The sequence below is a fragment of the Klebsiella sp. WP3-W18-ESBL-02 genome (genome assembly GCF_014168815.1).
GTDB classification, from domain to species: domain Bacteria; phylum Pseudomonadota; class Gammaproteobacteria; order Enterobacterales; family Enterobacteriaceae; genus Kluyvera; species Kluyvera ascorbata_B.
The window spans coordinates 3,677,003-3,905,180 of record NZ_AP021972.1 but is presented as its reverse complement, the minus strand read 5'-3'; the positions used below and the strand labels follow the sequence as shown (position 1 = coordinate 3,905,180).

The following is a 228,178-nucleotide window of genomic DNA, read 5'->3' as shown; positions in this document are numbered from 1 at the left end:
AGCCCACGAAATCGTCGACGCGGTTCTCGGTGTACTGGTAGCGCACGCCGCCGCTGAGGGTGAAGATTTCGTTGATATCGTAGCTCGACTGCAGGAACGCGGCCAGGTTGCTGATATCGTAGCTCGGGTAGCGTCCGGTGGTGTATATCTGCTGGTTGTTTAAGCCGCCGGAGGCGTTGGCCTTTTGCTTATCGAAATACATCTGATTAGAGGTGAAGCGCTCGTGATCGGCATCCAGTCCGTAGGTGAGCTGCCAGCCGTCCAACGGCGTGCTGTTGAGCGTTAGCTTCGCGCCGTACTGGTTTGTGTCCTGCTGCGATGACGAGAAGCTTGTCAGGTTGAAGTTTTTATCCACGCTCGGGAAAGGGTAGAACTTCAAGGATTCATCGCGATAGTAAACCTGACCGACCAGCTCCTGGCCGAGGAAATCGCTGTTGGAATACTGCAGGCTCATCAGGTGGCGTTCGGTACCGGGAATACGGTCGGAGCTGAGGCCGCTGCTGACGTACGGTTTGCTTTTACCGGTGAGGGCAGAAAAATCTTTCCCCAGGTTCAGGCCGTAGTCATCGTCTCCCTGGCTTTTATAGTACTGCGTCACCAGCTGTAGCTGCTGGGTGTCATTGATATTCAGCGTGCCGGTACCCATCACATCGAGACGGTCGGAGTACTGCAGCCCGGTTTGGGTGTTATCCAGCAGGGTGGCATCGCCGTTGCCATCATACCAGCCGCCAAACTTCTGATACGCCACCGACAGCCGTCCGGCAATATGATCGTTGCCGCCTGAAACGGCGCTGGCAACGCGTTCATCGTGATCTTTGCTGCTGTTGAAGCCGCTTTTCGTACCGGCTTCAAACTCCACCTGAGTTTCCGGCTGGCCCTTTTTGGTCACGATATTAATCAGGCCACCGGTACTGCCGCCGCCGTACAGCGAGGTCGCGCCGGAGATGACTTCAATATGTTCGATATTGAAGGGGTCTATGGAGTCCAGCTGGCGGCTGTCGGTGCGCGAAGAGTTGAGGCGTACGCCGTCAATCAGCACCACCAGCGGGCGACCGCGTACGTTCATGCCGTAGTTGGTGCGGCTCTGGCTACTTACGTCAAGGCCGGGGATCAGCTGGGCCAGCGCATCTTTGAGCTCTTTACCGCCCTGTATCTGCTGCTCCAGTTCGGCGTTTTCAATCACCCAGGTGGTCTGCGCCATTTCCGCTACCGTGCGGTTGCTACGGTTGGCGGAGATCACCATGCTTTCATCATCGGTAGTTTGCGCCACCGCGGGTGCCATCATGGCGAGAAGTAAAGGGTTGAGCGCCCAGAGGCTCTTTTTGATCGTCATCATCATCATTCCTGCGCATGGGCCGATAAAGGGCGGCCCAAAAATGCGTTCCGTGAGTTAAAGAAGCAGCGTAGCGCTGCAGTTTTCCCGGATACCGCGGCGTCGCTGAATCTGACGGCGATCTCCTGAGTGGGGGCAAATCACTTCCAGCGAGCGTCTGCGGCTCGTCCAGAATGCATTAGGCGTGATAATGAGAATTTTGCAGATAATGTTTCTCATTATCAACATTTGTTTCGGTTTTTGTTAAAAAATTTATATGCGTGTTAACGCCAGGCAGGAGGGAACCTCGCCCGTCGCACGTTTAAAGAGAAGAATGAAAATGTTGAAGGGGCTGTGTCCCCTGAATTTGCGTGCGAGCAATGAGCAGAGGGTAAACGGCCGGCCGATGAAGCCGACGGGTTGAGTAAAGCCCGGTCACGACGGATGTGGCGGGCCTTACTCGTGATAGCTCAAGGCATTACAGACCCAGGTCAGACAGGCCTGGGTGATCGTCAGGACGACGCCCCAGTGGCCAGAAGAATTTGCGCTCGCTTTCTTTGATTGGCATGTCATTGATACATGCGAAGCGACGTTTCATCAGACCGTCGGCCTCAAACTCCCAGTTTTCGTTACCGTAAGAACGGAACCAGTTACCTGAGTCATCATGCCATTCGTAAGCGTAACGGACGGCGATACGGTTTCCACCAAACGCCCACAGCTCTTTGATGAGTCGGTACTCGAGCTCTTTTTTCCACTTACGCGCGAGGAACCCTTCGGCTTCTTCACGATGACTCGCGAATTCGGTACGGTTACGCCATTGGGTATCCAGCGAGTAAGCCAGCGCGACTTTTGCCGCGTCGCGGGTGTTCCAGCCGTCTTCAGCCAGACGGACTTTCTCAATGGCCGTTTCCAGCGTGAAGGGCGGAAGCGGCGGACGTACGGGTGTGTCAGTCATGGTAAAATTCCTGTTCGTGTCGGTTTTAGGGAATCGCCCTAATCGTTACTCAGGCCCGGCCGAGAGCCGTTCCAGCAAAACGTTTGCCACGTCCCGTGCGTCGTCAGCGGCGTTCCGATCGCCCATCACGTATGTCATGGTGATTGCCCCCTCGATCAACATCAGCAGCTGTCTGGCCAGAACGACAGGGTGTTCTGCGTGCAGCTGCTCGCAGAGCGCGATCGTGTAATCCAGCAGTTTCTGCTTATGCATTTTTGCTATCTGGCGAACAGGATCGTCCGGGTCTCCCACTTCTCCGGCTGTGTTGATAAAGGCACAGCCGCGGAAGCCTTCGGACTCAAACCAGCTTTTCAGAACGGTGAACATGTTCAGAATGCGATCCCGAGGCGTTTCGCCTTTATCCGACTCGGTTCTGAACCACTGCATCCACCGTTCGTCACGCGCATTCAACGCGGCCGATGCCACGTCCTCCTTGTTCGCAAAATAGCGATAAATACTCTTCCTTGCGACGCCTGAGGTCTTTACCAGAAGGTCCATGCCCGTGGCGTGGATACCGTTCTGATAGATAAGCTGTTCAGCGGTGGCGAGGATTTTTTCTCGTGTGTCACTTGGCTTTCTGTTCATGCTTTAAAGGTAGAACGATCGTTCTACCTGATCAAGTGTTAATCATGGATGATGTTTAGGCAGAGGAGGGGGATGTTTAAAAAGTGCTTTTAAATCAATTAAAAGTCAGTCAAAAAAAATCGCGGGAAAGTGCTTTTCGGAAAAAACACGCTGCCAGGAAAAATTTGGGCGTTAATAATGGGACGGCGGTGTGCTAAACAGGGAGAGACAGGTGTACTCCAGGTGTTAAAACAATCTTTTGATGTTACAGAAAAAATAGCGAACAGGAACGGCTGAAAATGATCAAATATTTATTGCTGGTGGTGGTGATGCTCGTAGGATGTACCAGTGCGCCAAACTTACCGCCTACGGATACTATTGTGGCGGTAAAACCGGTTGACTCCGGCATTATCGCCAGCTCGGCGAAGTACAGTTATCGTTTTTTCCGTACCGGCTTCCCCCAAGAATATCAGCGTTATAAGACATTTTATGAACGTTTTCACCAGCAGGCTTCTGGCGTGCGGGTTAACTTTGTTGTCGATCAACATGAAGTGACGGCGGAATACGTGGTTGTGGTGGATAAACGCAAACTGGATGCCGGGCAGCATGCCGAGCTGGTCAATCAGTATCATGCGGTGCAGATTGATAACGATCGCCTCGGTATTTTGTTTAAAGCGACGGGGTTTTGGTCTTCATCGTACGCGCCAGAACTGGCTGCAGAGTATCGGTTAGAACAGCCCGTTGTGGTATCAATCAATGATAAGACTAAAACGTTAAGCTCCCTTGGCGAGATCGCCATGATCCCCTTAGTCCCTTTGTTCCCACTGTACATGATGTACGGATGTGCCACCGGGCCCTGCATCTGAGGGAAAGGGCGGCTTCTGAAACGACCAGGCGTTGGGGGACGGAAGCCTCCGGCCCCTCTGGTTTGGCCGCCAATCATGATGGATTTGAAATGTCTATCGGGATGGGGAAATAGCTCCCCTGAGCTGTGTCTTAAAAGATGAATACTAATACTGTCAAATTTACCTTAAATAGTGCTTTAGATAACAATTACTGGGGTGTTTTCTATTATTTTGTTCACTTGCCTCTGTGATATGCTTGTTTTAGTATCATAACAACTATAAAAATATATCAAAGGATCGTTTATGGAATGGGGATGTATAAAGTGCGGGGTAGCCATACCTCAGGAAAGAGAATTTTGCGATATCTGTGAAGAAAAACATTTCAGGAAAATTGGCGGTTTTTTATTTTTACCTCTCATCGGGTTAGTGGTTACCGCTGCGGGGTATCTGTTTGCAATGACAGATGCATTTAAATTTATGGCCGAGAATTATACGCACTTGAATGTCAGCGCGAAAACCTTCTTTGCACTCTCTCTTGCTATTTATGCCGTAGAGTTTTTATTTTCGCTGACGGTACTTTCCTTTTTCTTGAGAAAGAAAAGATTTTTACCCAAGCTTTATATTCTGTTTTTGATATCTATTGTAGTAACAATGTCATTAAATCTCTATATGCTTTATAGGTTAATTCCCGGCGTAAATATTGGCTATAATGAGCTTGTTCCTGTTTTCAGAAATGTGATATCAGCGTTTATTTGGATTCCGTATTTCATAACATCCGTGCGCGTAAAAAGAACGTTTATCCGCTAAGAGGCCATTGGCGTGGCTTTTTATCGCTGATTATTGGATACGCAGAGTATGCTTGCCGCGCTTCAGCCAGCAAAACCAGGGGCGGGCGCTCTGCGAGTGGTCAGGATAAACGTTGTTCCGTTCGTCGTCATACCCCAAAGACGCTATCTTGCTAATTTCATGAGATGTGTAGCCATTCCCCATTGAAGATTTGTGCATTTCCCGTCTACCCATTCCAGAACAGAGTAGCTCGCATTGGGCTGGGCGTAGCGAGAAAAATTATCGATAACCCCCTCTTTTAGCTGCGCCAGAACGCCTTGGCTAACCTGGCCGTGAGACACCACACAAACCGTCTGATGCTGATTGGCTATTTGCAGGTGACAAAAGAAATCCATGATTCGCTGGGTAGCCTGAGCCAGAGTTTCCCCTTCAGGAGGGCAATAGTTTGCATCGTGCATGAATAGCGCATTTACATCATCCGGATGGCTGCGCGTGAGCTGCGCGGATGCGAGCCCTTCAAAACGACCAAAAGCCTGTTCTTTTAGTGACGGTTCAATGATCAGTGGGCAGTGAAGGCCTTTTGCCAGGCTCAACCCCATCTGCCGTGCGCGCCCGAGAGGAGAGCTGTAAATACATGCTATCGGGTAGGCGCTTTCCAACAGTGCGGCCAGTAATGCCGATGTTTCTCGCATACCCCGGGGGGTAATCGGGCTATCGCTATGCCCCTGGATTATCCTGCTTAGATTCCACTCTGTTTCAGCATGCCTTACCAGTATTACTTTCATCGTTATTTATTTCCGCCAGCCCGCAGGAGTGCTTGCACTGCACAATATGTGCATCAATTCAGGCGAAGTGTAGACGAATAAGCGGGTTGCCGTTTTAGATAACGTCGGCAGCGGCGGGCAGCGATGAAGATCTTCTGTGAGCGAGAAGCCCCAATAAAGCCACAAATCAGTGTTGCCCCATTACTTGTTCCAGGATGATGCTTTTTCAGGCAGGGTACTATATTTTGGTTGAACTCCCTTTGCAGGATATAACCATGATAACAGTAGAGAAATCAGATCCATTTTCTTCAGAATCTTATCGCTTAATCGAGATGCTGTCAGCTGAACTTGCCGCTATTACTGGCGATAATGGCAAAACCAACTTCACCGTTGAAGCGATGAACAATGACAAAGCAGTATGGGCATTGGCAAAAAATGTACATGGCTATGCGATAGGATGCGGAGCTATCCGCCCATTAACACAAAACATAGCTGAGCTTAAAAGAATGTTTTCGGACCGAAGCGAGCCAGGCGTGGGGAGTGCATTACTTACTTTTCTGGAAACCTCTGCAAAGCAAATGGGATATCGAGAACTGAAGCTGGAAACCCGACATATCAACCAACGGGCCGTCAATTTTTACGAGAAAAATGGATATGTTCGTATTGATAATTATGGCCCATACATAGGAAGAGAAGAAGCTGTCTGTTTCTCAAAAACATTGGACTGATTGCATCCATCGGTTGAACTCACAGTACCAAGCGGACAGCCTCTTGGATCTGAAGGTCCGCTATGAGCGAATAGCGGACGCTATTCTTATCCTTTATAACCCCCCAATATAACTTTATAATTTATTTTGTACGAAGCTGGCCACTTCAAGTACTAACTTTTAAATCTCATAAATTTCACCATCATTGACCTGGATACTATCTATTGAAGGCCCTCCTTCACATTGATACATAATTACGCCATTACTATTTAAACTTGCATTTACTCCAAAAGATGAAGAGATCTCGTTCTCTGATAAATAAAATGGGGAACCGTCAACCTCACGCATCCCACTAGGGAAGGTGCGAACAAGTCCCTGATATGAGATCATGTTTGTCATCTGGAGCCATGGAACAGGGTTCATCATGAGTCATCAACTCACCTTCGCCGACAGTGAATTCAGCAGTAAGCGCCGTCAGACCAGAAAAGAGATTTTCTTGTCCCGCATGGAGCAGATTCTGCCATGGCAAAACATGGTGGAAGTCATCGAGCCGTTTTACCCCAAGGCTGGTAATGGCCGGCGACCTTATCCGCTGGAAACCATGCTACGCATTCACTGCATGCAGCATTGGTACAACCTGAGCGATGGCGCGATGGAAGATGCTCTGTACGAAATCGCCTCCATGCGTCTGTTTGCCCGGTTATCCCTGGATAGCGCCTTGCCTGACCGCACCACCATCATGAATTTCCGCCACCTGCTGGAGCAGCATCAACTGGCCCGCCAATTGTTCAAGACCATCAATCGCTGGCTGGCCGAAGCAGGCGTCATGATGACTCAAGGCACCTTGGTCGATGCCACCATCATTGAGGCACCCAGCTCGACCAAGAACAAAGAGCAGCAACGCGATCCGGAGATGCATCAGACCAAGAAAGGCAATCAGTGGCACTTTGGCATGAAGGCCCACATTGGTGTCGATGCCAAGAGTGGCCTGACCCACAGCCTGGTCACCACCGCGGCCAACGAGCATGACCTCAATCAGCTGGGTAATCTGCTTCATGGAGAGGAGCAATTTGTCTCAGCCGATGCCGGCTACCAAGGGGCGCCACAGCGCGAGGAGCTGGCCGAGGTGGATGTGGACTGGCTGATCGCCGAGCGCCCCGGCAAGGTAAGAACCTTGAAACAGCATCCACGCAAGAACAAAACGGCCATCAACATCGAATACATGAAAGCCAGCATCCGGGCCAAGGTGGAGCACCCATTTCGCATCATCAAGCGACAGTTCGGCTTCGTGAAAGCCAGATACAAGGGGTTGCTGAAAAACGATAACCAACTGGCGATGTTATTCACGCTGGCCAACCTGTTTCGGGCGGACCAAATGATACGTCAGTGGGAGAGATCTCACTAAAAACTGGGAATAACGCCTTAAATGGCGAAGAAACGGTCTAAATAGGCTGATTCAAGGCATTTACGGGAGAAAAAATCGGCTCAAACATGAAGAAATGAAATGGCTGAGTCAGCCGAGAAGAATTTCCCCGCTTATTCGCACCTTCCCTAGCTGATTTTCTGGGTTGCTAAATTATTTCTGTCCAATTTCATCCAGCCATTAAAAAAACACCATATCCTTATATGGGTGCTTCAAACATGCACTAAGGCGACTATCTAAATTACCGTCATGGATTTCCAGTTTATGCCCATCCGGATCCAAAAAGTAGATAGATTTTCCTTCGCTCTTATTAGCTTTCCATTCCATAACACCATATGATTTCAGGTGGTTAGCAACTATATCAAAATTTTCGCTTCGAATACTGAATGCATAGTGGGTGTAATCCTGCCGGGGAGCAACCTCGTCAGCAGAAAGACACAGCCACAAATCACCCAGACAAAGGTAAGCGCCAGAGGCCCATTTGGCCTTAGGTGTAAAACCTAGCGCCTCTACATAAAAATTAAAACTTCTGGAAATATCGTTCACAGCGATTGTTATGTGATTCAGTCCGGTAATCATTAACATTCTCTTATGCATGGTGAAGGGAGTTATAAACTATCATAAAACCCCATCAACTCATCGTCTGGGTAGGTACTGAGCCTAAACTTCAGCTTCTGGCACGGATCGAACATCCTATCTCACGATAGCTATCTGTTTTTTCTGTGCTAAAGTGCTGTATCCGTTTCCAGTAGCGTACCGTTCCCCATGTAACGATTTTCTCTTTTAACAGTGTTTATTTTCCGCGTTGCCTGATGGCTGCGTGGGTTTCTGTTATTTAAGTTGAGAATCTTTCTGTATGAACACGTTACTGTTTGCGCTTTTTGGCGCACTGCGTAACCATCGCTGGTTACGCCTGCTTGGTTTTGCCTATATTCTGTCATCGCTGGGTAATGGGCTGACTCAGGTCATTATTTTCGGTCAACTTCTGCACTGGCAGGCTTCTCCTGCGACGCTTACCATGGTGTATATGCTGTCGATGCTACCCAGCTTTATTGGCAGCATCTGGGGCGAGACGCTGTGTAAGCAAACATCACCACTGCGGGTCCTGATTTTTACTGAGATATCGGGTCTGCTGGTGCTCATTTTTCCATTGTATGGTTTACTGCATCATAGTATTCAAGCACTGCTGGTCGTGCAGTGTGCAGAAGCACTGCTCAGCGGCATGAGCTACCCGGCGCTGACGCTGCTGTTCAAACGTGGATTGCGCACTGATGAACTTCCTGCGGCAACGGCCATGGAAACCCTCATTTTTGCCTCACAGGTTTTGTTGGGGACCGGGCTGGGTGTTGTTCTGTTTGACCTGATTAATTCCCTGTATCTGCTTGCCCTTGATGCCCTCAGTTTTACGGCGGCTGTGGCGCTGCTTATGATCTCCGGATCGGTTTTTCGCGACGCAGAACACCAGCCTGCGGAGGTTTCTTCTGACAGCCAGGCTCCGCTCTGGCACGTTATATCGCCCATGCAAAAAAGAAGCATTATGCTGTTACCTGCGCTTGCTGCGGTGGGATCCCCGGCGATGGCGCTTTTACCCGCATTGGCACAAGAAATGAGGCCTGAAGATTCCGCCGGGCTGGCATTACCGCTACTTTTTGCCCGCAGCCTTGGACAGCTCTGTGGGCCACTCATGCTGGATGCCGGTAAATTGCAGCGATATAGCGCCAATAACGGCCTGCTGCTGATATGTCTGGTGCTGTTTATCGGAGCCTATTTCTTATTACCCCTATTCCTGAGCGCCTCCTTTGCCGGGCTTGTTCTGATCTTCTGTGCCCATATGGCGTCGAATATTGTATTTGCTTTGGGGACGTTCGGTATTCTGAGGAATTTCTCGCAAAAGGATGTTGCGAAAGCGAGTGCAATATCATGGCGTGGACAGGTTCTGACAGCCGCTGTTGCTACCGGTTTAACCAGCACAATAGCTCAGTATTTTGGCGCTTTTACCGCGCTTTATAGCGTTTCGTTGCTGAGTCTGGGGGCGGTTTGTTTATTGCTCTGGTTGAGTCGAACGAGTAACGAATAATCACTGAATCCCATCTTTGCGAGCAGGTAAATTTACTGCCTGCTCGCCCACGGTGTTCTAAACAGCGTCCTTTTTGCCGAATAAGTTTAAATTGTCACAACGTACTCAGTATAGAAAACCTCAAAAATAGCTATCGAGGTGTTCTTATCCTCAAATACCACGCTTTTATTTATCAAAAAATATTCTGACTCACCGCTAGGGTTATTTAATTTACCTATGACAGGCTGCGCTATTATCGTGCGCGGATGTCCTGTGGCGGTGCGCGTTAATAATAACGAAAACCGATGGTTTTATTTTAATTCCTTTAAAAACATATCATTATGTATTTGGCACAAGCCTTGCTAAATGAATTCCATCTTGTATACCAACAGGAATTCAACGATGACATTCATAATGAAACGATCGCCAAAAGCGCTATTTCTGGCTTTCGCGTTTCTCCTGTTCAGCGCCCCGGCGCTGGCGGGCCCGGCCGCCGATTACGGGCAGGCGAGCCGCAGCGAGCAGGCGACCCTGCTCCAGCGCTGGGCCGCAGAACCTGATGCTGTGCGCCTGCCGCTGCTCGAAGCGTTGAGCCAGGCGTCGGTGGTCAGCGATGTCGATGGCCAGCTTTTCAGCGAGCAGGGGGGCAGGCTGGTACCGCTGGAAGGGCACGCTGCGCCGCAGGGCGAGACCAAAAAAGTGTTTATGAATAACCGCCTTCGCGGATTGGTGGCCAGCGCGCTGGCATCGCACCAGTTGGTCAGCAATGACCCGAACGTCCGCTTAGCGGCGGCCCTGACGTTACAAAACGGCGCGCAGCAGGATCAGTTGCCCATGTTAACTCAGCGCCTGGCGGCCGAGCGGGACGCGCGCGTACATACCGCGCTGGCGATTGCCGTAGCCAACCTGCAGCTCTCTGACAGCCGCGCGGAGCAGCGTCTGCGGGCGGTTAAGCTGCTGGGTGAAGCCAGCGATCCGCAGGTGCAGGCGAGCCTTAGCCGCCTGACACAGCCGCAAAATGAACCGGATGCGACGGTGCGCGCAGCGGCGGCGGAAAGTCTGAAGCAGGTGCAGCAGCGTCTGAGATGGGGCGACTGGCTGGGCCAGGCGTTCAGCGGCATCTCGCTGGGCTCGATCCTGCTGCTGGCGGCGCTGGGGTTGGCGATCACCTACGGTCTGCTGGGCGTTATCAATATGGCCCACGGTGAGATGCTGATGCTCGGTGCGTATTCCACATGGCTGGTGCAGGACGCTTTCCAGCGGCTGGCGCCGGAGTGGCTGGCGCTGTATCCGCTGGTGGCGCTGCCGGTGGCGTTCTTTATCACCGCCGCGATCGGCATGCTGCTTGAGCGCACGATTATTCGCCACCTGTACGGGCGACCGCTGGAAACCCTGCTGGCGACCTGGGGGATCAGCCTGATGCTGATTCAACTGGTGCGCGTCCTGTTTGGTACGCAGAACCTTGAAGTGGCTAACCCCGCCTGGCTGTCGGGCGGCTGGAGCGTGCTGCCTAACCTGGTGCTGCCGTATAACCGCATTGCCGTGATCCTGTTCGTTATTGGCGTGCTGGCGTTGACCTGGCTGCTGCTGAACAAAACGCGTCTTGGCATGAACGTGCGTGCGGTGACGCAAAACCGCCGTATGGCCGACTGCTGCGGCGTGCCGACCGGGCGCGTCGATATGCTGGCCTTCGGTTTAGGCTCCGGTATCGCCGGGCTGGGCGGCGTTGCGCTGTCGCAGCTGGGTAACGTGGGCCCGGAGCTGGGGCAGGGCTACATCATAGACTCCTTCCTGGTGGTGGTGACCGGCGGCGTAGGCCAGCTTGCCGGCACCGTGGCGGCAGCGCTGGGCCTTGGCGTCCTCAATAAGGTGCTGGAACCGCAGATAGGCGCGGTGCTGGGCAAAATTGCCATTCTGGTCTTGATCGTGCTGTTTATTCAAAAACGGCCGCAAGGATTGTTCGCATTCAAAGGGCGGGTAATTGACTGATGAGCCAACCACTTACGTTAACTATTGCGCGCCGCGCGCCGCGCCTGACCGGCTCACTGGCGGCGTTGGTGCTGGTAGCGTTGCTGGCGTTGCCTTTCTTCGCGCTGCTGCCGGCGGCGCATCCGCTGGCGATGTCGACCTATACGCTCACGCTTATCGGCAAAATTCTCTGCTATGCGGTAGTGGCCGTAGCGCTGGATCTGGTGTGGGGGTACGCCGGGCTGCTGTCGCTGGGACACGGCCTGTTCTTTGCGCTGGGCGGCTATGCCATGGGGATGTATCTGATGCGCCAGGCGTCCGGCGATGGGCTGCCGGCGTTTATGTCTTTTCTGTCGTGGAACGAGCTGCCGTGGTTCTGGGCGGGTACTCAGCACTTCGCCTGGGCGCTGTGTCTGATTATCCTCGTACCGGGCCTGCTGGCGCTGGTATTCGGTTATTTTGCCTTCCGTTCACGCATCAAAGATGTCTACTTCTCCATTATGACCCAGGCGCTCACCTACGCCGGGATGCTGCTGTTTTTCCGCAATGAAACCGGCTTTGGCGGGAACAATGGGTTTACCGGCTTTACCACGCTGCTGGGTTTCCCTGTCTCTGCTACCGGCACGCGTATCGCGCTGTTCATCGCCACCGTGCTGCTGCTGGCAGGCTCGCTGGCGATTGGCCTGCTGCTCACACGCAGTAAGTTTGGCCGCGTGCTGACCGCCGTGCGCGACGCGGAAAACCGTCTGATGTTCTGCGGCTACGATCCGAAAGGCTTCAAGCTGTTCGTCTGGACGCTGTCCGCGGTGCTATGCGGCCTGGCGGGGGCGCTGTACGTCCCACAAGTGGGGATTATCAACCCCAGCGAAATGTCGCCGACCAACTCGATTGAAGCCGCCATCTGGGTGGCGCTCGGCGGACGCGGTACGCTGATTGGCCCGATTCTCGGCGCGGGCATTGTTAACGGCGCCAAAAGCTACTTCACCGTTGCCTTCCCTGACTTCTGGCTCTTTTTCCTCGGACTCATGTTTATTCTCGTCACGCTGTTCCTGCCGCGCGGTGTGATTGGCCTGCTTAAACGGAGGAAGCATGACTGATTCCCTGTTCACCCAAGCGCTACCGCAGGATCGCTACCGTCATACCACCGACCCTGTGCTGGAGCTGAATAATATCAACGTCACTTTCGATGCTTTCCGTGCGCTGACCAACCTGTCGCTGAAAATTGGCGTCGGCGAGCTGCGTTGCGTGATTGGCCCCAACGGTGCGGGGAAAACCACGCTGATGGATGTGATCACCGGCAAAACGCGGCCGGACAGCGGTACGGTGACTTACGACCAGAATATCGACCTGATGGGCATGTCATCGGTGGAGATTGCGCGAGCGGGTATCGGGCGTAAGTTCCAGAAGCCGACGGTATTTGAGGCGCTGAGCGTGATGGAGAACCTTGAAATCGCGCTCAAAATGGATAAGTCGGTGTGGACCTGTCTGCGGGCGAGGCTCACCGGTAGCCAGCGGGACCGTATTGATGAAGTGCTGGAGCTGCTGCGGCTCACCGCCCATCGTCATCGCCCGTCAGGCCTGCTTTCGCACGGGCAAAAGCAGTTTCTGGAAATTGGCATGCTGCTGGTCCAGGAGCCGCACCTGCTGCTGCTGGATGAACCCGCAGCCGGGCTGACCGATGCGGAAACGGACTATATTGCCGAGCTGTTCCGTACGCTTGCCGGCAAGCATTCGCTGATGGTCGTGGAGCACGATATGGGCTTTGTGGAAACCATCGCCGACCACGTCACTGTCCTGCATCAGGGGCAGGTGCTGGCAGAAGGATCGCTGCGCGAGGTGCAGGCCAACGAGCAGGTTATCGACGTTTATCTGGGGCGCTAATATGTTACAGGTTAATGATTTAAATCAGTATTACGGTGGTAGCCATATTCTGCGCGGCCTCTCTTTTGACACCACGCCGGGTGAAATTACCTGCCTGTTAGGGCGCAACGGCGTGGGGAAAACCACGCTGCTGAAGTGCCTGATGGGGCTGATTCCGGCGAAGTCCGGCACTATCCACTGGCAGGGCAAGCTGATAAATGCCAGCAAGCCGCACCAGCGGGTGCAGCAGGGTATTGCCTACGTACCGCAGGGGCGGGAAATCTTTCCGCGCCTGACGGTCGAAGAGAACCTGCTGATGGGGCTGTCGCGCTTTTCTGGCCGTCAGGCCAAAAGCGTGCCGGACGACATCTACGATCTGTTTCCCGTTCTGCGTGAAATGAAAGGGCGGCGAGGCGGCGATCTCTCCGGTGGGCAGCAGCAACAGCTGGCGATTGGGCGAGCATTGGCCTGCAAACCTCAGTTGTTGATTCTGGATGAACCGACCGAAGGCATTCAGCCCTCGGTGATCAAAGAGATTGGCGCAGTGATCCGCAGCCTTGCCAACCGCGGCGATATGGCAATTTTGCTGGTGGAGCAGTTTTACGATTTTGCCGCGGAGCTGGCGGATCAGTATCTGGTGATGTCGCGCGGCACCATCATTGCGCGCGGGCGCGGGGATGAAATGGAAGCGCAGGGCGTCAGGCAGTTAGTGGCGATATAACCATCGCGCCGTTATCGCCGGATGGCGGCGTCACCGCCTTATCCGGCCTATGGGCTTGTAGGCCTGATAAGCGCAGCGCCATCAGGCGGTCGCCGCACGTTCGTGCAAACTGTCCATCAATCGGCTTACCGCCGGATTTTCCACCGCCTGCACCGCGTAGCAGATGCCAATGCGCCTCAGCAGCGGATACCCTGGCAGCGTGCGCCAGCTCAGGTTACAGCGTGAATCCACCAATGATTGGGGGGCAATCGCCAGCCCAAAACCCGCTTCAACCAGATCCAGCGCGAGCGTAAAGCTGCCGGCGTTGGCATTGGGCGCACCGGCGGAAGTGCCATAAAACGGCAGGAAGCGCTGGTGCGAATCGTGCGCCGGATATGTTATCCAGGGCTGTGAAATCAGCTGGTCGGTCGTCAATTCCTCAACCTTGCTGAAATCGTGATCTGAGGGAAAGGCCAACACATAGCGCTCATCAACAAGCGGCATAAACAGCTCATCTTCACAGCGCAGACTTTCGCAACCAAGACGAATATCCCCCGTACAGCCGGGGTCGAGCGTAACCTCGGTGTCCGGCATCTCGTGGCGAATGCGTTGTAATAACGAAGCCAGACACGGCGAGGCGATATCCTGCTCGATGCCAATCGTTAGCGGCGTTCTATCCTGTCTTTTGCGAAAACGTGCGGTGAGCGTGGCCATATCCTGAAGCATCCGACAGGCGTGCGGATAGAGCGCGCGCGCGTCCTCGGTGACGTCAACGCCGCGCGGTTTGCGTACGAAAAGCTGCGTGCCTAGCTCCTCCTCCAGCGCCTTCACGGTGGCAGAAAGCGCGGGCTGTGTCAGACTTAACTGTTCTGCCGCACGGGTAATATTGCGCTCTTCAAAGACGGCGATAAAAGCGCTGAGTTGTCGTTTATCCATAGAAAATCTTTATGGCTGTGAAAAAAACAAACCATTTTTCACCATTTAAGTTCGGATTTAAAGTGTTGCCATCAATTTTATTTATGAGGAAATCCCTATGAACGCTGCATCCAAACCGTTAGTTGTGATCACCGGCGCCAGCTCTGGCATTGGCCTGGCAACCGCCAAACTGCTGTCTGAGCGCGGTCACGCGCTGCTGCTGCTGGCGCGTCGCGTTGAACGCATGACCGCGCTGAACCTGCCGCATGCGCTGTGCCGCTCTGTCGATGTGACCGACCGCAACGCCGTGGCGGCGGCAATTGCCGAAGCCGAGCAGCAGTTCGGGCCGGTGGATGCCATGATCAACAACGCCGGCGTCATGCTGCTGGGCAACATTGACGACCAGAATCCGGACGAATGGGAGCAGATGCTTGACGTGAACGTGAAGGGCCTGTTGAACGGCGTACACGCGGTCACCAAAGGCATGATCGCGCGTAAAGCGGGGACCATCATCAATATCAGCTCCATCGCGGGCCGCAAAACCTTCCCGAACCATGTGGTCTATGTCGGCACAAAATTCGCGGTTCACGGGCTTTCTGAGAACCTGCGCGAAGAACTGTCGCCGCACAACGTGCGCGTGGTGGTGATTGCGCCGGGCGCGGTTGAAACCGAGCTGCTAAGCCACACCACCAGCGAGGATATCAAAACCGGTTACCAGGCATGGAAGCAGGATATGGGCGGCAAAGTGCTGAGTCCGGAAGACGTGGCGCATGCGATCGAATATGCCTATTCTCAGCCGCAGTACGTGTGCATTCGTGAGATTGTGCTGGCGGCAACCCGCCAGGGCGCGTAGGCCAGTACCCGGCGCGATGGCCCTACCAGCTATACGCCTGGCATGCCTCCCGCAGGCGGGTGAGAAACTGCTGCGCGTTGGCGGTCAGCGCCGACTTTTGTGACCAAACGGCGCAATACTGCGCGGCAGGTAGGGTAGAGACGGGTAGCGTGACGATTTTTCCCTCCAGTTGCAGCGGCTGGCTCATGGCGCGGGCGACGATGGTCAGATAGTCAGATTCCAGGACCATATTCAGCCCGGTAATCACCGAGTCGGTGCGCAGCGGGGCGATCGCCAGCTGGCGGTAAAAGGGGGTAAGTTCGTTCTGTAGCTGCTGGTAGTAGCCCATCGGCGACTCCGGTAGCAGCCATTTTGCCCGCCGTAGCGCCATCAAATCGCTCTCATTGGCCAGCGGATGCCCACGCCGCGCCACGATGCAAAATGGCGCGGTGAACAGCGGTTCGATCATGACCCCCTCAGGTGGCCGCATGGGGTCGACGGAGCCAATTGCCAGATCGATCTCGCCGTTGCGCACGCCGGGCAGCAGCGAGGAAAGCTGTCCCTCTTTTAGCGTCAGCGCCACCTGGGGTAGCGCCTGTTTAAAGGCGTCGGCGACGGCAGGAAAAACGGTCAGCGCAATCAAGGATGAAAAGCCGATCGTCAGTCTGCCGTGGGTAGCATGGTTAATTTGTTCTACCTCGTCGGCGGCGCGACGCAGTTCCTCCAGCACCCACTCCGCGCGCTGTGAAAAAGCGCAGCCCGCCTCGGTTAGCGTGATCCCTTCCTTACTTCGCAACAAAAGTTGTGTGCCCAGGGTTTGCTCCAGCTCACGCAACGTGCGGCTTAGTGCGGGCTGTGACTGCCCCAGCTCGCGGGCCGCCGCGCGAATGCTGCCGCTGCGCGCCACCTGCTTTAGCGCCTGTAAATGGCTGACCTTCGGGAGATATTTCACCGCTTACCCCTATCAGAAAAAAGCATCACCTATAGAAAAATTACATCTTCCCGCGTCTGCGGTAAAGCGCCAGGATGCGTAGGGGCCATCGCTCGCACACCACACACATCCATGAGACACAGGGCGGAAAAAATAATGAAAAGTCAGTCTCAAATGATCTTTTTGCTGTTTATTGGCTACGTATTTGTCTATATCGACAAGACCGTCACCGGCTTTGCGCTGCTGCCGATTGAAAAAGAGTTTGGTCTTAACGCCGAGCAGTTGGGCTACATCACCGGGATATTCTTCCTTGCCTATTCGCTATTTCAGGTACCAGCCGGCTGGCTGAACGACCGTATCGGCTATAAAACCATGCTGGTACTGTCGCTTTCGGCGCTGGGGATCTTTGCCCTCTGCTTTGGCGCGCTCGGGGCCAGTTTTGGCCTGCTGTTGCTGTTTCGTTTTCTGGCCGGGGTGGGGCATTCTGGCTATCCCTGTTCATGCGCGAAGGCGGTGGTCAGCAACTTCAGCGTGGAGAAGCGCACTTTTGCCCAGTCGATTTTACTGTCGTCGGCGGGGCTGGCGATGACCATTGGGCCGATTATCGCGGTGAACGCGCTGGCGCTGATGGGCTGGCACATGTCATTTACCGTGCTGGGCGTCATTGTGTGCGTAATTGCCGCGCTGATTGCCCTGCGCGTGCCGCGCCAGCAGGTGACGGTAGGCGTGCAAAAGTCGGCGATTTCCGGCGCGGCGCTGTGGCGTAACCCAACGGTGATTCTGCTGTTTCTGTCCATTTTCTGCGTCAACATCCCGAGCTACGGCCTGATGGCGTGGCTGCCAAAATTCTTCGTCCAGCATATGGGCATGTCGCTATCTGCGTCCGGCTATGTTGTCGCCGCCGGTGGTCTGGGGATTTGGATCTCGTCGTTGGGCACCGGATGGCTGGTGGGCAAATATTTCCTTAACCGTGAACCGCTGGTTATTGCCATCAGTGCCCTGCTGAGCGCGGTGGCTATTTTTGCCATCTTCCACGCCACTACGCCGCTCACCGCCAGCCTGCTGCTATTCGTCGGCGAAGTCTTTTTGATGGCGACTTTTGTTACCGCCTTTACGCTGCCGATGAAGCGCCTGCCGGAAAACATGATGGGCTCAGCGATTGGTCTGATTAACACCGGCGGCACGCTGGGTGGCTTCGTGTCGCCTATCGTGATCGGTTATCTGGTGCAAAGCACCAACGGCTACGCCAGTGCGTTTGTGTTTCTTTCGCTGGCGATGGTCTGCTCGGCCATTGCGGTACTGCCGCTCATGAAGCGCCGTGCCACCGCCAGCCTGCCTGTTACTGATTAGAAGGAGAACCCGATGAACCACGCGACTGAACAGCTGATTACCGCTGCCGCTGAAGAGGCGCTGCGCTGGCGTCGTTATATTCATGCCCACCCGGATTTATCGTTTCAGGAGAAGCCGACGGCGGACTATATCGCCCGCGAACTCTCGCCGTTTGCTGAGCTAGAGATAAGTCGCCCCGTGGAAAACAGCGTCATTGCGGTGCTCCACGGCGCGCATCCGGGGCCGATGTGGGCGCTGCGCGCCGATATTGATGCGCTGCCGCTTCAGGAAGAGAGCGGTGAAACCTTCTGCTCAACGGTTCCCGGCGTGATGCACGCCTGTGGCCACGATGCCCATACGGCGATGCTGATGGGGGCCGCGAAAGTCTTGTGTCAGCTACGCAATCGGCTGCACGGCAGCATTAAATTTATTTTTCAGCCCGCAGAAGAGGTGCCGCCGGGCGGCGCGCGTGAGCTGGTGGACATGGGCGTGGTCGATGATGTACAGCATATTTTCGGCCTGCACGTCTTTCCGACCAGCCCGGTGGGGGTGATTACCCTGAAAGAGGGGGCCTATGTGGCTTCCAGCGACAACTTTGATATCACCCTTCGCGGTAAGGGTGGCCACGGTTCCATGCCGCAGCACTGTGTCGATCCGGTGACTATCGGCGCAGAAATGGTCGGCGCGTTGCAGCAAATAGTGGCCCGCAATATTGACCCCGGCACCGCGCCGGTGCTGACGATTGCCACCTTCCAGTCTGGCGACAGCTACAACGTTATTCCAGACAGCGCCCGGCTTGCCGGAACGCTGCGCACGCATAATCAGCAGGTCCGGGAAACGGTGCCGCAATTGATGTCACGCATCATTAATGGCATTGCCGCTGCCCACGGTGCGGAGTGTGATATTCAGTGGCAAAAAGGGTATGCGGTAGGAAACAACCACGAGGTGACCAACGCCATTGCGCGCGAGGCGATAGGCCGCCACTTCCCGGCGGGGACGCTACAGCTTGCCGATAAGGCGCTGTTCGGCAGCGAGGATTTCTCTTCTTATCAGGAAAAAATTCCGGGGACGTTCCTGTTTATCGGCTGCGGCAATAAAGAAAAAGGGGCGACGTGGAACGTGCATAATCCGCATTTCCGTATTGATGAGGATGCGCTGGCGGTGGGGATTAAAACCCATATTGCGCTGGTGAGTCAGCTATTGAATGACGAGTAAGTTCCCCTGACTCACTCTCAAAGAGAGCGTGTTCAGATGACTGACAAACCGGCTCGCGCTGTGCCGGATGGCGTCGCAAGCGACTTATCCGGCCTACACAGGATGTATACAACCCACGTTGGCCCGATAAGCGTAGCGCCATCGGGCATTTTGGACTTCGTCATCAGTCTGAACCCTCTCCCAAAGGGAGAGGGTACGCAGTTTGAGAGGGCGTTATTGGATGTTTAGCGAATAGACGGCAGGCACGGCCCCCGCCGATTTCACCAGCTCAAGGGTGATTTTTGACACCGCGCGCGGCGCTTCCAACGTGTGCTGGCACAGCGAATGGTGGTTGTCCTTCACCTCGGCAATCAGCGTATCGTCAGCCCACAGGCGGTAGTGGGTGGCGCAGTGTGGCGTGACCGCTTCCGCGTGGCCCATCTGCACGGTTTCCATCGCGTTATCAAAGTCGTTATCCAGCATCAGCGTCAGCGATTGTAGGGGTTGTGGCGCATCCCACGTCCAGGTCAGACGCGGTGCAGCGTCGTCCAGTGCGGGAGCCCAGCCGTTAATCTGCTGTTCGGGGCGCAGGCGACCGTTGAGCAGGCTCTGTACGTCATAGCAGCGCAGCGGCGCGGCAAACTGAATTGCGGGCATAATCTGATGCGGACGGCGACGCGGTACCCAGAAATCAAACGTGTCGACGCCAAAATCGCCGTCCACCACCTGACGTGGATGTTTCGCCACGCGGGCGTTCTGGCTGTTGAACACCGTCATAATACCCGGCAGCGCCACATCGCTCAGCGCGATTTCGACGTGGCTATTGGGCGTGAAGGCGATAAAGACATAGCGATCGACATCGCTACGCCAGCCAAATTCCACGCTGTAGTCACCGGCTTCCTGCACCGTTAACGTCTGCTCGTCGAGCAGCGTATCGGCGCAGTAATTGGCGACTTTGTCGCTGGCAAGCAGGCTGATGCTGACCGACTGCGCGCTGGCGGCGCGCAGGGTAAAGCGCATGGCCGGTAAGGATTCACCCGCTTTCACCGGCAGCAGCAGCGCCATGCGCTCATCCAGCGCCATCCAGCGACCGCTGGCGGTCAGGGCCGTCAGCGCCAGTTCGCTGCTGGCGCTCACCCGCGCGCCGCGCGCCGGATCATGCAGCTGCTGGCGTGGAATGTAGCAGCCGGTTTGCTGCAGGTGCTGCTGTAATTTGCCGATGTTCGCGCTTTCTGCCAGCTGCGGCGCACTCAACTGATGCTGATGGCACAGGGCGGCCGCACGGCCCACCACTTCGCCGAGCAGGCCGCAGGTGCACATCACGCGGGCGCTGCCGAAGGCAACGTGAGAAGCGGAAATCAGTCGTCCGGTGAGGAACAGGTTGTCCAGCGAGCGGCTGTAGAGGCTGCGGTACGGAATGGTGTAGGTGCCTTTGCTGTGGAACTGACGGCAGCCGTCGTGCTGGCTGTAAACGCCGTCCGCCGGATGCAGGTCGATGGACCAGCCGCCGTAGCCCACCGCATCGTAGTGGTCACGCTGCTCAATAATGTCCTGCTGGCACAGCAGATGATCGCCAATAAAGCGGCGGCTTTCGCGCTTGCCGGGAATCGAGCCAACCCATTCGATGGTCAGGTTTTCAGCTTCCGGGAATTCGCCGGAGTTCTTAATGTAGTCCCAGACGCCCCAGACGATTTTCCACAGCTCCCATTTGATCTGCTCGCTGTCATGCACGGTGTCGAGACGGCCGCCCCATTCCAGCCACCACAGATCGCAGCCGTTCAGCGTGGAGGTGAGTCGCTTGTAGCGTGGGATGGTTTCAATGTCCTGCAACGCGAAAGAGGGCGGTACAAATTTTACCGGCTCGCTGCTTTTGCGGGTGTAGAAATAGATTGAGTGGCCGAGCTTGTGGCCGAAGTTATCACCGGGAGCCATTTTTTCGCCCAGCTCTTCGGCGTCTTCTGCGCCAACGCGGTACTCAGCGCCCGCCAGATGCCCGAGCACGCCGTCGCCGGTGGCATCGCAGAACTGCGCGGCCTGAATATGGTAGAAGGTTTCGTTAACCGCGTTAAAGCCGGTGGCTTCGGTGATGCGCAGGCCTTCGCGTTCCACCGCGTAAATGGCAGTGTTGAGCAACAGGGTGAGGTTCTTTTCGCGCTGCGCCAGATCCAGCAGCAGCAGGTCGAACATCATCGGGTTGCCTTCTTTATTGCGCCACAGGTTCTCTTCGAGGATCTCACCCATGATGCCGCCTTCGCGCGACCAGCGATTGTTGTTACCCATGTGCGAGGTGGCACCGTTGGCCCATAAGCGTACTTCGCTGGAGGCGTTGCCGCCTAAGACGGGACGGTCCTGCACCAGCACGACCTGTAAACCGTCGCGGGCGGCGGCCAGCGCGGCGCACAGTCCCGCCAGCCCGCCGCCGGCGACCAGCAGATCGGTACGCAGGGTCTGATGCGGAAAATCACGTTGATGGGTTTGCTGGAAAATTTGCATAAATTGTAATTCCTGCCTTTCTGGCGATAAAATAATAGTCTTTAAAAAAACGGGATCCCGCTATGTCGTCTCAACCTAATCAAAGCCTTATCGACGGCATTCGCTGCCTGCAATATCTGGTTTCCAGCGATCGGGCTATCGGTTGTCGCGAACTGGCGCGGCTGATGGGGATCAACCCCACCCGCGTGAACCGTCTGCTGATGACCATGGCGGCCATTGGCCTGACCACCCAGGACGCGCAGCGCCGCTACCTGCCGGGCCCCGGCATTCACGCGCTGGCCGCCCAGGCGATCCGGGGTTCAACGTTGTTCTCAAAGGCCCTCCCGCTGCTGGAAACCTACGCCCCGAAAGATATCGTGGTGGCGATGGGCGTCCTGTGGGAGGACCAGGTTATCTATATTTTCCACTCACGCCCGGGGAGCCATATCAGTCAGGCGCTGGCGGGTTTTCACATGATGCCGGCCTGTCAGTCGGTCATCGGGATTGCGCTGCTCGCCGCCGAAGAGGACGAGGTACTGGCTCAGCGCTTCAGCGCCGAAGAGATGACGCGCATCGCGCCGTTTCTTCAACAGCAGCGTCAGCTGGGCCATGTGGTCTGGCCGCACGAGGACGGCGAACTCTCCCTCGCGCAGCCGATTCAGTTCGGCTCACATAAGGCGGCGCTGGCCTTTGCCGGCATGTATCACGCCACCCCGGAGCAGACCGCCGCGCGGCTGGCCGAGCTCATTACGCTTTGCGACCGGTTGACGGCATAGTTTTGTCGCCGTCGAGGTCAATCTTGCCGACCACGAACAGATAAGAGCCGATCCCCAGACAGGCCAGTACGGCGATGAAGCCGAGCGCTGGCGCGAAGTTGTGGCCGTCGATCAGCGCGCCGATGGCGATTGGCACGACGATGGAAGAGAGCGCGCCGGTAAAGTTGAACACCCCGCCCGCCAGACCAATCAGATGACGCGGTGCCAGTGCGGTCACAAATACCCAGGTAATCGTTGCCAGGCCGTTGCCGAAGAAGGCGATGGACATAAACAGGATGATAAGCGTCGGGTCATCGGTGTAGTTGGCGCCAAGGATAAACAGCGTCAGCGCCATGCCGAGGATCACCGGCGCTTTACGCGCAAAGCTGGTGGAGACGCCGCGACGAATCAGGCGGTCCGATACAAACCCGGCCAGCAATACGCCGACGAAAGCGGCAAGGTAAGGGACAGAGGCGACGTAGCCGGACTTAATAAAATCCATATGGCGGTACTGCACCAGATAGGTCGGGAACCAGGTCAGGAAGAACCAGAAGGTGGCTGAAATCGTGAACTGACCGAAGTAGATGCCAATCAGCTTGCGGCTTTTGAACATCAGCCCCAGATCCTGCCAGCTGAACGGGCGTTTAGCGGCATTCTCGCGGCTCTCCATCACCGCGCCGCCTTTACGCAGATGATCCAGCTCGGCTTTCGATACGGTTTTGTGATCCAGCGGATCGCGATATACGCAGTACCACAGCACGCCCCAAATCATCCCCACCACGCCGGTAATCAAGAACAGCCCGCGCCAGCCGAACAGATCCTGAACGTGGAAAAGTACCGGCGTCATCAGCGCCATGCCGACAAACTGCGCGGACGAGTAGATACCGATTGCCGTTGCGCGCTCCTGCTCCGGGAACCAGCTTGAGATCACGCGGTTGTTTGACGGCATCACCGGTGCTTCAAAGGCCCCCACGCCTAAACGCAGGCCAACCAGCGAGCCAAAGCTGTTGGCGATGGCATGCAGCGCGGTAATCAACGACCAGATAAACAGCCCCACGCCGTACACCAGACGCGAACCGAGTCGGTCAATCAGAAAGCCGCCGGGGATCTGTAAAGCGGCATAGATCCAGCCAAATGCAGAGAAAATCAGCCCCATTTGCAGCGGGGTAAACTGCAGCTCGCCGGACATTTGGGTTGCCGCAACGGACAGGTTTGTTCTATCCATGTAATTGATAATTATATTAATAAACACCAGGCCTAGTACAAAGAAGCGTACTCGTCCGGTCGAGCGGGCGGCAGATCCTGTTATCGGTTGTTCTGACATAGAGGTGTTCTCATGGTTTGAGGGTGTTAAAGGTACGAGACGTCATATCATTGCTGTTAGTGTTTCTTTTATAGAAACACTCGGCGTGATGCAAAGTGGGATGTGGAGAAGTGTGATCTGCCTTGGATTTGTACAGGAATAAAACCGGTTTCAGGATTTGGGGGAGGGGAGAGATGTGGGGTGGAGTGTATCCCCCTCACCCCGCAGGGGAGAGGGGACTGAATGTGCGGGTGGAGACTGCGGTACTCAAATGTCCCCTCTCCCTTTCAGGAAGAGGGCCGGAGCGAGGGTGTGCGTGCCGCCCTCTCACATTCAGATAAACTCAGCCGCGCGGAATTTCGCCAGTGCGTCCTGTTTCTGCTCCGCCGTCATAGGGCGCAGCGGACGACGCGGGTCGCCAACATCAATGCCGTGCAGCTGCATAGCCAGCTTGCCGGCCGCCACGCCGCCGTACTGCACCAGGACACGAATAATGGCGATCACTTTGTCCATACAGGCCGCGACGTCCTGGTGGTTGCCCTGATTAAAGCTGTCGATCAGGCGGTGATACAGCGGCGCGGCGTAGTTGTAGGTGCTGCCAACCGCGCCGATCGCGCCGCAGGCCAGCCCGGCCGGTAAAAACTCATCCACGCCGAAGGGAATATCAAACTGGCCGTTGTTGACGCGCAGGCAGCGCTGAAATTCATACATGTCGCTGGAGTTAAACTTCATACCGGACAGGTTCGGGATTTTATCTGCCGCCGCGATCAGGAACTGCTCCATATCCAGGTTCAGACCCGACATCCCCGAGTGATAGTAGTAGAAGCCTTTTGACGGCGCAGCGGCGGCGTTGAGCCGGCAGTACTCGACTAAATCGTCGACGCTGGACGGTTTGAAGAAACATGGGCCAATGACTGAAGTCGCGAAAATATCTAACGTCTCGGCGTGGCGGCTCAGCTCAAGGGAGTCGGCGATGCTCAGCGCCCCGGTATGCAACGTAATGCTTAGCTTACCGTGGCTGGCTGCCACCCAACGTTCGGCAATTTTTTTACGCTCCGCAACGGAACAATGAATGCCCTCACCGGTGGTGCCAAGCACGTACACGCCCTTTACGCCCTGGCCAATAAGATGCTCGGCAATCTGGTCGATGACCGGATAGTTCACTTCACCGTGGGCGTCGAAAGGGGTATGCGGTGCAGCGATAAGACCTGTTAGCTTTTCCATGTAAACCTCAATTGGTGTTTTTCTTCTTAAATAAAAGTTAAATGAAGCATAACTCCAATTTGCGATGAAATGATACCCACGACGAAAAGCGAGAGTATCAGAGTGTGATCGATAGCACTAAATCAAGCCTGACGGGGAACCGTTAACGCATCCATGGTGCGCAGTTTGTTGGCTTTAGCCTGTTCCGGATCTTTCTGCACCAACAGGGTGTAGATCAGATCCAGCACAAACAGCTGTGCGGTCTTTGTCCCTATCGAGTCGCCCTGCAATCGCCCCTGTCGATTACCATTAATCAGAGTAAAATCAGCCACTTTACTTAACGGTGAGCCGAGATTGTGGGTGAGAGCAACGGTGGTGGCGCCCGCTTCTTTCGCCAGATGCAGCGCGTGGGTGGTTTCCGGTGAATGGCCGGAATGGCTGATGCCGACCGCCACATCGCCTGGCTTAAGCAGGGAGGCCTGCATATACATAAAGTGATTATTGGTCAGGGCGTCTACCCGCAGACCAATGCGCATCAGCTTGTGCTTCATTTCTTCAGCGGTGATGCCCGAGGCACCCACGCCGAAGATATAGGCGCTGTTACAGGCGTACAGTGCGTCGACGACCTGTTCAACCTGGTGCATGTCCAGCAGGTTGAGCGTCTCAGAGAGCACGTTGGCGATGACGCCCTGTAGCTTCAGGCCAATCGTATGGGCATCGTCATTTTCCACCACTTCAGCGTCCAGCAGCGTGCTGCTGTCGTCGCTATCGACCATCGCCAGCTCAATGGCGAGCTCCATTTTGAAATTCTGAAAACCCTTGTAGCCCAGCTGGCGACAAAAGCGAATGACCGAGGCTTCTCCGGCGTTAATTTCCTGCGAAAGATCGGCGATAGAAAGCTGCGTCACTCGGTGTGGGGAGGTCATGATGTAGTGGGCAATGCGCTGCCCGACGCGGGTCAGACTGCTCTGCATGGCTCCCAGAGTATCAAGTATTTTTCCGGCCTTAACCGGTGAATTCGGACTCTCCATTGCTTCCTGCTCTTCGCGCTGACGGTGGATGTTCATGATGGGGCAGCGTCTGCGGTCAGGCAAGAAAATCGGCGTAAAAACCGCGTAATTGCCGCCATTTTGCGCGTGCGGCTGGCCGTGTGGGCTAATGCTGTGACTCAGATCCCTTTTTTAAACTTCCTGACGCTTACCTCTATGACGTTGTTCACAGATTTCATGCAGGCTTCTTGTGGTGCTTTGCTTCTTGTAAATAAATTAAATGGAGTTTTACTTCATTTGGGGGCGAGACGCCCTCTCCTTAGGCACATAGGTAGTGGAATTTGCTCATCACAGGAGAGCAACATGAGTGGAATTACAAAGGCCATTCCATGGTACAAACACCTTAATAAATCCCAGTGGCGGGCTTTTTCAGCCGCATGGCTTGGCTATTTGCTTGATGGTTTTGACTTTGTCTTAATTGCCCTGGTGTTAACCGAGGTTCAAAGTGAGTTTCAGCTCACTACCGTCCAGGCGGCGAGTATTATTTCCGCCGCCTTTATTTCTCGCTGGTTCGGCGGCCTGCTGTTAGGGGCGATGGGCGATCGCTATGGCCGACGCCTGGCGATGGTGACCAGCATCATTCTCTTCTCGGTGGGGACGCTGGCCTGCGGGTTGGCGCCGGGCTACACCTCCATGTTTATCGCCCGTATGGTGATCGGCATGGGGATGGCGGGCGAGTACGGCTCCAGTGCGACCTACGTGATTGAAAGCTGGCCAAAACAGCTGCGCAATAAGGCCAGCGGTTTCCTGATCTCCGGCTTCTCAGTAGGGGCGGTTGTCGCCGCGCAGGTCTACAGCCTGATTGTCCCCGTGTGGGGCTGGCGTGCGCTGTTTTTCATCGGCATTCTGCCCATCATTTTCGCCCTGTGGTTGCGTAAAAATATTCCTGAAACGCAGGACTGGAAAGAACGCAAGGCCAATAAGGCTCCGGTGCGTACTATGGTCGATATTCTGTATCGCGGCAGGCTGCGGGCGCTGAATGTGCTGATGACCTGCCTGGCCGCTGCGGCACTGTGGTTCTGCTTTGCCGGAAACCTGCATAACCCGGCCATTATCCTGCTGCTGGCGCTGCTGTGTGCGGCGATCTTTATCAGCTTTATGGTGCAAAGCAGCGGCAAGCGTTGGCCAACGGGCGTCATGCTGATGGTGGTCGTGCTGTTCGCCTTCCTCTATTCGTGGCCTATTCAGGCGCTGCTGCCAACCTATCTGAAAAGCGAACTTGGCTACAACCCGGCGACCGTTGCGCAGGTGCTGTTCTTCAGCGGCTTCGGCGCGGCGGTGGGCTGCATCGTCGGCGGTTTCCTCGGCGACTGGCTGGGGACACGTAAAGCCTATGTGTGCAGCCTGCTGGCGTCTCAGTTACTGATTATTCCCGTATTTGCTATCGGCGGCTCCAGCATCTGGGGGCTGGGGATCCTGCTGTTCTTCCAGCAGATGCTGGGGCAGGGGATTGCCGGGATTCTGCCGAAGCTTATCGGCGGGTATTTCGATACAGACCAGCGAGCGGCAGGTCTGGGCTTTACCTACAACGTGGGGGCGCTGGGCGGCGCGGCGGCACCGGTCATCGGTGCACTGGTTGCGCAGCATCTGAGCCTGGGCAGTGCGCTGGGTTCGCTCTCCTTCGGCCTGACGTTTGTCGTGATTCTGCTCATCGGCCTGGATATGCCCTCCCGCGTACAGCGCTGGATCCGTCCGGAAGCGCTGCGCACCCATGATGCTATCGATGGCAAGCCGTTCAGCGGCGCGTTGACGCGGCATGCAGAGAAATCGGTTCCGGCGTGCGGTAAGCATTAATTAAAGGCGCCCGGACGCGCCGGGCGCACAATGAAGTTAAGGATGTACTTATGTCGTTGTTAGAAAATCTGGATGCAAACATTCAACAGCACGGTGGACTGATCGTCTCCTGCCAGCCGGTGCCCGGTAGCCCGTTAGATAAACCGGAAATCGTTGCCGCCATGGCGCTGGCGGCGGTGCAGGCGGGAGCCGTGGCGGTGCGCATTGAAGGGATCAATAACCTACAGGCCACGCGGCCGCTCATCGACGTCCCCATTATTGGCATTATCAAGCGCGATCTTGCCGATTCCGCGGTGCGTATCACGCCCTACCTTGAGGATGTCGATGCGCTAGCGCAGGCCGGTGCCGACATTATCGCTTTCGACGGCACCGAGCGCCCGCGCCCGGTGGCGGTAGCGGAGCTGATTGCCCGCATTCATCACCATCAGCGTCTGGCCATGGCGGACTGTTCGTCGATCCAGGACGCCGCGGCCTGCCATGAACTGGGCGCGGATATTCTGGGAACGACGCTATCGGGCTATACCACCGACGAGGTGCCGCAGGCGCCGGATCTGGCGCTGGTGGCGGCACTGAGCCACAAAGGCTTCCGGGTGATAGCCGAAGGGCGATACAACTCGCCAGCGCAGGCCGCTCAGGCGATGCAGCACGGTGCCTGGGCTGTCACCGTAGGGTCGGCCATTACCCGCCTTGAGCATATCTGCCAGTGGTATCGCGAGGCGATAACCGGAGAGCGCGTATGACGACGCTGGCGATTGATATCGGCGGCACCAAACTTGCTGCAGGGCTGATTAATGCTCAACGGCAGGTGCTTGCACGCCGAGAACTGCCGACGCCCGCTAGCCAGACGCCTACCGCGCTGCGCGAGGCGCTGCATGCGCTGATTATGCCGCTTATCGGTCGTGCGCAGCGCGTGGCGGTGGCTTCTACGGGCATTATTCGCAGCGGACTGTTAACGGCGCTTAACCCGGATAATCTGGGGGGGCTGGCGCAGTTTCCGCTGGTGGATACCCTCACCGCGCTAACCGGGCTACCGTGTCTGGCGGTGAACGATGCGCAGGCGGCGGCGTGGGCCGAGTATCGCGCGCTGCCGGTTACCGTTCGCGATATGGCGTTTATCACGGTGTCAACCGGCGTCGGCGGCGGCATTATCGGCAACGGTAAGCTGATAACCGGCCATCAGGGGCTCGCCGGGCATATTGGGCATACGCTGGCGGACCCGCACGGGCCGCTGTGTGGTTGTGGCCGACGCGGTTGCGTTGAGGCGATAGCTTCCGGTCGTGGCATTGCCGCTCAGGCCGAGGATGACCTGCTTGGCCTGGATGCGCGGGCGATTTATGCGCAGCATCTGAACGGGCACCCGCAGGCAACACGCCTGATTACGGGCTCGGCACGAACCCTGGCCCGTCTGATTGCTGACCTGAAAGCCAGCTATGACTGCCAATGTGTGGTGCTGGGTGGCAGCGTCGGCCTGGCGGAGGGTTACTTATCCCTGGTGACCGGCTTTCTGGCGCAGGAACCGTCCCCCTTTCACACGGCCGTGGTGGCCGCACATCACCGGCATGACGCGGGCCTGCTTGGCGCCGCGCTGTTGGCAGAAGAGGAAGCATAATGATTATTGGTGATAGCCGTTACCCGGATTGCGCCGGGCTACCCTCCGCTCTACACACGGCTCTGACGCTGGCTTTACAGGCGCAGCCACAGCAGCGTGAGCCGGGCCGTTACCCTTTGCAGGGAGACGATATTTATATGAACGTTATGCAGTTTATGACCCAGCCAGCGGCGGAGAAACGGGCCGAGCTGCACGCGGAATTTATCGATATACAAATCCTGCTGGTGGGGGAGGAGCGCATTGATTTTGGCGTGGCCGACAGCGCAAGGGAATGTGATGTGTGGCATACGGACGAGGATTATCAGCTGTGCGACGCCATTGATAACCCGCAGTCGGTAACGTTACGTGCCGGTATGTTCGCCGTGTTTCTCCCCGGCGAGCCGCATAAGCCGGGGATACTCACTGACCACCGCCGCGAGCTGAAAAAAGCGGTCGTGAAGGTCAAAAAAAGTTTGCTGATGCCGTAACTGCGGGCCCGGCTTAGCAGGCCGGGCTTACTTCTTGCTGCGGCTGCGGCGATTTCAGCAGCGCCCACAGAATGACGGCGCCAATGACGTCAAAGGCCGCCAGCACCGCAAACAGCGGGCTAAAGCCCAGAGTATCGGCCAGCGCGCCGACGACCAGCGCGAACAGCGTGCTCGCGGTCCAGGCGGCCATCCCGGTGAAGCCGTTGGCCGTCGCCACTTCGTTGGCGTCGAACAGATCGGCTGAAAGGGTGATCAGCGCGCCGGAAAGCGACTGGTGGGCAAAACCGCCGACGCACAGTAGCGCAATCGCAACGAACGGGCTACTGAACAGTCCGACCATTCCCGGCAGAATCATCAGCGCCGCCCCCATCGTCACCACCAGCTTACGCGACACCACAATATTGACCCCGAAGGCGCGCTGGAAAATCCCCGGTAAGTAGCCACCAATGACGCAGCCCATGTCGGCGAACAGCATGGGGATCCACGCGAACATGGCGATATCCTTCAGATCAAAACCGTAGGTGTGCACCATAAACAACGGGATCCATGCGTTGAAGGTCCCCCATGCCGGCTCGGCAAGAAAGCGGGGAAGCGCAATACCCCAGAATTTGCGCTGGCGTAGCAGCTGGCCGATATGCACTTTATCTACCGTTTTTTTCTCCGGCTGACCGGCGGTGATGTAGTTGTACTCTTCTTTGCTCAGGCTTTTACATTGGCCCGGGCGGTTATACACCAGATACCACCCCAGCGCCCAAATCACGCTGGCAATACCGACGATGATAAAGGCCAGACGCCAGCTGTGAATATAAATAGCCCATGCGACCATCGGCGGCGCAATGATCGCCCCCATTGAGGAGCCGACGTTGAAATAGCCGACGGCGACGGAACGTTCGCCGTCCGGAAACCATTCGGTGACGGATTTCAGCCCGGCGGGGATCATCGCGCTTTCGGCAAAACCGCCCAGACCACGACACAGGGCCAGACCCTGCCAGCTGCTGGTGAAAGCCGCGCCGATGCAGAAAATACCCCACATCGCGCCGAACAGGGTGTAGCCCACTTTGGTGCCAAGCGTATCAAGGACATAGCCAGCAACCGGTTGAGCAATGGTGTAGCAGGCGGAAAAGGTCGCCACAATCCATGAGTACTGTTGGGTGGTGATGTGCAGATTGTCCTGCAACGTGGGCGCGGCGGCCGAAATCGTGTTGCGGGTTAAGTAGCATAAAATGGTGCCAAGCGTGACAAGAGCCACCATAAACCAGCGCGTATGACCAGTAGTGCGCATAAAACTTACCTCTAATTCTTAGAATGGAAGTGGCCTGCGTAACAGGCGCAACGGCGGTCATACAGAGAGAAGATCAATCGTGCTGCCGGGTGGTGCTGCGGCGGCAAACTGCGGTCCTTTTATGAAATAGAGTGAATCCGTGTCACATTTTTTTCGAATACTAAACCCATGTTTCATAATTTTTTGTGATCTAATTCAAAATTATTAAGATGGTGTACCACTTAAGTGTCATGAAGGTGAGCGCACGGACATGCGCCCTCGAGGCGGGAATGTCTGCCTGAATGGCTGTAAAAACAGGCAGAGAATAGGTTATTTATCGAGCGCGATAAAATCGTGCAGCAGCGCCGTCAACTGTTTCATTTTCTCGGGGGTAAACGTCTGCTCAATTTGCAGGTAGGCCTCTTCCACCTTTGCCTGCGCGCGTTCATACAGCGCATACCCTTCTTTGGTTAACGAGACGTATAGCTTGCGCTGATCGTTAACCGGCTTCAAGCGCAGAACCAGACCATCACGCTCCATGCGGGTCAAAATACCGGTCAGGCTCGGGCGTAAAATGCAGGTCGCAGCGGCCAGATCGTGAAAATCCATCGAGGGGTTATCGACCAGCACGCGGACAATTCGCCACTGCTGCTCCGTCAGGCCGTGCTGCTTCACAATCGGGCGGAAGTAACCCATTGCGACCTCGCGCGCCTGCATCAGGGCGATGGTTAAAGAATCGTGCATTATGCCTCCTCGCACACCTCATCATTAATATATGAACAATAAAGCAATGTTGCTTTTATCAGCAGCGCATTTTCTCTGAAAGCCGCGGTTAGATCAATGGTGTTTTTGTAATGCACTGTTATATAAGGTTTATATTTTTATTTTGTAAAATTATTGTTAATGTCATCACAAAAAAATCACTTGTGTTTGCTAAATGAACAGAGGAGGCATAAAACAGATCATTAACATATTAATGAAATAAGCACTGTCGCTAAGGAGCTGTAAATGAAAGGTACCGTTTTCGCCGTGGCGCTCAACCACCGTAGCCAGCTGGATGCCTGGAGCGAAGCCTTTGAGCAGGCCCCCTATAACGCACCGCCGAAAACGGCAGTCTGGTTTATTAAGCCGCACAATACCGTCACCTGTAGCGGTGAGCCGATTCCTTTTCCGGCCGGCGAGACGGTGTTAAGCGGCGCGACGGTGGCGCTGGTGGTGGGTAAAGTCGCCAGTAAAGTGTCAGTTGACGACGCGGCGCAGTTCATCTCGGGTTATGCGCTGGCCAACGAAGTCAGTCTGCCAGAGGAGAGCTTCTATCGCCCGGCAATTAAGGCCAAATGCCGCGACGGCTTCTGCCCGCTGGGCGAGGTGGTGAATGTCGACAGCGTTGATAACCTGACCATCGTGACCGAAATTAACGGCCGGCACGCCGACCAGTGGCACACCGCCGATCTCCAGCGCAGCGCCGCCGAACTGCTGAGCGCCCTGAGCGAATTTGCCACGCTCAACCCTGGCGATGCCATTCTGTTGGGAACTCCGCACCACCGCGTGGCGCTGCGTCCGGGCGACCGCGTACGCGTGCTGGCGGAGGGCTTCCCACCGCTGGAAAACCCGGTGGTTGAAGATGCGGTGGCCAGGCCGGTAACGCGCCCCCACGAGCACGGCACGCTGTTCGCGCTGGGGCTGAACTACGCCGACCACGCCAGCGAGCTGGACTTTAAGCCGCCGGAAGAGCCGCTGGTATTTATCAAAGCGCCTAACACCGTGACCGGTGATAACCAAACCTCAGTACGTCCGAACAACGTGGAATATATGCACTACGAGTCAGAGCTGGTGGTGGTGATCGGCAAAACGGCGCGCAAGGTAGCCGAGGCCGATGCGATGGACTACGTCGCCGGCTACACCGTGTGTAACGACTATGCTGTGCGCGACTATCTGGAAAACTACTATCGCCCGAACCTGCGGGTGAAAAGCCGCGACGGTCTGACGCCCATTTCGCCCAATGTGGTGCCGAAAGCGGCCATTCCTGATCCGCATAACTTAACGCTGCGCACTTACGTTAACGGTGAACTGCGTCAGCAGGGCACCACGGCGGATCTGATCTTCAGCGTGCCGTTCCTGGTCTCTTATCTCAGCGAATTTATGACCCTGCAGCCGGGCGACATGATCGCCACCGGCACGCCGAAAGGGCTGTCCGACGTGGTGCCAGGCGACGAAGTGGTGGTGGAAGTTGAGGGTGTGGGTCGACTGGTAAACCGAATTGTCAGCGAGGAATCTGCAAAATGAAAAAGATTAACCATTGGATTAACGGCAAGAATGTTGCCAGCAAGGAGACTTTCCAGACCACCAATCCGGCTACCGGTGAGGTACTGGCTGAGGTCGCTTCCGGCGGCGAGTCGGAGATCAATCAGGCGGTGGCGGCAGCAAAAGAGGCGTTTCCGAAATGGGCTAACCTGCCGATGAAAGAGCGCGCGCGTCTGATGCGTCGCCTGGGGGATCTGATCGACCAGAACGTACCGGAAATTGCGGCGATGGAAACCGCCGATACCGGTCTGCCGATTCACCAGACCAAAAACGTGCTGATCCCGCGCGCGTCGCACAACTTTGAGTTCTTTGCCGAAGTGTGCCAGCAGATGAACGGTAAAACCTACCCGGTCGACGACAAGATGCTCAACTACACGCTGGTACAACCGGTGGGCGTGTGCGCGCTGGTGTCGCCGTGGAATGTGCCGTTTATGACCGCCACCTGGAAGGTGGCACCGTGCCTGGCGCTGGGCAATACCGCGGTGCTGAAAATGTCTGAGCTGTCGCCGCTCACGGCTGACCGTCTGGGCGAGCTGGCGCTGGAGGCGGGTATTCCGCCGGGCGTGCTGAACGTGGTGCAGGGCTACGGGGCAACTGCAGGCGATGCGCTGGTGCGCCATCACGATGTGCGTGCGGTGTCGTTTACCGGCGGCACCGCCACCGGGCGCAACATCATGAAAAACGCCGGGCTGAAGAAATACTCGATGGAGCTGGGCGGTAAATCGCCGGTGCTGATTTTTGAAGATGCCGATATTGAACGGGCGCTGGACGCCGCGCTGTTCACTATCTTTTCGATCAACGGCGAACGCTGCACCGCGGGGTCACGCATCTTTATCCAGCAGAGCATCTACCCCGAATTCGTTAAACGCTTTGCCGAGCGCGCCAACCGTCTGCGCGTCGGCGACCCGACCGACCCGAATACTCAGGTCGGCGCGCTGATTAGCAAGGCACACTGGGAAAAAGTCTCCGGCTATATCCGCCTCGGCATCGAAGAGGGCGCGACCCTGCTGGCCGGTGGCCCGGAAAAACCGAGCGACCTGCCTGCGCATCTTAAGCACGGCAACTTCCTGCGCCCAACGGTGCTGGCGGACGTCGATAACCGCATGCGGGTGGCGCAGGAAGAGATCTTCGGCCCGGTAGCTTGCCTGCTGCCGTTCAAAGACGAAGCGGAAGGGCTGCGTCTGGCCAACGACATAGAGTACGGCCTGGCCTCGTATATCTGGACCCAGGATGTCAGCAAAGTACTGCGTCTGGCGCGCGGCATTGAGGCGGGAATGGTGTTCGTTAACACCCAGAACGTGCGCGATCTGCGCCAGCCGTTCGGCGGCGTGAAGGCTTCTGGCACCGGGCGTGAAGGCGGTGAGTACAGCTTTGAAGTGTTCGCCGAGATGAAAAACGTCTGCATCTCGATGGGCGACCACCCGATTCCGAAATGGGGAGTGTGATATGGGCAAGTTAGCGTTAGCAGCAAAAATTACCCACGTACCGTCTATGTATCTCTCAGAAATTCCGGGGAAAAATTTTGGCTGCCGCCAGGCGGCGATTGACGGGCACAAAGAGATTGGTAAGCGCTGTCGTGAAATGGGCGTCGATACGATTATCGTGTTTGATACCCATTGGCTGGTGAACAGTGCCTACCACATTAACTGCGCGGATCATTTTAAGGGTGTTTATACCAGCAACGAGCTGCCGCACTTTATCCGTGACATGACCTACGACTATGACGGCAACCCTGAGCTGGGCCGCCTGATCGCCGACGAAGCCGTTGCGCTGGGCGTGCGTGCCAAAGCGCACAACATTCCCAGCCTGAAGCTGGAGTACGGCACGCTGGTGCCGATGCGTTACATGAACGCGGACAAGCACTTCAAGGTGGTGTCGATCTCCGCGTTTTGTACCGTGCACGATTTTGCCGACAGCCGCCGTTTGGGTGAGGCCATTTTAAAGGCCATCGACAAATACGAGGGCACCGTGGCGGTATTTGCCAGCGGTTCACTGTCGCACCGCTTTATCGACGACCAGCGCGCGGAAGAGGGGATGAACAGCTACACCCGCGAGTTCGACCATCAGATGGACGAGCCCGTGGTCAAGCTGTGGCGCGAGGGCAACTTCAAAGCGTTTTGCACCATGCTGCCGGAGTATGCCGACTACTGCTACGGCGAAGGCAACATGCACGACACCGTGATGCTGCTGGGGATGCTGGGCTGGGATAAGTACGACGGCAAGGTGGAGTTTATCACCGATCTGTTTGCCAGCTCCGGAACCGGGCAGGTGAACGCCGTCTTCCCGCTGCCAGCCTGAGGAGTAACCATGCCGCACTTTATTGCTGAATGCACCGACAACATCCGCGAACAGGCCGACTTACCGGGTCTGTTTAGCAAGGTTAACGAGACGCTGGCCGCGACCGGGATTTTCCCGCTCGGCGGCATCCGCAGCCGCGCGCTGTGGCTGGATACCTGGCAGATGGCTGACGGCAAGCAGGATTACGCGTTTGTGCATATGACGCTGAAAATCGGCGCCGGCCGCAGTCTGGAGAGCCGCCAGGAAGTGGGGGAGATGCTGTTCGGGCTGATTAAAATCCACTTCGCCGCGTTGATGGACAGCCGCTATCTGGCGCTGTCGTTTGAGATAGACGAACTGCACCCAACGCTCAATTACAAACAGAACAACGTGCACGCGTTGTTTAAATAAAACATTGGCACGGTCAGTCCCCTCGCCCCTTTGGGAGAGGGAGAAAACACAGCCACAGGAATCACTATGCTCGATAAACACACTCATACCCTGATTGCCCAGCGCCTCAATCAGGCCGAAAAACAGCGTGAGCAGATCCGTGCCGTCTCGCTGGATTACCCGGACATCACCCTTGAAGATGCCTATGCCGTCCAGCGCGAATGGGTCGCGATGAAGATTGCCGAAGGCAGGACGCTAAAAGGCCACAAAATCGGCCTGACCTCAAAAGCGATGCAGGCCAGCTCGCAGATTAGCGAACCGGACTACGGCGCGCTGCTTGACGACATGTTCTTCCACGACGGCAGCGATATTCCGACCGACCGTTTTATCGTGCCGCGCATTGAAGTGGAACTGGCGTTCGTGCTGGCCAAACCGCTGCGCGGACCAAACTGCACGCTGTTTGATGTGTATAACGCCACCGACTACGTGATCCCGGCGCTGGAGCTGATTGACGCGCGCTGCCACAACGTCGATCCGGAAACTCAGCGCCCGCGTAAGGTGTTCGACACCATCTCCGATAACGCGGCTAACGCGGGTGTGATCCTCGGCGGCCGCCCGATTAAGCCAGATGAACTGGACCTGCGCTGGATCTCCGCGCTGCTGTATCGCAACGGTGTGATAGAAGAAACCGGCGTGGCGGCGGGCGTACTGAACCACCCGGCCAACGGCGTGGCGTGGCTGGCAAATAAGCTGGCGCCGTACGACGTCCAGCTGGAAGCTGGGCAAATCATTCTGGGCGGATCGTTCACCCGCCCGGTGCCGGCGCGTAAGGGCGACACCTTCCACGTCGACTACGGCAACATGGGTGCGATCACCTGCCGGTTTGTATAAGGACAGAGACGATGATGAAAAACAGTTTTAAAGAGGCGCTGAAGGCTGGCCGCCCGCAGATCGGCCTGTGGCTGGGTTTGTCGAGCAGCTATAGCGCTGAACTGCTGGCGGGGGCCGGTTTTGACTGGCTGCTGATTGACGGCGAACATGCGCCGAACAATGTGCAGACGGTGCTGACGCAGCTGCAGGCGATTGCACCCTATCCCAGTCAGCCGGTGGTGCGCCCGTCGTGGAACGATGCGGTGCAGATAAAACAACTGCTGGATGTGGGTACGCAAAATCTGCTGGTGCCGATGGTGCAAAACGCTGAAGAAGCGCGCGCCGCCGTAGCCGCAACGCGTTACCCGCCGCAGGGGATTCGCGGCGTTGGCAGCGCGCTGGCGCGGGCGTCGCGTTGGAACCGTATTCCGGACTATCTCCGGCAGGCCAATGACGCCATGTGCGTGCTGGTGCAAATCGAAACCCGCGAGGCGATGAGCAATCTGGCGCAAATCCTCGACGTTGACGGCGTGGACGGCGTGTTTATCGGCCCGGCGGATCTCAGTGCCGATATGGGCTTTGCCGGAAACCCGCAGCATCCGCAAGTGCAGGAAGCCATCGAGAAAGCCATTGTGCAGATCCGCGCGGCGGGCAAAGCGCCGGGCATTCTGATGGCCAATGAAACGCTGGCGAAACGCTATCTGGAGCTGGGCGCGCTGTTTGTCGCCGTCGGCGTCGATACGACCCTGCTGGCGCGCGGCGCGGAGGCGCTAGCGGCGCGCTTTGGGGCGGAGAAAACCTCGCTGGGTTCGTCCGGCGTGTATTAACCCCTGCCGGAGGGCGCTGCGCCTATCCGGCCTACCCGTAGGCCCGGCAAGCGAAGCGCCCCGGGCAAAACCGGCTTTACCCTACGCAAATTCCCATCAGAGGAAAGGATAATGAGCGATACATCACCTGCCATCCCGCAACAAGATAATCCTGCCGAACAGCACAAGCAGCTGACGGCGGGGCAGCAGACGGTGATCAACAAGCTGTTTCGTCGTCTGGTGCTGTTTCTTTTCGTGCTGTTTATTTTCTCATTTTTAGACCGGATTAATATTGGTTTTGCCGGGCTGACGATGGGGGCGGATCTCGGCCTGAACGCGACCATGTTCGGCCTTGCCACCACGCTGTTTTACGCGACCTATGTGATTTTCGGCATTCCCAGCAACATTATGCTGAGCATTGTCGGGGCCAGGCGCTGGATTGCCACCATCATGGTGCTTTGGGGACTGGCGTCGACCGCCACCCTGTTTGCCGTCGGGCCAAAAAGCCTCTACGTGCTGCGTATGCTGGTCGGGATTACCGAAGCCGGATTTCTGCCGGGCGTTCTGCTCTACCTGACCTACTGGTTCCCGGCCTTTTTCCGCGCGCGCGCCAACGCGTTGTTTATGATTGCGATGCCGGTGACAACGGCGCTGGGGTCGATTGTCTCCGGCTATATTCTGTCGATGGACGGCCTGCTGAATTTACACGGCTGGCAGTGGCTGTTCCTGCTGGAAGGATTCCCGTCCGTGCTGCTGGGCATTATGGTCTGGTACTGGCTGGACGACTCCCCGGCGAAGGCCAAATGGCTGACCGACGAGGATAAAAAATGCCTCCAGCAAATGATGGATAACGACCATCTGACGCTGGTGCAGCCGGAGGGGGCCATTAGCCACCATGCCATGCAGCAGCGTAGCCTGTGGCGCGAGGTGTTTACGCCGATTGTGCTGATGTATACCCTGGCTTATTTCTGCCTGACCAATACCCTGAGCGCGATCAGCATCTGGACGCCGCAGATCCTGAAAAGCTTTAACGAGGGCAGCAGCAATATCACCATCGGCCTGCTGGCCGCGGTGCCGCAAATTTGTACTATTCTCGGCATGATCTACTGGAGCCGTCATTCCGACAAGCATCAGGAGCGCAAGCACCACACCGCGCTGCCGTTTCTGTTCGCTGCCGCCGGCTGGCTGCTGGCCTCCGCCACCGATCATAGCCTGATCCAGCTCCTGGGGATCGTGATGGCGTCGACCGGCTCGTTTAGCGCGATGGCGATCTTCTGGACCACGCCGGATCAATCCATCAGCCTGCGCGCCCGCGCGATTGGCATTGCGGTGATCAATGCCACCGGCAATATCGGCTCGGCGTTGAGCCCGTTTATGATCGGCTGGCTGAAAGACATCACCGGCAGCTTTAACAGCGGCCTGTGGTTTGTTGCCGCGCTGTTGGTGGTGGGGGCGGTGATTATCTGGCTGATTCCGATGAAATCGTCACGTCCGCGCGCTACGCCGTAGGGGCTGAAAATGTGCGAGAACCTGATTTATAACATTGATATCAGCAGTGAATATGATGAAAGCCTGGGCACGGATGATGTGCACTATCAGTCTTTTGCGCGGATGGCGGCTTTTTTTGGCCGCGATATGCAGGCGCATCGCCACGAGCGCTATTTTCAGATGCATTTTCTGCTTACCGGGCAAATTGAGCTTCAGCTGGACGATCACCGCTACTCCGTTGAAGCGCCGCTGTTTGTGCTGACGCCACCATCGGTGCCGCACGCTTTTATTACCGAATCTGACGCGGATGGCCACGTGCTCACGGTACATGAAAACTTGATCTGGCCGCTGCTGGAAGTGCTTTACCCCGGAACCCGCGAGGCTTTCGGCCTGCCGGGGATCTGCCTGTCGCTGGCGGATAAGCCTGAGGAACTGGCGGCGCTGGAACACTACTGGCGGCTGATTGAGCGTGAATCGCTGGCACAGCTACCCGGGCGAGAGCACACCCTGACGCTGCTGGCGCAGGCCGTTTTTACTCTGCTGCTGCGTAATGCGCCGCTCGACGACCATGCAGCCAGTGGGATACGCGGGGAGCTTAAGCTGTTCCAGCGGTTTAATTTGATGATTGACGGCCATTTTCATCAGCACTGGACCGTGCCGGACTATGCGGCGGAACTGCATATTACCGAATCGAGGTTGACCGATATCTGCCGGCGCTTTGCTAACCGCCCGCCAAAGCGACTGATTTTTGACCGTCAGCTGCGTGAAGCGAAACGGCTGTTGCTGTTTTCCGACAATGCGGTGAATAACATTGCCTGGCAGCTAGGGTTTAAAGATCCCGCTTATTTTGCCCGCTTTTTTAATCGGTTAGTCGGCTGCTCGCCGAGCGCGTTTCGCGCGCAGAAAGTACCGGTGTCGTAGTTGCCCCTCACCCTAACCCTCTCCCCATCGGGGAGAGGGGACCGACCGTGCGGTTTTTACCTACAGTGCCGCCGGGAACAGCACTAAACCCTACCCAGATCACAGAACCAAACCCCGCCTGAAAAGTACCTGCCGTTGACCTAAAAGTCTCTTCACCGATCCTCGCTTAGACGCTTCAATTAACACACAAAAACAAAACATAAATTTAACAAATCCGACGAAGACTGGAGTGTACCCTTATGAAACCTGGTGATTTCCGTGCAGATGCCAAACGCCCGTTAACCGGCGAAGAGTACCTGAAGAGCCTGCAGGATGGCCGTGAGATCTACATCTACGGCGAGCGTGTCAAAGACGTGACCACGCATCCGGCTTTCCGCAATGCGGCGGCATCCGTCGCCCAGCTGTACGATGCGCTGCACAAACCCGAAATGCAGGACAAACTGTGCTGGAACACCGATACCGGCAGCGGTGGTTACACCCATAAATTCTTCCGCGTGGCAAAAAGCGCCGACGATCTGCGCCAGCAGCGCGATGCGATTGCCGAGTGGTCGCGCCTGAGCTACGGCTGGATGGGCCGCACCCCGGACTATAAAGCGGCCTTTGGCAGCGCGCTGGGCGCTAACCCGGCGTTTTACGGCCAGTTTGAGCAGAATGCGCGCAACTGGTACACCCGCATTCAGGAAACTGGCCTGTACTTTAACCATGCTATCGTTAACCCGCCGATCGACCGCCATAAGCCGGCTGACGAAGTGAAAGATGTTTACATCAAGCTGGAAAAAGAGACCGACGCCGGGATTATCGTCAGCTGCGCGAAAGTGGTGGCGACCAACTCCGCGCTGACCCACTACAACATGATTGGCTTTGGCTCCGCACAGGTGATGGGCGAAAACCCGGACTTCGCGCTGATGTTCGTGGCGCCAATGGATGCCGAAGGGGTGAAGCTGATTTCGCGCGCCTCCTACGAGCTGGTTGCCGGGGCGACCGGTTCGCCTTACGACTACCCGCTCTCCAGCCGTTTTGATGAAAACGACGCGATCCTGGTGATGGATAAAGTGCTGATCCCGTGGGAAAACGTGCTGATTTACCGTGACTTCGATCGCTGTCGTCGCTGGACGATGGAAGGCGGTTTCGCCCGTATGTACCCGCTGCAAGCGTGCGTGCGTCTGGCGGTGAAGCTCGACTTTATCACCGGCCTGCTGAAAAAATCGCTGGAGTGCACCGGTACCTCTGAATTCCGCGGCGTACAGGCGGATCTCGGCGAGGTAGTCGCGTGGCGCAATATGTTCTGGGCGCTGAGTGACTCTATGTGTTCAGAAGCCACGCCGTGGGTCAACGGCGCGTATCTGCCGGATCACGCGGCGCTGCAAACCTACCGCGTCATGGCGCCGATGGCCTATGCCAAAATCAAAAACATTATCGAGCGTAACGTCACCAGCGGCCTGATCTATCTGCCGTCGAGCGCGCGGGATCTGAATAATCCGCAGATCGACCAGTACCTTGCGAAATACGTGCGCGGATCTAACGGTATGGATCACGTTGAACGTATCAAGATCCTCAAATTGATGTGGGACGCCATCGGCAGCGAGTTCGGTGGCCGTCACGAGCTGTATGAAATTAACTACTCCGGTAGCCAGGATGAGATTCGCCTGCAGTGTCTGCGTCAGGCGCAGACCTCCGGCAACATGGACAAAATGATGGCGATGGTCGATCGCTGCCTGTCTGAATACGATCAGAACGGTTGGACCGTGCCACACCTGCACAATAACGCTGATATTAATCTGCTGGATAAGCTGCTGAAGTAATTCGCAGCGGGAGGTCACAATGCAATTAGATGAACAACGCCTGCGTTTTCGCGATGCCATGGCCAGCCTGTCGGCCGCCGTTAACGTCGTGACTACCGAGGGGGAGGCCGGTCGCTGTGGTATCACCGCCACCGCCGTCTGTTCGGTCACGGACACGCCGCCGTCGGTGATGGTGTGCATTAATGCTAACAGCGCCATGAACCCGGTATTCCAGGGCAACGGCAGGCTGTGCGTTAACGTGCTCAATCACGAGCAGGAGATCATGGCGCGCCATTTTGCCGGTATGACCGGCATGGCGATGGACGAACGCTTTGGTCTGGCCGGCTGGCAGCGTGGCCCGCTGGCACAGCCGGTGCTGAAGGGCGCGCTGGCGAGCCTGGAAGGAGAAATTCGCCAGGTGCAGACCATCGGTAGCCATCTGGTTTATCTGGTGGAAATTCAACATATTGCATTGGCCGAAGAAGAAGGGCACGGGCTTATTTATTTCAAACGCCGTTTTCATCCGGTGATGATGGAGGCGGATGCGCTGGCATAAGCATTTTTGACTCTTATATATCCCGGCGGGTGGCAGATAATGCCACCCGTTTTTTTTACATTATGTGAAGGAGAACACTGTTTATTATCAAAAATAGGGTATGCCGGTCTGACCAGAAAAATACAAATATTTCTTGAGTATGATGGCTAATATTAATAGACCAGAGTAAAAGCGCTTTGGTTTTTACTTATCTTTATGAATAGATACATTTTTTAACTGCATTAATGCTTCACCGATCATTTCCTCTGCTTTCTGGCGGGCAAATTTGATAAGCGCATCTTTACTAAATGGGGCATCGCAGTGATGGCAACGCATTGGATGTTGATCTTCTGCGTTTTTAATTTTATCAATGTTAGTCATTTCCGTGATACCGGCGCATTTTGGGCACAAATATTGAATTGAAATCACAGGCTCGGCTCCTTTATTCTTGTTATAAAATAATGCAGGCGCACGAATCGTTAAAGTCTTAGGGGCGATTAAATAACAAGTCATTATGTTTTGGTTGACGCGATGATTAATTATTGAGCAATTTATCAACCGAATGCACCAAGGGAGAAGCGTGAATGACAATGGCGAAGCCGTCCGTGCAGCAGAATCAGAGGGATGACGGCAAACTGGCCGATCTCCTCAATCATAACACCGACTGGGTGTGGGAAGTGGATGCGCAGGGGCGCTATGTGTGGGTCTCCGAGGTGGTGACCCGCCTGCTTGGCTATCGGCCTGAAGAGGTGCTGGGACGTACGCCGCTCGATTTCATTGCGCCCGTTGAGCGGGAGAGACTAACGGCAACGTTAAGCGATATTTTTGCGTCACAAAAGCCCTTCTCAGGCCTGATAAACCGCAATCAGCGGGCGGATGGCAGTATCGTGATTATTGAAACCAGCGGGATGCCGCTGTTTGATGACCAGGGCAAGCTCACCGGCTATCGCGGTATCGATCGCGACATCTCCCGGCTGGGTGAACGCGTGCTGCAGCTCGAATCACTGTATCAGAATACGCCGTTGGCGCTGTGCGTGGTTGACCGTAACGGCATGCTGACGAAAGCCAATCGCGCGATGGGGGCGCTGCTCTGTGCGCCGGAAGAGGCGCTGATCGGCACGAATCTCAGCGCATTTATGCCGGAAGGGTATCAGCTGTTGCAGCAGGATCTTATGCAGCTTGACGCCGGCGAGGCGATTTCCAGTAAAGAGGTGTTGTTCCGGGGCCGCTATTTCTACATTAAACCCATGGCGGTGAACGATGCGGATGGCAACGTGGTGGGCGTCTCTCTGGCGTGGATGGATATTACTGACCGCAAGCTGGCGGAGCAGCAGCTGGCGCGTGCCAACCAGACGCTGTTGCAATACGCCGAGCGCGATCATCTGACCGGCCTGTTCAACCGTCGCTATATGGACGCCCGGCTCAGCGATGAAATCACCCGTGCGCAGCGAGAAGGCACCACGCTGTCGCTGTGTATGGCGGATATCGACTTTTTCAAACGCTATAACGACACCTACGGCCATCAGGCCGGAGACCGGGTACTGCAAGCCGTCGCCGAAGCGCTGAAGGGCGGTCTGCGGCCCGATGACTGCGTCAGCCGCTACGGCGGTGAAGAGTTTCTGATTATGTTGCCGAATACCACGCGAGAAAGCGCACAGGCGGTGGCCGAGCGGCTGCGTGAGCGGGTCATGGCGCTGGCCATCGATCACAAAACCAGCCCGATTGGCGGGGTGCTGACCATTAGCTTCGGCGTCATGACCTGGGACTCTCCGCAGTTTGTCTGCAGCATTCAGCAAATTGCGGATATTGCCGCCGAGCTAATCAGCAGCAGCGATACGGCGTTGTACCGGGCCAAACAGCAGGGGAGGAACCGGGTGGCGGTGGCATAAGCCGCGAGAGCCATGCGCGCAAAGACATCGGCGATGTGTGCATCCACAGTTGATTCATCACAAGGCGGATGCCGGGTAGCCCTCTTTATAATCAGGGCTACCCCTCTACTGATGGTATGAAAATATGGCTTATCAACTCAACCTTAACTGGCCGGAGTTTCTGGAAAAATACTGGCAGAAGCAGCCGGTAGTGTTAAAAAATGCGTTCCCGAATTTTGTCGACCCGATTACGCCTGACGAGCTGGCCGGTCTGGCCATGGAAATGGAAGTCGACAGCCGACTGGTGAGCCATATTGACGGCAAATGGCAGGCGAGTAACGGCCCGTTTGAAGATTTTGACCACCTGGGGGAGAAAAACTGGTCGCTGCTGGCGCAGGCGGTCAACCACTGGCACGAGCCTTCTGCCGAGCTGGTACGCCCGTTCCGCGCGCTGCCGGACTGGCGGCTGGACGACCTGATGATCTCCTTCTCGGTACCGGGTGGCGGCGTTGGGCCGCACATCGACCCGTACGATGTGTTTATCATTCAGGGGATGGGACGCCGTCGCTGGCGCGTGGGTGATGCGCTGCCGTTAAAACAGCACTGCCCGCATCCGGCCCTGCTGCACGTTGAGCCGTTTACCCCCATTATCGACGTAGAAATGGCGCCGGGCGACATTCTTTATATTCCACCAGGATTCCCGCACGACGGCTATACCTACGAAGACACGCTGAACTACTCCGTCGGCTTCCGCGGGCCGAACGGTCGCGAGCTGATCAGCAGCTTTGCCGACTACGTGCTGGAGAACGATCTGGGCGAGAAATACTACACCGATCCGGATCTCACCTGCCGTGAACACGTGGGTAAAGTGGAAGACCATGAGCTTGAACGTCTGCGCACGATGATGATCGATATGATCCGCCAGCCGAACGATTTTAAACAGTGGTTTGGCAGTTTTGTGACGACGCCGCGCCATGAGCTGGATATTGCCCCTGCGGAGCCTGCGTATACGCCAGAAGAGGTGGCGACGGCGCTGGAAGCGGGAGAAACGCTGCGTCGCCTCAACGGTCTGCGGGTGCTGAATGTCGGCGATAGCGTTTTTATTAATAGCGAGAAGCTGGAAACCTGCGCGCCGCAGGCCGCAGATGCGCTGTGTCGCTATACCGAACTGGATAAATCCCACTTCGGTGAAGCGCTGGCGAACCCGGCGTTTATTGCTGAGCTGACGGATTTGATTAACCAGGGCTACTGGTTCTTCGACGAGTAAGCCCAGGCTTTCGGGGGGGAGGGGAGGACCCTCACCCCGAAAGAGAGATATAACCATTCACTAAATTGCTGTTCATCAAACAGAGCTGAATAGCGCCCGCACGCTCGGCAGTGTAATGCAGGATACCCCAGTCTATAGTTTGGCCAGTTGGCATCTGCCGATGTAGATATCGGTAGTCCTGAATTACGGCAGCTGAATGTCTTACCAGTATTAATAAATAAAGTTGACGCAGCCCACCAACGATTTTGGTAGGTTGCTGACTTTATCTTATTGCTCATGGCTGGATGTGTGAACAGCCGCACATAAAAAAACCTTTCTGAATGTAAATTAACAAACCTTTATATAACTGAACGGAACTCGCTATGAAAATAAAGGCACTGACTGCCGGTATTCTACTCGCATTACCTTTTTGGGTTTGTGCGAAGAATGTGACTATTTATTATACCAATGACCTCCATGCTCATGTTTCTCCAGGCAAAATTCCTGCCGTTGACAAGGCGCGTGCAGTAGGTGGTTTTGCTAATATTGCGACCCTCGTTAATGATGCCAGGAAAGAAAGTAAAGATGTATTTTTCTTTGATGCGGGAGACTATTTTACTGGGCCCTATATCAGTACCCTGACCAAAGGTGAAGCAATTATTGATATAATGAATACAATGCCTTTTGATGCGGTATCAGTGGGCAACCACGAATTTGATCATGGCGTTGATAACATGGTTAAGCAGTTATCAAAAGCGAACTTTCCCATTTTACTGGGGAATGTATTCTATACGAATAGTGACAAGCCGGTCTGGAATAAACCCTGGACGATTGTCGAAAAAGATGGCATAAAAATTGGCGTAATAGGGGTGCATCAAAAATTTGCATTTTATGATACGGTCGCGGCTAAGGCCTATGCTGGTTCGGAAGCTCGTGATGAAGGGCCTTATATCCAAAAAGGGCTTGATGAATTAAAAGGTAAGGTTGATATCATTGTACTGCTTATCCACGAAGGGACACCAGCGCGCCAATCCAGTTATGGAAGTAAAGACGTAGCCAGAATGCTGCAAGCCGATATCGATACCGCAAAGAAATTTGAAGGTATCGATGTGCTAATCACAGGACACGCTCATGTGGGCACTCCCGAACCCATTAAAGTCAATAACACGCTGGTTGTGTCAACGGATGCGTATGGTACCGATGTTGGTAAGTTAGTGTTGGATTTTAACCCTCAGACGAAAAAAATTGATGGCTACAGCGGTAAATTAATCACCGTGTTTGCTGATGAATATAAACCCGATCCAAAAGTGCAAGCTAAGATTGATGAGTGGAATACTAAGTTAAAAAACATCACTGACCAGATTATTGGGTCGGCAACCGCGCCATTCACTCGTGCTTATGGGGAATCATCGCCCGTTGGTAACTTAGTTCTCGATGCTATGATGGCTAAAGCACCGGATGCTGTCGCAGGATTCCAAAACAGTGGCGGCATGCGCGCTGATTTTCCACAAGGAAATTTAAAGTACGGTGATATTATTACAACCTTCCCGTTTAATAACGAACTGGTTGAAATGGATCTGACTGGAAAAGATCTCATCAATTTAATGATTCATGCAACCAACCTCACCAATGGTGTTTTGCAAGTGTCAAAAAATGTGCATGTTGAATATGATAGCAAAAAACCTCTTGGCGATCGGTTGATTAAATTTACTATTAATAATCAACCTATAGAATCAACGAAAACTTATCGAGTTGTCACACACTCATTTTGTGCGACTGGCGGCGATGGTTTTGAGTCATTTTTAAATGGAAAAAATGTAAAAACAATTAGCGGCACGACCTCTGCAGAGTCAATCATTGATTATGTCAAAACGTATAGCCCCGTAAAACCCGATCTTGAAAAGAGGGTGACGGATGTGAGTTCATTAAAGTAATACTGGCTTGGTGATAAAAATATAATATGAAGGGAAAATAGAAGCTTATTTTTCATCTTTCTTTTATTTAAATGTCCTATGATATGTTTGTGGGGCAATATCCCATCAATCCTGTAATAATGGGATATCAATAATTTAATTATTGTCTTTCTTTCAATTTTGATGATGCAATCCATTCTATGGATTGCATCGTTTGCTTGAGTCGATCGTCGTTGGCCGTTTTGCAATTTACACACAATCGTTGTATAACTGCCTTCTGATTTGGATGTTTAGATGTCCATACGTTTAGAAGGTAATAATGCAAAACACAACACAACAACAAGGTGGGCAGCTCAAGCGCACCATGAAAACCCGCCACCTGATTATGCTGTCGCTGGGTGGCGTGATTGGCACAGGGCTTTTTTTTAATACCGGCTATATCATCTCGACGACCGGCGCGGCAGGTACGCTGCTGGCCTATCTTATTGGCGCGCTGGTGGTCTGGCTGGTGATGCAGTGCCTCGGTGAGCTGTCGGTGGCCATGCCGGAAACGGGCGCGTTTCACCTTTACGCGTCGCGCTATCTTGGCCCGGCAACCGGCTACACCGTTGCCTGGCTCTACTGGCTGACGTGGACGGTTGCGCTGGGTTCCAGCTTTACCGCCGCCGGGTTCTGTATGCAGTACTGGTTCCCCCAGGTGCCGGTGTGGATCTGGTGCCTGCTGTTCTGCGTGCTGATTTTCGGCCTTAACGTTATCTCGACCCGCTTCTTTGCCGAAGGTGAATTCTGGTTCTCGCTGGTGAAGGTGATTACCATCATCGCGTTTATCGTACTGGGCGGCGCGGCTATCTTTGGGTTTATCCCGATGCAGGACGGTTCACCCGCGCCGGGGCTGCATAACCTCACCGCCGAGGGCTGGTTCCCGCACGGCGGGCTGCCGATTCTGATGACCATGGTAGCTGTCAACTTTGCTTTTTCCGGCACCGAGCTTATCGGTATCGCCGCCGGGGAAACCGAGAACCCGCACAAAGTGATCCCGGTGGCGATTCGCACCACCATCGCGCGGTTAATTATTTTCTTTATCGGCACCGTATTCGTGCTGGCCGCGCTGATCCCGATGCAGCAGGCAGGGGTCGAAAAAAGCCCGTTCGTGCTGGTATTTGAGAAAGTGGGTATTCCTTACGCAGCGGATATCTTCAACTTCGTGATCCTGACGGCGATTCTGTCGGCGGCCAACTCCGGCCTGTACGCGTCCGGGCGGATGCTGTGGTCGCTGTCCAACGAACGGACGCTGCCGCGCTGCTTCTCGCGGGTGACGCAAAACGGCGTGCCGCTGGTGGCGCTGTCGGTGAGTATGCTCGGCGGCCTGCTGGCGCTGTTCTCCAGCATTGTCGCGCCGGATACTGTGTTTGTGGCGCTGTCGGCGATTTCCGGTTTTGCGGTGGTGGCGGTATGGATTAGTATCTGCGCCTCACACTTTGTTTTCCGCCGCCGTCACTTACAGCAGGGCAAAGCGCTGAGCGAGCTCCACTATCGCGCGCCGTGGTACCCCGCGGTACCGGTGCTCGGGTTTGTGCTCTGCGTCGTGGCCTGTCTGGGGCTGGCCTTTGACCCGTCGCAGCGTATTGCGCTGTGGTGCGGGATTCCATTTGTGGCGCTGTGCTATGGTGCCTATTACTTAACGCGTTCACGTCAGACCCAACAGGAGCCGCAGCATGCCGCTGAATAATCCGTTAACCGCCATTCTGAGCGATCGCCCGTTTGTACTGCTCGATGGTGCAATGGCCACCGAACTGGAGGCGCGCGGATGCGACCTCGCAGACAGCCTGTGGTCGGCAAAAGTGCTGATGGAAAACCCGCAGCTGATTTATGACGTACACCTCGACTACTTCCGTGCCGGGGCGCAGGTGGCCATCACCGCCAGCTACCAGGCTACGCCGGATGGCTTTGCCGCTCGCGGGCTGGATGAAAGCCAGTCGCGGGCGCTGATTGCCAAAAGCGTCGAGCTGGCGCGCCAGGCACGCGATGCCTATCAGGCTGAAGATCCGACGGCGAAAGGGCTGCTGATTGCCGGTTCCGTTGGGCCTTACGGTGCTTATCTGGCGGACGGTTCGGAGTACCGCGGTGATTATCAGCGCAGTGCCCAGGTATTCCAGGACTTCCACCGCCCGCGCGTTGAGGCGTTGCTGGAGGCGGGCGTTGACCTGCTGGCCTGTGAAACGTTGCCATCGTTTGACGAGATTCGCGCTCTGGCGCAGCTGCTGGCGGAGTATCCGGTGGCTCAGGCGTGGTTCTCTTTCACCCTGCGCGATGCGCAGCATCTTAGCGACGGCACGCCGATACGTGACGTGATTGCGCTGCTGGCGGACTATCCGCAAATTCTGGCGGTAGGTATTAACTGCATCGCGCTGGAAAACACCGTTGATGCGCTGGAATACCTGCACAGCCAGACGCCGTTGCCGCTGGTGGTCTACCCGAATTCAGGTGAGCACTACGATGCGGTGAGCAAAACCTGGCATCACCACGGCGAGGCCTGCGCCACGCTGGAAGGCTACCTGCCGCAGTGGCTGGCCGCGGGAGCGAAACTGATTGGCGGGTGCTGTCGCACCACGCCAAAAGATATTGCGGCGCTGAAAGCCCATTGCTGAACTGAGTACACGTAGGCCTGATAAGCGCAGCGCCATCAGGCGCTCCGGCGCAGATAGCCGGATGGCGGCATAGCCTTATCCGGCCTACATGACCACAGTGAATCCCGCCTACAGACTATCCTTTGCCATTTTTCTTCTAAAAACGAATTGGAATTAACAAGCATTTTTAATTCCTTTATCAAACACCCCACGCCAATAAATACTGCCCATATAACAAGACATGGGAGCAGGACATTATGGCAATCGCATCGCGTTTCACCGTTATCGCCGCTACGCTGGCACTGTTGGCCTTCCAGGCGCAGGCCGTGGACGTCACCATCGCTTATCAAACCTCCGCCGAGCCCGCCAAAGTGGCGCAGGCGGACAACACCTTCGAAAAACTGAGCGGCGCGAAGCCGGACTGGCGCAAGTTTGACAGCGGCGCCAGCATCGTCCGCGCGCTGGCCTCCGGCGACGTACAGATTGGCAACCTCGGCTCCAGCCCGCTGGCGGTCGCCGCGAGCCAGCAGGTACCGATTGAGGTGTTCCTGCTGGCCTCAAAGCTGGGCAATTCTGAAGCGCTGGTGGTGAAAAAGGGGATAACGAAGCCGGAAGATCTGATCGGTAAACGCATCGCCGTGCCGTTTATTTCTACCACCCACTACAGCCTGCTGGCGGCGCTCAAACACTGGGGCATCAAGCCTGGTCAGGTACAAATTCTCAACCTCCAGCCGCCGGCGATTATTGCCGCCTGGCAACGTGGCGACATTGACGGCGCCTACGTGTGGGCACCGGCGGTGAATGCGCTGGAAAAAGACGGCACCGTGTTGACCGACTCGTCGCAGGTCGGCGAGTGGGGCGCGCCGACGCTTGACGTGTGGGTGGTGCGCAAAGATTTTGCTGAGAAACACCCGGACGTGGTGAAGGCTTTCGCCAAAAGCGCGATTGACGCCCAGCGCGGCTATATCGATAACCCAGAACAATGGCTGGCGCAGCCGGACAATATCAACAAGCTGGCGCGTTTGAGCGGCGTACCGGCATCGGACGTACCGGGGCTGGTGAAGGGGAATACCTATCTGACCGCTGAACAGCAGGCGCAGGCGCTGAATGGCCCGGTCAACAAAGCCATCGTCGACACCGCGCAGTTCCTCAAAGAGCAGGGCAAAGTCCCGGCGGTGGCGGGCGATTATCGCCAGTATGTGACCGACCGTTTTGTGAAGTAAGGAGGCCATGATGCTGCAAATCTCGCATCTCAGCGCCGAGTACGGCGGCAAACCGGCGCTGGAGGATATCGATCTCACGCTGGACAGCGGGGAGCTGCTGGTCGTGCTCGGCCCGTCCGGCTGCGGCAAAACGACGCTGCTGAACCTGATTGCCGGATTCGTGCCGTATCAGCACGGCAGCATCATCCTCGACGGAAAACGCGTGAGCGGGCCGGGAGCCGATCGCGGTGTGGTCTTTCAGAATGAGGGCCTTCTCCCGTGGCGCAATGTGCAGGATAACGTCGCATTAGGGCTACAGCTGGCAGGCGTTAACAAAGAGGCACGCCGCGAGACGGCGGCGCAGATGCTGAAAAAGGTCGGGCTGGAAGGCGCGGAAAAACGCTTTATCTGGCAGCTCTCCGGCGGCCAGCGTCAGCGCGTTGGCATAGCCCGGGCGCTGGCCGCCAACCCACAGCTGCTGCTGTTGGATGAGCCGTTCGGCGCGCTTGACGCCTTTACCCGCGAGCAGATGCAGACGTTGCTGCTGCGGCTGTGGCATGAGACGGGTAAGAAAGTGCTGCTGATTACCCACGATATTGAAGAAGCGGTGTTTATGGCAACCGAGCTGGTTCTGCTGTCGCCGGGGCCGGGTCGCGTGCTGGAACGTTTGCCGCTCGACTTCGCCCGCCGCTTTGTGGCCGGTGAATCCTGCCGCAGCATTAAATCCGACCCGCGGTTTATTGAACAGCGCGAGTACGTGCTGAGCCGGGTGTTTGAACAACGGGAGGCCTTCTCATGAGCGTGGTGATTAACGATAAACCGCGCCAGCGCGCGCTGGCGCTACGCTGGCCGTTTTCGCGCCATCTGACCCTGAGCGTGCTCACCCTGGCGGTGCTGCTGGTGGTGTGGTGGGCGGTGGCGGCCGCGCAGCTGATAAGCCCGCTGTTTCTGCCATCGCCCGTACAGGTACTGACTAAGCTGCTGACCATCGCCAGCCCGCAGGGCTTTATGGACGCCACGCTGTGGCAGCATCTGGCGGCAAGCCTGGGACGGATTCTGGTGGCCCTGCTGGCGGCAACGATCGTCGGGATCCCGGTGGGCATCGCGATGGGATTAAGCCCGACCGTACGCGGGATCCTCGATCCGATTATCGAACTGTATCGCCCGGTGCCGCCGCTGGCCTATCTGCCGCTGATGGTTATCTGGTTTGGTATTGGCGAAACGTCGAAAATCTTACTGATTTATCTGGCTATTTTCGCACCGGTCGCTATGTCGGCGCTGGCGGGAGTGAAGAGTGCGCAGCAGGTGCGTATCCGCGCCGCGCAGTCGCTGGGCGCCAGCCGCGCGCAGGTGCTGTGGTGGGTGATTTTACCGGGGGCACTGCCGGAAATATTAACCGGCCTGCGCATTGGTTTAGGCGTTGGCTGGTCGACGCTGGTGGCCGCCGAGCTTATTGCCGCCACCCGCGGCCTGGGCTTTATGGTGCAATCCGCCGGGGAGTTTTTAGCGACCGATGTGGTGCTGGCAGGTATTGCCGTTATTGCAATAATCGCTTTTGGTCTGGAACTGGGTCTGCGTGCGCTTCAGCGTCGCCTGACCCCCTGGCATGGAGAAGTACAATGAGTGAACGTCTGGCGATAACCCCGCTGGGGCCTTACATCGGCGCGCAGGTTTCCGGTGCGGATCTTACCCGCCCGCTGAGCGACAATCAGTTTGAACAGCTGTACCACGCCGTGCTGCGCCATCAGGTAGTCTTTTTGCGCGAGCAGCAGATTACCCCCGAACAGCAGCGCGCGCTGGCCCAGCGTTTCGGTGATTTGCATATTCACCCGGTGTATCCCCATGCGCCGGGCGTGGAAGAGATTATTGTCCTGGATACCCACGACGATAATCCGCCGGATAACGATAACTGGCACACCGACGTCACCTTTATCGAGACGCCGCCTGCCGGGGCGATTCTGGCGGCGAAGGAGCTGCCATCTACCGGCGGCGATACCCTGTGGACCAGCGGCATTGCCGCCTTTGAGGCGCTCTCCGCGCCGCTGCAGGCGTTGCTGAGCGGTCTGCGCGCCGAGCACGACTTCCGTAAATCGTTCCAGGAATACAAATACCGTAAAAACGAAGAGGAGCACCAGCGCTGGCTGGAGGCGGTGGCAAAACACCCACCGCTGCTACACCCGGTGGTGCGCACGCATCCGGTGACCGGCAAGCAGGCGCTGTTCGTTAACGAAGGCTTTACTACCCGAATTGTTGATGTGACGGAGAAAGAGAGCGAGGCGCTGCTGGGCTTCCTGTTTGCCCACCTGACGAAGCCGGAGTTTCAGGTGCGCTGGCGCTGGCAGCCGAACGACGTGGCCATTTGGGATAACCGCGTCACGCAGCATTACGCCAACGCCGATTATCTGCCGCAGCGACGCATTATGCACCGGGCGACCATTCTGGGAGATAAGCCGTTTTATCGTGCGCCGTGAGTTCCTGACAGGCGCCGATTGTCGGCCGGATAAGCGTAGCGCCATCCGGCATAATACGGCACCGTGCCGGATGGCGGCGTAAACGCCCTGTCCGGCCTACAAACCTAAATGCGCGCCGATATACCGCTGATACCGATTCGCCTTCAGATAGGTTAAATCCACCAGCACCAGCCCATCCACGCAGTTGTTAAACGCCGGATCGCTGCCAAAATCGATAAACTGTACGCCGCCGGGTTCACAGACTTCTGAATACTGTTTGTAGAGCGGTGGAATGGCGCAGCCGAGGTTGCCCAGCAGCGATTTCAACCGCGTCAGATCGTCGCTGTAGTCTTCTCCGCCAAACTGCGCCAGCACGTCGGGTAGCGACGCCGGGTAAGGACGGCGCGATTCGGCCAGCGGATGCGTGGCCGGGAACCACAGACGATAAAACGCCACCAGCAGATCGCGCGCCGACGGCGGCAGGCCGCCGGAAATCGATACCGGGCCGAACAGATAGCGATAGTGCGGGTAGCGCGCCAGGTAGGCGCCGATGCCGGACCACAGGTAGTCCAGCCCGCGTCGGCCCCAGTAGCGCGGCTGAATAAAGCTGCGCCCCAGCTCAATGCCGTGCTGGAGAATGTCGTCCATGCGTCGATCGTAGTGGAACAGGCTGTAGCTGTAGATGCCTTCCAGGCCGCGCTTTTCCAGCTGCATCGCGGTGGGCATAAAGCGGTAGGCGCCGACAATTTCCAGATCGTCTTCATCCCACAGAATCAAATGCAGATAGTCATCATCATAGCCGTCCACATCGCGGCGCTTGCCGCTGCCTTCGCCTACGGCACGAAAGGCAATCTCACGCAGCCGGCCCAGCTCGCGCAGCAGCGGCGCCTCTTCCTGGCCGTTGCGCTGCCACAAATAGATGGCCTTACCGTCCGCGGTGCGTCCCAGACATTCCGCCTGGCTCAGTTCACGCTTGAGCAGAGCGCGGGGCTCCGGGCGGGCGATGGCGCTTTCGGTTTTAAACACCCCCGGCAGGCCCTTGCCGAGGCGCTGTACGTGACGGTAGCAGCGCTCGGTCATCTCGCGCGGGGTGGACTGCGCGTTAAACCACGCAGATCCGCTAATTTGTTCGCCGATTGTCACCGGCAGACGGCTGTTACGCCGCCGGAACATCTGCTGCATGAGCAGCAGCAGCGGCAGATTTTTAGACAGCAGTGCGCTGACGTAAAACAGCGCGCTGTTGTGCGCATCAATCCACACGGGCAGCAGCGGGGCGCGGTATTTTGCGGCCAGTTTGATGAATCCCGAGTGCCATTTTTTGTCGCGGATACCGCGAGGCGTCAGGCGCGAAACTTCGCCGGCTGGGAAGAAGATCAGCACGCCGCCGTTGTGCAGCTGGTTGTCCATTTGCTGGAGCGCCGATTTTGCGGTGCGGCCATTGATGTTATCCACCGGGATAAACAGCGAACTCAGCGGCCCAAGATGGGTCAGCATACGATTAGTGACGACTTTAACGTCGCGGCGAACGCGGGAGACGGCATAGAGCAGCGCCAGGCCGTCGAGGGTGCCGGTAGGGTGGTTGGCGATAATCACCAGCGGGCCCTGCTCGGGGATTTGTTCCAGGCTACGTACCGGGATATCGCAGTGGATATTGAGGTGCTCCAGCACCTGCTCGACCGTATCCAGCCCCTTCAGGTGGCGATGGAGGTCGGCGAATTGCTGAAATTCGGCTTCATGCAGCAGCGTACGCAGTATTTTCTTTTGCCAGGGGGCAGGCCTTGCTTCCGGCCACAGGTCGTCGATAACGTTGTCGAGACTAAACATAGCGGCTCCTCCTCTGTCCTGCTGTGACAGTAGAAGCGCGAGATGTCGTTTAGATGGCGGTTTGGTGACGTTTTATGACAAAACGCCCCGCAAAGCGGGGCGTTAAGGGGATTAACGCAGAATTTTCTTTTCGGCTAAATCGAGGGCGAAATAACTAAAGATGAGATCCGCGCCCGCGCGTTTAATGGCGCCAAGGCTTTCGAGGACCACTTTTTCTTCGTCAATGGCGCCAGCCTGGGCGGCGAATTTGATCATCGCGTATTCGCCGCTGACCTGGTAGGCGCCAATAGGCAACTCGGTGCGCTCGCGGATATCGCGCAGGATATCAAGGTATGCGCCAGCCGGTTTGACCATCAGGCAGTCGGCGCCCTGGGCTTCATCCAGCAGAGACTCACGGATCGCCTCGCGGCGGTTCATCGGGTTCATCTGGTAGGTTTTACGGTCGCCCTTCAGCGCGGTACCCGCCGCTTCACGGAACGGGCCGTAGAAAGAAGACGCGAATTTGGTGGAGTAGGACATAATGGCGGTATCGGTAAAGCCCGCCGCGTCCAGCGCCTGGCGAATGGCCTGCACCTGACCGTCCATGGCGGCAGAAGGGGCGATAAAGTCCGCGCCCGCCGCGGCGGCTACGACCGCCTGTTTGCCGAGGTTGGCCAGCGTCAGGTCGTTGTCCACGCCGTGATCGCACAGCACGCCGCAGTGGCCGTGCGATGTGTATTCGCAGAAGCAGGTGTCGGACATGACGATCATTTCCGGCACGGTTTGTTTGCAGATGCGCGACATGCGCGCCACCAGACCGTCTTCTTTCCACGCATCGCTGCCGGTATCGTCGGTATGGTGTGAAATTCCAAAGGTCATCACCGAGCGAATACCGGCGTTAGCAATGCGTTCAATTTCGCGCGCCAGATGTTTTTCTGGAATGCGCATCACGCCCGGCATGGCTTCGATGGCTTTGTAATCGTTGATTTCTTCTTCAACAAAGATCGGCAACACCAGGTCGTTTAAGCTCAGTGTTGTCTCTTCAAACATAGCGCGCAGCGCAGCGGATTTGCGCAGGCGGCGGGGGCGATGGAGTAAGTCTGTCATGGTATGCCTGATGTTTGTGAAACAAGGACGTCTATTGTAACCGAATCAGGGAGAAGATGTTTTACTAAAGTGGTGGTTTTACGTGACGTACGGCCCGGCGGGCGCCGGAGGCATGACGTTATTCCTTAACGCCTGTTGCGGGACATAAATAATTAATATCTATTGCTTCACCTGAATGTATTTTTAATATTTATTGCATTATTGACCTGGGGGCGAAATAACGTTGACTGAAACCTTTTTTTGATTTTTTTTACTGTACTCAGAGTGAAAGTTTTTTATTATGTTGAGCAGGTGCTTTTTCGGACCTTGAGCATACAGAGTCGGACTGTTTTCTGTATTGATTAGAACGCTATGCCCGTCACGAAGATGGGTGTCATTGCATGGATCGCAAATATGCCTTATTTAACCAAGCCGCATGACGAGTTTGTCACGCTGGATAAACATCTGGCGCCGCGTGGCGTGAGCTTTAACCTGATGCCGGGGCAGCGCTTGCTGTCGGATGAGCAATCGCTGAGCGACACGACGATCGTGTTGCAAAAAGGCGCGGTGTCGCTGCATCGGCAAAACCACGCGATTCTCTTTGGCGTGGTCCAGGGGCCGTCAATCTTTGGTCTCGCGGCGGCGGCTAGCCCGATTCATCATTATTATTCGCTCACGGCCGAAGTCGAATGCCGGGGCTATTCCCTGCCGGCAAAAGAGACGCTGCAGTGTCTCGACCGCTATCAGCTGTGGCGAGAAGCCTTTTATTGGATGGCCTGGCAAACCCGGCTGCTGGAGCTGCGCGATAAGCAGCTGATTGGCGCTAATCATTATCATCAGATCCGCGAGACGTTATTGATGATGCTCGGCTGGGACGATAATTTACGCTCACGTATTGGTGTGCTGAATTATATTCAGCAGCGTACTCGAATTTCGCGATCGGTTATTGCCGAGGTGCTGGCGGCGCTGCGCAAGGGCGACTATATCCAGATGGAAAAAGGCAAACTCGTGGGCATCACGCGTTTGCCTTTGGAATATTAAGAGGCGGGAATGACGTCGGCTTTATTGCCGCTCAGTTCGGCCACCAGTTCGTTAATTCCGTCGCTCATATTGACGAAGCGGGTGAGTGGCGAACGGGTGACGACCACAAACGCGCCGACGTTAGACTGCGGAATCATCGCCATATAGGTGATAAAGCCGCCGCCGCCGCCGGTTTTCTGAATAATACCCGGGCGACCGTTTTTCGGCGCCATATAGACCCAGCCCAGGCCCAGCGCGTCGGCGTGGCCCGGCACGTCCATGCCGATCACGCGGGTCAGTTGGTTGCGCTTGTAGACCAGCGTCTGCATGCGGTCAGCCTGGCTGCTGCGGCGGTAGAAGTCGGATGACAGATACTGCTGCATCCAGCGCATCATGTCGCCCGGCGTTGAATAAACGCCGCCGCTGCCCATTGCCGCCAGCGTGTTATTACACGGGCTGGCGCCTTTCTCTGCCACCATCAGACGGCCACACTGGTCCGGCGACGGCGTAAAGGTGGTGTCTTTCATGCCCAGCGGGCGGGTGATTTGCTCTTCGAACAGCTGCGGATACGGCTTGTGCGCGGCGTTGCCCAGCGCGTCGGCCAGCAGGTCAAAGGCGAGATTAGAGTAGCTGGCCTGCGATCCCGGCGCGGCGTGCAGTTTTGCCGTCGACAGGTAGCTCCAGCGCTGAGACTGCGTCGGCCAGACGAAAACCGGGCGATGCGCCGCACCGCCGGGCTGTTCGCGCGGCAGGGAGCTGGTATGGGTCGCCAGATTCACCAGCGTAATCGGTGTGCCGTTATAGGTTGGAACGCTGGCACCCGATGGAGCATATTTGCTCAGCGGATCGTCAAGCTTCACGACGCCCAGGTCGAGCAGCTTAACCAGCATTTCGCTGGTCATTAGCTTGCTCAGTGAGGCAATACGAATCACCGAGTCGAGCTGCGGATGCACGTTGTTGCCCGGCCGGGTTTCGCCAAAGCTGCGAAACACTCGCTGGTTGCCGTCGATCACCACCAGCGCCATGCCTGTCGCGCCGCTACCGTAATAAATATGGTTGGCGTAGCGGTCAACAATATCGGACGCAAACGCGGGAGCGGTGAGGGGCTGGGGTTGCGCAGCCTGCACCGAGGTCAATGACGCCACGCACAGCGCGGCAGAAAAAAACAGACTACGTTTCAACGGAAGCATCCATGAATTGAAATGGGAAAGTAACGCGTATTTATACTAAAAATACCGCGAATCGGCATCAGGCACAGCGCCATAAATCGGTATGATAGCGGGAAAAACGTAACCGAGCGTAAATACGCTGATTATTCATCGCAGTGAATACGCACTTTTGTGATCCGGCGCGTATGATAGTGACAGCGACCGCCGGCGAACTCTGGCGACATTTTCCGGTCTGATAGCACGTTACATTGCTTAATACCTCTTTACGGTAAAAACGATCCGTAGCGGTATTCTGTTGTCACAGCATAAAGCAAAACCATAAGAAGTAAGCAGGAGAGCACTATGTTTAAGTCTTTTTTCCCCAAGCCGGGACCCTTTTTTCTCTCGGCGTTTATTTGGGCAATGATTGCGGTCATTTTCTGGCAGGCGGGCGGCGGCAGCTGGCTGCTGCGTCTCACCGGCGCAAGTGCCGATGTGCCGATTAGCGCTGCGCGCTTTTGGTCGCTGAACTACCTCGTGTTCTACGCCTACTATCTGATTTGCGTTGCGCTGTTTGCCGGCTATTGGTTTATCCGCAGCCCGCACCGCTGGCAGTACTGGTCGATTCTGGGCACTGCGCTGATTATCTTCGTAACCTGGTTTATGGTCGAAGTGGGGGTTGCCATCAACGCCTGGTATGCGCCGTTCTACGATTTGATCCAGACCGCGCTGGCTTCGCCGAACAAGGTATCGATTAATCAGTTCTATCAGGAGATCGGTATCTTCCTCGGGATTGCGCTGATTGCCGTCGTGATTGGCGTGCTGAACAACTTCTTCGTGAGCCACTATGTTTTCCGCTGGCGTACCGCGATGAACGAACACTACATGGCCCACTGGCAGCACCTGCGCCATATTGAAGGGGCGGCCCAGCGTGTGCAGGAAGACACCATGCGCTTCGCCTCGACGCTGGAGGATATGGGCACCAGCTTTATCAATGCCATCATGACTCTGATTGCCTTCTTGCCGGTGCTGGTGTCGCTTTCCGCGCACGTACCGGACCTGCCGATTGTCGGCCACGTCCCGTATGGGTTGGTGATTGCCGCGATCGTCTGGTCGCTGATGGGGACCGGGATGCTGGCGGTGGTGGGGATTAAGCTGCCAGGGCTGAACTTTAAAAATCAGCGCGTCGAAGCGGCTTATCGTAAAGAGCTGGTCTACGGTGAAGATGACGCCACTCGCGCGACGCCACCGACCGTATGCGAGCTGTTCAGCGCGGTGCGCCGCAACTATTTCCGCCTCTATTTCCACTATATGTACTTCAACATCGCCCGCATTTTGTACCTGCAGGTCGATAACGTTTTCGGCCTGTTCCTGCTGTTTCCGTCGATTGTTGCCGGTACGATTACGCTCGGTCTGATGACGCAGATAACCAACGTCTTTGGTCAGGTACGCGGATCGTTCCAGTACCTGATCAGCTCCTGGACCACGCTGGTGGAACTGATGTCCATCTACAAACGTCTGCGCAGCTTCGAGCGAGAGCTGGATAATAAAGATCTGCCGGATGAAGTCGTTCAGCCGCAGAGCTAAGCGATAACCCTTTATTTTTGATAAGGATAGCCCATGGCGATAGCCACAACGCGGTACCGTTCGTTTTCTCTTACCCTGCTGGCTGCCGCGCTATTAAGCGCCTGTACCAGCCAGCAGGCGCCCACGCTGAAAGAGGGCGAAAAACCGGTTGATGTGGCAAGCGTCGTGCGGCAAAAAATGCCGGCCAGCGTAAAGGACAGGGATGCCTGGGCGCAGGCGCTGGCGAAAACCTTCGACAGCCAGAAGCTGGCACCTACGGAAGAAAACATCTGTGCGGTGCTGGCGGTGGCGCAGCAGGAGTCGAACTACCAGTCCGACCCGGCGGTGCCGAACCTTAGCAAAATAGCCTGGCAGGAGATCGACCGGCGGGCAGAGAAGATGCATATTCCGGTCTTTCTGGTACACACCGCGCTGAAAATTAACTCGCCGAATGGCAAAAGCTACAGCGAGCGATTGGACAACGTGAAAACCGAAAAGCAGCTGAGCGCGATATTTGATGATTTCATCGGCATGGTGCCAATGGGACAGAAGCTGTTTGGCTCGCTGAACCCGGTACACACCGGCGGCCCGATGCAGGTCAGCATTGCGTTTGCCGAGCAGCATCAGGACAACTACCCGTGGAGAATGAGCGGCACCGTACGCCAGGAAGTGTTCTCCCTGCGCGGCGGTCTGTGGTTTGGTACATACCATCTGCTGAATTATCCGGCTAACTATACGGCGCCGATTTACCGCTTTGCCGACTTTAACGCCGGCTGGTACGCCAGCCGCAACGCCGCGTTCCAGTACGCGGTCAGTAAGGCGACCGGCGTGAAGCTGGCGCTGGACGGCGACGTGATCCTCTATGGTAGCGATGAGGCGGGCAGCACGGAGATGGCGGTCAGAAAGCTGGCGGATAAGCTGTCACTGAGCAACAGCGAGATCCACCGCCAGCTGCAAAAAGGCGACAGCCAGGCGTTTGAAACGACCGCGCTGTATAAAGGCGTCTACAAGATTGCCGAGCAGAAGGCCGGTAAACCGCTGGCCAGAGAGATGCTGCCGGGGATTCAGCTGGAAAGCCCGAAAATCACCCGCCAGCTAACCACGGCGTGGTTTGCTAAACGGGTGGACGAACGTCGCGCCAGATGTATGGCGATCCGCTAATCGTGGTGGCGCAGACGGCGCACCAGTGACACCACGCCAAGGATGGCGCAGCCTGCGAGGAACGGCACCAGGCCGAACAGCGTGCCGACGCCGAGCCCAATTTCCACGCGCGGACGGCCGTTGTCCTGTATCTGCATCAGGTGCTCATAAATACCGGGCGCGTGCAGCACCAGCGACAGCAGCTGAGCCCCCACCGAAAAACAGAGCAGTACGAACAGCACGTACGCCAGATTGCCGGAGGCGGAGGATGCCTTTTTCTTCCCACTGAACATGAGTTTTGACAAAGTGAAATCTGTCATTGGGACCCCCAGAATGACATAAATACGGACGATTGCGGGTTGCTGAGTTCAGTGTGGCAGCAGACGGCGGTTGTCAATATCGGATTTATGGTAAATTTTGAGCAGGAATATTCCTGGTTTTGCCCGCCGATTCGCCGATTCCCCCCTTTTGCTTAACGTTAAATCCATTTAACATCTGCAAACTGCCGTTCACACCACAGACGCTGTCACGGGTTTATGGCATCCTGTTTTTTTTCTGCTGGAGCCGTTATGAACCTGCCTGTAAAAATCCGCCGCGACTGGCACTACTATGCGTTTGCCATTGGTCTTATCTTTATTCTTAACGGGGTTGTGGGCCTGCTTGGGTTTGAAGCGAAGGGTTGGCAAACCTATGCCGTGGGGATGGTGACGTGGGTGATTAGCTTCTGGCTGGCGGGGTTTATTATTCGTCGTCGGGAAGAATAGCCGCATTGCTGGGTAGGCCTGATAAGCGTAGCGCCATCAGGCTGATGGCGCAGGTTGCCGGATGGCGGCTTTGGCTTATCCGGCCTACAGCGGTGGCGTTAGCCGTTCATCGATGTTTTCAGCGCCTTATCGGCCTGATGGCGTTCCAGCGCCAGCTCAATCAGACGGCTAATCAGCGAGGTGTAGTCGAGACCGCTGGCCTGCCACAGTTTCGGATACATGCTGATGTTGGTAAAGCCCGGTAGGGTGTTGATTTCGTTAATCACGACGTCATTGTCGGCGGTGAGGAACACGTCGACGCGCGCCATGCCGCAGCAGCCCAGGGTCTGATAAGCGTCAATTGCCACGCGGCGGATTTTATCGTTCACTTCAGCGGAGATAGCCGCCGGTACCACGACTTTCGCACCGTTATCGTCGATGTACTTAGTGTCATAAGCGTAGAACTCGCTGTTCAGCACAATTTCGCCGCAGGTGCTGGCCTGTGGATCGTCGTTACCCAGCACGGCGCATTCAATTTCACGCCCTTTAATGCCTTGTTCCACCACCACTTTATGGTCGAATTCAAATGCCAGCGCCACGGCTTTGGCGTACTGTTCGGCATCGTTGACCTTGCTGACGCCGACGGATGAGCCCTGGTTCGCCGGCTTCACAAACAGCGGCAGACCGAGCTTCGCCTGCATATCGGCAAAGGTGAAGCTGTCGCGGTTACGGCGCGTCAGGGTAACAAACGGCGCAATCGACAGCCCGGCGTCGCGCAGCAGGCGCTTAGTGACGTCTTTGTCCATGCAGGCGGCAGAGCCCAAAACATCAGAGCCAACAAACGGCAGGTTCGCCATGCGCAGCATGCCCTGCAGTGAGCCATCCTCACCCAGCGTGCCGTGCACAATCGGAAAAATCACGTCGATTTCATCGAGCGGCTGGCCGCTGGCGGCGTCGATCATCTGCTGATGCTCGCGGCCAGGAATATGGGCCAACGTCGTCGTGGAAGGGCGCAGCGCAATACGGGCCGGGTCCTGCGCGTTCAGCAGATAGTTCTGTGCGTCGCTGATGTGCCACTGACCCTGTTTGTCGATGCCGAGCAGCACGACGTCAAAACGCGTTTTATCAATCGCTTCTACGATATTCTTCGCGGACTGTAGGGAGACTTCGTGCTCCGCCGATTTGCCGCCAAAAACAATCCCAACCCGCAACTTTGCCATTCTCTAATTCCATCCGTTCCAAACGCAAAGCACATAACATACCACGCGCGCTGCGGGGTATCTGCCTTTTCCATCTTGTTCGGCGTAAATCTTGCGCAGACGCTAAGGATAAGTCACTAGTGAACGGCGGTTTTCTCGTGACATAAATCACACAAATGGGCTAATCGACTGATAAAATTCTGAAATAATCGATTGAGCATCTCTGACAATACGGTGAGACGGGCAACTTGCTAACCTGACAGTCTGTCCTCGTTAACAGAAGTACGCGCGTTTTTATGGAATCCTGGAAGGTTAACCTTATCTCCGTCTGGTTCGGCTGTTTTTTCACCGGGCTGGCGATTAGCCAAATTTTGCCTTTTTTACCGCTCTACGTGGCGCAGCTGGGGGTCACCTCGCACGAATCGCTGTCCATGTGGTCGGGCTTGACCTTCAGCGTCACCTTTCTGGTGTCGGCCATCGTATCGCCGATGTGGGGCAGCCTTGCCGATCGTAAAGGACGCAAGCTGATGCTGCTGCGCGCCTCGTTGGGGATGGCAGTAGCCATTCTACTGCAGGCGTTTGCCACTAACGTCTGGCAGCTGTTTTTCCTGCGCGCCGTGATGGGTTTAACCTCCGGTTATATCCCAAACGCCATGGCGCTGGTGGCTTCGCAGGTGCCGCGCGAGCGCAGCGGCTGGGCGCTCAGTACGCTGTCGACGGCGCAGATCACCGGCGTTATCGGCGGGCCGCTGCTCGGCGGCTTTCTTGCCGACCACGTCGGCCTGAGGATGGTGTTCTTTATCACCGCGTTTTTGCTGCTGGTGAGCTTTATGGTCACGCTGTTCCTGATTAAAGAGGGGGCCCGGCCGGTACTGGAAAAAGGCGAGAAGCTCAGCGGCAAGGCGGTGTTTGCCTCGTTGCCCTATCCGGGGCTGGTGATCAGTCTGTTCGTCACCACCATGGTCATTCAGCTGTGTAATGGATCGATTAGTCCGATTCTGGCGCTGTTTATTAAATCAATGTCGCCGGACAGCACCAATATCGCTTTTTTAAGCGGCATGATCGCTGCTGTTCCCGGCGTATCGGCGCTGATGTCTGCGCCGCGTCTGGGCAAGCTCGGCGACCGTATCGGTACCGCGCGTATTTTACTCGGTACGCTAGCCTTCGCCGTGGTGCTGTTCTTCGCCATGTCGTTTGTGACCACGCCGCTGCAGCTGGGCATTCTGCGCTTTATTCTGGGCTTTGCCGATGGCGCGATGCTGCCCGCGGTGCAGACGCTGCTGCTTAAATATATCAGCGAGCGTGTGACCGGCCGTATATTTGGCTATAACCAGTCGTTTATGTACCTGGGTAATGTGGCCGGGCCGCTAATTGGCGCGTCAATTTCTGCTATGGCGGGATTCCGTTGGGTATTTATGGCCACCGCGGTGATTGTGTTGATTAACCTTTGGCAACTGGCGGTAATGCTGCGACGGGCGCAGCCGACGCGACAGTAATATTGTGCGGACGAGGGAATTATTCTCCTGGCGTTATTCCCTCGTTTTATTCTTTTCTTATTCAACTTTGAGCTATAGCATTGCATTATTATGCGAGCAAAACGTTTCGCTGACTGCGTAAGAAACTAATACCATGATATTCATGGGGATTATATTTTTGCGGGTTCCACTTGCAGAATTGTCTGGATGTTGTAATTCTATTCGTGCTTGCTAGAGGGGAATAGAACCGTCTGTTTTTCTGGTCTATTTATTTTTTCAGGGCTGGCGTCCTGCTTATTGCCGTCATACAAGGAAAATGCGCGATGAAAAATTTCATTGCTGAATTGCTGGTGAAACTGGCCGAAAAGGAAGACCAGGCAAACGCGCTACGTATTCAGGTTGATGCGCTGGAAGTGGTGGTAACCACGCTATTGCAGCATATGAAGAATACGCCCGGCGGCGCGTTAGATAACGACATTGCCGTGGTGCTGAATAAGCTCGCACCGTCAGAAACGTCCACCGATCATCATCACGAATTATTATATAACCATGTACAACGGTTATTTCGCACCCCCGAAAAAGGGTAGGTGCCTGCTTATTAAGTGTGGTCATTAAACTGTCATACTCTTTTCTTACAGTCTCCGTGTTTCCTTTTTTAAGTATTTGTACATGGAGAATCTCAAGTGAAATACCGTGCTATTGCTGTCGCATTATTACCGCTGCTGGGCTTTTCTGCGGCGCAGGCGGAAACCGCCACTGCCGTTCTCGATAACCGTGCCGCGCAGGGGGATATTGCCCAGCCTGGCGGCGCGCGTCGTTTATCTGCCGATCAGACCGAAGCGATTCGCGCTTCATTAAATAATAAGCAGGCCAAAAATGTCATTCTGCTGATTGGCGATGGGATGGGGGATTCTGAAATTACCGCCGCACGTAACTATGCCGAAGGCGCGGGCGGTTATTTTAAAGGTATTGACGCGCTGCCGCTCACCGGTCAGTACACGCATTATTCCCTGAACAAAAAAACCGGTAAGCCAGACTACGTGACGGACTCTGCGGCGTCGGCCACGGCCTGGAGCACCGGCGTGAAGACCTATAACGGCGCGCTGGGCGTTGATATTCATGAGCAGGATCTCCAGACTATTCTTGAACTGGCGAAGGCCGCTGGTCTGGCAACCGGCAACGTCTCTACCGCCGAATTGCAGGATGCGACTCCGGCGGCGCTGATTTCTCATGTGACCTCGCGTAAGTGCTATGGTCCCAGCGTCACCAGCGAAAAATGCCCGACCAATGCGCTGGAAAAAGGCGGCAAAGGCTCTATCACTGAACAGCTGCTTAACGCCCGTGCCGACGTGACGCTGGGCGGCGGCGCAAAAACTTTCGCTGAATCCGCCACCGCCGGTGAGTGGCAGGGTAAAACCCTGCGCGAGCAGGCCGAGGCGCGCGGCTATCAGTTGGTCGATAACGCCACATCGCTGGCAGCAATTACCCAGGCTAACCAGGACAAACCGCTGCTTGGGCTGTTTTCCGACGGTAATATGCCGGTACGCTGGGAAGGGCCGAAGGCCACCTTCCACGGTAACCTCGATAAACCTGCGGTCACCTGCGCACCAAATCCGAAACGCGACGCCAGCGTGCCGACGCTGGCGCAGATGACCGATAAGGCCATCTCACTGCTGAGCAGCAGTGAAAAAGGTTTCTTCCTGCAGGTAGAAGGCGCGTCGATTGATAAACAGGATCATGCAGCGAATCCGTGCGGCCAGATTGGTGAAACGGTCGATCTGGATGAAGCGGTACAGAAGGCGCTGGCGTTTGCTAAAAAAGACGGCAACACGCTGGTGATTGTGACCGCCGACCACGCGCATGCCAGCCAGATTATTCCGCCGGAAACCAAAGCGCCAGGCCTGACGCAGGCGCTGAATACCAAAGACGGCTCGGTCATGGTGATGAGCTACGGCAACTCGGAAGAGGAGTCGATGGAACATACCGGCACCCAGCTGCGCATTGCGGCCTATGGTCCGCACGCGGCTAACGTGGTGGGACTGACCGACCAGACCGACCTCTACTACACCATGAAAGCGGCCCTGGGGCTGTAATCCTCCTCCAGGCCAGCGGCAAAAATTCGGCCGCTGGCCTGGTAAAATTCCTGCCAGCGACCAGACTTACAGAGTTCTACTCACAAAAGGATGGTGCAATGAAAACAACAATACTGGTTACCCTACTGTGTGGACTGTTTGCGGCCAGCGCGGCCTCTGCGGCAACGACCGCCGCCGCGCCGGAGAAAACCCTGACGCCGCAGCAGCAGCGCATGAGCAGCTGTAATCAACAGGCGACGGCCAAAACCCTGAAGGGCGATGAGCGTAAAACCTACATGAGCAGTTGTTTAAAAGGTGAAGGGGTGTCACCCAGCGGTAAAGCGATGACGCCGCAGCAGCAGAAAATGAAGGATTGTAACGCGCAGGCGGGTCAGAAGGCCCTCAAAGGCGACGAGCGTAAAACCTTTATGAGCACCTGTCTGAAAAATAAATAAATTCACTTTTATGGCAAGCGAGCCTGGCCCGGCGGCGATTGCCGGGCCAGTACACTCAGGACTTGCTCATCTTGTCCGATTTTTCCATGCATTTTGCCATCGCTTCGATGACCGCTGAGCGGAAGCCTTTCTCTTCCAGCACGCGCACGGCTTCGATAGTGGTGCCGCCAGGCGAGCAGACCATGTCTTTTAGCTCACCCGGATGCTTGCCGGTTTCCAGCACCATCTTCGCAGAGCCCATCACCGCCTGTGCGGCAAATTTATACGCCTGCGCGCGCGGCATACCGCCGAGCACTGCGGCATCAGCCATCGCTTCGATAAACATAAACACGTAGGCCGGAGCAGAGCCGCTGACGCCAACGACCGGGTGGATCATGGGTTCGGCAATCTCTTCCGCTTCACCGAAGCAGCGGAAAATATTCAGCACGTCGGCAATATCTTCCGGCGTCACCAGTGCGTTCGGCGTTACCGAGGTCATACCGGCGTTAACCAGTGACGGGGTGTTTGGCATGGCGCGGACGATTTTTCGGTCGTGGCCCAGCGCACGCGCCAGCTGATCGAGGGTGACGCCGGCGGCAATGGAAACCACCAGAGAATCTTTGTTCAGGCTGGAGGCGATGTCGCTCAGCACTTTTACCATGATTCCCGGCTTCACGGCGCCGAAGACGATATCGGCAATCTGTGCCACGTCCTGCGCGCTTTGCGCCGCGTTAATGCCGAATTCATCGCGCAGGGCGGCGACTTTATCCGGGGAGGGGGTATAGACCCAAATCTGCCCAGGAAGCACCTGCCCGCTGGCAATCAGGCCGCCGAGAATGGCCTTACCCATATTACCGCAGCCAATGAAGCCAATTTTCTTGTCCATCATCTCTCTCCCTCTATCTGTTTTTTTGTAGTGTACTGTTATAGGCCATTCCCGGCGATGGGTAATCTACTTTTGTGACCCGGATTACACTTTATTACGTCCTCCGCCGTGCTTAACGTATAATCGGCTTTTAAGACGACGCGTAGACCGGAGTGTGTATGACGATTTGGGTGGATGCCGACGCGTGTCCGAACGTGATTAAAGAAGTGCTGTACCGCGCCGCAGACCGCACGCAGATTGAGCTGGTGCTGGTGGCGAATCAATATCTGCGCGTCCCGCCGTCGCGTTTTATCCGCGCCATGGTTGTGCCAAAAGGCTTCGATGTGGCCGACAATGAGATCGTGCGCCTCTGTCAGCCTGGCGACCTGGTGATAACCGCCGATATTCCGCTGGCGGCGGAAGTGCTGGAGAAGGGCGGCGCGGCGCTTAACCCGCGCGGTGAGCGCTACAGCGACGCCACCATTCGCGAGCGCCTGACGCTGCGCGATTTTATGGATACCATGCGTTCCAGCGGCATTCAGACCGGCGGGCCGAGCGCCCTTTCTCAGCGCGATCGCCAGCAGTTTGCCGCCGAGCTGGATAAGTGGCTGCTGGCGGTGAAACGAGGCTGACAGGATTTGTGTCATCACATTGTGCTACCGTTAGCCGCGTCGTTCGGCTTGTCAAAGCCAGATACTTTCATGTACTGTTAGCGCCACGCTTTGTGGAATATATTTTTTACGCTTTACGGTGAGCAATATTGGCACTTAAAGCGAATGGCTCGCTCAGAGTGAATGTTATTGTAACTTAAAGTTTACACTTACTTGTGTACTAGTTTGGTGGTATGATTCACGCTTCACACATACGTCCCGCAATTACGCGTCATCAAGGGGAATGCCAGGTCATGACACAGCCTATTTTTCTTATCGGAGCCCGAGGCTGCGGAAAAACGACGATAGGCCAAGCGCTGACTCGCGCCTGCCATTTCCAATTCGTTGATACCGACCAGGTGTTGCAACAGCGCTCAGGCCTGAGCGTGGCGGATATCGTCGCGGCAGAAGGCTGGCAGGGCTTTCGCGCGCGCGAAACGGAAACCTTAATGTCCGTGACGGCGCCGGGGACGGTGATTGCCACCGGCGGTGGGATTATCCTCGCGCCAGTGAATCGCGAGTTTATGCGTCAGAGCGGCGTGGTGATTTACCTCAATGCGCCGGTGCCCGTGCTGGCAGGCCGTCTGGAAGCCTTTCCTGAAGCCGATCAGCGCCCGACGCTCACCGGTAAACCGATCAGCGAAGAGGTGGCCGATGTTCTGGCCCAGCGCGATGCGCTGTATCGGGAAACCGCACACTACGTCGTCGACGCCTCGACCGCACCGGAGCGCGTGGTGACACAAATCCTGGATGTTCTGCATCTGGCCACCGTGAGTTAACAAGACGCTCAGCTTTCCGATCACACCTTCCTCATGTTGTGCATTGCGCTGTCGATATACCCTTTTTTATTTCGTGGTTATATCGGGCGCAAATCACATTTTTCATCTATTCTCTATGTTATGAAAAAGTTAAAATCAAAACATATCAGGAGAGTACTGGAAATAACTGGAATCTTTACATTTCGCCACTCACGGCAGCTGCTACGCTTCTGAGCGGAATTTTGCATCCATCCAGGTGGCTATTTGTAAAGTGAGCTGTTAGAAAAGCAGAAGGTATATAACATGAGTGCAACAATGGCGATTCTTACGATAGGGGTTGTACCCGTCAGGGAAGTTTTGCCGCTTTTGACCGAGCACATCAGGGAAGATCAAATCACCCACATTAGCCTGTTAGGTAATATGAGCCGTGCCGCTGTCATGGAAGAGTATGCACCAGAACCCGGAGAAGAACGTTTACTGGTGTTGTTAAGCGATAACCAGTTTATTGAAGTTTCCCGCCCGAAGGTTGAGCTGAGCCTGCAGTCCGTTATTGAGGTGCTGGATAACCAGTCCTACGATGTCATTTTGCTGTTGAATACGTTTAAGCTTCGCAGTATGGTCGCGCGCAACGCCATGCTGCTTGAGCCTCAGCGTATTATTCCGCCGCTGGTCGCCTCTATCGTTGAGGGGCATCAGGTTGGGGTGCTGGTGCCTGTTGAAGGCATTCTCAACGCCCAGCAGGAAAAGTGGCAGATGCTCCCTAATTCACCGTATTACGCGCTGGCAAACCCGATGCGCGATACCGATCAGCATCTGATCTCCGCCGGCAGTTCGCTGCTGGAGCAGGGGGCCGATGTGCTGGTGCTGGATTCACTCAGCTACCATCAGCGCCATCGTGACCTGTTACAAAAGGCGCTGGATGTGCCCGTTTTATTATCGAATGTGCTGGTCGCCAGACTGGCAGCAGAATTATTGTGTTAACGAGAGAATTTCGCGTGACAGGTTTCTGTTCGCCCCCCTATATTGGTCTTTTTACGACACGAGAATAAGGGCCTGTTTATGCTTCAAAGCAACGAATACTTCGACGGAAAAGTGAAATCCATTGGTTTTTCCAGCAGCAGCACCGGGCGTGCTAGCGTGGGCGTGATGGCGGAAGGCGAGTACACCTTCGGTACCGCGCAGCCGGAAGAAATGACCGTGGTCAGCGGCGCGCTGAACGTGCTGTTACCGGGTGAAACCGAATGGAAAGTGTACGCCGCCGGGGAAGTGTTCAACGTGCCGGGCAACAGCGAGTTTAACCTGCAGGTTGCCGAGCCTACCTCTTATCTGTGCCGCTATCTGTAACGCGTGCCCTTCCTGCTGCGGCAGGAAGGGATACCGCCTGGATTAACGCTGCGCTTCGCCGCCTAATCCTTCTACCAGGCTTTTAATCAACGCCGCCAGCTCACCGGTCATCAGAATGAAATCGGCATCGAAACGCTGGGCGTAATCTTCCCGGTCGATATCTTCGTTCTGATCGCGCAGTTCATCGCAGAACTTCAGACGCTTGATGGAACCGTCGTCGCACATCACGAACTGAATACGCTGCTGCCAGTCGAGCGCCAGCTTGGTCACCAGCTTGCCGGCTTCGATATGCACGGCAATTTCGTCGCAGACCAGATCCTGTTTTTTCGCGCGGATCACGCCGCCGTCTTCGAGGATCGCTTTTAATTCTGCTTCATCGAGGATCTGGAAGCTTTGCGCGGCCGAACCGGAGCGCACCCATTCGGTCAGCGTCAGCTCGATCGGGTTTTCCAGCGTCAGCGGGACCACCGGCAGTGAACCGAGGCTTTTACGCAGCAGCGCGAGCGTATCTTCCGCTTTTTTGGCGCTGGCGCAGTCGACCATAATCAGGTCATTGACGGTGTCGATCCACATCATCGTCTGGCTGAAGCGGCTGAAGGCGCGCGGCAGCAGGGAGTGCAGAACTTCATCCTTCAGGGAATCCTTTTCCGTTTTTTTCAGCTTACGGCCCTGATCGGCTTCCAGCTTCTGGATTTTCGCTTCCAGCGCCTGTTTAATCACCGGAGAGGGCAGGATCTTCTCTTCTTTACGCGCGCAGATGATGATCTGGCCATTGGCTGTGTGCGTCAGCGCATCGCTGTGTGAACCCATCGGCGGTACCCAACCGGTTTTCGCCATGTCCTGGCTGCCGCACGGGGTGAAGGTCATCTCAGCGAGCTGTTTTTCCATCTCTTCCGCACGCAGTGAGATGTCGCGGCTGAGACGATAAACCATTAAATTTTTGAACCACAGCATGATAATTTCCACGGTGTTATCGTTAAATCAGCGTGCAATCATAACGAATTGTCTCTGGCCTTGCATTGTTTTAAACAGGAGTGATGAATGCGAATTGGTATCGATCTGGGTGGAACGAAAACGGAAGTTATCGCGCTGAGCGAGCGTGGAGAGCAGCGCTATCGTCACCGTCTGCCGACGCCGCGTGACTACCAGCAAACCATTGAGAACATTGCGCATCTGGTTGCTCTTGCTGAGGAGGCGACCGGGCAAACCGGGACGGTCGGCGTGGGTATTCCCGGCTCCATTTCACCCTATACGGGCGTGGTAAAAAACGCCAATTCCACCTGGCTTAACGGTCAGCCGTTTGATAAAGATTTGAGCCAGCGCCTGAACCGTGAGGTGCGGCTGGCGAACGATGCCAATTGTCTGGCGGTTTCTGAGGCGGTGGACGGCGCGGCTGCGGGGGCGCAGACGGTGTTTGCGGTCATTATTGGCACCGGCTGCGGCGCAGGGGTGGCGATGGGGGGACGTGCACACATCGGCGGTAACGGGACCGCGGGCGAATGGGGGCACAACCCGCTGCCGTGGATGGACGAAGACGAGCTGCACTATCGCGCGGAGGTACCGTGCTATTGCGGTAAGCAGGGCTGTATTGAGACGTTTATCTCTGGTACGGGTTTTGCGACCGACTACCAGCGGTTGAGTGGCAACCCATTGAAAGGCGGCGAAATTATGCGGCTGGTCGATGAGGGTGATGCGCTGGCGGAGCTGGCTTTAAGTCGCTACGAACAACGGCTAGCTAAATCGCTGGCCCACGTGGTGAATATTCTCGACCCGGACGTGATTGTGCTGGGTGGCGGGATGAGTAACGTTGAGCGGCTTTACCAGACGGTGCCCGAATTGGTGAAAGAGTGGGTATTTGGCGGGGAGTGTGAAACGCCGATTCGCAAGGCGTTACATGGAGACTCCAGCGGGGTGCGTGGGGCGGCGTGGCTGTGGCCGGCGTGAGTTGGTATTTTCTGTAGGCCGGATAAGGCGTAGCCGCCATCCGGCAATGTGCACCGGAATGCCCGATGGCGCTACGCTTATCGGGCCTATATTAGGTGGAGGGTTTACTCAACCGCAAACGTTTTATCCAATCGGCTATATCCCAATCCGTTGATTTTTTTCACCTTAATCTGCACCGGAATGCGCTCTTTCATCGCTTCAACGTGGCTGATGACGCCGATGATTTTGCCGCTGGCGTTGAGCGCATCCAGCGCGTCGAGGGCGGTGTCGAGGGTCTCGCTGTCCAGCGTCCCGAAGCCTTCATCGAGGAACAGCGAATCGATGCGGGTTTTATGGCTGACCAGATCCGAGAGCGCCAGCGCCAGCGCCAGGCTGACGAGGAAGCTTTCGCCGCCAGACAACGTGCGGGTATCGCGCACCGCGTCCGCTTGCCAGGTATCAACCACTTCCAGCTCCAGCGCATCGCTGGCTTTTCGCTGCAGCAGATAGCGGCCGTGCAGGCGGCTGAGCTGCTCATTGGCGAGCCACACCAGATTATCCAGGGTCAGCCCCTGGGCGAATTTACGGAACTTGTCACCCTCTTTGGAGCCGATGAGCGTATTCAGATGCGCCCAGTCTTCCAGTTCAGCGTTGGCTTTCTCGATTTCGGCCAGCAGCGACTGCTGCTGCTGGCGGTTAACTTCGTCCTGCTTGAGCTGCTGGCGCAGTTCACCCTGATGTTCGCTGTTTTCCCGCAGCTGCCGCGCCAGCTGCTCAAGCTGCCTCTGTACGTCGGCAAGCGTTAGCGTCGTCGGCAGCGTCTCCGGACGCAGAGTCAGATGGTGTTGCAGCGCCTCCTGCACCTGAACGGCGAGCGTCTGTCGTTGCTGATGCTGGGTTTCCAGCGTCTGTTTAAGCTGTTCCAGCCGCAGGCGCTCGTCGGCGTCCAGCAGCGCATCGAGAAATGCCTGGCGATCGGTGAAGTGCGATGCGGCGAGCTGCTGTTCAAAGGCCCGTTCGGCCTCCTGCAGGCGCTGGCTTTCTCGCGTTTCCTGCTGCTGGAGCGTGAGCCACTGACTTTCCAGCGACACGCAGTCATGATGCACCTGCTGCCAGCCATCAAGCGGTGTTTGCTGCCCATCGTCGGCGTTTTGGGCGGGCGGCAGCGTTTCCAGCAGCGGCTGGATCTGCGCCAGCCGCTGTTGGGTTTCCTGGCTCTGCGCCTGCTGTTGCTGCCACTGGGCGACTTCTGCTTCACGGGCTGCCAGCCAGCCGTTCTCTTCATCCACGTCTGGTCGCGCCAGATCGAAAGCGGCCAGCGCCTGGGTGAGCGCTGCGGCCCGCTGTTCTTGCTCCTCGCGCAGCTGTGTTTGTTGCTGGTCTAATTCGCGAATTTGCTGCTCTAGCGTCAGACGTTGGCTGTGCAGATAGCGCTGCTGTTCGGCGTCGTCCTGCGCCGCCAGCCAGCCGCTGATATCGTCGCTGGGCTGCAGGTTGATACGCAGGCGTTGCTGGGTTTCCTGCCATTGTGATGTAAGTACTTGCTCCTGCTGAGAAAGGGAGATTAACTCCTCATCATCCTTTTGCTGCTGCTTTTGCAGCGTCTCCTGCTGCCCGCGCAGCGCGGCACCGTCTTCAGCCAGCCGGGAGACCTCTTTTTCCAGCGCATCGCGGCGTGCGCGGTTAGCATCGGGCGTCAGCGCCTGGTATTCGGCTAGCGCCGGATGGTGAGTCGAACCGCACAGCGGGCACGGCGCATCCGGCTGCAGACGCGCGCGTTCGGCTTCCAGCTTGACGATGGTTGCTTCCAGATCGCAGATTGCTTTTACGTCGGCAAGTTGCTGTTTTTTCTCTTTATACGCCTGACGTCGCTGGGTGAGCGCGGCGGTAATGTTTGTCAACTGCTGCTGGCTCTGCTCCCGGGCATCCGTTAACTGCCTGCGGCGGGCCTGCAGCGGAATAAACCGCGCGTGCAGGGCGCTGAGCTGCTGGCGCAACGGGCGTGCGGCCGCGTGTTCGGCGATTTGCGCGGCAACCTCTTCCTGGCTGAGCGTGAGGCTGGAAGGTGGCAACTGGGCCAACTGTGTTTCCAGCGCTTGCCGACGCTGCGCCAGTGCTTTCCGCTGTTCGCGTTCCCGCGCCTGCAGGGCGAATGCCCCGCGCCAGCCGGTCAGTTCGCCCTGCCAACGCTGAATAGAGGCATGTGCCTGTAGCCACTGCTGCTGCTGCTGAGAGGCCTGCGTCAGCGCGGCGCTCTGGCGTTCAGCACCGTGGCGAATACGATCGCGCAGGGTGCGGGTATCCTGTAAGCGAGTATTTACTTCCAGTACCTGGGCGCGGGTTCGGGCTACTGTGGCCGCCTGCTCCTGGACCTGCGTCCAGCGCGGGCGCAGCGCTTCAGCGGGTTGTGCGCGGCTGAGCGCGGCAAGCTGTGGTTGTGCGGCGGTCAGCGCCTGCTGAGCTTCGTTAAGCGCAAGCTGGGTTTTCTGCGCATCTTGCTCAAGTTCACCATGCCGCGCCAGCCACTGCTGATGCTGTACGGCGGTTGCCTGCTGCTGTTGCCACTGCTGTTCATCGCAAGTAAGCGCCTGCAAACGTTGTTCCAGCGCGTGCCGCTGCTCCTCGGCCAGCAGGACGACGCCGCTGGCCTGCGCCTGGCGTTTGTCGAGCTCGTTGCGCGCCTGTTTGTGTTTTTCAAACACCTGCGCGGAAATCTGGCCGTAAATCTCGGTACCGGTCAGCTCCTCCAGCAGCTCGGCGCGCTCTTTCGGTTTGGCGTTGAGAAACGCGGCAAATTGCCCCTGAGACAGCAGCATCGAGCGGGTAAAGCGCCCGTAGTCCAGCCCGCTCAGCGACGCGGTCATTTCGAGCTTATCTTTGACCTTATCAGCCAGAATCTGTCCGTCGGCGCAGCGCGCCAGCTCCACGCGCGGGGCCTGTAAATTGCCGTCCGGCTGATTGCGCGCGCGGTTTTGACTCCAGAAGGCGCGATAGGCTACGCCCTGGACTTCAAACTCCACTTCCGCCAGACATTCGGCGGTATCGCGGGTCATCAGATCGTTTTGCGACTGTGAGACGGTATTCAGGCGCGGCGTCTCGTGATACAGCGCCAGGCAGATAGCGTCGAGTAGGGTGGTTTTGCCAGCGCCGGTCGGGCCGGTAATGGCGAACAGACCGTTGCTGGCAAACGGTTCTTCGGTAAAGTCGATTTTCCACTCGCCCTTGAGCGAGTTAAGGTTTTTCAGGCGCAGGCTGAGAATTTTCATGGCTGTTGCTCCTCGCCAAGGCTTTGCAGCGTTTCGTTAAACAGCGTTTGCAGGCGCTGCTGCTGCGCGTCCTCCAGCGTTTCCAGCGCCAGGCGGCGATGGAAGACTTCGTCAATGCTCAGCTCGCTCAGCGTTTCGCGCGTCTGGCTTTCCAGAATGCGCTGGCGCTGCTCGCGACTGCGGCGCACCAGCAGCACCTCAACCGGCAGGTCATCGGCGATGGCTTGAATTTTGCGTTGAATATCGTGCAGATACTCATCGCTGGTGATTTCAATATCGAGCCATGTGGTGGGCTCCGACGGCGCGTCGCGCCAGGCGGCCAGCTGGTCGCTGATTTGGTTGAAGTCCCCCTTAATGACCGACAGCGCCTGGGTGACCGGCACGGTGAGCGGCGTGACGTCGCTAAGGCTGCCGTCGGCAAACGTGACCAGATTGACGCTTTTGGTCTTGCCGGTTTCGTCAAAGCTCAAGGGGAGGGGCGAACCGCTGTAGCGAATATGCTCGCTGCCGCCGATTTTTTGCGCCCGGTGAATGTGCCCCAGCGCGATGTAATCGGCCGGCGGGAAGTTTTGCGCCGGAAAAGCGTCCAGCGTGCCAATATAGATATCGCGTACCGCGTCGCTCTTACTCGCCCCGACGGTAGTCAGGTGGCCGCTGGCGATAATCGGCAGCGGGCGGTCGCCGCGCAGCGCGCAGGCCTGCTGGTACTGCTGCTGGTAGTATTCAGTAATGCTTTCAAGCACCTGACGCACTTTTTCGTTGCCCGATAGCCCGGCCTGGCTGGTGATGATGTCACGTGGGCGCAGGAACGGTACCGGGCAGAACACCGCGCCGGGCGTGCCGTCGCGCTGGTTTAAAATAAACGGCACATGCCCGGCGCTGGCAATGACCGTGGTATTGAGGAAGGACAAAATATCGCGCGATTCGTTGAGCGTGGCCACCGAGTCATGATTGCCGGCCAGCACCACCAGATGGCAGCCGGTTTGCTGCAGATTTACCACGAAGCGGTTATACAGCTCGCGGGCGTAGCTCGGCGGCGAACCGGTATCGAAGATATCGCCAGCGACGATAATCGCATCTACGCGTTCCGCCTCGGCGGTGGTCAACAGCCAGTGCAGAAAGGCGTCGTGCTCGGCCGCGCGGCTCTTGCTGTAGAAGTTCTGGCCAAGGTGCCAGTCCGAGGTATGGATAATGCGCATAGCGATTCCGTGAGAAGTGACGTAAAGTTGATTATAAACATTCACCTACGCTGGGGTCGATGCGCGCGTTGTGGCCGTGTCATAAACGGTTAAGCGCGATCATCGAACGGTCATGTTTATCATAAAACTGTCATAAATCTGACGCATAATGACGTCGTATATAATACTGATGTCTAAAAACAGGGCAAATAATGGCAAGACGTATTCTGGTCGTTGAAGATGAAGCGCCAATTCGCGAGATGGTCTGTTTCGTGCTGGAACAAAACGGTTTTCAGCCGGTAGAAGCCGAAGATTACGATAGCGCAGTCAGCAAACTGAATGAACCCTGGCCAGATCTTATCCTGCTCGATTGGATGTTACCGGGCGGTTCGGGACTGCAATTTATCAAGCATATCAAACGCGAAGCGTTAACGCGTGACATTCCGGTGGTGATGCTCACCGCCCGCGGTGAAGAGGAAGATCGGGTACGCGGTCTGGAAACGGGCGCCGACGATTATATCACCAAACCGTTCTCGCCGAAGGAGCTGGTGGCGCGTATTAAAGCGGTGATGCGGCGTATTTCGCCGATGGCCGTGGAAGAGGTGATCGAGATGCAGGGCCTGAGCCTGGATCCGACCTCTCACCGGGTGATGACCGGCGAAAACCCGCTGGATATGGGCCCCACCGAATTTAAGCTGCTGCATTTCTTTATGACTCACCCCGAGCGCGTCTACAGCCGCGAACAACTGCTGAACCACGTGTGGGGAACCAACGTGTACGTTGAAGATCGTACCGTTGATGTGCATATTCGCCGCCTGCGCAAGGCGCTTGAACACAGCGGTCATGACCGCATGGTGCAAACCGTTCGCGGCACGGGCTACCGTTTTTCCGCCCGTTTCTAATTTTTGACAGGAGTGTGACGCGTGCTGGAACGGCTGTCATGGAAAAGGCTGGCCCTGGAGCTGCTGTTGTGCTGTCTCCCGGCCGTGATACTGGGACTGATTTTTGGTTATCTGCCGTGGTTTTTGCTGGCGGCAGTGACCGGGCTGTTGGTGTGGCATTTCTGGAATTTACTGCGCCTTTCCTGGTGGCTGTGGGTCGATAGAAGTATGACCCCGCCGCCGGGGCGCGGCAGTTGGGAACCGCTGTTGTATGGGCTGAACCAGATGCAGCTGCGTAATAAAAAGCGCCGCCGCGAGCTGGGAAATTTGAACAAACGTTTCCGCAGCGGCGCCGAGTCGCTGCCGGATGCGGTGGTGTTAACCACCGAAGAGGGAGCCATTTTCTGGTGTAATGGCCTTGCCCAGCAGCTGCTGGGTCTTCGCTGGCCCGATGATAGCGGGCAAAACATCCTCAACCTGCTGCGCTACCCCGAATTTACCCAACACCTCAAAAAACGCGAGTTCCTTAAGCCGCTGCACTTGGTGCTGAATAACGGGCGTCATCTGGAAATCCGCGTGATGCCGTATACCGATCGCCAGCTGCTGATGGTGGCGCGCGACGTCACTCAGATGCATCAGCTGGAAGGGGCGCGGCGTAATTTCTTTGCCAACGTCAGCCATGAGCTACGCACGCCGCTCACCGTACTGCAAGGCTATCTGGAAATGATGCAGGAGCAGGTGCTGGAAGGTAACGTGCGCGAGAAAGCGTTGCACACTATGCGCGAGCAGACCCAGCGTATGGAGGGGCTGGTGCGCCAGCTGTTGACGCTGTCGAAGATTGAGGCCTCGCCGACGCTGGCGCTGAACGAAAAAATCGACGTGCCAATGATGCTGAGAGTGGTGGAGCGCGAGGCGCAAACGCTCAGCCAGCATAAGCATTCTTTCCATTTTGAGATTGATGAGACGCTGAAGGTGCTGGGCAACGAAGAGCAGCTGCGTAGCGCTATGTCGAACCTGGTCTATAACGCCGTTAACCATACGCCCGAAGGCACGCTGATTACGGTACGCTGGCAGCACGCGCCGCACGGCGCGCTGTTTAGCGTCGAGGATAACGGGCCGGGCATTGCACCGGAACACCTGCCGAGGCTCACCGAGCGCTTTTATCGCGTGGATAAGGCGCGTTCACGGCAGACCGGCGGCAGCGGGCTGGGGCTGGCTATCGTCAAACATGCGGTCAGTCATCACGATAGCCGGCTGGAGATCGCCAGCGAAATGGGGAAAGGGTCGCGATTTAGTTTTCTACTGCCGGAACGTTTAATTGCCAAAAATAACGGCTAATCGCCCGCCTGTCAGCATAGCTTTCCACAGACCAGCTTCGGCTGGTCTGTTTGCTTTGCAGTCAACAATTCGCTGGACGATTAACGAACGTCTGGTTGTTTTTTGTTCGCATGATTAGCCAGATGTTTTTCTTAATACCAGTTAATCAATCTGGTTATTGATTGAGTATCAATATAATCATCTGGTTTTGCGATCCCGTGTTGCTTTAAAACGTTATAAGCGTTTAAATTGGCCCCCATACGGTCCCTAACGGACTGTGTATTCGCGGTAAATCAAAAAACTATTCTTCTCTACGCCGCGAAGGGAGCATATCCCGCTGAGTTTATCGCCGGTTTCCTCTGTATCATTCCGCAGGTTCCGGTGAGACAAATTTTGTTTTACAACACCACATCCACAGGCAGTAGTTACATATGACCCATCAATTAAAATCGCGTGACATCATCGCTCTGGGCTTTATGACCTTTGCGTTGTTTGTTGGCGCAGGTAACATCATTTTCCCTCCTATGGTTGGCCTGCAGGCCGGTCCTCACGTTTGGGTCGCCGCGATTGGCTTCCTGATTACTGCCGTTGGTCTTCCGGTGCTGACCGTGGTCGCGCTGGCGAAAGTGGGCGGCGGCGTTGATAGCCTGAGTACGCCAATCGGCAAGGTTGCAGGCGTTCTGCTGGCAACGGTTTGTTATCTGGCGGTGGGCCCGCTGTTTGCGACGCCGCGCACCGCGACCGTCTCCTTTGAAGTGGGTATTGCGCCGTTAACCGGCAGCGGCGAACTGCCGCTGTTTATCTACAGCGTTATCTATTTTGCGCTGGTGATTCTGGTGTCGCTGTATCCGGGCAAGCTGCTGGATACCGTCGGCAACTTCCTGGCTCCGTTGAAAATTGTTGCGCTGATTGTGCTCGCCGTTGCGGCGATTATCTGGCCTGCTGGCCCGATCAGCCACGCGCTGGAAGCCTATGAAACAGCGCCGTTCTCAAACGGCTTTGTGAACGGCTACCTGACCATGGATACGCTGGGCGCGATGGTGTTTGGTATCGTGATTGTTAATGCGGCGCGTTCTCGCGGCGTTACGGAAGCGCGTCTGCTGACCCGCTACACCATCTGGGCTGGCCTGATGGCGGGCGTCGGCCTGACGCTGCTGTATCTGGCGCTGTTCCGTCTGGGCTCCGACAGCGCGACGCTGGTCGATCAAAATGCCAACGGTGCGGCAATTCTGCATGCCTACGTACAGCACACCTTTGGTGGCGCGGGGAGCTTCCTGCTGGCGGCGCTGATCTTCATCGCCTGTCTGGTGACGGCGGTTGGCCTGACCTGTGCCTGCGCTGAGTTCTTTGCGCAGTACCTGCCGTTCTCGTATCGTACGCTGGTGTTTATTCTTGGCCTGTTCTCGATGGCCGTATCGAACCTGGGCCTGAGCCACCTGATTCAGATCTCTATTCCGGTACTGACGGCTATCTATCCGCCGTGTATCGCACTTGTCGTGCTCAGCTTTACCCGCAATTGGTGGCATAATTCGGGCCGCGTTATTGCACCCCCGATGTTTATCAGCCTTGTTTTTGGTATCCTTGACGGTATTAAAGCTTCTGCGTTTGCAGACGTACTGCCAGGATGGACTGCCCGTCTGCCGCTGGCAGAGCAGGGGCTGGCTTGGCTGATGCCGACGGTTGTCATGGCGGTTCTGGCTATTGTCTGGGACCGTACGGCGGGTCGTCAGGTGACATCAAGCGCGCACTAACCCGCGTCGCAAAGGCGGTGTCTTAACCACGGAACGTGATGTTCCGTGGTTTTTTATTTTGGGTACTTTCACCTAAGTCGTTCGTGCTGCGGCATGCCGCCAGCGCGGAGATGATGGGTATGACATGGCACTGGAAACGATGGAAAACAACAAGCTGAAGCGCGGGCTAAGCACCCGTCACATTCGCTTTATGGCCCTCGGATCGGCAATTGGTACGGGGCTGTTTTATGGCTCCGCCGACGCCATCAAGATGGCCGGGCCAAGCGTTCTGCTGGCCTATATTATCGGCGGCGTTGCTGCTTATATTATTATGCGTGCGCTGGGCGAGATGTCGGTGCATAACCCCGCCGCCAGCTCGTTCTCTCGCTACGCGCAGGAAAACCTCGGGCCGCTGGCGGGCTATATCACCGGCTGGACCTACTGCTTTGAGATCCTGATTGTCGCCATTGCCGACGTGACCGCGTTCGGCATCTATATGGGCGTCTGGTTCCCGGCGGTGCCGCACTGGATATGGGTACTCAGCGTGGTGCTGATTATCTGCGCCATCAACCTGATGAGCGTGAAGGTGTTCGGCGAGCTGGAGTTCTGGTTCTCTTTCTTCAAAGTGGCCACCATTATCATCATGATCGTGGCGGGCTTCGGTATCATCATCTGGGGTATCGGCAACGGCGGGCAGCCCACGGGGATTCATAACCTGTGGAGCAACGGCGGCTTCTTTAGCAACGGCTGGCTCGGCATGGTGATGTCGTTACAAATGGTGATGTTTGCCTACGGCGGTATTGAAATCATCGGTATCACCGCCGGTGAAGCAAAAGACCCGGAAAAATCCATCCCGCGGGCGATCAACTCCGTGCCGATGCGTATTCTGGTGTTCTACGTGGGCACGCTGTTTGTGATTATGTCTATTTACCCGTGGAACCAGGTGGGCACCGACGGTAGTCCGTTCGTACTGACCTTCCAGCATATGGGCATCACCTTTGCGGCCAGCATCCTCAACTTTGTGGTACTGACGGCGTCGCTGTCGGCGATTAACTCTGATGTGTTCGGCGTCGGCCGTATGCTGCACGGCATGGCCGAGCAGGGCAGCGCACCGAAGGTGTTTGCGAAAACCTCGCGCCGCGGCATTCCATGGGTCACGGTAATGGTGATGACTATCGCGCTGCTGTTCGCGGTGTATCTGAACTACATCATGCCGGAGAACGTCTTCCTGGTCATTGCCTCACTGGCCACCTTCGCCACCGTTTGGGTGTGGATTATGATCCTGCTGTCGCAGGTGGCGTTCCGTCGCCGTCTGTCGGCTGACGAAGTGAAGGCGCTGAAGTTCAAAGTGCCTGGCGGCGTGACGACCACCGTTATCGGGCTGGTATTCCTGGTGTTCATCATCGGCCTGATTGGCTACCATCCGGATACCCGCATCTCGCTGTACGTCGGGTTTGCATGGATTCTGCTGCTGCTGGTGGGATGGGTGTTTAAAACTCGCCGCCGTCGCTAATCGTTAAGATAGCGTTGATAAACCCGGCCTCGCGCCGGGTTTTTTATGGCCCAAATCTGCGCCCCCGTCCTCCTCCCTATAAAAAAGTTTAAAAGATGAGTAGGGTAAAATAGCCCTATGGCAAGGTGTGCTCATTTTGATGATGGGGGAAAAATGATGTTGAACGCCTGGCACCTTCCGGTTGCGCCCTTTATAAAACGCCAGCAGGATAAATTGATTATTAAGCTGTGGCTGCGCGGCGATAACCTGCCGCAGCGGGTAACTCTGCGCTCGGAGGTGGATAATGAAGAGATGGCGGTGCCGATGCGCCGCAGTAGCCAAGCGCCCGCGCCGGATGTGGTGCAGTGGCGGGCGGAAATCAAGCTGCATGAAGGCCAGGCGCGTCGCCGCTACGGTTTTAAACTGCTGTGGGATGATCGTCAGCTGTGGTTTGCGCCTAAGGGGTTCAGCGCTATTCCGCCGGCGAAGCTGGAGCTGTTTGCCTATGACTGCCCGGATGAAGGGCCGCAGTGGGTGACGGATCAGATCTTTTACCAGATTTTCCCCGACCGTTTTGCCCGTGGCGCGGCGCGCGGTGCGCAGCAGGATAAGGTCTACCATCATCACGCCGCTGGACACGATATTATCCTGCGCGACTGGGACCAACCGCTGACCGCAGAGGCGGGTGGCTCAACCTTTTACGGCGGCGATCTCAATGGCATTTGTGAAAAACTGCCGTACCTGAAAGCGCTGGGCGTAACCGCGCTGTATCTGAATCCTGTATTTACCGCACCGAGCGTGCATAAATACGATACGCAAGATTATCGCGAAGTTGACCCGCAGTTTGGCGGTAACGACGCGCTGCTGCGCCTGCGTCATGCTACACAGCGTGCGGGGATGCGGCTGATTCTCGACGGCGTATTTAACCACAGCGGCGATACGCACGCCTGGTTTGACCGCCATCAGTGCGGTGACCACGGCGCCTGCCACCATGCCACGTCGCCGTGGCGCGATCGCTACAGCTTCTCCGCCGACGGTAGGGCGCTGGACTGGCTGGGCTACGCCAGCCTGCCGAAGCTGGACTATCGGTCATCGTCGCTGCAAGCGGATATCTACGGCGATGAGGACAGTATCGTGCGCCACTGGCTGAAAGCGCCGTGGAATATGGACGGCTGGCGGCTCGACGTGGTGCATATGCTTGGCGAGGCGGGCGGGGCGAAAAACAACCTTCAGCACGTGGTCGCCATTACGCAGGCTGCGAAAGCGGCGCGTCCGGATGCGTTTGTCTTTGGCGAGCACTTTGGCGACGCGCGGCAGTGGTTACAGCAGGATGCGGAAGATGCGGCGATGAACTATCGCGGCTTCACTTTTCCGCTGTGGGGCTTCCTTGCGAACACCGATATCTCCTACGATCCGCAGAACATCGATGCACAAACCTGCATGGCGTGGATGGAGGATTACCGCGCCGGGCTGTCACATCAGCAGCAGTTGCGCATGTTTAACCAGCTTGATAGCCACGATACCGCGCGCTTTAAGTCGCTGCTGGGCCGCGATGTGGCGCGCCTACCGCTGGCGGTGGTCTGGCTGTTCAGCTGGCCCGGCGTGCCGTGCATCTACTATGGTGATGAGGTTGGGCTCGATGGCGATAACGATCCGATGTGCCGTAAGCCGTTCCCGTGGAATGAACACCAGCAGGACGGCGCGCTGCTGGCGCTGTATCAGCGGCTGGCGGCGTTGCGCAAGGTGACTCCGGCATTGCGCTGCGGCGCGTGTCAGGTGCTGTATGCCGAAGGCGATGTGGTCATTTTCCTGCGCGTCCTTGGCGCAGAACGTGTGCTGGTGGCGATTAACCGTGGCGATGCGGCAGAGGTCACGCTGGCGGATTCACCGCTGCTCGCCGTGAGCGGCTGGCAACGGCGGGAAGGGGAAGGCCAGCTTGCTGAACGCACGCTGACCCTGGCAGCAATCTCCGCAACGGTGTGGACCACTCACTGATAGAGGTGTGCAATTTCAGCGCTGGCGAGCAGGGTTTCCCGCCACCAGCGCTGTGCTAGCCCATCGCTGCCGTTGCGCCAGGCAATGTAGGCAACATCTTTCTGACGAAATGAGATAACCGTTTTTTCCACCAGTTCGCCGCTCGCCAGCCATGGGCTGACAATGTGGCGCGGCAGAAAACCGCAGCCAAGCCCGGCGAGCAACAGCTTCACTTTACTGTGAAAATCATCAACGCGAATCTGCGGCTGTTCATCCATCAGGTTGGTTTGCAGCGGGTGGCAATGGCGGGCGCTGTCGCTTATCACCACCGCCCGATGCAGGCACAGCTGTTCGTTGGATAAGCCTTCCTGAGCGTCAGCCAGCGGGTGATTGGGCGAGACGACAAAAACATTGTCCAGCGTCCCCAGCATACGGTACGACCAGGCGGCGGAAGTGGGCGGCTCGTTGATGGCGCCGAGAATAATATCGGCACCGTTGTGTGTTAGCTCTTCCCAGGAACCGGCCAGCGTATGGTGGGTGAAGTTAAGGCGCGTTTGCTTGTTCAGCCCGTAGAATGCCTCGATGTGCGGCAGCAGCGCCGAAAAGGGAAACGACTCATCCAGGGCGATCGCCAGCTCTTTTTCCCAGCCGGAGCTGAGCTGTTGCGCCTGTTTTTCCAAATCCTTTGCCGCGTTCAGCAGCAGACGGCCTTTCTCCAGCATCATGCGTCCGGTATCGGTGAATTTGGCCCGGTGTCCGGAGCGATCGAGCAGTTCAATGCTCAGATCGCTTTCCAGCTTCTGGATCATGTAGCTCAGCGCGGCTGGGGTCTTGAACAGTGATTCGGCGGCGGCGGCGAAAGTACCGTATTTGTCGAGAGCGTCGAGGATCAGCAAAACATCCAGATTTATGCGCATGAGCTTAAAATATCCTTAAAAATTAATTAGTCAGTTTTAACGAATAGGCCGAAATAATGCCAGTGAATAAATTAGATATAACATTCGCATTTTTTTGATGTAGATGTTGATGTTCCACAATTAGAAAATAATCCCGTCACAGGATGGTAAATTTTCTTTAATAACTCGTTAGAAATTTCCCGCTATACTCAACAAGCTTTCTGATTCAGGATCCGCCTGCTCACGGCAGTTACAGCTCATTGCCACTAACTAATTGATTAGGAAGGTATGTTATGTCTATTCGGGAACTGATTAATCCAACCAACTCTACGCTTATCTTTATTGACCATCAGCCGCAAATGTCTTTTGGCGTGGCAAATATCGATCGTCAGACGCTGAAAAATAACACCGTAGCGCTAGCGAAGGCTGGGAAAATATTCAATGTTCCAGTGATTTACACTTCTGTTGAAACCAAAAGTTTTAGTGGCTATATCTGGCCGGAATTACTTGCCGTTCACCCGGACGTTAAGCCTATCGAACGCACCTCGATGAACTCCTGGGAAGATGCGGCTTTTGTGAAAGCAGTGGAAGCGACCGGGCGTAAAAAACTGATTATTTCCGCGCTGTGGACCGAAGTATGCCTGACCTTCCCGGCACTGATGGCGCTGGAAGCAGGATATGAAGTGTACGTTGTCACCGATACCTCTGGCGGGACCTCGGTGGATGCGCATGAACGCTCTATCGACCGTATGGTGCAGGCTGGCGCCGTGCCGGTAACCTGGCAGCAGGTGCTGCTGGAGTACCAGCGCGACTGGTCGCGTAAAGAGACCTACGACGCGGTGATGGATCTGGTGCGCGAGCACAGCGGTGCCTATGGCATGGGTGTGGACTACGCTTACACCATGGTGCATGGCGCTCCTGAGCGCAAAGCCTAAGGTGAGGATACCGGCGGGGGTGACCCCGCCGAATTGCAAGCGCAAGGAACCTATCGTCATGACGCAAAAGCACGTCACTCTGGTCATCACCCACGCCATTCGTCCTGAACACGTCGCGCAGTATGAAGCCTGGCTCGGCGAAATTATGCCGGTTGCGGCGAACTATCCCGGCCATCTGGGGGCAAACGTGATCCGCCCGGTTGACGGACAGACGGCGTGGAACATCATTATTCGTTTCGATACTCTCGAACATCTTTACGCCTGGACTCAGTCCGACGTGCGTCGCAAGCTGGTCGATGACATTTCTCCACTGCTGGCGGAAGGGGATCGCACCGAAGTGCGTACCGAAGCCGCATTCTGGTTTACGCCGCCGACAGCGCACGTCCGCCAGCCTAAGCGTTGGAAACAGTTCCTGATAACCCTGCTGGTGATTTTCCCGAGCACTAACCTGGTGCCCGTGATAACGGGCGCGCTTCTGCCGTCGCTCAAAGGAACCCTGCTGCTGCATTTTATCAATGATGCCTGTGTGGTCGCGCTGGTGGTCTGGCTCTGGATGCCCATCGTGACCCGCCTGTTTGCCGGCTGGCTGAAAAAAGCCTGATCCGGCGCAAGGAGAACGCTATGTCACAAACAGCCACACTGATCTTAACCCAGGGGCAGATTCATACCCTGGATAGCCAACAGCCCCGCGCCGAAGCGGTGGCGATTGCCGACGGTAAGATCCTTGCCGTCGGCACCGACGCGCAGATGATGTCTTACGCTGGCGAAGGCACGCAAATTATCGATCTTCACGGTCACACGGTGATCCCGGGGCTGAACGACTCGCACCTGCATCTGATTCGCGGCGGTCTGAACTATAACCTGGAGCTGCGCTGGGAAGGCGTGCCGTCGCTGGCTGACGCGCTGCGGATGCTTAAAGAGCAGGCCGACCGTACCCCGTCGCCGCAGTGGGTGCGGGTCGTCGGCGGCTGGAGCGAGTTCCAGTTTGCCGAACGTCGTATGCCGACGCTGGAAGAGCTGAACGATGCCGCGCCGGATACCCCGGTGTTCGTGCTGCACCTGTACGATCGCGCGCTGCTTAACCGTGCGGCGCTGAAGGCCGTAGGCTACACCAAAGAGACGCCGGCACCGGCGGGCGGCGAGATCGTGCGCGACAATAACGGCAACCCAACCGGGATGCTGATCGCGAAACCGAATGCCATGATCCTCTACGCCACGCTGGCGAAAGGGCCGAAGCTGCCGCTGGAGCAGCAGGTTAACTCCACTCGTCAATTTATGCGCGAGCTGAACCGTCTGGGGCTGACCAGCGCCATTGACGCTGGCGGCGGTTTCCAGAACTACCCGGATGATTACGAAATTATCGAACAGCTGCATGCCAACAAGCAGATGACGATTCGTATCGCTTATAACCTGTTTACCCAGCGTCCGAAGCAGGAGCTGGACGACTTTGAGCGCTGGACCGATATGCTCAAGCCGGGCCAGGGCACCGATTTCTATCGCGCCAACGGTGCGGGCGAAATGCTGGTGTTCTCGGCAGCCGATTTTGAGGACTTCCTGCAGCCGCGACCGGACCTGCCGCCGGGTATGGAAGATGAGCTGGAACGTGTGGTGCGCCATCTGGTTGAACACCGCTGGCCGTTCCGCCTGCATGCCACCTACGATGAATCCATCAGCCGCATGCTGGATGTGTTCGAGAAGGTTAACCGTGATATTCCGTTTAACGGCCTGCACTGGTTCTTTGACCACGCAGAAACCATTACCGAGCGTAATATCGAGCGCGTGAAGGCGCTGGGCGGCGGTATTGCGGTGCAGCATCGTATGGCGTTCCAGGGGGAATACTTTGTCGATCGCTACGGCAAAGATGCGGTGAAACATACGCCGCCGGTGGCGAAGATGCTGGAGATGGAGGTCCCGGTTGGCTTAGGGACCGACGCAACCCGCGTGGCAAGCTATAACCCGTGGACGGCGCTGTACTGGCTGGTGTCCGGGCGCACGGTTGGCGGAATGTCGATGTACGACGACGAAAACCGACTGCCGCGTGATGTGGCGTTGGAACTCTGGACGGCAGGCAGCGCCTGGTTCTCCAGCGAGCAGGGGAAAAAAGGCCGCATCGCCGCTGGACAGCTCGCGGATCTGGTGACGTTGTCGAAAGATTACTTCAGCGTACCGGAAGAGGAAATTAAAGGTATTGAGTCGGTGATGACCCTCGTCGATGGCCGCGTGGTGTACGCCGCCGGGCACTTTACGCCGCTGGCACCGCCGCCGATTCCGGTCCTGCCGGAATGGTCTCCGGTGGTGAAAGTCCCGGGGCACTACCGTTCTGCGCCTCCGGGAACAGAGCATCTTGGCGCGGTGGTGCAGATGCACCAGTGCTGCGGGAGCTGCGGCGTTCACGGACACCAGCATGACTTAGCGCGTAAATCCGGCGTGCCGGTATCCGACGATCGCGCGTTCTGGGGCGCGCTGGGCTGTTCCTGCTTCTCGTTCTAACCCTTTCTTCCAGCCCTTACGCGTGCGTAGGGGCTGTCTCTTTTTGCTAAAACGCCGTTCACTTTGCTAACAGACATGGCACAAATGCAACAATTTGTGTCATTCTGTTGTTTCCATAGACAGTGAAGGTGGAAACATGGATGAACTGCTAACCCTTGGCTGTATCGTTCTATTCTTCGCGCTGGTGGTGGTGCCGGTTCTGGCGATTGTTGCATTCCGGCGCAGCACGGCCGTTAGCGCAGAGCTGGCATTATTACGCCGTCGGATAGACGAGCTTGAGCAGCGCGGTGCGGCGAATGCGCCGCAGCCACAGGCCGCGGCAGTCGCACCCGCAGCGGTGCTGCCCGAGCCGATGCCTGACAAGCCGCCCGTTATCGACGTTGCCCCTGAGCCTGAAAACCCCTGGCGTGCGCAGCCTAAAACGGAAACGGTGCCGATCCCTAAACCGCCTGCTCAACAGCCATCCGCTTTTGGCGGAATCATGTCGTCCCTGGTGCGCTGGTTTATGCAAGGCAACCCGCTGGCAAAGCTGGGGATTTTGCTGCTCTTCCTCGGTCTTTCTTTCCTGCTGCGTTACACGGTTGAACATTCCCTATTTCCGCTGGAGCTGCGCCTGGCGGCAGCGGCGCTGTTTGCGATTGTCCTGCTGGTCGTAGGATGGCGGCTGCGGCATAAGCAACCGGTGTATGCGCTTATCCTGCAAGGCGGGGCGACGGGGGCGCTCTATCTCACCGTCTTTGGGGCGTTCCGGCTGTGGCAGATGCTGCCAATCACGCTGGCTTTCGTGCTGCTGGTGGTCATTTGCGCGGCGAGCGTGGGCCTGGCTATTTTACAAAAAGCGCTTAGCCTCGCAATGCTGGCAAGCCTCGGCGGTTATCTGGCACCGCTGCTGCTTTCCACCGGCGGCGGCAGCCATGTGGCGCTCTTCTCTTTCTACCTTCTGCTTTCCGTCGGTATTCTCGCGATTAGCATCTGGCAACACTGGCGGGAGCTTAACCTCCTCGGCCTGTTGTTTACCTTTGGCGTTGGCGGTATTTGGGGGCTCGACGGCTATCGGCCGGAGTATTACCTGAGCTGCCAGCTTTTCCTGATAGCCAATACGATCCTTTTTGGCGTGCTGAGCGTGGCGCTGTCGCTACGTGCGCAGGAGAAAGGTAAGCAGATTATTGATGGGGTGCTGTTGTTTGCGCCGCCGTTAATGGGTTTTGGTATGCAGTACGCTATCACCCGGCATATGGAATACGGCCCGGCGCTCAGCGCGCTAGGCTACGGCGGTTTCTATCTGGCGTTAGCCTGGCTGGCACTGCGTCGCTATCCGGCTTTGGGAAGGCCGCTGGTGCTGGCGGCGCTGGCGCTGGGCGGGGTATTCACCACGCTCGCTATCCCGCTGGCGCTTTCGGCACGCTGGACGGCGATGGCCTGGGCGCTGGAAGGTCTCGGCATCCTCTGGCTGGGCGTTCAGCAGCAGCAGCGGCGAATGAGCTATAGCGGCACGGCGCTGCTGGTACTGGCCGTGGGCAGCGCGCTGTGGGCGCAGATGAACGGGACGTCTGCGCTTTCCCTGATGCTGATCTTCGCAGTACTTAGCCTCAGCTGGCTGGCCGCGGCCTGGCTGTGGCGTCATATTCAGCGCCAGGGCAGTTGGGTTCTGCTGGCTGGCGGCCTGATCTTCTGGATAGTTGCGCTCATTGGTGCATCGCAGCTGGTGCTGAAAAAAGACTCGCTGGTGCTGTCTGGCGTACTGGCGCTCATGGCAATATCGGTCTGGGGCTGGCGGATGGTCGCCGAACGTCTGGCATGGCGGGCGCTGGATGCCAGTAAATGGCTGCTGTGGCCGACGATGCTGGTGGTGCTGATGTCGCAGATTTCGCAGCAGGTGATTTTTGCCGCGGGCTGGCAGAATCTGGCCTGGTGTCTGGCCTTACCCGCGGCGGGGGCGCTGCTCTGGCGTGATGCCGCAGCCTTGCCATCGCGTTTGTCGAGACTGGCGCACCTGTCGCTTTTCTGGATGATTTTGCTGGCGCTGGCGACGGAGCTGTTCTGGTTTACGCAGGATCTGCCATGGGGCATGGCGGCGTGGGGCAGTGGCCTGATGATGGCCGCGGGTGGCCTGCTTATCTTCCTCGTCAATGAGGCGGTTCATCGTCAGCGATGGCCGTTCCGCGTCTGGCCAGCACTCTACGCTTCTCAGGCGATGATTCCGGTTGCGCTGGCATTGGTTATCCTGCTGGTGCTGACGAATTTGCAGGATGGTGTGGTTTATCGTCAGAGCTGGCTGCCGCTGGTGAATCCGCTGGAAGAGGGGGCCGCTTTTGCGCTACTGGGGCTGATCGTGTTTTATCGCGTTTCACAGCGCGACTTCCCGACGCCGCTTTCACTATGCCGCCCCTGGCCGCTGGTTGCGCTGCTGTCGCTCAGCTTCTGGTGGCTGAATGGCATCCTGCTGCGCTCGCTGGCCTGGTACGGTGAAGTGGCCTGGAACGTGGAGGCGCTGTGGCATTCGCGGCTGATTCAGACCTGTTTCGCGCTGTTCTGGATGCTGGCGGCGTTGATCGTGATGCTGCGTGCGACGCGGCGTCGCTCCCGTCGGGAATGGCTGTGTGGCGCCGTACTGCTCGGGATAGTCATTGTGAAGCTGATGCTGGTAGACAGCGCCCGCGGCGGCGGCCTGGCGCGTGCCGTTGCGTTTATTGGCGTGGCGATTCTGGTGCTTATCGTTGGGTATTTTTCGCCGTTACCGCCCAAAGAGGAGACGAAAAATGAAATGGATTAATGCGGCATTATGCGGCGTGCTGCTCGCCGCCTCGGGGGCCGCGCTCAGCAGCGAAAGCGTTCAGGAATCGCCTACGGATTATGCGTCAGGCGTTGTGCTGGAAACCTCAGGCACATCGCCGTGGTATCGCGTTTCGCTTCCGCAAACGGTCTATAAGAGCACCGCCTGGCCGGATTTGCGCGATGTGCGGGTCTTTAACCATCAGGGGGATACGGTGCCGTTCGCGCTGGTGGCGCAGAAAACCCGGAGCGTGACGCCAGAGGCGATAGCGCTGCGGCTGTTTCCGCTCGATATGTCGCTGGCCCCGCCGCGCGATGATGCACGAACCGGTGGTGAGTCTTTGGTTTTTCGCGCCAAAAGCGGGGTCGAAATTCATTTGCAAAGCGATGACGTCAGCGCCATTGGACAGAGCTTTTTATTGACGCTGCCTGAAACGATGACGGACTCGCTTTCGCTGGCGAAGCTGCGGCTTAACTGGGAGACGCCGGCACAGAGCTGGCAGGGTAAAGCCTCAGTTTATGTCAGCCGTGATTTGCGTAACTGGCGGCCTGTGCAAGAAGACGCGCCGTTGCTGGATCTGACGCGCGATAACGATCGTCTGAAAATGGACACTATCAGCGCCAGCCTGACGCTCTCTGCGCAAGGTAATCGCTACCTGCTGGTGATCTTCGACGCGAAAAGTCCGGCGCCGGCGTTACGCAGCGTCAGCGCCATCGCTGAGGCAAACGAACCCGAGTCAGAGCAGATCGTGATAATGGCTCAGGGGGAGCGGCTATCGGATGAGGAAGCCATCTGGCGCTGGACGCGGCCGCAGCCTCTGACGTCGCTACGTATCGATCTGGCCAGCGAAGGCGTTCTGCCGGTGGAGCTGGCCTGGCGTAGCGATGAAAATGAGCCCTGGCAACCGCTGACAAAAACCGTGCTGTATCGTCTGGAGGGGAAACGCGCAGAAGATATTCTTTTCTCCGGCCAACGTATTCAGGCCATCAGGATGAAAACCGTCAGCGCGCGATTACCGCAGGCGCTTCCCGCGCTGAGCGGCGCGCGCGACAGCTATCAACTGGTGTTTAACGCGCAGGGCAAAGGCCCCTATGTGCTGGCGTGGGGAAATCGGGCCGCAGAGCAGGCCGATGTTGGGCTCGATTTACTGATTCCGGCCTCGCTGCGTACAACGCAGCCCATCAACGAGCTTCCGTGGGCGGTTCCTGGCGATAACGTCACGCTTGGCGGAGACGCGCGGCTGACGGCAACGTCGGTTGGCGAACAGCAAAGCCAGTGGCAAACGCTGCTGGTGTGGGGGGCACTGATACTTGGGGTGGCCGTGCTGGCGTTTATGGCGTGGCGAATCTGGCGGGAAGTGAAAAAAGAACGTGCGGATTAAGCCATAAAAAAGGCTCGCCATGGCGAGCCTTTTTTCAATTCAACCGATTACAGGCTGGAGACGTTTTCGCTCAGGTATTTCGCCACGCCGTCCGGAGACGCGTTCATACCTTCTTTGCCTTTTTCCCACTGTGCCGGGCACACTTCGCCGTGCTCTTCGTGGAACTGCAGCGCATCAACCATACGCAGCATTTCGTCAATGTTACGGCCCAGCGGCAGGTCGTTAACCACCTGGTGACGCACGATGCCGTTAGCGTCGATCAGGAAGGAACCGCGCAGCGCAACGCCTTCGTCCGGGTGCTCGATACCGTAAGCCTGCTGAATTTCACGCTTAACGTCAGCCACCATCGCGTATTTCACCGCACCGATGCCGCCTTTGTCGACCGGGGTGTTACGCCATGCGTTGTGAACAAATTCGGAGTCAAAAGAGACGCCAACCACTTCAACGCCGCGCTTCTGGAACTCTTCGTAACGTTTGTCGAAGGCAATCAGCTCAGACGGGCAGACGAAGGTGAAGTCCATCGGCCAGAAGAACAGAACGGTGGCTTTACCCTGGGTGTGCTGTTTGAAATTGAATTTCTCAACGATTTCACCGTTGCCCAGTACCGCTGCAGCGGTGAAGTCAGGCGCTTGACGAGTAACCAGAACCATGGGGTTCTCCTTTGAATTTATAAGGTTAATGGAACGCAACGCGGGCCAGTATAGGGGGGGAAGGCGGTTAACACAAAAAGGCTATGACAATTAATTAGATAGGTTTTGCCTATTGATATTTTATTTTTCCCAAAAGAATAAGCATAGCTGTTCCTGGTCATAGCGCAAGGGCTATAGCGCTTTGTTTTTCGCTTTGAGCATCATTTGCGGGTAAAACTGCCAGAAATGGGTTTCCAGCCCGGCATAATGGGCGTCGAGGTCGTGCCATGAATCGCGCAGGGCGTCGAGCTTAGGGCGGCGGCTGGCCATGCCGTTGAGGACGCGTTGGATGAAATCCATGTCGCTGTAGCGCTCCAGCCAGCGCTCTGACCAGAGGTGTTCGTTGAGGGTAATAAAACGCGCCGGGGCCTGCGGTAGAATGTGGGTGACTTCCGCATGGGCATAGTGCACAAAGTCGGTAAGGGCGATATCCGGCGAAATTTGCGCCCAGTGACGCGACAGAAAGTGATCCCACATGACATCAAGCGAAATGGGGGCAACGCGGCGCGTTTGCGGACGGAACCACTCACGGGCCGCTTTCACCTGCGGCAGGCTGTCGGTCATCACGTCAATGCGTCGGTGCATATGAATACCGTCAACAACCGCGGCGGGATAGTCCTGCTGCGGGTTGCCGCGCACAAAATCGGCCAGTAAATTTCCCGACAGCGAACTGTCGGCGAGGTGTGCGAGGTGCAGGTGTGCGAGAAAATTCATTGATTGTTCTTTATCCAGAGGGGTAAGGGTTGCAGGGACGACGCCCCGGCACTAGACTACCCGCCTCATTATTAAGCCCAGAGTCACAGTCATGCGCGTTACCGATTTCTCCTTTGAATTACCTGAATCCCTGATTGCCCACTACCCGCAGGCCGAGCGCAGCAGCTGTCGCTTACTGTCTCTGGACGGGCCAACGGGCGCGCTGACGCACGGTACTTTCACCGATTTGCTCGATAAGCTCAACCCTGGCGATCTGCTGGTCTTTAACAACACCCGCGTGATCCCGGCGCGCCTGTTTGGCCGCAAAGCCAGCGGCGGCAAGATTGAAGTGCTGGTCGAGCGTATGCTGGATGATAAACGTATTCTGGCACATATTCGCGCCTCTAAAGCGCCGAAACCGGGCGCCGAGCTGCTGCTGGGCGACGACGAGAGCATCAAAGCAACGATGGTTGCGCGCCATGATGCGCTGTTCGAAGTGGAATTTGACGATGCGCGCAGCGTGCTGGATATCCTCAACGCCATCGGCCATATGCCGCTGCCGCCGTATATCGATCGCCCGGACGAAGATGCCGACCGCGAGCTGTATCAAACCGTTTATAGCGAAAAGCCTGGCGCCGTTGCTGCACCGACCGCGGGTCTGCATTTTGACGAGCCGCTGCTGGCCAGGCTTCGTGAGAAAGGCATCGAGATGGCATTCGTGACGCTGCACGTGGGTGCGGGCACTTTCCAGCCGGTGCGCGTCGATAGTATTGAAGACCACATCATGCACTCCGAATATGCGGAAGTGCCGCAGGACGTGGTGGATGCGGTGCTGGCGGCGAAAGCGCGCGGCAACCGCGTGGTGGCGGTTGGCACCACCTCCGTGCGTTCGCTGGAAAGCGCAGCGCAGGCGGCAAAAGATGAACTGATTGCGCCCTTCTTCGGCGATACGCAAATCTTTATTTTCCCTGGCTATCAATACCAGGTGATTGATGCGCTGGTCACCAACTTCCATCTGCCGGAATCAACGCTGATTATGCTGGTATCGGCGTTTGCTGGTTATAAAAACACCATGAACGCCTATCATGAAGCCGTAAAAGCGGAATATCGCTTTTTTAGTTACGGTGATGCCATGTTTATCACGTACAATCCGCAGGCTATTTCTGAGCGTGTCGGGGATTAACGCCGCGACATGAGTGTTTAAAACGTCGGACTGTTTTTCTGACGCAGGAGTGAAGATGAAATTTGAACTGGACACCACAGACGGTCGCGCTCGCCGCGGCCGCCTGGTTTTCGATCGTGGCGTAGTGGAAACGCCTGCTTTTATGCCGGTGGGGACTTACGGCACCGTGAAAGGCATGACGCCGGAAGAAGTTGAAGCCACCGGCGCGCAGATTATCCTCGGCAATACCTTCCACCTGTGGCTGCGCCCGGGTCAGGAAATCATGAAGCTGCACGGCGACCTGCACGATTTCATGCAGTGGAAAGGCCCAATCCTGACCGACTCCGGCGGTTTCCAGGTCTTTAGCCTGGGCGATATCCGTAAGATCACCGAGCAGGGCGTGCATTTCCGCAACCCGATCAACGGCGATCCGATTTTCCTCGATCCGGAAAAATCCATGGAGATTCAGTACGATCTCGGTTCCGACATCGTGATGATCTTCGACGAATGTACGCCGTACCCGGCGGACTGGGACTACGCGAAGCGCTCCATGGAGATGTCTCTGCGCTGGGCAAAACGCAGCCGTGACCGCTTTGACGGTCTGGGTAACAAAAATGCGCTGTTTGGCATCATCCAGGGCAGCGTTTACGAAGATTTACGTGATATCTCCGTGAAAGGTCTGGTAGAGATAGGCTTTGATGGCTACGCTGTCGGCGGTTTGGCGGTCGGCGAGCCGAAGGAAGACATGCACCGTATTCTGGAGCACGTTTGCCCGCAGATTCCGGCCGACAAGCCGCGCTACCTGATGGGGGTGGGCAAACCGGAAGATCTGGTTGAAGGCGTACGCCGCGGTATCGATATGTTTGACTGCGTCATGCCAACGCGTAACGCCCGTAACGGTCACCTGTTTGTGACCGACGGCGTGGTGAAAATCCGCAATGCGAAGCATAAAAGCGATACCAGCCCGCTCGATGCCGAGTGTGATTGCTACACTTGTCGCAATTATTCACGTGCATACTTGCATCATCTTGACCGTTGCAACGAAATATTGGGCGCGCGCCTCAATACCATTCATAACCTTCGTTACTACCAGCGCTTAATGGCTGGTTTACGCAAGGCTATTGAAGAGGGTAAATTAGAGAGCTTCGTGGCCGATTTTTACCAACGTCAGGGGCGCTCCGTTCCACCTTTGAACGTTGATTAATTTTAATAATGAGGGAAATTTAATGAGCTTTTTTATTTCTGATGCGGTAGCGGCAACAGGTGCTCCGGCGCAGGGCAGCCCGATGTCTCTGATTCTGATGCTGGTGGTATTTGGTCTGATTTTCTACTTCATGATCCTGCGTCCACAGCAAAAGCGCACCAAAGAGCACAAAAATCTGATGAACTCCATCGCAAAAGGCGATGAAGTCCTGACTAACGGTGGCTTGGTAGGTCGTGTGACCAAAGTAGCGGAAACTGGCTACATTGCTATCGCACTGAACGACACCACTGAAGTGGTTATCAAACGTGACTTCGTAGCTGCCGTTCTGCCGAAAGGCACCATGAAGGCGCTGTAATATTCCGTTTTCCCAAAGGGAACTGCCGTGTTAAACCGTTATCCTTTGTGGAAGTACATCATGCTGGTCGTCGTGATTATCGTCGGCCTGCTTTACGCACTTCCCAACCTGTATGGTGAGGATCCGGCCGTTCAAATCACTGGCGTGCGCGGTGTCGCCGCCAGTGAGCAAACGCTGATCCAGGTCCAGAAAACGTTACAAGAAGAAAAAATTACCGCTAAGTCTGTGGCACTGGAAGAGGGCGCAATTCTTGCGCGCTTCGACACCACCGACATCCAGCTGCGCGCGCGTGAAGCGTTGATGAGCGTACTGGGTGACAAATATGTCGTGGCGCTTAACCTTGCTCCGGCAACGCCGCGCTGGCTGGCTGCGATTCACGCAGAGCCGATGAAGCTCGGTCTTGATCTGCGTGGTGGCGTTCACTTCCTGATGGAAGTGGATATGGACACCGCGTTGGGCAAGCTGCAGGAACAAAATATCGACAGTCTGCGCAGCGATCTGCGTGAGAAAAACATCCCGTATTCCAACGTTCGTAAAGAAGACAACTACGGTCTGAGCATTACGTTCCGTGACGCTAACGCTCGCGACCAGGCGATTGCGTACCTGACCCCGCGTCACCGCGATATGGTGATTAGCGCGCAGGGAAGTACAGCGCTGCGTGCGGTCATGACCGACGCTCGTCTGAGCGAAGCGCGTGAGTACGCGGTTCAGCAGAACATTAACATTCTGCGTAACCGTGTTAATCAGTTGGGCGTTGCTGAGCCAGTAGTTCAGCGTCAGGGTGCTGACCGCATTGTGGTTGAGCTGCCGGGTATTCAGGATACGGCGCGAGCCAAAGAGATTCTGGGCGCGACCGCGACGCTGGAATTCCGTCTGGTCAATACCAACGTCGATCAGGCGGCTGCCGCATCTGGCCGCGTGCCGGGCGACTCTGAAGTGAAAAACACCCGCGAAGGCCAGCCGGTTGTGCTGTACAAGCGTGTGATTCTGACCGGTGACCATATCACCGACTCCACTTCGAGCCAGGATGAGTACAACCAGCCGCAGGTGAACATCTCACTCGATAGCGCGGGTGGTAACATCATGTCTAACTTCACTAAGGACAACATCGGTAAGCCGATGGCGACCCTGTTCGTGGAGTACAAAGACAGCGGTAAGAAGGACGCCAACGGCCGCGCCGTGCTGGTGAAACAGGAAGAGGTGATTAACATCGCCAACATCCAGTCTCGCCTGGGTAACAGCTTCCGTATCACCGGTATCGGCAACCCGAATGAAGCACGTCAGCTGTCGCTGCTGCTGCGCGCGGGTGCGTTGATTGCGCCAATCCAGATTGTGGAAGAGCGTACCATCGGCCCAACGCTGGGTATGCAGAACATCAAGCAGGGTCTGGAAGCCTGTCTGGCCGGCCTGGTGGTCTCTATCCTGTTTATGATCTTCTTCTATAAGAAGTTCGGTCTGATTGCGACCAGCGCGCTGATTGCTAACCTGGTGCTGATCGTCGGTATCATGTCGCTGCTGCCTGGCGCAACGTTGAGTATGCCAGGGATAGCGGGGATTGTGTTAACCCTTGCCGTTGCGGTCGATGCTAACGTTCTGATCAACGAACGTATCAAAGAAGAGTTGAGCAACGGGCGTTCGGTCCAGCAGGCGATCAACGAGGGCTATGCCGGCGCGTTCAGTTCCATCTTCGATGCGAACATCACGACGCTGATTAAAGTCCTGATCCTGTACGCAGTCGGTACCGGTGCCATTAAAGGGTTCGCGATTACGACCGGTATCGGTGTTGCAACGTCGATGTTTACCGCGATTGTAGGTACTCGTGCCATCGTAAACCTGTTGTATGGCGGCAAACGCATCAACAAGCTGTCAATCTGAGGAGTGCGATGTGGCACAGGAATATACTGTTGAACAATTGAACCACGGCCGTAAAGTCTATGACTTTATGCGCTGGGACTACTGGGCTTTCGGCATCTCTGGCGTCTTGCTGATTGCGGCCATCGTCGTGATGGGCGTACGCGGCTTTAACTGGGGTCTCGATTTCACCGGTGGTACGGTGATTGAAATCACGCTGGAAAAACCGGCTGAGATGGACGTGATGCGCGATGCGCTGGAGAAAGCGGGCTTTGTTGACCCGCTTCTGCAGAACTTCGGTAGCAGCCATGACATTATGGTACGTATGCCGCCTACAAAAGGGGCGGAAGGCGGCCAGGTGTTGGGCAGCAAGGTGCTGAGCGTGATTAACGAGTCCACCAACCAGAACGCCGCGGTGAAGCGTATTGAGTTCGTGGGGCCTAGCGTAGGGGCCGATCTGGCGCAAACCGGCGCGATGGCGCTGCTGGTGGCGCTGATCTCTATCCTGGTGTACGTCGGTTTCCGCTTTGAGTGGCGACTGGCGGCGGGGGTCGTTATCTCGCTGGCGCACGACGTGATCATCACGCTTGGGATCCTGTCGCTGTTCCAGATTGAGATTGACCTGACCATCGTGGCCTCGTTGATGTCGGTCATCGGCTACTCGCTCAACGACAGTATCGTGGTATCTGACCGTATTCGTGAGAACTTCCGCAAGATTCGTCGCGGTACGCCTTACGAAATCTTTAACGTGTCGCTGACCCAGACGCTGCACCGTACGTTGATTACCTCCGGTACCACGTTAGTGGTCATTCTGATGCTGTACCTCTTCGGTGGTCCGGTACTGGAAGGCTTCTCGCTGACCATGCTGATCGGTGTTTCCATCGGTACTGCGTCGTCTATCTACGTGGCATCGGCGCTGGCGCTGAAGCTGGGTATGAAGCGCGAGCACATGCTGCAGCAGAAAGTCGAGAAAGAAGGGGCGGATCAGCCGTCTATTCTGCCGTAATCTGCCGCACTCAGGGCACGAATAAAAGCCGCAACGCCGTAGGGTGTTGCGGCTTTTTTATTGCCCATTTAGACTGTGCGTATTCCCTTACCTTGAACACGACATATCGAGTCATTATGGCCATCATCCCAAAAAACTACGTGCGGCTGGAAAGCGGCTACCGTGAAAAAGCGCTGAAACTGTTCCCGTGGGTGTGCGGGCGCTGCTCGCGCGAGTTCGTCTACTCCAACCTGCGTGAGCTGACGGTTCATCATATGGATCACGACCACACCAATAACCCGGAAGATGGCAGCAACTGGGAGCTTCTGTGCCTGTTCTGCCACGATCACGAGCACTCAAAATATACCGAGGCGGACCAGTACGGTTCAACGGTGGTGGCCGGGGAAGATGCGCAGAAAGATGTCGGTGAAGCGACCTATAACCCGTTTGCTGACCTGAAAGCTATGCTGAACAAAAAGAAATAAGCGGCACCGCGGGCGCGCTGTAACGCATACATCATCGCTGGAATCCCGATCGCGAGATTGGGATTTTTTCTTTTTAAAGTCATGCAGATAGCCGTGAGAAGCGTAGAATCGGCGGCAAGCCGGGTGCACCCGGTGAGGCGCAATGTTGCGGGGGCTTGATCCCCGGTGGCCTTGTCGCTGGAAAGAGAAAACCCCCGCACGTTGTTTGGTATAAACCGGCAACATCACGGGGGCTAACTTGACTCCAGACAAGTTGAGGATAGCCGCGAACCGTTGCCATTGCAACCAAGGCGGCTGTATGACGCTCACGGAAGTTTGCATTATTGTCTGGCACGATCTGGCAGCACCAACGCTGGTCGGTATTGCGACAGGTCTGTTTTTAGGCTGGTGGCATAGTCAGAGATAAGGTGAGGTGGGCGAACCTGCCGCCCGCGTGGCAGCATGCGCCCGAAACAGGCCAGAGGGTAACCTCTGGCCTTTTTTGCGGTGTCGAACTTAGAAGTTGTAACCTACAACCAGGTAACCACCCCAACCGGTAGACTTCGCGTTGAAGTCGCCTTCGCCCCAGTTCAGGGTATTGCCACCCTGCCACTGGCCGCCGTTATGGAAGTAACGGGCAACAACAGAGTAGTGCCAGTGATCGTAGTTCAGCGCCAGGATATGGCTGGACGCGATAGAGTTGCTGGTACGGTTTGGTTCATCGCCCAGGTCTGAACCCCAGTCGAAGTTGGTGAAGCCGATGTAGCTCAGCTTGCCGCCCCACAGGTCGCTAATCGGTACAAAGTATTTCACTTTGAAGCGGTAGCCGTCCCACTCGTTTTCGTTCGCTGCGCCGTAGTTCTGCCACTGGTATTTAGCATACACGTTCATGGACAGGCTCATTGGCAGGCCGGTGTCGATATCGGTACCCAGACCCATATACCAGGTGCTCTGGCGGCTGGCCTTGTTGTCACCCATATCGTAGATGTAGTTGTTGGCGATATACCACTCTTTGAACGGGCCGAAGCTCAGGTCGGCGCCGGTCAGCTTATCGATAGAGAAGCGCGGCTCGATCTCCATGAACAGCGGGGAGCCGTCAGACCATACGCCTTTATCGTTGCCGTTACCCCAGTCGAAGGTTTTCGGAATATCGATATAGCCGTAGAAGTCCAGCCAGTCTTTCTTGGCGAAGGCTTCGTACTCCAGATAAACGTCGTTGTTCAGTTTCGGGGAGAAACGGGTGTGGTAGCTACCTACCACGTTTACGCTCTGATGCCACCAGTCAGAGACATACTGCGGCTGAGAGTCGCCTGCTGCGTTAGCAGTGAAAGATGCGGTAAGCGCCAGCGCGGCACCGGCTGCCAGTAATGTTTTTTTCATATTTATGCCACTAATAAAAAAATTCGAAAGAGAGTGATTTTTATCACCGAAGCTTTTCTAAATGTTTCATGTTTCTGCGAGCCTATTATATGAATCCTTGCTCACGAAAATCAGTCACACTTCACACATTTTTCAAACGCGTAATCGATTGCGTTCACGTTTGCGTAGTTTAGACGCGGGGATTGTACTTATGGAGTGAATTATTGCAAATGTTTACATACGCAAAGCATGGGCAGTGTAAAGGAAGAGGGCATCGCTGAGGGCGGCGCTATAACGCGTTTATCGTTTACAGCGCCGGGTAAAAGATTACTGTACGCCGGCGGGCTGGACGTCGTGAATACGGACGAAGCCCAGCTGATCTGGCGTGACGCCATTCAGCTGCAGAGGAATATCGACGTCGCTGGGTGCCAGCACGCTAGCCGGGGCGGAGAACAGCTGATTCTGTACGTTCACTTCCTGATAGCGTTCGGTCGTGCCCTGGATCTGTCCCCATTCGACGGTGCCGGTAAACGCCGGAAGCGGATCGTTGGATTCCCCTTGAATACGCAGCGTTAACGCCGTGCCCTGGGCGTTAGCGGCGACGTTACGCAACGACATACGCAGCGTGCCAATCTGGCTATTCAGCCGAGCCGGCGTGTTGGCGCCCGGCAGCAGATACGCGCCCTGGGTCGATTTTGCATTCAGCGCGTTTTGCTGGGTAATCTTCACCGTTTCTTTGTTAAGCTGCGTCATCTCGCTGCTCAATGCGCTAATGCTCTGGTGCATTTGCCTCACTTCCGACTGCTGCGCGCAGGCGCTCAGGCTGACGAGGCTTCCCAGCAGGGCTATTCTTAGGTAACGTCTTGTCATTCTGTCTGTTTCCTTCTTTTCGGGATAACGCAATGTTAGCGCGCAATGCGGTTTATCGCATCGATCCATTGTCTCAAAAACAGCTGCCTTTGTTGTCATCGCAGTTCAGGGTAAAATAGGTTTTATCAACCCTCATCGTCAGGACGTCGTATGCACTGCCCATTCTGTTTCGCCGTAGACACTAAAGTGATTGACTCCCGTCTTGTGGGAGAAGGTTCCTCCGTTCGCCGCCGTCGGCAATGCCTGGTGTGTAACGAACGTTTCACCACCTTTGAGGTGGCTGAACTGGTGATGCCGCGCGTGGTAAAAAGTAACGACGTGCGCGAACCGTTCAACGAAGACAAGCTGCGCAGCGGTATGCTCAGAGCGCTGGAAAAGCGCCCGGTGAGCGCCGATGACGTAGAAATGGCGATTAATCATATTAAATCGCACCTGCGCGCGACCGGCGAGCGTGAAGTACCTAGCAAGCTGCTGGGTAATCTGGTCATGGAGCAGCTGAAAAAGCTGGATAAAGTGGCCTACATCCGCTTTGCGTCGGTGTACCGCAGCTTTGAAGATATCAAAGAGTTCGGCGAGGAAATCGCCCGCTTACAGGACTAAGCTATGCACGATGAAATGTACATGGCGCGGGCGCTCAAGCTGGCGCAGCGCGGTCGCTTTACCACCCATCCCAACCCGCGAGTTGGCTGCGTGATTGTCAATCAGGGTGAAATCGTCGGTGAAGGCTACCATTACCGCGCCGGGGAGCCGCATGCGGAAGTACACGCGCTGCGCATGGCGGGTGACAAAGCCAAAGGCGCCACCGCCTATGTGACGCTGGAGCCGTGCAGCCACCATGGTCGTACGCCGCCGTGCTGCGATGCGCTGATTGCGGCAGGCGTTTCCCGCGTCGTCGCCGCGATGCAGGATCCAAACCCGCAGGTTGCTGGGCGAGGCCTATACCGCTTGCAGCAGGCCGGCATTGAAGTCAGCCACGGGCTGATGATGAGCGAGGCCGTGGCGCTGAATAAAGGTTTCCTCAAGCGGATGCGTACCGGCTTCCCGTTCGTCCAGCTCAAACTCGGGGCATCGCTCGACGGTCGCACGGCGATGGCCAGCGGTGAAAGTCAGTGGATCACCTCGCCACAGGCGCGTCGTGACGTGCAGCGCCTGCGCGCGGAGAGTCACGCGATTTTAACCAGCAGCGCCACGGTGCTGGCAGACGATCCGGCGCTGACTGTGCGCTGGGATGAACTGGATACGCAAACTCAGGCGCGCTACCCGCAGGAGAACCTGCGCCAGCCGCTGCGTATTGTTATCGACAGCGGCAACCGCGTGACGCCGGAGCACCGGATTGTGCATCAGCCGGGTGAAACCCTGTTTGCCCGCACCACGGGCGACAGCCGCATCTGGCCGGAAGGCGTGCAGACGCTGAAGGTGCCGGAGCATAACGGTCATCTTGACCTGGTGCTGATGATGATGCAGCTGGGTAAACAGCAAATTAACAGCATTTGGGTGGAGGCGGGCCCGACGCTTGCCGGCGCGCTGATTCAGGCCGGGCTGGTGGACGAGCTTATCGTCTATATCGCGCCTAAACTGTTAGGTAGCGATGCTCGCGGATTATGTGTGCTGCCAGGCCTTGAGAAACTGGCCGATGCGCCCCATTTCAAATTCAATGAGATACGACAGGTAGGCCCGGATGTTTGCCTGCATTTAACCACTGCGTGAGGCTTTCCCAATTAGAGGAAGCAGCGCCCAGAATATTATGATAAAATCCGCCCCCCTGCGGGGCAAATGAACCCAAAGGAAGAGTATGAACATTATTGAAGCTAACGTTGCTACCCCGGACGCTCGCGTCGCCATCACCATCGCGCGTTTCAACAACTTTATCAATGACAGCCTGCTGGAAGGTGCTATCGACGCCCTGAAGCGCATTGGTCAGGTTAAAGATGAAAACATCACCGTTGTTTGGGTTCCAGGTGCTTATGAACTGCCGCTGGCGGCTGGCGCACTGGCGAAAACCGGTAAATACGATGCAGTGATCGCGCTGGGTACGGTTATCCGTGGCGGCACGGCGCACTTCGAATATGTCGCTGGCGGGGCAAGCAATGGCCTGGCGCACGTCGCTCAGGACAGCGAAATCCCGGTAGCCTTTGGTGTTCTGACCACCGAAAGTATTGAACAAGCCATCGAACGTGCTGGCACAAAAGCCGGTAACAAAGGTGCAGAAGCTGCACTGACCGCGCTTGAAATGATTAATGTATTGAAAGCCATCAAGGCCTGATTTTTGTAAGGGGAAATCCGTGAAACCTGCTGCTCGTCGCCGCGCCCGTGAGTGTGCCGTCCAGGCGCTTTACTCCTGGCAGTTGTCCCAGAACGACATCGCCGATGTTGAATACCAGTTCCTGGCGGAACAAGACGTGAAAGACGTTGACGTCCTGTACTTCCGTGAACTGCTGTCCGGGGTGGCGACTAACAGCGCGTACCTCGATGGATTGATGAAGCCGTACCTGTCCCGTCTGCTCGATGAGCTGGGCCAGGTGGAAAAAGCCGTACTGCGCATTGCGCTGTTCGAACTGTCAAAACGTGACGATGTGCCGTACAAAGTGGCCATCAACGAAGCGATCGAGCTGGCGAAAACCTTCGGTGCTGAAGACAGCCACAAGTTCGTCAACGGCGTGCTGGATAAAGCCGCTCCTGCAATTCGTCCCCACAAAAAGTAATCTCCAGGCCGGCGCGCGGGTGGCATACGCCATCCCCCCGGCCTTGTTTTATCCTTCTGCTGAGGCATAACGTATGGCATGCGGCGAATTTTCCCTGATTGCCCGTTATTTTGACCGAGTACGCAACGCCCGTCTCGACGTAGAAACCGGCATCGGCGACGACTGCGCATTACTCAATATTCCTGAAAAACAGACGCTGGCTATCAGCACCGACACGCTGGTGGCGGGCAATCATTTCCTCCCTGATATCGATCCGGCCGATCTCGCGTATAAAGCGCTCGCGGTAAACGTCAGCGATCTGGCGGCAATGGGCGCGGATCCTGCGTGGTTGACGCTGGCCTTAACTCTTCCTGAAGTGGATGAAACGTGGCTGGCAGCCTTCAGCGACAGCCTGTTTGAACAGCTGAGCTACTACGATATGCAGCTGATCGGTGGCGATACCACCAAAGGGCCGCTGTCGATGACGCTGGGTATCCACGGCTACGTGCCGGTAGGCCGCGCGCTGAAGCGTTCGGGAGCGAAACCGGGGGACTGGATCTACGTGACCGGTACGCCGGGCGATAGCGCCGCGGGGCTGGCGCTGATCCTTAACCAACTGACGATAGATAACGCTGACGACGCTGCGTATCTGCGCCGGCGCCACCTGCGGCCAACGCCGCGCGTACTGCAAGGTCAGGCATTGCGCGATCTCGCCAGCGCCGCTATCGATCTTTCCGATGGGCTGATTTCTGATTTGGGGCATATCCTTAAAGCAAGCGGGGGGCTTGGCGCGCGTATTGATCTTGACGCGATGCCGTACTCTGACGCGCTGCGTCGTCACGCTTCGCCGGAGCAAGCCTGCCGCTGGGCGCTGTCCGGTGGTGAAGACTATGAGCTGTGCTTTACCGTACCGGAGCTGAACCGCGGTGCGCTGGAAGTGGCTCTGGGTCAGTTAGGCACCGCGTTTACCTGCATTGGGCAGATTAGCGCCGATGTTGAAGGTATGCATTTCACACAGGATGGAAAGGCGATAACGCTGGACTGGAAGGGGTACGATCATTTTGGCTAAGAACGATATTGCGAAAAGCCGCCTGAATTTACGCAACCCGTGGCACCTGCTTGCTACCGGGTTCGGCAGCGGCCTGAGCCCGATAGTGCCGGGAACGATGGGCTCAATTGCCGCGATCCCGTTCTGGTATCTGCTGACGTTTCTGCCGCTACAGATCTACTCTCTGGTGGTGATGTTTGGCATCTGTATCGGTGTCTACATATGCCGCCGCACGGCGCGAGATATGGGGACCCACGATCACGGCAGCATCGTGTGGGACGAGTTTATTGGAATGTGGATCACCCTGATGGCCATCCCGGCGATGACCTGGCAGTGGGTATTGGCCGGGTTTGTGGTGTTCCGTATTTTCGACATGTGGAAGCCGTGGCCGATCCGCTGGTTTGACCGTAACGTCCACGGTGGGATGGGGATCATGATCGATGATATCGTCGCCGGGGTGATTTCGGCGGGGATTTTGTACGTGGTGGGGCACCACCTCCTGTAGTCCTGTTGGCCGGATAAGGCTAAGCCGTTATCCGGCAACGCAGCGGGAAGCCTGATGGCGCTGCGCTTATCAGGCCTACTTAAATCCCACCACCGGATGCGGTTGGTACGGCGCTTCCATCGATGCAATCTGCTCCGGCGTCAGCGTAATATCCACCGCATTCAGCAGCTCATCGAGCTGATCTTCACGCGATGCGCCAATAATCGGCGCTGCCACGCCAGGTTTACTCAATAGCCACGCCAGCGCCGTCTGCGCCCGGCTCGCCTCGACCTCTTCGGCCACGCGTTCGAGCTCCCCCGCGATCTGCTCGTCATTCTCTTCCGTGGCGCTGTACAGCGTTTGCCCAAACTCATCGGACACCAGCCGCGCGGTGGTTTCTCCCCACGGCCGCGTCAGACGACCGCGCGCCAGCGGGCTCCACGGAATAACCGCGACGCCTTCCTGCGCGCACAGTGGCAGCATATCGCGCTCTTCTTCCCGGTAGATCAGGTTGTAGTGGTCCTGCATCGTCACAAACGGCGTCCAGCCGTTGGCTTTTTGCAGCGCCAGCGCATGGGCGAACTGGCGGGCGTGCATGGATGACGCGCCGATAAACCGGGCTTTACCCGACTTCACCACGGCGTCCAGCGCTTCCAGCGTCTCTTCTATGGGCGTGCGGTAGTCCCAGCGGTGGATTTGCAGCAGGTCGACGTACTCCATACCAAGGCGGCGGAGGCTGTCGTCGATCGAGCGGAGTATTTGTGCGCGGGAGAGGCCTTCTTCAAGATCGCCAACCTGATGGTAAACCTTGGTGGCCACCACCACGTCATCACGGCGGGCAAAATCGCGCAGCGCGCGGCCGACAATCTCCTCGCTGCTGCCGTCGGAATAGCTGTTGGCGGTGTCGAAAAAGTTAATGCCGCCTTCCAGTGCGCGCTGGATGATCGGGCGGCTGCTGTCTTCCGGCAGCGTCCAGGCATGCTTACCCCGATACGGTTCGCCGAATGTCATACAGCCAAGGCAGAGACGAGAGACCCGAAGGCCAGTGTGTCCTAAGGTATCGTATTGCATGAATCAGCTCCTGCTAGCGGGTAAAAGGTTTCCCTTAAGCATAGCAGGAGCGATAGGCGGGTTATGCTAACCAGGCCGCGATCTTCGCTTCGATGCCCGCGGCATCGAGGCCAAGCTCGGCGTGCATCTCTTCCTGGGTTCCCTGAGGAATGAAGAAATCAGGCAGGCCGATATTGAGCACCGGCACCGGCTTACGATGTGCCATCAGCACCTCGTTCACACCGCTTCCCGCACCGCCTAGCGTGGCGTTTTCTTCCAGCGTGACCAGAGACTCATGGCGCGCGGCCATCTCCAGAATCAGGCTCTCATCCAGCGGCTTCACGAAGCGCATATCGACCAGCGTGGCGTTAAGCTTCTCGGCGACCGCCTCGGCCTGCGCAAGCAGCGTACCGAAGTTAAGAATGGCCAGCTTCTCGCCCTCGCGCTTCACCACGCCTTTGCCCAGCGGCAGTTTTTCCAGCGGCTTCAGCTCTGCGCCGGTGCCGCTGCCGCGCGGATAACGCACGGCGCTCGGCCCTTCGCTGTAGTGGTAGCCGGTGTAGAGCATCTGACGACACTCGTTTTCATCGCTTGGCGTCATGATAACCATATCCGGGATACAGCGCAGATAGGAGAGGTCGAACGCCCCCTGGTGCGTTTGCCCGTCGGCGCCAACGATCCCCGCACGGTCGATAGCGAACAGGACCGGCAGTTTCTGAATCGCCACGTCGTGGATCACCTGATCGTAGGCGCGCTGTAAGAAGGTGGAGTAAATGGCTACCACCGGCTTATTGCCGCCAATCGCCAGCCCGGCGGCGAACGTGACCGCATGCTGTTCGGCAATCGCTACGTCAAAATACTGGTCCGGGTATTTTTTGGAAAACTCAACCATGCCCGAGCCTTCACGCATCGCGGGCGTCACCGCCATCAGCTTGCTGTCTTTGGCTGCGGTTTCGCACAGCCAGTCGCCGAAGATTTTCGAGTACGACGGCAGGCCGCCGCTGCTTTTCGGCAACTTGCCGCTGGTGTGGTCGAATTTAGGCACCGCATGGAAGGTGATCGGGTCTTTCTCGGCCGGTTCATAGCCACGGCCTTTTTTGGTCATGATGTGCAGGAACTGCGGACCTTTCAGGTCGCGCATGTTTTTCAGCGTATTGACCAGACCCAGTACGTCGTGACCGTCGACCGGCCCGATATAGTTGAAGCCCAGTTCTTCAAACAGCGTGCCCGGCACCACCATGCCTTTGATATGTTCTTCGGTTCGTTTGAGCAGCTCTTTAATCGGTGGCACGCCGGAGAAGACTTTCTTGCCGCCTTCCCGTAGCGAGGAGTAGAGCTTGCCCGAGAGCAGCTGCGCCAGATGGTTGTTCAGCGCGCCGACGTTCTCGGAAATCGACATTTCATTGTCGTTCAGCACCACCAGCATATCCGGTTTGATATCGCCCGCATGGTTCATGGCTTCAAACGCCATCCCGGCGGTGATGGCGCCGTCGCCAATCACGCAGACGGTGCGGCGCTGCTTGTTTTCTCTGCCCGCGGCTACGGCAATGCCGATACCGGCGGAAATAGATGTGGAGGAGTGGCCGACGCTCAGCACGTCGTATTCGCTCTCACCGCGCCACGGGAACGGATGCAGGCCGCCCTTCTGGCGGATGGTGCCGATTTTGTCACGGCGGCCGGTCAGAATTTTATGCGGATAAGCCTGGTGGCCGACGTCCCAGATGAGCTGGTCGAACGGCGTGTTATAGACGTAGTGCAGCGCCACGGTGAGCTCCACCGTGCCAAGCCCGGAGGCGAAGTGTCCGCTGGAACGGCTCACGCTGTCGAGCAGGTAACGACGCAGCTCGTCGCACAGCTTCGGCAGGCTCTCTTTCGGCAGCAGGCGCAGCTCCTGAGTGGAGTCAACCAGCGCCAGGGTCGGGTATTTGGCAATATCAAAACTCATCAGAGACTCATTTATTGTTTATTTGTCGCGCAGGATGATGTAGTTCGCTAGCGCTTCCAGTGCTGTGGTATCCAGTGACAGTGCGGCCAGCTGTGCTAACGACTGGCGGGCTTCGGCAATCAGGTCACTGGCTTTTGTCCGGGCTTGCTCAAGGCCCAGTAGTGCAGGATAGGTGCTCTTACCGAGCTGCTGATCGGCGCCCTGGCGCTTTCCAAGGGTCGCAGTATCACCTACCACATCCAGAATGTCATCCTGAACCTGGAACGCCAGCCCGATGCTTTCAGCGTACTTGTCGAGCAGCGGTAGCGCCTGTCGCCCTTGTTCGCCCGCGCTCAGTGCGCCGAGGCGGACGGCAGCGCGAATCAGCGCTCCGGTTTTATGGCGATGAATGCGTTCCAGCATTTCCAGACCCACCTGTTTGCCTTCCGCGTCCAGATCCAGTGCCTGACCGCCACACATGCCCGCCACGCCGCTGGCCGTGGCCAGTTCGGAAATCATCGCCAGGCGATCGCGGTCAGAGACGTCCGGCATCGGCGCATCACTGAGTATAGAGAACGCCAGCGTTTGCAGCGCGTCGCCGGCCAGAATGGCGCTCGCCTCGCCAAATTTAATATGGCAGGTTGGCTGACCGCGACGCAGGTCATCGTCGTCCATCGCTGGCAGGTCGTCATGCATTAGCGAATAGGCATGAATGCATTCCACCGCGGCGGCCGGCGCATCCAGGGCCGTCAGGCTGACGCCGAACATTTGTCCGGTGGCATAAACCAGGAACGGACGCAGACGTTTACCGCCTAATAGTGCGCCATACGCCATGGCCTCAACCAGAGGAGTGTTCTGAAACGGCAGCGGAGCGATAAATCGGCGCAGCGCGTCGTTTGCCTGCGTTACGCAGGCATTCAGTTGTTGCGAGAAATCCATTTATTCAGCGTCCGGCGTGAAAGGTGTTAACGGCGAATCTTCGTTATCGGCCAACAGAATCTGCACGCGCTGTTCCGCCTGCTGTAACTTGCTCTGCCCCTGACGCGCTAACTGCACGCCGCGTTCAAATTCGTTCAGCGCCTCTTCCAGCGGTAGGGAACCGCTCTCCAGACGATTAACTATCTGCTCCAGCTCGGTTAATGCAGTTTCGAAACTGGCCGGGGCTTCGTTTTTCTTTGGCATAGTGAATGTTTGGCTCTTGTTATGTCGCGACTGCGTCTATGGTAACGGAGTCTGGGTGTGAAGCAAATAACACGCAATGGTCAGCGGGATGATGATATACTCCGCGTCCTGGACGTAGCGACCGCTGGTACGCTGCGATACATCTTTTTGCTCAAAGCCCCGTCGGGCTTGCCAACGAACCATTGCCGCCATGAAGTTTATCATTAAATTGTTCCCGGAAATCACCATCAAAAGCCAATCTGTGCGTTTGCGCTTTATTAAAATTTTAACCGGGAACATTCGTAACGTTCTTAAACACTACGATGAAACGCTCGCCGTCGTTCGTCACTGGGATCACATCGAAGTTCGCGCCAAAGATGAGAACCAGCGTCTGGCAATCCGCGACGCGCTGACCCGTATTCCGGGCATCCACCATATCCTGGAAGTGGAAGACGTGCCGTTCACCTCGCTGCACGATATTTTCGAGCAGACGCTGCCCCTGTGGCGCGAAGCGCTGGAAAACAAAACGTTTTGCGTGCGTGTGAAACGTCGCGGTAAGCACGAGTTCACCTCTATTGAGGTTGAACGTTACGTTGGCGGCGGCTTGAATCAGCACATTGAAACAGCGCGCGTGAAGCTGACCGATCCGGACGTCACCGTCAATCTCGAAATCGAGAACGATCGTCTGCTGCTGGTGAAAGGGCGCTACGAAGGCATTGGCGGCTTCCCGATTGGTACTCAGGAAGACGTGCTGTCGCTGATCTCTGGTGGTTTTGACTCCGGCGTCTCCAGCTACATGCTGATGCGTCGCGGCTGTCGCGTGCACTACTGCTTCTTTAACCTCGGCGGCGCGGCACATGAAATCGGCGTTCGTCAGGTGGCGCACTACCTGTGGAACCGCTTCGGCAGCTCGCACCGCGTGCGTTTCGTGGCGATTAACTTCGAGCCGGTGGTGGGCGAAATTCTGGAGAAAGTCGACGACGGCCAGATGGGCGTGGTGCTGAAACGTATGATGGTGCGCGCCGCGTCAAAAGTCGCCGAACGCTACGGCGTGCAGGCGCTGGTCACCGGTGAAGCGTTGGGTCAGGTCTCCAGCCAGACGCTGACCAACCTGCGTCTGATCGACAACGTGTCCGACACCCTGATCCTGCGTCCGCTGATTTCGCACGATAAAGAGCACATCATCAATCTGGCGCGTGAAATTGGTACTGAAGACTTTGCCCGCACGATGCCGGAATACTGCGGCGTGATTTCGAAAAGCCCAACCATTAAGGCGGTGAAGGCGAAAATTGAAGCGGAAGAAGAAAACTTCGATTTTGCGATTCTCGACAAAGTGGTAGCGGAAGCGAACAACGTCGATATCCGCGACATCGCCCAGCAGACCCAGCAAGAGGTGGTGGAAGTGGAAACCGTCAGCGGCTTTAGCGCCAACGACGTGATTCTCGATATTCGCTCCATTGACGAGCAGGACGACAAGCCGCTGAAAGTGGAAGGTGTTGAAGTGGCTTCACTGCCGTTCTACAAGCTGAGCACTCAGTTTGGTGACCTCGATAAGAGCAAAACCTACTTGCTGTGGTGCGAACGCGGCGTGATGAGCCGCCTGCAGGCGCTGTATCTGCGCGAGCAGGGTTTTGAAAACGTGAAGGTTTATCGCCCATAAATAAAAAAACCGGCCTGGCCGGTTTTTTTATATCAGAACGATGCAGGCCCGATGGCGCTACGCTTATCGGGCCTGCATTTTACGCTTCGTAATAGTTATAGATCCCAGCCGCCATTACCAACTGCGATGCCACTTCGTACGCTTTCTCGCGCCCGACCAGCAGGTCGATAATCTTCAGCCCGAAATCAATGGATGTGCCCGGCCCCTGACTGGTGAGCAGGTTGACGCGCGGGTCCCACGCGACACGTTTATCCATCCACTGGTCTTCCGGGATTTTATCCTTCAGCGCCGGGAAGCCCGTCATGTTGCCGATGGGGAACAGGTCATGCGGCACCAGTACGGTTGCCGCTGATGCACAAATGGCGGCGACGATACGGCCTGAATGATGAAACTGTCTGACCGTTTCCACCAGCAGCGGGCTGTCGCGGAAGTACTCCGCCCCTTTGATGCCGCCCGGCAGGATGATGATGTCGAAATCACCGTCCGCCACTTCCACCAGCGGCGCATCGGCCAGCAGCTTAACGCCGCGTGAACAGGTAATGGCCAGATTGCCGTCGCTTGCGACGCTAGCGGTGGTGACCTGAATTCCGCCACGCACCAGCAAATCGATTGTGGTGACGGCTTCCATCTCTTCACTACCAGGAGCGAGGCAAATCAGTGCCGACGCGCTCATATTCACTCTCCTTACGTTTAACGCGTTCATACAGGCGGGTATTTTCCGGCACCGGAATACCGTGCGCCCGCGCGCGCTTGAGCAGAAAACCGGTAATGTAGTCGATTTCTGTATGACGCTGCGCGCGAATATCCTGCAACATCGACGAGATATTCTCCGCCGTCAGGTCGATGACCTGGTTGACATAAAATAACAGACTTTCCGGAGAGGTATGAAACCCTTCACGCGTCATGGTCTGCGCCACCTCTTCACAGATACGGGCAATATGCTCCTGATGGTCGCGCAGCGCACCGTTAGGGCAGTCCATCAACGCGGTCAGCGGGTTAATGACGCAGTTGACCGCCAGCTTGCGCCACATGGCAGAGTGGATATTGTCGTGCCAGGCGACGTCCGGCAGAACGTTTTGCAGCGTGACGGCGAGCGCGCTGTAATCGGCCTCATAGCGTTTGGCCGGGCCAATGTGGGTCGTCCCGTTGGCGACGTGGATAATGACGTTGCCATCGCGTCGTGCCGCCTGCGTGGTGGCACCGAGCAGAATCGGCTGCCTGAGGTCATTGAGCTCGATAAGGGTGCCCATGCCGTTATGAATCAGTAAAATCGGCGTGGTATCCGGCAGGTGCGCGGCAAGCGCTCTGACCGCATCGGAGACCTGCCAGGCTTTGAGCGTCACCAGCAGTAAATCGCTTTGTGCCAGAAAGTCAGGATCGTTAGCGGTTAACGACTCATTGAAGACGCTGCCGTCCAGCTCTATCAGGTTCACGCTACAGTAGGGCTGAGGTACGCGTAGCCATCCTTGTACTTCAAATCCTTTTTTGTAGAGCGCCGTCATCCATAGCTGACCCAGCGCGCCACATCCCAATACTGTTATTTTCAAACATCCTCCTTACCACACCAGATGCGACTGGTATGTCATACTTCACGCCGATCACCCGAATAAGTGTGAGTATAGCGCTATCCGCTGAGCTTCCGGGGATAACCAGTTGAGTTATGCCGCGTTGCAGGTATTATGCAACGCAAAAGAAACTAAGGGAGGGGAAAAGATGCCATCTTTCGATATTGTCTCTGAAGTTGATCTTCAGGAAGCGCGTAACGGTGTGGATAACGCGGCCCGTGAGGTTGAGTCACGTTTCGATTTTCGCGGCGTAGAAGCGACCATTGAGCTGAATGAAGCCAATAAAACCATCAAGGTGCTGAGCGAGTCCGATTTCCAGGTGAACCAGCTGCTGGATATTCTGCGTGCCAAGCTGCTGAAACGCGGCATTGAAGGTGCGTCTCTCGATGTGCCAGAAGACTTCGTGCACAGCGGTAAAACCTGGTTTGTTGAAGCTAAGCTGAAGCAGGGCATTGAAAGCGCGGTGCAGAAGAAAATCGTCAAGCTGATTAAAGACAGCAAACTGAAGGTGCAGGCGCAAATTCAGGGCGAAGAGATTCGCGTGACCGGGAAATCCCGCGACGACCTGCAGTCGGTGATGGCGCTGGTGCGCGGCGGCGACCTTGGCCAACCGTTCCAGTTCAAAAACTTCCGCGACTAACGGCGAAAGTACGGCCCACACTCCAGTGCGGGCCGATGCTGCTTAATGGGCGGCAATCACCTGTTCCACCTCAAAACGGTTGGTCACTTTGCTGTCGATTTTGACGTAGGCCGAGTGTTCATCTGCCACCACTAACACCTCTTTCACCCCGTCCGTCGCCAGAAGACGTTCACGCAGAGACTCATCAGCGGCAACATCTTGCGGTATTTCGACGCGCAGACTGCTAACGTACTGCGGCTCCTGCATAGTCATCGACACCAGCAGCCAGACCGTCGCCAGCAGCGCGCCGGCGAGGAATACCGTTTGTGAATCAAACAGGCCGTCAATCCAGCCGCCGAGCGAACCGCCGATGGCTACACCGAGGAACTGGCTGGTGGAATAAATGCCCATTGCCGTGCCTTTGTAGCCCGCCGGGGCTTCTTTGCTGATCAGCGACGGCAGCAGCGCTTCCATCAGGTTAAAGGCGAGGAAGAAAATCTGCACGCCCGCCACCAGCTCCCAGAAGTAGCTGCCGGAACCCCACAGCACAATTTCGGCAATCAGCAGCAGAGCAATGCACAGCACGAATACGCGCTTCATGCGGCGCTTCACTTCCGCGTAGATGATAAACGGTACCACTGCGATAAACGATACCACCATGGTCACCAGATAGATTTTCCAGTGTTCGGCGGCCGGGAACCCAGCGGACTCCAGCTGGCCCGGCAGAGCGACAAAGGTGGACATCAGCAGAATGTGCAGGCACATGATGCCGAAATTAAGCTTCAGCAGCCTCGGCTCCATCAGCACCTTGCTGAAGCAGCCTTTCACCATTCCGGACTCGCGGTTGAGCACGTGGTTTTTGCTGTCCGGCACTACCCACAGGGTGAGCAGAATCCCCAGCGTCGCCAGCCCGGCAATCATCCAGAACAGGGCGTGCAGACCGAGTTTATGGGTGATGATCGGACCTAACACCATCGCAATGGCAAACGTCACGCCGAAGCTGACGCCGATAAACGCCATCGCTTTGGTGCGGTTTTGTTCGCGGGTGAGGTCGGAAAGCAGCGCCATCACCGCCGCGGCAATCGCCCCGGAGCCCTGAAGGGCGCGGCCAAGAATAATGCCCCAGATGGAGTCGGACAGGGCCGCAATCACGCTGCCCAGAACAAAAATCGCCAGCCCGCCGACGATCAGCGGTTTGCGGCCGACGCGGTCAGAAATCAGCCCGAATGGGATCTGAAACACCGCTTGTGCTAAACCATAAATGCCAATTGCCAGGCCAATCAGCGCTTCGCTGGCGCCCTGCAATGCCATGCCGTATGTGGTCAGAACCGGAAGGACCATAAACATACCGAGCATACGCAAAGAAAATACGGTCCCTAAACCCCAGGTGGCGCGTAACTCACCCGGCGTCATTTTGTAATCGTTCATTCCCACCTCTATATAAAAGCTGGGAGTAGTGTAGTGCGGGGAGAGGGCAGGGTAAACAGAGGGTTAATTAACAAATATTACATTATTGAATCATTTGTGCTGAATAGCGACATTGATGGTAACCCGGCGACGAACTGTCGCCGGGGAAAGAGGCCGATCAGGCGGCCTGCTGACGGATCGCGTCGATCACCTCAAGCGAGCGTAATGCATCTGCTGCATCAATAATTGGCCTGGCCTCGCCGTTAATCACCTGCAGGAAATGACGCAGTTGCAGAATAAACGGGTCGATGGCCTCAACGGGTAACGTCTCCTGCAACAGCGGCGCGTGCCAGCCGCTTTGCTCGCCGTAGCGCCACCAGCGCATCTGCGGAATGGCCAGCGCCCCTTTACTACCGGAGATCAGGTAGCAGTTTTCCGGGGTATGCGCGTAGACCGCGTTCTCCGCTGAGTTCACCTCCCAGCTCCACGGGCTGACGCCGCAGTCGCTCAGCACCGCGCTGCCCAGCGCACCGCAGGCGAAGCGCAGGTTGACCACCGCGCTGTCTTCATTGGCGAAGCCGCGCCCGGCGTTGCTGGTCATCGCCTGCACATCGTCAATTTCGCCCAGCAGATAACGCAGCAGGTCGATGTCGTGTACCAGATTCACCAGCAGCGGCCCGGCGCCCGGTTCGCGCCGCCAGGCGACGTCAAAGTAATCGTCGGGTTTTTGCAGGATCCAGTGCGCCGAGACTGCAACAATCGTTCCCAGTTCACCGCGGTCGATCAGCGATTTTGCCGCTGCGGTCAGCGCATTGTGTCGACGGTGGTGCCCCACCAGTACCGGGACGCCGTGTCGCGTCGCCGCCTCCACCAGTTCCCGCGCGCGTTCCGGCGACTCGGCTACCGGTTTTTCCACCAGCACCGGAATGCCGCGCTCCACGCAGGCAATGGCATACGGCACGTGCAGGGTATTTGGCGTGGCGTTAATGACCCCCTGCGGCTGGGCCTGATCCAGCATATCGTTGACCTCGGCGTACCACGCCACGCCGAGGGATTTCGCCAGCGCTTGCGCCTGTGGTGATGGATCGGCCAGCGCCACCAGTTCGGCCTCTGGCGTTTGCTGAATGACATCAATGTGTTTGCGCCCGATGGCGCCAGCGCCAATAACGGCAAGACGAATACGGCTCATGATGGGCTCCTGACGGTTGCGGTGAGGGAAGAGGGTTTATCGACCGGTCCAGCCGCCCAGTAGCCTTTGGCGGCCAGGCCGATGACGGTCAGCGCCGCCGGAATGCCGAGGATCAGGAACACCGATTTAAAATCGAGGCCCAGCGCCAGCATTTCCGCGCCAGCGAAGGCGCTGAGGATGGCACCGATACGGCCTACGCCGTGCATCCAGCTGGAGCCGGTGGCGCGGGCCTGGGTGGGATAGAAACGCGCGGAAAGGGCGTTCATTCCGGTATTGGCGCCGTTCAGGCATGCGCCGCTGACGAAGGCGAGCAGGCACAGTAGCGGGAAATTCACGCCCGCGTAGCCAATCGCCATGGTAAACAGTCCTCCAACGGCGAAAATTACCCCCAGCGCCCGGTGCGGATCGATCCGGTCCATTAGCCAGCCGGCGAATAGCGAGCCGACGGTGCCGCCCGCCTGGTAGATGGCGGTCATAATCGCCGCCTGGCTGACGGTCAGGCCAATCTCTTTCACCAGCGTCGGTAGCCAGCTACCGAGGATATAGACCAGGAACAGCCCCATAAAATAGACCAGCCACAGCATCAGCGAGCCGAACAGATACTCCCGCGACAGCACGATGCGCATGGCGCTGCTTTTGACGGGCTGCTGCGGCAGAATAAACTGCACGTTTTCACTGACCTGACCGGGGTAAAACCGTTGCAGAATAGCGTGGATCCGCGCGGTGGGAGCCTGCTTGATCACCAGAAAACGCGCCGATTCCGGTAGCTTCCAGATAAGAATGGGGGCGAACAGCAGCGGCAGCACACCGCCCAGCGCCATCAGCGAGTGCCAGCCGAACTGTGGAATCAGCCATGAAGCGGCAAACCCGCCAATAGCGGCGCCGAAGGTGAAACCGCAGAAAATCACGGTGATGATAAACGAACGTTTTCGTTCCGGCGCATACTCTGACACCAGCGTACTCATGTTCGGCATCGCCGCGCCCAGCCCGAGGCCGGTCATAAAGCGGAAGAAGATCATCTGCTCAATGTTCTGGGAAAACGCCGTCGCTACCGTCCAGAAACCGAAGAAAAAGACGCTATTGATGATGATTTTCTTGCGTCCCAGCCAGTCGGCGAGCGGGCCGGAAAATAGCGCCCCAAGCGCCAGGCCGATTAGCGCGGTGCTGATGACAAAGCCCAGTTCGTGGTTACTGACGCCCCACTCCTGCTTAAGCGTTGGCGCGATAAAACCCATGATGGCAATATCGAAACCGTCCAGCGCGATGACGCAAAAACCGAGGAAAATAACCAGCTTCTGATAACGGCTGAGCGGGTTGGAATTGATTAACTCTCTGACATCCAGGCGTTGTGTCTGTGACATAGCGTACCCCCGATTACAGGAAGGATTGTGCAGCGTTAAACAGCAGCTGTGCGCGTTGTTGCGCCGGCAAAGCTCCCTGAGCACCGGCCAGCGGGACTTCCAGCGAAATGGGCAGCGTTGCCGGTAGCGCCGCCAGCAGGCCGTGTAGATCCAGCTCGCCTTCGCCCGGTATCCGGCGCGCGCAGCGGGCCTGGTAAATCAGTTCCTGCGTCTCTGTGGGAATACGCGCTGGGGCGTCACACAGCTGCATGTAGTTCAACTGCTGTGGCGCCAGCGTGGCTAACGTCTCCAGCGATTCCCCCGCGCGCCAGAAGTGGATGGCATCGACCAGAATACCCACGTTGTGCTGGCCGCTGGCGGCAATCAACGCCTGTGCGCTGGCAAGCGTCGGCAGATGAGTCCACGGCATCGGTTCCAGATTCATGGTCAGCCCGTAGGCAGCGCCTGCCTGCGTCAGTAGGGCCAGGTTCTCCGCACAGCGGGCCAGATTGTCGTCATTGCCGGCCACCAGCACCTGCTGAGCTTCCAGCCGGGCGGCGGTTTCCAGGAACGGGCGCAGCGCTTCAAGGCTGAAGTCCGGCGTCAGGCGCACGATCTCCACGTCGGAGACGCGGATGCCGGTATCGCGCAGCGCGGCCAGGGTTTCGCGTACAGTTGGAGTATCGCCGAGCATGTCGTAATCGGGATCGTCAGGGGTCGCAGGCAGCAGACGAATGCCCACGTGGCTAAAGCCGGTGCGTGCCGCGATGCGCACGTGTTCCGGCGGTGGAACGTCCAGCACGGTGAGTGCTGCTAGCGAGAGAGAACGCATATTCATACAGACTCCAGTACAGTTGCAGGTAAGATTTGTTGTTATGTTTGGCGCCGTTCCCTGGCTAAATGCGTAATATTTTTAAGGTGTTATATTTTTGGCGAAGTTTTTCCCCACCAGATAACCGAAGGTCATGGCAGGGCCAAGCGTGATGCCGCCGCTGGGGTAGAACCCCTGCATCACGCTCGACATATCGTTACCCACGGCAAACAGGCCGGGGATCGGGCGTTGTTTTACGTCGAGCACCCGCGCTTGCTCATCGGTTTTCAGTCCGCTGAACGAGCCGAGCGAGCCGGGGAGAATACGCACCGCATAGTACGGAGCCTTTTCCAGCGCCCCCAGCGTGGGGCTGGGCTGGTGGCTGGCATCGCCCTGCGCGCGGTTGTAGGCGGAAGCGCCGCGCTGGAAGTCGTCATCGCGCCCCTGACGGGCAAAGTCGTTGAAGCGCGCGACGGTAGCGCTGAGTGCCGGGCCGTCGATGCTGCATTTTTGCGCCAGCTCTGCCAGCGTGCTGGCACTTTGCAGGTAACCGGTACGCAGCCAGGCTTTTACCGGGAACGGCGTGGGCCGCGCGTGACCGAGGCCGTAACGGTGCAGCGCCTGGCTGTCGGCAATCAGCCACGCCGCCGGTTTTTCGCCCTCCGGCGTGGCGTCGATCAGCGCGGCGATAAAGTCATGGTAGGAGTCCGCTTCATTAACGAAGCGTTTGCCGTTGTCCCGCACCGCAATAAACCCCGGCTTAGCGCGCTCAACGAGGTGCGGAAAGGCCAGCTGTATGCCGCTGGCCAGCGACACGCGCGACACCGGCGCCCACGCCATCGGGTGTTTGAGTGAGCGATCAAACTGCCCGCCGGCCGTTTCGCCAAGGCGAATGCCATCGCCCTGATTCCCCGGCGGTGCGGCGGAAAAATGACCGTAGCCCTGTGCTGCGTGGGGTACCTGTTCTGCCAGTCGCTGCTTGTCGTGCGGGAAACCTCCGCAGGCCAGCACAACCGCACGGGCGTTGATCTGAATTTCGCCATCATCGCTACTCAGTATGGCTCCGGTCACGCCGCTGGCGTTTTGTAACAGCCGCGTCACCGGGGCGTTGAGCTGAAAACTGACCTTGGCGTCCAGCGCTGAACGTAGCAGGCGAGCCACCAGCGCGTTACCGTTGACCAGATGGCGGCCGCGCCCGTGGCGCAGTCGCTGCCAGCCATGACGCGCGAGCCGTCGTGCGGCATACAGTGCGGATCGCGGCGAGCGAGTGGCGTTAAAAAAGTGCGCCATATCCTCGCCGCCAGCGATGCCCATTCCCGCCAGACTGATGGTTTCAAGCGGTGGACGCAGGCGATGCAGCCAGTCGCCCAGCTCGCGAGCGTCATAGGGTTGAGCGGTAACCGAACGACCGCCGTTAACGAAGCCCTGGCTGTTGTGAAAGTCCGGCATTTTACTGCCAGACACAAATTGCACGGCGGTACGGCGACGGAAAAAATCCACCATCTCCGGCCCGTAACGTAAAAAAGTCCGCAGGCGCGCATCGGCCGGACGTCCCTCCATTTCGGCCTGAAGATAGGCCAGCGGTGCGGCGTCATCCTCGATAATACCCTCCTCGCGGGCGAGTGGATTCTGTGGTATCCACAGCCAGCCTCCGGACCAGGCGCTGGTGCCGCCAATCGTCGACTCTTTTTCAGCGACCAGCACTCGCGCGCCGTGCAGCGCCGCGGTCACTGCGGCTGACAGCCCCGCCGCACCGGAGCCGATGACCAGCATATCCACCTCAACGAGCCTGCTCATGTATGCCTCCTTATTGCAGCGGGGAGAAATCGGTCGGGCGCATCAGGACCGACTCCAGACGTTCAACCGCTGCCAGCTCGCGGTTTTTACGCGAGAAGGTCAGCCAACGCTCATCCTGTGCCATACGCGCGCGCCGCACCAGGCGATCGTCCAGGCTTTCGTAAGCCCAGATGTGAACCACCTGATTGACTACGCCAATCTCGGTAAAGAAGAAGCCTATTAGCTTACCGAGATGCTCAGTCTGGACCGCAAAGGCGTCGCTTTTGTACAGCGCGAGCCAGTCAGCCATCTTCAGCGGATTGATGGTGTAGGTGCGTTTTTCGTAGATCATGATGCTTCTCCTGAAGTGAGTGGGGATGTGTTGGTCATATGCACTGCGGCGAGATAGCCGAAGGTGAGCGCCGGGCCGAGGGTGATCCCAGGGCCGGGGTAGGTGCCCGCCATCAGCGAGTCCATGTCGTTGCCGACGGCGTATAGCCCACCGATGGGCTGGCCCTGCTGGTTAATCACCTGCGCGTCGGCGGTGGTGACCAGCCCGCGCGAGGTGCCCAGATCGCCGGTAAACAGTTTGATGGCGTAAAACGGCGCGCTTAACAGCGGCGCGTTACAGGCGTTCGGGCGGTGTGCCGCATCGCCCATCGCGCGGTTGTAGCTGTTGCCGCCTTTATTGAATTCGCTGTCGTGGCCGGTTTGTGCGTCCTGGTTATAATCGGCGACGGTCTGCTCAAGCTGCTGCGGGTCGATACCCAACTGCTGCGCCAGCTCGCCCAGGCTCTGCGCCTGATGCAGATACCCGGCGTTGACCAGCGCATCGTTATTGACCGGCGCTGGACGCGCCAGCCCCAGGCCATAGCGCTTCATCGCATTCGCGTCGCAAAGCAGATAGCAGGGAGCGTTCTCCGGCTGTTGCTGCATGGCGCTGGCGAAGTGGTGGTAGGAGTTGGACTCATTGACGAAGCGTAGGCCGTGCTGGTTGACGGCAATCATCCCCGGCTTGGCGCGGTCGGTGACCAGGTGCGGAAACCGCTCTTCGCTGCCGTCCGGACGGCGCAGCACGGAGACCGGCGCCCAGAAGAAGTTAGATGGCAGATCGGCCCCCTGACGGGCATCAACGCCTAGCCCCAGCTGAAATGCGGCGCCATCATTGGTCGCGGGCGACATGGTGTAGTGCTGCTGAGTTGCGGGGCGGAACTGCGGCGCAATACGCCCGGCGGCGAATCCTCCGGCGGCTAGCACCACGCCGCGACGCGCGTGCAGTGCGACCGATTTGCCGTCGCGCTCAATTTCGACGCCGGTGACGCGACCATTCTGCTCCGTCAACGATTTCACCGTCACGTTAAGCTCCAGCTCCAGCCCTTTGCGCAGCGCCAGCGTGGCCATGCGGGCGATCAGCGCGTTGCCCATTGCCAGACGGGTGCCACGATGGTGACGCAGTCGGTCGCGTCCGTAGCGCAGCAGCAGCTTTGCGCAGTGGCGGAATGAGCGCCATGAGCGTCGCATATCGAGGAAATGCTGAATATCGACGCGGTTAACCATCATGCCGCCAAACAGCAGCATCCCCGGCGGCGGTGAGCGCAGCGTTTTAAAGTGTTCGCCCAGCTCGCGCCCGTCGTACTCCACCACTTCCAGCGCGCGGCCCACGTCGACTGCGCCGGGCTCATCCGGGTAATAGTCCGGCGACAGGGGGCGCAGGCTATATTTCACCGCGCCTTGCTGCTCGAGAAAGGCCAGCGCGTCACGCCCGGCGTGAACAAACGCATCCACCATCTCCGGGCGATAATGGGTGTCGCCAATAATGGTGCGCAGGTAGGTTTTTATCTCCTCAGGGGAGCCGCTTTTGCCGAGGTGGCGCGCCTGGTCGGTATCGTTGATCCACACCGCGCCGCCGGAGATCGCCGACGTGCCGCCAAAGTGCGGCGCTTTTTCCAGCATCAGCACGGAGAGCCCTTTGCAGCAGGCCGTCACGGCGGCGGCAAACCCCGCCGCACCGCTGCCGATAACGATCACGTCCCAGCTTTTCATGCGGCGACCTCATGTGGTGAGGGTATCGCACCGATGAACTGCCCAATCAGCTCCATCTGCGCTAGCGCCATTTCCGGCCCGGTTTGCGTGCGGCAGCCACGCTCGCTGGCGAAGGCCAGCAGCGGGGTGACAACCGGTGCGGTGACGACATCGGCAACGTGCGTGGCGGCGGTTAACGTTTCAAGCAGCGCTGGGCTTAGCGGCAGCGGATCGAAGCCCGCCATACCCGCAGGAGAACCGTTGACCAGCAGATCGATTTCCGCCAGCGATTCGGGCAGGGCGGTGAGGTGGACGCTCGGGAAATGGGTGGCGAGACGATTCTCCAGACGCTGGCGGCTGGCGTCGTCGCGATCGTGCAGGGCCAGACTGTGGATGCCCGCTTCGCACAGACTCCAGGCGATGGCGCTACCGACGCCGCCGCAGCCGGTGAGCAGGGCGCGCTTGCCGACGGTGGCAAAACCGTGCGCGTCGGCGGCGCGCAGGAAGCCGACGCCGTCAAGCATATCGCCCTCTAAGCGGCCGTCCGCCAGCTTGCGAACTACGTTGACCGCATTCAGATGACGGGCGCGCGATGTCAGGCTATCCAGCAGCCCGGCAACGCGCTGTTTATGGGGAATGGTAACCAAAATACCGCTCATATTCTGCCAGCCGCGCAGGGCGTTCAGATAGTCGGCAACGGCTTCCGGCGCGATATCGACCGGGATCATTACCTTATCCATGCTCTGGCTGGCAAAGTAGTGGTTAAAGTTTTCCGGTGATTTCACCTGGGTAATGGGATGCCCGATAACGGCGACGACCTGAGTAAATCCGCTGACCATTGCTCACCTCGCTTGTTAATAAACTGTTGCGTAAGTATTTCAATGGAAGCGGTGAGCGACAACGCAGAATTCGGACGGGTTGGTTGTTAATCGCACCGACAGTGCGATAATCGCAGTATTCGACTCCCTCTGTTGCAAAAGTGTGAACAACTATGCAAAACGAGATTCATCAACGCGATCTGATTGTGGGGCTGCAAAAGGGGCTGGCGCTGATCCAGCTTTTTTCAAAGGCGAACCCGCGTCTGACGGTGCCGCAGGCGGCGAAAATGAGCGGGTTGACGCAGAGCGCGGCTCGCCGATTTTTCCTGACGCTGGTACACGACGGCTATCTGGATACCGATGGGCGCTATTACTGGCTGATGGCGAAAACGCTGCGTTTGGGGCAGGCCTACGTTGATTCCGCGCAGTTCCCGCGTATGGTACGGCCGATTGTTGAATATGTTGCTAGTCGTACAGAGGAACACGCGTCGGTGGGGGTGATCGATGACAACGAGCTGGTCTATATTGCCCGCAGCAAACATACGCCGTTTAACTCAACTTCTGTACGGCTCGGTGAACGAGTGCCGATTCACTGCACCGCGGGCGGTCGCTTGTGGTTAGCCTCGTTGCCGGAAGCTGAATGCGAGGCTGTGTTGCAGCGAGTAGCCCGCGAGCAACGAACGCCTTACACGGTGACGGATGTACCGATATTGATGGAGCGTATCGCGCAGGTTCGTCGTCAGGGATACGCCTCTATTGAGCAGGAGTTTGAGATAGGTATGCTGGTGATCGCCGTTCCACTTGCTGATAGGGAAGGGCTGTACTGGGGAGCGTTGAGTCTGACCAGCCACCAGTCGCGCACGTCGCTGGAGGCGCTGTGCCGGGATCATCTCGATCTGCTGTATAGCGCGCAGGCGATGCTGGTGGGCTAGCCAGGTGAAAAAAATTGGGTGCGTTGAGAATACCTGGTAGCATCAGGAGTGGCGGGGATGACTCCCCGCCGGGTCTCTTACTTAACAGATTCGTAGGCTGTGAAGACGGCGACCTCCATATGCCCGCTGCGGATACGGACCGCGCAAAGATCTTTGCGCGTGACCAGTACCGACATCACGACGGTAATACAGAGGACTACCAGGGCAACAATAACCACCTTGTTCCGCTTCATAGGCTACTTCTCCTTGACCCGAAGGTCGGTAAGAGGCTAACCTAATGTTGTATTGCATTTAGGGGCCTCAGATTAATGTTAAGCGTCTTGCCGGACGCTCAATGTTAACTGGGGCTTTTGTCTATCTGCCTTTCGCGTAATGCCTAAGACAAACAGTCTCAAGCACCCGCTGTGATTCTATACCTCTTCCCTTCGAATAAGCCGTCTGAACGGCGACCTTGCCAATATTTAGGAAAACATCAATATTGGGCGCTTTTCTTCAGGCAATAAAAAACCCCGCCGAAGCGAGGTTTTTATCAAACGGTGTCTCTTTACCAGACGTAAGTCAGCAGGTTCTGAGAATTCGGCACCATAAAGTCGACCGACATCATCACGCTGAGCGCGGTAATGGCGATGATAGAGAAGCCGAACAGCTTGCGCGCCCAGACTTTATCATCTTCCACGTTGTAACCGCGCAGCGCCATGCCGAGCCACCATACGCTCACCGCAGCGGCAACAATCAGGTATTTATAACCCGCGTAGCCGCCAAGCGTTAGCATCAGCGTGGCGATAGCAAAAGCGACGATGTACAGCGTAATGTGATTTTTTGCCACCGAAATGCCCTTCACCACCGGCAGTACCGGGATGTTCGCTGCCTGATAATCCTTAAAACGGAAAATCGCGATAGCGTAGGAGTGGGGCATCTGCCACAGGCTGAAGATCGCCAGCAGAATCAGCGCGCCGCTGTCAAAGGTGCCGGATACTGCGCAGTAGCCAATCACCGGCGGCGCAGCGCCGGAGAGAGAACCAATCAGCGTGCCGTAAACGGAGTGGCGCTTCATGTACAGGCTGTAAACGCCGACATAAACCACGAACCCCATTACCCCCAGCCAGCAGGCGAGGGGATTGGCGCCGAACCACAGCAGCATGAAGCCAGCGAGACCCAGCAAAGTGGCGTAGACCAGCGACGTTTTTGGCGCAATCAGTCCCTTAACCAGCACTCGGTTCTTCGTTCGCTCCATCTTACGGTCGATGTCACGATCGATGTAGTTGTTGAAAACACAACCCGAGGCGACCACCAGAGACACACCGAGAAGCGTCCAGACGAACAGCGGATAGTCGATGTGACCTTTGGAGGCCAGCAGGAAACCGCCGATCACGGAGATCAGGTTGCCAAAAATGATGCCAGGCTTCGTTACTTGCAGGTATCGCTTAAACATACTCGCCGCTCTTAGTGAACCATCATGTTGTAGTTCAGGTTCCACATAATCCAGATGGACCCTACCACCACGATGGCAATGATTATCACGGTAAAGACAAACGCGGTCAGGTTCCAGCCTTCGTCAGACTTGCTGTTCATGTGCAGGAAGTACACCAGGTGTACGACAATCTGCACCACAGCGGTCACCAGAATGGTGCCCAGAATCGCCGCATGCGACGCGCTGCCGGTCATCACCATCCAGAACGGGATCACCGTCAGGATGATAGACAGGATAAAACCTGTCATGTACGACTTCACGCTGCCGTGGGATGCGCCGCTATGATCGTTAGAATGACTCATTACATTGCCCCCATCAGATAAACAACCGAGAACACACAGATCCACACCACGTCCAGGAAGTGCCAGAACAGGCTCAGGCACAGGATACGGGTACGGTTAGTGCTGGTCAGGCCGCGGCGAGAAACCTGCACCATCAGCACCGCCATCCAGATAAGACCGGAGGTGACGTGCAGACCGTGCGTACCAACCAGCGCGAAGAACGCTGACAGGAAGCCGCTGCGATCCGGGCCCATACCTTCAACAATCAGGTGATGGAATTCATAGATTTCCATCGCGATGAACCCGGCACCAAACAGGAAGGTGAGGGCGAGCCAGGAAACGACCTGGCTCTTGTTGTTTTTGTACATGGCGATAGCCGCCATGCCGTAGGTGATGGAGCTGAATAACAGCAGTGCAGTTTCAACCAGAACGAACGGCAGCTCGAAGATATCTTTGCCGGTCGGGCCGCCCGCCGTGCCGTTTACCAGCACAGCGTAGGTAGCGAACAACGTAGCGAAGATAATGCAGTCGCTCATCAGGTAGATCCAGAAGCCGAAGATCTTCATCGGCCCTGTATCGTGATGCCCATGTTCATGCGCGTGGGCGTTATGCGCCAGAGTATCAGTTGCCATTTTTCAGCCCTGCCTTAGAAATCTCATCGAAATGCTGATTTTCCAGTTTTTCGACTTCTGCAACCGGCACGTAGTAATCCACGTCCTCGTCAAAGCTTTTGATGATCCAGGTGATCACGATGCCTGCGAAGCTGGCAATCGCCAACCACCAGATATGCCAGATCATGGCGAAACCAAAGACGGTAGCGAAGGCGGCAATCACGATACCCGCACCGCTGTTTTTCGGCATATGAATTTCTTCATACTGCGTCGGCTGTTTGTACGCTTCGCCTTTCTCTTTCATTTCCCAGAATGCGTCACGCTCATGAATGTGCGGCACAATGGCAAAGTTGTAGAACGGAGGCGGGGAAGAGGTTGCCCACTCCAGCGTACGGCCGCCCCATGGGTCACCGGTCAGGTCACGGTTCTGCTCGCGGTCGCGAATAGAGACGTAGAACTGAATCAGCTGGCACAGGATACCGCAGGCGATCAGCGCAGCACCGCACGCTGCGATAACCAGCATCGGGTGGAACTGCGGGTCAATCTGCTGGCTCAGGCGACGGGTCATGCCCATGAAGCCCAGCACGTACAGCGGCATAAACGCCACGAAGAAGCCGATGATCCAGAACCAGAAGGCGCGTTTGCCCCAGGTCTCGTTCAGGGTGAAGCCAAAGGCTTTCGGCCACCAGTAGGTCAGGCCGGCGAAGCAACCGAAGACCACACCGCCGATGATGACGTTATGGAAGTGCGCAATCAGGAACAGGCTGTTGTGCAGCACGAAGTCCGCGCCCGGCACCGCCAGCAGAACGCCGGTCATACCGCCGACCGAGAAGGTCACGATAAAGCCGATGGTCCACAGCATCGCAGAGTTGAAGACGATGCGGCCCTGATACATGGTGAACAGCCAGTTGAAGATCTTCACCCCGGTCGGGATGGCGATAATCATCGTGGTAATACCGAAGAAGGCGTTAACGTTCGCACCGGCACCCATGGTGAAGAAGTGGTGCAGCCAAACGATGAACGACAGGATGGTAATACACACGGTCGCCCACACCAGCGAGGTGTAGCCAAACAGGCGTTTACGCGAGAAGGTTGCGGCAACTTCAGAGAATACACCGAAGACCGGCAGAACCAGGATATACACTTCCGGATGGCCCCAGGCCCAAATCAGGTTGATGTACATCATCATGTTGCCGCCCATATCGTTGGTAAAGAAATGGGTGCCCAGATAGCGATCCAGGGTCAGCAGCGCGATGGTAACCGTCAGAATTGGGAAGGAGGCGATAATCAGGATGTTGGCGCACAGAGATGCCCAGGTAAATACCGGCATCTTGAACATCGTCATTCCTGGCGCACGCATCTTGATGATGGTCACAAAGAAGTTAATACCGGTTAACGTAGTACCAATACCGGAGAGCTGCAGCGCCCAAATCCAGTAATCGACCCCTACGCCCGGACTGTACTCAATTCCCGAGAGCGGCGGATAGGCCAGCCAACCGGTCTGAGCAAATTCACCTACGCCCAGAGACAGGTTAACCAGAATAACGCCGACAACGGTGAACCAGAAGCTCAGGTTGTTCAGGAACGGGAACGCCACGTCGCGCGCGCCGATCTGCAGTGGAACCACGAGGTTCATCAGACCGATAACGAACGGCATCGCCACGAAGAAGATCATGATAACGCCGTGGGCGGTAAAGATCTGATCGTAGTGATGAGGTGGCAGGAAGCCAGCTTCGCCGGCGGAGGCCAGCACCTGTTGGCTACGCATCATGACGGCATCGGCAAAGCCACGCAGCAGCATGACGATAGCGACGATGACATACATGATGCCCAGTTTTTTGTGGTCAACCGAAGTCAGCCACTCATTCCATAGGTAGGACCACTTACCGAAGTAAGTGATCAAGGCGAGTAACGCCAGACCACCGATGATAATGGCAGCGACCGTAACCATGACAATAGGTTCATGGAACGGCACTGCATCCAGTGTCAATTTTCCGAACATCGTTTTCTTCCTCGGCCCCTTAGTGAGCGGATTCCGCGTGGTTCATGTCCATGCCTTCCATACCCTCGTGCGCTGCGTGTTCGCCTTCCGGTTTGGACATGTTCATGCTTTTGCCGTGATCCATAAATTTGCTGGTCACTGCTTTAAACAAATCTGGTTTCACGCTGGAGAAGTACTCCACCTTGTTGTATTCGCTCGGTGCAGCCACTTTCTCGAATGCCGCCATGTCGTCCATGGTGTTCGGAGATTGTTTCGCTTTAGCGACCCACTGATCGAATGTGGCACGATCCGGCGTCGCAATGGCTTTGAACTTCATACCAGAGAAGCCCGGGCCGCTGTAACTGGCGGAGATACCGTCGTAGGTACCCGCTTCGTTAGCGATAAGATGCAGGTTGGTCTGCATACCGGCCATGGCGTAAATCTGGCTGCCCAGACGCGGGATAAAGAAGGAGTTCATCACGGAGTTGGAGGTCACTTTGAACTGCACCGGAACGTTCGCCGGGAAGGCGATTTCGTTGACGGTAGCAATGCCCTGCTCCGGGTAAATGAAGAACCATTTCCAGTCCATGGAAACCACTTCAATCGTGATCGGTTTCTCGTCATGTACCAGCGGTTTGCTTGGTTCTAAGGAGTGAGTGGTTTTCCAGGTCAGTACGGCGAGGAAGATGATGATAAGAATAGGCACGGTCCAGACCACAGCTTCCACTTTGTTGGAGTGTGACCAGTTCGGGCTATACTTCGCATCTTTATTGCTCGCACGGTATTTCCAGGCGAAACCAACGGCCATTAAGACGGCCGGAATGACGACGATCATCATCAGGCCGAAAGCCGTCAGAATCAGCGAACGCTGCTCCAGTCCAATCTGTCCTCTGGGGTCAAGTAGTGCAGAATCGCAGCCGCTGAGTAATACCGTGCTGGCGATTAATGACAACCATCCCAAGTTTTTATTGTATTTCCTGAGTCTCATGTAACGACCTCAATTCCACGGGGTGTTGGTGGCGTTTAAAGTGTGGGGTCATTTTACGGGAAGGTTACATTACTGTAAACATCATTGGTGCTCTGTCAGTTATGTGTTACTGGGTTCTGCCGTGCCTGTCACAGATGTTGCTAAATATGTCTATTTTCCGAGCGGAAAGCCCATCAGACGGGCGTTATAACGAAAGAGGGTATGGGGAAGGGGTTGGGATGGCAATTGGTATAACCATTGCTAAAAATATACAAATAATTAACAATTAATCATCAAATAAAAGACAATTAAAAGACGAAAATTTAATTGGTCTGGTGCTGAATCGGTTAATGAAATAAAGCATACCTTAAACGTTCCAGTAATTTCCAGAATTCTAAAGCGCACAAAAGCGCAAATAAAAAAAGATATATACGATGCGTGAGTTATTATTACGCATCGTGATTACATCGGATATGCCGCATTTTTTACTGAGTGAGTGAAACGGGCCTTTTCCTCAGTGCCAGATAGTCCAGCAGGCAACCAAAGACGATACCGATAAATGCAATGAGCACCCCGGCTTCGAGCAACGTGCCGGACCATGCTACGGCAAAGAGATGAAGCGCATCGCTAATCAGCAGCAGCAGCCAGATGCCTAGCAGGGCGACCCCAGCCAGGAGCAGACGCAGCGCCAGACGATAGCCGCCGCTGTAGGATACGCGCGGCATAAATTGCTCAGTCTGCTGGGTGTACTCCAGCGTCCGGCGGCAGATTAACAGCAGCAATATGCCCGGCACCGCGGCGATGACGGAGAAAAGATAGAACGTTGGCCAGCCGTGGGCTTCGACAAACCAGCCGGCAATCGGGCCTACATAGACCCGTCCAACGGCCGACAGCGCCGACAGCAGGGCAAACTGGGTGGCGGAAAAGGATTTGTTGCACAGCGTCATCAGTAGCGCGACGAACGCCGCCGTTCCCATACCGCCGCACAGGTTTTCAAAGAATACCGCCGCCGCCATGGAGTAGAGGTGCTTGTCGGTAACCGACAGCATCCAGTAGCCCGCGTTGGAAACCCCCTGCAGAATGCCAAAAATCAGCAGCGCGCGAAACAGCGTCAGGCGCTGCATTAGTACGCCGCCGTACAGCGCGCCGATGATGGTCGCAAACAGACCGAGAGTCTTATTGACCATCCCGACCTGCCCGGCATCAAATCCGACGCCGCGAATCAGGAAGGTGGTGGTCAGGCTCATGGCGAAGGCATCGCCGAGTTTGTACATGACGATAAGCAGCAGAATCAGCCATGCGTTGTTACGGCCAAAGAAATCTTTCAGCGGCGCCACGACCGCCTGTTCAAGGCTTTTCGGCACCGGGATAACATCGCTGGGTTCCGGCGCCAGCAGGGTGGCGATAATGCAGGGAACGAGCAGCGCTGCCATCAGCCAGTACATACCCTGCCAGCCCAGCCATTTATCGGCAAGCCACAGCGCTAAACCGCCGGAAACCAGCATCCCCAGGCGATACCCCAGCACGCTGATGGCTGCTCCGGCACCGCGCTCTTCGGCAGGCAGTACGTCGGTTTTCCAGGCGTCGAAGACGATATCCTGCGACGCGGAACAGAAGGCGATAATGACCGCCAGCGCCGCCATCCAGCGCAGCTGCGAGGCGGGCTCAAGGAAGCCCATTGCCGCAATGGCAACCAGCAGTAGGCATTGGGTGGTCAACAGCCAGCCGCGACGGCGGCCGAGGAACGGCGGCGTGTAGCGGTCCATCACCGGCGACCACAGAAACTTAAAGACGTAGGCCTGGCCGACCAGCGAGAAAAAGCCGATGGTTTTCAGATCGATATTCTCGACCGTCATCCACGCCTGAAGCGTCCCTGAGGTCAGGGCAAGCGGTAAGCCGGAGGCAAAGCCAAGAATCAGCAGAATGGCTGATTTGGGTTGCTGAAAAATGCGTAGATAGTGACCAGACATAGGTATATACGTTCAGACCCGGCGAAGCGCCGGGTCTGAGACGGGATTAGCGTGCGTTTTGTTTAATGAAATCGTGAATGGCGGTGTCCTGTGCCATATCGGCAATGGTGTCACCCAGAACGCTATCCACGGTATTGGCGATATTCTGGTTAGAGGCCTGGAACGCGCCTTCAACAGAGTAGTTTGAACGGTAGTTTTTGGTCATCTTATTACCGTTAGCGGCGGTCGCGATGATGGCGATATCGGCTTTGGTATTGATGTTGTAACGCACGTTACCCTGAGAAACGTCAGCATACAGCTGGTTAACGATGATCTGCAGGTTTGCTGCGCCGTTCGGGCCAATCATATAGCCGCGCGCGGTCATTTGTTTTTCCAGCACTTCTTGCATCAGGAAGCGCAGGTCGCGCGAAGCGGTCAGGGTGACCAGTTGGTTGTTACGGGTGACTTTTGCCAGCGCCTGATCCTGGCGCTGATCGGCGCCGTTGATGCTGACGGTGACGCCCATCAGGCTAGGATCCTGGGAAGGCAGCGTGATTTTCGGTGAGACGTCAACGGTCGTCGGCGGCGTTGCGCACCCGGCCAACATAAACAGTGCTACCAGTGGGAAGAGGATTTTTTTTAACATGTTAGGGTTCTCAAACGCATTGTTTACTGAAAATTCCCGTCATCATAACATCGCCAACGGTCAGGGGAAGTAGGCAACGCATGTAATTTCATCGTGTTGGTGCTTTTCTGCACCGCGTGACAGTTTGCGCCAGGATTTCAGATGAGAACGGATTGTAAAAGACGTTAACTTCATCTACTTGACAAATAAAATGGCGCGAACGCTAATTTTTTGTTGCCTTTGTGTAATGGAGTCAGTAAAAGCGGCTAACATTTAAAGGGATAGGCGGCATCTTAACGTTGTCGGAGGAGTAATATCATGATGATGCGTGAACAAATCGAAGAAAAATTAAGGGCAGCGTTTGCTCCTGTGTTCCTGGAAGTTGTCGATGAAAGCTACCGCCACAACGTACCGGCAGGCTCTGAGAGCCACTTTAAAGTTGTGTTAGTCAGCGATCGATTCACCGGAGAGCGTTTCCTTAATCGCCACCGAATGATTTATGGCACCCTAACAGAGGAGTTTGCCTCGACCGTACATGCTCTGGCACTACACACTTACACGCGGAAAGAGTGGGAAGGTTTGCAGGATACCGTATTTGCTTCGCCGCCGTGTCGCGGCGCGGGCACTATCGCGTAGAAAAGGCATTTGCAACGCGGAACTTTTCCAGTATGTTGCGTACAGATTATGAGAAAACGGCCTGCGGGCCGTTTTGTTTTGTCTGAATTTTGCGCGCCAAAGACAGTATTCAGACAAAAATTAGCCGGGAATTGTGAAAAATGCCGCAGCAACGCGTGATAACCGTTCTCGACTCATAAAAGTGATGCCGCTATAATGCTGCGTCTTATTTTTCGGAATGTCTTCGGGATGATTCTGGCTACAGGGAATGGTTTCTGATTAAAAGAGAACGTCCCAGTACTGCAAGGCATGATTCAGAGTTGACCGAGCACTGTGATTTTTTTGAGGTAACAAGATGCAAGTTTCAGTTGAAACCACTCAGGGCCTTGGCCGCCGTGTAACGATTACTATCGCTGCTGACAGCATCGAGACCGCTGTAAAAAGCGAGCTGGTCAACGTAGCGAAAAAAGTACGCATTGACGGTTTCCGTAAAGGTAAAGTACCGATGAATGTTGTTGCTCAGCGTTATGGCGCTTCCGTGCGTCAGGACGTGCTGGGTGACCTGATGAGCCGTCACTTCGTTGACGCGATCATCAAAGAAAAAATTAACCCGGCTGGCGCACCGAACTATGTTCCGGGCGAATACAAACTGGGCGAAGACTTCACCTACGCCGTAGAATTCGAAGTGTATCCGGAAGTTGAGCTGAAAGGCCTGGACGCAATCGAAGTCGAAAAACCGGTTGTTGAAGTGACCGAAGCCGACGTTGACGGCATGCTGGACACCCTGCGTAAACAGCAGGCTAACTGGAAAGACAAAGACGGCGCTGTTGACGCTGAAGACCGCGTAACCGTTGACTTCATCGGTTCCGTAGACGGCGAAGAGTTCGAAGGCGGCAAAGCGACCGATTTCGTACTGGCGATGGGCCAGGGTCGTATGATCCCGGGCTTTGAAGACGGTATCAAAGGCCACAAAGCGGGCGAAGAATTCACCATCGACGTGACCTTCCCGGAAGAATACCACGCAGAAAATCTGAAAGGTAAAGCGGCTAAATTTGCGATTACCCTGAAGAAAGTTGAAGAGCGTGAGCTGCCGGAACTGACGGCTGAATTCATCAAACGTTTCGGCGTTGAAGACGGCACCGTTGAAGGCCTGCGCGCTGAAGTGCGTAAAAACATGGAACGCGAGCTGAAAGGCGCGGTACGTAACCGCGTTAAATCTCAGGCAATTGAAGGCCTGGTGAAAGCGAACGAAATCGACGTTCCGGCTGCGCTGATCGACAGCGAAATCGATGTGCTGCGCCGTCAGGCTGCACAGCGTTTCGGTGGCAACCAGCAGCAAGCGATGGAACTGCCGCGTGAACTGTTCGAAGAGCAGGCAAAACGCCGCGTTGTGGTTGGCCTGCTGCTGGGCGAAGTGATTCGTACCCACGAGCTGAAAGCTGACGAAGCACGCGTAGCTACCCTGATCGAAGAAATGGCTTCTGCCTACGAAGATCCGAAAGAAGTTATTGAATTCTACAGCAAAAACAAAGAGCTGATGGAAAACATGCGCAGTGTCGCTCTGGAAGAACAGGCTGTTGAAGCGGTTCTGGAAAAAGCGAAAGTGACTGAAAAAGCAACTTCCTTCAATGAACTGATGAATCAGCAGGCGTAATTTCGCTTTCCGGTTTACGGTTTTGAGAAAAACCCGTTGCCTTTTGGTAACGGGTTTTTTTTTATTGCAGCGATAGCGAAAGCTGACGTGATAAAACGCCGTTTGGGTGTTAGCGTAACAACAAAATATTGTTATGCTTGAAATAGGGTAAGATCGTACCCATTACTGGGGGAACGAATCACTCGCCGCATCGCTATAATCTGAATGTTGTGGCTATTTTATTTTTTATCCAGGAGACGGATATGTCATACAGTGGCGAAAGAGATAACTTTGCACCCCACATGGCCCTGGTGCCAATGGTCATCGAACAGACCTCCCGTGGCGAACGTTCTTTTGATATCTACTCCCGTCTGCTTAAAGAGCGCGTCATCTTTTTGACCGGCCAGGTGGAAGACCACATGGCGAACCTGATTGTGGCGCAAATGCTGTTTCTGGAAGCGGAAAACCCGGAAAAAGACATTTACCTGTATATCAACTCCCCAGGCGGCGTGATCACAGCAGGGATGTCCATTTATGACACCATGCAGTTCATCAAGCCAGACGTCAGCACCATCTGTATGGGGCAAGCGGCGTCAATGGGTGCGTTCCTGCTGACAGCAGGCGCAAAAGGTAAGCGCTTCTGCTTGCCGAACTCCCGCGTGATGATTCACCAACCGCTGGGCGGTTATCAGGGCCAGGCGACGGACATCGAAATCCACGCCCGTGAGATCCTGAAGGTGAAAGGACGCATGAATGAGCTTATGGCGCACCATACCGGTAAGTCTCTGGAGCAGATTGAAAGCGACACCGAGCGTGACCGTTTCCTGTCCGCTTCTGAAGCTGTTGAGTATGGCTTAGTTGACTCAATCCTGAGTCAGCGTAACTAATGTCATGACCGCACGTGCCGTCGCAGGGTATATACTACTAGAGGCGGCACAACGCTTGCGTAGCAGCTTGCGCTAAAGAATGGCATTTGCGTCGTCATATGCGGCACAAAGAACTTAAAAAGAGGTTTTGACTCATGACAGATAAACGCAAAGATGGCTCGGGCAAACTGTTGTACTGCTCTTTTTGCGGCAAAAGCCAGCACGAAGTGCGTAAGCTCATCGCCGGCCCATCCGTGTATATCTGCGACGAATGTGTCGACTTATGTAACGACATCATTCGCGAAGAGATTAAAGAAGTGGCGCCGCATCGCGAACGCAGTGCTCTGCCGACGCCACATGAAATTCGTCATCACTTAGATGACTACGTTATCGGTCAGGAACAGGCGAAAAAGGTGCTGGCCGTTGCGGTTTATAACCACTACAAACGTCTGCGCAATGGTGATACCAACAACGGCGTTGAGCTCGGCAAAAGTAACATTCTGCTGATCGGCCCGACCGGTTCCGGTAAAACGCTGCTGGCCGAAACGCTGGCCCGTCTGCTGGACGTACCGTTCACGATGGCCGATGCCACCACGCTGACCGAAGCGGGTTACGTGGGGGAAGACGTTGAAAACATTATTCAGAAGCTGCTGCAGAAGTGCGATTACGACGTACAGAAAGCACAGCGCGGTATTGTTTACATCGATGAAATCGACAAGATTTCCCGTAAGTCCGATAACCCGTCAATTACCCGTGACGTGTCCGGCGAAGGCGTACAGCAGGCGCTGCTGAAGCTGATTGAAGGCACTGTGGCAGCCGTACCGCCGCAGGGTGGCCGTAAACATCCGCAGCAGGAGTTCCTGCAGGTTGATACCTCGAAGATCCTGTTTATCTGCGGTGGTGCATTTGCGGGTCTGGATAAAGTCATTGCTAACCGTGTTGAAACTGGCTCCGGCATTGGTTTCGGCGCAACGGTAAAAGCAAAATCCGACAAAGCCAGCGAAGGCGAACTGCTGACCCAGGTTGAGCCAGAAGATCTGATCAAATTTGGTCTGATCCCTGAGTTCATTGGTCGTCTGCCGGTCGTGGCAACGCTGACTGAGCTCAGCGAAGAAGCGCTGATTCAGATCCTCAAAGAGCCGAAAAACGCCCTGACTAAGCAGTATCAGGCGCTGTTCAACCTCGAAGGTGTGGATCTGGAATTCCGCGACGAAGCGCTGGATGCGATTGCCAAGAAAGCCATGGCGCGTAAAACCGGCGCGCGTGGTTTGCGTTCCATCGTGGAAGCTGCGCTGCTCGAAACCATGTACGATCTGCCTTCCATGGAAGACGTTGAGAAAGTGGTCATCGACGAGTCGGTCATTGCTGGCCAGGGCGAACCGCTGCTTATCTACGGCAAGCCGGAAGCGCAGCAGGCATCTGGCGAATAATTCACCAGTTCATACAATCAGTTAATCAAAAAGGGGGGATTTTATCTCCCCTTTTATTTTTCCGTATTCATGGCGTTGAATGTGTGGAATACATCCCCATATACTGGTTACATGTTAATGGTTGTGTGAAGCACAGTCGCATGACCAGCTTACCTGGCGGACACTAAACTAAGAGAGAGCTCTATGAATCCTGAGCGTTCTGAACGCATTGAAATCCCCGTATTGCCGTTGCGCGATGTGGTGGTTTATCCGCACATGGTCATTCCCTTATTTGTAGGGCGGGAAAAATCTATCCGTTGTCTGGAAGCGGCCATGGATCATGATAAAAAAATCATGCTGGTCGCCCAGAAAGACGCTTCAACGGATGAGCCGGGTGTAAACGATCTTTTCACCGTCGGGACCGTGGCCTCTATTTTGCAAATGCTGAAACTGCCTGACGGTACGGTCAAAGTACTGGTTGAAGGCCTTCAGCGTGCGCGTATCAGCGCGCTGTCTGACAACGGCGAACACTTCTCGGCGAAGGCCGAGTACCTGGAGTCGCCGGCGATTGAAGAGCGCGAGCAGGAAGTGCTGGTGCGTACGGCAATCGGTCAGTTTGAAGGCTATATCAAGCTGAACAAAAAAATTCCACCGGAAGTGCTGACGTCGCTGAACAGCATCGACGATCCGGCGCGCCTGGCGGATACCATTGCCGCGCATATGCCGCTGAAGCTGGCGGATAAACAGTCCGTCCTCGAGATGTCCGACATCAACGAACGCCTGGAATATCTGATGGCGATGATGGAGTCGGAAATCGATCTGCTGCAGGTTGAGAAACGTATTCGCAACCGCGTGAAAAAGCAGATGGAGAAATCTCAGCGCGAGTACTATCTGAACGAGCAAATGAAAGCCATTCAGAAAGAGCTCGGCGAGATGGACGACGCGCCGGACGAGAACGAAGCGCTGAAGCGTAAGATCGACGCGGCGAAAATGCCGAAAGAGGCGAAAGAGAAAACCGAAGCCGAACTGCAAAAGCTGAAAATGATGTCGCCGATGTCAGCTGAAGCGACCGTGGTTCGTGGCTATATCGACTGGATGGTGCAGGTACCGTGGAATGCGCGTAGCAAGGTCAAAAAAGACCTTCGCCAGGCACAGGAAATCCTTGATACCGACCATTATGGTCTGGAACGCGTGAAAGATCGCATCCTTGAGTATCTTGCGGTTCAAAGCCGTGTGAACAAAATCAAGGGGCCGATCCTGTGTCTGGTTGGGCCGCCGGGGGTGGGTAAAACCTCTCTGGGTCAGTCCATCGCGAAGGCGACCGGGCGCAAATACATCCGTATGGCGCTGGGCGGCGTGCGTGATGAAGCGGAAATCCGCGGCCACCGTCGTACCTATATTGGTTCGATGCCGGGCAAACTGATTCAGAAGATGGCCAAAGTGGGCGTGAAAAACCCGCTGTTCCTGCTTGATGAGATCGACAAGATGTCCTCCGACATGCGCGGCGATCCTGCTTCTGCACTGCTTGAAGTGCTGGATCCTGAGCAGAACGTGGCGTTCAGCGACCACTACCTGGAAGTGGACTACGATCTCAGCGACGTAATGTTTGTTGCGACCTCGAACTCCATGAATATTCCGGCACCGCTGCTGGACCGTATGGAAGTGATTCGTCTGTCTGGCTATACCGAAGATGAGAAACTGAACATCGCTAAACGTCACCTGCTGCCGAAGCAGATTGAACGTAACGCCCTGAAAAAAGGCGAACTGACGGTTGATGACAGCGCCATTGTCGGTATTATCCGCTATTACACCCGCGAAGCGGGCGTGCGTAGCCTGGAGCGTGAAATCTCCAAACTGTGCCGTAAAGCGGTGAAACAGCTGCTGCTGGATAAAGCGCTGAAGCACATCGAGATTAACGGCGATAACCTGCACGATTACCTCGGCGTTCAGCGCTTTGACTACGGCCGCGCCGATGACGAAAACCGCGTGGGTCAGGTGACCGGCCTGGCGTGGACGGAAGTGGGCGGCGATCTGCTGACTATCGAAACCGCCTGCGTCCCGGGTAAAGGCAAGCTGACCTACACCGGCTCCCTGGGGGAAGTCATGCAGGAGTCCATTCAGGCTGCGCTGACCGTGGTGCGCGCGCGCGCGGAAAAACTGGGCATCAATCCAGATTTCTACGAAAAACGCGACATCCACGTTCACGTACCGGAAGGGGCAACGCCGAAAGACGGTCCGAGCGCCGGTATCGCGATGTGTACCGCGTTGGTTTCCTGCCTGACCGGCAACCCGGTGCGTGCAGACGTGGCGATGACGGGCGAAATTACCCTGCGTGGCCAGGTGCTGCCGATCGGCGGTCTGAAGGAAAAACTGCTGGCAGCACACCGCGGCGGTATTAAGACTGTTCTGATTCCTGATGAGAACAAACGCGATCTGGAAGAAATTCCGGACAACGTTCTGGCGGATCTGGATATTCATCCGGTGAAACGAATTGAGGAAGTTCTGTCCCTTGCTCTGCAAAACGAACCCAGCGGAATGCAGGTTGTAACGGCAAAATAGTGACCTCGCGCAAAGAGCGTTAATAAAAAGCGGGCTGGCAAGCATAAACTGACTTGCCAGCCTTTTTTTGTCTCGCTAATTTAGACGGCTGGCAGGTGTGTCTTCGACAACGGGTGTTGTAAGGGCATGGGAGTCCTGATATAACTGCTCCGCGATTGCGCCGTGAAGGATTCAGGTGCGATATAAATAATAAAGAGAGGAAGAGAACAGTGAACAAATCTCAACTGATTGACAAAATTGCTGCTGGCGCGGATATCTCCAAAGCTGCAGCTGGACGTGCGTTAGATGCTTTAATTGCTTCTGTTACTGAATCTCTGCAAGCTGGGGATGACGTTGCGCTGGTAGGCTTTGGTACCTTTGCGGTTAAAGAGCGTGCTGCCCGTACTGGCCGCAACCCTCAGACCGGTAAAGAGATCACTATTGCTGCCGCTAAAGTTCCGGCATTCCGTGCAGGTAAAGCACTGAAAGACGCGGTAAACTGATCGCTTTCCCGCTAGGGGAATGTGGAAAAGTACAAGGGCGCATCATCTGATGTGCCTTTTTTTATGCCTTAATGCGTACTTTTAAGTGTTTATATGCGGTGTGTGCTGACAACCGCCCCGGTTTCTTGTCAAAATACGCCCTCACGCGCAGCCGCCACACGTGCTATGCTGCTCGAGATATAAAAGTCACCTACAGCGGAGTGTTGTTACACCATGATGGACAATTTACGCACGGCAGCGAACAGCGTCGTGATCAAAGTCATTTTCGGTCTCATTATCGTGTCGTTCATCTTGACCGGCGTGAGTGGTTACCTGATTGGCGGTAGCAATAATTTTGCCGCGAAAGTGAATGGCCAGGAAATTGGTCGCGCCCAGTTTGAAAATGCCGTTGCCAGCGAACGTAATCGCATGCAGCAGCAGCTTGGCGATCAGTTCTCTGAACTGGCGGCCAACGAAAACTACATCAAAACCATGCGTCAGCAGGTGCTCAATCGTCTGATCGACGAAGCGCTGCTCGACCAGTACGCCAAAGACCTTGGCCTCGGCATCAGCGATGAGCAGGTGCGTAAAGCTATTTTTGCGACCCCGGCGTTCCAGAGCGAAGGCAAATTCGACAACACTCGCTACAGCGCACTGATCAATCAAATGGGGATGAACCCTGACCAGTACGCGCAGGCGCTGCGTAACCAGTTAACCACCCAGCAGCTGATTAATGCCGTTGCCGGTACCGACTTCATGCTGCCTGGCGAAACCGACCAACTGGCGGCGCTGGTTTCCCAGCAGCGTCTGGTGCGCGAAGCCACGATTGACGTGAACGCACTGGCGGCGAAACAGCAGGTGAGCGATCAGGAAATTGCCAGCTACTACGAGCAGAACAAAGGTCAGTTCGTGGCACCGGAGCAGTTCCGCGTCAGCTACATTAAGCTGGACGCTGCGGCGATGAGCCAGAACGTCTCTGACGACGAGATCCAGTCTTACTACGATCAGCATCAGGATCAGTTCACCCAGCCGCAGCGCGAGCGCTACAGCGTGATTCAGACGAAAACCGAAGCCGATGCGAAATCGGTGCTTGATGCGCTGAACAACGGCGGCGACTTTGCCGCGCTGGCAAAAGAGAAATCGACCGACATTATCTCCGCGCGTAACGGCGGCGATATGGGCTGGCTGGAAGCTTCCACGCTGCCGGACGAACTGAAAAATGCCGGTCTGAAAGAGAAAGGCCAGCTGTCAGGGGTGATCAAATCTTCCGTGGGCTTCCTGGTCGCGCGTCTGGACGATGTGCAGCCGGCAAAAGTCAAACCGCTGGCCGATGTTCATAATGACATCGCTAACAAAGTGAAGCAGGAAAAAGCGCTCGACGCGTTCTATGCGCTGCAGCAGAAAGTGAGCGACGCGGCGAGCAACGATAACGACTCTCTGGCCGGTGCTGAACAGGCCGCAGGCGTGAAAGCCGTAGAAACCGGCTGGTTTGACCGCAATAATCTGCCGGCGGAGCTGAACTTTAAGCCCGTCTCCGACGCTATCTTTAACGGCGGTCTGGTGGGTGAAAACGGCATGCCGGGCAGCAACTCCGACATCATTACCGTTGATGGCGATCGTGCCTTCGTCCTGCGCGTGAGCGAGCACAAAGCGGAAGCGGTGAAACCGCTGGCCGAGGTGAAAGCGCAGGTGACCGATATCGTTAAGCACAACAAAGCAGCGCAGCAGGCGAAGATGGATGCTGAGAAACTGCTGGTAGCGCTGAAAGACGGTAAAGGTGACGATGCGATGAAAGCCGCTGGCCTGAGCTTTAGCGCAAGCAAAACGCTGAGCCGCACGGGTCAGGACCCGCTGAGCCAGGCGGCCTTTGCGCTGCCGCTGCCGCAGAAAGATAAACCGAGCTACGGTATCGGCAACGATATGCAGGGCAACGTGGTACTGCTGGCGCTCGACGAAGTGAAAGCAGGCGAAATGCCGGAAGCGCAGAAGAAAGCAATGGTTCAGGGCATTACGCAGAACAACGCGCAGATCGCGTTTGAAGCGATGATGAACAACCTGCGTAAATCCGCGAAGATTAAACTCGGCGATATCATCGACCAGCAGCAATAATCCGGAACGCTTCTCGCATAAATTTGTAATGCGATGCACACACCAAAGGCCGCTTTCGCGGCCTTTTCCACATTTAAAATCTGCCTTTTGCGCGTCGCTCTGCCGCTGGTTATGGTGCTCAGGTCATCAACCATAAGGAGACATCAACATGAAACGTGGAATCAAAATGTGTGTTATTGCGGCGGTCGTGACCTGCCTGGGTATGAGTTTTAGCGCGCAGGCCGCGCAGCCTGTGGCGGCCAAAACGTCCCAGCAACAGAGTAAAGCCAGCTCCGCCTCCGGCGAACAGGCGAAGGCCACGCCGGCCACGAAAGCGGCCGATGAGGACGGCACCCGGGTCAGTATTAATACCGCGTCAGCCGAAGCGCTCGCCCAGGTGATGAACGGCGTGGGGCTGAAGAAAGCACAGGCTATCGTCAGCTACCGTGAAGAGTACGGCCCCTTCAAAACGGTGGACGACCTCAAGCAGGTGCCGGGTATGGGGAGCTCGCTGGTTGAGCGTAATCTGGCCCACCTCACGCTTTAATTTACTTTGATGGTTTGCAGTCGTCTGAAAATTTGCCAGACTAAAGAGGTCATACCAGTGGTGTGACCTTTGACTCTATTCATAATTTAAAACAATAAGGCTATGGCGCTATGCAGACGAAAATCAAAGTTCGCGGTTATCACCTGGATGTTTATCAGCATGTTAACAACGCGCGCTATCTGGAGTTTCTGGAAGAGGCTCGTTGGGATGGGCTGGAAAATAGCGCAGGGTTCCAGTGGATGAGCGCGCACCACATCGCCTTCGTGGTGGTGAATATCAACATCAACTACCGCCGTCCGGCGGTATTGGGCGATGTGCTCACGGTGACCAGTAAAGTAGAGCAGCTAAACGGCAAAAGCGGCGTGCTCAGCCAGGTGGTTACGCTGGATCCGGAAGGGCAGGTTGTCGCCGATGCGCTGATTACCTTTGTGTGTATTGACCTGAAAACGCAGAAGGCGCTGGCGCTGGAAGGTGAGCTGCGCCAACACCTGGAAGCAATGGTGGAGTGATACACCGATGCTCGGGGCGGCATAACATGTAGGCCTGATAAGCGAAGCGCCATCAGGCGACACGGTGCAGTTGCCGGATGGCGGCGTTGCCTTATCCGGCCTACAACACAGCCGTTGCTGGAAGTGAAGGGCAATAACATGTAGGCCTGATAAGCGAAGCGCCATCAGGCGGTATGGCGCAGTTGCCGGATGGCGGCGCGGTCTTATCCGGTCGTCGCGTCAGGCTTATTTAAGCCCCGTCTTTTGCTTCATCGTTGCCATAATGCCCGGTTTATCCGCCAGATAATGGTTCAACCCGTTAGCGCGCAGGCTACAGGCCGCGCAGTGGCCACAGCCATCGCCCTTAATGCCGTTGTAGCAGGTCAGCGTTTCGCTGCGAACCAGATCCAGCTTGCCCCAATAGTCCGCCAGCGCCCAGGTCTGCGCTTTATCCAGCCACATCAGCGGCGTTTCAAAACGGATATCTTTCGCCATTCCCAGGCTTACCGCGTGGTTTAGCGCCTTCACAAACTCGTCGCGGCAGTCCGGGTAGCCGGAGAAGTCGGTCTCGCACACGCCGGTGATAACCGCTTCTGCCTTTACCTGGTAGGCGTAAATAGCGGCGAGCGTCAGGAACAGAATATTACGTCCAGGGACGAAGGTGTTTGGGATGCCGTCGGCGTTAGGCTCGTAGTCCGGCACCGGGATGCTGTCGCGGGTCAGGCTGCTGACCGCCAGCTCATTCAAGAGCGTAACGTCGAGCACCTTGTGTGCGCGGGCACCCAACGTTAGCGCCAGTTCGCGAGCCACATCAATCTCGGCGCGGTGGCGCTGGCCATAATCAAACGTGACGCAGTGAACTTCATCATATTGATGCAACGCCTGCACCAGGCATGTGGTGGAGTCTTGTCCACCGCTAAAGACGACAACGGCACGTTTCATGGCTTTTCCTGTCTGTGACTCTAAAAGCCGCTATGGTAACGCCTGTGCGCCGCGGCGACCAGCTTCTTCACCGCGTGGCAGGCGGTAGCCACGCTTCGTTGAAATCAAACCAGCCGCGGGCGTTCAGGCGAATGCCGTTTACCCCCGGCGGCGCGCTGACCTGATACTGATAGTTAAACAATGGCGTCAGTATGGCATCTCCCATCAGCCGAGTGAAAATACGCTTTAGCGCGGCGATGCGTTCGTCATCCTCTGGCTGAGCTTGGGCATCGTCCAGCGCCGACTGAAGATGTGCGGCCTGTGCATCGGTAAACAACGCCGGCCAGAGCGCGTCGCAGCGCAGCCATTGCTCCAGCGCGTACTCCGGCATTTCACCGATCAGCCGGTCGCCCATAAAGAGATCGGCCTGCGGCAAATCAGGGCAGCCGGTCCAGCTTTTGGCATCGTAAAATAGCAACGTCAGCTCACAGCCCAGCCGTCCCAGCGCTATTTTCAGCTCTTCCGCCATAGTATGCAGCTCCACGGGGAGGTGGTAAAGCAGCGTAAGCTGAGCTGGCAGCGGCACGTTGGGATCCTCCTGAGCCAGCGGAATATCCCAACCTGGCAACATCTCCTCGCTTGGCGTGATCAGATTTTCCCCAAGCGGCAGACTTTGCAACAGGCCGGAGCGGTGAATCAGCGCAATCACCCGCTGCGCCTGTGCCCGGCTGAGCCGAGGGCTTTGCCGCAGCGCCAGGTAGCAAAACCCAAGACTGATGCTGTGGCTCACCAGACGCAGTTCGCCCAGCTCCTCTGGCTTACCGATGGCTATCTGTACCGGGTGTTGACAGCTGGTGCCAAGCCCCTGCTCAAAAAGCTGCGGAGTGATCCAGTATTCGATCGCCTGCAGCAGCGGATGGCCAAGATGATAACGATGATGGCTTTCAATACGCACCAGCTCCGGCTCAAAGATCTTCAGCATAAATGGGCCGGTACCTTGCTCCGGATCTTCCGGATGCGCCAGAACGCTACAGTAGCTCGCCAGCCGATGCGCCAGCCAGTAGTCCGGACGGTGGAGCGTAAAACTCAGACACTGCGGATGGGTCTGCGTAATGGCTTTCACGCTGGCAAACAGTTTTGCCAGCTCAGGCAGCGCAAAGAGCATCAACAGACGACGGCGAAGCTGCTCGGTTTCTACCACATCGCCATTGTGCCAGTGCAGCGTCGAGCGAATGTAGAACTGCCAGCACAGCCCGTCGTCCGACACCGACCAGTGGTGTGCCAGATCTCCCCGTGGCTGCGACGCATCGTGATTGAAGCGGGTCAGGCCGGAGTATATTTGCCCGGCCAGATGCTGTTCGGCGCGCCCGGCGAGAAAACCCGGATGCAACGGCTCCAGCGGGCGATAATAGGGAATACGCAGCGTCGGCGTATTGTTCTGCCACTGGCCGCCGAGAAACGGATGCAGCAACGCCCGCAGCTCGATGGGGGCGATCTGAGCCAGCTCCAGCGCGTTGTGCTGCTGGCCGCGGTTAAGTGCGGTTTCCATCATCTCGTTACGCAGCTGCTCCGGCGTGGTGTGAAAACGCAGTAGCCCGCGCTTGCCGCGCCCGGATTGTGCCTGCCAGCTAAGCCAGCCGGCCTCCTGCGACTGACGCAGCAGCGTGCGCACGTGGCGCTCGCTGCAAAAACAGCGGGCAGCCAGTTCGGCAATCGTGACCTGCTGAACCTCACCCTGCGAAGGCTGCCATAGGCGCTGGAATTGATTTAAACGGTTTAACAGTCGCATAGAAACCCGGAACAATAAAAATGAAGTATTCAGTATTACTTCCGTATATCCCAGCGGATACTGCTTAACAAGAGAGAGCGATCACAAGCGAGAGAAATCATGGCAAGACTGGCGGCGTTTGATATGGATGGCACACTGTTGATGCCGGATCACCGTATGGGGGAAAGAACCGTTGCGGTACTCAAGCGGCTGCGTGAGCGCCAGATAACCCTGACTTTTGCCACCGGCCGTCACGTACTGGAAATGCGCCCGCTGGTGGAAACGCTGTCGTTAAACGCCTTTTTGATCACCGGCAACGGCACACGTATTCATAACCAGCAGGGCGAGGTGCTGTATCGCAGCGACCTTTCGCCGGACGTCGCTGAGCAGGTGCTGCATTCATACTGGGACACGAAAGCCAGTATGCATGTGTTTAACGACGGCGGTTGGTTTACCGGGCAGGAGATTCCTGAGCTTCTTGTGGCGCACGTTTATAGCGGTTTTCGCTACCAGCTGCGCGATCTACGACGGATCCCGGCACATCAGGTCACCAAAATTTGTTTCTGTGGCGATCACGACGATCTTTGTCGTCTGCGAATTCAGTTAACCGACGCGCTGGATAAGCGCGCCGATATCTGTTTCTCGGCGGTGGATTGCCTGGAAGTGCTGCCGCGCGGTAGCAATAAAGGGGCGGCGTTGACGGTGCTGAGCGACCATCTTGGCGTCAGTATGGCAGAGTGCATGGCCTTCGGCGATGCGATGAACGACCGTGAGATGCTGGGGCTAGTGGGCCGTGGCGTCATTATGGGGAACGCGATGGGACAGCTTAAAGCCGCACTGCCTCACCTGCCGGTTATCGGAAACTGCAACAACCAGGCGGTTTCTCACTATTTAACTCATTGGCTGGATACACCAAATCTACCTTATTCCCCCGAATAGAGAGACCTTTCCAGCAAGCCAGGCATCTGATGATGCCTGGCTTTTTTTATTGGCCAAGCAGTTGCTCAATCTCACGGCGCCACGGCGTTGTATCACCAATATTGTTCGCTACCCATTGCGCGTTGTAATAGGTGTCGAGATAGCGCTCGCCGCTGTCGCACAGCAGCGTGACGATTGAACCGCTTTTCCCTTCGGTGCGCATCTGCGCGGCCAGCTGTAATGCGCCCCACATATTGGTGCCGGTTGAAGCTCCGACCTTGCGGCCTAGCTGAGTTTCCAGCCAGTGTGCGGTGGCAACGCTGGCGGCATCCGGCACTCGCAGCATGTTATCGACCACGTCGGGAATAAAGGACGGTTCCACGCGCGGGCGGCCGATCCCCTCAATTTTACTGCCGATGCTGCCGCGCAGGCTGGCGTCCCGGTTTTGCCAGTAGTCGAGGAACACCGAATTTTCCGGATCGACCACCATCAGCTGCGTTTCATAGCCCTGGCAGCGAATATAGCGACCGATGGTGGCAGAAGTCCCGCCGGTACCGGCGCTCATCACCACCCAGGACGGCACCGGGTGAGGTTCATGGGACATCTGGCGGAAGATGCTGTCGGCGATGTTGTTGTTACCGCGCCAGTCGGTTGCGCGTTCGGCGTAGGTAAACTGATCCATATAATGGCCGTTCAGCTCGCGCGCCAGCGTTTCCGACGCGGCGTAGATTTCGCAGGCGCTGTTCACGAAGTGGCAGCGGCCGCCGTAAAACTCAATCTGTTCGATTTTACGTTTCGCGGTGCAGGCGGGCATAACCGCAATAAACGGCAGGCCCAGCAGGCGGGCGAAATAGGCTTCAGAAACCGCCGTTGACCCCGAAGAGGATTCAATGATAGTCGTCCCTTCCTGAATCCAACCGTTGCACAGCCCGTAGAGGAACAGCGAGCGCGCCAGCCGGTGCTTCAGGCTACCCGTTGGGTGGGTGCTTTCGTCTTTCAGGTACAGCTGAATGCCGGGGAACGCGGGCAGCGACAAACGAATCAGGTGCGTATCGGCGCTGCGTTGATAGTCGGCGTTAATTTCGCTTATCGCATTTTTGACCCAGGTGCTGTTCATCATCATTTTTCCGTTTGTCATTTTGTGCCCAGCTTAGCGAAAACGGCAGAAAAAATTGTTGCCATCTGGCCTTTAAAATAGAATGAAGAGAGAAAAACTTTCTCCTGGTGGGTTAAATGTTAGATAAAATTGACCGCAAGCTGCTGTCCCTGCTGCAAAATGACTGCACGCTCTCTTTGCAGGCGTTAGCGGATGCCGTTAATCTGACCACCACGCCGTGCTGGAAACGGCTAAAACGGCTGGAAGATGACGGCGTGCTGCTCGGGCGCGTGGCGCTCCTCGACGCGGAAAAGCTCGGATTAGGGCTGACGGCGTTTGTGCTGATTAAAACCCAGCACCACAGCAGTGACTGGTACAGCCTGTTTGTCAGCGAAGTGACGCAAATGCCTGAAGTGCTTGGCTTCTGGCGCATGGCCGGGGAATATGATTACCTGATGCGCGTGCAGGTTGCGGACATGAAACGCTACGATGATTTTTATAAAAGCCTGGTGAATCGCGTCCCCGGACTGTCGGACGTCACCTCAAGCTTTGCGATGGAACAGATTAAATACACCACAGCGCTTCCCATCGAATAACTCTATCTCTGGAATTTTACTGCGTGCGATTATTTGCTCAACTTAGCTGGTACTTCCGTCGGGAATGGCGTCGCTATCTCGGCGCCGTGGCCCTGCTAATCATTATTGCCATTCTGCAGCTGATCCCGCCGAAAGTGGTGGGCATCGTGGTGGACGGCGTGACGCAACGCCACTTCAGCGCCGGGACGGTGATGATGTGGATAGGCACTATGGTCCTGATTGCCGTGGTGGTTTACCTGCTGCGTTACGTCTGGCGCGTGCTGCTGTTTGGCGCCTCTTACCAGCTGGCCGTTGAGCTGCGTGAAGATTTTTACCGCCAGCTGAGCCGCCAGCATCCGGAGTTTTATCTGCGCCACCGTACCGGCGACCTGATGGCCCGCGCGACGAACGACGTTGACCGCGTGGTCTTCGCCGCCGGGGAAGGGGTGCTGACGCTGGTGGACTCGCTGGTAATGGGCTGCGCGGTGCTGATTGTCATGTCGACCCAATTGAGCTGGCAGCTGACGCTACTGGCGCTGGTGCCGATGCCTATTATGGCGCTGGTTATCCACCGCTATGGCAATCTGCTCCATGAACGCTTCAAAGTGGCGCAGGCAGCGTTTTCCAGCCTGAATGACCGTACCCAGGAGAGCCTGACGAGTATCCGCATGATTAAGGCCTTTGGTCTTGAGGATCGCCAGTCCGCGCAGTTTGCGGCCGACGCGGCAGATACCGGGGTGAAGAATATGCGCGTGGCGCGCATCGACGCCCGCTTTGATCCGACGATTTATATCGCCATCGGCATGGCGAACCTGCTGGCGATTGCCGGCGGTAGCTGGATGGTGATGCAGGGGGAGCTGACCCTTGGTCAGTTGACCAGCTTTATGATGTACCTTGGCCTGATGATTTGGCCAATGCTGGCGCTGGCGTGGATGTTTAACATCGTTGAGCGCGGCAGTGCCGCCTATAGCCGCATCCGTACTCTGCTGGCGGAGGCACCGGTAGTGAACGATGGTTTTCAGCCGGTGCCAGCGGGGCGCGGGGCGCTTGAGCTGGCAATTCATCGTTTTTACTACCCGCAAACCGACAAACCGGCGCTGGAAGAGGTTAACGTCACGCTGCGGCCGGGCAATATGCTGGGAATATGCGGGCCGACGGGGGCGGGGAAATCGACCCTATTGTCGCTTATTCAGCGCCATTTCGACGTCAGCGAAGGCGACATCTGCTTCCATGATATCCCGCTGCGTCAGCTCCAGCTGGATGCCTGGCGCGGACGGCTGGCGGTCGTTATCCAGACGCCGTTCCTGTTTTCTGACACTGTAGCCAACAACATTGCGCTAGGGTGCCCCAGCGCAACGCAGGAAGAGATTGAACGTGCGGCGAAGCTTGCCTGCGTGCATGAGGATATCCTGCGTCTGCCGCAGGGCTATGACACGGAAGTGGGTGAGCGCGGCGTGATGCTCTCCGGCGGGCAGAAACAGCGTATTTCCATCGCACGTGCGCTGCTGCTGGATGCGGAAATCCTGATCCTCGACGATTCGCTGTCGGCGGTTGACGGCCGTACCGAGCATCAAATTTTGCATAATCTGCGCCAGTGGGGCGAAGGGCGGACGGTCATTATCAGCGCCCACCGCCTCTCGGCATTGACCGACGCCAGTGAAATTATCGTGATGCAGCACGGGCATATCGTGCAGCGCGGGCAGCATGAGCAACTGGCGGCGCAGGCAGGCTGGTATCGCGACATGTACCGCTATCAACAGCTGGAAGCCGCGCTGAATGACGCGCCGGAAGAAGAAAAGCCGGAGGTGGCAGATGCGTAGTTTCGGACAACTGTGGCCTACGTTAAAGCGGCTGCTGGCCTACGGTTCGCCGTGGCGCAGGCCGCTGTCGATTGCGGTCGTCATGTTATGGATCGCCGCCGCCGCGGAGGTGAGCGGACCGTTGTTGATAAGCTACTTTATCGACAACATGGTGGCGAAGGATATTCTGCCCTTGGGCAAGGTGGCCGGGCTGGCGGCGGCCTACGTCGGCCTTCAGCTGCTGGCGGCCACGCTGCACTATAGCCAGTCGCTGCTGTTCAACCGCGCGGCGGTCGGCGTGGTGCAACAGCTGCGCAGCGACGTCATGGATGCGGCGCTGCGACAGCCCCTGGGCGAGTTTGATACTCAGCCGGTCGGCCAACTGATTTCGCGGGTCACCAACGACACTGAAGTGATCCGTGACCTGTACGTGACCGTCGTCGCTACGGTGCTGCGCAGCGCGGCGCTGATTGGTGCCATGCTGGTGGCGATGTTTAGCCTTGACTGGCGCATGGCGCTGGTGGCGATCGCTATCTTCCCGGCAGTATTGACGGTGATGGTGATTTACCAGCGTTACAGCACGCCGATCGTGCGCCGCGTGCGCGCCTATCTGGCCGATATTAACGATGGCTTTAATGAAGTGATCAACGGCATGAGCGTGATCCAGCAGTTCCGTCAGCAGGTGCGCTTTGGCGAACGTATCGGCGAGGTTAGCCGCTCGCACTATCTGGCGCGGATGCAAACCCTGCGGCTGGACGGTTTCTTGCTGCGGCCGCTGCTCAGTCTGTTCTCCTCCCTGATTCTGTGCGGGCTGCTGATGCTGTTTGGCTTTAGCACGCAGGGCTCCATCGAGGTGGGTGTTCTGTACGCATTTATCAGCTACCTTGGGCGGCTCAATGAGCCGTTGATCGAGCTGACGACCCAGCAGTCGATGCTGCAACAGGCGGTGGTTGCCGGCGAGCGCGTCTTTGAATTAATGGATCGCCCACGCCAGCAGTACGGCGACGATATTGCTCCACTCACCAGCGGCGATATTGATATTGATAATGTGTCGTTCGCCTATCGCGATGACAAAATGGTGCTGCAAAATATCTCTCTGTCGATTCCGGCGCGCAGCTTCGTTGCGCTGGTCGGGCATACCGGCAGCGGGAAGAGCACGCTGGCCAGCCTGCTGATGGGCTACTACCCGCCAAATAGCGGCGAAATTCGCCTTGGCGGTCGTCCGCTGCCCAGCCTCAGTCACCAGGTGCTGCGTCAGGGCATCGCCGTGGTGCAGCAGGATCCTGTCGTGCTGGCGGACTCCTTTTTTGCCAACGTTACGCTGGGGCGCGACATCAGCGAAGCGCAGGTCTGGCAGGTGCTGGAAACGGTGCAGCTGGCCTCGTTGGCGCGTGAAATGAGCGACGGCATCTATACCCATCTGGGCGAGCAGGGCAACAACCTGTCGGTTGGTCAGAAGCAGCTGTTGGCGCTGGCCCGCGTGTTGGTTGATATCCCGCAGGTGCTGATTCTTGATGAGGCCACCGCCAATATCGACTCCGGCACCGAGCGCGCGATTCAGCAGGCGCTGGCCGCAGTGCGCCAGCACACGACGCTGGTGGTGATTGCCCACCGGCTGTCGACCATCGTTGAGGCAGACACCATTATGGTGCTGCACCGTGGTCAGGCGGTAGAGCAGGGGACCCATCAGCAACTGCTTGAAGCCAAAGGGCGTTACTGGCAGATGTATCAACTCCAGTTGGCAGGTGAAGAGTTGGCGGCGTCGGGTCAGGATGACGCGCTGACCGCGTGATGCACCAGCGTTAAGCATTTTTCTAACAGAATGCATTTGTGACACGCATCATGCACCCGCATGGTGCGTTTTTCTTTTCAACGCCACCTTATTGCGCCCGTCGCCCCCGATTTTTCCCGCCTGCGCATCATTTTTCATTTCTGGCACGCCCCTTGCTTTATCTCTTCTGTGTTCGCAGCCACTACCGAATTCTGACTGGAGGGGATCTATGAAGCTGGTTACCGTGGTAATCAAACCATTCAAACTCGAAGACGTTCGCGAAGCGCTGTCTTCAATTGGCATTCAGGGCTTAACGGTGACGGAAGTGAAAGGCTTCGGTCGTCAGAAGGGTCATGCAGAGCTTTACCGCGGTGCGGAGTACAGCGTCAACTTCCTGCCCAAAGTAAAGATTGATGTGGCGATCGCCGACGATCAACTTGATGAAGTCGTTGATGTGATCAGCAAAGCCGCTTACACCGGAAAAATTGGCGACGGTAAGATTTTTGTCGCCGAACTGCAGCGCGTGATCCGTATTCGTACCGGCGAAGCCGACGAAGCGGCGCTGTAATTCCCAGCCAGCACAGTGATAGGGATCGAGATGATGAAAAAAACAATGGTAAAAACGGGGTTGAGCGCGCTGGCGCTGTTGCCGGGTCTGGCAATGGCGGCACCGGCGGCGGTAGATAAAGCCGATAACGCCTTTATGATGATTTGTACCGCGCTGGTGCTGTTTATGACCATTCCGGGGATTGCGCTGTTCTACGGCGGCCTGATTCGCGGTAAAAACGTGCTCTCCATGCTGACGCAGGTGGCGGTGACGTTTGCGCTGGTGTGCGTTCTGTGGGTGGTCTACGGCTATTCGCTGGCCTTTGGCACCGGCGGCAGCTTCTTTGGCAGCTTCGACTGGCTGATGCTGAAGAATATCAAAATTACCGATCTGATGGGCTCGTTCTATCAGTACATCCACGTGGCCTTCCAGGGCTCCTTTGCCTGCATTACCGTTGGCCTTATCGTCGGCGCGCTGGCCGAGCGTATCCGCTTCTCTGCGGTGCTGATTTTCGTGGTGATTTGGTTGACGCTTTCTTACATCCCGATTGCCCATATGGTCTGGGGCGGCGGCCTGCTGGCGAGCCACGGCGCGCTCGACTTTGCGGGCGGCACGGTGGTGCACATTAACGCCGCGGTGGCGGGCCTGGTTGGGGCATACCTGATTGGTAAACGCGTGGGCTTCGGCAAAGAAGCGTTTAAACCGCACAACCTGCCGATGGTGTTTATTGGTACGGCGATCCTCTATTTTGGCTGGTTTGGCTTCAACGCGGGCTCCGCGAGCGCAGCCAATGAGATCGCTGGTCTGGCCTTCGTTAACACGGTGGTTGCTACGGCGGCCGCTATCCTCGGCTGGGTCTTCGGCGAATGGGCGCTGCGCGGTAAACCGTCACTGCTGGGTGCCTGCTCCGGTGCCATTGCGGGGCTGGTGGGGATTACCCCAGCTTGCGGCTACATTGGCGTAGGCGGTGCGTTGATTCTGGGTATCATTGCCGGTCTGGCTGGTCTGTGGGGCGTGACCTCGCTGAAACGCTGGCTGCGTGTTGATGACCCGTGTGACGTCTTCGGCGTACATGGTGTGTGCGGCATCGTTGGCTGTATTCTGACCGGTATCTTTGCTTCTACCGCACTGGGCGGTGTGGGCTACGCAGAAGGCGTCACCATGGGCCATCAGGTGCTGGTACAGCTGGAAAGTATCGCCATCACTATCGTCTGGTCGGGTATTGTGGCTTATGTTGGCTATAAAGTGGCGGATCTGACGGTTGGCCTGCGCGTGCCGGAAGATCAGGAACGTGAAGGTCTGGACGTCAACAGCCACGGCGAAAACGCCTACAACGCCTGATCGTGATGACCGCCCGGCCGCGCATGGCAACGCCGGGCGTTGCCGAAACGAAGTTTGCGCCTCGTTCTGGCAGAAAGCGGGTTATCTCCAAAGCCAAAAAAGCCTCCCAATGGGAGGCTTTTTTGGCTTTGGAACGAGGTCTAGCCGCGGTTACGCATCACGCCTTCCTGCACCGTAGAGGCGACCAGCACGCCGTCCTGGGTGTAGAATTCGCCGCGCACAAAACCACGCGCGCTGGAGGCCGATGTGCTTTCCACGCTGTACAGCAGCCATTCGTTCATATTGAACGGGCGGTGGAACCACATGGAATGATCGATGGTCGCTACCTGCATGCCCGGCTCCAGGAAGCCGACGCCGTGCGGCTGTAGCGCCACCGGCAGGAAATTAAAGTCGGAAGCATAGCCCAACAGGTACTGGTGAATATGCAGCGAGTCTGGCACGGCGCCGTTGGCGCGGATCCAGACCTGGCGGCGCGGTTCGGCGACATGGCCTTTCAGCGGGTTATGGAATTCGACCGGGCGAATTTCTAACGGTTTATCACAGAGAAACTTTTCTTTCGCCTGCGGCGGCAGCAGATGCGCCAGCGAACGGGCGATGTCGGTTTCCGACGGCAGACCTTCCGGCGACGGTGCGGCCGGCATGGTCTTCTGGTGTTCATAGCCCGGCTCAGGTGCCTGGAATGATGCGGTCATGTAGAAGATCGGTTTGCCGTTCTGAATAGCCGCTACGCGGCGCGCGCTAAAGCTGTTGCCGTCGCGCAGCACTTCAACGTCGTAAACAATCGGCTTCTGACTGTCTCCGGGACGCAGGAAGTAGCTGTGGAATGAATGCACCAGACGGTCGCTGGGGACAGTCTCTTTTGCCGCATACAGCGCCTGGCCGACAACCTGTCCGCCAAAGACCTGACGCAGGCCAAGATCTTCGCTCTGTCCGCGGAACAGCCCTTCTTCAATTTTTTCCAGATTTAATAACGTCAGCAGATTCGATAGCGCCTGGCTCATTGATACCCTCTATATTTTACTGTCACAGCGTCAGGTGAATGTTTCCATTATAACGCAGTTTCGCCAGTGGTCCGATGGGTTCAATTGTCTGAATAATGGTTCGTTTGCAGGTATTAATGTGAATTATGTGCCACACTTAAGCGGTAAAATTTGTTAAGGCGTTGTCACTCAAATGAGAAAACAGCCTTAATTTGAGTGAGCGAAAAGGAGAATGCTAATGAAACTCGTGCCGATCTTAAGTGGTTTGGCGGTTGCACTGACCCTCGCGGGCTGTGCCCAGACTCACCAGCAAAGTCAGAATCAGTCACCTGCGCCAGAAGCAGCAGCCCAGGCCGCGGCAATCACGGGGCCGAACGTCTCCGGTACCGTATGGATTCGCCAGAAAGTGGCGCTGCCGCCGGATGCGGTTCTGACGGTCACCTTGTCCGATGCTTCACTGGCTGATGCGCCGTCTCGCGTACTGTCGCAGAAAGTCACGCGTACGGAAGGTAAGCAGGCGCCGTTTAGCTTCGTTCTGCCGTACAACCCGGCCGACATTCAGCCGAACGCGCGCATTCTGTTAAGCGCCGCGGTGACGCAAAACGGCAAGCTGCTGTTTATCACCGATACCATCCAGGAAGTTATCAACCACGGCGGCACTAAAGCCGATGTGACGCTGGTTCCGGTACAGCAAACTGCGGTGCCGGTGCAGGACACCGCCCCGGTTCAGGTCCCGTAACCTTCAATGCCCTCCACGTGAGGGCATTTTTTTGCCCGATGGCTGGCGATAGCCAGCTAGTACCGCCAGCGATATTTCTGCATATCAATCTGCCCACTTCCTGAAACCTGTACGCCTTCAGCCAGTAGCGCCTGACGCTGGCGCTGGAGATCGGGGCCGGTCAGTGAGATTGCACCGTGGCGGTTCACCACCCGATGCCAGGGCAGGGTTGAGCCTTCCGGCAGTCGTCTGAGCACACCGCCCACCTGACGTGCCGCGCGCGGCGAGCCCGCAAGCCTGGCAACGTCACCGTAGGTGGTCACAGAGCCTTGCGGAATAGAGGCGACGATTTGCCAAACGCGGTGGGGAAAAGTATCAAAAGCGTCCATAGTCGGTTCCTGAGGGCAGAACTTTCAGCATAATCAGCTCGATGGCCGCTGTGAAGGGGCAATTGCGCAAGAATCCAGCAGGCAGAAGCAGATAGCTTGCAATTGCCTGCTTCAGCAGGGATAATGCGCCAGCGCGTTGGGTAACAACGCTCTCAATGGGGGCCCTGTTGGTTCTCCCGCAACGCTACTCTGTTTACCAGGTCAGGTCCGGAAGGAAGCAGCCAAGGCAGATGACGCGTGTGCCGGGATGTAGCTGGCAGGGCCCCCACCCATTTGTGCCTCTCTTCTTTTCGCGATCCCCGCTTTTGTACCCCTTAAATAGTCAGGCCTTTTGCGCTTAACGTTCTGATGTTTAAAATAAACTTCATCTAATTGTAATAAATTTGTCATATATGTGTCATAAATTGCATTTAAATTAATATTGGGTGTTTATATTACCTTGTATGTTAAAAATATATTTGTGGAATGTGTTGTTAACTTGATGTATTAGTTATTACAGAAATAATACAAACAAGCCGCTGTGAAGCGCTAACACACATTCGCGTCCTGGATGACGCGTGGCGAGGATAAACATGACCATTGCAGTGCTGAACGTAAAAATTGATGAAAGCGTAAAAGAGAAACTTCGCCACTACGCGGAGGCTAATGGCCTGACGTTAGGCGCGGCGGCGGAAAAGCTGCTGCTGCTGGGTTTTGCGGCGGAAGAAGAGGCGGGCGTATGTGAAGATGACATCGACAGCCAGCATACGGAAGAAGATGTCGCACCATTTACACCTAAAGAAATCAAGGCGTTACGTAAAATTCTGAAGAAGAGAAAATGAAACAGCCACCGACCATAGCCTGTAATTACAGTGAAGCCTGCGATTTGTTACGCTCGGGCTACGTAAAGCATGTTCTTCTCAACTGGAACGTGGGTAGCGATGAATTCTTTCGTATTGCCTCCGACTGGTGCGATACCGGGGCGAAGATTAAAAAAGAGGGAGAATCTTTCGTTATTTCGCTAAAAGGTTTTCCGATCCCTCCGCAGCACTAATATATTCTTTGGTTTCATTTTATTTTTATAAAGAATATATCAGCGCCAGGCCCATTCTGTTATTGCGCGCGGCAATGCATCGCGCGCGATTAAATAATTTTCCGCACTTTATTCCCGCTGTGCTGGCCCGCTAATGCGGTCCATACGGGCTGCAAAGTCATAAACGCTTGCCGCAGGGTGTTATCATCCAGCGTGAAGGGAATACGCAGGTTCCGCTCACCGCCACCGGCCAGGCCAAAGCGCGTTCCGACGCCAATATGAATTCCAACCGCCTCCGCGCGGGCGGCAAAACGCGTGGCCATCATGTCCGGTAGCGTCACCCAGAACGATAGCCCTCCCTCCGGCAGCACAAATTTCCACTGCGGAAAGTACTCTTGCATCAGCGTCGCACACATATCACGACGGGCTTTCAGCAGGCGGCGCCTTTCGGGCAGCAGGGTGCGTTCATTTTCCAGCAGCCAGCAGGTGGCCAGCTGTTCCAGCAGCGGAGAACCTAAATCCAGCGTATCGCGAGTCTGAATGAGCGCGGCGATGGTTGTGGTCGACGCGCGAATCCACCCCAGCCGCAGGCCGCCCCAGAAGCTTTTGCCGGTCGAGCCGACGGTAATAATCGGCGCCTCGTGATTGAAGGCCGCCAGCGGTGGCGGTGGCGGGGCGTTGTACCACAAATCGACCATCGTTTCGTCAACCACCAGCGTCGTGCAGGTTCGCGCCGCCAGATCGGCAATGGTTTGACGCGTCGCGCTGTCCATACATTGGCCGGTCGGATTTTGAAAATCGGGCATCAGATAGGCCAGACGCGGCGCGGTTTGGGCGATGATAGCGGCCAGACCATCGGTGTCCCAGCCTTTTTCCGGCAGCGGCAGGGCCACCGGACGGCAGGAGGCGCCTTCGATGGCGGAAATGGCGAGAGGATAGGTCGGGGTCTCTACAACCACGCGATCGCCCGGTCCTGTCAGGTTGCGCAGGATCAGCGCCAGCCCGCTGACCGCGCCGTTAACCAGCATAATTTCGTCGGCGTGTGTTGGCAGGCCGCGCGCGCAGTAGCGCCGGGCGATGGCATCCCGCAGCGTGGGAAGACCGTGCTGATCGTAGCCGGTATTTGCCAGATGTTCCGGTAGTGCCGCCAACGCGTGGCTGTACGCATGATGAATTTCAGCGCCCGCCGCCAGCGCAGCGGTAGAAAGATCCAGCGTGGGGGCGGCATTGGTACGCAGCGCCCGCGGATGACTATTTCCCGCCAGGGTTACCGTGGAGCCGCTTCCCTGGCGGCTTTGCACATAGCCTTCATCGCGTAGCTGCGCTAGCGCGCTGGCGATAGTGGTACGGCTGACACCCAGCGCGCTGGCAAATTCACGTTCGCCAGGCAGACGGGTCCCCAGCGGCAGCCGGCCATCGAGGATCAACAGCCGCAGTGCATCGGTGAGCTGTCGCCACAGCGGTGTGGATGAGGGGCTCTCCTGCCATTGGCCGAGCAGGCGAACTAACGATTGGGTCGCAGAGCGTCGAATCATAGAGCAGTCCACTTCTTTAAAACTGGTCATTAATCATAATGCCATTTTTATCGATGATGAAAGCCTCACATAACAGGCAGAGGTAGTGATGTTACGCCGACTGATTCAACTTTATATTGGGTTAATACTCTACGGCGTTTCAACTGCCGTATACGTCCGCGCCAACCTGGGTGCCGATCCTTGGAACGTATTTCACCTTGGGGTGGCCGGGCTTGCGTCTCTGGATATTGGCCTGGTGATGATCCTCACCGGCGCGGCGGTGCTGCTGCTGTGGATCCCGCTGCGTCAGCGGCCGGGGTTGGGCACCATCAGCAACGTTATCGTGCTGGGGCTGGCGGCTGATGCGACGCTGTCGATCCTGCCACCGCTGGAATCGCTGTGGCTGCGCAGCGCGCTTTTGCTGCTGGCGGTGGTGCTAAACGCGCTGGCGACCGGGATGTACATCGGCGCAGGATTCGGCGCTGGCCCCCGCGATGGGCTGATGACCGGCATTCATGCCCGAACCGGCTGGCCGATTCGACGCATTCGTACCACGATTGAAATCTCAGTGCTGCTGATTGGCGTACTGCTGGGCGGCGCGTTTGGTATTGGTACGGTGCTGTACGCGCTGGCAATTGGCCCACTGATTCAAATATGCCTGCCGTGGTTCCAGCTACCGCGCGTCGCTCAGCGCAAACCGCTAAAAGCCGAACTGCCGTCCTGATCCCGATGGCATCAGGATAATCCGCTGATGCCGTGCCCCATCATGTAAAGCCCTACCAGAATGATCAGCGCGCCGGAAAACCACGGAGCCCGGCGTGACAGTTCGCCAAAGCCGCGCCAGCGTGTGCTGACGTGTTTAAGGCCAATGGCGGCGATGGCACCGGAAGCGACTAACGTTAGCGCGAGCCCGACGCTAAAGCTCAGCACCAGCGTTGCGCCCAGCGCGACGTGCTTTAGCTGAAGACAGATCAGCAAAATAGTGATGGATGCCGGGCAGGGGATCAGCCCACCGGTCAGGCCAAACATGACGATCTGCCCGGTCGTGACCTTCTGCCCGGTGAAGCGTCGGTTGATCTCTTCGGCATGCGCGCGCTGGTGGGCATCTTGCTCGTCAACGTCCACCAGATGGTCGTGGTGATGGTGATCGTGAGACGGGTGGTCATGTCCATGTGCGTGGTCATGATCATGGTCATGAGAGTGGTGATGATGATGGTGATGTGCACCGTGCGACTCGCGCCAGGTTCGCCACAGCATCCATAGGGCAATAGCAATAATGATGATACCGGACAGCAGTTGAAACCACGGCTCGGCCGTCTGCGCGTTCCAGCCGCGGCCAAACCACATTCCCGCCATGGCGATAATCCAGACTACCGCCGTGTGCGATAGCGTGGCAGCGAGTCCCAGAAACACGGCCTGCTTGAGGGTACCGCGAATGGCGACGATAAACGCGGCCATCATGGTTTTGGAGTGTCCTGGTTCCAGTCCGTGCAGGGCGCCAAGCGCAATCGCACCGGGGATAAAGAACCAGGCATTGCCCTGTTGTAAGAGCGTGGTGAAGTCGGTCATTGCCGTGAAGATCCTTGTCAGAAAGTGCGCACACTATACTCCTACCCAGTATTTATATACTACCCCCTAGTACAAAAATGCGCAGAAAAGGCGGTGCATGGTATGCTTGCGCAGGTGTAGAGAAAGGAGCCCGCTATGTCACATACCGTTCGTCACAAGAAGATGTTATTGACCCGCCTGAAGAAAATTCAGGGGCAGAGCGCTGCGCTGGAAAAAATGCTGAACCGCGAGCACGAGTGCGCCGAGGTGCTACAGCAGTTGGCGGCGATTCGCGGTGCGGTTAACGGTATGATGATGCAGGTGATTCAGGGCCATCTCACCGATCACGTGGTGAAAGAGCCCGATGAAACGCAGCGTGAAGCCGACCTGGAGGTGGTCATGCAGGTGATGAAGTCTTACCTGAAGTAGCGTGCGTGCGCAGATTGTTTTCCGACCAGATAATAAAGGCCTCTTTGGGTAAGGCTTTGCTGTAGAGCCAGCCTTGCCCGAACTGCACACCATGTTCGTGTAACCACTTGGCCTGACATGGGGTTTCAATCCCTTCCGCCACCACGTTGAGCTGAAGGGTTTTCGCCATCTCAATGATGTACGGCGTGACCTGCGCATATTCCAGTGCGTCAACGAAAGATTTATCCAGCTTTAAGGTATCAACCTCTAAATCCTGTAGGTAGCTCAGGCTGGAGTAGCCGGTGCCGAAATCGTCGATATAGATGGCGTGCCCGGCCTTACGGTAGGCTTTAATTGCCGGTAGCGTGGTTTTTGGGTCGGCGAAGCCGCGTTCGGTTAGCTCAAGCGCCACCTGCTGCGGCCGCACATTCCAGATACGCAGCTGCTGGTGCAGCAGGGTTTGCAGCACGACCGACTGAAAATCAGCCACCGACAGGTTAATTGAGACGTGCACATCCGGATGCAGGCTTAACCATTTGCCAAGATCGTGGAAGACCGTCTTCACCACGCTTTCCGTCAGGTGCGTAATCAGGCCGGTTTGCTCGGCAAGCGGGATAAAAATTTCCGGCGAGAGGTAGCTCCCGTCGGCTTGCTTCCAGCGGGCCAGCGCTTCGCAGCCCATCACTTTCCCGTCGCTGATTGAGACAATGGGCTGATAGTAAACGGAAATATCGGCGTTGTTCAACGCGTCCAGCATCCGCTGGCGCGGGGACTGCAGGTGTTTCAGAACCCGGATAATCAGCCAGCATGCCAGCAGGCTGAGCAGCACGCCCGCAGGGACCCAGATCATGAGCTGGTGGCGCAAACGCGCCGTCAGGGGCAGCGTGGAGGACCAGGTCATGATCGCCACCTGCAGGTCGGGGAACTGGCGGACGGTATAGACAACGTTGTCGCGGGTCAGGGTCTCGAGATGCTCTTGTTGAATACGCTGCCAGGCTTGCTGATCCAGCGAAGCGCTACTGGCCAGGACGCGGTTGTTATGCGTACTGATTAACGCCACCTGAGTGGTGGAATTGGTAAACGGAATCACGTCGATAAACGAGATAGGGTCGATAATCACCATGTGGTGATCGGAAGCGAAGGCCGCCATATAGCGACGTATACCAAGATCGTTTTGATCGGTGTACCAGGCCCGGTAGCCAGCGGGGATAATGCGGTCGGGTTTCGGGAAGGTAAAATGGGTGCTGTTGCTTTCCAGCGATGAACATTTAACGGTTAAACCGTCGAGGAACAGTACTTCCTGGATATAGCGCCAGGAGTAGGAAAGGCGGCGCATGGCCTGCAGATGCTCCGGGCCGCATCCCGATACCTGCATGGCGTCCATTTCACGCAGCGCGCCTTTCGCCTGGTTCATTACCTGCTCGGTGCGAACAAGCACTCGGGAGGCGTAAGTCTCCTGCTCATCAATAAACTGCTTATGCGCTTCACGCTGGGCGAGCCAGATACTGAGCAGTATGGGTAAAAAAATCGCCATGATAAGCACGCCGGTTATCAGGCCGACCAGATGTCGAGTTGTCACTGCCAGTCCTTATCCAGGGCAAACTACGACAAGTATACCTGACAATCCAGGCGCTTATTATGCGAAATCGCTTTGGCCTACCCGAATTGTCAGGAAACTAGCGCCGGTGTGCCAGCGAACGCACCAGCCGGTCACCGCCCATTTGTACACCTTGTACCATCAGCACCAGAATCAACACCGTTCCTACCATAATTTGATCGTTAAATCGCTGATAGCCATAGCGAATCGCTAAATCCCCCAGTCCGCCGCCGCCGATGACGCCGGCCATTGACGAGAAACCGATCAGCATGACGATGGTCAGCGTGGTGGCGGCCAGCAGCGCGGGCAGGGCCTCCGGCAGCAGCGCTTTGCCGATGACGTGCCAGGCGTTACCGCCCATTGACAGCACGGCCTCGATGCGTCCGTACTCCACTTCATCGAGCGCGCTTTCGGTCAGGCGCGCGAAGAAGGGGATGGCGCCGAGCGTAATCGGTACAATCGCCGCGGTGCTGCCGAGCGTGGTCCCCACCAGTAGCCGGGTAAAGGGGATAAGCGCAATCAGTAGTACGATAAACGGTAGCGAACGGCCGGTGTTAATGACCGCCCCCAGCACGGCGTTAAGATGCGGCATTGGCACCAGCCCCTGACGGCGCGAAATAAACAGCAGTACGCCCAGCGGCAGACCAATGAGTACGGTAAACAGGGCCGCCAGTCCGACCATATACACGGTTTCCAGCGTGCCATCGACCAGCAGCGGCCATAATTCTTCCCAGCTCATGCGACTATGCATAGCGGCCTCCCGTCCAGACCATGACGAGCCAGGAAGCGGCGTTCTTCGTCGCCGTCACCCAGCAAGATATCCCGCAGACGCGACCAGGGCGAGACCAGCAGATCGGCAATTTTACCGCTCTCCTGCAGTTCTCCGCCTTCCAGCAGCGCCACGTGGTCACACAGATTTTTAACGACCTCCAACTGATGGGTGATCAGCACAATCGTCAGCCCCAGTTGGCGGTTAATGCTTTCCAGCAGCGCCAGTACGCTGGCGGTCGTTTCGGCGTCCAGCGCGCTGGTGGCCTCGTCACACAGCAGCACATCCGGCTCGGCGGCCAGCGCGCGGGCAATGCCCACGCGCTGCTTCTGCCCACCGGACAGCTGAGAAGGAAAGGCGTCCGCTTTGTTGCTCAGCCCCACCAGCGCCAGCAGTTCGGCGACGCGTTTTTGCCGCTGCGCCTTGGGTACGCCGGCAATCTCCAGCGGCACCGCCACGTTGTCGGCGACGCTGCGGGCGTGCAGCAGGTTGAAGTGCTGGAAGATCATGCCGGTGCGCAGGCGATGGGTGCGCAGCTGCGCTTTGTCATAGTGCGCAATATCCTCGCCGTTGAACAAGATGCGGCCCGCGCTGGGCCGCTCCAGTAAGTTCAGGCAGCGAATCAGCGTGCTTTTGCCCGCGCCGCTGCGCCCCAGGATGCCGTAAATCGCCCCCTGCGGAACGCTAAACGACACGTTATTCAGCGCCGGTTGGCCTCCTCCAGCATAGTGCTTACTCAGCCCTTCAATGACGATCATGACTGCGGCGCGCTGACCGGGATGACCGAACCGTTGTAATGCTGGCGAATAAATTCCGCCACCTGAGGTGACGTTAAATCTTTTGCCAGCGCTTTAATCCGTGGGTCATTCGCCAGCTGCGGATTGGTGACCAGGATATTGGCGTACGGGTTATGCTCGGCGCTCTCCAGCCCCAGCGCATCTTTGGCTGGCGTAAGTCCGGCTTCCAGGGCGTAGTTGCCGTTGATCACCGCCAGGTCGACGTCATCCAGCGAGCGGGGGATTTGCGGTGATTCCACTTCAAGGATCTTCAGCTTGTGCGGGTTCTCGACAATATCTTTTGGCGTCGCCAGCGTGGTTGCCGGGTCGGTAAACTTGGCCGCCAGCTTGATCAGGCCTTTGCTTTGCAGCAGGAACAGGGCGCGGCTCAGGTTGGTGGTGTTATTCGGCACCGCGACGGTCGCCCCTTCCGGCAGCGATTGCAGATCCTTGTGTTTGTGCGAGTAGATGCCCAGCGGCTCAATATGTACTGTGGCGGCCACGGCGAAGGTTTTACCCAGCGCTTTTTCCTGATCTTTCAGGTACGGCACGTGCTGGAAATAGTTGGCGTCGACATCGCCATTCGCCAGCAGCTCATTGGCATTTACGCCGCTGGTCAGCTCGACGATTTTCAGATCGAGCTTTGGATCTTGCTTCTGAATGAACTTCAGAATTTCGGCGTGCGGAACCGGGTCGGCGGCGACGCGCAGCGGCTCGGCGGAAGCGTTCCAGGCCAGAGCGAGAGACAGTGCAACCCCTGCCAGTTTAAAAGCAGCATATTTCATGGTGTGTTTCCTTATTGTTTTAGGTCAGGCAATGAGTTGTTCGCTGCGCGCACGCAGCACGTCACGGTAATAGCGTTCCGCCACGTCTGGATGGGAGCGCAGGCGGCCTTTGAGATAATTCCAACCCACATCCCGCAGCAGCGGATTTTGCGGATCGCTTTGCGGCCCGTTGGCTTCCCGCGCCAGCGCCTCCGGCAGCGAGTACACCGGGACGACGGCATCCAACTGGGCGCCGAGGAAAAAGGCAATCGACAATCGCTGGCTGTTAGCTGGCGGGGTGATCACCCGGTGCACGGTCGCGCGCAGGTAGCCGTTGGTCGCCAGCTCAAGCAGTTCGCCGATGTTCACAACAAAGCTGCCTGGCAGCGGCGCGGCGTCGATCCACTGGCCGTCGCTGACCTCGACCTGCAGGCCCTTTTGTTCGTCCTGCAGCAGAAAGCTTAGAAAACCGGAGTCTTTGTGGGCACCGACGCCCTGAGTGCTGTTTTGCGTATCCTGCTGACCCGGATATCGGATCAGCTTGATGTGTTCGTTGGGCTTTTCGCCATACAGGGTGTCAAATGCTTCACGCGGCAGGTGCAGGGCCTCAGCAAAGGCGCGCAGCAGCGTCATGGCCATATCGGTCATCGCATGCTGCCATTGCAGCAACACCGGGCGCAGGGTGGGCAGCGCTTCCGGCCACAGATTGGGCCCTTGTAGCTGCAGCCAGCGCGGATCGTGCTCGCGTAAAGTGATGGCCTGGCGCTCAGCGCCGACATCAAACTGTTCCCGCCAGTCAGGCTGCCCGCGCGTCAGCTCGGCGGCGCTGCGGTTATAGCCGCGAAAGTGCGGGGAGTGGATCATCGCAACCTGCTGTTTTTGTTCGTCGGACAGGGCGAAAAAACGGCGGGACTCTGACTGTAGCGCACGCTGTAGGGCATCGTCGATGCCGTGATCGGTCAGATAGAAAAAGCCGACGTCGCGGGCGGCGTGGCGAAGCTGTTGCAGAAATTCAGCGCGCTCAGACGGCCGGTGGTAGTGCGCCAGGCTGAGGACGGGCAGGGTGGTCAGACTCATTGTGTTCTCCGTATTGCCAATTAATGCCGTGATGTTCAGGTGGTGCGAATGCGGGATGACAACAACAGCGCTGCATGGGATATCTCCTTCGGGTTGATGGAGACAGCCTGCCAGAGGGCAATTCATGCGACCAATAACGTTATTGTCTAATTTATATTCGCGGACGGGTCTGAGCTTTTGCGAAAAATCGCTAAGGTGTGCAGCATCGGGCTCGAGCGCCAGGAGAGAGGTGCTCGGGGGGGAAAACGGTTATACCTGCAAACGGTGGGGTTGCATTACGCTTTCTGACGGCGTATTTTAATTGTTATGTTATAACATATCTATTGAGGTCGAGATGAAAGCGAATATCCATCCCCATTACCGTACCGTGGTATTCCACGACACCAGTGCCAATGAGTACTTTAAAGTGGGTTCTACCATTAAAACGGAGCGCGAGATTACGCTGGAAGGCGTGACATATCCGTATGTCACCATTGATGTGTCGTCCAAATCGCATCCGTACTACACCGGCAAGCAGAGAAGCGTGTCGGCGGAAGGCAGCGTTGCCCGCTTTACCCAGCGCTTTGGCCGCTTTGTTGATATAAAAAGAGGTGAATGATGCAGGTACTGAACTCGCTGCGCAGCGCAAAACAGCGCCACCCTGACTGCCAGATTGTTAAACGCAAGGGGCGTCTGTACGTCATCTGCAAGTCAAACCCCCGCTTTAAAGCCGTGCAGGGGCGTAAGAAACGCCGCTAACGTAAAGACGCCAGGGACCGGCGTTGCTTGCCGTCGGTGGTAAAGTTATCGGCGGCAAGCCAGGCGCGGAAGGCGCTATCCAGCGCTGGCCACTCGCCGTCAATGATGGAAAACCAGTCGGTATCACGGTTGTGCCCTTTAATCACCAGCGCTTGACGAAAGCGCCCTTCAAACTGGAAGCCTAAGCGCAGCGCCGCCTGGCGCGACGGTTCATTCAGGCTGTTGCACTTCCACTCATAGCGACGATAGCCGAGCGTATCAAAGGCGTAGCGCATCAGCAGCCACTGCGCTTCGGTGGCCGCCGGTGTGCGGCTAAGCCGTGGCGAAAAGTGCACATGGCCGACTTCCACCACGCCATTTTTGGGGTCTATGCGCATCAATGCCAGCGAGCCAACGGGCTGCTGGCTGTGCGCATCTATTACCGCAAAATGCATCGGATCCTGCAGCGTTTCAACGCTGGCGATCCACTGACGATAAGCTTCCGGCGAATCATCCGGCTCGCGCAGTAGCCACGTCCAACTGCGGGTATCCGCGGCCTGCTGATGCGCGGCGAAGAGCGCTTCAGCGTGCTGTTGTTGCAACGGCTCCAGACGACAAAAACGCCCCTCAAGTACCGTACGCTGTGGGTGTGCGCGCGGCTGCCAGTCCGGCAGCGCATCGCCAATTAATTGACCAAATTGATTGAGCTGACTCATAACCTCTCCTTCGGGAAAAAAGCAATGCCCCGAGCGTAGGCGTTTACTGGTTCCATAAAAAGTGCCACCAGGCTATCTTTTGATGGTGCCACAAGGAGCCGCAATGAATATTCCCGACGATCCCTTTTTTGCCCTGCTGTCTACCGCGCTGAGCGCACGCGGCGAGGAAACGCTGCAACGAAGCCTGTACGCTACGCTCAGAGATGCCATCCTGCAGGGGCAGCTGCGCGCAGAGAGCTGGCTGCCCGGATCGCGTACTGTGGCCCTGCGGCTGGGGATTTCACGCAATACCGTCAATGCCGCGCTAGAGCAGCTGGCGATGGAAGGCTACCTGCGCCGCGATCGCCGCGGCTCGCGCGTGGCGCGATTGCCGCAGACGGCGGCCGATGAAGGGCCGGTTGAGGTACCGATCGCGCTCTCGGCACGTCTTTCCGCCCTGCCACAGGTGCTGCCGCGTGATCATCCGCCGCTGTTATTTACGCCCGGTACTCCGGCGATCAACTATTTTCCTTTGCCGCTCTGGCGGCGTCTGCTCGATCGCGTGCTGCGCGAAGAGGGCAGTAGCCTGCTGGGCTATGGTGACTCGGCAGGCGAGTGGCCGCTGCGAACGGCAATTGCCCGCCATCTGGCGCTGTCGCGCGGGATTGACTGCGACGCGCGACAGATAGTCATCACCGAAGGGGCGCTGGAAGGCGTGAATTTGTGCACCCATCTGCTGAGCGAGCCTGGGCAGTCGGCATGGGTTGAAGAGCCTGGCTATTTCGGTGCCAAAAGCGCATTTCTGACCGCCGGGCTAAAGCTGGAGGGGGTGGCGGTGGATCGAGAGGGCATGAAGATTGACGCCGGGTTAGCGCCACCGAGGCTGATTTTTACGTCACCTTCTCACCAGTATCCCACCGGCAGCGTGCTCAGCGCGGCGCGACGTCTGGCGCTGCTGGAATATGCTCGTCAGCACGGTTGCTGGATCGTGGAGGATGATTACGACAGCGAGTTTCGCTTTAGCGGTGAGCCGATTCCCGCGATGCGCGGTATGGCCCCTAACGCGCCGGTGGTCTATCTTGGCACCTTTAGCAAAACCTTATTTCCGTCGCTGCGCCTCGGATTTATGGTGCTACCCTCGATGCTGGTGGAAAGCGCCCAGCCGGCTATCCGTGCGCTGCTGCGCGGCGGTCATCGTGCAGAGCAGCGCGCGCTGGCCTGTTTTATTGAGGAGGGACATTACGCTCGCCATCTGGCGGCGATGCGGCGTTTGTACCGTAAACGGCAGATACAGCTGTGTGAGGTACTGGAACAAGAACTGATCGTGCCGCACGAGTTGATGGCGGGCGAAGGCGGGCTGCATATGACGGTGGCGATTGACGGCATTGATGATGTGACGCTGGTTCGCCAACTGCGCGCACACCAGATGGCGCCCGGTGCGCTGAGTAGCTTTTACCTTAACCGTCAGCACGCGCGTTCAGGGCTGGTACTGGGCTATGGCAATACGTCCGCATCGCAGTTTGCACCGGCGATACGGACGCTACAGCGGCTTATTGCGCCGCTTCGGCGCGGGCGAGAGTGAAAACGTCGTAGAACGACAGTTCGCCTTTGGTGGTGACCATTTTTTGCAGCTGAGTTTTGTACTGACCGTCGACGCGGCTGGAGTGCAGAATTTTTTCAATCAGCTGCGGTGGGACGAAGCGGGTGTTGTACCACTCGCCGTTGTAGCACACGCGGAAATCCAGGACGTCGATATCTTCGTAGCGGTAGCGCGGGTAGACGTCGAAAAAGAAAAAGCCGTTCAACAGCGCGAACAGCAGCCACAGTAGCCAGACGGAGTCGGCCAGCGTCTCTGAGCGCATCATCACCACCAGGGTGGCGAAGAAGGCAAGGTACATGGCGACAAACAGTCCGGGATGGTTGCGGATAAAGCTGATGCTAAAGCGCGGCCGGTTGTCGCGCTTTTCACGGGCGTTCAGTTCATCAATGGTTTGCGTGAGTAATCGCTGGATCTCTGACATCTTTTGCTCGGCAACGTAGGGCGGAATAGCCTATTGTATGTTGCGTTAATCCATGCAAAAAGTAACAGATCGGTTGCAAAAAACCATAACAGTCTGCCGCTGTTATTTTGATAACATTTTAATGATGCGCGCCGGGTTGCCGCCGACAACGGCGTTAGCCGGGACATCTTTGACGACTACCGCGCCTGAAGCGATGACGGCATTATCACCGATGGTCACACCGGGGTTGACGATCGCTCGTCCGCCGATCCATACGTTGTGGCCGATGGTGACCGGTTTGCCGAACTCCACGCCGCTGTTACGTTCGTCGGCATCCAGCGGATGCGTGGCAGTGTAGATATGCACACCCGGCGCCAGCATACAGTTGTCGCCGATGTGAATCGGGCAGACATCCAACATCACACAGTCAAAGTTGGCGTAGAAGTTAGCGCCAAGGTGAATATTGTAGCCATAATCGCAGCGGAAGGTGGGTTCAATATAGGCGCCATCCCCTTTGCCGAGCAGCGTTTTCAGTAACGCTGTGCGTTCGGCTTTTTCATCCGGTGCCGTATGGTTATAACGGTGGATAAGCTGCCTGGCGCGAATCCGGTCCGTTCTTAGCGTTTCATCTCCCGGACGATAGGGTTCGCCGGCAATCATTTTGCGTTTTTCATCACTCATCGGTGCCTCCTGTTAGCGGAGCCACCACCTTAAAAGGTGATACATGATTTGGGAACGTTCCCAGATCATCGCTGTGACGTTATTCACAGAATCTAATCGTATCCAGAGGAGAGTCGCGCACGAAAAAAGAAATTAGCGAATGTACTTCCACACGGTTGAAGGGATCTTATCGTAGAGTTTATTCATGGTCAGTTCAGCCAGACGATGATCGGCCGCTGAGTAAAATACCGCCAGTTCATTGTCGGACAGCTCATATTTATTTTTTTCAATTACGCGTTCGAGCGTGTCAATAGACTGGCAGCGTCGCAGGCGCATCAAATAATCAGTTTTAGTTAGTGGTTTATCAGACATAATTCACCCATTGATTGTAATAATTTTAACAAGAAAGACTGACGGGGTTGGCGCGGCTCGCATTGACAAAACAACGGAAGAGTTTGTTCCCTGACTTCCGCCATTTTTGCAGGTCGACGCTATTAATGCCGTAGTTACTGAATAACATAAAAGTATCATCCAGATATTCGTCAATCTGTGCAATCAGTTTATTATCTTCGTCGTACTTAATTTTATAATTAAGTGCGAACGTTGCTATATGTTCTATCAGCTCATTAAGCTGCAGGTTAACCGCCGAGGTGGGATCGTTCACCCAGCCATGGTTACTCTCTTCGAGCGTGGCAAGACAATCATGATACAGGGTTTCGCAGAGAAACTTAAGCTGTGCGATATCATGTCTTTTTGGTGAGTATTCGTCCATAACGCATCCCCCTGTTCGTAGTACAGACAACGAGTAACAAATACCGGTGCGGGATGGTACTGCTGGCAAACCTGAAACATGCACGTGTTCCCGATCTGTTGTAACTATAATCCACTGCGCAAAAGATTTCATCGCGCTATTACGAAAAATTACAATTAAATCTCAGAGGGTTAAATTTTTTCTGCTCTCACCCATAAGACTGAACATAAAAGCTAACATCTTGTTTCTGCATAGAAACGGTGGGTGAAAAATGCAGGTTTCATAGCTTTGACCGCGGTGATGTGTGGAAAGTTCTTAGGCTTGACTAGGAATAATCCTAAAATCATTGAGTAAATACTCATTAAGAAAATGATGCAAAATAAATTAAAGAAAAATCTTAATTCTAGTATTGGCGTGGTTAAGGCTATTTTTATTATCAAAGGGGAGTAATGATTTCATTTATTAATAAATGATTAAATAGTAATCAATCGATGGCGGCGGGTGATGGCGATATAAAAAAAAGGGCCGCATGTGCGGCCCTTGAGGTAAGACGTTTTTAGTGATGCTCAACCTTGTGGCTGTGCTCAATGTCTTCGTTCTTACGGCTGAAACGACGACGAACCACGACGAAGAACACCGGGACAAAGAAGATAGCCAGCACGGTCGCTGTTACCATCCCGCCCATTACGCCGGTACCTACGGCGTTCTGCGCACCGGAGCCCGCGCCAGAGCTGATAACCAGCGGCATAACGCCGAGGATAAAGGCCAGCGAGGTCATCAGGATAGGACGCAGACGCATACGTACGGCTTCCAGCGTTGCTTCGATAAGCCCTTTACCTTCTTTATCCATCAGGTCTTTGGCGAACTCGACGATCAAGATGGCGTTTTTCGCCGAGAGACCGATGGTGGTCAACAGGCCTACCTGGAAGTACACGTCGTTGGTCAGACCGCGCAGCGTTGCGGCCAGCAGCGCACCGACAACCCCCAGCGGAACCACCAGCATGACCGAGAACGGAATAGACCAGCTCTCATACAGTGCGGCCAGACACAGGAAGACGACGATCAGCGAAATCGCGTACAGGGCAGGGGCCTGGTTGCCGGAGAGGCGTTCCTGATAGGACATGCCCGTCCAGTCGTAGCCGATACCCGCGGGCAGTTTACCCGCCAACTCTTCCATCAGGCTCATTGCCTCACCGGTACTCTTACCTTCGGCTGCCTGGCCCAGGATTTCCATGGACGGCAGACCGTTGTAACGTTCCAGACGCGGCGAACCGTATTCCCAGCGCGAGCTGGAGAAGGCCGAGAACGGCACCATCTGACCATCGCTGCCGCGAACGTACCACTTACCAATATCTTCTGGCAGCATACGGTATTTCGCTTCGGACATCAGATACACCTTCTTCACACGACCGCGGTCGATGAAGTCGTTGACGTAGCTACCGCCCCAGGCCGTGCCCAGCGTGGTATTGATGTCACTGATAGAAACACCCAGCGCCTGGGCTTTTTCCTGATCGATGTCGATTGTGAACTGCGGCGTATCTTCCAGACCGTTAGGACGCACGCCGGTCAGCACGTCAGGGTGCTGGGCAATCATGCCGAACAGTTGGTTACGCGCCTGCGTCAGTTTTTCGTGACCCAGACCCGCCTGATCAATCAGCTGGAAGTCAAAGCCGGTTGCCGTACCCAGTTCTACAATCGCCGGCAGGTTAAAGGCGAACACCATCGCATCTTTAATCTGTGAGAAGTAGCCCATTGCACGGCCGGTGATCGCTTCCACTTTGTTCTCGGCGCCCGGACGTTGACTCCAGTCCTTCAGCGAGACGAACGCGATACCGGTGTTCTGGCCGCGACCCGCGAAACCGAAGCCGTTTACGGCGAAGACGGACTCAACGTTGTCTTTCTCTTTGGTGAGATAGTAGTTGGTCATCTCATCCAGCACTTTCTGCGTACGTTCCTGGGTCGCACCGGCAGGCAGCTGCGCCATGCTCAGGAATACGCCCTGGTCTTCGTCCGGCAGGAAGGAGCTTGGCAGACGTACAAACAAAAACGCCATGCCGACGACGATGATCAGATACAGCAGCAAATAACGACCGGTGCTGCGCAGAATATTGCCTACGCTATCGGTGTAGTGGTGCGTGCTCTTCTCAAACATCCGGTTGAACCAGCCGAAGAACCCGGTGGTTGCGCCGTGGCTGCCTTTTTCGATTGGCTTCAGCATGGTGGCGCAGAGCGCCGGCGTCAGGATCAACGCAACCAGTACCGACAGCGCCATCGCGGACACGATAGTGATGGAGAACTGGCGATAGATTGCCCCGGTAGAACCGCCGAAGAAGGCCATCGGGATGAACACCGCGGACAGGACCATCGCGATACCAACCAGCGCCCCCTGAATCTGGCCCATTGATTTACGCGTCGCTTCTTTTGGCGGCAGACCTTCTTCCGCCATGACGCGCTCGACGTTCTCTACGACGACGATGGCGTCATCCACCAACAGGCCGATGGCAAGCACCATCCCGAACATGGTCAGCGTGTTTATCGAGAAGCCGAATGCCGCCAGCACCGCAAAGGTCCCGAGCAGTACCACCGGCACCGCGATCGTTGGGATAAGCGTCGCGCGGAAGTTCTGCAGGAACAGATACATCACCAGGAACACCAGAATGATCGCTTCGACCAGCGTTTTCACCACTTCGTGAATTGAGATCTTAACGAACGGGGTGGTGTCATACGGATAAACGATTTTCATCCCTGACGGGAAGAACGGCTCCATTTTTGCCAGTTCAGCGCGAATGGCGCTCGCGGTGTCCAGGGCGTTGGCGCCGGTCGCCAGTTTAATCCCCAGGCCGGAAGCCGGCTGGCCGTTAAACTTCGCGATAACGTCGTAGCTCTCGCCGCCGAGCTCAATCTTGGCGACGTCGCGCAGGCGAACCTGCGAGCCGTCCTGGTTCACCTTCAGCAGGATGTTGCCAAACTGCTCGGTGTTGGTCAGACGGGTTTGCGCCACGATAGAGGCGTTCAGCTGCTGGCCTTTCACCGGCGGCGTACCGCCTAACTGACCGGCCGCCACCTGGGCGTTCTGTGCTTTCAGCGCGGCGATCACGTCAACCGGCGTCAGCTGGAAGTTGTTCAGTTTGTTCGGGTCCATCCAGATACGCATCGCGTACTGGGAACCAAACAGCTGAACGTCGCCCACGCCGCTGGTACGGCTAATGGCGTCCTTCATGTTCGCTGCTACGTAGTCCGAGATATCGTCCTGGTTCATGGTGCCGTTGGTGTTGATAACACCGACAACCATCAGGAAGCTGCTGGACGCTTTCTCAACGCTAATACCCTGCTGCTGAACTTCTTGCGGCAGCAGTGGAGTGGCCAGCGCGAGTTTGTTCTGCACCTGAACCTGCGCGATATCCGGATCGGTACCGGATTCGAAGGTCAGGGTAATGGTTGCGGTACCGGTGGAGTCGCCGTTGGAGGACATGTACATCAGGTGATCGATACCGTTCATGTTCTGTTCGATAACCTGAGTTACTGTGTTCTGCACCGTTTCGGCGTCAGCACCGGGGTACATGGCCGTGATCGAAATTGCTGGCGGCGCAATCGTCGGATATTGCGCTACCGGCAACTTGAGGATCGATAGCCCCCCTGCCAGCATGATAATGATGGCGATCACCCACGCAAATATGGGGCGATCGATAAAGAAATTAGGCATGTCTTAACGGCTCCTGTTTAAGTTAAGACTTGGTTTGTTCTGACTGAGCAGCGCCCGCTGCGGCTTGCTGTTTGTCGTCAGAAGTGACTTCCTGCGCTTTGACCTGCACGCCCGGTTTCACTTTTTGCAGACCGGTAATAATGACGCGATCGCCATCCTTCAGGCCCTCGGTGACCAGCCATTTGTCGCCAATGGCCTGTGCGGCAACAATCTGGCGGGTTTCGACTTTATCGTCAGCGCCAACAACCAGCGCGCTCGCATCGCCGCGCGGCGTACGGGTCACGCCCTGTTGCGGAACCAGCAGCGCGTTCGGGTTGGTCCCTTCTTCCAGACGTGCGCGAACGAACATGCCCGGCAGCAGCGTATGGTCTGGGTTCGGGAAAATAGCGCGCAGCGTGATAGAACCGGTGGTCTGATCAACGGTCACGTCAGAGAACTCTAAGGTGCCGCTCTGCGGATATTTGATGCCGTCATTGGTCACCAGATCCACTTTCGCTTTGCCGTTTTCCTGTTTCAGCTTGCCGTCCGCCAGCTCCTGCTTAAGGCGCAGAAAGTCGTTGCTGGACTGGGTAACGTCAACATAGATAGGGTCCAACTGCTGAACGGTTGCCAGCGCGGTAGCTTGCCCGTTCTGCACCAGCGCGCCCTCGGTAACCGAAGATTTGCCAATGCGCCCGCTGATAGGGGAGGTCACTTTGGTATAAGCCAGGTTGATACGTGCGGTTTCTACCGCCGCTTTGGCAGCGACTACCGCAGCGTTAGCCTGCTGCGCATCGGCAACAGCCGTATCGTAATCCTGTTTGCTGATGTACTGCGTACCCAACAGTTTGGAGTAACGATTCACGGTCAGCTTTGCGATGTTGGCCGCGGCCTGCGCTTTGGCTAAATCACCTTTGGCGCTTTCGTAAGATGCCTGATACGTTGCTGGATCAATCTGATAAAGCGACTCACCGGCGGTGATTTCACCCCCTTCCGTAAAGTTGCGCTTCAGAATAATACCGCTGACCTGCGGGCGTACTTCTGCAATGCGGAAGGCGCTGGTGCGGCCCGGCAGTTCCGTCGTGATTACAAGAGGTTCAGATTTGAGCGTCACGACGCCAACTTCTGGTGCGTGTTGTGCTCCTTGCTGAGCTGGTTTGTCGTCACATCCTGTTAGCGCTAAGCTGCCTGAGAGCATCAGAACGACCGCCAGAGGCGTTAACCCTCTGTTTTTGTTCATATGTAAACCTCGAGTGTCCGATTTCAAATTGATCAATGAAGCAAGCGTCACAAACCCATTGCTGCGCTTGTATTATCGTCATACTATGGTACATACATTCATAAATGTATGTAAATCTAACCCCTGCAATTTCACCGACCTATGGCACGAAAAACCAAAGAACAAGCGCAAGCTACGCGTCAGCACATACTGGATGTCGCCCTACGGTTGTTTTCGCAGCAGGGGGTATCATCTACCTCACTTGCCGAGATTGCAAAAGCGGCCGGGGTGACGCGTGGCGCAATCTACTGGCATTTCAAGGATAAGTCGGATCTCTTTAACGAAATCTGGGTGTTATCAGAGTCCAGTATTAGCGATCTTGAGATTGAGTATCGGGCAAAATTCCCAGGTGATCCACTCTCAGTTTTGAGGGAAATACTGGTTTACATTCTGGAAGCGACCGTTATCGAAGAACGCCGACGCCTGATGACGGAAATTATTTATCACAAATGTGAGTTTGTCGGCGAAATGGCCGTTGTGCAACAGGCACAGCGGAGTTTATGTTTGGAAAGTTACGATCGCATTGAACAGACGTTAAATGACTGTGTCATCGCCGGGGTATTACCGACCAATCTGCTCAGCCGTCGGGCGGCCATTTTGACCCGCAGCTATATTTCCGGGCTGATGGAAAACTGGCTATTTGCGCCCGACTCCTTTGACCTGCGCGGCGAAGCGCAGGCTTATGTCGCTATCCTGCTCGAAATGTATCAATTTTGCCCAACGCTGCGCGCCGAAACACAGCCTTAATCACGGGCTTATTACCAGGAATAATCCTGGCGTCTCTGACTGTTCGCCTGTACCCAGAAGTGCTATTCTGCGCGGGCGTTTATCCCCGGTTCTTCACCGGCTTTAACAACCACTCACGTTAACATTATGCTGCATAATATCCGCCCACGGGGCACGATTTCCGCATTTATCATTATTGCTGTCTGCTTTCTGTTTACGATGGCCGCGGCGCAGGCGCGCGCGATTAACGGCAATGATATTCCTGACCGCGCCGATGTCCAGGATCAGCTGACCGCCCTCAATAATAAGAAAGACCTGACGCCGCAAGATAAGCTGGTACAACAGGATCTCACGGAAACCCTGCAACTTCTCGATAAAATCGACGCGGTGAAGGCGGAATCGACAGCACTGCAAAAGCAGATCGATCAGGCGCCGATGAAGCTGCGCCAGGCGACCGATAATCTCAACGCCCTGAGCGACGTCGACAATGACGATGAAACGCGCAAGACGCTGAGCACGCTCTCGCTGCGCCAGCTGGAAGCTCGAGTTTCCCAGTCGGTTGACGATCTGCAAAATGCGCAAAACGATCTCGCGACTTACAACAGCCAACTGGTCTCACTACAAACCCAGCCCGAGCGCGTCCAGAACTCGATGAACGCGGCCTCGCAGCAGCTGCTGCAGGTGCGCAACAGCCTCAACGGCAGCACCGTCGGCGATGCGCTGCGCCCCACGGAGCAGGCCAAACTGCTGGTGCAAAAATCGCTGCTGGATGCCGAAATTGAACTGCAGCGTAAGAGCCTTGCGGGGAACACCGTGCTGCAGGATACGCTGCAAAAGCAGCGCGACTATGTGACCGCCTACAGCAACCGTCTTGAACATCAGCTTCAGCTGTTGCAGGAGGCCGTGAGCAGCAAGCGTCTCACACTATCGGAAAAAACGGCCGCCGAAACCGCCTCGCCGGAAGAGACCGCCCGTATTCAGGGCAACCCGCTGGTGAAGCAGGAGCTGGAAATTAACCACCAGCTAAGTCAGAAACTGATTACCGCCACTGAAAGCGGCAACCAGCTGGTGCAGCAAAATATTAAGGTGAAAACCTGGCTTGACCGCGCCCTGCAGTCTGAACGTAACGTGAAAGAGCAAATTGCCGTACTGAAGGGGAGCCTGCTGCTGTCGCGTATTCTCTACCAGCAGCAGCAGACGCTACCGTCGGCCGACGAGCTGGAGGATATGACCACCCGCATCGCCGACCTGCGTCTTGAGCAGTTTGAGATCAACCAGCAGCGTGATGCCCTGTTCCAGAGCGACGATTTCGTTGCGAAGCTGGAAGAGGGGCACAGCAGCGAAGTCGACAGCGAAGTGCACGACGCGCTGCTGCAAATTGTTGATGCGCGCCGCGAGATGCTCGACCTGATCAACAAGCAGTTGGGTAGCCAACTGATGATGGCCATCAACCTGCAAATTAACCAACAGCAGTTGATGAGCGTATCGAAAAGCCTGAAATCAATCCTTACCCAGCAAATCTTCTGGGTAAACAGCAACAAACCGATGGACTGGGACTGGATTAAATCGTTCCCGGAAGCGCTGAAAGATCAGTTTAAGTCGATGAAAATCACCGTCAACTGGGAGAAAGCGTGGCCCGCGGTGTTTATCGCCTTCCTCGCGGGGCTGCCGCTGTTGCTGATTGCCGGGCTGATACGCTGGCGGCTACAGTGGCTGCGCAATTACCAGGATAAGCTGGGCGACCAGGTGGGTAATCTGCGTAACGATAGCCAGATGCACACGCCAAAGGCCATCTTCATCGATCTTATTCGCGCGCTGCCTGTGGTGCTGCTGATTCTGGCGGTCGGCCTGATCCTGCTGACCATGCAGCTCAATATCAGCGCACTGCTGTGGGCGTTTTCGAAAAAACTGGCCATGTACTGGCTGGTGTTCGGTCTGTGCTGGAAAGTGCTGGAGAAAAACGGCGTGGCCGTGCGGCACTTTAATATGCCAGAGCAGCTCACCAGCCACTGGCGTCGTCAAATTGTGCGTATCAGCCTGGCGCTGCTGCCGCTGCATTTCTGGTCAGTGGTGTCTGAACTTTCGCCGCTGAACCTGATGGACGATGTGCTGGGGCAGTTTGTTATTCTGCTTAACCTGCTGGTGATTACGGCACTGATGTGGCCAATGTGCCGCGAAAGCTGGCGTGACAAAGAGTCGCATAGCCTGCGTCTGATCACCATGACCGTGCTGGCGCTGGTGCCAGTGGGGCTGATGGTGCTGACCGCCACCGGCTACTTCTATACCACCCTGCGTCTGTCCGGTCGTTGGATTGAAACCGTCTACCTGGTTATTTTCTGGAACCTGCTGTACCAGACGGTTCTGCGCGGATTAAGCGTGGCGGCGCGTCGTATCGCCTATCGCCGCGCGGTCGCCCGTCGTCAGAATCTGGTGAAGGAAGGGGCCGAAGGGGCCGAACCGCAGGAAGAACCCGCGATTGCCCTGGAGCAGATCAACCAGCAGACGCTGCGTATCACCATGCTGGTGATGGTGGCGCTGTTTGGCGTGATGTTCTGGGCCATCTGGTCTGACTTAATCACCGTCTTTAGCTACCTCGACAGCATCACCCTGTGGCACTACAACGGCACCGAGGCCGGGGCCAGCGTGGTGAAAAATGTCACCATGGGCAGTTTGCTGTTTGCCATTATCGCTTCAATGGTCGCCTGGGCGTTGATTTGTAACTTACCGGGTCTGCTGGAAGTGCTGGTGCTCTCACGGCTGAATATGCGTCAGGGGGCGTCGTATGCCATCACCACGATCCTGAACTACGTGATTATCGCCGTGGGCGCAATGACCGTATTCGGCTCGTTGGGGGTATCGTGGGATAAACTGCAATGGCTGGCCGCCGCGCTGTCGGTTGGTTTAGGTTTCGGCCTGCAGGAGATTTTCGGTAACTTTGTGTCCGGCCTGATTATTCTGTTCGAACGCCCGGTACGTATTGGCGATACCGTGACCATTGGCACCTTCTCCGGGACGGTTAGCAAGATCCGTATTCGCGCGACCACCATCACCGACTTTGACCGTAAAGAAGTGATCATCCCGAACAAGGCCTTCGTCACCGAACGGCTGATCAACTGGTCTCTGAGCGATACCATCACCCGCGTGGTGATCCGTCTTGGCGTGGCCTACGGATCGGATCTGACCAAGGTGAAAGAGGTGCTGCTCAAAGCGGCGATGGAACATCCGAAAGTGATGCACGATCCGGAGCCTTCGGTGTTCTTTACCGCCTTCGGCGCCAGCACCCTCGATCACGAACTGCGTCTGTACGTACGTGAACTGCGCGATCGCAGCTACACCGTTGACGAACTGAACCGCACAATCGACCGTCTGTGCCGCGAAAACGACATCAACATTGCCTTTAACCAGCTGGAAGTGCACCTGCACAACGAGAAGGGCGATGAAGTGACGGAAGTGAAGCGCGACAGTAAAAATGACGGCAAAGACTTGATTGCTGATTAATCGGTAGGCCGGATAAGCGCTGCGCCATCAGGCGCGCCGCCGTATATTGCCGCATGGCGGCATCGTCTTATCCGGCCTGCGGATCGGGCTAGCTGTTGTTCCCTTGCTGCCTGGCGTTGGCGCTATGGCGCTTCGTCCGGGCGGCTTTTCAGCTTGTTGATGTAATCTTTGCGCACCATCTCCAGCGCGCTGAGCACAATTTCCGGGGCGATATGGTTGCTCTCCAGCAGTTCGATCAAATCGACCGCTAGCTTGACGTCATCGGGCGCATTTTCCAGCGACATAGCTTCTCCTCTAGCGCGCGATACGCGCCAGTATTCGTTCAATTTCCTCGAGCGCCTGGCGGCAGCGGGTAAGGCGACCGTCAAAGGCAGTGATTTCGCGCGCCAGACGCTGCTGATCCTCAAGCGTTGTAGCCTGCTGATATTGCTGCTGGCGCTGCTGCTTCATCTCCAGCAGACGACGTTCAAACTCCTGCGTTTCCAGCCTTTTACGCTGCCAGCGGCGCAGGCCGGGTGAGGGGCTATCCCACATGCGCAGTGACCAGGCTTCGCTCTCGCGGCTGATGGCCTCAATTTGCGCCGCCAGGCGTTCGGCGAGCCAGGCGACCTGCGGCAGCTGCTGCCGATCAACGGCGTGCTTAAGCTCCTCAAAATGCGCTTGGGCTTCATCGAGGTAGGCCTGCATTCTGGTGCTGCGCGTCTGGAAAAGCTGGCGGTCAAAGCGCGCGCTCAGCGTGGCGTGCGCAGCAAGGGGCGCAATGCGCGTCTGAAGCCGCGCAAGCTGTTGTTCCAGCGTTTGTAAAAGCAGGGCCGTTTTCACCGGATTCTCCGTTTTCTTGTTATCGGCTATGCTACAGTAGCAGACTCATTTGATAACGATTCGCATTATGCAGCGTACTATTTTAATCATTATTGGCTGGCTGGCGGTAGCCCTCGGCACCATCGGGGTGGTTCTGCCGCTGCTGCCGACGACGCCATTTATTCTGCTGGCTGCCTGGTGCTTTGCGCGCTCGTCGCCGCGCTTCCATCACTGGCTGCTTTATCGCTCCTGGTTTGGCGGCTACCTGCGCCACTGGCAGCGCTATAAGGCGATGCCGCCGGGGGCCAAACCGCGCGCCATCGCGGTGATTTTGCTGACGTTTGGCGTTTCTCTGTGGCTGGTGGAGATGACGTGGGTGCGCGTGCTGCTGCTGATGATCCTCGCCGGGTTGCTGGTTTTTCTTTGGCGAATCCCGGTGGTTGATGCAGAACAACAAAAGTCATGAAGCGCATTAATGGTGTTGCATTTCTGCGAGCTAGCCAGTAAATTCTGGCGTTTTCGAGCACAGGCGCGCCTGGTTAAAAGTTATCCAATTGTTGCTTTTAACCCATTTTGCTCGCCTTGAGTAACACTGTTTCAATCAGGCACAAACCTATGACCGCAACTGCACAGCAGCTTGAATATCTGAAAAACAGCATCCAGAGCATCCAGGATTATCCGAAACCTGGCATTCTTTTCCGCGATGTCACCAGCTTACTGGAAGACCCGAAAGCCTACGCGCTCAGCATTGAATTGCTGGTTGAGAAATACAAAGACGCCGGTATTACCAAAGTGGTGGGTACCGAAGCGCGTGGTTTCCTGTTTGGTGCACCTGTTGCGCTGGCAATGGGCGTAGGTTTTGTCCCGGTGCGCAAACCGCGCAAGCTGCCGCGCGAAACGATCGCCGAAAGCTATGAACTGGAGTACGGCACCGATCAGCTGGAAATCCACGTTGATGCAATCAAACCGGGCGACAAAGTTCTGGTGGTTGACGATCTGCTGGCTACCGGCGGGACTATCGAAGCGACGGTTAAATTGATCCGCCGTCTGGGTGGCGAAGTGCACGATGCGGCCTTCATCATCAACCTGTTCGATCTGGGCGGCGAACAGCGCCTGGAAAAACAGGGTATCACCAGCTACAGTCTGGTGAATTTCCCGGGTCACTAAGCATTTCCCGATACATGGCCTCGCCGATCCGGCGGGGCTGTGGTAGCATTACCCCCTCGTGAATCCACCTTCCAGCGTTTCAGAGCCTGCCAATGAGTTATCAGGTCTTAGCCCGAAAATGGCGCCCACAAACCTTTGCTGACGTCGTCGGCCAGGAACATGTGCTGACCGCACTGGCGAACGGCTTATCGTTAGGGCGCATTCATCACGCATATCTCTTTTCCGGCACCCGTGGCGTCGGGAAAACCTCTATCGCCCGTTTGCTGGCGAAGGGGCTGAACTGCGAAACCGGCATTACCGCCACGCCGTGCGGCGTGTGTGATAACTGCCGCGAAATTGAACAGGGGCGTTTCGTCGACTTAATTGAGATCGATGCCGCCTCGCGAACCAAAGTTGAAGATACCCGCGACCTGCTGGATAACGTCCAGTACGCGCCCGCGCGCGGCCGCTTTAAGGTGTATCTCATCGATGAAGTGCACATGCTCTCCCGCCACAGCTTCAACGCGCTGTTGAAGACGCTGGAGGAGCCGCCTGCGCACGTCAAATTCCTGCTGGCGACGACCGATCCGCAAAAGCTGCCGGTGACTATTCTGTCGCGCTGCCTGCAGTTCCACCTGAAGGCGCTGGACGTTGAGCAGATTCGTCATCAGCTTGAACATATCCTCGATGAAGAGCATATCGCCCACGAGCCTCGCGCCCTGCAGCTGCTGGCGCGTGCGGCGGATGGCAGCCTGCGTGACGCCTTAAGCCTCACCGATCAGGCGATTGCCAGCGGCGAAGGCCAGCTAACGACCGTCTCCGTCAGTGAGATGCTCGGTACCCTGGACGACGACCAGGCGCTGTCACTCATTGAAGCGCTGGTGGCCGCCGACGGCGAGCGGACGATGGCGCTGGTCAACGAGGCCGCGCTGCGAGGCGTTGACTGGGAGGCGCTGCTGGTTGAAATGCAGAGCCTGCTGCACCGTATCGCGATGGTTCAGCTGTCGCCTGCGGCACTGGGTAGCGATATGGCGGCCATTGAACAGCGGATGCGCAACCTGGCGCGCACCGTGCCGCCGACCGACGTGCAGCTGTACTACCAGACGCTACTGATTGGTCGCAAAGAGCTGCCGTACGCGCCGGACAGGCGTATGGGCATTGAAATGACTCTGCTTCGCGCGCTGGCGTTCCATCCGAACGCGCCGCTGCCGGAGCCGGAAAGGCCGCAGCAGTCCTTTGCGCCTGCCGCTACGCCGGTTACGCAACCGTCAGCGCCGATGCCTGCTTCTGCGCCAATGACGCCGCCGCCTGCTGCTCCGCTTCCTGATTCAACGAATCAGGTGCTGGCTGCGCGCCGTCAGCTGCAACAGCAGCAGGGCAATCAGGGAGCAACCACCCCAAAAAAGAGTGAACCGGCAGCCGCTTCCCGCGCGCGGCCGGTGAATAACGCCGCGCTGGAAAGACTGGCTTCGGTGACCGATCGCGTTCAGGCGCGCCCGGCACCGTCCGCGTTGACCCAACCGGCGGCGAAGAAAGAGGCTTACCGCTGGAAAGCCACCACGCCGGTTGCAGAGGTGAAAAAAGAGGAAGTCGCCACGCCGAAGGCGCTGAAGAAAGCGCTGGAGCATGAGAAGACGCCTGAGCTGGCGGCTAAGCTTGCGGCGGAGTCTTTAGAACGCGACCCGTGGGCAGCGGAGGTGAGCCAGATGGCGCTGCCGAAGCTCGTCGAACAGGTGGCGCTCAACGCGTGGAAGGAACACAACGGCAACGCGGTATGCCTGCACCTGCGCCCGACTCAGCGACACCTTAATTCGCCCGGCGCCAGGCAGAAGCTTGCCGAAGCGATGAGCACTTTATACGGTGTGCCTGTTGAATTGACCATCGTGGAAGATGATAATCCGGCGGTGCGTACGCCGCTGGAGTGGCGGCAGGCTATTTATGAAGAGAAACTCGCGCAGGCGCGCGAGTCGATCATCGCGGATAATAATATTCAGACCCTGCGTCGATTCTTCGATGCCGATCTGGATGAAGAGAGTATTCGCCCCATTTGACCGCAAGCGATGCTGACGGTCGTTATTTTTTAACGTGACCTACTGAGAGAGAAGCCTATGTTTGGTAAAGGCGGTCTGGGTAACCTGATGAAGCAGGCCCAGCAGATGCAAGACAAAATGCAGAAAATGCAGGAAGAAATCGCCCAGCTGGAAGTCACCGGCGAATCTGGTGCAGGTCTGGTCAAAGTGACCATCAACGGCGCGCACAACTGCCGTCGCGTTGAAATCGACCCAAGCCTGCTGGAAGACGACAAAGAGATGCTGGAAGATCTCGTTGCTGCGGCGTTCAACGATGCGGCGCGCCGTATTGATGAAACCCAGAAAGAGAAAATGGCCTCTGTATCCTCCGGTATGCAGCTGCCGCCAGGCTTCAAGATGCCGTTCTGATGCAAACCAGTCCGCTGTTAACTCAGCTGATGGAAGCGCTGCGCTGCCTGCCGGGCGTTGGCCCGAAGTCAGCGCAGCGCATGGCGTTTACCCTGCTGCAGCGCGATCGCAGCGGGGGAATGCGCCTGGCGCAGTCCTTAACGCGTGCGATGTCGGAAATCGGCCACTGCGCTGATTGCCGCACCTTCACCGAACAGGACGTGTGCAATATCTGTGCGAACCCGCGTCGCCAGGAAAACGGCCAAATCTGCGTGGTGGAGAGTCCGGCAGACATTTACGCCATTGAGCAGACCGGGCAGTTCTCCGGCCGCTACTTCGTGCTGATGGGCCACCTGTCGCCGCTCGACGGCATCGGCCCGGACGATATCGGCCTCGATCGTCTGGAGCAACGTCTGGAAACGGAGCAGCTCACGGAAATCATTCTCGCCACCAACCCCACGGTGGAAGGGGAAGCCACGGCCAACTATATTGCCGAGCTGTGCGCGCAGTATGGCGTTGATGCTAGCCGTATCGCCCACGGCGTGCCGGTTGGCGGCGAGCTGGAGATGGTTGACGGCACCACGCTGTCGCACTCGCTGGCCGGGCGCCATAAGATTCGTTTTTAATCAAACGAGAGCAGGATTTTCTGCTCTCGCTTGAAATTCTCGCTACCCATCCCCATTTTCCTCTCATCGCTTTTTTTACCTTGTAATCACCATTGAGGTATTTTGCAATGAAAGGACAAGAAACACGTGGCTTTCAGTCAGAAGTAAAACAGCTTCTGCACCTGATGATCCATTCTCTGTATTCCAATAAAGAAATTTTCCTGCGTGAGCTTATCTCTAACGCTTCAGATGCTGCCGACAAGCTGCGCTTCCGCGCGCTGTCCAACCCGGATCTGTATGAGGGCGACGGCGAACTGCGCGTGCGCGTCTCCTTCGATAAAGATAAGCGTACGTTGACCATCGCCGATAACGGCGTGGGTATGAACCGCGACGAAGTGATTGACCACCTGGGGACTATCGCAAAATCCGGCACCAAAACCTTCCTCGAGTCCATGGGCTCCGACCAGGCGAAAGACAGCCAGCTTATCGGCCAGTTCGGCGTCGGCTTCTACTCGGCGTTTATCGTCGCGGATAAAGTCACCGTGCGCACCCGTGCGGCGGGCGATAAGCCGGAAAACGGCGTGTTCTGGGAATCTGCCGGTGAAGGTGAATACACCGTCGCGGACATCACCAAAGAAGACCGCGGCACCGAAATTACTCTGCACCTGCGTGAAGACGAAAGCGAGTTCCTCGACGACTGGCGCGTGCGTTCAATTATCAGCAAATATTCCGACCATATCGCGCTGCCGGTAGAAATTGAAAAATCCGAAGAGAAAGACGGTGAAACCGTTGTCTCCTGGGAGAAAATCAACAAAGCGCAGGCGCTGTGGACGCGTAATAAAGCTGAGCTTAACGACGACGAATACAAAGAGTTCTACAAGCATATCGCCCATGACTTTACCGATCCGCTGACCTGGAGCCACAACCGTGTGGAAGGGAAGCAGGAGTACACCAGCCTGCTGTATATCCCGTCGCAGGCGCCGTGGGATATGTGGAACCGCGATCATAAACACGGCCTGAAGCTGTACGTGCAGCGCGTCTTTATCATGGACGATGCCGAACAGTTTATGCCGAACTACCTGCGCTTCGTGCGCGGCCTGATAGACTCCAACGATCTGCCGCTGAACGTTTCACGTGAGATCCTGCAAGACAGCACCGTCACCCGAAATCTGCGCAACGCGCTGACCAAACGCGTGCTGCAAATGCTGGAAAAACTGGCGAAAGACGATGCCGAGAAATACCTGACCTTCTGGAAACAGTTTGGCCTGGTACTGAAAGAAGGCCCGGCGGAAGATCACGGTAATCAGGAAGCGATTGCCAAACTGCTGCGCTTTGCTTCTACCCATACCGACTCTTCCGAGCAGAGCGTGTCGCTGGCCGACTACGTCTCGCGTATGAAAGAAGGGCAGGAGAAAATCTACTACATCACCGCCGACAGCTACGCCGCGGCGAAAAGCAGCCCGCACCTGGAGCTGCTGCGTAAGAAAGGCATCGAAGTGCTGCTGCTTTCTGACCGCATCGATGAGTGGATGATGAACTACCTGACCGAGTTCGACGGCAAACCGTTCCAGTCAGTGGCGAAAGCCGACGAGTCTATCGACAAACTGGCGGATGAAGTCGACGAAAGCGCGAAGGAAGCGGAAAAAGCGCTGACGCCGTTCGTTGAACGCGTGAAAACCCTGCTGGGTGATCGCGTGAAAGAAGTGCGTTTGACCCATCGTCTGACCGACACGCCGGCGATTGTCACTACCGATGCTGACGAAATGAGCACCCAGATGGCGAAACTGTTCGCCGCGGCGGGCCAGGCTGCGCCGGAAGTGAAATACATCTTTGAACTGAACCCGGATCACGTACTGGTGAAACGCACTGCCGATACCCAGGACGACGAGCAGTTTAAAGAGTGGGTTGAACTGCTGCTTGACCAGGCGCTGTTCGCCGAGCGCGGTACGCTGGAAGATCCTAACCAGTTTATCCGCCGTATGAACCAGCTGCTGGTGTCCTGATAGCCATAATGTAATGCCGGATGGCGCTAACGCTTATCCGGCCTACAGCTTCTCATCGATCGTAGGCCGGATAAGGTGTTTACACCGCCATCCGGCATTTTCTCTCCTTATTATCAATTTTCCCACCGTTAACCGTTTCAGCGTAGCCCGCTTCCTTGAGCCAATGCCGCGTTGGTGGTATCTTTTAGCGCTTTTTAAAAAATATTGACAACCTTTGAGGGGATTTTCGCAATGCGTATCATTCTGCTTGGCGCACCTGGCGCGGGTAAAGGAACTCAGGCACAGTTCATCATGGAGAAATATGGCATTCCGCAAATCTCCACCGGTGATATGCTGCGCGCGGCCGTTAAATCCGGCAGCGAGCTGGGCAAACAGGCTAAAGACATCATGGATGCCGGTAAGCTGGTGACCGATGAGCTGGTTATCGCGCTGGTGAAAGAGCGCATCGCCCAGGAAGACTGCCGCAACGGTTTCCTGCTGGACGGCTTCCCGCGCACTATTCCGCAGGCTGACGCCATGAAAGAAGCGGGCATCAACGTTGACTACGTGCTGGAATTCGACGTACCGGACGAACTGATCGTTGACCGTATCGTAGGCCGTCGCGTACACGCTGCTTCTGGCCGCGTTTACCACATCAAATTCAACCCGCCTAAGGTTGAAGGTAAAGACGACGTGACCGGCGAAGAGCTGACCACGCGTAAAGACGATCAGGAAGAGACCGTGCGTAAGCGCCTGGTGGAATACCATCAGATGACCGCGCCGCTGATCGGCTACTACTCTAAAGAAGCGCAGGCGGGTAACACCCAGTACGCCAAAGTTGACGGTACTCAGGCCGTGGCTGACGTTCGCGCAGAGCTGGAAAAAATCCTCGGCTAATACCGAGGCGTGCCGGATGGCGGCATAAATGCCTTATCCGGCCTACGATTATTTTGTAGGCCTGATAAGCGCAGCGCCATCAGGCAAAAATTCTCGCCTTACCTCTCACAGCAATTAGTTTTTCTTCCCTGCTTTTCCGCTACAATTATCAACAATTTGAATCGATAAGAGGCGGTAATGCATCATAAAAAACCCGGTATTCTGCTGGTTAACCTCGGGACGCCCGATGCCCCCACGTCTGAAGCCATTAAACGCTATCTGAAACAGTTTTTAAGCGATAAGCGCGTTGTTGATACGCCGCGTTTGCTGTGGTGGCCTTTGCTGCGCGGCGTGATTCTGCCTATTCGCGCGCCCAGGGTAGCAAAGCTGTATCAGTCCGTGTGGATGGAAGACGGCTCGCCGCTAATGGTTTATAGCCGTCGCCAGCAGCGCGCGCTGGCCGCACGCCTGCCGGATGTGCCGGTGGCGCTGGGCATGAGCTACGGCACGCCGTCGCTACAAAGCGCCGTGGATGAACTGCTGGCACAGGGCGTCGATCAGCTTGTCGTGCTGCCGCTTTACCCGCAGTATTCCTGTTCGACCGTGGCCGCCGTATGGGATGAACTCGCCCGTATACTGGCCAGCAAACGCGCCATTCCGAGCGTGTCGTTCATTCGCGACTATGCTACCGATCGCGGCTATATTGAGGCGCTGGCCGCTAGCGCACGCGCATCGTTCGCGCGCCACGGCGAGCCGGATCTGCTGCTGCTTTCCTATCACGGCATTCCGCAGCGCTACGCGCATGAAGGCGACGATTATCCGCAACGCTGTCGCGACACGACCCGCGAGCTGGTTTCCGCGCTGGGTATTTCACCGGACAAGGTGATGATGACCTACCAGTCGCGCTTTGGCCGTGAACCGTGGCTGACGCCGTATACCGATGAGACGCTGAAAATGCTCGGAGAAAAGGGCGTGAAGCATATTCAGGTGATGTGCCCGGGCTTCTCTGCTGATTGCCTGGAAACGCTGGAAGAAATAGTGGTTCAGAACCGTGAAGTGTTCCTGGAGGCGGGTGGGCAACAGTATGAGTATATTCCCGCGCTTAATGATGATGATGCGCATATTGAGATGATGGTGAATCTGACTGCGCCGTATCGCTAATCGCCTGCGGGTAGGGGAATATGCTACTATTCCCCGCCTGTTAACTGCCAGCCAAAAATCACCATGAAATTTCCCGGTAAACGCAAATCTAAACATTACTTCCCAGTGGACGCTCGCGATCCGCTGCTCAAGCAAATTCAGCCCGAAAGTGAAACCAGCGCCGCGTGGGTCGTCGGTATCGACCAGACGCTGGTGGATATTGAGGCGAAAGTCGACGATGCGTTTATTCAGCGCTACGGCTTGAGTGCCGGGCATTCGCTGGTGATTGAAGACGATGTAGCGGAAGCGCTGTATCAGGAACTGGTGCGCGAAAACCTGATTACCCATCAGTTTGCCGGTGGCACTATCGGTAACACCATGCATAACTACTCGGTGCTGGCGGATGACCGCTCGGTGCTGCTCGGCGTGATGTGCAGCAATATCGAAATTGGCGGCTATGCCTACCGCTACCTGTGTAATACCTCCAGCCGCACCGATCTTAACCATTTGCAGGGCGTTGACGGGCCGATTGGCCGCTGCTTTACGCTGATTAGCGACAGCGGCGAACGGACCTTTGCCATTAGCCCTGGGCACATGAACAAGCTGCGCCCGGAGAGTATTCCTGAGTCGGTTATCGCCGGCGCATCTGCGCTGGTGCTCACCTCCTACCTGGTGCGCTGCAAGCCGGGCGAGCCGATGCCGGATGCCACCATGCAGGCCATCGCCTATGCCAAAAAGCATGATGTACCGGTGGTGCTGACGCTGGGCACGAAGTTTGTTATCGCCGATAGCCCGGAATGGTGGCAGCGTTTTATCAAAGAGCACGTGTCGATTCTGGCGATGAATGAAGAAGAAGCGGAAGCGTTAACCGGCCTCAGCGACCCGCTGCAGGCATCGGATAAAGCGCTGGACTGGGTGGATCTGGTGCTGTGCACCGCCGGGCCGACCGGGCTGTATATGGCAGGCTTTACCGAAAATGAGGCCAAGCGTAAAACCCAGCATCCGCTGCTGCCGGGTGCCATTGCCGAGTTTAACCAGTATGAGTTCAGCCGCGCGGTGCGTTTTAAAGATTGCCGTGAGCCACTGCGTATCTACTCGCACATTGCGCCATTTATGGGCGGGCCAGAAAAAATCATGAACACCAATGGCGCGGGTGACGGTGCGCTGGCGGCGCTGCTGCATGATATTACCGCCAACGCCTATCACCGTAGCAACGTGCCGAACTCCAGCAAGCATCAGCACGCCTGGCTGACCTATTCGTCACTCGCGCAGGTGTGCAAGTATGCTAACCGGGTAAGCTATCAGGTGTTGAACCAGCATTCGCCGCGTCTGACGCGCGGCCTGCCGGAGAAAGAAGATAGCCTCGAAGAGGCGTACTGGGAACGTTAATTCGTTCGAGGCCTACAACGATGACGTGCCGTTGTAGGCCTGATAAACGCAGCGCCATCAGGAAGATGGCGCAGATTTCCGGATGGCATCTTCGCTTTATTCGGCCGAAGAAAGTTACCCGCTTACCGCCTCACTCAACGGCGGCGAGCTCAGCAGCCCCAGCATGGTTTTGGCAATCTCCCGCTCGCCCATCACCACTTCATTGGCTCCGCGTTCGCTAATGTACGCCACTTCGTCGTCATAATGCGCACGGGCAATGATCTCGAGGTGCGGACACTTCTCGCGAGCGCTGGCAACAATCTCCCCGGCCTCGTAGCCGTTGGGGATGGTCAAAAGCAGCCAGCGGGCGCAGTCGAGGTGCGCCAGATTCATGATCTCTTCGTTAGCGGCGTTGCCCAGTACCGCGCGAATACCGCGTTCACGTAGCTCATCCACGCGGGTTCGCGACGTTTCAATGACCACCAGTGGAATGCCCTGCGCCATCAGCTTCTCACCGAGCAGGCTGCCGACGCGGCCGTAGCCGACCAGCAACGCATGATTGCAAATATCCACCGGGATCTGCGTTTCATCTTCCAGCGCCTCTTCCAGCGTCTGTTCCTCAAGCGTTTCCGTTTTCTCGAGGTATTTCTCCAGCAGGGAGAACAGCACCGGGTTAAGCATAATGGAGAGAATCGCGCCCGCCAGCACCAGGTTTTGCCCGGCCTGCGGCAGTAGCCCCAGCGCCATCCCCAGACCGGCCAGAATAAAGGCAAATTCGCCAATTTGCGCCAGGCTGGTGGCGATGGTCAGTGCGGTACGCTGGGAGTGACCGAACAGGCGTACCAGGCCAAACGCCGCCAGCGATTTACCGAAGATGATAATAGCCAGCGTTGCCAGCACCGCCAGCGGTTGCTCAATCAGAATCAACGGATCGAACAGCATGCCGACGGAGACGAAGAACAGTACCGCAAACGCGTCGCGCAGCGGCAGCGTATCGTGCGCCGCGCGGTGGCTCAGCTCGGATTCGTTCAGCACCATTCCGGCGAAGAATGCGCCCAGCGCGAAGGAGACGTCGAACAATTCGACCGCACCGAAGGCAATGCCCAGCGCCAGCGCCAGTACCGAGAGCGTGAACAGTTCGCGAGACCCGGTGGCGGCGCTGCGTGAGAGGATCCACGGCACCAGACGACGGCCAACCAGCATCATGATGGCGATAAACGCCACAACTTTGCCGATGGTGATGGCCATATCGATAGCCAATGAGGCAAAACCGATATTTTCTTTTTCCATCATTCCGGCGACGGCGGGGAGCAGAACCAGCGTTAATACCATCACCAGGTCTTCAACAATCAGCCAGCCGATGGCAATTTGCCCCCGCTGGCTATCAATAAGCTGCCGTTCCTCCAGCGCGCGTAGCAGCACCACGGTACTGGCGGTAGAAAGACACAGACCAAACACGATACCGGTCATCATTGACCAGCCTAAGAAAGTGGAGAGCAGCATCCCCAGCAGCGTGGCGACGGCTATTTGCGCGATGGCGCCGGGGATGGCGATAGACTTTACCGCCATCAAATCTTTGAGCGAAAAATGGAGACCGACGCCGAACATCAGCAGAATAACGCCGAGTTCTGCAAGCTCAGGCGCCAGTTTGGTATCAGCGACAAATCCTGGAGTAAACGGTCCGGCCAGCACGCCCGCTAATAAATAACCTACCAGTGGTGAAATTCTTAACTTATTGGCAATCATGCCAAGGAAAAAAGCGAGCACAAGGCCACCAACAATGGTGGTGATTAGCGGTGTGGCGTGATGCATTCCGTCTCCTTTCGTCGTGATGCGTGGTCCCATTTTTGGCGCAGAGTGCCGCAACAGCCTGAAAACCAAAAAACCTCGTAATAGTTTATGACAATTTCCGTGATTGTGTTTGTGAATAATTCTTGAATTTAGCTAAAAAATTGAATTTTTGAGAGTAAATGGCACAAAAATGAAAATTGGCTGAGCAAAGCCAGATAAGACGCGCGCTTGCGGGGAGGGGAGCGGCAGCCAAAACAAAGGTTTGGCTGCCGTAAATTCAGTGTTTTTGGCGGTTATCAGGTAAGAATATGGTCAACATCCCAATAAGTGGTAGGAAAGCACATATTTTATAAACCAACTCGATACTGGTATGGTCGGCAATCAGCCCCAGTACCGCAGCCCCAAGGCCACCCATGCCAAAAGCGAAGCCGAAGAATAGCCCGGAAACCATCCCGATACGGCCCGGCAATAGCTCCTGCGCATACACCAGAATGGCAGAAAACGCCGATGCGAGGATAAATCCAATGATCACCGTTAAAATCCCCGTCCACCACAGGCTGGCGTAGGGTAAAAGGAGAGTAAACGGTGCAACGCCGAGGATAGAGCCCCAAATAACATATTTACGGCCAATCTTGTCACCTACAGGCCCGCCAATGACGGTGCCCGCAGCCACTGCAAACAGGAAGGCAAATAAGTGAATCTGCGCGTTTTGTACCGATAATCCGAATTTTTGCATCAGATAAAAGGTGTAGTAGCTGCTGATACTCGCCATATAGAAATATTTCGAGAAAATCAGCATCAGCAGGATGCTCACGGCCAGAATAACCTTGTTTCTCGGCAGCGGATTGATAATCACCGCTTTAGGTTTACCCTTCGCCAGACGATGCTGCGCGGCGTACCAGCGGCTGACCTGCGCCAGCACGACAATCGCCAGCAGCGCGGCCAGGACGAACCAGGCAACGTTACCCTTACCGTACGGCGCGATAATCACCGCCGCCAGCAGCGGCCCAAGCGAGCTGCCGAAGTTACCGCCGACCTGGAAAATAGACTGCGCCAGCCCGTGGCGACCACCGGAAGCCATGCGCGCCACGCGGGAGGATTCCGGATGGAACACGGATGAGCCGGTACCGACCAGCGCAGCGGCCAGCAGCACCGTCCCGAAGCTACCTGCCAGCGCCAGCAGCACCAGGCCGCTTAGGGTAAAGCACATGCCGACGGGGAGTGACCACGGCATCGAACGCTTATCGGTGATGTAACCGATCACCGGCTGGAACAGCGATGAGGTCAGCTGGAAGGTAAGGGTGATTATCCCTATCTGCACAAAGGTCAGAGAAAACTCGGACTGCAGCAGCGGGTAGATGGCCAGAATCAGCGACTGAATCATGTCGTTGAGCAGGTGGGAGAGGCTTATTGCTCCCAGGATACCGAATGAGGTGCGGCCCTTTTGCGAAGACGCAGTCGGGCCAGGCCGCGTAGGGCTGGTTTCAGAGATTGCCATAGATTCCACTTATATTTGGTAGTGCGATATTGGGGATAAACGCTTTAATAATTATTATCAGACTAAGATACCTGTCTAAGACGTTTGAAGGAAGTCTCAATTCTGAAAACAAATTAGACTAATATTTCATAGCGTTGTAATTTCTGCGGTTGTTATTCACTCAGGGAGAGAATCATGCATTTCGTCAAACGAGGCGTGGCGCTGGCGATGCTGGCTGCACTATCTTTAGTCAGCCTGCCCTCACAGGCTTATCAGCAAGATAAAACGTATAAGATAACCATTCTGCATACCAACGATCACCACGGGCACTTCTGGCGCAGTGAATACGGCGAGTATGGCCTGGCGGCGCAAAAAACGCTGGTTGACGGCATTCGTAAAGAAGTGGCAGCAGAAGGCGGCAGCGTGCTGCTGCTCTCGGGCGGCGATATTAACACCGGGGTTCCGGAGTCGGATCTGCAGGATGCCGAGCCGGACTTCCGCGGCATGAATCTGGTGGGCTACGACGCGATGGCCGTCGGCAACCATGAGTTTGATAATCCGCTGAGCGTTCTGCGCCAGCAGGAAAAGTGGGCTAAATTCCCGTTCCTCTCCGCCAATATTTACCAGAAAAGCACCGGCGAGCGCCTGTTTAAACCGTGGGCGATTTTTAAACGTCAGGATCTGAAAATTGCCGTCATTGGTTTAACCACCGACGACACCGCCAAAATCGGTAATCCGGAATACTTTACCGATATTGAATTCCGCAAACCGGCGGAAGAGGCGAAGCTGGTGATTCAGGAGCTACAGCAGAAAGAGAAGCCTGACCTGATTCTGGCGACGACCCATATGGGGCACTACGATAACGGCGAACACGGCTCCAATGCGCCGGGTGATGTTGAAATGGCGCGCAGCCTGCCGGCCGGCGCGCTGGCGATGATTGTAGGCGGTCACTCGCAGGACCCGGTTTGCATGGCGTCGGAAAATAAAAAGCAGGTTGATTACGTACCGGGTACGCCCTGCGCGCCGGACAAACAGAACGGTATCTGGATAGTTCAGGCCCACGAGTGGGGGAAATATGTCGGCCGCGCGGACTTCGAATTCCGCAACGGTGAGCTTAAGCTGGTGCACTACCAGCTGATCCCGGTCAACCTGAAGAAGAAAGTCACTTACGATAACGGGCAGAGCGAGCGCGTGCTTTACACGCCGCAGATCCCGGAAAACCCGCAGATGCTCTCGCTGCTGACGCCGTTCCAGAGTAAAGGCAAAGCGCAGTTAGAGGTAAAAGTTGGCAGCGTGAATGGGCATCTGGAAGGCGATCGCAGCAAGGTTCGCTTCGTGCAGACCAACATGGGGCACCTGATTCTGGCGGCGCAGATGGCGCGCACCGGCGCCGATTTTGGCGTCATGAGCGGCGGCGGCATTCGCGACTCCATCGAGGCGGGTAATATCACCTATAAGAGCGTGCTGAAGGTGCAGCCGTTTGGCAACGTGGTGGTGTATGCCGATATGAGCGGGAAAGAGGTGATTGAGTATCTGACCGCTGTAGCGCAGATGAAGCCGGACTCCGGGGCCTATCCGCAGTTTGCTAACGTCAGCTTTGTGGCGAAGGGCGGGCAGCTTCAGGATCTGAAAATCAAAGGTGAACCGGTCGATCCGGCGAAAACCTATCGTCTGGCGACGCTGAGCTTTAACGCTACCGGCGGCGACGGCTATCCGAAGATTGATAACAAACCGGGCTATGTGAATACCGGCTTTATCGATGCCGAGGTGCTTAAACAGTATATTGAGCAGAACTCGCCGCTGGATGTGAATGCTTACGAGCCGAAAGGGGAAGTGAGCTGGCAGTAAGCTCGGCGCAGCGCCATCAGGCAGTTGGGTGCACATTGCCGGATGGCGGCGTAAACGCCTTATCCGGCCTACCCTTCCGTAGGCCTGATAAGCGCAGCGCCATCAGGCGGTTCAGCGCACATTGCCGGATGGCGGCGTACGAGGCTATCAGAGGGGTAACCGAAAATCGCGTTATTAATCCCGGCGCGCAATGTCCGCAAACGTCGCGCCAAGAATTTTCGCTAAATCCACCGCCGCCAGCTCAATATCCAGCCCGCGCTTGCCGCCGGAAACATAGATAGAGGCAAACTCCTGCGACGGCGCGTCAATCACCGTTGGCAGGCGCTTCTTCTGCCCCAGCGGGCTGATGCCGCCGACCAGATAACCGGTGACGCGCTGTGCCACCATCGGATCGGCCATATCGACCTTTTTCGCGCCCAACGCCTTGGCGACTTTTTTCAAATCCAGCTGCCCGGCGACCGGCGTGACCGCCACTGCCAGCTGTTTCATATCGCCATTCATCGCGACCAGCAGCGTTTTGTAAACCTGATCGGCGTTTAGCCCTAATTTGCGCACGACCTCATCGCCAAAGTTCGTTTCATTCGGATCGTGATCGTAGGTATGAATGCTAAATGGGATCTTGTTCTTTTCGAGTAACTTAACTGCGGGAGTCATAACGTTCCTTCTTACTACAGACAGGGTATACCGTCAGCATACGCCCTAAAACGGACTAAAAAATAGTATAATCTTGCGCAATAGGTATTGGCAGTTGTAGCAACTTTGAGCGACAATCGGAGGATCCGGAGTGAAAACTTCGGGATAATAATAATGATGAAATTCCTCTTTGACGGGCCAATAGCGATATTGGCCATTTTTTTATTTCAGCATCTGTGGCAGGTTGCCCTCTCCGTACAAATGCAGCGCGCCTACCGCGACCACATAGCGTCCCGGCGGTAGCGCCAGCAGCGCATCTCGCCAGGCAATATTGCGTTTCACCATCAGCACATCATAGAGCGACTGGCTAAACGTATTGGGCAGCGATGTTCCACCGCGGGTCGGGGGCTGATCCAACCACCAGCCGATCATGACCTGCAGCAGCCGTGCGTTGGTGTGCCAGTGCGTCAGGGTATCATCAAGTAGCGCCATGCCGCCGTCGGGCAGATGGCATAACAGGTCAATCTGGCTATCTGCCCCTTCCAGCTCCTGCACCGGCAGCTCGGCATCGTGTGCGGCCGCGAGCAGCTGATAATCAATACCGTAGTCCGGACGCAGACCTAAACGTTGAGCCTGAGTGGCCTGTAGCACCATCGCGATTTGCCACAGCGGCTGGTTATCCACGCGGGCGAGCGACATTCCCTGCTCATCAAGCCGTTTTTGTAACGCGCTAAGCTGCTCTGCGCTCAGCCGTTCGGCCAACGGCGGGTATTCGGGAAGATCGCTGAACGGGGTTTCGCTGCCGGAAATATCGGCTTCAACAATCAGCGCATCGGCCTGACGTAGCTTCTTTAGCAGCTTTGGCGGCAGGGGGGACATATCGCGTGTGCCCATATGAATGCTGCCGACCAGGTGCAGATGGCGACCGCCGGGAAGGGTGACATCCAGCGCCGGCCAGCTGTACGGCGAGCCGCGCAGGGTCCGCCACAGGCGTTGTAGTTGATGTAACAGGCTCATCCGCGCTCCCTGGAAGGAAAATGTCATGCTAGCGCGCCGGAAGGAAAGGTGCAAACGCGCCCCGTCCGAAAACGGGCGGGGCGCGAGGATCAGGCTTTAGGTTTAAATCGCAGCAACCGGTTAGCGTTGCTGACCACCGTAATGGATGAGAGCGCCATCGCCGCCCCGGCGACCACCGGGTTAAGCAGCGTGCCGGTCAGCGGCCAAAGGATCCCTGCGGCAATCGGAATACCGAGCGAGTTATAGACAAAGGCGCCAAGCAGGTTCTGCTTCATGTTGCGTAGGGTGGCGCGGGAAATGGCCAGCGCATCGGCAACGCCCACCAGGCTGTGGCGCATCAGCGTGATAGCCGCCGTTTCAATCGCCACGTCGCTGCCGCCGCCCATCGCGATGCCCACATCGGCCTGCGCCAGCGCCGGGGCATCGTTGATGCCGTCGCCGACCATCGCCACTTTTTGCCCTTGCGCCTGCAGATCTTTAATGGCCTGAGCTTTACCGTCCGGCAGCACGCCGGCAATCACCTCATCGATACCGGCTTCTTTGGCGATAGCGTTCGCAGTCACCGGATTATCGCCCGTTAACATCACCAGACGATAGCCTTCCTGATGCAGACGCTGTAGCGCGGCGACGCTGTCGCTGCGCAGCGGATCGCGAATGGCAAACAACGCGGCGGCTTTACCGTCAATGGCCAGCAGTACCGGCGTTGCGCCCTGAGCCGCCTGGCGGGCCAGTTCGTCGTCCAGTTCACGGGTATCGATCTGCTGTTCATGCATCAGCGCCTGGTTGCCGAGCAGCAGGCGATGCCCTTCGGCTTCACCGCTAACCCCCAGGCCGCGCAGCGTGCGGAAGGCGTTAACCTGCGGGAGCGTGTTGTTGGCGGCTTTCTCCAGAATAGCGCGTGCCAGCGGGTGATTTGAACCTTGCTCCAGCGCAGCGGCCAGGCGCAGCGCGACGGCCTCATCAATATCACGTTGCGTGACGATCGCGACAACCTGCGGTTTGCCTTCGGTCAGCGTGCCGGTTTTATCAAATACCAGCGTGGTCAGTTCGCTGGCACGCTGTAAGGCATCGGCATCGCGAACCAGCACGCCGTATTCGGCAGCGCGGCCTACGCCCGCAATAATCGACATCGGCGTCGCGAGGCCGAGGGCGCACGGGCAGGCGATGATAAGCACCGTGGTCGCGATCACCAGCGTATAAACAATCTGCGGCGCCGGTCCGAAGACGTACCAGATGGCCGCGCTGAATAGCGCAATCGCCACCACGACCGGTACAAACACCGCCGAAATTTTATCCGCCAGCTGGCCAATTTCCGGTTTACTGCTTTGTGCCTGGCGGACCATTTTAATAATGCGTGACAGCGTGGTATGGCTGCCGACGGCGCTGGCGCGGAATAAGACAGAACCATCCTGCACTACCGTACCGGCGTGAATGCTGTCGCCATCGCCTTTCTGCTGCGGAATGGGCTCGCCGGTAAGCATGGCTTCGTCAAACCAGGCTTCGCCCTGGCTGATTTCCCCATCGACCGGTACCCGGTCACCGGTGGTCAGGCGCAGGATCATGCCCGGCTGCACGTCGGCCAGCGGCACGGTTTTTTCACCGTCCTCGGTGACTACCCGCGCGGTGGGCGGCGTCAGGTCGAGGAGTTTTTCCAGCGCGCGCGACGAACGTTGACGCGCTCGTGCTTCCAGCATATGGCCGAGGTTAATCAGACCAATAATCATGGCGCTGGCTTCATAATAAAGGTGGCGTGCTTCCATCGGGAACCACTGCGGCCACAGGTTAACGCTCATTGAATACAGCCAGGCTACGCCGGTCCCCAGCGCCACGAGCGTATCCATTGTGGCGGTACGATTCTTCAGGCTTTTCCATGCACTGCTATAGAAATGGCCGCCCGCAAATACCATGACCGCCAGGGTGACAAGGCCAATAGCCAGCCACAGCGAGCGGTTATCGTCGGTGACCATCATGTTGTCGCCAATCATCCCCCAGACCATCACCGGCACGCCGACCAGCAGGGCGACAATGGCCTGCCAGCGAAAACGTTTCATGGTGGCCAGCGCGGTTTGCTGCTGACGTTCGCGACGTTTAAGGTCGTCTTCAATGGCCTCCGCACCGTAGCCCGCTTTCTCTACGGCATGGACTAAATCACCGGCGGAGGCGCTGCCCATGACCAGGGCCGTGCGCTCCGCCAGATTTACCCGTGCCTGTACCACGCCCGGCACCGCCTGGAGGGCGTTTTGTACTCGGGAAACGCAGCTGGCGCAGCTCATACCGTTGATCAGCAGCTGTTGGCTGTCATCCAGTTCCTGTGCTGCCGGAAGCTCAGGGGCGGCCGCTGTCAGTGCTTCCGACGGGAGTGATGACTCTGCCAGCGGTTTAGCCTTTGGGTGGCTGAGCTCCGCGCCGTAACCGGCTTGTTTAATGGTTTCAATCAGCGCATCGGCGCTGGCGCTGCCGGTGACGTGCGCCGCTTCGATGGTGACTTCCGCATGATCAACGTCCGGGCGCTGTTCCAGGCTCTCTTTAACGCGTTTGACGCAGTGGCCGCAGGACAAACCGTCCAGCGCCAGATCTATGGTATGAGACATATTCCTCTCCTCAATTGATGGGTGACCAAATTCACCTTTTGGTCTACAGTGAGAAAGGTTAAACCTTCCAGCAAGGGGAAGGTCAAGGGGGAAATGTGAATATCAGTGATGTGGCCAAAAAAACCGGCCTGACCAGCAAAGCCATTCGCTTTTATGAAGAGAAGGGGCTGGTAACGCCGCCGCTGCGTAGCGAGAACGGCTACCGCAGCTATACGCAAAAACACCTGGATGAGTTTACGCTGCTGCGCCAGGCGCGGCAGGTGGGATTTAATCTTGAAGAGTGTGGCGAGCTGGTCAATCTGTTTAACGATCCGCAGCGTCACAGCGCCGATGTGAAGGCCTACACGCTACAGAAGGTGGCGGACATTGAGCGCCACATCAGCGATTTACAGGCGATGCGCGATCAGCTGCTGTCGCTTGCCGCCTCCTGCCCGGGGGATGACAGCGCCGATTGTCCGATTATTGATAACCTTTCCGGCTGCTGCCATCGTAAGACCCTGGCGTGAGGGTTAGCGAGGCGGGGTAAGCCTGATACGCAGGACGATCCCTTCCACCGCAATGACTTCAACTTTGCTGCCGGCCGGCAGGTCATCATCGGCCAGCACGGGCCAGGAACTGTCGCCAACGCGCATATGGCCGCGGCCGTTGACCAACGCGTTATCCAGGGTAAAACGCTGGCCCAAAAGCTGCTGACCGCGCTGGTTGAGCTGACCTTGCGCCGGGCGCTGTCTGTCACCCCGACGCGAGAGCCATTTCCACCACAGCCAGGCCGCCAGCAGGGTCAGCGCCGCGAACAGCGCACCTTGCCACGCCCACGACAGCGGCAGCGCCCAGGTTATCAGCCCCGTTGCCGCTGCTGCCACACCGCTCCACAACAAATAGCCGCTGCCGCCGAGCATTTCTGCAGCCAGCAGCAGGCCGCCGAGGCTCAGCCAGAAAAAATGCGGGTGCGCCAGCACCAGGGCAATCATGACGGTTTCCGATCGCGGCTGCTGTCTTTAATCAGCTCAGCAACCCCGGCAATAGAACCCATCAGGCTGCTGGCATCCAGCGGCATCATCACCACTTTGCTGTTATTGGCCGCGCCAATTTGTTGCAGTGCGTCAGTGTATTTCTGGGCGACAAAGTAGTTAATGGCCTGAATATCACCGGCGGCGATCGCTTCCGACACCATTTTAGTGGCGCGGGCTTCCGCCTCTGCCGAACGTTCACGCGCTTCTGCCTGGAGGAACGCCGACTGACGTTCGCCCTCGGCGGTAAGAATTTGCGCCTGCTTTTCACCTTCGGCTTTCACGATCTGCGCCTGGCGGATCCCTTCAGCCTCCAGAATGTAGGCACGCTTGGTTCGTTCCGCTTTCATCTGAGCATTCATCGCGTCGATAAGTTCTGCCGGTGGGCGCACATCGCGAATTTCGATACGGGTAATTTTTATCCCCCACGGGTTGGTGGCTTCGTCGACAATATGCAGCAGTCGGGTATTGATGTTATCGCGCTGAGAGAGCATCTCATCAAGCTCCATCGACCCGAGTACGGTACGAATGTTGGTCATCGTCAGGTTGATAATGGCCAGCTCGAGGTTGCTGACTTCATATGCCGCTTTTGGCGCATCAATGACCTGAATGAAACAGACGGCGTCGATGGCGACGTTGGCGTTGTCTTTTGAGATCACTTCCTGAGAGGGAATGTCGAGAACCTGCTCCATCATATTGATTTTGCGCCCGATCCGGTCCATGAACGGCACAACGAGACTTAGCCCTGGATGCAGCGTTTTGGTGTAGCGGCCGAAGCGCTCTACCGTCCACTGATAGCCCTGCGGCACAATTTTGACCCCGGCGGCAACCACCACCAGCGCGACAAAGATAAGAATGGGGATAAATACCAGCATAAAACCTCCTGTTTTACTCTCCGTAACCTCAACAAGTATATCGGCTCTGCACGGGAAATTCGCCCCCTGAAATTAATTGGCGTTACACTTAGAGGGGCAAAACGAAAAAACAGGATAAAGAAAGGCAATGACGGAAAATAGCGCGATTTTACAGCTTAAGCAGGTGAGCTTTCATATTGGCGAGAAGACGATCCTTGAGAATATAAACCTGAACGTGGCTCCCGGCGAATTCAAGCTGATTACCGGCCCGTCCGGCTGTGGAAAAAGCACCTTATTAAAAATTATCGCTTCGCTGCTCTCACCGAGCGCAGGGCAGATATTGTTTGGCGGCCAGGATATTAACACCCTAACGCCGGAAGCCTATCGCCAGCAGGTGTCCTACTGCGCGCAGACTCCGGCGCTGTTTGGTGACACGGTGTACGACAACTTTATTTTCCCCTGGCAAATTCGCGGCCAACAGCCGGACCCGGATCGTTTCCTGGGGCAGCTAACGCGCTTTGGTCTGGCCGAAGATACCCTGTCTAAATCAATCAACGAGCTGTCGGGAGGCGAAAAACAGCGGGTATCGTTAATTCGCAATTTGCAATTTTTACCCAAGGTGCTGCTACTCGATGAAATAACCAGCGCGCTGGATGAGCAGAATAAAGGGAACGTGAATGAAATTATTCATCAGTACGTACGCGATGAGCAGGTTGCCGTGCTGTGGGTGACCCACGACAAAGATGAAATTAGCCATGCCGATGAGGTGATTATGCTGCCTTCGCACCCACAGAGCGTCAGGGAGTCAGATCATGAATAACGAACACATCATCACTAACGAGTCGCTGGCGCTGTCGATGGTGCTGGTATTGATTGCCATTGTGGTGAGTTACCGGGAAAAGCTGGCGCTGGAAAAAGACATTATCTGGAGCATTTGCCGCGCGGTGGTGCAGCTGGTTATCGTTGGCTATGTACTGAAGTATATTTTCAACGTCAACCATGCGGTGCTGACGCTACTGATGGTTCTGTTTATCTGCTTCAACGCCGCCTATAACGCGCAAAAGCGCAGTAAATATATCGACAAAGCGTTCGTGTCATCGTTTATCGCCATTACCGCCGGAGCCGGTCTAACGCTTGCGGTACTGGTCTTTTCCGGTTCGATCGCTTTTGTGCCGATGCAGGTCATTCCTATTTCCGGGATGATTGCCGGTAACGCGATGATTGCGGTTGGGCTGTGCTACAACAACCTGGGCCAGCGCTTTAGCGCTGAACAGCAGCAGATTCAGGAGAAGCTGAGCCTGGGGGCAACGCCGAAAATGGCCTCCGCTCGTCTTATTCGCGAAAGCATTCGCGCGTCGTTGATTCCGACCGTCGACTCGGCGAAAACCGTGGGGCTGGTGAGTTTACCGGGGATGATGTCAGGGCTGATTTTTGCCGGTATTGACCCGGTAAAGGCAATTAAATATCAGATAATGGTGACCTTTATGCTGCTTTCTACCGCCAGCCTGTCAACCATTATTGCCTGCTATCTGACCTATCGGAAGTTTTACAACGCGCGCCACCAGCTGGTGGTGACGCAACTGAAAAAACGCGATTGACGCTGCCGCATGTCGCAGAAGGCCTGATAAGCGCAGCGCCATCAGGCACGTTCGTTGCACATTGCCGGATGGCGGCGTAAACGCCTTATCCGGCCTACCTGTCTGGCTACCGCTTCGGGCAGTAGGCCTGATAAGCGTTGTGCCAATCAGTACAGCAATGAATACAGCTGGCGGCGGTATTTCGATGCCAGCGCATCGCCGGTGCCGAGCGCTGCCAGGATTTCCTGCAACATTTTGCGCGCCTGGCCGTCAGCCGCGCCCAGGTCTTTGCGCAGGTGGCTGAACAACAGCTCCAGCGCTTCTTCATTACGCCCGACCTGATGCAGCTGAAGTGCCAGCTTTGAGGCCAGCGCCGCGTCGTCCGGGTTTTGCTCAACCTGCTGCTGCAGCTGCTGGATTTCCGGCGTATCTGCCGCCTGCTTAAGCAGCTCAATCTGTGCCACCAGCCCCTGGTAGCGGGTATCCTGATCCTGCAACGGGATGGTTTGCAACACCGCTTCCGCCTCTTCAGAACGGCCGAGCGCAATGTAGGTTTCTGCCAGCAGCAGGCCAATCTGGCTGTCCTGCCCGGAGAGCTGCCAGGCATCTTTCAGCAGCGGCAGGGCCTCGGCGTGCTTACCTTCCTGAATCAGCGCCAGCGCCTCTTGCGCCTTCAGCTCTTCTTCACGCGGTAGAACTTTATCCAGCAGCGCGCGAATAGCCTCTTCCGGCTGCGGGCCCTGGAAGCCGTCGACCGGCTGACCATTCTGGAACAGATAAACGGTTGGAATAGCGCGCAGGCCAAACTGAGAGGCCACCATCTGTTCGGCATCGCAGTCGACCTTCGCCAGAATAAACTGGCCGTTATACTGCGCAGCCAGGTTTTCCAGCACCGGCGTCAGCTCCAGGCAGTGCTGGCTACGCTCGGACCAGAAGTAGAACAGCACCGGCGTGGCGACGGATTGCTCCAGCGTCTGGTGTAGGTTCGCTTCAGTAATGTTTACAATATTCTGTACGGACATGAGTCATTCTCTGTAGTCGGTTTGTATTCGAGATGGGGGCAAAAGCGTGCGCTTCAACTTAGCCCTGCAGAATTTTGTCCATCGCACGCCCCGGCAGTAGCCGCTTCAGCCAGCCGACGGCATAGGTCACCAGCGTCACCGGGTAGCGTAATTTGGGCTTATCGCTGATAAACGCATGACGCACCTTCTCGACCACCGCGTCCGGGCCGAGGGTGAAGCGCGCGGCGATACCTGGGTTTTCTACCGGCTTATCGCTGGTCTGGTTGACGTTGTCGGTAAAGCGCGTGCGGATCGGGCCAGGTTCAATCAGGCTCACCTTCACGCCGGAATGACGCAGCTCCATACGCAGCGCGTCGGACCACGCTTCCAGCGCGTACTTGCTGGCAGCATAGGCGCCGCGGCCCGGGGTAGAGATAAGCCCCATGACCGATGATGTCATCACAATTCGCCCTTCGCCGTGCGGTACCATGGCCGGCAGCAGGCGCATCGTCAGCTGATGGGCACCAAAAAAGTTGGCGGAAAACTGCTGCTCCATCTGCTCACGGCTGATGCTGGTTAGCGGGCCGTAGACGCCATAACCCGCGTTATTGAACAGGCCAAACAGGCGATTGCCGGTAAGGGCGATGACTTCTTCGGCGGCACGGTCGATGCTTTCCGGGCTGTCGAGATCGAGCAGAATGCCGGTGAACCCCATACCGTCCATGCGTTTCACATCATCGGGTTTACGGCAGGCGGCAAGTACGCGAAACCCCTGGCGTTTCAGCTCAAGCGCGCTTTCCAGACCAATTCCGCTGGAACATCCTGTAATTAAGACCGATTTTTGCATAACTTTACCTGAAGACGCCGCTTTACTTTGCGACGTCGTGATTAACTAATGGGGCCAGACGTGTCGCCATCCAGTCGGCAATATACGGCTGGGCGTCACGGTTGGGATGAATGCCATCATCCTGCATCCACTGCGGCTTAAGGTAGACCTCTTCCATAAAGAAGGGCAGCAGTGGAACATTGAATTCGCTGGCGAGCTTCGGATAGACCGCGCTAAACGCCTCATTATAGCGGCGTCCGTAGTTTGCGGGCAGGCGAATTTGCATTAACAGCGGCTGAACGTTCGCGTCTTTCACCTGTTGCAGTACGGCGCGCAGCGTTTGCTCGATTTGTGGGGGCGCAAAACCGCGCAGGCCGTCGTTGCCGCCCAGTTCAACCAGTACCCAGCGTGGCTGGTGCTGTTTAAGCAGCGCGGGCAGGCGTGCCAGCCCTTGCTGCGCGGTATCGCCGCTAATACTGCCGTTGATAACCGTGATTTTCGGCTGCCACTTATCGTTCAGCAAGGCAGGCCAGGCGGCGGTGCCCGCCATGCGATAGCCCGCGCTCAGGCTGTCGCCCAGCACTAACAGTGTGTCCGCCGCCGCGGCGCGCAGGCTTAACAGCAACAACAACAGGAAAGGCAAATGCCAGCGGAAAACGTACTTGAAGTGCATCATCTGAAGAAATCCGTCGGTCAGGGTGAGCATGAGCTTTCCATCCTTACCGGAGTTAACCTGATTGTCAAACCGGCGCAAACCCTTGCTTTAATTGGTGAGTCGGGTTCCGGCAAGTCGACGCTGTTGGCGATTCTCGCCGGGCTTGACGACGGCAGCAGCGGTGAAGTGAAGCTGCTCGGCCATCCGCTGGACAAGCTGGACGAAGAAGCGCGCGCGCGGCTGCGCGCTCAGCACATTGGCTTCGTGTTTCAATCCTTTATGTTGATTCCTACCCTTAATGCGTTAGAAAACGTCGAACTGCCGGCGCTGCTGCGCGGCGAAAGCGACGCCCAGAGCCGTCAGGGCGCGAAAGCGCTGCTGGAACAGCTGGGGCTTGGGAAGCGTCTGCATCATCTTCCGGCGCAGCTTTCCGGGGGGGAACAGCAGCGCGTGGCGCTGGCCCGCGCGTTTAACGGCCGTCCTGATTTGCTGTTTGCCGATGAACCGACCGGTAACCTCGATCGTCAGACCGGCGATAAAATTGCCGATCTGCTGTTCTCCCTTAACCGCGAGCACGGCACTACGCTGATTCTGGTGACCCACGACGCGCAGCTGGCGGCTCGCTGCGATCGCCGTCTGCGGCTGGTGGACGGGCAGCTACGGGAGGAAGCATGATTTTACGCTGGTTCTGGCGCGAGTGGCGTTCGCCTTCGTTGCTGATTGTCTGGCTGGCGTTAAGCCTGGCGGTGGCCTGCGTGCTGGCGCTGGGCAGCATCAGCGACCGCATGGACAAAGGGCTCAATCAGCAAAGCCGTGAATATATGGCCGGCGACCGGGTGCTGCGCAGCTCGCGGGAGGTGCCGCTCGCGTGGCTGGAGAAAGCTCGCGCGCTCGGCCTGACGGTGGGTGAACAGATCCATTTCTCCACCATGACCTGGGCGGGGGATACGCCACAGCTGGCCGATGTGAAGGCGGTTGACGATCGCTATCCGCTGTACGGCGCGCTGGAAACGGCCCCTGCGGGCCTGAAACCTGCGGCTGGCACGGTGCTGCTGGCACCGCGTTTGCTGGCGCTGCTGAATCTGAAAATGGGTGACAGCCTCGATGTGGGCGATGCCACGCTGCGCATTGCCGGAGAAGTCGTGCAGGAGCCGGATAGCGGCTTTAATCCGTTCCAGATGGCGCCGCGCCTGATGATGAATCTGGCCGACGTCGCGAAAACCGGCGCAGTGCAGCCCGGTAGTCGGGTGAGCTGGCGCTACATGTTTGCCGGCACCGCCGAGCAGTTAGGGAGCTATGAAAGCTGGCTGCTGCCGCAGTTGAAGCCCGAGCACCGATGGCTGGGGCCAAATCAGGACGACGGCGCGCTGGGTAAGTCACTCCAGCGGTCCCAGCAGTTTTTGCTGCTGTCGGCGCTGCTAACGCTGCTGCTGGCGGTAGCCGCCGTGGCGGTGGCGATGGGGCACTACTGCCGCAGCCGCTACGATCTGGTGGCCATCCTTAAAACGCTGGGGGCCGGGCGCGCACAGCTACGCCGGTTGATTATCGGTCAGTGGCTGCTGCTGATGATGCTCTCCGCGCTGGCCGGTGGGGCAATGGGGCTGTTATTTGAGTCCATACTGCTCACGCTACTCAAACCGGTGCTGCCGGCGGCGCTGCCCGCTGCCAGCGCCTGGCCGTGGCTGTGGGCGGTGGGGTCAATGACGGTCATTTCGCTGCTGGTCGGGCTGCGACCATACCGGCTGCTGCTGGCGACCCAGCCGCTGCGCGTATTACGCCAGGATATTGTCGCCAACGTCTGGCCGCTGAAGATTTATCTGCCGTTGGTCACCGCGGTGACCGTGCTGCTGCTGGCTTGGCTGATGGGCGGAAGCCCACTCCTGTGGTCGGTGCTGGCCGGTGCGGTGGTGCTGGCGGCGCTATGCGGCGTGGTGGGCTGGCTGCTGCTGAAGGTGCTTAAGCGCCTGACGCTACGCGCGCTGCCGCTGCGCCTGGCGGTCAACCGTCTGCTGCGCCAGCCGTGGTCTACGCTGAGTCAACTGGCGGCGTTCTCGCTGTCGTTCATGCTGCTGGCGCTACTGCTGGTGCTGCGCGGCGATCTGCTCGATCGCTGGCAGCAGCAGCTACCGCCGGAAAGCCCGAACTATTTTCTGATCAATATCGCGCCTGAGCAGGTGAGTGAGGTGAAAACCTTCCTTGCCGAACATCAGGTGATTCCGGCGGCCTTCTACCCGATTGTTCGCGCGCGGCTCACGCAGATCAACGGCCAAAGCACCGAGGGCAACAAGGAGGAGTCGCTCAACCGCGAGCTGAACCTGACCTGGCAAAACCAGCGCCCGGCGCACAATCCGCTGGTCGCAGGAAGCTGGCCGCCAAAAGCGGGGGAAGTGTCAATTGAAGAAGGGCTGGCGCAGCGATTGAATATCCGCCTCGGCGATAGCGTAACCTTTACCGGTGATACTCAGGACTTTACCGCGAAGGTGAGCAGTATCCGCAAGGTTGATTGGGAGAGTCTGCGACCGAACTTCTTCTTTATCTTCCCCGACGGCGCCCTCGATGGTCAGCCGCAGAGCTGGCTAACCAGCTTCCGCTGGGATCACGGTAACACGCTGCTAACGCAGCTCAACCGCGAGTTCCCGACGGTTACGTTGCTGGATATCGGCGCAATCCTGAAACAGGTCGGCCAGGTGCTGGCGCAGGTGAGTCGGGCGCTGGAAGTGATGGTGGTGCTGGTCACCGCCTGCGGCGTGCTGCTGCTGCTGGCTCAGGTGCAGGTGGGAATGCGCCAGCGCCATCAGGAGCTGGTCGTTTATCGCACCCTCGGTGCCGGGAAGCCGCTGCTGCGGCTAACGCTGTGGGCTGAATTTGCGCTGCTGGGCGCGATTTCCGGGCTGGTGGCGGCCATCGGGGCCGAAACGGCACTGGCGATGCTGCAAACGAAAGTGTTCGACTTCCCGTGGTCGCCGGACTGGCGTCTGTGGCTGGCCCTGCCGCTGTGCGGCGCGCTGCTGTTGTCATTATGCGGCGGTGGCTTAGGGCTGCGGCTGTTGAAAGGGCGGGCGCTGTTCCGCCAGTTCTCCGGCTAGTTTAACGGCGTTGCTCTTGCGTAGCGCCGGACGGCGCTACGCTGCACGTTGTTGGATGGCGGCATAAACGCCGTACCCTGCCTATGCGTAGCGATCGCTGCTCGTCAAAATTATTCATCCTTTCATCATCTTGCCTGTTTTATGGCACCATTCGGTAAAACTGGAAACCTAAATCGCACATTTTAATAAAAATCAGCCAGGTGGATTTTATTAATAGACGATAATATTTATCAGCCAGATAGTTGGCTATAAATCTATCAAGGAAAAATAATGACTATAAAAATGAAAGCACTGGCGTTGTCGATCGGTGCAGCAGTGGCGTTAACGTCTTTCGCATCCCAGGCTGAAATTACCCTGCTCAAGCAGGATCCGCAGGCCGGGAACCCGCTTAGCCGTCTTAATTTCACCGTGGGCGGGAGTATTCGTCCGCAGTTCAACATGATGACCGGTGATGGTGATAAAGGCTCATACAAGCGTAACGGCTTCGATGGCGGCACCCGTTTCCGCTTCGCAGCAGATTACTACCTGTTCGATGACATTAGCTGGGTCAGCTACTACGAACTGGGCGTGAACATTCCGGCGCTGTTTGACTGGGATAACCACTACGCTGACGGCGCGAACAACACTACCCGTCGTATGCTGTACACCGGTCTGAAAAGCAACACCTGGGGTACGTTGACCTTCGGTCAACAGAACAGCGTTTATTACGATGTGGTCGGCGTGAAAACCGATATCTGGGACTATGACATGATTGGTCAGGCGCCAGGTAACGGTATCAACGGCGATTACGATGGTTCTTACCGTACCCGTAAATCACTGAAATACAAAAAAACCGTGGGTGATGTCGATCTTTATGCATCCTACCTGTTCAGCGACGACTACAACCCGAACAACGGCCTGCTTTACAAACGTAAAGGCGGCGGTTCACTGGGTGTGGATTACCACATCACCGACGACCTGACCTGGGGTACGGCGTGGAACTACACCCGCGCGGATATGCACAACCCGCAGAATACCGACGGTAAAACCTACGATCAGAACATCGTGGGCACCGCGCTGAGCTGGACCCCGGATAACTGGACATTTGCTCTGGGCGGCGGCTGGTATCAGAACTTCATGACCACCAAGAAAGTGAACGTTCACGACTACTTCGCGGGCGACGCGTGGGGTATTGAATACTTCGCGGGCTACAAAATCCCGGTGGGTCAATACGCGGTTAAATCTATTCAACCGTACTTTATGGGTGACCGTATTGAATACGTGAATGGTCGCAACTACCAGCGCACGGATAATGGCGTAGGTATTAGCTTCCAGCTGGATTACGGTTTCCGCGTGGACTACGAACACGTGTTTACTTCCAGCACCGACGATCTGGGCGATATGAACCTGGTGCGTCTGCGCTACGATTTCTAATCGTTAACAAGGGCGGCTCTGCCGCCCTTGGTTTACCCTTCAGTTTTCCCCAAGCCATTCGGTCACTTCTTGACTTGTCCCGCGAAACACAATCTTGTCGGTCTTTCTTTCCAGTTGATAGCGGTACATCGGATCGTAGTACTCTTCAAGCAGGGGAATCAGCCAGGCGAAGTGTGCCTCGGTGGAGCCGCTTTGTTGCTGCGCGGCGAGCGCACCGTCGAGCGTCGCGGTCAATTCGGCAAAGCGCTGTAACCCCAGGCGGCGGCGAATCGCGTACAGACCGTGATGCAGATATTCGCTGTATTCCTGCCAGCCTTTTTCCTCGCCATAGGTGGCGATAAAGTCACGGTGCATGCGGGTGAAATACTCTTCGCGCAGACGTGTAAGACGGATCTCAAACGGGTCCTCGACCACGGCGATAGGCGACTGCGCCATGCGCTCGCGCAGGCATTCCGGCAGATGATTTGCGCCAATCATTCGGCCTTCATCTTCCAGCACCCAGCGTACGCGATCCCGCTGATGTGCGCCCTTCAGCAGCGCCGTCGCTAGGTGGTTCTCAAAGGTCGCCTGGGAAAACTGGGCGCTGAGGGTCCGGCCGAATGAAGAACCGCGATGGTGTGCTAACCCTTCCAGGTCGATGCCCTGAGGCTGCTGGCGAACCAGCGGCGTTTTGCCATTACCGGTACAGCCGCCGACCAGCACGATCGGATGACGAACCAGTGCTTCCGTCGCCTGCATTGCCGCCTGGCGCAGCGCCTTGTAGCCGCCGACGATCAGCGGGTAATCAATGCCCTGGTCTTTAAGCCAGCTTTGCACAATATGCGAACGCTGCCCGCCGCGCGCGCAGCACAGATAGCCCTGCGGCGCCTGTCGACAGGCCGCCAGCCATGCGTCGATGCGGCGCTGGCGCGTCTCACCGGCAACCAGTTTGTGGCCGAGCGCGAGGGCGGCTTCCGCGCCTTGACGTTTATAGCAGGTGCCGACGGCTGCGCGTTCATCATCGGTCATCAACGGTAGGTTCACGGCTGCAGGCACCGCGCCGTGGGCAAACTCAACCGGGGCGCGAACGTCAATGATGGGCGTTTCCGCGCGCAGAATGGCGCAGTAATCCGTCCCATTTTCCATGGGGCAATCCTTCTCTGGCAAAGTGGGGTATGGCGTTTAGGGCAGGATTTTACGCTTCAAGGAGGGGGCCGGGGAAGCGTTAGATTCTTTCCCCGGCACTAAAGGCTTACTTCAGGCGTGCTTGCGCCCAGGCAATGCCGCTGGCGTATTCGCCTGGCAGCAGCGGAACCAGCGCTTCCAGCGTTGCGCTGAGGCGGCCGGTGTCGCTGTCGCTGAGGTTAAGGTGGCCCACTTTACGACCCGGGCGAACCTCTTTGTCGTACCAGTGCAGATGCACCAGCGGCAGCTTCAGCCAGTCATAGTTGAGATCGGTACCAATCAGGTTAACCATCACCGACGGGCTGTTGACCACCGGCGGCGGCAGCGGCAGATCGGTAATGGCGCGCAGGTGCAGTTCGAACTGGCTAATCGACGCGCCGTTCTGCGTCCAGTGGCCGCTGTTGTGCACGCGCGGCGCCAGTTCGTTAATCAGCAGCCCGCCCGGCGTGATAAAACACTCCATGGCCATCACGCCGACGTAGTTCAGCGCTTGCATAATGGCGCTGAGCATGGCTTCTGCCTGCGCCTGCTGTTGGGCATCGGCCTGCGGGAAGGCAACGCTCATGCGCAGAATACCGTCCTGATGCAGGTTGTGGGTCAACGGATAAAATACGGTGCTGCCGTCGCGCGCGCGGGCGCCCACCAGCGACACTTCGCCGGAGAAATTAATCCCCTGCTCGACGATGCATTCGCCATAGCACTCTTCCGGCAGCTGCGCGGTATCGTCTTTGCGCAGGCGCCACTGGCCGCGGCCGTCGTAGCCGCCGGTGCGGCGCTTGACGATCGCCAGCTCGCCCAGACGGTCAAATACGGCCGGCCACTCTTGCTCGCTGGCCAGCAGTTGCCACGGGGCGGTGGCCAGGCCGAGCTTATCGAAGAGCTGCTTTTGCGTCAGACGGTCGGCGATAATCGGGAAGACGTCGCGGTTTACAAAAGCGGTATGCTCGGCCAGCTCGCGGGTCAGGGCGGTTTCCGGCCAGCGTTCAATTTCAGCGGTAATCACGCTCTGCTGGAACGGCACGGCGGCCGGGTCAGCTTCTAGTCCTACCGGCCAGACGGCAATGCCCAGCGGTTCACCGGCCTGACGCAGCATACGGCCAAGCTGGCCGTTGCCCAGTACGCAGACCTGCTTCATGCGGCACCTCGCGGGTCCGGGTTTTCCAGAACGTCATCGGTTTGTGCTTGGCGCCACTCGGCCAGACGCTGATGCAACTGCGCATCGTGCTGAGCCAGAATCTGTGCGGCCAGCAGCGCGGCGTTGGCGGCGCCGGCTTTACCAATCGCCAGCGTCCCTACCGGGATCCCGCGCGGCATCTGTACGATAGAGTAGAGACTATCGACGCCGCTTAATGCCGCGCTCTGTACCGGCACGCCCAGCACCGGTACCAGCGTTTTGGCGGCAATCATTCCGGGTAAGTGCGCTGCACCGCCGGCTCCGGCAATAATCACCTGGTAGCCGTTCTCTTCCGCTGTTTCGGCAAAACTGAACAGCTTATCGGGCGTGCGGTGGGCGGAAACCACTTCAACATGGTGAGGAACATTCAGAATATCAAGGATTTCTGCGGCGAACTGCATGGTAGCCCAGTCGCTTTTGGACCCCATCACGATGGCGATACGTGCCGGATTATTGCGGGAAGACATGCGTCTGAAAACTCCTGTGGGTGTGCTGCACACGACTTAGAGGCCACAGAGAATACCACGGAAAATGGGCAAGGAAAACGGTTGCGTCGCCGTGAAATGGCGTATTCAGACGGAAATTTAAAACGCGAAAGGAATCAGCTCAACGTCGTCCTGGGTCACTTTGACCATCGAGCCGTTGCTGTGCCATGCTCCGAGCACCACGCGGTGCGCCAGCGCGCCGTTGGCGTTGAGCTCATGGATAGCCGGACGATGCGTATGACCGTGAATCAGCCACTGCACCTGATGTTTTTCCATCACCGCGACGACGGCATTCTGGTTTACATCCATGATGTCCATCGACTTGTGGCTATTGGCGGCTTTGCTGTCGTGACGCATTTTCTGCGCAATACGGCGGCGAATAAACAGCGGCAGGGCGAGGAACAGCCTTTGAATCCAAGGAGTATGTACTTTTGCGCGGAAGGCCAGATAGCCGGGATCGTCGGTACAAAGCGTGTCGCCGTGCATAATCAGCAGCCGGCGGCCATAGAGATCGAGCACCTGTTCTTCGGGCAGCAGCAGCATACCGCTCTCGCGGGCAAAGCGTTTGCCTATCAGGAAGTCACGATTGCCGTGAATAAAGAAACAGGGTACGCCAGCGTCAACCAGCGATTTAATGGCCGCAGCCATTTCACGGTGCAGCGGATTCGGATCGTCATCGCCAATCCACGCCTCGAACAGGTCGCCTAAGATATACAGTGCGTCGGCCTGGCGAGCTTCACCGCGTAAAAAACGCAGAAAACCGGCGGTAATCGCCGGTTCTTCTGTTTGCAGGTGCAAATCTGCGATAAAAAGTGTCGCCACTAATTACTCGCTGACGGTCACGCTGGTGATCACAACGTCTTCTTTCGGAACGTCCTGATGCATACCGCTGCGGCCGGTGGAAACGCCTTTGATCTTGTCAACAACGTCCATACCTTCAACCACTTCAGCAAACACGCAGTAGCCCCAACCCTGCAGGCTTTCGCCGGAGAAGTTCAGGAAGTCGTTGTCGGCAACGTTAATGAAGAACTGGGCGGTGGCGGAGTGCGGAGCCTGAGTACGCGCCATGGCCAGCGTACCACGGGTGTTTTTCAGACCGTTGTTCGCTTCGTTCTTGATCGCTTCTTTGGTGGTTTTCTGCTTCATGCCCGGCTCGAAGCCGCCGCCCTGAATCATGAATCCGTTGATAACACGGTGGAAGATGGTGTTGTCGTAGAAACCTTCGCGGCAGTAATCCAGGAAGTTTTTAACTGTTTCCGGCGCTTTGTCGTCGAAAGTTTTGATAACGATGTCGCCGTGATTAGTGTGGAAAGTAACCATTTCTGCATCCTGTTCCGTTTATTGTGGTGCTTTCGCCCGACGGTGGGCGGCATATAGGCGTCTGTTATAGCATAAGCCGGGACATCGATCACCTTGCATTGTGTGCTGCTTCCGGGTTGAATTACGGGTAGAATATACCGTTTCAGGCGTATGCCCGGTTCACACACGTAAACATGGAATTCTCGATGCTAAAAATCTTCAATACAATGACCCGCCAAAAAGAGGAATTTAAGCCTATTCACGCCGGTGAAGTCGGCATGTACGTGTGTGGTATCACCGTTTACGATCTCTGTCATATCGGCCATGGCCGCACCTTCGTCTCCTTCGACGTCGTCGCGCGTTACCTGCGTTTCCTCGGTTATAAGCTGAAGTATGTGCGTAACATCACCGATATTGACGACAAAATTATCAAACGTGCCAATGAAAACGGCGAAAGCTTTGTTGCGCTGGTGGATCGCATGATTGCCGAAATGCACAAAGACTTCGACGCGCTGAACATTCTGCGTCCGGATCAGGAGCCACGTGCGACCCACCACATTCACGAGATTATTGAAATCACCGAACAGCTGATCGCCAAAGGCCACGCCTACGTGGCGGATAACGGCGATGTGATGTTCTCGGTGCCCACCGATCCCAACTACGGCAAGCTGTCGCGTCAGGATCTGGACCAGCTTCAGGCGGGCGCGCGCGTTGACGTGGTGGACGTGAAGCGCAACCCGATGGACTTCGTGCTGTGGAAAATGTCTAAAGAGGGTGAGCCGAGCTGGCCATCGCCGTGGGGCGCTGGGCGTCCGGGCTGGCACATTGAATGTTCGGCCATGAACTGCAAGCAGCTGGGCAACCATTTCGATATTCACGGCGGCGGCTCTGATCTGATGTTCCCGCACCATGAAAACGAAATTGCCCAGTCTACCTGTGCGCACGACGGCGAGTACGTCAACTACTGGATGCACTCCGGTATGGTGATGGTTGATCGTGAGAAAATGTCCAAATCGCTGGGCAACTTCTTTACCGTGCGCGACGTGCTGAAGTACTACGATGCGGAGACGATTCGCTACTTCCTGATGTCCGGTCACTACCGTAGTCAGCTGAACTACAGCGAAGAGAACCTGAAGCAGGCGCGTTCGGCGCTGGAACGTCTGTACACCGCTCTGCGCGGCACCGATAAATCCGTCGCAGCGGCGGGCGGCGAGGCGTTTGAAGCACGCTTTATTGAAGCCATGGACGACGATTTCAACACACCGGAAGCCTATTCCGTCCTGTTTGATATGGCGCGTGAAGTAAACCGCCTGAAAACGGAAGATGCGCATGCGGCCAACGCGCTGGCGTCGCATATGCGTAAGCTCGCCTCTGTGCTGGGGCTGCTGGAGCAGGAACCGGAAGCCTTCCTGCAAAGCGGTGCGCAGGCTGACGACGGTGAAGTTGCGGAAATTGAAGCGTTAATTCAGCAGCGTCTGGATGCGCGTAAGGCGAAGGACTGGGCGGCGGCCGATGCCGCGCGTGACCGTCTCAACGAGATGGGCATCGTGCTGGAAGATGGCCCGCAGGGCACCACCTGGCGCCGTAAGTAATCTGGTCGGCCCCGCCGCGCGAATAGCGTGCGGTGGGGCCGTGCTTCATGCTCCCCCCTCCACGACTCCACCACATTCCTCTGATATCACCATCCGCTCCCCGTAAGGCGTGCGAACGCGCAAAGGGCGGCTATTTCATCGATAACGTGCAGGGGAGTACCGCTGCGCGCAGCAGGGGAGAGTCTGAATGGGGGGAGAGAAATAAACCCGGCGTTGCAGCGCTCGGCCGGGTGACTGGCGGGATTATGCGGTAACGGTGATGCTCTGGCCTTCAAAACTCACCGTTTGACCGGCGATAATTTTGCAGCGTTTGCGGGTTTCGACCGCACCGTCCACTTTGACCAGACCGTCGGCGATGGCGATTTTCGCCTGTGCGCCGCTTTCGCTCCAGCCTTCCAGCTTCAGTAAGTCACAGAGTTCCACATGCGGATGCTTACCCAAAGAAAATGTTGCCATCTTATGCCTTCTCCACGTCGTGATACTCTTCACAAGCCTGTAAGGTGTTTTCAATCAGGGTGGCAACGGTCATTGGACCGACGCCGCCCGGTACCGGGGTGATGTAGGATGCGCGCGCGGCGGCATCTTCAAACACCACGTCGCCGACAACTTTACCGCTTTCGAGACGATTAATCCCGACATCAATGACGATTGCGCCTTCTTTAATCCATTCACCCGGAATAAAGCCCGGCTTGCCGACCGCGACGATCAGCAGATCGGCGTGCTCGACGTGATGGCGCAGGTTTTTGGTGAAGCGGTGGGTGACGGTCGTGGTGCAGCCAGCCAGCAGCAGCTCCATGCTCATCGGGCGACCGACGATATTGGACGCGCCGATCACGACCGCATTGAGGCCGTAGGTGTCGATGTTATAGCGCTCCAGCAGCGTCACGATACCGCGTGGGGTGCACGGGCGCAGGCGCGGCGCGCGCTGGCACAGGCGGCCAACGTTGTACGGATGGAAGCCATCGACGTCTTTGTCCGGCGCAATGCGCTCGAGGACTTTCACGTTATCAATGCCCGCAGGCAGCGGAAGCTGCACCAGGATGCCATCGATAGTGGCGTCGGCGTTCAGGGTATCAATCAGCGCCAGCAGCTCAGCTTCGGACGTGGTTTCCGACAGATCGTAAGAGCGGGAGACGAACCCCACCTCTTCGCAGGCTTTGCGCTTGCTGCCGACATAAATTTGCGAAGCCGGGTTGCTGCCAACCAGCACAACGGCGAGCCCAGGGGCGCGTTTTCCTGCGGCAACGCGCGCCTTCACTTTTTCCGCAACCTCAGAGCGCACCTGCTGCGCAATCGTTTTACCGTCAATAATCTTTGCTGCCATCAGGGAAACTTTTCCATCTGTCATATACGAAGGGGGGATGCACATATTTTGTCAGATGCGAGGCTTGCTGTCAGGTATCGTTTGCGAGTTTTCATCGGAAAGTCGTTTTGTTGAAGACTTGAGCGATAGTTGGTCGTACTTTGTCCATCGTCGCTGGCGGCGCAGGTTTCGTTAGAAAATGGATTGACTCATCGGACTGTGACCGTATAATTCCACGCGTTTCACCCCCTCGAAGTGTCCACTTCTCAGTGCGCCCTTAGCTCAGTTGGATAGAGCAACGACCTTCTAAGTCGTGGGTCGCAGGTTCGAATCCTGCAGGGCGCGCCATTTAATTTCAATAGCTTACGCTTCTTTTGCTTCCTCCTGATATTCACTGCTTTAACATTAACAGGATTTCAAGGTGTCATGAATTACTGAGCCACTACAGCCGTCCATCATATAGAATTCTCGTTTCTATCGGCGATCGCAGCGTTCCGTCAGGCTGCTTATGGCAACTCTTTATCGACGGCGTAAAGATCCTAGGCTCGCCGATAAACCCAGGCTTGGATTCTGCTAGTTTATCATCTATCCAGATGGCGAGATTCGCCATGTTTCCCTCTACTATGAAGGTGATAGTCAGTTCGGATCCCTTCGGCTCATCGCTGATCTGTTTCAGTACATTCGGTTCAAGCAATAAGCTACTACCGCCCCCTAATTGGCTGAAGCGATACTTCAACCGAATGGCATCACCTTTCGGGGTAAACGTCACAGATGCTGCGTCAATACTCTTGCCGACACTCAGCAATTCAAGTTTGTTAGCCGTTTTCCTTAATTGCATTCGGGCAAACAACGCCTGTGTACTATGGGTAAATATATTGATTCCGCGTGCGGCATTGGCTATGTACATCGCCTGAAGACGATCTGCAATCATCGCCCGCTCTTCAGGCGTTAGCGGAGAGGCCGGTTTAGTAATATCATTGCGACTGACATGATTGACCTGAGTCGGATCGAGGCTGCCAAAGAGTTTATCCAGTAATCCACGAGAATCATGCTTCCCTGCCAGTAGCGGATCCTCGTCGTTCTCCCAGCAGTTGTTCCCACTTAATCCCATGGCATACAAAAATTGTTCCGTTAGTTGGATATAAATATCGCTGATTCCCTTAGGGTAGGATGCACCGATGTCAGAATGGGCTCCTGGCAAGCGGATCAGATTGATGCGATGGGGTATCGGTTGGAAACGCCATAGGGGTGGTAGAGGGGTCGGGTCGCTATCGATTATCGGCGCAAAAGTTTGGTTACGGGTTTCATTTGTCGCATAGAAGTGCACCAGATAATCCACGGACGACGGGATGTTCAGCATCAGAGTATGACTCTGCGCGGTGGCTACGGTATCGTAAAGCAGCGCATAAAATCTTGGGCCGGTGCTAGCAGCGGACCTTTCAGCCGTGCCAAATTGCATCGGCCACTGCTGCGTCACTAAATTCATAAAATGCCGCGCTGTTGCCGCCCCCCGACTGAATCCTGTGACAAATACACGAATATCGGTGTTGGGATTATCCAACAGCCATTTGCTTGCTTGCGCGAAAAATTCGCGCTTTGCCTGCTCGGCAACGTCAAAACTACTGGAACCCGAGATCCCGTCAAGATAATCGATACCACTGCCTTGCATGCCAACGCCACGATAATAACGATCAGCATTCACTTGCCGGGCAATTCTTGCCACCAGCGTCTCACGTTCATCTAAGGGTATCCGATCGCGATCGTTAAAGGTACCATCAAACGCCACCTTATAAATCTTGACTGGGCGATGCCCAATTGGGTACGTGATCAATGGCGCATCTATCGGCATAGCTAAAGCCTTCTCTATATCCTCCTGATCAGTGGCGCGTACTGGAACTGACCTATTACCAGAAATTAGGCTTGTACAGGCACTGAGTACAATGCAACACAGTGCCGCTATGATGAGTTTGCAGACCCGATATATTAGAGTGTTATTCATATTATTCATCCTGATGATAAAAAATCGGGTACTGCCTCTGTGCCTATATGGCCCAAAGAAAATTTAATGCCAGAATAAGGGGGCAGATTGAGTAAATATTCCTATATCTCATTGATATATTAAGTCATGTTTTATGTCGTCGGAAGAATAAAAATTATCTATGGAAAAACCATAGTATTTAAAAGCAGCTGCAGTCAGGCTGTACGCCTCTCTAAAGTTGCTGTACTGCCCGACGATGTGAAGTAGCTCGATAGGTTAGGTGGTTATGCACGGCCTGCAGGTTTGATATCAGTAACGAACAATCTACGGGAGTTTGATCATGTATCTGGACTATGAGTGGGGCAATGTGTCAGCCTATAGTCCATATTCAGCCCTCTCCCAAATCAGGATATAATCCACCCTCCATTGCGGATAACCCGCAAAAAATCCAGCCAGAAAGGTTTGGAGGCCTCAACGTTTTTCGGACTGGTGAAAATCATTTTATTTCAATATAGATACGTGGTTAATTCGAATTCTGCAGGGGCCATTTATCCTTTTTTTCTTCCGTCCTACGCGTATTGGCAAGAGTGCGAATCTGCTCACATATTGTTCGCTGTGTGATTGTCTGTATCCGAAAACAGTGATTATACTGTATGTAATTACAGTGTCTTAACGGAGGCGGTATGGAATACGAAGTGAAGCAGGCTGCAGCACGTAAAATTGCTGGTTTTCATATGGTTGGCCCCTGGGAGCAGACGGTTAAACAAGGCTTTGAGCAACTGATGATGTGGGTCGAAGGTAAACAGATCCCCGCACAAGAGTGGCTGGCGGTTTACTACGATAATCCCGACGACGTCCCGCCGGAGAAGTTGCGCTGTGATACCGCCGTCACGGTACCTGAGGGTTTTGTTATTCCGCCAAACAGCGAAGGCGTGATGATGACCGAGGTTGACGGCGGCCTGTATGCGGTGGCGCGCGCCCGCGTTATCGATCACGACTTCTCTACGCCCTGGTATCAGTTCTTTAATAGCCTGGCGCAAGATGAGGCGCATACCATGGCGCCAAAACCGTGCTTTGAGCTTTACCTGAACAACGGTGCGCAAGACGGTTACTGGGATATTGAAATGTATGTCGCGGTAGTGCCGAAGGCGTAATAAAAAACGCCAGAGCGCATGAGCGACTCTGGCGTTTAGTGCGCTGGCGGACATACGCCGTTGTCGGGATCTTAACGGAGCGCGTGGGCGATCGCGCTGAACATCAGCGAAGCCTCAAGCGGCTGAGCGCTGAAGGACGGTTCTGCCTGCGGCCACGTTGACCACTGAACGATCACCAGATTCTCCGCGCGGTTTACCATAATCATTTGCCCATAAATTCCCAGCGCCCACATAGAGCCTTTGAGAGACGTTTTTGCCGCAGGAACAACGTCGCGAGCATTAGCGGGAACTTCATTGTTCCACCATTGGTAGCCATAGATTCCCTGCGGATGTGCGGCGGAAACGGAGCCTTTTGCGGTCGTCCAGGCGGCGGAGTCCGAGACCCAGTTTTCCGGCAGTATCTGTTTGCCGTCAGGCAGGCGGCCGTTGTGTAACACGAATTCACCAAAGCGTCCCCAGTCTTCCAGCGTAGCGTTAAAGCCATGCGCGCCAACGTTGTGCTGACCTTTGGCATAAGCGTGCCATACGCCATCATTTGCCATACCGTACGGTTGCCAGATGCTTTTCTCAAGGTAGGCCGCGAGCGTCATACCGGTAGCACGTTCCAGCACGTCGCCCAGGAGCCAGGCACCGCCGGATGAGTACGACCAGACTTCACCCGCCGGATGCGCGCGCTTCAACCCGGAGACCAGCTTGCGTACGCAATCATAGGTGCCTGGATGCGCCTCGCACTGCGTCAACTGAGCGAAATCAGACTGTGGATTGGTGTAATCCTCATTCCATGCGACCCCGGAGGTATGCTGGATCAGCTGCTTCAGAGTGACACCCTCCCAGGCGGTCCCCTTTAAGTCAGGCTCATACCGTGTGACCAGATCGTTCAACGAATGAATTTTGCCTTCCTTCAGCGCAACCCCAACCAGCGTTGAAACCACCGATTTGCCCACTGAACGCGAAGTCCACAGGGTGCTATCCGTATTGCCTTCGCCTAAATATTTCCAGGCTATCTTGCCGTCTTTCAGGACCAGCATGCCGCTCACATTCTGTCGTTTAATGTAATCCTGCAAATTCCATGTTTGCCCCTTCAACTGGTAAGTGGCTTGGGTGAGCGGTTGGTTTGCCATTTGCAGGGGGGTTGCATGACCGTGGTGGAAAACATCGCCCGCGTAGTTGCGATAATCGTTACGAAAGCCGATGACGCGCTCGGCCTGATCCCAGGTGAGCATCTTTTGCGTATCCGGCAGTTGAGCGTCAAACGGTGCCGGGCAGCGGGTTAATTCCGTCCCTTCGCAGGCGGCCATGGCCGGGGCGCAAAAGAAGGCTCCGGCAACCAGACCGGCCAGCAGACAATATTGTGCAGGTGAAGATTTTTGTTTTTGATTCATAGCGTTCTCGATTTTCGTTATACCCATAGACAGGTCACCGCGCAGAGAGGTGATACGGATGCAGTATAAAAATCGGCGGACTATAATAAAAAACGCAATATGGGGGGAAAACCCCACCATAAGAGCTTAAGGAGAGAGGTGTGCCGTCATTGTCGTATTCACTTGCCCAGCTTGAAGCCTTCACCGCCGTTGCCGAATATGGCAGCCTCGTCAAGGCGGCTATCAGGCTCGGAAAAGACCGCACGACGCTACGCGATTTGATCGATCTTCTTGAGGATGGCCTGGGCTATGAACTGTTTGTTCGTCAGGGACGGTCGCTGCAGCTTACGCCTGAAGGCGAGCTGCTTCATCGTCAGGCCCATCTGCTGATTCGCCAGGCGCGGGCATTTGAGCAGTTTGCGCATCAGGTACCGGCCACCGATGTTCAGTCGCTTGAGGTCATGTACGATCCCTTCACCCCGCGCGCCTTTCTGCGGGCACTGATTGCGCAGATGGCCAAACGCAACGTGCGCTTGAGTCTGACCTGTACAACGCGTGAGCAAGGGGAGAGCGCGTTAGCAGCTGGGCAGGCCGATTTGGGTTTTTTTCAGGCCCATAATCGCAGCCTTGGTAATGAAATGGAGTGGCGCGCGCTCGGCAGCGTTGAGATGAATTTCTACGCCTCGCAGAGGCGTTTTGCCGATGTAGTGCTGCCCTGTTCACTGCTTGACCTGTCGCTTATTCCGCAGATCGTGATGCACCCGGCGAGCGACATACCGGTGTCCCGTCGGCTGCAAATTGCGGGAAGCGTGATTTTTAGCAATGAGCGGGAAATGGTACGCAGTCTGATAGAGGCGGGATGCGGATGGGGATTTTTACCCACGCATTTTCATGCATCGCAATGGGCCGGAGTCTCCGTCGTGCCTACGGTGGTGGGCAACGAGGGTATCAGCCAGACGATGGTGGTTATCTGGCGTCCCGGCAGCGATAAACGCCCTATCATCGAAGAGGCGCTTGCTCATCTGCCCACGCTATGGCGTGAAGCCTCTGCCTCGTCGGTCGGCGGCAATCACTAGCCCGATCCCGGACAGGGTCAGTGCGATAGCCACCAGCATCCGCGTATCGAGCGTTTCGCCCATGAAGATAAGGCCACCCAGCGCCGCGAGGCAGGGAACGCTCAACTGGAGCGTGCTGGCAGTGGTTGGGCTCAGTCGCGGTAGGATGGAATACCATAGCAGGTAGGCACCGCCAGACATCAGCGCCCCCGACGTGACGGCCAGCAGCAGCCCCGCCGCATCGGCGTGGATGGGCACGCCGCTCAGCACGAGCGCGACCAGCGCCATCGGTACGGCCAGCGTAAAATTGCCTGCCGTGGCCGCCGCCGCGTTCTGGACCTTTTTGCCGGTAATACAGTAGGCCGCCCAGGCCGCGCCGGAGATCATCATCAGCAACGCCGCCCCGCCGGAAGGATGACCCGCGCCCGGCAAGAGCAGCAACGCCAGCCCGGCCATTGCCCCCAGCATGCCCACGCTTTTGAGCCACGTCAGCCGTTCTCCACGCATCAGCCCCCAGCCGGTCATCACGCACTGCACCGTGCCGAAGAGTAACAACGCGCCGGCGGCGGTCGTTAATGACAGATAGGCCAGTGAAAAGGCGAAAACGTAAAGGGCCAGCAGCGCCGCGTTCAGGCCATTGAACTCTGGTTTTTTGGGGATGCCGGACAGTCGTAGAAAAAGCAGCAGCGCGACCGCGCCGCTGATCAGGCGGAGGGCGCTGAAAGAGACGGCGTCCATATGCATACCTTTTAGCGCCAGCCGACAGAGCAGGGAGTTGGCGGCAAAGGCGGCCATGGTGAGCAGAATCTTGGGGAGCACGGAGAATTCCTCGTCAAACGGTTCGCTGATTATGCACGAAGCCGTCGCACGTCGCGCCATCGTTCTTAGATGACAACCTGTTTTGAGTCACGTCTATTGACACTTGATTACGCAAAGATAATGAGTATAGTTCTCGTTCTCTTTTTTATTCACCGGTATGGTGCGGCAAACTCGGCAATCGATGAGGGTAGCTTACGGGGGCGCTGAAGCATGAGATCACGCTAAACCTGCTGTCGCCATCGGTGATTTTTGATTCCGGGAATGCTTATATGAAAACCAAACTCTCCGCGCTGGCTCTGGCGATAAGCGCCGTTATGCCCGCCGCACAGGCTGATGATGCGGCAACGGCCAAAAAACAGCCTGAAACGATGATTGTTCAGGGTGTCGATGGCGGCGACTTTAAGGCCGGTGGTGAACAACTGGTGCCCGCCTACCTTGATGGGCAGGTGGCTCATGGTGGGCGCGTGGGGATGCTGGGCGAGCAGAAAGCGATGGACGTCCCGTTCAACGTTATCGGCTATACCTCGAAGCTGGTGCAGGATCAGCAGGCGAAAACCATCGCTGATGTGGTGAAAAACGACGCTGGCGTACAGGCAGTACAAGGCTACGGCAACTTTGCTGAAACCTATCGCATCCGCGGCTTTAAGCTCGATGGCGACGACATGACCATGGGCGGTCTCCCTGGTGTAGTACCACGTCAGGTAGTGGATACTCAAATGCTGGAGCGTATTGAGGTCTTCAAAGGGGCGAATGCGCTGGTGAACGGCGCTGCAAGTTCCGGCGTGGGCGGCATGATTAACCTTGAACCGAAACGCGCTGAAGATATCCCAACGACGCGTATTGGCGTGGATTACACCAGCGATTCTCAGGTGGGTGGTTCGCTGGATGTTGGCCGTCGCTTCGGTGATGACAATCAGTTCGGCGTGCGCGTCAACGTGCTGCACCGTGAAGGGGAAGGCCGTATCGATAACGATAATCGCCGCACTACGCTGGCTTCGTTGGGTCTGGATTACCGTGGCGATCGCTTCCGTTCATCCTTCGATTTTGGCTACCAGAAAAAGACCTTCCACGGCGGTGAGATGGGCATAGGCTTCGCGGCGATTAGCGAAGTGCCGAAAGTCCCGGACAACAGCAAAAATACCGGACAGAAGTGGGGCTACAGCGATATCGAAAATGAATTCGGTATGGCCAAAGCGGAATACGATCTGAACGACAGCTGGACCACCTACGCGGGGTTAGGCGCGCAGCATGCGCACGAGCAGGGGATCTATGGCGCACCGAAGCTGACCAACATCAACGGCGATGCCACCATCGGGCGTCTGGATACTAACCGTATTATCGATAGCTTCAGTGGTATGGGGGGCATTCGCGGTCGCTTTAACACTGGCGTGGTGTCACACAATGTTAACGTTGGCTATTCCGCGCAGATCCGCAGCGATGCCACCGCCTGGCGTATGTCGAACAGTAAAGCCAACCCGGTCGTTAATATTTACAACAACCATGATGTGAGCATGCCAGCGTACGCATCGGTGGGCGGTAACTATCACGATCCGCTGGTGACTGCGCGTAACCGTACTCAGGGCTGGCTGTTCAGCGATACCGTCGGATTCTTTGACGATACGCTGCTATTTACCGCCGCGGCGCGCAATCAGAAGGTGGTGATTCGTAACTACAGCAACGAGACGGGCCTGGAGACCACCTCCTCCAGCTTTACCGAAAGTCGCTGGATGCCCACTTTTGGCCTGGTCTACAAGCCGTGGCAAACGGTGTCGCTGTATGCCAACCACACGGAAGCCCTTCAGCCGGCGGACAATGCGCCGAAAACGGCAAAAAACTATGGTCAGAGCATTGGGATCGCGCACTCCAAACAGGATGAAGTGGGCGTTAAGATTGACTACGCCCGCGTCGGCGGGTCGCTGTCGCTGTTCCAGATTACCAAACCGTCCGGGGTTCTGGATAACGACGGCTACTACCGCATGGATGGTGAACAGCGCAACCGGGGCCTTGAGCTGAACGTCTTCGGCGAGCCGGTACTCGGCCTGCGCCTGAACGGCAGTACGCTGTGGATCGATCCTGAAATGACCAAAACCAAAGGCGGCCTGAACGATGGCAACGATGCGATCGGCGTGTCCCGCTTCTATGCGGTGCTGGGTGCAGAGTATGACATTAAACCGGTTGACGGTCTGACGGCCACCGCGCGCGTCAACTATACCGGTTCTCAGTATGCTGATAGTGCCAACACCAAAAAACTCGACAGCTACACTACGCTGGATTTAGGGATGCGCTATCGCATGCACCTCAACCAGGAACAAAACGATTTGGTGTGGCGCGTGGGTGTGACCAACGTGACCAATGAAAAATACTGGTCCGGGGTCGACGACACCGGTGTTTACCTCTATCAGGGGGAGCCGCGTACGCTGAAAGTCGCAGTCAGCTACGACTTCTAAGTCATTGCAAAAATAAGGTTATTGCCCCGGAACGCTCGTCCTTCCGGGGCTTTTTGTTTCCGTCGTCCGGGTACTGATTGCCTTGCGGCAAGCCGCGCTAAGTGTTAAAAGGTGCCCCTTCCTATAAAAGCTACAGGGGTTAGACGTGAAAAACGCGTCCTCAGCATCCAGCCAGAATCAACCGGATGCTTCGTCGGAGCAGGGGCCGACGCTTCACCGCGGGTTACAAAACCGCCATATCCAGCTTATCGCCCTCGGGGGCGCCATCGGTACCGGCCTGTTCCTTGGCATCGGCCCAGCCATTCAGATGGCAGGCCCGGCGGTGGTACTGGGTTACGCCATTGCCGGTATTATCGCTTTTCTGATCATGCGCCAGCTCGGCGAAATGGTGGTGGAAGAGCCGGTATCCGGCTCGTTTGCGCATTTTGCCTATAAATACTGGGGGCCGTTCGCTGGTTTTGTTTCCGGCTGGAACTACTGGGTGATGTTCGTGCTGGTAGGCATGGCCGAGCTGACCGCCGCCGGGATCTATATGCAATACTGGCTGCCGGACGTGCCGACCTGGATCTGGGCGGCGGGGTTCTTCATCCTGATTAATGCCGTCAATCTGGTCAACGTGCGCCTGTACGGCGAAACCGAATTCTGGTTTGCGCTGATTAAAGTGCTGGCGATTATTGGCATGATCGGCTTTGGGATCTGGATGCTGGCCACCGGACGCGGCGGCGATCATGCCAGCATTGACAACCTCTGGCGCGACGGCGGTTTCCTCGCCACCGGCTGGAAGGGGCTGATTCTGTCGCTGGCGGTCATTATGTTCTCTTTCGGCGGTCTGGAGCTTATTGGTATCACGGCGGCGGAAGCGCGCAGCCCGGAAACCACTATTCCAAAAGCGGTCAACCAGGTGGTGTACCGTATCCTGCTGTTTTATATCGGCTCGCTGATTGTACTGCTGGCGCTGTATCCGTGGCAGGGCATCAAGTCAGATAGCAGCCCGTTCGTAATGATTTTTCACAATCTTGACAGTAACGTGGTGGCTTCTGCGCTGAATTTCGTCATTCTGGTGGCCTCGCTGTCGGTGTACAACAGCGGCGTTTACTCAAACAGTCGCATGCTGTTCGGCCTTTCCGTGCAGGGCAACGCGCCGCGTTTCCTGACCCGGGTCAGCCGCCGCGGCGTGCCGGTTAACTCGCTGCTGCTGTCGGGCGCGATCACCTCGCTGGTGGTGCTGGTTAACTATCTGCTGCCGCAGAAAGCCTTTGGCCTGCTGATGGCGCTGGTGGTCGCAACGCTGCTGCTGAACTGGATAATGATCTGCATGGCGCACCTCAAGTTCCGCTCGGCGATGCGCCGTAAAGGACGCGAGCCGAAGTTCAAAGCGCTGCTGGCTCCGGCCAGTAACTACGTTTGCATTGCGTTCCTGCTGATGATTCTGGTGCTGATGTGCACGATGGACGGTATGCGCTTGTCGGCGATTCTGCTGCCGGTGTGGGTGCTGTTCCTGTTTGTCGCGTTTAAAACGCTGCGCCGTAAGGCGTGATCGCTTAATCAGAAGGCGGCGCACTGAGCCGCCTTCTGCCGCACTCTGCGCGTCTTTTGCGCATTCTGTTTAAATTTCCCGCTGCTCGTTTATCGTGACCGTTCTCGCAAAACCGAACTGACACGCGCGATCTTATTTTTGTAATCGATTACTTTTCACGTGAGCTGTATTTGTAATCGATTACTTTTGAGGGTGAGAACATGGTGTCTACAACGGAAAGTCGTGAACGTAGCGGCGTACAGCACCGGCTGTTAGTGCCGCGCCTGTCGCTTATGATGTTTATGCAGTTTTTTATCTGGGGAAGCTGGTCGGTCACGCTCGGGCTGGTCATGACCCAGTACAACATGTCGCTGTTGATTGGTGATGCTTTTTCTGCGGGGCCGATTGCCTCGATTCTATCGCCGTTCGTTCTGGGGATGC

Annotated in this window: 213 protein-coding genes, 1 tRNA gene, 1 other RNA gene, 1 pseudogene and 1 other annotated feature (2 of these 217 cut by a window edge); of the genes and pseudogenes, 124 read left to right on the top strand and 92 right to left on the bottom strand. The window is 56.5% G+C overall.

Translation table 11 applies throughout. The features are described from left to right. The 3 genes from iutA to H7R56_RS18630 form a co-directional block, all read right to left on the bottom strand. A protein-coding gene (gene iutA / locus H7R56_RS18640) for a ferric aerobactin receptor IutA (RefSeq protein WP_374956761.1) crosses the window boundary here: on the bottom strand, positions 1-1,333 show its 5' portion. It extends 863 nt beyond the left edge of the window; only the first 1,333 of its 2,196 coding nucleotides appear in the window; its start codon is at positions 1,331-1,333; its stop codon lies beyond the left edge, outside the window. Positions 1,334-1,790: 457 nt separating this feature from the next. Then, positions 1,791-2,267 carry a nuclear transport factor 2 family protein gene (locus H7R56_RS18635; RefSeq protein WP_106930899.1) on the bottom strand — a complete coding sequence of 159 codons (477 nt, stop codon included), beginning with the start codon at positions 2,265-2,267 and terminating at the stop codon, positions 1,791-1,793. A gap of 45 nt (positions 2,268-2,312) precedes the next feature. Continuing rightward, positions 2,313-2,891, bottom strand: a complete 579-nt coding sequence (locus tag H7R56_RS18630; RefSeq protein ID WP_106930897.1) for a TetR/AcrR family transcriptional regulator — start codon at positions 2,889-2,891, stop codon at positions 2,313-2,315. A gap of 278 nt (positions 2,892-3,169) precedes the next feature. On the opposite strand from H7R56_RS18630, the gene H7R56_RS18625 reads away from it, so the two are divergent. Next, a complete protein-coding gene (locus H7R56_RS18625) occupies positions 3,170-3,736 on the top strand; it encodes a hypothetical protein (protein WP_106930895.1) in 567 nt (188 codons plus the stop codon). Between the two features lie 282 nt (positions 3,737-4,018). Continuing rightward, entirely contained in the window at positions 4,019-4,522 is a 504-nt protein-coding gene (locus H7R56_RS18620; RefSeq protein WP_106930893.1) for a DUF2569 domain-containing protein, read from the top strand. Positions 4,523-4,665: 143 nt separating this feature from the next. Here H7R56_RS18620 and H7R56_RS18615 read toward each other — a convergent pair whose 3' ends face one another. Beyond that, on the bottom strand, positions 4,666-5,286 hold the full coding sequence (locus tag H7R56_RS18615) for a histidine phosphatase family protein (protein ID WP_106930891.1): 621 nt from the start codon (positions 5,284-5,286) through the stop codon (positions 4,666-4,668). Between the two features lie 254 nt (positions 5,287-5,540). Between H7R56_RS18615 and H7R56_RS18610 the strand changes: the two genes are divergently transcribed. Then, positions 5,541-5,993 (top strand): GNAT family N-acetyltransferase, encoded by a 453-nt coding sequence (locus H7R56_RS18610; protein ID WP_106930913.1) that lies wholly within the window; start codon positions 5,541-5,543, stop codon positions 5,991-5,993. A gap of 403 nt (positions 5,994-6,396) precedes the next feature. After that, positions 6,397-7,377: an IS5-like element IS5 family transposase gene (locus H7R56_RS18605; RefSeq protein ID WP_000019402.1), complete on the top strand. Its 981-nt coding sequence runs from the start codon at positions 6,397-6,399 to the stop codon at positions 7,375-7,377. Positions 7,378-7,575: 198 nt separating this feature from the next. Here H7R56_RS18605 and fos read toward each other — a convergent pair whose 3' ends face one another. Beyond that, positions 7,576-7,974 carry a fosfomycin resistance glutathione transferase gene (gene fos, locus H7R56_RS18600; protein WP_106928207.1) on the bottom strand — a complete coding sequence of 133 codons (399 nt, stop codon included), beginning with the start codon at positions 7,972-7,974 and terminating at the stop codon, positions 7,576-7,578. 277 nt (positions 7,975-8,251) lie between these two features. Here fos and H7R56_RS18595 point away from each other — a divergent pair, with 277 nt between their 5' ends. The 5 genes from H7R56_RS18595 (at position 8,252) to urtE (ending at position 14,000) form a co-directional block, all read left to right on the top strand. Then, positions 8,252-9,472, top strand: a complete 1,221-nt coding sequence (locus H7R56_RS18595) for an MFS transporter (protein WP_106928185.1) — start codon at positions 8,252-8,254, stop codon at positions 9,470-9,472. 393 nt (positions 9,473-9,865) lie between these two features. After that, a complete protein-coding gene (gene urtB / locus H7R56_RS18590; protein WP_106928183.1) occupies positions 9,866-11,440 on the top strand; it encodes an urea ABC transporter permease subunit UrtB in 1,575 nt (524 codons plus the stop codon). Then, entirely contained in the window at positions 11,440-12,516 is a 1,077-nt protein-coding gene (gene urtC, locus H7R56_RS18585) for an urea ABC transporter permease subunit UrtC (RefSeq protein WP_106928181.1), read from the top strand. Before urtB ends, urtC begins: the two co-directional genes overlap by 1 nt. Then, positions 12,509-13,300, top strand: a complete 792-nt coding sequence (urtD, locus tag H7R56_RS18580; protein WP_106928179.1) for an urea ABC transporter ATP-binding protein UrtD — start codon at positions 12,509-12,511, stop codon at positions 13,298-13,300. Before urtC ends, urtD begins: the two co-directional genes overlap by 8 nt. Position 13,301: 1 nt before the next feature. Continuing rightward, positions 13,302-14,000, top strand: a complete 699-nt coding sequence (gene urtE / locus H7R56_RS18575; protein ID WP_106928177.1) for an urea ABC transporter ATP-binding subunit UrtE — start codon at positions 13,302-13,304, stop codon at positions 13,998-14,000. Positions 14,001-14,081: 81 nt separating this feature from the next. Here urtE and H7R56_RS18570 read toward each other — a convergent pair whose 3' ends face one another. Then, complete coding sequence (locus H7R56_RS18570) at positions 14,082-14,915, bottom strand: LysR family transcriptional regulator (protein WP_106928175.1); 834 nt, start codon at positions 14,913-14,915, stop codon at positions 14,082-14,084. 97 nt (positions 14,916-15,012) lie between these two features. Between H7R56_RS18570 and H7R56_RS18565 the strand changes: the two genes are divergently transcribed. After that, positions 15,013-15,747 carry an SDR family oxidoreductase gene (locus H7R56_RS18565; RefSeq protein WP_106928173.1) on the top strand — a complete coding sequence of 245 codons (735 nt, stop codon included), beginning with the start codon at positions 15,013-15,015 and terminating at the stop codon, positions 15,745-15,747. A 22-nt stretch (positions 15,748-15,769) separates the two neighbouring features. Here the strand turns inward: H7R56_RS18565 and H7R56_RS18560 are convergent, their stop codons facing one another. Beyond that, positions 15,770-16,678: a LysR substrate-binding domain-containing protein gene (locus tag H7R56_RS18560; RefSeq protein ID WP_106928171.1), complete on the bottom strand. Its 909-nt coding sequence runs from the start codon at positions 16,676-16,678 to the stop codon at positions 15,770-15,772. A 135-nt stretch (positions 16,679-16,813) separates the two neighbouring features. Between H7R56_RS18560 and H7R56_RS18555 the strand changes: the two genes are divergently transcribed. Both H7R56_RS18555 and H7R56_RS18550 read left to right on the top strand, forming a co-directional pair. Continuing rightward, the gene (locus H7R56_RS18555; RefSeq protein WP_106928169.1) at positions 16,814-18,007 is read left to right on the top strand and encodes an MFS transporter; all 1,194 of its coding nucleotides are present in this window, start codon (positions 16,814-16,816) and stop codon (positions 18,005-18,007) included. A 12-nt stretch (positions 18,008-18,019) separates the two neighbouring features. Next, on the top strand, positions 18,020-19,201 hold the full coding sequence (locus tag H7R56_RS18550; RefSeq protein WP_106928167.1) for an amidohydrolase: 1,182 nt from the start codon (positions 18,020-18,022) through the stop codon (positions 19,199-19,201). Positions 19,202-19,414: 213 nt separating this feature from the next. On the opposite strand, the gene H7R56_RS18545 is transcribed toward H7R56_RS18550, so the two are convergent. After that, the gene (locus tag H7R56_RS18545) at positions 19,415-21,673 is read right to left on the bottom strand and encodes an FAD-dependent oxidoreductase (protein ID WP_106928165.1); all 2,259 of its coding nucleotides are present in this window, start codon (positions 21,671-21,673) and stop codon (positions 19,415-19,417) included. Positions 21,674-21,735: 62 nt separating this feature from the next. Here H7R56_RS18545 and H7R56_RS18540 point away from each other — a divergent pair, with 62 nt between their 5' ends. Further along, on the top strand, positions 21,736-22,428 hold the full coding sequence (locus H7R56_RS18540) for an IclR family transcriptional regulator (RefSeq protein WP_106928163.1): 693 nt from the start codon (positions 21,736-21,738) through the stop codon (positions 22,426-22,428). Here H7R56_RS18540 and H7R56_RS18535 read toward each other — a convergent pair. The 3 genes from H7R56_RS18535 to H7R56_RS18525 form a co-directional block, all read right to left on the bottom strand. Beyond that, positions 22,400-23,731, bottom strand: coding sequence for an MFS transporter (locus tag H7R56_RS18535; protein WP_106928161.1), 1,332 nt, complete (start codon positions 23,729-23,731; stop codon positions 22,400-22,402). The two genes, H7R56_RS18540 and H7R56_RS18535, sit on opposite strands and share 29 nt — an antisense overlap. A gap of 312 nt (positions 23,732-24,043) precedes the next feature. Next, entirely contained in the window at positions 24,044-24,934 is an 891-nt protein-coding gene (locus H7R56_RS18530) for a dihydrodipicolinate synthase family protein (RefSeq protein WP_106928159.1), read from the bottom strand. Between the two features lie 122 nt (positions 24,935-25,056). Further along, complete coding sequence (locus H7R56_RS18525; protein ID WP_106928205.1) at positions 25,057-25,944, bottom strand: MurR/RpiR family transcriptional regulator; 888 nt, start codon at positions 25,942-25,944, stop codon at positions 25,057-25,059. A gap of 321 nt (positions 25,945-26,265) precedes the next feature. On the opposite strand from H7R56_RS18525, the gene H7R56_RS18520 reads away from it, so the two are divergent. The 4 genes from H7R56_RS18520 to nanQ are packed head-to-tail and all read left to right on the top strand — an operon-like array spanning position 26,266 to position 29,832. Further along, complete coding sequence (locus H7R56_RS18520) at positions 26,266-27,756, top strand: MFS transporter (protein WP_106928157.1); 1,491 nt, start codon at positions 26,266-26,268, stop codon at positions 27,754-27,756. Positions 27,757-27,806: 50 nt separating this feature from the next. Next, on the top strand, positions 27,807-28,496 hold the full coding sequence (locus H7R56_RS18515; protein ID WP_106928155.1) for an N-acetylmannosamine-6-phosphate 2-epimerase: 690 nt from the start codon (positions 27,807-27,809) through the stop codon (positions 28,494-28,496). Further along, on the top strand, positions 28,493-29,365 hold the full coding sequence (nanK, locus tag H7R56_RS18510; protein WP_106928153.1) for an N-acetylmannosamine kinase: 873 nt from the start codon (positions 28,493-28,495) through the stop codon (positions 29,363-29,365). Before H7R56_RS18515 ends, nanK begins: the two co-directional genes overlap by 4 nt. Beyond that, a complete protein-coding gene (gene nanQ, locus H7R56_RS18505) occupies positions 29,365-29,832 on the top strand; it encodes an N-acetylneuraminate anomerase (RefSeq protein WP_106928151.1) in 468 nt (155 codons plus the stop codon). The genes nanK and nanQ overlap by 1 nt, the downstream gene beginning before the upstream one ends. 13 nt (positions 29,833-29,845) lie before the next feature. Here nanQ and H7R56_RS18500 read toward each other — a convergent pair whose 3' ends face one another. Beyond that, on the bottom strand, positions 29,846-31,114 hold the full coding sequence (locus tag H7R56_RS18500; protein ID WP_106928149.1) for an MFS transporter: 1,269 nt from the start codon (positions 31,112-31,114) through the stop codon (positions 29,846-29,848). 309 nt (positions 31,115-31,423) lie between these two features. Then, positions 31,424-31,837: a homoprotocatechuate degradation operon regulator HpaR gene (hpaR, locus tag H7R56_RS18495; protein WP_106928147.1), complete on the bottom strand. Its 414-nt coding sequence runs from the start codon at positions 31,835-31,837 to the stop codon at positions 31,424-31,426. A 264-nt stretch (positions 31,838-32,101) separates the two neighbouring features. On the opposite strand from hpaR, the gene hpaG reads away from it, so the two are divergent. The 10 genes from hpaG (at position 32,102) to H7R56_RS18445 (ending at position 42,486) form a co-directional block, all read left to right on the top strand. Beyond that, positions 32,102-33,379 carry a 4-hydroxyphenylacetate degradation bifunctional isomerase/decarboxylase gene (hpaG, locus tag H7R56_RS18490; protein WP_106928145.1) on the top strand — a complete coding sequence of 426 codons (1,278 nt, stop codon included), beginning with the start codon at positions 32,102-32,104 and terminating at the stop codon, positions 33,377-33,379. Beyond that, the gene (hpaE, locus tag H7R56_RS18485; RefSeq protein ID WP_106928143.1) at positions 33,376-34,842 is read left to right on the top strand and encodes a 5-carboxymethyl-2-hydroxymuconate semialdehyde dehydrogenase; all 1,467 of its coding nucleotides are present in this window, start codon (positions 33,376-33,378) and stop codon (positions 34,840-34,842) included. The genes hpaG and hpaE overlap by 4 nt, the downstream gene beginning before the upstream one ends. Position 34,843: 1 nt before the next feature. Continuing rightward, complete coding sequence (gene hpaD / locus H7R56_RS18480) at positions 34,844-35,695, top strand: 3,4-dihydroxyphenylacetate 2,3-dioxygenase (RefSeq protein ID WP_182928332.1); 852 nt, start codon at positions 34,844-34,846, stop codon at positions 35,693-35,695. A gap of 9 nt (positions 35,696-35,704) precedes the next feature. After that, a complete protein-coding gene (locus tag H7R56_RS18475) occupies positions 35,705-36,085 on the top strand; it encodes a 5-carboxymethyl-2-hydroxymuconate Delta-isomerase (RefSeq protein WP_182928331.1) in 381 nt (126 codons plus the stop codon). A gap of 66 nt (positions 36,086-36,151) precedes the next feature. Further along, positions 36,152-36,955 carry a 2-oxo-hept-4-ene-1,7-dioate hydratase gene (gene hpaH, locus H7R56_RS18470; protein ID WP_106928137.1) on the top strand — a complete coding sequence of 268 codons (804 nt, stop codon included), beginning with the start codon at positions 36,152-36,154 and terminating at the stop codon, positions 36,953-36,955. A 14-nt stretch (positions 36,956-36,969) separates the two neighbouring features. Beyond that, complete coding sequence (hpaI, locus tag H7R56_RS18465; RefSeq protein ID WP_106928203.1) at positions 36,970-37,761, top strand: 4-hydroxy-2-oxoheptanedioate aldolase; 792 nt, start codon at positions 36,970-36,972, stop codon at positions 37,759-37,761. A 111-nt stretch (positions 37,762-37,872) separates the two neighbouring features. Continuing rightward, a complete protein-coding gene (gene hpaX, locus H7R56_RS18460; protein WP_106928135.1) occupies positions 37,873-39,249 on the top strand; it encodes a 4-hydroxyphenylacetate permease in 1,377 nt (458 codons plus the stop codon). 9 nt (positions 39,250-39,258) lie between these two features. Further along, positions 39,259-40,149: a 4-hydroxyphenylacetate catabolism regulatory protein HpaA gene (gene hpaA, locus H7R56_RS18455; protein WP_106928133.1), complete on the top strand. Its 891-nt coding sequence runs from the start codon at positions 39,259-39,261 to the stop codon at positions 40,147-40,149. A gap of 239 nt (positions 40,150-40,388) precedes the next feature. Beyond that, the gene (gene hpaB / locus H7R56_RS18450; protein WP_182928330.1) at positions 40,389-41,951 is read left to right on the top strand and encodes a 4-hydroxyphenylacetate 3-monooxygenase, oxygenase component; all 1,563 of its coding nucleotides are present in this window, start codon (positions 40,389-40,391) and stop codon (positions 41,949-41,951) included. Positions 41,952-41,970: 19 nt separating this feature from the next. Continuing rightward, on the top strand, positions 41,971-42,486 hold the full coding sequence (locus H7R56_RS18445; protein WP_106928129.1) for a 4-hydroxyphenylacetate 3-monooxygenase reductase subunit: 516 nt from the start codon (positions 41,971-41,973) through the stop codon (positions 42,484-42,486). 183 nt (positions 42,487-42,669) lie between these two features. On the opposite strand, the gene H7R56_RS18440 is transcribed toward H7R56_RS18445, so the two are convergent. Beyond that, positions 42,670-42,978 (bottom strand): ECs_2282 family putative zinc-binding protein, encoded by a 309-nt coding sequence (locus tag H7R56_RS18440; protein WP_146145723.1) that lies wholly within the window; start codon positions 42,976-42,978, stop codon positions 42,670-42,672. Between the two features lie 71 nt (positions 42,979-43,049). Here H7R56_RS18440 and H7R56_RS18435 point away from each other — a divergent pair, with 71 nt between their 5' ends. Then, on the top strand, positions 43,050-44,354 hold the full coding sequence (locus H7R56_RS18435) for a sensor domain-containing diguanylate cyclase (RefSeq protein ID WP_223878944.1): 1,305 nt from the start codon (positions 43,050-43,052) through the stop codon (positions 44,352-44,354). 124 nt (positions 44,355-44,478) lie between these two features. Continuing rightward, entirely contained in the window at positions 44,479-45,600 is a 1,122-nt protein-coding gene (locus H7R56_RS18430) for a ribosomal protein uL16 3-hydroxylase (protein ID WP_106928125.1), read from the top strand. A gap of 50 nt (positions 45,601-45,650) precedes the next feature. Here H7R56_RS18430 and H7R56_RS27725 read toward each other — a convergent pair. Then, positions 45,651-45,878: pseudogene (locus H7R56_RS27725) on the bottom strand (hypothetical protein); the annotation flags it as partial. An 84-nt stretch (positions 45,879-45,962) separates the two neighbouring features. Between H7R56_RS27725 and H7R56_RS18425 the strand changes: the two are divergent. From H7R56_RS18425 to tauD, 7 genes are all read left to right on the top strand, one after another. After that, complete coding sequence (locus tag H7R56_RS18425; RefSeq protein WP_106928123.1) at positions 45,963-47,513, top strand: bifunctional metallophosphatase/5'-nucleotidase; 1,551 nt, start codon at positions 45,963-45,965, stop codon at positions 47,511-47,513. A gap of 298 nt (positions 47,514-47,811) precedes the next feature. Beyond that, the gene (gene mmuP / locus H7R56_RS18420) at positions 47,812-49,221 is read left to right on the top strand and encodes an S-methylmethionine permease (RefSeq protein ID WP_106928121.1); all 1,410 of its coding nucleotides are present in this window, start codon (positions 47,812-47,814) and stop codon (positions 49,219-49,221) included. Further along, on the top strand, positions 49,208-50,140 hold the full coding sequence (gene mmuM, locus H7R56_RS18415) for a homocysteine S-methyltransferase (RefSeq protein ID WP_106928119.1): 933 nt from the start codon (positions 49,208-49,210) through the stop codon (positions 50,138-50,140). Before mmuP ends, mmuM begins: the two co-directional genes overlap by 14 nt. Positions 50,141-50,376: 236 nt before the next feature. Next, a complete protein-coding gene (gene tauA / locus H7R56_RS18410; RefSeq protein WP_106928117.1) occupies positions 50,377-51,342 on the top strand; it encodes a taurine ABC transporter substrate-binding protein in 966 nt (321 codons plus the stop codon). Between the two features lie 10 nt (positions 51,343-51,352). Then, entirely contained in the window at positions 51,353-52,120 is a 768-nt protein-coding gene (gene tauB / locus H7R56_RS18405; RefSeq protein WP_106928115.1) for a taurine ABC transporter ATP-binding subunit, read from the top strand. Further along, positions 52,117-52,944, top strand: a complete 828-nt coding sequence (gene tauC / locus H7R56_RS18400) for a taurine ABC transporter permease TauC (RefSeq protein ID WP_106928113.1) — start codon at positions 52,117-52,119, stop codon at positions 52,942-52,944. The genes tauB and tauC overlap by 4 nt, the downstream gene beginning before the upstream one ends. Further along, entirely contained in the window at positions 52,941-53,792 is an 852-nt protein-coding gene (gene tauD / locus H7R56_RS18395) for a taurine dioxygenase (protein WP_106928110.1), read from the top strand. The genes tauC and tauD overlap by 4 nt, the downstream gene beginning before the upstream one ends. A gap of 96 nt (positions 53,793-53,888) precedes the next feature. Here tauD and H7R56_RS18390 read toward each other — a convergent pair whose 3' ends face one another. Together H7R56_RS18390 and hemB are read right to left on the bottom strand one after the other, a co-directional pair. Then, on the bottom strand, positions 53,889-55,595 hold the full coding sequence (locus tag H7R56_RS18390; protein WP_106928108.1) for a bifunctional ornithine lipid synthase OlsF: 1,707 nt from the start codon (positions 55,593-55,595) through the stop codon (positions 53,889-53,891). A 111-nt stretch (positions 55,596-55,706) separates the two neighbouring features. Then, positions 55,707-56,681: a porphobilinogen synthase gene (gene hemB, locus H7R56_RS18385; protein ID WP_065357864.1), complete on the bottom strand. Its 975-nt coding sequence runs from the start codon at positions 56,679-56,681 to the stop codon at positions 55,707-55,709. 393 nt (positions 56,682-57,074) lie between these two features. On the opposite strand from hemB, the gene H7R56_RS18380 reads away from it, so the two are divergent. Continuing rightward, positions 57,075-57,701: a helix-turn-helix domain-containing protein gene (locus tag H7R56_RS18380; RefSeq protein ID WP_106928106.1), complete on the top strand. Its 627-nt coding sequence runs from the start codon at positions 57,075-57,077 to the stop codon at positions 57,699-57,701. Here H7R56_RS18380 and ampH read toward each other — a convergent pair. After that, positions 57,698-58,861, bottom strand: a complete 1,164-nt coding sequence (gene ampH / locus H7R56_RS18375; protein WP_106928104.1) for a D-alanyl-D-alanine-carboxypeptidase/endopeptidase AmpH — start codon at positions 58,859-58,861, stop codon at positions 57,698-57,700. The genes H7R56_RS18380 and ampH overlap by 4 nt on opposite strands. Before the next feature lie 330 nt (positions 58,862-59,191). On the opposite strand from ampH, the gene sbmA reads away from it, so the two are divergent. Beyond that, on the top strand, positions 59,192-60,415 hold the full coding sequence (gene sbmA, locus H7R56_RS18370) for a peptide antibiotic transporter SbmA (RefSeq protein WP_106928102.1): 1,224 nt from the start codon (positions 59,192-59,194) through the stop codon (positions 60,413-60,415). Between the two features lie 33 nt (positions 60,416-60,448). Continuing rightward, positions 60,449-61,555: a DUF1615 domain-containing protein gene (locus H7R56_RS18365; RefSeq protein WP_106928100.1), complete on the top strand. Its 1,107-nt coding sequence runs from the start codon at positions 60,449-60,451 to the stop codon at positions 61,553-61,555. Here the strand turns inward: H7R56_RS18365 and H7R56_RS18360 are convergent. Further along, positions 61,552-61,854, bottom strand: coding sequence for a DUF2755 family protein (locus H7R56_RS18360; RefSeq protein WP_106928098.1), 303 nt, complete (start codon positions 61,852-61,854; stop codon positions 61,552-61,554). The two genes, H7R56_RS18365 and H7R56_RS18360, sit on opposite strands and share 4 nt — an antisense overlap. Positions 61,855-62,103: 249 nt before the next feature. Between H7R56_RS18360 and H7R56_RS18355 the strand changes: the two genes are divergently transcribed. After that, on the top strand, positions 62,104-62,298 hold the full coding sequence (locus H7R56_RS18355; protein WP_106928096.1) for a DUF2754 family protein: 195 nt from the start codon (positions 62,104-62,106) through the stop codon (positions 62,296-62,298). Positions 62,299-62,396: 98 nt separating this feature from the next. Here H7R56_RS18355 and ddlA read toward each other — a convergent pair whose 3' ends face one another. Further along, positions 62,397-63,497 carry a D-alanine--D-alanine ligase gene (ddlA, locus tag H7R56_RS18350; RefSeq protein ID WP_106928094.1) on the bottom strand — a complete coding sequence of 367 codons (1,101 nt, stop codon included), beginning with the start codon at positions 63,495-63,497 and terminating at the stop codon, positions 62,397-62,399. A 275-nt stretch (positions 63,498-63,772) separates the two neighbouring features. On the opposite strand from ddlA, the gene H7R56_RS18345 reads away from it, so the two are divergent. The 4 genes from H7R56_RS18345 to H7R56_RS18330 all read left to right on the top strand — a co-directional run bounded on the left by H7R56_RS18345 (position 63,773) and on the right by H7R56_RS18330 (position 67,478). After that, positions 63,773-64,972 (top strand): multidrug efflux MFS transporter, encoded by a 1,200-nt coding sequence (locus H7R56_RS18345; RefSeq protein WP_106928092.1) that lies wholly within the window; start codon positions 63,773-63,775, stop codon positions 64,970-64,972. 302 nt (positions 64,973-65,274) lie between these two features. Continuing rightward, positions 65,275-65,538 carry a sigma-S stabilization anti-adapter protein IraP gene (locus H7R56_RS18340; RefSeq protein WP_106928090.1) on the top strand — a complete coding sequence of 88 codons (264 nt, stop codon included), beginning with the start codon at positions 65,275-65,277 and terminating at the stop codon, positions 65,536-65,538. 96 nt (positions 65,539-65,634) lie between these two features. Next, complete coding sequence (gene phoA, locus H7R56_RS18335; RefSeq protein ID WP_106928088.1) at positions 65,635-67,044, top strand: alkaline phosphatase; 1,410 nt, start codon at positions 65,635-65,637, stop codon at positions 67,042-67,044. Positions 67,045-67,142: 98 nt separating this feature from the next. Then, complete coding sequence (locus tag H7R56_RS18330; RefSeq protein WP_106928086.1) at positions 67,143-67,478, top strand: PsiF family protein; 336 nt, start codon at positions 67,143-67,145, stop codon at positions 67,476-67,478. A gap of 55 nt (positions 67,479-67,533) precedes the next feature. On the opposite strand, the gene proC is transcribed toward H7R56_RS18330, so the two are convergent. After that, positions 67,534-68,343 carry a pyrroline-5-carboxylate reductase gene (proC, locus tag H7R56_RS18325; RefSeq protein WP_106928199.1) on the bottom strand — a complete coding sequence of 270 codons (810 nt, stop codon included), beginning with the start codon at positions 68,341-68,343 and terminating at the stop codon, positions 67,534-67,536. Positions 68,344-68,501: 158 nt separating this feature from the next. Between proC and H7R56_RS18320 the strand changes: the two genes are divergently transcribed. From H7R56_RS18320 to ppnP, 4 genes are all read left to right on the top strand, one after another. After that, the gene (locus tag H7R56_RS18320) at positions 68,502-68,954 is read left to right on the top strand and encodes a YaiI/YqxD family protein (RefSeq protein ID WP_064547826.1); all 453 of its coding nucleotides are present in this window, start codon (positions 68,502-68,504) and stop codon (positions 68,952-68,954) included. Between the two features lie 272 nt (positions 68,955-69,226). Further along, on the top strand, positions 69,227-69,751 hold the full coding sequence (gene aroL / locus H7R56_RS18315; protein ID WP_106928084.1) for a shikimate kinase AroL: 525 nt from the start codon (positions 69,227-69,229) through the stop codon (positions 69,749-69,751). Between the two features lie 282 nt (positions 69,752-70,033). Next, positions 70,034-70,711, top strand: a complete 678-nt coding sequence (locus H7R56_RS18310; RefSeq protein ID WP_106928082.1) for an AroM family protein — start codon at positions 70,034-70,036, stop codon at positions 70,709-70,711. Between the two features lie 78 nt (positions 70,712-70,789). Beyond that, complete coding sequence (ppnP, locus tag H7R56_RS18305; protein ID WP_106928080.1) at positions 70,790-71,074, top strand: pyrimidine/purine nucleoside phosphorylase; 285 nt, start codon at positions 70,790-70,792, stop codon at positions 71,072-71,074. Between the two features lie 42 nt (positions 71,075-71,116). Here the strand turns inward: ppnP and rdgC are convergent, their stop codons facing one another. Continuing rightward, entirely contained in the window at positions 71,117-72,028 is a 912-nt protein-coding gene (gene rdgC / locus H7R56_RS18300; protein WP_106928078.1) for a recombination-associated protein RdgC, read from the bottom strand. An 87-nt stretch (positions 72,029-72,115) separates the two neighbouring features. Here rdgC and mak point away from each other — a divergent pair, with 87 nt between their 5' ends. Further along, positions 72,116-73,018, top strand: a complete 903-nt coding sequence (mak, locus tag H7R56_RS18295; RefSeq protein WP_106928076.1) for a fructokinase — start codon at positions 72,116-72,118, stop codon at positions 73,016-73,018. Between the two features lie 104 nt (positions 73,019-73,122). Here the strand turns inward: mak and sbcC are convergent, their stop codons facing one another. Next, on the bottom strand, positions 73,123-76,263 hold the full coding sequence (gene sbcC, locus H7R56_RS18290; RefSeq protein ID WP_106928074.1) for an exonuclease subunit SbcC: 3,141 nt from the start codon (positions 76,261-76,263) through the stop codon (positions 73,123-73,125). Further along, positions 76,260-77,462: an exonuclease subunit SbcD gene (sbcD, locus tag H7R56_RS18285; protein WP_106928072.1), complete on the bottom strand. Its 1,203-nt coding sequence runs from the start codon at positions 77,460-77,462 to the stop codon at positions 76,260-76,262. The genes sbcC and sbcD overlap by 4 nt, the downstream gene beginning before the upstream one ends. 191 nt (positions 77,463-77,653) lie before the next feature. On the opposite strand from sbcD, the gene phoB reads away from it, so the two are divergent. From phoB to malZ, 5 genes are all read left to right on the top strand, one after another. Further along, entirely contained in the window at positions 77,654-78,343 is a 690-nt protein-coding gene (phoB, locus tag H7R56_RS18280) for a phosphate response regulator transcription factor PhoB (protein WP_106928070.1), read from the top strand. A gap of 21 nt (positions 78,344-78,364) precedes the next feature. Continuing rightward, positions 78,365-79,660 (top strand): phosphate regulon sensor histidine kinase PhoR, encoded by a 1,296-nt coding sequence (gene phoR, locus H7R56_RS18275; protein WP_182928329.1) that lies wholly within the window; start codon positions 78,365-78,367, stop codon positions 79,658-79,660. A gap of 410 nt (positions 79,661-80,070) precedes the next feature. Continuing rightward, entirely contained in the window at positions 80,071-81,390 is a 1,320-nt protein-coding gene (brnQ, locus tag H7R56_RS18270; RefSeq protein WP_106928066.1) for a branched-chain amino acid transporter carrier protein BrnQ, read from the top strand. A gap of 139 nt (positions 81,391-81,529) precedes the next feature. After that, positions 81,530-82,882 carry a proline-specific permease ProY gene (gene proY / locus H7R56_RS18265; protein ID WP_106928197.1) on the top strand — a complete coding sequence of 451 codons (1,353 nt, stop codon included), beginning with the start codon at positions 81,530-81,532 and terminating at the stop codon, positions 82,880-82,882. A 156-nt stretch (positions 82,883-83,038) separates the two neighbouring features. After that, on the top strand, positions 83,039-84,856 hold the full coding sequence (gene malZ / locus H7R56_RS18260; RefSeq protein WP_106928195.1) for a maltodextrin glucosidase: 1,818 nt from the start codon (positions 83,039-83,041) through the stop codon (positions 84,854-84,856). Here the strand turns inward: malZ and H7R56_RS18255 are convergent. Continuing rightward, positions 84,850-85,752 carry a LysR family transcriptional regulator gene (locus tag H7R56_RS18255; protein ID WP_106928064.1) on the bottom strand — a complete coding sequence of 301 codons (903 nt, stop codon included), beginning with the start codon at positions 85,750-85,752 and terminating at the stop codon, positions 84,850-84,852. The genes malZ and H7R56_RS18255 overlap by 7 nt on opposite strands. Before the next feature lie 272 nt (positions 85,753-86,024). Here H7R56_RS18255 and H7R56_RS18250 point away from each other — a divergent pair, with 272 nt between their 5' ends. The 5 genes from H7R56_RS18250 to H7R56_RS18230 all read left to right on the top strand — a co-directional run bounded on the left by H7R56_RS18250 (position 86,025) and on the right by H7R56_RS18230 (position 93,310). After that, the gene (locus tag H7R56_RS18250) at positions 86,025-86,666 is read left to right on the top strand and encodes a hydrolase (RefSeq protein ID WP_106928062.1); all 642 of its coding nucleotides are present in this window, start codon (positions 86,025-86,027) and stop codon (positions 86,664-86,666) included. Between the two features lie 58 nt (positions 86,667-86,724). Then, positions 86,725-87,267, top strand: a complete 543-nt coding sequence (locus H7R56_RS18245; protein WP_106928060.1) for an antibiotic biosynthesis monooxygenase — start codon at positions 86,725-86,727, stop codon at positions 87,265-87,267. A 20-nt stretch (positions 87,268-87,287) separates the two neighbouring features. After that, positions 87,288-89,156, top strand: coding sequence for an amidohydrolase (locus H7R56_RS18240; RefSeq protein WP_106928058.1), 1,869 nt, complete (start codon positions 87,288-87,290; stop codon positions 89,154-89,156). Between the two features lie 136 nt (positions 89,157-89,292). Next, positions 89,293-91,929: a DUF2339 domain-containing protein gene (locus H7R56_RS18235; protein ID WP_106928056.1), complete on the top strand. Its 2,637-nt coding sequence runs from the start codon at positions 89,293-89,295 to the stop codon at positions 91,927-91,929. Continuing rightward, positions 91,916-93,310 (top strand): DUF3999 domain-containing protein, encoded by a 1,395-nt coding sequence (locus H7R56_RS18230; protein ID WP_106928054.1) that lies wholly within the window; start codon positions 91,916-91,918, stop codon positions 93,308-93,310. Before H7R56_RS18235 ends, H7R56_RS18230 begins: the two co-directional genes overlap by 14 nt. Positions 93,311-93,357: 47 nt before the next feature. Here the strand turns inward: H7R56_RS18230 and H7R56_RS18225 are convergent, their stop codons facing one another. Both H7R56_RS18225 and acpH read right to left on the bottom strand, forming a co-directional pair. Beyond that, positions 93,358-93,960, bottom strand: a complete 603-nt coding sequence (locus tag H7R56_RS18225; protein ID WP_106928052.1) for a peroxiredoxin — start codon at positions 93,958-93,960, stop codon at positions 93,358-93,360. 171 nt (positions 93,961-94,131) lie between these two features. After that, positions 94,132-94,713, bottom strand: a complete 582-nt coding sequence (gene acpH, locus H7R56_RS18220) for an ACP phosphodiesterase (RefSeq protein ID WP_106928050.1) — start codon at positions 94,711-94,713, stop codon at positions 94,132-94,134. Between the two features lie 91 nt (positions 94,714-94,804). Here acpH and queA point away from each other — a divergent pair, with 91 nt between their 5' ends. The 7 genes from queA to H7R56_RS18185 all read left to right on the top strand — a co-directional run bounded on the left by queA (position 94,805) and on the right by H7R56_RS18185 (position 101,140). Further along, the gene (gene queA, locus H7R56_RS18215; RefSeq protein WP_106928048.1) at positions 94,805-95,875 is read left to right on the top strand and encodes a tRNA preQ1(34) S-adenosylmethionine ribosyltransferase-isomerase QueA; all 1,071 of its coding nucleotides are present in this window, start codon (positions 94,805-94,807) and stop codon (positions 95,873-95,875) included. A 55-nt stretch (positions 95,876-95,930) separates the two neighbouring features. Beyond that, entirely contained in the window at positions 95,931-97,058 is a 1,128-nt protein-coding gene (gene tgt / locus H7R56_RS18210; RefSeq protein ID WP_106928046.1) for a tRNA guanosine(34) transglycosylase Tgt, read from the top strand. Positions 97,059-97,080: 22 nt separating this feature from the next. After that, the gene (gene yajC, locus H7R56_RS18205; protein WP_002890398.1) at positions 97,081-97,413 is read left to right on the top strand and encodes a preprotein translocase subunit YajC; all 333 of its coding nucleotides are present in this window, start codon (positions 97,081-97,083) and stop codon (positions 97,411-97,413) included. 27 nt (positions 97,414-97,440) lie between these two features. Further along, on the top strand, positions 97,441-99,288 hold the full coding sequence (gene secD, locus H7R56_RS18200; RefSeq protein WP_106928044.1) for a protein translocase subunit SecD: 1,848 nt from the start codon (positions 97,441-97,443) through the stop codon (positions 99,286-99,288). 10 nt (positions 99,289-99,298) lie between these two features. Beyond that, entirely contained in the window at positions 99,299-100,270 is a 972-nt protein-coding gene (gene secF, locus H7R56_RS18195) for a protein translocase subunit SecF (protein WP_106928042.1), read from the top strand. A gap of 116 nt (positions 100,271-100,386) precedes the next feature. After that, the gene (gene yajD / locus H7R56_RS18190; protein WP_035895149.1) at positions 100,387-100,734 is read left to right on the top strand and encodes an HNH nuclease YajD; all 348 of its coding nucleotides are present in this window, start codon (positions 100,387-100,389) and stop codon (positions 100,732-100,734) included. A gap of 298 nt (positions 100,735-101,032) precedes the next feature. Further along, positions 101,033-101,140 (top strand): type I toxin-antitoxin system toxin Ldr family protein, encoded by a 108-nt coding sequence (locus H7R56_RS18185; RefSeq protein WP_035895150.1) that lies wholly within the window; start codon positions 101,033-101,035, stop codon positions 101,138-101,140. A gap of 89 nt (positions 101,141-101,229) precedes the next feature. Here H7R56_RS18185 and H7R56_RS18180 read toward each other — a convergent pair whose 3' ends face one another. Next, positions 101,230-102,093, bottom strand: coding sequence for a nucleoside-specific channel-forming protein Tsx (locus H7R56_RS18180; protein WP_106928040.1), 864 nt, complete (start codon positions 102,091-102,093; stop codon positions 101,230-101,232). A gap of 306 nt (positions 102,094-102,399) precedes the next feature. Then, the gene (locus H7R56_RS18175) at positions 102,400-102,942 is read right to left on the bottom strand and encodes a SadB/YajI family lipoprotein (protein ID WP_106928038.1); all 543 of its coding nucleotides are present in this window, start codon (positions 102,940-102,942) and stop codon (positions 102,400-102,402) included. A gap of 150 nt (positions 102,943-103,092) precedes the next feature. Here H7R56_RS18175 and nrdR point away from each other — a divergent pair, with 150 nt between their 5' ends. From nrdR to pgpA, 6 genes are all read left to right on the top strand, one after another. Further along, on the top strand, positions 103,093-103,542 hold the full coding sequence (nrdR, locus tag H7R56_RS18170; RefSeq protein ID WP_061282153.1) for a transcriptional regulator NrdR: 450 nt from the start codon (positions 103,093-103,095) through the stop codon (positions 103,540-103,542). A gap of 3 nt (positions 103,543-103,545) precedes the next feature. Further along, positions 103,546-104,649 carry a bifunctional diaminohydroxyphosphoribosylaminopyrimidine deaminase/5-amino-6-(5-phosphoribosylamino)uracil reductase RibD gene (gene ribD / locus H7R56_RS18165; RefSeq protein WP_106928036.1) on the top strand — a complete coding sequence of 368 codons (1,104 nt, stop codon included), beginning with the start codon at positions 103,546-103,548 and terminating at the stop codon, positions 104,647-104,649. An 85-nt stretch (positions 104,650-104,734) separates the two neighbouring features. Next, positions 104,735-105,205: a 6,7-dimethyl-8-ribityllumazine synthase gene (ribE, locus tag H7R56_RS18160; protein WP_001021161.1), complete on the top strand. Its 471-nt coding sequence runs from the start codon at positions 104,735-104,737 to the stop codon at positions 105,203-105,205. A gap of 19 nt (positions 105,206-105,224) precedes the next feature. Beyond that, positions 105,225-105,644, top strand: coding sequence for a transcription antitermination factor NusB (gene nusB, locus H7R56_RS18155; RefSeq protein WP_064547866.1), 420 nt, complete (start codon positions 105,225-105,227; stop codon positions 105,642-105,644). A 73-nt stretch (positions 105,645-105,717) separates the two neighbouring features. Next, positions 105,718-106,692 carry a thiamine-phosphate kinase gene (thiL, locus tag H7R56_RS18150; protein WP_182928328.1) on the top strand — a complete coding sequence of 325 codons (975 nt, stop codon included), beginning with the start codon at positions 105,718-105,720 and terminating at the stop codon, positions 106,690-106,692. Next, positions 106,679-107,176 (top strand): phosphatidylglycerophosphatase A, encoded by a 498-nt coding sequence (gene pgpA / locus H7R56_RS18145; RefSeq protein ID WP_106928032.1) that lies wholly within the window; start codon positions 106,679-106,681, stop codon positions 107,174-107,176. Before thiL ends, pgpA begins: the two co-directional genes overlap by 14 nt. Before the next feature lie 75 nt (positions 107,177-107,251). Here the strand turns inward: pgpA and H7R56_RS18140 are convergent, their stop codons facing one another. From H7R56_RS18140 to xseB, 4 genes are all read right to left on the bottom strand, one after another. Continuing rightward, positions 107,252-108,226 (bottom strand): aldo/keto reductase, encoded by a 975-nt coding sequence (locus H7R56_RS18140; RefSeq protein WP_106928030.1) that lies wholly within the window; start codon positions 108,224-108,226, stop codon positions 107,252-107,254. Positions 108,227-108,287: 61 nt separating this feature from the next. Then, positions 108,288-110,150, bottom strand: coding sequence for a 1-deoxy-D-xylulose-5-phosphate synthase (gene dxs / locus H7R56_RS18135; protein WP_106928028.1), 1,863 nt, complete (start codon positions 110,148-110,150; stop codon positions 108,288-108,290). Between the two features lie 18 nt (positions 110,151-110,168). Next, positions 110,169-111,068 carry a (2E,6E)-farnesyl diphosphate synthase gene (ispA, locus tag H7R56_RS18130; RefSeq protein WP_106928026.1) on the bottom strand — a complete coding sequence of 300 codons (900 nt, stop codon included), beginning with the start codon at positions 111,066-111,068 and terminating at the stop codon, positions 110,169-110,171. Then, entirely contained in the window at positions 111,069-111,311 is a 243-nt protein-coding gene (xseB, locus tag H7R56_RS18125) for an exodeoxyribonuclease VII small subunit (protein ID WP_106928024.1), read from the bottom strand. Positions 111,312-111,501: 190 nt separating this feature from the next. On the opposite strand from xseB, the gene thiI reads away from it, so the two are divergent. After that, positions 111,502-112,950 (top strand): tRNA uracil 4-sulfurtransferase ThiI, encoded by a 1,449-nt coding sequence (thiI, locus tag H7R56_RS18120; RefSeq protein ID WP_106928022.1) that lies wholly within the window; start codon positions 111,502-111,504, stop codon positions 112,948-112,950. A 79-nt stretch (positions 112,951-113,029) separates the two neighbouring features. Here the strand turns inward: thiI and yajL are convergent, their stop codons facing one another. Together yajL and panE are read right to left on the bottom strand one after the other, a co-directional pair. Continuing rightward, positions 113,030-113,623 (bottom strand): protein deglycase YajL, encoded by a 594-nt coding sequence (gene yajL / locus H7R56_RS18115; protein WP_182928327.1) that lies wholly within the window; start codon positions 113,621-113,623, stop codon positions 113,030-113,032. Then, positions 113,586-114,497, bottom strand: a complete 912-nt coding sequence (panE, locus tag H7R56_RS18110) for a 2-dehydropantoate 2-reductase (protein WP_106928018.1) — start codon at positions 114,495-114,497, stop codon at positions 113,586-113,588. Before panE ends, yajL begins: the two co-directional genes overlap by 38 nt. A gap of 166 nt (positions 114,498-114,663) precedes the next feature. Here panE and H7R56_RS18105 point away from each other — a divergent pair, with 166 nt between their 5' ends. Continuing rightward, the gene (locus tag H7R56_RS18105) at positions 114,664-115,155 is read left to right on the top strand and encodes a YajQ family cyclic di-GMP-binding protein (protein WP_106928016.1); all 492 of its coding nucleotides are present in this window, start codon (positions 114,664-114,666) and stop codon (positions 115,153-115,155) included. Positions 115,156-115,197: 42 nt separating this feature from the next. Here the strand turns inward: H7R56_RS18105 and H7R56_RS18100 are convergent, their stop codons facing one another. The 8 genes from H7R56_RS18100 to H7R56_RS18065 form a co-directional block, all read right to left on the bottom strand. Continuing rightward, positions 115,198-116,562 carry an MFS transporter gene (locus tag H7R56_RS18100; RefSeq protein WP_106928014.1) on the bottom strand — a complete coding sequence of 455 codons (1,365 nt, stop codon included), beginning with the start codon at positions 116,560-116,562 and terminating at the stop codon, positions 115,198-115,200. Positions 116,563-116,719: 157 nt separating this feature from the next. Continuing rightward, entirely contained in the window at positions 116,720-117,730 is a 1,011-nt protein-coding gene (locus tag H7R56_RS18095) for a Gfo/Idh/MocA family protein (RefSeq protein WP_182928326.1), read from the bottom strand. Next, complete coding sequence (locus H7R56_RS18090) at positions 117,727-119,091, bottom strand: MFS transporter (protein WP_182928325.1); 1,365 nt, start codon at positions 119,089-119,091, stop codon at positions 117,727-117,729. The genes H7R56_RS18095 and H7R56_RS18090 overlap by 4 nt, the downstream gene beginning before the upstream one ends. A gap of 13 nt (positions 119,092-119,104) precedes the next feature. Further along, positions 119,105-119,908 (bottom strand): sugar phosphate isomerase/epimerase family protein, encoded by an 804-nt coding sequence (locus H7R56_RS18085; RefSeq protein WP_106928008.1) that lies wholly within the window; start codon positions 119,906-119,908, stop codon positions 119,105-119,107. 75 nt (positions 119,909-119,983) lie between these two features. Further along, a complete protein-coding gene (locus H7R56_RS18080) occupies positions 119,984-121,678 on the bottom strand; it encodes an FAD-dependent oxidoreductase (RefSeq protein WP_106928006.1) in 1,695 nt (564 codons plus the stop codon). 10 nt (positions 121,679-121,688) lie between these two features. Further along, the gene (locus H7R56_RS18075; protein WP_106928004.1) at positions 121,689-122,009 is read right to left on the bottom strand and encodes an NIPSNAP family protein; all 321 of its coding nucleotides are present in this window, start codon (positions 122,007-122,009) and stop codon (positions 121,689-121,691) included. Continuing rightward, positions 122,006-123,700 carry an FAD-dependent oxidoreductase gene (locus H7R56_RS18070; protein WP_106928002.1) on the bottom strand — a complete coding sequence of 565 codons (1,695 nt, stop codon included), beginning with the start codon at positions 123,698-123,700 and terminating at the stop codon, positions 122,006-122,008. The genes H7R56_RS18075 and H7R56_RS18070 overlap by 4 nt, the downstream gene beginning before the upstream one ends. Further along, positions 123,697-124,518, bottom strand: a complete 822-nt coding sequence (locus tag H7R56_RS18065; RefSeq protein ID WP_106928000.1) for a shikimate dehydrogenase family protein — start codon at positions 124,516-124,518, stop codon at positions 123,697-123,699. Before H7R56_RS18065 ends, H7R56_RS18070 begins: the two co-directional genes overlap by 4 nt. Positions 124,519-124,670: 152 nt before the next feature. Between H7R56_RS18065 and H7R56_RS18060 the strand changes: the two genes are divergently transcribed. Next, entirely contained in the window at positions 124,671-125,429 is a 759-nt protein-coding gene (locus tag H7R56_RS18060; RefSeq protein ID WP_106927998.1) for an IclR family transcriptional regulator domain-containing protein, read from the top strand. A gap of 77 nt (positions 125,430-125,506) precedes the next feature. On the opposite strand, the gene H7R56_RS18055 is transcribed toward H7R56_RS18060, so the two are convergent. The 8 genes from H7R56_RS18055 to H7R56_RS18020 form a co-directional block, all read right to left on the bottom strand. Further along, the gene (locus tag H7R56_RS18055; protein ID WP_106927996.1) at positions 125,507-125,662 is read right to left on the bottom strand and encodes a Hok/Gef family protein; all 156 of its coding nucleotides are present in this window, start codon (positions 125,660-125,662) and stop codon (positions 125,507-125,509) included. A gap of 311 nt (positions 125,663-125,973) precedes the next feature. Continuing rightward, positions 125,974-126,861, bottom strand: coding sequence for a heme o synthase (gene cyoE / locus H7R56_RS18050; protein ID WP_106927994.1), 888 nt, complete (start codon positions 126,859-126,861; stop codon positions 125,974-125,976). Between the two features lie 11 nt (positions 126,862-126,872). Beyond that, a complete protein-coding gene (locus H7R56_RS18045; protein WP_106927992.1) occupies positions 126,873-127,202 on the bottom strand; it encodes a cytochrome o ubiquinol oxidase subunit IV in 330 nt (109 codons plus the stop codon). Further along, on the bottom strand, positions 127,202-127,813 hold the full coding sequence (locus tag H7R56_RS18040) for a cytochrome o ubiquinol oxidase subunit III (protein WP_106927990.1): 612 nt from the start codon (positions 127,811-127,813) through the stop codon (positions 127,202-127,204). The genes H7R56_RS18045 and H7R56_RS18040 overlap by 1 nt, the downstream gene beginning before the upstream one ends. Beyond that, positions 127,803-129,794, bottom strand: a complete 1,992-nt coding sequence (gene cyoB / locus H7R56_RS18035) for a cytochrome o ubiquinol oxidase subunit I (RefSeq protein ID WP_106927988.1) — start codon at positions 129,792-129,794, stop codon at positions 127,803-127,805. The genes H7R56_RS18040 and cyoB overlap by 11 nt, the downstream gene beginning before the upstream one ends. Positions 129,795-129,813: 19 nt before the next feature. Continuing rightward, entirely contained in the window at positions 129,814-130,761 is a 948-nt protein-coding gene (cyoA, locus tag H7R56_RS18030) for a cytochrome o ubiquinol oxidase subunit II (protein WP_182928324.1), read from the bottom strand. 464 nt (positions 130,762-131,225) lie between these two features. Beyond that, positions 131,226-132,710, bottom strand: coding sequence for a muropeptide MFS transporter AmpG (gene ampG / locus H7R56_RS18025; protein WP_106927984.1), 1,485 nt, complete (start codon positions 132,708-132,710; stop codon positions 131,226-131,228). A gap of 46 nt (positions 132,711-132,756) precedes the next feature. Beyond that, complete coding sequence (locus H7R56_RS18020; RefSeq protein WP_106927982.1) at positions 132,757-133,335, bottom strand: lipoprotein; 579 nt, start codon at positions 133,333-133,335, stop codon at positions 132,757-132,759. Between the two features lie 297 nt (positions 133,336-133,632). Between H7R56_RS18020 and bolA the strand changes: the two genes are divergently transcribed. The 9 genes from bolA (at position 133,633) to H7R56_RS17975 (ending at position 144,001) form a co-directional block, all read left to right on the top strand. Continuing rightward, positions 133,633-133,950, top strand: a complete 318-nt coding sequence (gene bolA, locus H7R56_RS18015) for a transcriptional regulator BolA (RefSeq protein ID WP_106927980.1) — start codon at positions 133,633-133,635, stop codon at positions 133,948-133,950. A gap of 334 nt (positions 133,951-134,284) precedes the next feature. Continuing rightward, a complete protein-coding gene (gene tig / locus H7R56_RS18010; RefSeq protein WP_106927978.1) occupies positions 134,285-135,583 on the top strand; it encodes a trigger factor in 1,299 nt (432 codons plus the stop codon). A 242-nt stretch (positions 135,584-135,825) separates the two neighbouring features. Next, positions 135,826-136,449 (top strand): ATP-dependent Clp endopeptidase proteolytic subunit ClpP, encoded by a 624-nt coding sequence (gene clpP, locus H7R56_RS18005; RefSeq protein ID WP_035894303.1) that lies wholly within the window; start codon positions 135,826-135,828, stop codon positions 136,447-136,449. Positions 136,450-136,583: 134 nt separating this feature from the next. Further along, positions 136,584-137,858: an ATP-dependent protease ATP-binding subunit ClpX gene (gene clpX / locus H7R56_RS18000; protein ID WP_106927976.1), complete on the top strand. Its 1,275-nt coding sequence runs from the start codon at positions 136,584-136,586 to the stop codon at positions 137,856-137,858. A 183-nt stretch (positions 137,859-138,041) separates the two neighbouring features. After that, complete coding sequence (gene lon, locus H7R56_RS17995) at positions 138,042-140,396, top strand: endopeptidase La (RefSeq protein ID WP_106927974.1); 2,355 nt, start codon at positions 138,042-138,044, stop codon at positions 140,394-140,396. 209 nt (positions 140,397-140,605) lie between these two features. Next, positions 140,606-140,878, top strand: a complete 273-nt coding sequence (hupB, locus tag H7R56_RS17990) for a nucleoid-associated protein HU-beta (RefSeq protein WP_035895161.1) — start codon at positions 140,606-140,608, stop codon at positions 140,876-140,878. 213 nt (positions 140,879-141,091) lie between these two features. Further along, a complete protein-coding gene (gene ppiD / locus H7R56_RS17985; protein ID WP_106927972.1) occupies positions 141,092-142,966 on the top strand; it encodes a peptidylprolyl isomerase in 1,875 nt (624 codons plus the stop codon). Between the two features lie 148 nt (positions 142,967-143,114). Then, positions 143,115-143,492 (top strand): helix-hairpin-helix domain-containing protein, encoded by a 378-nt coding sequence (locus H7R56_RS17980; RefSeq protein ID WP_106927970.1) that lies wholly within the window; start codon positions 143,115-143,117, stop codon positions 143,490-143,492. A 110-nt stretch (positions 143,493-143,602) separates the two neighbouring features. Then, on the top strand, positions 143,603-144,001 hold the full coding sequence (locus H7R56_RS17975; RefSeq protein WP_106927968.1) for a YbgC/FadM family acyl-CoA thioesterase: 399 nt from the start codon (positions 143,603-143,605) through the stop codon (positions 143,999-144,001). A gap of 225 nt (positions 144,002-144,226) precedes the next feature. Here the strand turns inward: H7R56_RS17975 and queC are convergent, their stop codons facing one another. Next, the gene (gene queC, locus H7R56_RS17970) at positions 144,227-144,922 is read right to left on the bottom strand and encodes a 7-cyano-7-deazaguanine synthase QueC (protein ID WP_106927966.1); all 696 of its coding nucleotides are present in this window, start codon (positions 144,920-144,922) and stop codon (positions 144,227-144,229) included. Between the two features lie 67 nt (positions 144,923-144,989). Beyond that, on the bottom strand, positions 144,990-146,690 hold the full coding sequence (locus tag H7R56_RS17965) for an SgrR family transcriptional regulator (RefSeq protein ID WP_106927964.1): 1,701 nt from the start codon (positions 146,688-146,690) through the stop codon (positions 144,990-144,992). Between the two features lie 99 nt (positions 146,691-146,789). Here H7R56_RS17965 and cof point away from each other — a divergent pair, with 99 nt between their 5' ends. Further along, positions 146,790-147,608, top strand: a complete 819-nt coding sequence (cof, locus tag H7R56_RS17960; protein ID WP_106927963.1) for an HMP-PP phosphatase — start codon at positions 146,790-146,792, stop codon at positions 147,606-147,608. A gap of 46 nt (positions 147,609-147,654) precedes the next feature. Here cof and H7R56_RS17955 read toward each other — a convergent pair whose 3' ends face one another. Next, positions 147,655-148,704: a PLP-dependent cysteine synthase family protein gene (locus H7R56_RS17955; RefSeq protein WP_106928193.1), complete on the bottom strand. Its 1,050-nt coding sequence runs from the start codon at positions 148,702-148,704 to the stop codon at positions 147,655-147,657. A gap of 116 nt (positions 148,705-148,820) precedes the next feature. Between H7R56_RS17955 and H7R56_RS17950 the strand changes: the two genes are divergently transcribed. The 5 genes from H7R56_RS17950 to amtB all read left to right on the top strand — a co-directional run bounded on the left by H7R56_RS17950 (position 148,821) and on the right by amtB (position 154,716). Beyond that, on the top strand, positions 148,821-149,279 hold the full coding sequence (locus tag H7R56_RS17950; protein WP_106927961.1) for an Lrp/AsnC family transcriptional regulator: 459 nt from the start codon (positions 148,821-148,823) through the stop codon (positions 149,277-149,279). Positions 149,280-149,302: 23 nt separating this feature from the next. Continuing rightward, positions 149,303-151,078: a SmdA family multidrug ABC transporter permease/ATP-binding protein gene (locus H7R56_RS17945; protein WP_182928323.1), complete on the top strand. Its 1,776-nt coding sequence runs from the start codon at positions 149,303-149,305 to the stop codon at positions 151,076-151,078. Beyond that, a complete protein-coding gene (locus H7R56_RS17940; protein WP_106927957.1) occupies positions 151,071-152,849 on the top strand; it encodes a SmdB family multidrug efflux ABC transporter permease/ATP-binding protein in 1,779 nt (592 codons plus the stop codon). The genes H7R56_RS17945 and H7R56_RS17940 overlap by 8 nt, the downstream gene beginning before the upstream one ends. 208 nt (positions 152,850-153,057) lie before the next feature. Continuing rightward, complete coding sequence (gene glnK, locus H7R56_RS17935) at positions 153,058-153,396, top strand: P-II family nitrogen regulator (RefSeq protein WP_004858743.1); 339 nt, start codon at positions 153,058-153,060, stop codon at positions 153,394-153,396. Positions 153,397-153,429: 33 nt separating this feature from the next. Continuing rightward, positions 153,430-154,716, top strand: coding sequence for an ammonium transporter AmtB (gene amtB / locus H7R56_RS17930; RefSeq protein ID WP_106928191.1), 1,287 nt, complete (start codon positions 153,430-153,432; stop codon positions 154,714-154,716). A 140-nt stretch (positions 154,717-154,856) separates the two neighbouring features. On the opposite strand, the gene tesB is transcribed toward amtB, so the two are convergent. Beyond that, positions 154,857-155,717: an acyl-CoA thioesterase II gene (tesB, locus tag H7R56_RS17925; RefSeq protein ID WP_106927955.1), complete on the bottom strand. Its 861-nt coding sequence runs from the start codon at positions 155,715-155,717 to the stop codon at positions 154,857-154,859. 217 nt (positions 155,718-155,934) lie between these two features. Here tesB and H7R56_RS17920 point away from each other — a divergent pair, with 217 nt between their 5' ends. Next, a complete protein-coding gene (locus H7R56_RS17920; protein ID WP_106927953.1) occupies positions 155,935-156,435 on the top strand; it encodes a YbaY family lipoprotein in 501 nt (166 codons plus the stop codon). Positions 156,436-156,491: 56 nt separating this feature from the next. On the opposite strand, the gene H7R56_RS17915 is transcribed toward H7R56_RS17920, so the two are convergent. Beyond that, positions 156,492-156,803, bottom strand: a complete 312-nt coding sequence (locus H7R56_RS17915; RefSeq protein WP_106927951.1) for an MGMT family protein — start codon at positions 156,801-156,803, stop codon at positions 156,492-156,494. A gap of 165 nt (positions 156,804-156,968) precedes the next feature. On the opposite strand from H7R56_RS17915, the gene ffs reads away from it, so the two are divergent. The 3 genes from ffs (at position 156,969) to H7R56_RS17900 (ending at position 157,836) form a co-directional block, all read left to right on the top strand. Then, positions 156,969-157,065: signal recognition particle sRNA small type (ffs, locus tag H7R56_RS17910), an RNA gene on the top strand. A gap of 310 nt (positions 157,066-157,375) precedes the next feature. Further along, on the top strand, positions 157,376-157,624 hold the full coding sequence (locus H7R56_RS17905) for a hypothetical protein (protein ID WP_106927950.1): 249 nt from the start codon (positions 157,376-157,378) through the stop codon (positions 157,622-157,624). Further along, positions 157,621-157,836, top strand: coding sequence for a hypothetical protein (locus H7R56_RS17900; protein WP_106927948.1), 216 nt, complete (start codon positions 157,621-157,623; stop codon positions 157,834-157,836). Before H7R56_RS17905 ends, H7R56_RS17900 begins: the two co-directional genes overlap by 4 nt. An 89-nt stretch (positions 157,837-157,925) precedes the next feature. On the opposite strand, the gene H7R56_RS17895 is transcribed toward H7R56_RS17900, so the two are convergent. Then, positions 157,926-159,350: a MocR-like transcription factor YczR gene (locus tag H7R56_RS17895; protein ID WP_182928322.1), complete on the bottom strand. Its 1,425-nt coding sequence runs from the start codon at positions 159,348-159,350 to the stop codon at positions 157,926-157,928. An 88-nt stretch (positions 159,351-159,438) separates the two neighbouring features. Here H7R56_RS17895 and H7R56_RS17890 point away from each other — a divergent pair, with 88 nt between their 5' ends. Continuing rightward, positions 159,439-160,053 (top strand): membrane protein YczE, encoded by a 615-nt coding sequence (locus tag H7R56_RS17890; protein WP_106927946.1) that lies wholly within the window; start codon positions 159,439-159,441, stop codon positions 160,051-160,053. Positions 160,054-160,064: 11 nt separating this feature from the next. Here H7R56_RS17890 and H7R56_RS17885 read toward each other — a convergent pair whose 3' ends face one another. Beyond that, the gene (locus H7R56_RS17885) at positions 160,065-160,898 is read right to left on the bottom strand and encodes a nickel/cobalt efflux protein RcnA (protein ID WP_106927944.1); all 834 of its coding nucleotides are present in this window, start codon (positions 160,896-160,898) and stop codon (positions 160,065-160,067) included. A 135-nt stretch (positions 160,899-161,033) separates the two neighbouring features. Between H7R56_RS17885 and H7R56_RS17880 the strand changes: the two genes are divergently transcribed. Next, on the top strand, positions 161,034-161,306 hold the full coding sequence (locus H7R56_RS17880; RefSeq protein WP_106927942.1) for a metal/formaldehyde-sensitive transcriptional repressor: 273 nt from the start codon (positions 161,034-161,036) through the stop codon (positions 161,304-161,306). Here H7R56_RS17880 and H7R56_RS17875 read toward each other — a convergent pair. The 5 genes from H7R56_RS17875 to H7R56_RS17855 all read right to left on the bottom strand — a co-directional run bounded on the left by H7R56_RS17875 (position 161,275) and on the right by H7R56_RS17855 (position 166,268). Then, positions 161,275-162,864, bottom strand: coding sequence for an EAL domain-containing protein (locus tag H7R56_RS17875; RefSeq protein ID WP_106927940.1), 1,590 nt, complete (start codon positions 162,862-162,864; stop codon positions 161,275-161,277). The genes H7R56_RS17880 and H7R56_RS17875 overlap by 32 nt on opposite strands. A gap of 97 nt (positions 162,865-162,961) precedes the next feature. Further along, positions 162,962-163,621, bottom strand: a complete 660-nt coding sequence (locus H7R56_RS17870; protein ID WP_181358018.1) for a methionine ABC transporter permease — start codon at positions 163,619-163,621, stop codon at positions 162,962-162,964. After that, positions 163,618-164,409: a methionine ABC transporter ATP-binding protein gene (locus tag H7R56_RS17865; RefSeq protein WP_106928189.1), complete on the bottom strand. Its 792-nt coding sequence runs from the start codon at positions 164,407-164,409 to the stop codon at positions 163,618-163,620. Before H7R56_RS17865 ends, H7R56_RS17870 begins: the two co-directional genes overlap by 4 nt. Next, positions 164,406-165,212, bottom strand: coding sequence for a MetQ/NlpA family ABC transporter substrate-binding protein (locus H7R56_RS17860; protein WP_106927936.1), 807 nt, complete (start codon positions 165,210-165,212; stop codon positions 164,406-164,408). Before H7R56_RS17860 ends, H7R56_RS17865 begins: the two co-directional genes overlap by 4 nt. 24 nt (positions 165,213-165,236) lie before the next feature. Next, positions 165,237-166,268: an isopenicillin N synthase family dioxygenase gene (locus H7R56_RS17855; protein WP_106927934.1), complete on the bottom strand. Its 1,032-nt coding sequence runs from the start codon at positions 166,266-166,268 to the stop codon at positions 165,237-165,239. A 334-nt stretch (positions 166,269-166,602) separates the two neighbouring features. On the opposite strand from H7R56_RS17855, the gene H7R56_RS17850 reads away from it, so the two are divergent. Together H7R56_RS17850 and ykgO are read left to right on the top strand one after the other, a co-directional pair. Then, positions 166,603-166,866: a type B 50S ribosomal protein L31 gene (locus tag H7R56_RS17850; protein WP_106927932.1), complete on the top strand. Its 264-nt coding sequence runs from the start codon at positions 166,603-166,605 to the stop codon at positions 166,864-166,866. After that, positions 166,866-167,006 (top strand): type B 50S ribosomal protein L36, encoded by a 141-nt coding sequence (ykgO, locus tag H7R56_RS17845; protein WP_003859006.1) that lies wholly within the window; start codon positions 166,866-166,868, stop codon positions 167,004-167,006. The genes H7R56_RS17850 and ykgO overlap by 1 nt, the downstream gene beginning before the upstream one ends. On the opposite strand, the gene H7R56_RS17840 is transcribed toward ykgO, so the two are convergent. Beyond that, positions 167,003-167,701, bottom strand: coding sequence for a GNAT family N-acetyltransferase (locus tag H7R56_RS17840; RefSeq protein WP_106927930.1), 699 nt, complete (start codon positions 167,699-167,701; stop codon positions 167,003-167,005). The genes ykgO and H7R56_RS17840 overlap by 4 nt on opposite strands. Positions 167,702-167,804: 103 nt before the next feature. Between H7R56_RS17840 and H7R56_RS17835 the strand changes: the two genes are divergently transcribed. Beyond that, positions 167,805-169,262 (top strand): MocR-like pyridoxine biosynthesis transcription factor PdxR, encoded by a 1,458-nt coding sequence (locus H7R56_RS17835; RefSeq protein WP_106927928.1) that lies wholly within the window; start codon positions 167,805-167,807, stop codon positions 169,260-169,262. Here the strand turns inward: H7R56_RS17835 and H7R56_RS17830 are convergent. The 6 genes from H7R56_RS17830 to acrA form a co-directional block, all read right to left on the bottom strand. Continuing rightward, positions 169,231-169,701, bottom strand: a complete 471-nt coding sequence (locus H7R56_RS17830; RefSeq protein ID WP_106927926.1) for a YlaC family protein — start codon at positions 169,699-169,701, stop codon at positions 169,231-169,233. The two genes, H7R56_RS17835 and H7R56_RS17830, sit on opposite strands and share 32 nt — an antisense overlap. A gap of 102 nt (positions 169,702-169,803) precedes the next feature. Next, the gene (gene maa, locus H7R56_RS17825; RefSeq protein ID WP_106927924.1) at positions 169,804-170,361 is read right to left on the bottom strand and encodes a maltose O-acetyltransferase; all 558 of its coding nucleotides are present in this window, start codon (positions 170,359-170,361) and stop codon (positions 169,804-169,806) included. Between the two features lie 132 nt (positions 170,362-170,493). Next, on the bottom strand, positions 170,494-170,712 hold the full coding sequence (locus tag H7R56_RS17820; RefSeq protein ID WP_064547995.1) for an HHA domain-containing protein: 219 nt from the start codon (positions 170,710-170,712) through the stop codon (positions 170,494-170,496). A 25-nt stretch (positions 170,713-170,737) separates the two neighbouring features. After that, a complete protein-coding gene (tomB, locus tag H7R56_RS17815) occupies positions 170,738-171,112 on the bottom strand; it encodes an Hha toxicity modulator TomB (RefSeq protein ID WP_106927922.1) in 375 nt (124 codons plus the stop codon). Positions 171,113-171,647: 535 nt separating this feature from the next. Then, positions 171,648-174,794, bottom strand: coding sequence for a multidrug efflux RND transporter permease subunit AcrB (gene acrB, locus H7R56_RS17810; protein WP_106930572.1), 3,147 nt, complete (start codon positions 174,792-174,794; stop codon positions 171,648-171,650). Between the two features lie 22 nt (positions 174,795-174,816). Beyond that, positions 174,817-176,013, bottom strand: a complete 1,197-nt coding sequence (acrA, locus tag H7R56_RS17805; RefSeq protein WP_106930570.1) for a multidrug efflux RND transporter periplasmic adaptor subunit AcrA — start codon at positions 176,011-176,013, stop codon at positions 174,817-174,819. Positions 176,014-176,154: 141 nt separating this feature from the next. On the opposite strand from acrA, the gene acrR reads away from it, so the two are divergent. Together acrR and mscK are read left to right on the top strand one after the other, a co-directional pair. After that, entirely contained in the window at positions 176,155-176,799 is a 645-nt protein-coding gene (acrR, locus tag H7R56_RS17800) for a multidrug efflux transporter transcriptional repressor AcrR (protein ID WP_106930568.1), read from the top strand. A 126-nt stretch (positions 176,800-176,925) separates the two neighbouring features. Then, positions 176,926-180,276: a mechanosensitive channel MscK gene (mscK, locus tag H7R56_RS17795; protein ID WP_182928321.1), complete on the top strand. Its 3,351-nt coding sequence runs from the start codon at positions 176,926-176,928 to the stop codon at positions 180,274-180,276. Between the two features lie 122 nt (positions 180,277-180,398). Here mscK and rsmS read toward each other — a convergent pair whose 3' ends face one another. Both rsmS and priC read right to left on the bottom strand, forming a co-directional pair. Next, a complete protein-coding gene (gene rsmS, locus H7R56_RS17790; protein WP_106930564.1) occupies positions 180,399-180,560 on the bottom strand; it encodes a pleiotropic regulatory protein RsmS in 162 nt (53 codons plus the stop codon). Positions 180,561-180,570: 10 nt separating this feature from the next. Continuing rightward, the gene (priC, locus tag H7R56_RS17785; RefSeq protein ID WP_106930562.1) at positions 180,571-181,098 is read right to left on the bottom strand and encodes a primosomal replication protein N''; all 528 of its coding nucleotides are present in this window, start codon (positions 181,096-181,098) and stop codon (positions 180,571-180,573) included. Positions 181,099-181,165: 67 nt separating this feature from the next. On the opposite strand from priC, the gene H7R56_RS17780 reads away from it, so the two are divergent. The 9 genes from H7R56_RS17780 (at position 181,166) to H7R56_RS17740 (ending at position 190,632) form a co-directional block, all read left to right on the top strand. Beyond that, positions 181,166-181,543 (top strand): DUF454 family protein, encoded by a 378-nt coding sequence (locus H7R56_RS17780; RefSeq protein WP_106930560.1) that lies wholly within the window; start codon positions 181,166-181,168, stop codon positions 181,541-181,543. A gap of 149 nt (positions 181,544-181,692) precedes the next feature. After that, entirely contained in the window at positions 181,693-182,244 is a 552-nt protein-coding gene (gene apt / locus H7R56_RS17775) for an adenine phosphoribosyltransferase (RefSeq protein ID WP_052283817.1), read from the top strand. A 92-nt stretch (positions 182,245-182,336) separates the two neighbouring features. Then, positions 182,337-184,274, top strand: a complete 1,938-nt coding sequence (gene dnaX / locus H7R56_RS17770; protein ID WP_106930558.1) for a DNA polymerase III subunit gamma/tau — start codon at positions 182,337-182,339, stop codon at positions 184,272-184,274. After that, positions 183,604-183,668, top strand: a sequence feature (DnaX frameshifting element). Its footprint overlaps the gene before it by 65 nt. Positions 184,275-184,331: 57 nt before the next feature. Continuing rightward, the gene (locus H7R56_RS17765) at positions 184,332-184,661 is read left to right on the top strand and encodes a YbaB/EbfC family nucleoid-associated protein (RefSeq protein WP_064548013.1); all 330 of its coding nucleotides are present in this window, start codon (positions 184,332-184,334) and stop codon (positions 184,659-184,661) included. Continuing rightward, the gene (gene recR, locus H7R56_RS17760; protein WP_106930556.1) at positions 184,661-185,266 is read left to right on the top strand and encodes a recombination mediator RecR; all 606 of its coding nucleotides are present in this window, start codon (positions 184,661-184,663) and stop codon (positions 185,264-185,266) included. Before H7R56_RS17765 ends, recR begins: the two co-directional genes overlap by 1 nt. Positions 185,267-185,373: 107 nt before the next feature. Continuing rightward, positions 185,374-187,248, top strand: a complete 1,875-nt coding sequence (gene htpG / locus H7R56_RS17755; protein WP_182928320.1) for a molecular chaperone HtpG — start codon at positions 185,374-185,376, stop codon at positions 187,246-187,248. Between the two features lie 231 nt (positions 187,249-187,479). After that, positions 187,480-188,124 carry an adenylate kinase gene (gene adk, locus H7R56_RS17750; protein ID WP_106930550.1) on the top strand — a complete coding sequence of 215 codons (645 nt, stop codon included), beginning with the start codon at positions 187,480-187,482 and terminating at the stop codon, positions 188,122-188,124. Positions 188,125-188,301: 177 nt separating this feature from the next. Continuing rightward, positions 188,302-189,264: a ferrochelatase gene (hemH, locus tag H7R56_RS17745; protein WP_182928319.1), complete on the top strand. Its 963-nt coding sequence runs from the start codon at positions 188,302-188,304 to the stop codon at positions 189,262-189,264. Positions 189,265-189,327: 63 nt separating this feature from the next. After that, positions 189,328-190,632: an inosine/guanosine kinase gene (locus H7R56_RS17740; RefSeq protein ID WP_106930546.1), complete on the top strand. Its 1,305-nt coding sequence runs from the start codon at positions 189,328-189,330 to the stop codon at positions 190,630-190,632. Positions 190,633-190,746: 114 nt separating this feature from the next. Here the strand turns inward: H7R56_RS17740 and ybaL are convergent, their stop codons facing one another. Next, positions 190,747-192,423, bottom strand: a complete 1,677-nt coding sequence (gene ybaL / locus H7R56_RS17735; protein ID WP_106930544.1) for a YbaL family putative K(+) efflux transporter — start codon at positions 192,421-192,423, stop codon at positions 190,747-190,749. 256 nt (positions 192,424-192,679) lie between these two features. Further along, positions 192,680-193,900, bottom strand: coding sequence for an MFS transporter (locus H7R56_RS17730; protein ID WP_106930542.1), 1,221 nt, complete (start codon positions 193,898-193,900; stop codon positions 192,680-192,682). Between the two features lie 174 nt (positions 193,901-194,074). On the opposite strand from H7R56_RS17730, the gene ushA reads away from it, so the two are divergent. After that, positions 194,075-195,727, top strand: a complete 1,653-nt coding sequence (gene ushA, locus H7R56_RS17725; RefSeq protein ID WP_106930541.1) for a bifunctional UDP-sugar hydrolase/5'-nucleotidase UshA — start codon at positions 194,075-194,077, stop codon at positions 195,725-195,727. Positions 195,728-195,901: 174 nt separating this feature from the next. On the opposite strand, the gene ybaK is transcribed toward ushA, so the two are convergent. The 3 genes from ybaK to copA form a co-directional block, all read right to left on the bottom strand. Next, on the bottom strand, positions 195,902-196,381 hold the full coding sequence (ybaK, locus tag H7R56_RS17720) for a Cys-tRNA(Pro)/Cys-tRNA(Cys) deacylase YbaK (protein ID WP_106930539.1): 480 nt from the start codon (positions 196,379-196,381) through the stop codon (positions 195,902-195,904). 201 nt (positions 196,382-196,582) lie between these two features. Continuing rightward, entirely contained in the window at positions 196,583-197,377 is a 795-nt protein-coding gene (locus H7R56_RS17715) for a TraB/GumN family protein (protein WP_106930535.1), read from the bottom strand. 89 nt (positions 197,378-197,466) lie between these two features. Continuing rightward, positions 197,467-199,968, bottom strand: coding sequence for a copper-exporting P-type ATPase CopA (copA, locus tag H7R56_RS17710; protein WP_106930533.1), 2,502 nt, complete (start codon positions 199,966-199,968; stop codon positions 197,467-197,469). A gap of 95 nt (positions 199,969-200,063) precedes the next feature. Here copA and cueR point away from each other — a divergent pair, with 95 nt between their 5' ends. Then, on the top strand, positions 200,064-200,474 hold the full coding sequence (cueR, locus tag H7R56_RS17705; protein ID WP_106930531.1) for a Cu(I)-responsive transcriptional regulator: 411 nt from the start codon (positions 200,064-200,066) through the stop codon (positions 200,472-200,474). A 3-nt stretch (positions 200,475-200,477) separates the two neighbouring features. On the opposite strand, the gene H7R56_RS17700 is transcribed toward cueR, so the two are convergent. Both H7R56_RS17700 and H7R56_RS17695 read right to left on the bottom strand, forming a co-directional pair. Beyond that, positions 200,478-200,939, bottom strand: a complete 462-nt coding sequence (locus tag H7R56_RS17700) for an NfeD family protein (RefSeq protein ID WP_106930529.1) — start codon at positions 200,937-200,939, stop codon at positions 200,478-200,480. Beyond that, complete coding sequence (locus H7R56_RS17695; RefSeq protein ID WP_106930527.1) at positions 200,936-201,853, bottom strand: SPFH domain-containing protein; 918 nt, start codon at positions 201,851-201,853, stop codon at positions 200,936-200,938. The genes H7R56_RS17700 and H7R56_RS17695 overlap by 4 nt, the downstream gene beginning before the upstream one ends. Before the next feature lie 127 nt (positions 201,854-201,980). Here H7R56_RS17695 and fetA point away from each other — a divergent pair, with 127 nt between their 5' ends. Both fetA and fetB read left to right on the top strand, forming a co-directional pair. Next, positions 201,981-202,652, top strand: coding sequence for an iron efflux ABC transporter ATP-binding subunit FetA (gene fetA, locus H7R56_RS17690; RefSeq protein WP_106930525.1), 672 nt, complete (start codon positions 201,981-201,983; stop codon positions 202,650-202,652). Beyond that, on the top strand, positions 202,645-203,430 hold the full coding sequence (fetB, locus tag H7R56_RS17685; protein WP_106930523.1) for an iron efflux ABC transporter permease subunit FetB: 786 nt from the start codon (positions 202,645-202,647) through the stop codon (positions 203,428-203,430). Before fetA ends, fetB begins: the two co-directional genes overlap by 8 nt. A 146-nt stretch (positions 203,431-203,576) precedes the next feature. Here the strand turns inward: fetB and H7R56_RS17680 are convergent, their stop codons facing one another. The 3 genes from H7R56_RS17680 to tesA are packed head-to-tail and all read right to left on the bottom strand — an operon-like array spanning position 203,577 to position 205,912. Further along, complete coding sequence (locus H7R56_RS17680; protein WP_106930521.1) at positions 203,577-204,431, bottom strand: co-chaperone YbbN; 855 nt, start codon at positions 204,429-204,431, stop codon at positions 203,577-203,579. A gap of 58 nt (positions 204,432-204,489) precedes the next feature. Continuing rightward, positions 204,490-205,257 carry an SDR family oxidoreductase gene (locus H7R56_RS17675; RefSeq protein WP_106930519.1) on the bottom strand — a complete coding sequence of 256 codons (768 nt, stop codon included), beginning with the start codon at positions 205,255-205,257 and terminating at the stop codon, positions 204,490-204,492. 22 nt (positions 205,258-205,279) lie between these two features. Further along, positions 205,280-205,912: a multifunctional acyl-CoA thioesterase I/protease I/lysophospholipase L1 gene (gene tesA, locus H7R56_RS17670; protein WP_146145742.1), complete on the bottom strand. Its 633-nt coding sequence runs from the start codon at positions 205,910-205,912 to the stop codon at positions 205,280-205,282. On the opposite strand from tesA, the gene ybbA reads away from it, so the two are divergent. From ybbA to H7R56_RS17655, 3 genes are all read left to right on the top strand, one after another. After that, positions 205,880-206,566 (top strand): putative ABC transporter ATP-binding protein YbbA, encoded by a 687-nt coding sequence (gene ybbA, locus H7R56_RS17665; protein ID WP_106930517.1) that lies wholly within the window; start codon positions 205,880-205,882, stop codon positions 206,564-206,566. The genes tesA and ybbA overlap by 33 nt on opposite strands. Further along, on the top strand, positions 206,563-208,977 hold the full coding sequence (gene ybbP / locus H7R56_RS17660; RefSeq protein ID WP_106930515.1) for a putative ABC transporter permease subunit YbbP: 2,415 nt from the start codon (positions 206,563-206,565) through the stop codon (positions 208,975-208,977). Before ybbA ends, ybbP begins: the two co-directional genes overlap by 4 nt. Positions 208,978-209,247: 270 nt before the next feature. Continuing rightward, positions 209,248-210,390: a porin gene (locus tag H7R56_RS17655; protein ID WP_106930513.1), complete on the top strand. Its 1,143-nt coding sequence runs from the start codon at positions 209,248-209,250 to the stop codon at positions 210,388-210,390. A gap of 39 nt (positions 210,391-210,429) precedes the next feature. Here the strand turns inward: H7R56_RS17655 and mnmH are convergent, their stop codons facing one another. The 5 genes from mnmH to ppiB form a co-directional block, all read right to left on the bottom strand. Beyond that, positions 210,430-211,515 carry a tRNA 2-selenouridine(34) synthase MnmH gene (gene mnmH, locus H7R56_RS17650; protein ID WP_106930511.1) on the bottom strand — a complete coding sequence of 362 codons (1,086 nt, stop codon included), beginning with the start codon at positions 211,513-211,515 and terminating at the stop codon, positions 210,430-210,432. 106 nt (positions 211,516-211,621) lie between these two features. Continuing rightward, positions 211,622-212,689, bottom strand: a complete 1,068-nt coding sequence (purK, locus tag H7R56_RS17645) for a 5-(carboxyamino)imidazole ribonucleotide synthase (protein WP_106930509.1) — start codon at positions 212,687-212,689, stop codon at positions 211,622-211,624. After that, on the bottom strand, positions 212,686-213,195 hold the full coding sequence (gene purE / locus H7R56_RS17640; protein WP_106930507.1) for a 5-(carboxyamino)imidazole ribonucleotide mutase: 510 nt from the start codon (positions 213,193-213,195) through the stop codon (positions 212,686-212,688). Before purE ends, purK begins: the two co-directional genes overlap by 4 nt. A gap of 117 nt (positions 213,196-213,312) precedes the next feature. Then, complete coding sequence (gene lpxH / locus H7R56_RS17635) at positions 213,313-214,035, bottom strand: UDP-2,3-diacylglucosamine diphosphatase (RefSeq protein WP_106930505.1); 723 nt, start codon at positions 214,033-214,035, stop codon at positions 213,313-213,315. Positions 214,036-214,038: 3 nt separating this feature from the next. Further along, complete coding sequence (gene ppiB, locus H7R56_RS17630) at positions 214,039-214,533, bottom strand: peptidylprolyl isomerase B (RefSeq protein ID WP_106930503.1); 495 nt, start codon at positions 214,531-214,533, stop codon at positions 214,039-214,041. Between the two features lie 185 nt (positions 214,534-214,718). On the opposite strand from ppiB, the gene cysS reads away from it, so the two are divergent. Further along, positions 214,719-216,104, top strand: a complete 1,386-nt coding sequence (gene cysS, locus H7R56_RS17625) for a cysteine--tRNA ligase (protein WP_106930501.1) — start codon at positions 214,719-214,721, stop codon at positions 216,102-216,104. Between the two features lie 243 nt (positions 216,105-216,347). Here cysS and ybcJ read toward each other — a convergent pair whose 3' ends face one another. Beyond that, the gene (ybcJ, locus tag H7R56_RS17620; protein WP_106930499.1) at positions 216,348-216,560 is read right to left on the bottom strand and encodes a ribosome-associated protein YbcJ; all 213 of its coding nucleotides are present in this window, start codon (positions 216,558-216,560) and stop codon (positions 216,348-216,350) included. 1 nt (position 216,561) lies between these two features. Beyond that, entirely contained in the window at positions 216,562-217,428 is an 867-nt protein-coding gene (gene folD, locus H7R56_RS17615) for a bifunctional methylenetetrahydrofolate dehydrogenase/methenyltetrahydrofolate cyclohydrolase FolD (protein ID WP_106930497.1), read from the bottom strand. Positions 217,429-217,678: 250 nt separating this feature from the next. Here folD and H7R56_RS17610 point away from each other — a divergent pair. Continuing rightward, positions 217,679-217,755 (top strand) — tRNA-Arg (locus tag H7R56_RS17610). Positions 217,756-217,849: 94 nt separating this feature from the next. Here the strand turns inward: H7R56_RS17610 and H7R56_RS17605 are convergent. Then, positions 217,850-219,256: a DUF2235 domain-containing protein gene (locus H7R56_RS17605; RefSeq protein ID WP_223878903.1), complete on the bottom strand. Its 1,407-nt coding sequence runs from the start codon at positions 219,254-219,256 to the stop codon at positions 217,850-217,852. Positions 219,257-220,068: 812 nt separating this feature from the next. On the opposite strand from H7R56_RS17605, the gene sbmC reads away from it, so the two are divergent. Then, positions 220,069-220,539 carry a DNA gyrase inhibitor SbmC gene (gene sbmC / locus H7R56_RS17600; protein ID WP_106924762.1) on the top strand — a complete coding sequence of 157 codons (471 nt, stop codon included), beginning with the start codon at positions 220,069-220,071 and terminating at the stop codon, positions 220,537-220,539. 71 nt (positions 220,540-220,610) lie between these two features. On the opposite strand, the gene H7R56_RS17595 is transcribed toward sbmC, so the two are convergent. Further along, positions 220,611-221,921: a serine hydrolase domain-containing protein gene (locus H7R56_RS17595; protein ID WP_106924812.1), complete on the bottom strand. Its 1,311-nt coding sequence runs from the start codon at positions 221,919-221,921 to the stop codon at positions 220,611-220,613. A gap of 140 nt (positions 221,922-222,061) precedes the next feature. Here H7R56_RS17595 and H7R56_RS17590 point away from each other — a divergent pair, with 140 nt between their 5' ends. Next, positions 222,062-222,976, top strand: a complete 915-nt coding sequence (locus H7R56_RS17590; RefSeq protein ID WP_106924761.1) for a LysR family transcriptional regulator — start codon at positions 222,062-222,064, stop codon at positions 222,974-222,976. Here H7R56_RS17590 and H7R56_RS17585 read toward each other — a convergent pair. After that, entirely contained in the window at positions 222,932-223,774 is an 843-nt protein-coding gene (locus H7R56_RS17585; protein WP_106924811.1) for a DMT family transporter, read from the bottom strand. The genes H7R56_RS17590 and H7R56_RS17585 overlap by 45 nt on opposite strands. 269 nt (positions 223,775-224,043) lie before the next feature. On the opposite strand from H7R56_RS17585, the gene H7R56_RS17580 reads away from it, so the two are divergent. The 3 genes from H7R56_RS17580 to H7R56_RS17570 form a co-directional block, all read left to right on the top strand. Next, positions 224,044-226,221 carry a TonB-dependent receptor gene (locus H7R56_RS17580; protein ID WP_182928318.1) on the top strand — a complete coding sequence of 726 codons (2,178 nt, stop codon included), beginning with the start codon at positions 224,044-224,046 and terminating at the stop codon, positions 226,219-226,221. A 145-nt stretch (positions 226,222-226,366) separates the two neighbouring features. Next, positions 226,367-227,758: a phenylalanine transporter gene (pheP, locus tag H7R56_RS17575; protein ID WP_106924760.1), complete on the top strand. Its 1,392-nt coding sequence runs from the start codon at positions 226,367-226,369 to the stop codon at positions 227,756-227,758. A 200-nt stretch (positions 227,759-227,958) separates the two neighbouring features. Then, a protein-coding gene (locus H7R56_RS17570) for an MFS transporter (protein ID WP_106924759.1) crosses the window boundary here: on the top strand, positions 227,959-228,178 show its 5' end (the start). It continues 1,022 nt past the right edge of the window; 220 of the gene's 1,242 nt are visible here — the first part of the coding sequence; it begins with the start codon at positions 227,959-227,961; its stop codon lies off the right edge, out of view.

Coding starts and splice junctions, on each gene's coding strand:
- H7R56_RS18635 (WP_106930899.1), bottom strand. CDS start 2,267: ATGACTGACACACCCGTACGTCCGCCGCTTCCGCCCTTCACGCTGGAA.
- H7R56_RS18630 (WP_106930897.1), bottom strand. CDS start 2,891: ATGAACAGAAAGCCAAGTGACACACGAGAAAAAATCCTCGCCACCGCT.
- H7R56_RS18625 (WP_106930895.1), top strand. CDS start 3,170: ATGATCAAATATTTATTGCTGGTGGTGGTGATGCTCGTAGGATGTACC.
- H7R56_RS18620 (WP_106930893.1), top strand. CDS start 4,019: ATGGAATGGGGATGTATAAAGTGCGGGGTAGCCATACCTCAGGAAAGA.
- H7R56_RS18615 (WP_106930891.1), bottom strand. CDS start 5,286: ATGAAAGTAATACTGGTAAGGCATGCTGAAACAGAGTGGAATCTAAGC.
- H7R56_RS18610 (WP_106930913.1), top strand. CDS start 5,541: ATGATAACAGTAGAGAAATCAGATCCATTTTCTTCAGAATCTTATCGC.
- H7R56_RS18605 (WP_000019402.1), top strand. CDS start 6,397: ATGAGTCATCAACTCACCTTCGCCGACAGTGAATTCAGCAGTAAGCGC.
- fos (WP_106928207.1), bottom strand. CDS start 7,974: ATGATTACCGGACTGAATCACATAACAATCGCTGTGAACGATATTTCC.
- H7R56_RS18595 (WP_106928185.1), top strand. CDS start 8,252: ATGAACACGTTACTGTTTGCGCTTTTTGGCGCACTGCGTAACCATCGC.
- urtB (WP_106928183.1), top strand. CDS start 9,866: ATGAAACGATCGCCAAAAGCGCTATTTCTGGCTTTCGCGTTTCTCCTG.
- urtC (WP_106928181.1), top strand. CDS start 11,440: ATGAGCCAACCACTTACGTTAACTATTGCGCGCCGCGCGCCGCGCCTG.
- urtD (WP_106928179.1), top strand. CDS start 12,509: ATGACTGATTCCCTGTTCACCCAAGCGCTACCGCAGGATCGCTACCGT.
- urtE (WP_106928177.1), top strand. CDS start 13,302: ATGTTACAGGTTAATGATTTAAATCAGTATTACGGTGGTAGCCATATT.
- H7R56_RS18570 (WP_106928175.1), bottom strand. CDS start 14,915: ATGGATAAACGACAACTCAGCGCTTTTATCGCCGTCTTTGAAGAGCGC.
- H7R56_RS18565 (WP_106928173.1), top strand. CDS start 15,013: ATGAACGCTGCATCCAAACCGTTAGTTGTGATCACCGGCGCCAGCTCT.
- H7R56_RS18555 (WP_106928169.1), top strand. CDS start 16,814: ATGAAAAGTCAGTCTCAAATGATCTTTTTGCTGTTTATTGGCTACGTA.
- H7R56_RS18550 (WP_106928167.1), top strand. CDS start 18,020: ATGAACCACGCGACTGAACAGCTGATTACCGCTGCCGCTGAAGAGGCG.
- H7R56_RS18545 (WP_106928165.1), bottom strand. CDS start 21,673: ATGCAAATTTTCCAGCAAACCCATCAACGTGATTTTCCGCATCAGACC.
- H7R56_RS18540 (WP_106928163.1), top strand. CDS start 21,736: ATGTCGTCTCAACCTAATCAAAGCCTTATCGACGGCATTCGCTGCCTG.
- H7R56_RS18535 (WP_106928161.1), bottom strand. CDS start 23,731: ATGTCAGAACAACCGATAACAGGATCTGCCGCCCGCTCGACCGGACGA.
- H7R56_RS18530 (WP_106928159.1), bottom strand. CDS start 24,934: ATGGAAAAGCTAACAGGTCTTATCGCTGCACCGCATACCCCTTTCGAC.
- H7R56_RS18525 (WP_106928205.1), bottom strand. CDS start 25,944: ATGGAGAGTCCGAATTCACCGGTTAAGGCCGGAAAAATACTTGATACT.
- H7R56_RS18520 (WP_106928157.1), top strand. CDS start 26,266: ATGAGTGGAATTACAAAGGCCATTCCATGGTACAAACACCTTAATAAA.
- H7R56_RS18515 (WP_106928155.1), top strand. CDS start 27,807: ATGTCGTTGTTAGAAAATCTGGATGCAAACATTCAACAGCACGGTGGA.
- nanK (WP_106928153.1), top strand. CDS start 28,493: ATGACGACGCTGGCGATTGATATCGGCGGCACCAAACTTGCTGCAGGG.
- nanQ (WP_106928151.1), top strand. CDS start 29,365: ATGATTATTGGTGATAGCCGTTACCCGGATTGCGCCGGGCTACCCTCC.
- H7R56_RS18500 (WP_106928149.1), bottom strand. CDS start 31,114: ATGCGCACTACTGGTCATACGCGCTGGTTTATGGTGGCTCTTGTCACG.
- hpaR (WP_106928147.1), bottom strand. CDS start 31,837: ATGCACGATTCTTTAACCATCGCCCTGATGCAGGCGCGCGAGGTCGCA.
- hpaG (WP_106928145.1), top strand. CDS start 32,102: ATGAAAGGTACCGTTTTCGCCGTGGCGCTCAACCACCGTAGCCAGCTG.
- hpaE (WP_106928143.1), top strand. CDS start 33,376: ATGAAAAAGATTAACCATTGGATTAACGGCAAGAATGTTGCCAGCAAG.
- hpaD (WP_182928332.1), top strand. CDS start 34,844: ATGGGCAAGTTAGCGTTAGCAGCAAAAATTACCCACGTACCGTCTATG.
- H7R56_RS18475 (WP_182928331.1), top strand. CDS start 35,705: ATGCCGCACTTTATTGCTGAATGCACCGACAACATCCGCGAACAGGCC.
- hpaH (WP_106928137.1), top strand. CDS start 36,152: ATGCTCGATAAACACACTCATACCCTGATTGCCCAGCGCCTCAATCAG.
- hpaI (WP_106928203.1), top strand. CDS start 36,970: ATGAAAAACAGTTTTAAAGAGGCGCTGAAGGCTGGCCGCCCGCAGATC.
- hpaX (WP_106928135.1), top strand. CDS start 37,873: ATGAGCGATACATCACCTGCCATCCCGCAACAAGATAATCCTGCCGAA.
- hpaA (WP_106928133.1), top strand. CDS start 39,259: ATGTGCGAGAACCTGATTTATAACATTGATATCAGCAGTGAATATGAT.
- hpaB (WP_182928330.1), top strand. CDS start 40,389: ATGAAACCTGGTGATTTCCGTGCAGATGCCAAACGCCCGTTAACCGGC.
- H7R56_RS18445 (WP_106928129.1), top strand. CDS start 41,971: ATGCAATTAGATGAACAACGCCTGCGTTTTCGCGATGCCATGGCCAGC.
- H7R56_RS18440 (WP_146145723.1), bottom strand. CDS start 42,978: ATGACTTGTTATTTAATCGCCCCTAAGACTTTAACGATTCGTGCGCCT.
- H7R56_RS18435 (WP_223878944.1), top strand. CDS start 43,050: ATGACAATGGCGAAGCCGTCCGTGCAGCAGAATCAGAGGGATGACGGC.
- H7R56_RS18430 (WP_106928125.1), top strand. CDS start 44,479: ATGGCTTATCAACTCAACCTTAACTGGCCGGAGTTTCTGGAAAAATAC.
- H7R56_RS18425 (WP_106928123.1), top strand. CDS start 45,963: ATGAAAATAAAGGCACTGACTGCCGGTATTCTACTCGCATTACCTTTT.
- mmuP (WP_106928121.1), top strand. CDS start 47,812: ATGCAAAACACAACACAACAACAAGGTGGGCAGCTCAAGCGCACCATG.
- mmuM (WP_106928119.1), top strand. CDS start 49,208: ATGCCGCTGAATAATCCGTTAACCGCCATTCTGAGCGATCGCCCGTTT.
- tauA (WP_106928117.1), top strand. CDS start 50,377: ATGGCAATCGCATCGCGTTTCACCGTTATCGCCGCTACGCTGGCACTG.
- tauB (WP_106928115.1), top strand. CDS start 51,353: ATGCTGCAAATCTCGCATCTCAGCGCCGAGTACGGCGGCAAACCGGCG.
- tauC (WP_106928113.1), top strand. CDS start 52,117: ATGAGCGTGGTGATTAACGATAAACCGCGCCAGCGCGCGCTGGCGCTA.
- tauD (WP_106928110.1), top strand. CDS start 52,941: ATGAGTGAACGTCTGGCGATAACCCCGCTGGGGCCTTACATCGGCGCG.
- H7R56_RS18390 (WP_106928108.1), bottom strand. CDS start 55,595: ATGTTTAGTCTCGACAACGTTATCGACGACCTGTGGCCGGAAGCAAGG.
- hemB (WP_065357864.1), bottom strand. CDS start 56,681: ATGACAGACTTACTCCATCGCCCCCGCCGCCTGCGCAAATCCGCTGCG.
- H7R56_RS18380 (WP_106928106.1), top strand. CDS start 57,075: ATGCCTTATTTAACCAAGCCGCATGACGAGTTTGTCACGCTGGATAAA.
- sbmA (WP_106928102.1), top strand. CDS start 59,192: ATGTTTAAGTCTTTTTTCCCCAAGCCGGGACCCTTTTTTCTCTCGGCG.
- H7R56_RS18365 (WP_106928100.1), top strand. CDS start 60,449: ATGGCGATAGCCACAACGCGGTACCGTTCGTTTTCTCTTACCCTGCTG.
- H7R56_RS18360 (WP_106928098.1), bottom strand. CDS start 61,854: ATGACAGATTTCACTTTGTCAAAACTCATGTTCAGTGGGAAGAAAAAG.
- H7R56_RS18355 (WP_106928096.1), top strand. CDS start 62,104: ATGAACCTGCCTGTAAAAATCCGCCGCGACTGGCACTACTATGCGTTT.
- ddlA (WP_106928094.1), bottom strand. CDS start 63,497: ATGGCAAAGTTGCGGGTTGGGATTGTTTTTGGCGGCAAATCGGCGGAG.
- H7R56_RS18345 (WP_106928092.1), top strand. CDS start 63,773: ATGGAATCCTGGAAGGTTAACCTTATCTCCGTCTGGTTCGGCTGTTTT.
- H7R56_RS18340 (WP_106928090.1), top strand. CDS start 65,275: ATGAAAAATTTCATTGCTGAATTGCTGGTGAAACTGGCCGAAAAGGAA.
- H7R56_RS18330 (WP_106928086.1), top strand. CDS start 67,143: ATGAAAACAACAATACTGGTTACCCTACTGTGTGGACTGTTTGCGGCC.
- proC (WP_106928199.1), bottom strand. CDS start 68,343: ATGGACAAGAAAATTGGCTTCATTGGCTGCGGTAATATGGGTAAGGCC.
- H7R56_RS18320 (WP_064547826.1), top strand. CDS start 68,502: ATGACGATTTGGGTGGATGCCGACGCGTGTCCGAACGTGATTAAAGAA.
- aroL (WP_106928084.1), top strand. CDS start 69,227: ATGACACAGCCTATTTTTCTTATCGGAGCCCGAGGCTGCGGAAAAACG.
- H7R56_RS18310 (WP_106928082.1), top strand. CDS start 70,034: ATGAGTGCAACAATGGCGATTCTTACGATAGGGGTTGTACCCGTCAGG.
- ppnP (WP_106928080.1), top strand. CDS start 70,790: ATGCTTCAAAGCAACGAATACTTCGACGGAAAAGTGAAATCCATTGGT.
- rdgC (WP_106928078.1), bottom strand. CDS start 72,028: ATGCTGTGGTTCAAAAATTTAATGGTTTATCGTCTCAGCCGCGACATC.
- mak (WP_106928076.1), top strand. CDS start 72,116: ATGCGAATTGGTATCGATCTGGGTGGAACGAAAACGGAAGTTATCGCG.
- sbcC (WP_106928074.1), bottom strand. CDS start 76,263: ATGAAAATTCTCAGCCTGCGCCTGAAAAACCTTAACTCGCTCAAGGGC.
- sbcD (WP_106928072.1), bottom strand. CDS start 77,462: ATGCGCATTATCCATACCTCGGACTGGCACCTTGGCCAGAACTTCTAC.
- phoB (WP_106928070.1), top strand. CDS start 77,654: ATGGCAAGACGTATTCTGGTCGTTGAAGATGAAGCGCCAATTCGCGAG.
- brnQ (WP_106928066.1), top strand. CDS start 80,071: ATGACCCATCAATTAAAATCGCGTGACATCATCGCTCTGGGCTTTATG.
- proY (WP_106928197.1), top strand. CDS start 81,530: ATGGAAAACAACAAGCTGAAGCGCGGGCTAAGCACCCGTCACATTCGC.
- malZ (WP_106928195.1), top strand. CDS start 83,039: ATGTTGAACGCCTGGCACCTTCCGGTTGCGCCCTTTATAAAACGCCAG.
- H7R56_RS18255 (WP_106928064.1), bottom strand. CDS start 85,752: ATGCGCATAAATCTGGATGTTTTGCTGATCCTCGACGCTCTCGACAAA.
- H7R56_RS18250 (WP_106928062.1), top strand. CDS start 86,025: ATGTCTATTCGGGAACTGATTAATCCAACCAACTCTACGCTTATCTTT.
- H7R56_RS18245 (WP_106928060.1), top strand. CDS start 86,725: ATGACGCAAAAGCACGTCACTCTGGTCATCACCCACGCCATTCGTCCT.
- H7R56_RS18240 (WP_106928058.1), top strand. CDS start 87,288: ATGTCACAAACAGCCACACTGATCTTAACCCAGGGGCAGATTCATACC.
- H7R56_RS18235 (WP_106928056.1), top strand. CDS start 89,293: ATGGATGAACTGCTAACCCTTGGCTGTATCGTTCTATTCTTCGCGCTG.
- H7R56_RS18230 (WP_106928054.1), top strand. CDS start 91,916: ATGAAATGGATTAATGCGGCATTATGCGGCGTGCTGCTCGCCGCCTCG.
- H7R56_RS18225 (WP_106928052.1), bottom strand. CDS start 93,960: ATGGTTCTGGTTACTCGTCAAGCGCCTGACTTCACCGCTGCAGCGGTA.
- acpH (WP_106928050.1), bottom strand. CDS start 94,713: ATGAATTTTCTCGCACACCTGCACCTCGCACACCTCGCCGACAGTTCG.
- queA (WP_106928048.1), top strand. CDS start 94,805: ATGCGCGTTACCGATTTCTCCTTTGAATTACCTGAATCCCTGATTGCC.
- tgt (WP_106928046.1), top strand. CDS start 95,931: ATGAAATTTGAACTGGACACCACAGACGGTCGCGCTCGCCGCGGCCGC.
- yajC (WP_002890398.1), top strand. CDS start 97,081: ATGAGCTTTTTTATTTCTGATGCGGTAGCGGCAACAGGTGCTCCGGCG.
- yajD (WP_035895149.1), top strand. CDS start 100,387: ATGGCCATCATCCCAAAAAACTACGTGCGGCTGGAAAGCGGCTACCGT.
- H7R56_RS18185 (WP_035895150.1), top strand. CDS start 101,033: ATGACGCTCACGGAAGTTTGCATTATTGTCTGGCACGATCTGGCAGCA.
- H7R56_RS18180 (WP_106928040.1), bottom strand. CDS start 102,093: ATGAAAAAAACATTACTGGCAGCCGGTGCCGCGCTGGCGCTTACCGCA.
- H7R56_RS18175 (WP_106928038.1), bottom strand. CDS start 102,942: ATGACAAGACGTTACCTAAGAATAGCCCTGCTGGGAAGCCTCGTCAGC.
- nrdR (WP_061282153.1), top strand. CDS start 103,093: ATGCACTGCCCATTCTGTTTCGCCGTAGACACTAAAGTGATTGACTCC.
- ribD (WP_106928036.1), top strand. CDS start 103,546: ATGCACGATGAAATGTACATGGCGCGGGCGCTCAAGCTGGCGCAGCGC.
- ribE (WP_001021161.1), top strand. CDS start 104,735: ATGAACATTATTGAAGCTAACGTTGCTACCCCGGACGCTCGCGTCGCC.
- thiL (WP_182928328.1), top strand. CDS start 105,718: ATGGCATGCGGCGAATTTTCCCTGATTGCCCGTTATTTTGACCGAGTA.
- H7R56_RS18140 (WP_106928030.1), bottom strand. CDS start 108,226: ATGCAATACGATACCTTAGGACACACTGGCCTTCGGGTCTCTCGTCTC.
- dxs (WP_106928028.1), bottom strand. CDS start 110,150: ATGAGTTTTGATATTGCCAAATACCCGACCCTGGCGCTGGTTGACTCC.
- ispA (WP_106928026.1), bottom strand. CDS start 111,068: ATGGATTTCTCGCAACAACTGAATGCCTGCGTAACGCAGGCAAACGAC.
- xseB (WP_106928024.1), bottom strand. CDS start 111,311: ATGCCAAAGAAAAACGAAGCCCCGGCCAGTTTCGAAACTGCATTAACC.
- thiI (WP_106928022.1), top strand. CDS start 111,502: ATGAAGTTTATCATTAAATTGTTCCCGGAAATCACCATCAAAAGCCAA.
- yajL (WP_182928327.1), bottom strand. CDS start 113,623: ATGAGCGCGTCGGCACTGATTTGCCTCGCTCCTGGTAGTGAAGAGATG.
- H7R56_RS18105 (WP_106928016.1), top strand. CDS start 114,664: ATGCCATCTTTCGATATTGTCTCTGAAGTTGATCTTCAGGAAGCGCGT.
- H7R56_RS18100 (WP_106928014.1), bottom strand. CDS start 116,562: ATGAACGATTACAAAATGACGCCGGGTGAGTTACGCGCCACCTGGGGT.
- H7R56_RS18095 (WP_182928326.1), bottom strand. CDS start 117,730: ATGAGCCGTATTCGTCTTGCCGTTATTGGCGCTGGCGCCATCGGGCGC.
- H7R56_RS18090 (WP_182928325.1), bottom strand. CDS start 119,091: ATGTCACAGACACAACGCCTGGATGTCAGAGAGTTAATCAATTCCAAC.
- H7R56_RS18085 (WP_106928008.1), bottom strand. CDS start 119,908: ATGAATATGCGTTCTCTCTCGCTAGCAGCACTCACCGTGCTGGACGTT.
- H7R56_RS18080 (WP_106928006.1), bottom strand. CDS start 121,678: ATGAGCAGGCTCGTTGAGGTGGATATGCTGGTCATCGGCTCCGGTGCG.
- H7R56_RS18075 (WP_106928004.1), bottom strand. CDS start 122,009: ATGATCTACGAAAAACGCACCTACACCATCAATCCGCTGAAGATGGCT.
- H7R56_RS18070 (WP_106928002.1), bottom strand. CDS start 123,700: ATGAAAAGCTGGGACGTGATCGTTATCGGCAGCGGTGCGGCGGGGTTT.
- H7R56_RS18065 (WP_106928000.1), bottom strand. CDS start 124,518: ATGGTCAGCGGATTTACTCAGGTCGTCGCCGTTATCGGGCATCCCATT.
- H7R56_RS18060 (WP_106927998.1), top strand. CDS start 124,671: ATGCAAAACGAGATTCATCAACGCGATCTGATTGTGGGGCTGCAAAAG.
- H7R56_RS18055 (WP_106927996.1), bottom strand. CDS start 125,662: ATGAAGCGGAACAAGGTGGTTATTGTTGCCCTGGTAGTCCTCTGTATT.
- cyoE (WP_106927994.1), bottom strand. CDS start 126,861: ATGTTTAAGCGATACCTGCAAGTAACGAAGCCTGGCATCATTTTTGGC.
- H7R56_RS18045 (WP_106927992.1), bottom strand. CDS start 127,202: ATGAGTCATTCTAACGATCATAGCGGCGCATCCCACGGCAGCGTGAAG.
- H7R56_RS18040 (WP_106927990.1), bottom strand. CDS start 127,813: ATGGCAACTGATACTCTGGCGCATAACGCCCACGCGCATGAACATGGG.
- cyoB (WP_106927988.1), bottom strand. CDS start 129,794: ATGTTCGGAAAATTGACACTGGATGCAGTGCCGTTCCATGAACCTATT.
- cyoA (WP_182928324.1), bottom strand. CDS start 130,761: ATGAGACTCAGGAAATACAATAAAAACTTGGGATGGTTGTCATTAATC.
- ampG (WP_106927984.1), bottom strand. CDS start 132,710: ATGTCTGGTCACTATCTACGCATTTTTCAGCAACCCAAATCAGCCATT.
- H7R56_RS18020 (WP_106927982.1), bottom strand. CDS start 133,335: ATGTTAAAAAAAATCCTCTTCCCACTGGTAGCACTGTTTATGTTGGCC.
- bolA (WP_106927980.1), top strand. CDS start 133,633: ATGATGATGCGTGAACAAATCGAAGAAAAATTAAGGGCAGCGTTTGCT.
- tig (WP_106927978.1), top strand. CDS start 134,285: ATGCAAGTTTCAGTTGAAACCACTCAGGGCCTTGGCCGCCGTGTAACG.
- clpP (WP_035894303.1), top strand. CDS start 135,826: ATGTCATACAGTGGCGAAAGAGATAACTTTGCACCCCACATGGCCCTG.
- clpX (WP_106927976.1), top strand. CDS start 136,584: ATGACAGATAAACGCAAAGATGGCTCGGGCAAACTGTTGTACTGCTCT.
- lon (WP_106927974.1), top strand. CDS start 138,042: ATGAATCCTGAGCGTTCTGAACGCATTGAAATCCCCGTATTGCCGTTG.
- ppiD (WP_106927972.1), top strand. CDS start 141,092: ATGATGGACAATTTACGCACGGCAGCGAACAGCGTCGTGATCAAAGTC.
- H7R56_RS17980 (WP_106927970.1), top strand. CDS start 143,115: ATGAAACGTGGAATCAAAATGTGTGTTATTGCGGCGGTCGTGACCTGC.
- H7R56_RS17975 (WP_106927968.1), top strand. CDS start 143,603: ATGCAGACGAAAATCAAAGTTCGCGGTTATCACCTGGATGTTTATCAG.
- queC (WP_106927966.1), bottom strand. CDS start 144,922: ATGAAACGTGCCGTTGTCGTCTTTAGCGGTGGACAAGACTCCACCACA.
- H7R56_RS17965 (WP_106927964.1), bottom strand. CDS start 146,690: ATGCGACTGTTAAACCGTTTAAATCAATTCCAGCGCCTATGGCAGCCT.
- cof (WP_106927963.1), top strand. CDS start 146,790: ATGGCAAGACTGGCGGCGTTTGATATGGATGGCACACTGTTGATGCCG.
- H7R56_RS17955 (WP_106928193.1), bottom strand. CDS start 148,704: ATGAACAGCACCTGGGTCAAAAATGCGATAAGCGAAATTAACGCCGAC.
- H7R56_RS17950 (WP_106927961.1), top strand. CDS start 148,821: ATGTTAGATAAAATTGACCGCAAGCTGCTGTCCCTGCTGCAAAATGAC.
- H7R56_RS17940 (WP_106927957.1), top strand. CDS start 151,071: ATGCGTAGTTTCGGACAACTGTGGCCTACGTTAAAGCGGCTGCTGGCC.
- glnK (WP_004858743.1), top strand. CDS start 153,058: ATGAAGCTGGTTACCGTGGTAATCAAACCATTCAAACTCGAAGACGTT.
- amtB (WP_106928191.1), top strand. CDS start 153,430: ATGAAAAAAACAATGGTAAAAACGGGGTTGAGCGCGCTGGCGCTGTTG.
- tesB (WP_106927955.1), bottom strand. CDS start 155,717: ATGAGCCAGGCGCTATCGAATCTGCTGACGTTATTAAATCTGGAAAAA.
- H7R56_RS17920 (WP_106927953.1), top strand. CDS start 155,935: ATGAAACTCGTGCCGATCTTAAGTGGTTTGGCGGTTGCACTGACCCTC.
- H7R56_RS17915 (WP_106927951.1), bottom strand. CDS start 156,803: ATGGACGCTTTTGATACTTTTCCCCACCGCGTTTGGCAAATCGTCGCC.
- H7R56_RS17905 (WP_106927950.1), top strand. CDS start 157,376: ATGACCATTGCAGTGCTGAACGTAAAAATTGATGAAAGCGTAAAAGAG.
- H7R56_RS17900 (WP_106927948.1), top strand. CDS start 157,621: ATGAAACAGCCACCGACCATAGCCTGTAATTACAGTGAAGCCTGCGAT.
- H7R56_RS17895 (WP_182928322.1), bottom strand. CDS start 159,350: ATGATTCGACGCTCTGCGACCCAATCGTTAGTTCGCCTGCTCGGCCAA.
- H7R56_RS17890 (WP_106927946.1), top strand. CDS start 159,439: ATGTTACGCCGACTGATTCAACTTTATATTGGGTTAATACTCTACGGC.
- H7R56_RS17885 (WP_106927944.1), bottom strand. CDS start 160,898: ATGACCGACTTCACCACGCTCTTACAACAGGGCAATGCCTGGTTCTTT.
- H7R56_RS17880 (WP_106927942.1), top strand. CDS start 161,034: ATGTCACATACCGTTCGTCACAAGAAGATGTTATTGACCCGCCTGAAG.
- H7R56_RS17870 (WP_181358018.1), bottom strand. CDS start 163,621: ATGAGCTGGGAAGAATTATGGCCGCTGCTGGTCGATGGCACGCTGGAA.
- H7R56_RS17865 (WP_106928189.1), bottom strand. CDS start 164,409: ATGATCGTCATTGAAGGGCTGAGTAAGCACTATGCTGGAGGAGGCCAA.
- H7R56_RS17860 (WP_106927936.1), bottom strand. CDS start 165,212: ATGAAATATGCTGCTTTTAAACTGGCAGGGGTTGCACTGTCTCTCGCT.
- H7R56_RS17855 (WP_106927934.1), bottom strand. CDS start 166,268: ATGAGTCTGACCACCCTGCCCGTCCTCAGCCTGGCGCACTACCACCGG.
- H7R56_RS17850 (WP_106927932.1), top strand. CDS start 166,603: ATGAAAGCGAATATCCATCCCCATTACCGTACCGTGGTATTCCACGAC.
- ykgO (WP_003859006.1), top strand. CDS start 166,866: ATGCAGGTACTGAACTCGCTGCGCAGCGCAAAACAGCGCCACCCTGAC.
- H7R56_RS17840 (WP_106927930.1), bottom strand. CDS start 167,701: ATGAGTCAGCTCAATCAATTTGGTCAATTAATTGGCGATGCGCTGCCG.
- H7R56_RS17835 (WP_106927928.1), top strand. CDS start 167,805: ATGAATATTCCCGACGATCCCTTTTTTGCCCTGCTGTCTACCGCGCTG.
- H7R56_RS17830 (WP_106927926.1), bottom strand. CDS start 169,701: ATGTCAGAGATCCAGCGATTACTCACGCAAACCATTGATGAACTGAAC.
- maa (WP_106927924.1), bottom strand. CDS start 170,361: ATGAGTGATGAAAAACGCAAAATGATTGCCGGCGAACCCTATCGTCCG.
- H7R56_RS17820 (WP_064547995.1), bottom strand. CDS start 170,712: ATGTCTGATAAACCACTAACTAAAACTGATTATTTGATGCGCCTGCGA.
- tomB (WP_106927922.1), bottom strand. CDS start 171,112: ATGGACGAATACTCACCAAAAAGACATGATATCGCACAGCTTAAGTTT.
- acrB (WP_106930572.1), bottom strand. CDS start 174,794: ATGCCTAATTTCTTTATCGATCGCCCCATATTTGCGTGGGTGATCGCC.
- acrA (WP_106930570.1), bottom strand. CDS start 176,013: ATGAACAAAAACAGAGGGTTAACGCCTCTGGCGGTCGTTCTGATGCTC.
- acrR (WP_106930568.1), top strand. CDS start 176,155: ATGGCACGAAAAACCAAAGAACAAGCGCAAGCTACGCGTCAGCACATA.
- mscK (WP_182928321.1), top strand. CDS start 176,926: ATGCTGCATAATATCCGCCCACGGGGCACGATTTCCGCATTTATCATT.
- rsmS (WP_106930564.1), bottom strand. CDS start 180,560: ATGTCGCTGGAAAATGCGCCCGATGACGTCAAGCTAGCGGTCGATTTG.
- H7R56_RS17780 (WP_106930560.1), top strand. CDS start 181,166: ATGCAGCGTACTATTTTAATCATTATTGGCTGGCTGGCGGTAGCCCTC.
- apt (WP_052283817.1), top strand. CDS start 181,693: ATGACCGCAACTGCACAGCAGCTTGAATATCTGAAAAACAGCATCCAG.
- dnaX (WP_106930558.1), top strand. CDS start 182,337: ATGAGTTATCAGGTCTTAGCCCGAAAATGGCGCCCACAAACCTTTGCT.
- H7R56_RS17765 (WP_064548013.1), top strand. CDS start 184,332: ATGTTTGGTAAAGGCGGTCTGGGTAACCTGATGAAGCAGGCCCAGCAG.
- recR (WP_106930556.1), top strand. CDS start 184,661: ATGCAAACCAGTCCGCTGTTAACTCAGCTGATGGAAGCGCTGCGCTGC.
- htpG (WP_182928320.1), top strand. CDS start 185,374: ATGAAAGGACAAGAAACACGTGGCTTTCAGTCAGAAGTAAAACAGCTT.
- adk (WP_106930550.1), top strand. CDS start 187,480: ATGCGTATCATTCTGCTTGGCGCACCTGGCGCGGGTAAAGGAACTCAG.
- hemH (WP_182928319.1), top strand. CDS start 188,302: ATGCATCATAAAAAACCCGGTATTCTGCTGGTTAACCTCGGGACGCCC.
- H7R56_RS17740 (WP_106930546.1), top strand. CDS start 189,328: ATGAAATTTCCCGGTAAACGCAAATCTAAACATTACTTCCCAGTGGAC.
- ybaL (WP_106930544.1), bottom strand. CDS start 192,423: ATGCATCACGCCACACCGCTAATCACCACCATTGTTGGTGGCCTTGTG.
- H7R56_RS17730 (WP_106930542.1), bottom strand. CDS start 193,900: ATGGCAATCTCTGAAACCAGCCCTACGCGGCCTGGCCCGACTGCGTCT.
- ushA (WP_106930541.1), top strand. CDS start 194,075: ATGCATTTCGTCAAACGAGGCGTGGCGCTGGCGATGCTGGCTGCACTA.
- ybaK (WP_106930539.1), bottom strand. CDS start 196,381: ATGACTCCCGCAGTTAAGTTACTCGAAAAGAACAAGATCCCATTTAGC.
- H7R56_RS17715 (WP_106930535.1), bottom strand. CDS start 197,377: ATGAGCCTGTTACATCAACTACAACGCCTGTGGCGGACCCTGCGCGGC.
- copA (WP_106930533.1), bottom strand. CDS start 199,968: ATGTCTCATACCATAGATCTGGCGCTGGACGGTTTGTCCTGCGGCCAC.
- H7R56_RS17700 (WP_106930529.1), bottom strand. CDS start 200,939: ATGATTGCCCTGGTGCTGGCGCACCCGCATTTTTTCTGGCTGAGCCTC.
- H7R56_RS17695 (WP_106930527.1), bottom strand. CDS start 201,853: ATGCTGGTATTTATCCCCATTCTTATCTTTGTCGCGCTGGTGGTGGTT.
- fetA (WP_106930525.1), top strand. CDS start 201,981: ATGACGGAAAATAGCGCGATTTTACAGCTTAAGCAGGTGAGCTTTCAT.
- fetB (WP_106930523.1), top strand. CDS start 202,645: ATGAATAACGAACACATCATCACTAACGAGTCGCTGGCGCTGTCGATG.
- H7R56_RS17680 (WP_106930521.1), bottom strand. CDS start 204,431: ATGTCCGTACAGAATATTGTAAACATTACTGAAGCGAACCTACACCAG.
- H7R56_RS17675 (WP_106930519.1), bottom strand. CDS start 205,257: ATGCAAAAATCGGTCTTAATTACAGGATGTTCCAGCGGAATTGGTCTG.
- ybbA (WP_106930517.1), top strand. CDS start 205,880: ATGCCAGCGGAAAACGTACTTGAAGTGCATCATCTGAAGAAATCCGTC.
- tesA (WP_146145742.1), bottom strand. CDS start 205,912: ATGATGCACTTCAAGTACGTTTTCCGCTGGCATTTGCCTTTCCTGTTG.
- ybbP (WP_106930515.1), top strand. CDS start 206,563: ATGATTTTACGCTGGTTCTGGCGCGAGTGGCGTTCGCCTTCGTTGCTG.
- H7R56_RS17655 (WP_106930513.1), top strand. CDS start 209,248: ATGACTATAAAAATGAAAGCACTGGCGTTGTCGATCGGTGCAGCAGTG.
- mnmH (WP_106930511.1), bottom strand. CDS start 211,515: ATGGAAAATGGGACGGATTACTGCGCCATTCTGCGCGCGGAAACGCCC.
- purK (WP_106930509.1), bottom strand. CDS start 212,689: ATGAAGCAGGTCTGCGTACTGGGCAACGGCCAGCTTGGCCGTATGCTG.
- purE (WP_106930507.1), bottom strand. CDS start 213,195: ATGTCTTCCCGCAATAATCCGGCACGTATCGCCATCGTGATGGGGTCC.
- ppiB (WP_106930503.1), bottom strand. CDS start 214,533: ATGGTTACTTTCCACACTAATCACGGCGACATCGTTATCAAAACTTTC.
- cysS (WP_106930501.1), top strand. CDS start 214,719: ATGCTAAAAATCTTCAATACAATGACCCGCCAAAAAGAGGAATTTAAG.
- ybcJ (WP_106930499.1), bottom strand. CDS start 216,560: ATGGCAACATTTTCTTTGGGTAAGCATCCGCATGTGGAACTCTGTGAC.
- folD (WP_106930497.1), bottom strand. CDS start 217,428: ATGGCAGCAAAGATTATTGACGGTAAAACGATTGCGCAGCAGGTGCGC.
- H7R56_RS17605 (WP_223878903.1), bottom strand. CDS start 219,256: ATGCCGATAGATGCGCCATTGATCACGTACCCAATTGGGCATCGCCCA.
- sbmC (WP_106924762.1), top strand. CDS start 220,069: ATGGAATACGAAGTGAAGCAGGCTGCAGCACGTAAAATTGCTGGTTTT.
- H7R56_RS17595 (WP_106924812.1), bottom strand. CDS start 221,921: ATGAATCAAAAACAAAAATCTTCACCTGCACAATATTGTCTGCTGGCC.
- H7R56_RS17580 (WP_182928318.1), top strand. CDS start 224,044: ATGAAAACCAAACTCTCCGCGCTGGCTCTGGCGATAAGCGCCGTTATG.